Source organism: Kribbella kalugense (assembly GCF_004365875.1).
Lineage (GTDB): Bacteria > Actinomycetota > Actinomycetes > Propionibacteriales > Kribbellaceae > Kribbella > Kribbella kalugense.
Map to the genome: position 1 here is coordinate 3,303,648 of NZ_SODF01000001.1, position 230,686 is coordinate 3,534,333.

General features: G+C 66.2%; 191 protein-coding genes and 1 pseudogene (2 of these 192 only partly in view). 88 read left to right on the plus strand and 104 right to left on the minus strand.

Features of this window, described 5'->3' with window-relative positions; translation table 11 throughout:
* Both EV650_RS15530 and EV650_RS15535 read right to left on the minus strand, forming a co-directional pair.
* Window positions 1-560, minus strand: the beginning of a protein-coding gene (locus EV650_RS15530) for a sensor histidine kinase (protein ID WP_134119453.1). It extends 589 nt beyond the left edge of the window; the window shows 560 of its 1,149 coding nt (coding positions 1-560); it begins with the start codon at window positions 558-560; its stop codon lies off the left edge, out of view.
* Window positions 557-1,213, minus strand: a complete 657-nt coding sequence (locus EV650_RS15535) for a response regulator transcription factor (RefSeq protein ID WP_166678139.1) — start codon at window positions 1,211-1,213, stop codon at window positions 557-559. Before EV650_RS15535 ends, EV650_RS15530 begins: the two co-directional genes overlap by 4 nt.
* 91 nt (window positions 1,214-1,304) lie before the next feature.
* Here EV650_RS15535 and EV650_RS15540 point away from each other — a divergent pair, with 91 nt between their 5' ends.
* From EV650_RS15540 to EV650_RS15555, 4 genes are read left to right on the plus strand one after another with little or no spacing between them, the layout of a single operon-like run.
* Window positions 1,305-1,814 (plus strand): hypothetical protein, encoded by a 510-nt coding sequence (locus EV650_RS15540; protein WP_134119454.1) that lies wholly within the window; start codon window positions 1,305-1,307, stop codon window positions 1,812-1,814.
* A complete protein-coding gene (locus EV650_RS15545; protein WP_134119455.1) occupies window positions 1,811-2,902 on the plus strand; it encodes a peptidoglycan-binding protein in 1,092 nt (363 codons plus the stop codon). Before EV650_RS15540 ends, EV650_RS15545 begins: the two co-directional genes overlap by 4 nt.
* Window positions 2,899-3,609: an ABC transporter ATP-binding protein gene (locus EV650_RS15550; protein ID WP_134119456.1), complete on the plus strand. Its 711-nt coding sequence runs from the start codon at window positions 2,899-2,901 to the stop codon at window positions 3,607-3,609. The genes EV650_RS15545 and EV650_RS15550 overlap by 4 nt, the downstream gene beginning before the upstream one ends.
* A complete protein-coding gene (locus EV650_RS15555) occupies window positions 3,599-4,792 on the plus strand; it encodes an ABC transporter permease (RefSeq protein WP_134119457.1) in 1,194 nt (397 codons plus the stop codon). Before EV650_RS15550 ends, EV650_RS15555 begins: the two co-directional genes overlap by 11 nt.
* Window positions 4,793-4,801: 9 nt before the next feature.
* Here EV650_RS15555 and EV650_RS15560 read toward each other — a convergent pair whose 3' ends face one another.
* On the minus strand, window positions 4,802-6,286 hold the full coding sequence (locus EV650_RS15560) for an MFS transporter (RefSeq protein ID WP_134119458.1): 1,485 nt from the start codon (window positions 6,284-6,286) through the stop codon (window positions 4,802-4,804).
* Between the two features lie 61 nt (window positions 6,287-6,347).
* On the opposite strand from EV650_RS15560, the gene EV650_RS15565 reads away from it, so the two are divergent.
* The gene (locus tag EV650_RS15565) at window positions 6,348-6,800 is read left to right on the plus strand and encodes a MarR family winged helix-turn-helix transcriptional regulator (RefSeq protein WP_134119459.1); all 453 of its coding nucleotides are present in this window, start codon (window positions 6,348-6,350) and stop codon (window positions 6,798-6,800) included.
* 11 nt (window positions 6,801-6,811) lie between these two features.
* Here the strand turns inward: EV650_RS15565 and EV650_RS15570 are convergent, their stop codons facing one another.
* The 3 genes from EV650_RS15570 to EV650_RS15580 are packed head-to-tail and all read right to left on the minus strand — an operon-like array spanning window position 6,812 to window position 8,401.
* Window positions 6,812-7,111 carry a cupin domain-containing protein gene (locus EV650_RS15570; RefSeq protein ID WP_134119460.1) on the minus strand — a complete coding sequence of 100 codons (300 nt, stop codon included), beginning with the start codon at window positions 7,109-7,111 and terminating at the stop codon, window positions 6,812-6,814.
* Window positions 7,112-7,152: 41 nt separating this feature from the next.
* On the minus strand, window positions 7,153-7,755 hold the full coding sequence (locus EV650_RS15575; RefSeq protein ID WP_134119461.1) for a lactate utilization protein: 603 nt from the start codon (window positions 7,753-7,755) through the stop codon (window positions 7,153-7,155).
* A 34-nt stretch (window positions 7,756-7,789) separates the two neighbouring features.
* Window positions 7,790-8,401, minus strand: a complete 612-nt coding sequence (locus tag EV650_RS15580) for a flavodoxin family protein (protein ID WP_134119462.1) — start codon at window positions 8,399-8,401, stop codon at window positions 7,790-7,792.
* 199 nt (window positions 8,402-8,600) lie between these two features.
* On the opposite strand from EV650_RS15580, the gene EV650_RS15585 reads away from it, so the two are divergent.
* Window positions 8,601-11,525, plus strand: a complete 2,925-nt coding sequence (locus EV650_RS15585; RefSeq protein ID WP_166678141.1) for a helix-turn-helix transcriptional regulator — start codon at window positions 8,601-8,603, stop codon at window positions 11,523-11,525.
* A gap of 49 nt (window positions 11,526-11,574) precedes the next feature.
* On the opposite strand, the gene EV650_RS15590 is transcribed toward EV650_RS15585, so the two are convergent.
* From EV650_RS15590 to EV650_RS15600, 3 genes are all read right to left on the minus strand, one after another.
* Window positions 11,575-12,357: a neutral zinc metallopeptidase gene (locus EV650_RS15590; protein ID WP_166678142.1), complete on the minus strand. Its 783-nt coding sequence runs from the start codon at window positions 12,355-12,357 to the stop codon at window positions 11,575-11,577.
* 427 nt (window positions 12,358-12,784) lie between these two features.
* Window positions 12,785-13,252: a group II truncated hemoglobin gene (locus EV650_RS15595; protein WP_202874520.1), complete on the minus strand. Its 468-nt coding sequence runs from the start codon at window positions 13,250-13,252 to the stop codon at window positions 12,785-12,787.
* Window positions 13,253-13,345: 93 nt separating this feature from the next.
* On the minus strand, window positions 13,346-13,855 hold the full coding sequence (locus tag EV650_RS15600; protein ID WP_202874522.1) for a luciferase domain-containing protein: 510 nt from the start codon (window positions 13,853-13,855) through the stop codon (window positions 13,346-13,348).
* 322 nt (window positions 13,856-14,177) lie between these two features.
* On the opposite strand from EV650_RS15600, the gene EV650_RS15605 reads away from it, so the two are divergent.
* Window positions 14,178-15,062 carry a LysR family transcriptional regulator gene (locus tag EV650_RS15605; RefSeq protein ID WP_134119466.1) on the plus strand — a complete coding sequence of 295 codons (885 nt, stop codon included), beginning with the start codon at window positions 14,178-14,180 and terminating at the stop codon, window positions 15,060-15,062.
* Window positions 15,063-15,110: 48 nt separating this feature from the next.
* Here the strand turns inward: EV650_RS15605 and EV650_RS15610 are convergent, their stop codons facing one another.
* Window positions 15,111-15,920 (minus strand): MBL fold metallo-hydrolase, encoded by an 810-nt coding sequence (locus EV650_RS15610; protein WP_134119467.1) that lies wholly within the window; start codon window positions 15,918-15,920, stop codon window positions 15,111-15,113.
* 1,285 nt (window positions 15,921-17,205) lie between these two features.
* On the opposite strand from EV650_RS15610, the gene EV650_RS15615 reads away from it, so the two are divergent.
* Complete coding sequence (locus EV650_RS15615) at window positions 17,206-17,508, plus strand: hypothetical protein (RefSeq protein ID WP_134119468.1); 303 nt, start codon at window positions 17,206-17,208, stop codon at window positions 17,506-17,508.
* 428 nt (window positions 17,509-17,936) lie between these two features.
* Here EV650_RS15615 and EV650_RS15620 read toward each other — a convergent pair whose 3' ends face one another.
* From EV650_RS15620 to EV650_RS15630, 3 genes are all read right to left on the minus strand, one after another.
* On the minus strand, window positions 17,937-18,857 hold the full coding sequence (locus tag EV650_RS15620; protein ID WP_134119469.1) for a DMT family transporter: 921 nt from the start codon (window positions 18,855-18,857) through the stop codon (window positions 17,937-17,939).
* Window positions 18,847-19,350 (minus strand): carboxymuconolactone decarboxylase family protein, encoded by a 504-nt coding sequence (locus tag EV650_RS15625; protein WP_134119470.1) that lies wholly within the window; start codon window positions 19,348-19,350, stop codon window positions 18,847-18,849. The genes EV650_RS15620 and EV650_RS15625 overlap by 11 nt, the downstream gene beginning before the upstream one ends.
* Before the next feature lie 562 nt (window positions 19,351-19,912).
* Window positions 19,913-20,932, minus strand: a complete 1,020-nt coding sequence (locus EV650_RS15630; RefSeq protein ID WP_134119471.1) for a winged helix-turn-helix domain-containing protein — start codon at window positions 20,930-20,932, stop codon at window positions 19,913-19,915.
* A 794-nt stretch (window positions 20,933-21,726) separates the two neighbouring features.
* On the opposite strand from EV650_RS15630, the gene EV650_RS15635 reads away from it, so the two are divergent.
* The 4 genes from EV650_RS15635 to EV650_RS15650 all read left to right on the plus strand — a co-directional run bounded on the left by EV650_RS15635 (window position 21,727) and on the right by EV650_RS15650 (window position 25,613).
* The gene (locus EV650_RS15635) at window positions 21,727-22,335 is read left to right on the plus strand and encodes a TetR/AcrR family transcriptional regulator (RefSeq protein ID WP_166678143.1); all 609 of its coding nucleotides are present in this window, start codon (window positions 21,727-21,729) and stop codon (window positions 22,333-22,335) included.
* A 612-nt stretch (window positions 22,336-22,947) separates the two neighbouring features.
* Window positions 22,948-23,598, plus strand: coding sequence for a M28 family metallopeptidase (locus tag EV650_RS40365; protein ID WP_166678144.1), 651 nt, complete (start codon window positions 22,948-22,950; stop codon window positions 23,596-23,598).
* The gene (locus tag EV650_RS15645; RefSeq protein WP_134119474.1) at window positions 23,595-24,599 is read left to right on the plus strand and encodes an enoyl-CoA hydratase/isomerase family protein; all 1,005 of its coding nucleotides are present in this window, start codon (window positions 23,595-23,597) and stop codon (window positions 24,597-24,599) included. Before EV650_RS40365 ends, EV650_RS15645 begins: the two co-directional genes overlap by 4 nt.
* 36 nt (window positions 24,600-24,635) lie before the next feature.
* Window positions 24,636-25,613, plus strand: a complete 978-nt coding sequence (locus EV650_RS15650; RefSeq protein WP_134119475.1) for a zeta toxin family protein — start codon at window positions 24,636-24,638, stop codon at window positions 25,611-25,613.
* A 115-nt stretch (window positions 25,614-25,728) separates the two neighbouring features.
* Here the strand turns inward: EV650_RS15650 and EV650_RS15655 are convergent, their stop codons facing one another.
* On the minus strand, window positions 25,729-26,553 hold the full coding sequence (locus EV650_RS15655) for a helix-turn-helix domain-containing protein (protein WP_134119476.1): 825 nt from the start codon (window positions 26,551-26,553) through the stop codon (window positions 25,729-25,731).
* A 29-nt stretch (window positions 26,554-26,582) separates the two neighbouring features.
* Here EV650_RS15655 and EV650_RS15660 point away from each other — a divergent pair, with 29 nt between their 5' ends.
* The 5 genes from EV650_RS15660 to EV650_RS15680 all read left to right on the plus strand — a co-directional run bounded on the left by EV650_RS15660 (window position 26,583) and on the right by EV650_RS15680 (window position 33,495).
* The gene (locus tag EV650_RS15660; protein WP_166678145.1) at window positions 26,583-27,803 is read left to right on the plus strand and encodes an MFS transporter; all 1,221 of its coding nucleotides are present in this window, start codon (window positions 26,583-26,585) and stop codon (window positions 27,801-27,803) included.
* A 111-nt stretch (window positions 27,804-27,914) separates the two neighbouring features.
* Window positions 27,915-28,391, plus strand: coding sequence for a cysteine hydrolase family protein (locus EV650_RS41335; RefSeq protein ID WP_255512050.1), 477 nt, complete (start codon window positions 27,915-27,917; stop codon window positions 28,389-28,391).
* A gap of 243 nt (window positions 28,392-28,634) precedes the next feature.
* Entirely contained in the window at window positions 28,635-29,480 is an 846-nt protein-coding gene (locus EV650_RS15670) for a hypothetical protein (RefSeq protein WP_134119478.1), read from the plus strand.
* A gap of 579 nt (window positions 29,481-30,059) precedes the next feature.
* Window positions 30,060-30,995, plus strand: coding sequence for a DUF4097 family beta strand repeat-containing protein (locus EV650_RS15675; RefSeq protein WP_134119479.1), 936 nt, complete (start codon window positions 30,060-30,062; stop codon window positions 30,993-30,995).
* Between the two features lie 1,885 nt (window positions 30,996-32,880).
* Entirely contained in the window at window positions 32,881-33,495 is a 615-nt protein-coding gene (locus EV650_RS15680) for a TetR/AcrR family transcriptional regulator (RefSeq protein WP_202874523.1), read from the plus strand.
* A gap of 13 nt (window positions 33,496-33,508) precedes the next feature.
* Here the strand turns inward: EV650_RS15680 and EV650_RS15685 are convergent, their stop codons facing one another.
* On the minus strand, window positions 33,509-34,651 hold the full coding sequence (locus EV650_RS15685) for an FAD-dependent monooxygenase (RefSeq protein WP_134119480.1): 1,143 nt from the start codon (window positions 34,649-34,651) through the stop codon (window positions 33,509-33,511).
* 307 nt (window positions 34,652-34,958) lie between these two features.
* Entirely contained in the window at window positions 34,959-35,933 is a 975-nt protein-coding gene (locus tag EV650_RS15690; protein ID WP_166678146.1) for a zeta toxin family protein, read from the minus strand.
* Window positions 35,934-36,355: 422 nt separating this feature from the next.
* On the opposite strand from EV650_RS15690, the gene EV650_RS15695 reads away from it, so the two are divergent.
* Both EV650_RS15695 and EV650_RS15700 read left to right on the plus strand, forming a co-directional pair.
* Window positions 36,356-36,703 (plus strand): hypothetical protein, encoded by a 348-nt coding sequence (locus tag EV650_RS15695; protein WP_134119482.1) that lies wholly within the window; start codon window positions 36,356-36,358, stop codon window positions 36,701-36,703.
* A 219-nt stretch (window positions 36,704-36,922) separates the two neighbouring features.
* On the plus strand, window positions 36,923-37,684 hold the full coding sequence (locus EV650_RS15700; protein WP_134119483.1) for a hypothetical protein: 762 nt from the start codon (window positions 36,923-36,925) through the stop codon (window positions 37,682-37,684).
* Window positions 37,685-37,887: 203 nt separating this feature from the next.
* Here the strand turns inward: EV650_RS15700 and EV650_RS15705 are convergent, their stop codons facing one another.
* Window positions 37,888-39,096, minus strand: a complete 1,209-nt coding sequence (locus EV650_RS15705) for a low temperature requirement protein A (protein ID WP_134119484.1) — start codon at window positions 39,094-39,096, stop codon at window positions 37,888-37,890.
* A gap of 505 nt (window positions 39,097-39,601) precedes the next feature.
* On the opposite strand from EV650_RS15705, the gene EV650_RS15710 reads away from it, so the two are divergent.
* Entirely contained in the window at window positions 39,602-40,120 is a 519-nt protein-coding gene (locus EV650_RS15710; RefSeq protein WP_166678147.1) for a MarR family winged helix-turn-helix transcriptional regulator, read from the plus strand.
* Between the two features lie 368 nt (window positions 40,121-40,488).
* Here the strand turns inward: EV650_RS15710 and EV650_RS15715 are convergent, their stop codons facing one another.
* The gene (locus tag EV650_RS15715; protein WP_202874525.1) at window positions 40,489-40,911 is read right to left on the minus strand and encodes a MerR family transcriptional regulator; all 423 of its coding nucleotides are present in this window, start codon (window positions 40,909-40,911) and stop codon (window positions 40,489-40,491) included.
* Between EV650_RS15715 and EV650_RS15720 the strand changes: the two genes are divergently transcribed.
* Both EV650_RS15720 and EV650_RS15725 read left to right on the plus strand, forming a co-directional pair.
* On the plus strand, window positions 40,910-41,863 hold the full coding sequence (locus EV650_RS15720; RefSeq protein WP_202874527.1) for an SDR family oxidoreductase: 954 nt from the start codon (window positions 40,910-40,912) through the stop codon (window positions 41,861-41,863). The genes EV650_RS15715 and EV650_RS15720 overlap by 2 nt on opposite strands.
* Before the next feature lie 72 nt (window positions 41,864-41,935).
* Window positions 41,936-42,825, plus strand: a pseudogene (locus EV650_RS15725) (IS481 family transposase).
* Between the two features lie 311 nt (window positions 42,826-43,136).
* On the opposite strand, the gene EV650_RS15730 reads toward EV650_RS15725, so the two are convergent.
* Window positions 43,137-44,111, minus strand: coding sequence for a Gfo/Idh/MocA family protein (locus tag EV650_RS15730; protein WP_134119486.1), 975 nt, complete (start codon window positions 44,109-44,111; stop codon window positions 43,137-43,139).
* 527 nt (window positions 44,112-44,638) lie between these two features.
* Window positions 44,639-45,565: a ketopantoate reductase family protein gene (locus tag EV650_RS15735; RefSeq protein WP_134119487.1), complete on the minus strand. Its 927-nt coding sequence runs from the start codon at window positions 45,563-45,565 to the stop codon at window positions 44,639-44,641.
* Between the two features lie 259 nt (window positions 45,566-45,824).
* Here EV650_RS15735 and EV650_RS15740 point away from each other — a divergent pair, with 259 nt between their 5' ends.
* The 5 genes from EV650_RS15740 (at window position 45,825) to EV650_RS15760 (ending at window position 50,031) form a co-directional block, all read left to right on the plus strand.
* Window positions 45,825-46,550 carry a FadR/GntR family transcriptional regulator gene (locus EV650_RS15740; protein ID WP_134119488.1) on the plus strand — a complete coding sequence of 242 codons (726 nt, stop codon included), beginning with the start codon at window positions 45,825-45,827 and terminating at the stop codon, window positions 46,548-46,550.
* Between the two features lie 201 nt (window positions 46,551-46,751).
* Complete coding sequence (locus EV650_RS15745) at window positions 46,752-47,528, plus strand: fumarylacetoacetate hydrolase family protein (protein WP_166678148.1); 777 nt, start codon at window positions 46,752-46,754, stop codon at window positions 47,526-47,528.
* Between the two features lie 93 nt (window positions 47,529-47,621).
* Entirely contained in the window at window positions 47,622-48,620 is a 999-nt protein-coding gene (locus EV650_RS15750) for a dihydroxyacetone kinase subunit DhaK (RefSeq protein WP_134119490.1), read from the plus strand.
* Complete coding sequence (dhaL, locus tag EV650_RS15755) at window positions 48,617-49,255, plus strand: dihydroxyacetone kinase subunit DhaL (RefSeq protein ID WP_134119491.1); 639 nt, start codon at window positions 48,617-48,619, stop codon at window positions 49,253-49,255. The genes EV650_RS15750 and dhaL overlap by 4 nt, the downstream gene beginning before the upstream one ends.
* Window positions 49,252-50,031 carry an HpcH/HpaI aldolase family protein gene (locus EV650_RS15760; protein WP_134119492.1) on the plus strand — a complete coding sequence of 260 codons (780 nt, stop codon included), beginning with the start codon at window positions 49,252-49,254 and terminating at the stop codon, window positions 50,029-50,031. The genes dhaL and EV650_RS15760 overlap by 4 nt, the downstream gene beginning before the upstream one ends.
* A 575-nt stretch (window positions 50,032-50,606) precedes the next feature.
* Here EV650_RS15760 and EV650_RS15765 read toward each other — a convergent pair.
* Window positions 50,607-52,100, minus strand: a complete 1,494-nt coding sequence (locus tag EV650_RS15765) for an MFS transporter (protein WP_134119493.1) — start codon at window positions 52,098-52,100, stop codon at window positions 50,607-50,609.
* Between the two features lie 94 nt (window positions 52,101-52,194).
* Between EV650_RS15765 and EV650_RS15770 the strand changes: the two genes are divergently transcribed.
* The 10 genes from EV650_RS15770 (at window position 52,195) to EV650_RS15815 (ending at window position 70,660) form a co-directional block, all read left to right on the plus strand.
* Complete coding sequence (locus EV650_RS15770; RefSeq protein WP_134119494.1) at window positions 52,195-53,043, plus strand: MmyB family transcriptional regulator; 849 nt, start codon at window positions 52,195-52,197, stop codon at window positions 53,041-53,043.
* 1,117 nt (window positions 53,044-54,160) lie between these two features.
* Window positions 54,161-54,880: a hypothetical protein gene (locus EV650_RS15775; RefSeq protein WP_134119495.1), complete on the plus strand. Its 720-nt coding sequence runs from the start codon at window positions 54,161-54,163 to the stop codon at window positions 54,878-54,880.
* Window positions 54,881-58,681: 3,801 nt separating this feature from the next.
* The gene (locus EV650_RS15780) at window positions 58,682-59,932 is read left to right on the plus strand and encodes a PIN-like domain-containing protein (protein WP_134119496.1); all 1,251 of its coding nucleotides are present in this window, start codon (window positions 58,682-58,684) and stop codon (window positions 59,930-59,932) included.
* A gap of 28 nt (window positions 59,933-59,960) precedes the next feature.
* Window positions 59,961-61,520, plus strand: a complete 1,560-nt coding sequence (locus EV650_RS15785) for a DUF2397 domain-containing protein (protein ID WP_134119497.1) — start codon at window positions 59,961-59,963, stop codon at window positions 61,518-61,520.
* On the plus strand, window positions 61,517-62,644 hold the full coding sequence (locus tag EV650_RS15790) for a DUF2398 family protein (RefSeq protein WP_134119498.1): 1,128 nt from the start codon (window positions 61,517-61,519) through the stop codon (window positions 62,642-62,644). The genes EV650_RS15785 and EV650_RS15790 overlap by 4 nt, the downstream gene beginning before the upstream one ends.
* Window positions 62,637-66,779 carry a TIGR02680 family protein gene (locus tag EV650_RS15795; RefSeq protein WP_134119499.1) on the plus strand — a complete coding sequence of 1,381 codons (4,143 nt, stop codon included), beginning with the start codon at window positions 62,637-62,639 and terminating at the stop codon, window positions 66,777-66,779. The genes EV650_RS15790 and EV650_RS15795 overlap by 8 nt, the downstream gene beginning before the upstream one ends.
* Window positions 66,776-67,990: a DUF2399 domain-containing protein gene (locus EV650_RS15800; protein ID WP_134119500.1), complete on the plus strand. Its 1,215-nt coding sequence runs from the start codon at window positions 66,776-66,778 to the stop codon at window positions 67,988-67,990. The genes EV650_RS15795 and EV650_RS15800 overlap by 4 nt, the downstream gene beginning before the upstream one ends.
* A gap of 246 nt (window positions 67,991-68,236) precedes the next feature.
* Window positions 68,237-68,851, plus strand: coding sequence for a type IV toxin-antitoxin system AbiEi family antitoxin domain-containing protein (locus EV650_RS15805; RefSeq protein ID WP_134119501.1), 615 nt, complete (start codon window positions 68,237-68,239; stop codon window positions 68,849-68,851).
* Entirely contained in the window at window positions 68,851-69,750 is a 900-nt protein-coding gene (locus EV650_RS15810) for a nucleotidyl transferase AbiEii/AbiGii toxin family protein (RefSeq protein WP_134119502.1), read from the plus strand. Before EV650_RS15805 ends, EV650_RS15810 begins: the two co-directional genes overlap by 1 nt.
* A gap of 418 nt (window positions 69,751-70,168) precedes the next feature.
* Entirely contained in the window at window positions 70,169-70,660 is a 492-nt protein-coding gene (locus EV650_RS15815) for a hypothetical protein (protein WP_134119503.1), read from the plus strand.
* 465 nt (window positions 70,661-71,125) lie between these two features.
* On the opposite strand, the gene EV650_RS15820 is transcribed toward EV650_RS15815, so the two are convergent.
* Window positions 71,126-71,908 carry an SDR family NAD(P)-dependent oxidoreductase gene (locus tag EV650_RS15820; protein WP_134119504.1) on the minus strand — a complete coding sequence of 261 codons (783 nt, stop codon included), beginning with the start codon at window positions 71,906-71,908 and terminating at the stop codon, window positions 71,126-71,128.
* Window positions 71,909-72,008: 100 nt separating this feature from the next.
* On the opposite strand from EV650_RS15820, the gene EV650_RS15825 reads away from it, so the two are divergent.
* Complete coding sequence (locus EV650_RS15825; protein ID WP_134119505.1) at window positions 72,009-72,896, plus strand: helix-turn-helix transcriptional regulator; 888 nt, start codon at window positions 72,009-72,011, stop codon at window positions 72,894-72,896.
* Here the strand turns inward: EV650_RS15825 and EV650_RS15830 are convergent.
* The 4 genes from EV650_RS15830 to EV650_RS15845 form a co-directional block, all read right to left on the minus strand.
* Window positions 72,855-73,658, minus strand: a complete 804-nt coding sequence (locus EV650_RS15830; RefSeq protein ID WP_134119506.1) for an SDR family NAD(P)-dependent oxidoreductase — start codon at window positions 73,656-73,658, stop codon at window positions 72,855-72,857. The two genes, EV650_RS15825 and EV650_RS15830, sit on opposite strands and share 42 nt — an antisense overlap.
* Before the next feature lie 56 nt (window positions 73,659-73,714).
* The gene (locus EV650_RS15835; RefSeq protein WP_134119507.1) at window positions 73,715-74,548 is read right to left on the minus strand and encodes an SDR family NAD(P)-dependent oxidoreductase; all 834 of its coding nucleotides are present in this window, start codon (window positions 74,546-74,548) and stop codon (window positions 73,715-73,717) included.
* A gap of 28 nt (window positions 74,549-74,576) precedes the next feature.
* Window positions 74,577-75,461, minus strand: coding sequence for a patatin-like phospholipase family protein (locus tag EV650_RS15840; RefSeq protein WP_166678149.1), 885 nt, complete (start codon window positions 75,459-75,461; stop codon window positions 74,577-74,579).
* A 117-nt stretch (window positions 75,462-75,578) separates the two neighbouring features.
* The gene (locus EV650_RS15845) at window positions 75,579-76,478 is read right to left on the minus strand and encodes an oxidoreductase (protein WP_134119509.1); all 900 of its coding nucleotides are present in this window, start codon (window positions 76,476-76,478) and stop codon (window positions 75,579-75,581) included.
* A gap of 97 nt (window positions 76,479-76,575) precedes the next feature.
* Between EV650_RS15845 and EV650_RS15850 the strand changes: the two genes are divergently transcribed.
* The 4 genes from EV650_RS15850 to EV650_RS15870 all read left to right on the plus strand — a co-directional run bounded on the left by EV650_RS15850 (window position 76,576) and on the right by EV650_RS15870 (window position 80,074).
* The gene (locus EV650_RS15850; protein WP_134119510.1) at window positions 76,576-77,142 is read left to right on the plus strand and encodes a TetR/AcrR family transcriptional regulator; all 567 of its coding nucleotides are present in this window, start codon (window positions 76,576-76,578) and stop codon (window positions 77,140-77,142) included.
* A gap of 446 nt (window positions 77,143-77,588) precedes the next feature.
* Entirely contained in the window at window positions 77,589-78,422 is an 834-nt protein-coding gene (locus EV650_RS15860; protein ID WP_134119511.1) for a helix-turn-helix transcriptional regulator, read from the plus strand.
* A 114-nt stretch (window positions 78,423-78,536) separates the two neighbouring features.
* A complete protein-coding gene (locus tag EV650_RS15865) occupies window positions 78,537-79,016 on the plus strand; it encodes an MmyB family transcriptional regulator (protein WP_134119512.1) in 480 nt (159 codons plus the stop codon).
* 116 nt (window positions 79,017-79,132) lie between these two features.
* The gene (locus EV650_RS15870; RefSeq protein WP_134119513.1) at window positions 79,133-80,074 is read left to right on the plus strand and encodes an NADP-dependent oxidoreductase; all 942 of its coding nucleotides are present in this window, start codon (window positions 79,133-79,135) and stop codon (window positions 80,072-80,074) included.
* Window positions 80,075-80,577: 503 nt separating this feature from the next.
* On the opposite strand, the gene EV650_RS15875 is transcribed toward EV650_RS15870, so the two are convergent.
* Window positions 80,578-80,892, minus strand: a complete 315-nt coding sequence (locus EV650_RS15875; RefSeq protein ID WP_134119514.1) for a MerR family transcriptional regulator — start codon at window positions 80,890-80,892, stop codon at window positions 80,578-80,580.
* 679 nt (window positions 80,893-81,571) lie between these two features.
* Between EV650_RS15875 and EV650_RS15880 the strand changes: the two genes are divergently transcribed.
* Window positions 81,572-82,096, plus strand: a complete 525-nt coding sequence (locus tag EV650_RS15880; RefSeq protein WP_202874531.1) for a nitroreductase/quinone reductase family protein — start codon at window positions 81,572-81,574, stop codon at window positions 82,094-82,096.
* Window positions 82,097-82,402: 306 nt separating this feature from the next.
* The gene (locus EV650_RS15885) at window positions 82,403-83,251 is read left to right on the plus strand and encodes a slipin family protein (RefSeq protein ID WP_134119515.1); all 849 of its coding nucleotides are present in this window, start codon (window positions 82,403-82,405) and stop codon (window positions 83,249-83,251) included.
* A gap of 181 nt (window positions 83,252-83,432) precedes the next feature.
* Here EV650_RS15885 and EV650_RS15890 read toward each other — a convergent pair whose 3' ends face one another.
* Window positions 83,433-84,248 (minus strand): oxidoreductase, encoded by an 816-nt coding sequence (locus EV650_RS15890; RefSeq protein ID WP_134119516.1) that lies wholly within the window; start codon window positions 84,246-84,248, stop codon window positions 83,433-83,435.
* A gap of 195 nt (window positions 84,249-84,443) precedes the next feature.
* Between EV650_RS15890 and EV650_RS15895 the strand changes: the two genes are divergently transcribed.
* From EV650_RS15895 to EV650_RS15910, 4 genes are all read left to right on the plus strand, one after another.
* Window positions 84,444-85,439: an NADP-dependent oxidoreductase gene (locus tag EV650_RS15895; protein ID WP_134119517.1), complete on the plus strand. Its 996-nt coding sequence runs from the start codon at window positions 84,444-84,446 to the stop codon at window positions 85,437-85,439.
* A 44-nt stretch (window positions 85,440-85,483) separates the two neighbouring features.
* Window positions 85,484-86,350 carry an alpha/beta fold hydrolase gene (locus EV650_RS15900; RefSeq protein WP_134119518.1) on the plus strand — a complete coding sequence of 289 codons (867 nt, stop codon included), beginning with the start codon at window positions 85,484-85,486 and terminating at the stop codon, window positions 86,348-86,350.
* Between the two features lie 32 nt (window positions 86,351-86,382).
* Window positions 86,383-87,174 carry a strictosidine synthase gene (locus EV650_RS15905; RefSeq protein ID WP_134119519.1) on the plus strand — a complete coding sequence of 264 codons (792 nt, stop codon included), beginning with the start codon at window positions 86,383-86,385 and terminating at the stop codon, window positions 87,172-87,174.
* 165 nt (window positions 87,175-87,339) lie between these two features.
* Window positions 87,340-87,966 (plus strand): TetR/AcrR family transcriptional regulator, encoded by a 627-nt coding sequence (locus tag EV650_RS15910; protein ID WP_134119520.1) that lies wholly within the window; start codon window positions 87,340-87,342, stop codon window positions 87,964-87,966.
* A gap of 148 nt (window positions 87,967-88,114) precedes the next feature.
* Here EV650_RS15910 and EV650_RS40370 read toward each other — a convergent pair whose 3' ends face one another.
* Window positions 88,115-88,291, minus strand: coding sequence for a hypothetical protein (locus tag EV650_RS40370; protein WP_166678151.1), 177 nt, complete (start codon window positions 88,289-88,291; stop codon window positions 88,115-88,117).
* A gap of 35 nt (window positions 88,292-88,326) precedes the next feature.
* Here EV650_RS40370 and EV650_RS15915 point away from each other — a divergent pair, with 35 nt between their 5' ends.
* Both EV650_RS15915 and EV650_RS15920 read left to right on the plus strand, forming a co-directional pair.
* Entirely contained in the window at window positions 88,327-89,232 is a 906-nt protein-coding gene (locus EV650_RS15915) for a helix-turn-helix transcriptional regulator (protein ID WP_134119521.1), read from the plus strand.
* Window positions 89,233-89,234: 2 nt separating this feature from the next.
* Window positions 89,235-90,221 (plus strand): aldo/keto reductase, encoded by a 987-nt coding sequence (locus EV650_RS15920; RefSeq protein WP_134119522.1) that lies wholly within the window; start codon window positions 89,235-89,237, stop codon window positions 90,219-90,221.
* A gap of 35 nt (window positions 90,222-90,256) precedes the next feature.
* On the opposite strand, the gene EV650_RS15925 is transcribed toward EV650_RS15920, so the two are convergent.
* The 8 genes from EV650_RS15925 to chvE form a co-directional block, all read right to left on the minus strand.
* Window positions 90,257-90,910 (minus strand): class II aldolase/adducin family protein, encoded by a 654-nt coding sequence (locus EV650_RS15925; RefSeq protein WP_134119523.1) that lies wholly within the window; start codon window positions 90,908-90,910, stop codon window positions 90,257-90,259.
* Window positions 90,910-92,427, minus strand: a complete 1,518-nt coding sequence (araA, locus tag EV650_RS15930; protein ID WP_134119524.1) for an L-arabinose isomerase — start codon at window positions 92,425-92,427, stop codon at window positions 90,910-90,912. Before araA ends, EV650_RS15925 begins: the two co-directional genes overlap by 1 nt.
* Window positions 92,428-92,443: 16 nt before the next feature.
* Window positions 92,444-93,121 carry an L-ribulose-5-phosphate 4-epimerase gene (locus EV650_RS15935; RefSeq protein WP_134119525.1) on the minus strand — a complete coding sequence of 226 codons (678 nt, stop codon included), beginning with the start codon at window positions 93,119-93,121 and terminating at the stop codon, window positions 92,444-92,446.
* Window positions 93,118-94,782, minus strand: coding sequence for a ribulokinase (araB, locus tag EV650_RS15940; protein WP_134119526.1), 1,665 nt, complete (start codon window positions 94,780-94,782; stop codon window positions 93,118-93,120). Before araB ends, EV650_RS15935 begins: the two co-directional genes overlap by 4 nt.
* A 68-nt stretch (window positions 94,783-94,850) precedes the next feature.
* Window positions 94,851-95,849 carry a LacI family DNA-binding transcriptional regulator gene (locus tag EV650_RS15945; protein ID WP_134119527.1) on the minus strand — a complete coding sequence of 333 codons (999 nt, stop codon included), beginning with the start codon at window positions 95,847-95,849 and terminating at the stop codon, window positions 94,851-94,853.
* 71 nt (window positions 95,850-95,920) lie between these two features.
* Complete coding sequence (mmsB, locus tag EV650_RS15950) at window positions 95,921-97,171, minus strand: multiple monosaccharide ABC transporter permease (RefSeq protein WP_134119528.1); 1,251 nt, start codon at window positions 97,169-97,171, stop codon at window positions 95,921-95,923.
* Window positions 97,168-98,706 (minus strand): multiple monosaccharide ABC transporter ATP-binding protein, encoded by a 1,539-nt coding sequence (gene mmsA / locus EV650_RS15955; protein ID WP_134119529.1) that lies wholly within the window; start codon window positions 98,704-98,706, stop codon window positions 97,168-97,170. The genes mmsB and mmsA overlap by 4 nt, the downstream gene beginning before the upstream one ends.
* A 79-nt stretch (window positions 98,707-98,785) precedes the next feature.
* Complete coding sequence (gene chvE, locus EV650_RS15960) at window positions 98,786-99,910, minus strand: multiple monosaccharide ABC transporter substrate-binding protein (RefSeq protein WP_238174225.1); 1,125 nt, start codon at window positions 99,908-99,910, stop codon at window positions 98,786-98,788.
* A 547-nt stretch (window positions 99,911-100,457) separates the two neighbouring features.
* On the opposite strand from chvE, the gene EV650_RS15965 reads away from it, so the two are divergent.
* Entirely contained in the window at window positions 100,458-101,330 is an 873-nt protein-coding gene (locus EV650_RS15965) for an LLM class F420-dependent oxidoreductase (RefSeq protein WP_134119531.1), read from the plus strand.
* 41 nt (window positions 101,331-101,371) lie between these two features.
* Here EV650_RS15965 and EV650_RS15970 read toward each other — a convergent pair whose 3' ends face one another.
* The 8 genes from EV650_RS15970 to EV650_RS16005 form a co-directional block, all read right to left on the minus strand.
* The gene (locus EV650_RS15970) at window positions 101,372-102,184 is read right to left on the minus strand and encodes a sigma-70 family RNA polymerase sigma factor (protein ID WP_134119532.1); all 813 of its coding nucleotides are present in this window, start codon (window positions 102,182-102,184) and stop codon (window positions 101,372-101,374) included.
* A 590-nt stretch (window positions 102,185-102,774) separates the two neighbouring features.
* A complete protein-coding gene (locus tag EV650_RS15975; protein WP_134119533.1) occupies window positions 102,775-103,206 on the minus strand; it encodes a peptidase inhibitor family I36 protein in 432 nt (143 codons plus the stop codon).
* A 58-nt stretch (window positions 103,207-103,264) separates the two neighbouring features.
* A complete protein-coding gene (locus EV650_RS15980; RefSeq protein WP_134119534.1) occupies window positions 103,265-106,993 on the minus strand; it encodes an endonuclease/exonuclease/phosphatase family protein in 3,729 nt (1,242 codons plus the stop codon).
* 227 nt (window positions 106,994-107,220) lie between these two features.
* Complete coding sequence (locus EV650_RS15985) at window positions 107,221-109,971, minus strand: helix-turn-helix transcriptional regulator (protein WP_134119535.1); 2,751 nt, start codon at window positions 109,969-109,971, stop codon at window positions 107,221-107,223.
* A gap of 189 nt (window positions 109,972-110,160) precedes the next feature.
* Entirely contained in the window at window positions 110,161-110,715 is a 555-nt protein-coding gene (locus EV650_RS15990; RefSeq protein WP_134119536.1) for an HdeD family acid-resistance protein, read from the minus strand.
* 22 nt (window positions 110,716-110,737) lie between these two features.
* On the minus strand, window positions 110,738-111,784 hold the full coding sequence (locus tag EV650_RS15995) for a helix-turn-helix domain-containing protein (RefSeq protein ID WP_134119537.1): 1,047 nt from the start codon (window positions 111,782-111,784) through the stop codon (window positions 110,738-110,740).
* 158 nt (window positions 111,785-111,942) lie between these two features.
* Window positions 111,943-112,362 carry a DUF1003 domain-containing protein gene (locus tag EV650_RS16000; protein WP_134119538.1) on the minus strand — a complete coding sequence of 140 codons (420 nt, stop codon included), beginning with the start codon at window positions 112,360-112,362 and terminating at the stop codon, window positions 111,943-111,945.
* A gap of 19 nt (window positions 112,363-112,381) precedes the next feature.
* Window positions 112,382-112,810: a hypothetical protein gene (locus EV650_RS16005; protein WP_134119539.1), complete on the minus strand. Its 429-nt coding sequence runs from the start codon at window positions 112,808-112,810 to the stop codon at window positions 112,382-112,384.
* A 241-nt stretch (window positions 112,811-113,051) separates the two neighbouring features.
* On the opposite strand from EV650_RS16005, the gene EV650_RS16010 reads away from it, so the two are divergent.
* Window positions 113,052-113,705: a BON domain-containing protein gene (locus EV650_RS16010; RefSeq protein ID WP_134119540.1), complete on the plus strand. Its 654-nt coding sequence runs from the start codon at window positions 113,052-113,054 to the stop codon at window positions 113,703-113,705.
* A gap of 115 nt (window positions 113,706-113,820) precedes the next feature.
* Window positions 113,821-114,423, plus strand: coding sequence for a hypothetical protein (locus EV650_RS40375; RefSeq protein WP_166678152.1), 603 nt, complete (start codon window positions 113,821-113,823; stop codon window positions 114,421-114,423).
* A 42-nt stretch (window positions 114,424-114,465) separates the two neighbouring features.
* On the opposite strand, the gene EV650_RS16020 is transcribed toward EV650_RS40375, so the two are convergent.
* The 6 genes from EV650_RS16020 to EV650_RS16045 all read right to left on the minus strand — a co-directional run bounded on the left by EV650_RS16020 (window position 114,466) and on the right by EV650_RS16045 (window position 121,481).
* Entirely contained in the window at window positions 114,466-115,092 is a 627-nt protein-coding gene (locus EV650_RS16020; protein WP_134119542.1) for a response regulator, read from the minus strand.
* Window positions 115,089-115,778: a sensor histidine kinase gene (locus EV650_RS16025; RefSeq protein ID WP_134119543.1), complete on the minus strand. Its 690-nt coding sequence runs from the start codon at window positions 115,776-115,778 to the stop codon at window positions 115,089-115,091. Before EV650_RS16025 ends, EV650_RS16020 begins: the two co-directional genes overlap by 4 nt.
* Window positions 115,779-115,905: 127 nt before the next feature.
* The gene (locus EV650_RS16030) at window positions 115,906-116,085 is read right to left on the minus strand and encodes a hypothetical protein (RefSeq protein ID WP_134119544.1); all 180 of its coding nucleotides are present in this window, start codon (window positions 116,083-116,085) and stop codon (window positions 115,906-115,908) included.
* A 95-nt stretch (window positions 116,086-116,180) separates the two neighbouring features.
* Window positions 116,181-118,937, minus strand: a complete 2,757-nt coding sequence (locus tag EV650_RS16035) for a helix-turn-helix transcriptional regulator (RefSeq protein ID WP_134119545.1) — start codon at window positions 118,935-118,937, stop codon at window positions 116,181-116,183.
* 81 nt (window positions 118,938-119,018) lie between these two features.
* Window positions 119,019-120,530 carry a glycerol kinase GlpK gene (gene glpK / locus EV650_RS16040; protein WP_134119546.1) on the minus strand — a complete coding sequence of 504 codons (1,512 nt, stop codon included), beginning with the start codon at window positions 120,528-120,530 and terminating at the stop codon, window positions 119,019-119,021.
* A gap of 3 nt (window positions 120,531-120,533) precedes the next feature.
* Entirely contained in the window at window positions 120,534-121,481 is a 948-nt protein-coding gene (locus tag EV650_RS16045) for a polyphosphate kinase 2 family protein (RefSeq protein ID WP_134119547.1), read from the minus strand.
* Window positions 121,482-121,708: 227 nt separating this feature from the next.
* Between EV650_RS16045 and EV650_RS16050 the strand changes: the two genes are divergently transcribed.
* Window positions 121,709-122,518 (plus strand): helix-turn-helix domain-containing protein, encoded by an 810-nt coding sequence (locus EV650_RS16050; RefSeq protein ID WP_202874533.1) that lies wholly within the window; start codon window positions 121,709-121,711, stop codon window positions 122,516-122,518.
* Window positions 122,519-122,569: 51 nt separating this feature from the next.
* Here EV650_RS16050 and EV650_RS16055 read toward each other — a convergent pair whose 3' ends face one another.
* Window positions 122,570-123,178 (minus strand): TetR/AcrR family transcriptional regulator, encoded by a 609-nt coding sequence (locus EV650_RS16055; RefSeq protein ID WP_134119548.1) that lies wholly within the window; start codon window positions 123,176-123,178, stop codon window positions 122,570-122,572.
* Between the two features lie 111 nt (window positions 123,179-123,289).
* Between EV650_RS16055 and EV650_RS16060 the strand changes: the two genes are divergently transcribed.
* From EV650_RS16060 to EV650_RS40380, 3 genes are read left to right on the plus strand one after another with little or no spacing between them, the layout of a single operon-like run.
* Window positions 123,290-124,717, plus strand: coding sequence for an FAD-dependent monooxygenase (locus EV650_RS16060; RefSeq protein WP_166678153.1), 1,428 nt, complete (start codon window positions 123,290-123,292; stop codon window positions 124,715-124,717).
* A gap of 12 nt (window positions 124,718-124,729) precedes the next feature.
* Window positions 124,730-125,971: an amidohydrolase family protein gene (locus EV650_RS16065; protein ID WP_134119550.1), complete on the plus strand. Its 1,242-nt coding sequence runs from the start codon at window positions 124,730-124,732 to the stop codon at window positions 125,969-125,971.
* A 2-nt stretch (window positions 125,972-125,973) separates the two neighbouring features.
* On the plus strand, window positions 125,974-126,729 hold the full coding sequence (locus EV650_RS40380) for an antibiotic biosynthesis monooxygenase (RefSeq protein WP_166678154.1): 756 nt from the start codon (window positions 125,974-125,976) through the stop codon (window positions 126,727-126,729).
* A gap of 21 nt (window positions 126,730-126,750) precedes the next feature.
* On the opposite strand, the gene EV650_RS16075 is transcribed toward EV650_RS40380, so the two are convergent.
* Window positions 126,751-127,359 (minus strand): TetR/AcrR family transcriptional regulator, encoded by a 609-nt coding sequence (locus EV650_RS16075; RefSeq protein ID WP_134119551.1) that lies wholly within the window; start codon window positions 127,357-127,359, stop codon window positions 126,751-126,753.
* A gap of 132 nt (window positions 127,360-127,491) precedes the next feature.
* On the opposite strand from EV650_RS16075, the gene EV650_RS16080 reads away from it, so the two are divergent.
* From EV650_RS16080 to EV650_RS16090, 3 genes are read left to right on the plus strand one after another with little or no spacing between them, the layout of a single operon-like run.
* On the plus strand, window positions 127,492-128,700 hold the full coding sequence (locus tag EV650_RS16080) for an MFS transporter (protein ID WP_134119552.1): 1,209 nt from the start codon (window positions 127,492-127,494) through the stop codon (window positions 128,698-128,700).
* The gene (locus tag EV650_RS16085; protein ID WP_134119553.1) at window positions 128,697-129,485 is read left to right on the plus strand and encodes a cyclase family protein; all 789 of its coding nucleotides are present in this window, start codon (window positions 128,697-128,699) and stop codon (window positions 129,483-129,485) included. The genes EV650_RS16080 and EV650_RS16085 overlap by 4 nt, the downstream gene beginning before the upstream one ends.
* A complete protein-coding gene (locus tag EV650_RS16090; RefSeq protein WP_202874535.1) occupies window positions 129,482-130,414 on the plus strand; it encodes a fumarylacetoacetate hydrolase family protein in 933 nt (310 codons plus the stop codon). The genes EV650_RS16085 and EV650_RS16090 overlap by 4 nt, the downstream gene beginning before the upstream one ends.
* Here EV650_RS16090 and EV650_RS40685 read toward each other — a convergent pair.
* A complete protein-coding gene (locus EV650_RS40685; RefSeq protein ID WP_202874537.1) occupies window positions 130,407-130,775 on the minus strand; it encodes a nuclear transport factor 2 family protein in 369 nt (122 codons plus the stop codon). The genes EV650_RS16090 and EV650_RS40685 overlap by 8 nt on opposite strands.
* A 301-nt stretch (window positions 130,776-131,076) precedes the next feature.
* Between EV650_RS40685 and EV650_RS16100 the strand changes: the two genes are divergently transcribed.
* Entirely contained in the window at window positions 131,077-133,731 is a 2,655-nt protein-coding gene (locus EV650_RS16100) for an MGH1-like glycoside hydrolase domain-containing protein (RefSeq protein WP_202874539.1), read from the plus strand.
* A complete protein-coding gene (gene glgX / locus EV650_RS16105) occupies window positions 133,728-135,848 on the plus strand; it encodes a glycogen debranching protein GlgX (RefSeq protein WP_134119555.1) in 2,121 nt (706 codons plus the stop codon). The genes EV650_RS16100 and glgX overlap by 4 nt, the downstream gene beginning before the upstream one ends.
* Here glgX and EV650_RS16110 read toward each other — a convergent pair.
* Window positions 135,845-136,387, minus strand: a complete 543-nt coding sequence (locus EV650_RS16110) for a hypothetical protein (RefSeq protein WP_134119556.1) — start codon at window positions 136,385-136,387, stop codon at window positions 135,845-135,847. The two genes, glgX and EV650_RS16110, sit on opposite strands and share 4 nt — an antisense overlap.
* A 160-nt stretch (window positions 136,388-136,547) precedes the next feature.
* Window positions 136,548-136,775, minus strand: a complete 228-nt coding sequence (locus EV650_RS16115; RefSeq protein WP_134119557.1) for a CDGSH iron-sulfur domain-containing protein — start codon at window positions 136,773-136,775, stop codon at window positions 136,548-136,550.
* An 81-nt stretch (window positions 136,776-136,856) separates the two neighbouring features.
* On the opposite strand from EV650_RS16115, the gene EV650_RS16120 reads away from it, so the two are divergent.
* Window positions 136,857-137,825 (plus strand): iron-containing redox enzyme family protein, encoded by a 969-nt coding sequence (locus EV650_RS16120; RefSeq protein ID WP_134119558.1) that lies wholly within the window; start codon window positions 136,857-136,859, stop codon window positions 137,823-137,825.
* A gap of 23 nt (window positions 137,826-137,848) precedes the next feature.
* On the opposite strand, the gene larA is transcribed toward EV650_RS16120, so the two are convergent.
* Window positions 137,849-139,132 carry a nickel-dependent lactate racemase gene (gene larA / locus EV650_RS16125; RefSeq protein ID WP_134119559.1) on the minus strand — a complete coding sequence of 428 codons (1,284 nt, stop codon included), beginning with the start codon at window positions 139,130-139,132 and terminating at the stop codon, window positions 137,849-137,851.
* Window positions 139,133-139,195: 63 nt separating this feature from the next.
* Here larA and EV650_RS16130 point away from each other — a divergent pair, with 63 nt between their 5' ends.
* Entirely contained in the window at window positions 139,196-139,978 is a 783-nt protein-coding gene (locus EV650_RS16130) for a FadR/GntR family transcriptional regulator (protein ID WP_134119560.1), read from the plus strand.
* A gap of 14 nt (window positions 139,979-139,992) precedes the next feature.
* Here the strand turns inward: EV650_RS16130 and EV650_RS16135 are convergent, their stop codons facing one another.
* Window positions 139,993-141,174, minus strand: coding sequence for a mandelate racemase/muconate lactonizing enzyme family protein (locus EV650_RS16135; RefSeq protein WP_134119561.1), 1,182 nt, complete (start codon window positions 141,172-141,174; stop codon window positions 139,993-139,995).
* Between the two features lie 139 nt (window positions 141,175-141,313).
* On the opposite strand from EV650_RS16135, the gene EV650_RS16140 reads away from it, so the two are divergent.
* Entirely contained in the window at window positions 141,314-144,010 is a 2,697-nt protein-coding gene (locus EV650_RS16140) for a glycosyl hydrolase family 95 catalytic domain-containing protein (RefSeq protein WP_134119562.1), read from the plus strand.
* Here EV650_RS16140 and EV650_RS16145 read toward each other — a convergent pair.
* From EV650_RS16145 to EV650_RS16165, 5 genes are read right to left on the minus strand one after another with little or no spacing between them, the layout of a single operon-like run.
* Window positions 144,004-145,881, minus strand: a complete 1,878-nt coding sequence (locus EV650_RS16145) for a beta-L-arabinofuranosidase domain-containing protein (RefSeq protein WP_134119563.1) — start codon at window positions 145,879-145,881, stop codon at window positions 144,004-144,006. The two genes, EV650_RS16140 and EV650_RS16145, sit on opposite strands and share 7 nt — an antisense overlap.
* A 1-nt stretch (window position 145,882) precedes the next feature.
* Window positions 145,883-147,319 (minus strand): alpha-L-fucosidase, encoded by a 1,437-nt coding sequence (locus EV650_RS16150; RefSeq protein WP_202874543.1) that lies wholly within the window; start codon window positions 147,317-147,319, stop codon window positions 145,883-145,885.
* Window positions 147,320-147,355: 36 nt separating this feature from the next.
* Window positions 147,356-149,041, minus strand: a complete 1,686-nt coding sequence (locus EV650_RS16155; RefSeq protein ID WP_134119565.1) for a type 2 periplasmic-binding domain-containing protein — start codon at window positions 149,039-149,041, stop codon at window positions 147,356-147,358.
* A 36-nt stretch (window positions 149,042-149,077) separates the two neighbouring features.
* Window positions 149,078-150,028 (minus strand): carbohydrate ABC transporter permease, encoded by a 951-nt coding sequence (locus EV650_RS16160; protein ID WP_134119566.1) that lies wholly within the window; start codon window positions 150,026-150,028, stop codon window positions 149,078-149,080.
* Complete coding sequence (locus EV650_RS16165; protein WP_134119567.1) at window positions 150,025-151,011, minus strand: ABC transporter permease; 987 nt, start codon at window positions 151,009-151,011, stop codon at window positions 150,025-150,027. Before EV650_RS16165 ends, EV650_RS16160 begins: the two co-directional genes overlap by 4 nt.
* Window positions 151,012-151,150: 139 nt before the next feature.
* On the opposite strand from EV650_RS16165, the gene EV650_RS16170 reads away from it, so the two are divergent.
* The 6 genes from EV650_RS16170 (at window position 151,151) to EV650_RS16195 (ending at window position 167,785) form a co-directional block, all read left to right on the plus strand.
* Window positions 151,151-152,470 carry an L-fuconate dehydratase gene (locus tag EV650_RS16170; protein WP_134119568.1) on the plus strand — a complete coding sequence of 440 codons (1,320 nt, stop codon included), beginning with the start codon at window positions 151,151-151,153 and terminating at the stop codon, window positions 152,468-152,470.
* On the plus strand, window positions 152,467-153,198 hold the full coding sequence (locus EV650_RS16175; RefSeq protein ID WP_134119569.1) for a FadR/GntR family transcriptional regulator: 732 nt from the start codon (window positions 152,467-152,469) through the stop codon (window positions 153,196-153,198). Before EV650_RS16170 ends, EV650_RS16175 begins: the two co-directional genes overlap by 4 nt.
* A 716-nt stretch (window positions 153,199-153,914) precedes the next feature.
* A complete protein-coding gene (locus tag EV650_RS16180) occupies window positions 153,915-154,499 on the plus strand; it encodes a hypothetical protein (protein WP_202874545.1) in 585 nt (194 codons plus the stop codon).
* Between the two features lie 28 nt (window positions 154,500-154,527).
* The gene (locus EV650_RS16185) at window positions 154,528-155,517 is read left to right on the plus strand and encodes a fimbrial biogenesis chaperone (protein WP_134119570.1); all 990 of its coding nucleotides are present in this window, start codon (window positions 154,528-154,530) and stop codon (window positions 155,515-155,517) included.
* Window positions 155,510-167,131 carry a DUF7927 domain-containing protein gene (locus EV650_RS16190; RefSeq protein ID WP_134119571.1) on the plus strand — a complete coding sequence of 3,874 codons (11,622 nt, stop codon included), beginning with the start codon at window positions 155,510-155,512 and terminating at the stop codon, window positions 167,129-167,131. Before EV650_RS16185 ends, EV650_RS16190 begins: the two co-directional genes overlap by 8 nt.
* A gap of 39 nt (window positions 167,132-167,170) precedes the next feature.
* Entirely contained in the window at window positions 167,171-167,785 is a 615-nt protein-coding gene (locus EV650_RS16195; RefSeq protein ID WP_134119572.1) for a DUF11 domain-containing protein, read from the plus strand.
* Between the two features lie 92 nt (window positions 167,786-167,877).
* On the opposite strand, the gene EV650_RS16200 is transcribed toward EV650_RS16195, so the two are convergent.
* Window positions 167,878-170,253, minus strand: a complete 2,376-nt coding sequence (locus EV650_RS16200) for a phosphoketolase family protein (RefSeq protein ID WP_134119573.1) — start codon at window positions 170,251-170,253, stop codon at window positions 167,878-167,880.
* A gap of 116 nt (window positions 170,254-170,369) precedes the next feature.
* Entirely contained in the window at window positions 170,370-172,052 is a 1,683-nt protein-coding gene (locus tag EV650_RS16205) for a SulP family inorganic anion transporter (protein ID WP_134119574.1), read from the minus strand.
* Between the two features lie 143 nt (window positions 172,053-172,195).
* Between EV650_RS16205 and EV650_RS16210 the strand changes: the two genes are divergently transcribed.
* Window positions 172,196-172,552 (plus strand): hypothetical protein, encoded by a 357-nt coding sequence (locus EV650_RS16210; RefSeq protein WP_134119575.1) that lies wholly within the window; start codon window positions 172,196-172,198, stop codon window positions 172,550-172,552.
* Between the two features lie 21 nt (window positions 172,553-172,573).
* Here EV650_RS16210 and EV650_RS16215 read toward each other — a convergent pair whose 3' ends face one another.
* The 7 genes from EV650_RS16215 to gap form a co-directional block, all read right to left on the minus strand.
* The gene (locus tag EV650_RS16215; protein ID WP_134119576.1) at window positions 172,574-175,288 is read right to left on the minus strand and encodes a bifunctional acetate--CoA ligase family protein/GNAT family N-acetyltransferase; all 2,715 of its coding nucleotides are present in this window, start codon (window positions 175,286-175,288) and stop codon (window positions 172,574-172,576) included.
* Window positions 175,289-175,439: 151 nt separating this feature from the next.
* Window positions 175,440-175,997 (minus strand): flavodoxin family protein, encoded by a 558-nt coding sequence (locus EV650_RS16220; RefSeq protein WP_134119577.1) that lies wholly within the window; start codon window positions 175,995-175,997, stop codon window positions 175,440-175,442.
* 2 nt (window positions 175,998-175,999) lie between these two features.
* Window positions 176,000-176,929, minus strand: coding sequence for a universal stress protein (locus tag EV650_RS16225; protein WP_134119578.1), 930 nt, complete (start codon window positions 176,927-176,929; stop codon window positions 176,000-176,002).
* A 61-nt stretch (window positions 176,930-176,990) separates the two neighbouring features.
* Complete coding sequence (locus tag EV650_RS16230) at window positions 176,991-177,545, minus strand: hypothetical protein (RefSeq protein ID WP_134119579.1); 555 nt, start codon at window positions 177,543-177,545, stop codon at window positions 176,991-176,993.
* A gap of 196 nt (window positions 177,546-177,741) precedes the next feature.
* A complete protein-coding gene (locus tag EV650_RS16235; protein WP_134119580.1) occupies window positions 177,742-178,794 on the minus strand; it encodes a zinc-dependent alcohol dehydrogenase family protein in 1,053 nt (350 codons plus the stop codon).
* A gap of 42 nt (window positions 178,795-178,836) precedes the next feature.
* On the minus strand, window positions 178,837-179,685 hold the full coding sequence (locus tag EV650_RS16240; protein WP_134119581.1) for a universal stress protein: 849 nt from the start codon (window positions 179,683-179,685) through the stop codon (window positions 178,837-178,839).
* 36 nt (window positions 179,686-179,721) lie between these two features.
* Complete coding sequence (gene gap / locus EV650_RS16245; RefSeq protein WP_134119582.1) at window positions 179,722-180,729, minus strand: type I glyceraldehyde-3-phosphate dehydrogenase; 1,008 nt, start codon at window positions 180,727-180,729, stop codon at window positions 179,722-179,724.
* A gap of 133 nt (window positions 180,730-180,862) precedes the next feature.
* On the opposite strand from gap, the gene ppk2 reads away from it, so the two are divergent.
* Complete coding sequence (gene ppk2 / locus EV650_RS16250; RefSeq protein ID WP_134119583.1) at window positions 180,863-181,669, plus strand: polyphosphate kinase 2; 807 nt, start codon at window positions 180,863-180,865, stop codon at window positions 181,667-181,669.
* On the opposite strand, the gene EV650_RS16255 is transcribed toward ppk2, so the two are convergent.
* The 15 genes from EV650_RS16255 to EV650_RS16325 all read right to left on the minus strand — a co-directional run bounded on the left by EV650_RS16255 (window position 181,666) and on the right by EV650_RS16325 (window position 196,848).
* Window positions 181,666-182,271: an HD domain-containing protein gene (locus EV650_RS16255; RefSeq protein ID WP_134119584.1), complete on the minus strand. Its 606-nt coding sequence runs from the start codon at window positions 182,269-182,271 to the stop codon at window positions 181,666-181,668. The two genes, ppk2 and EV650_RS16255, sit on opposite strands and share 4 nt — an antisense overlap.
* Window positions 182,243-182,611: a hypothetical protein gene (locus tag EV650_RS16260; RefSeq protein ID WP_134119585.1), complete on the minus strand. Its 369-nt coding sequence runs from the start codon at window positions 182,609-182,611 to the stop codon at window positions 182,243-182,245. Before EV650_RS16260 ends, EV650_RS16255 begins: the two co-directional genes overlap by 29 nt.
* Window positions 182,612-182,623: 12 nt before the next feature.
* A complete protein-coding gene (gene proC, locus EV650_RS16265; RefSeq protein ID WP_134119586.1) occupies window positions 182,624-183,433 on the minus strand; it encodes a pyrroline-5-carboxylate reductase in 810 nt (269 codons plus the stop codon).
* Complete coding sequence (locus EV650_RS16270; protein WP_134120102.1) at window positions 183,430-184,446, minus strand: proline racemase family protein; 1,017 nt, start codon at window positions 184,444-184,446, stop codon at window positions 183,430-183,432. The genes proC and EV650_RS16270 overlap by 4 nt, the downstream gene beginning before the upstream one ends.
* Window positions 184,447-184,448: 2 nt before the next feature.
* A complete protein-coding gene (locus EV650_RS16275) occupies window positions 184,449-186,668 on the minus strand; it encodes an aminotransferase class III-fold pyridoxal phosphate-dependent enzyme (RefSeq protein ID WP_134119587.1) in 2,220 nt (739 codons plus the stop codon).
* Window positions 186,668-187,993, minus strand: a complete 1,326-nt coding sequence (locus EV650_RS16280; RefSeq protein ID WP_134119588.1) for a metallopeptidase TldD-related protein — start codon at window positions 187,991-187,993, stop codon at window positions 186,668-186,670. The genes EV650_RS16275 and EV650_RS16280 overlap by 1 nt, the downstream gene beginning before the upstream one ends.
* Window positions 187,990-189,447, minus strand: coding sequence for a TldD/PmbA family protein (locus EV650_RS16285; RefSeq protein ID WP_166678155.1), 1,458 nt, complete (start codon window positions 189,445-189,447; stop codon window positions 187,990-187,992). Before EV650_RS16285 ends, EV650_RS16280 begins: the two co-directional genes overlap by 4 nt.
* Before the next feature lie 173 nt (window positions 189,448-189,620).
* On the minus strand, window positions 189,621-189,839 hold the full coding sequence (locus tag EV650_RS16290) for a hypothetical protein (protein WP_134119590.1): 219 nt from the start codon (window positions 189,837-189,839) through the stop codon (window positions 189,621-189,623).
* Complete coding sequence (locus tag EV650_RS16295) at window positions 189,836-190,645, minus strand: COG4280 domain-containing protein (protein ID WP_134119591.1); 810 nt, start codon at window positions 190,643-190,645, stop codon at window positions 189,836-189,838. The genes EV650_RS16290 and EV650_RS16295 overlap by 4 nt, the downstream gene beginning before the upstream one ends.
* A gap of 63 nt (window positions 190,646-190,708) precedes the next feature.
* Window positions 190,709-191,683: a pyridoxal-phosphate dependent enzyme gene (locus tag EV650_RS16300; RefSeq protein ID WP_134119592.1), complete on the minus strand. Its 975-nt coding sequence runs from the start codon at window positions 191,681-191,683 to the stop codon at window positions 190,709-190,711.
* 10 nt (window positions 191,684-191,693) lie between these two features.
* A complete protein-coding gene (locus EV650_RS16305; RefSeq protein ID WP_134119593.1) occupies window positions 191,694-192,503 on the minus strand; it encodes an ABC transporter ATP-binding protein in 810 nt (269 codons plus the stop codon).
* A 9-nt stretch (window positions 192,504-192,512) separates the two neighbouring features.
* Window positions 192,513-193,541: a FecCD family ABC transporter permease gene (locus EV650_RS16310; RefSeq protein ID WP_202874547.1), complete on the minus strand. Its 1,029-nt coding sequence runs from the start codon at window positions 193,539-193,541 to the stop codon at window positions 192,513-192,515.
* Window positions 193,538-194,602 (minus strand): FecCD family ABC transporter permease, encoded by a 1,065-nt coding sequence (locus tag EV650_RS16315; RefSeq protein WP_134119594.1) that lies wholly within the window; start codon window positions 194,600-194,602, stop codon window positions 193,538-193,540. Before EV650_RS16315 ends, EV650_RS16310 begins: the two co-directional genes overlap by 4 nt.
* Before the next feature lies 1 nt (window position 194,603).
* Window positions 194,604-195,632: an ABC transporter substrate-binding protein gene (locus EV650_RS16320; protein WP_134119595.1), complete on the minus strand. Its 1,029-nt coding sequence runs from the start codon at window positions 195,630-195,632 to the stop codon at window positions 194,604-194,606.
* Between the two features lie 46 nt (window positions 195,633-195,678).
* Complete coding sequence (locus EV650_RS16325) at window positions 195,679-196,848, minus strand: C45 family autoproteolytic acyltransferase/hydrolase (RefSeq protein ID WP_134119596.1); 1,170 nt, start codon at window positions 196,846-196,848, stop codon at window positions 195,679-195,681.
* Between the two features lie 126 nt (window positions 196,849-196,974).
* Between EV650_RS16325 and EV650_RS16330 the strand changes: the two genes are divergently transcribed.
* Complete coding sequence (locus EV650_RS16330) at window positions 196,975-197,898, plus strand: MurR/RpiR family transcriptional regulator (protein WP_166678156.1); 924 nt, start codon at window positions 196,975-196,977, stop codon at window positions 197,896-197,898.
* Between the two features lie 25 nt (window positions 197,899-197,923).
* Here EV650_RS16330 and EV650_RS16335 read toward each other — a convergent pair whose 3' ends face one another.
* From EV650_RS16335 to EV650_RS16360, 6 genes are all read right to left on the minus strand, one after another.
* Window positions 197,924-198,493 carry a Chromate resistance protein ChrB gene (locus EV650_RS16335; protein WP_134119598.1) on the minus strand — a complete coding sequence of 190 codons (570 nt, stop codon included), beginning with the start codon at window positions 198,491-198,493 and terminating at the stop codon, window positions 197,924-197,926.
* A gap of 10 nt (window positions 198,494-198,503) precedes the next feature.
* On the minus strand, window positions 198,504-200,261 hold the full coding sequence (locus tag EV650_RS16340) for an FAD-binding protein (protein ID WP_134119599.1): 1,758 nt from the start codon (window positions 200,259-200,261) through the stop codon (window positions 198,504-198,506).
* The gene (locus EV650_RS16345) at window positions 200,258-200,974 is read right to left on the minus strand and encodes a VIT1/CCC1 transporter family protein (protein WP_134119600.1); all 717 of its coding nucleotides are present in this window, start codon (window positions 200,972-200,974) and stop codon (window positions 200,258-200,260) included. The genes EV650_RS16340 and EV650_RS16345 overlap by 4 nt, the downstream gene beginning before the upstream one ends.
* Window positions 200,975-201,067: 93 nt before the next feature.
* Window positions 201,068-202,840, minus strand: a complete 1,773-nt coding sequence (locus tag EV650_RS16350) for an aldehyde dehydrogenase family protein (RefSeq protein ID WP_134119601.1) — start codon at window positions 202,838-202,840, stop codon at window positions 201,068-201,070.
* Window positions 202,837-205,269, minus strand: coding sequence for an aconitate hydratase AcnA (gene acnA, locus EV650_RS16355; RefSeq protein WP_134119602.1), 2,433 nt, complete (start codon window positions 205,267-205,269; stop codon window positions 202,837-202,839). Before acnA ends, EV650_RS16350 begins: the two co-directional genes overlap by 4 nt.
* Complete coding sequence (locus tag EV650_RS16360) at window positions 205,266-206,312, minus strand: isocitrate/isopropylmalate dehydrogenase family protein (protein ID WP_134119603.1); 1,047 nt, start codon at window positions 206,310-206,312, stop codon at window positions 205,266-205,268. Before EV650_RS16360 ends, acnA begins: the two co-directional genes overlap by 4 nt.
* Before the next feature lie 121 nt (window positions 206,313-206,433).
* Here EV650_RS16360 and EV650_RS16365 point away from each other — a divergent pair, with 121 nt between their 5' ends.
* On the plus strand, window positions 206,434-207,129 hold the full coding sequence (locus EV650_RS16365) for a GntR family transcriptional regulator (protein ID WP_202874549.1): 696 nt from the start codon (window positions 206,434-206,436) through the stop codon (window positions 207,127-207,129).
* A gap of 17 nt (window positions 207,130-207,146) precedes the next feature.
* Here the strand turns inward: EV650_RS16365 and EV650_RS16370 are convergent, their stop codons facing one another.
* Window positions 207,147-207,818 carry a TetR/AcrR family transcriptional regulator gene (locus EV650_RS16370; protein ID WP_134119604.1) on the minus strand — a complete coding sequence of 224 codons (672 nt, stop codon included), beginning with the start codon at window positions 207,816-207,818 and terminating at the stop codon, window positions 207,147-207,149.
* 77 nt (window positions 207,819-207,895) lie between these two features.
* Here EV650_RS16370 and EV650_RS16375 point away from each other — a divergent pair, with 77 nt between their 5' ends.
* On the plus strand, window positions 207,896-210,043 hold the full coding sequence (locus tag EV650_RS16375) for an MMPL family transporter (protein WP_134119605.1): 2,148 nt from the start codon (window positions 207,896-207,898) through the stop codon (window positions 210,041-210,043).
* A 114-nt stretch (window positions 210,044-210,157) separates the two neighbouring features.
* Entirely contained in the window at window positions 210,158-210,499 is a 342-nt protein-coding gene (locus tag EV650_RS16380; protein ID WP_134119606.1) for a hypothetical protein, read from the plus strand.
* Between the two features lie 9 nt (window positions 210,500-210,508).
* Here the strand turns inward: EV650_RS16380 and EV650_RS16385 are convergent, their stop codons facing one another.
* A complete protein-coding gene (locus tag EV650_RS16385) occupies window positions 210,509-211,744 on the minus strand; it encodes an MFS transporter (RefSeq protein WP_202874551.1) in 1,236 nt (411 codons plus the stop codon).
* 96 nt (window positions 211,745-211,840) lie between these two features.
* On the minus strand, window positions 211,841-212,722 hold the full coding sequence (locus tag EV650_RS16390; protein WP_134119608.1) for a LysR family transcriptional regulator: 882 nt from the start codon (window positions 212,720-212,722) through the stop codon (window positions 211,841-211,843).
* A gap of 122 nt (window positions 212,723-212,844) precedes the next feature.
* On the opposite strand from EV650_RS16390, the gene EV650_RS16395 reads away from it, so the two are divergent.
* Both EV650_RS16395 and EV650_RS16400 read left to right on the plus strand, forming a co-directional pair.
* Window positions 212,845-213,594: an SDR family NAD(P)-dependent oxidoreductase gene (locus EV650_RS16395; RefSeq protein WP_134119609.1), complete on the plus strand. Its 750-nt coding sequence runs from the start codon at window positions 212,845-212,847 to the stop codon at window positions 213,592-213,594.
* 25 nt (window positions 213,595-213,619) lie between these two features.
* The gene (locus tag EV650_RS16400; protein WP_202874552.1) at window positions 213,620-214,360 is read left to right on the plus strand and encodes an alpha/beta hydrolase; all 741 of its coding nucleotides are present in this window, start codon (window positions 213,620-213,622) and stop codon (window positions 214,358-214,360) included.
* Window positions 214,361-214,500: 140 nt separating this feature from the next.
* On the opposite strand, the gene EV650_RS16405 is transcribed toward EV650_RS16400, so the two are convergent.
* From EV650_RS16405 to EV650_RS16415, 3 genes are all read right to left on the minus strand, one after another.
* Window positions 214,501-215,442, minus strand: coding sequence for a TIGR03560 family F420-dependent LLM class oxidoreductase (locus tag EV650_RS16405; protein ID WP_202874554.1), 942 nt, complete (start codon window positions 215,440-215,442; stop codon window positions 214,501-214,503).
* A gap of 75 nt (window positions 215,443-215,517) precedes the next feature.
* Window positions 215,518-216,009, minus strand: a complete 492-nt coding sequence (locus EV650_RS16410; RefSeq protein WP_166678157.1) for a dihydrofolate reductase family protein — start codon at window positions 216,007-216,009, stop codon at window positions 215,518-215,520.
* Window positions 216,010-216,117: 108 nt separating this feature from the next.
* Complete coding sequence (locus tag EV650_RS16415) at window positions 216,118-217,536, minus strand: META domain-containing protein (RefSeq protein ID WP_134119611.1); 1,419 nt, start codon at window positions 217,534-217,536, stop codon at window positions 216,118-216,120.
* Window positions 217,537-217,616: 80 nt separating this feature from the next.
* On the opposite strand from EV650_RS16415, the gene EV650_RS16420 reads away from it, so the two are divergent.
* Window positions 217,617-219,149, plus strand: coding sequence for an alpha/beta fold hydrolase (locus EV650_RS16420; protein WP_134119612.1), 1,533 nt, complete (start codon window positions 217,617-217,619; stop codon window positions 219,147-219,149).
* Between the two features lie 5 nt (window positions 219,150-219,154).
* Here EV650_RS16420 and EV650_RS16425 read toward each other — a convergent pair whose 3' ends face one another.
* On the minus strand, window positions 219,155-220,036 hold the full coding sequence (locus tag EV650_RS16425; protein ID WP_134119613.1) for a helix-turn-helix domain-containing protein: 882 nt from the start codon (window positions 220,034-220,036) through the stop codon (window positions 219,155-219,157).
* A 137-nt stretch (window positions 220,037-220,173) separates the two neighbouring features.
* Here EV650_RS16425 and EV650_RS16430 point away from each other — a divergent pair, with 137 nt between their 5' ends.
* A complete protein-coding gene (locus EV650_RS16430) occupies window positions 220,174-220,587 on the plus strand; it encodes a (R)-mandelonitrile lyase (protein ID WP_134119614.1) in 414 nt (137 codons plus the stop codon).
* A 22-nt stretch (window positions 220,588-220,609) separates the two neighbouring features.
* Window positions 220,610-221,647: a zinc-binding dehydrogenase gene (locus EV650_RS16435; RefSeq protein ID WP_134119615.1), complete on the plus strand. Its 1,038-nt coding sequence runs from the start codon at window positions 220,610-220,612 to the stop codon at window positions 221,645-221,647.
* Window positions 221,648-221,695: 48 nt separating this feature from the next.
* On the opposite strand, the gene EV650_RS16440 is transcribed toward EV650_RS16435, so the two are convergent.
* Entirely contained in the window at window positions 221,696-223,246 is a 1,551-nt protein-coding gene (locus tag EV650_RS16440; protein ID WP_134119616.1) for a Na+/H+ antiporter, read from the minus strand.
* 176 nt (window positions 223,247-223,422) lie between these two features.
* Between EV650_RS16440 and EV650_RS16445 the strand changes: the two genes are divergently transcribed.
* Window positions 223,423-223,617, plus strand: a complete 195-nt coding sequence (locus EV650_RS16445) for a hypothetical protein (RefSeq protein ID WP_134119617.1) — start codon at window positions 223,423-223,425, stop codon at window positions 223,615-223,617.
* 1 nt (window position 223,618) lies between these two features.
* Here the strand turns inward: EV650_RS16445 and EV650_RS16450 are convergent, their stop codons facing one another.
* Window positions 223,619-224,122, minus strand: coding sequence for a MarR family winged helix-turn-helix transcriptional regulator (locus EV650_RS16450; RefSeq protein WP_134119618.1), 504 nt, complete (start codon window positions 224,120-224,122; stop codon window positions 223,619-223,621).
* Between the two features lie 88 nt (window positions 224,123-224,210).
* Between EV650_RS16450 and EV650_RS16455 the strand changes: the two genes are divergently transcribed.
* Window positions 224,211-225,149 carry an NADP-dependent oxidoreductase gene (locus EV650_RS16455; RefSeq protein WP_134119619.1) on the plus strand — a complete coding sequence of 313 codons (939 nt, stop codon included), beginning with the start codon at window positions 224,211-224,213 and terminating at the stop codon, window positions 225,147-225,149.
* 45 nt (window positions 225,150-225,194) lie between these two features.
* Here the strand turns inward: EV650_RS16455 and EV650_RS16460 are convergent, their stop codons facing one another.
* Together EV650_RS16460 and EV650_RS16465 are read right to left on the minus strand one after the other, a co-directional pair.
* Window positions 225,195-226,208, minus strand: a complete 1,014-nt coding sequence (locus EV650_RS16460; RefSeq protein WP_134119620.1) for an aldo/keto reductase — start codon at window positions 226,206-226,208, stop codon at window positions 225,195-225,197.
* Between the two features lie 61 nt (window positions 226,209-226,269).
* Window positions 226,270-227,304: a LacI family DNA-binding transcriptional regulator gene (locus EV650_RS16465; RefSeq protein WP_134119621.1), complete on the minus strand. Its 1,035-nt coding sequence runs from the start codon at window positions 227,302-227,304 to the stop codon at window positions 226,270-226,272.
* A gap of 213 nt (window positions 227,305-227,517) precedes the next feature.
* On the opposite strand from EV650_RS16465, the gene EV650_RS16470 reads away from it, so the two are divergent.
* The 4 genes in view from EV650_RS16470 to EV650_RS16485 are tightly spaced (at most 3 nt apart) and all read left to right on the plus strand, a layout consistent with a single transcriptional unit that may run on beyond the window.
* Window positions 227,518-228,825 carry an extracellular solute-binding protein gene (locus tag EV650_RS16470; protein ID WP_134119622.1) on the plus strand — a complete coding sequence of 436 codons (1,308 nt, stop codon included), beginning with the start codon at window positions 227,518-227,520 and terminating at the stop codon, window positions 228,823-228,825.
* Window positions 228,825-229,763 (plus strand): carbohydrate ABC transporter permease, encoded by a 939-nt coding sequence (locus EV650_RS16475; protein ID WP_134119623.1) that lies wholly within the window; start codon window positions 228,825-228,827, stop codon window positions 229,761-229,763. The genes EV650_RS16470 and EV650_RS16475 overlap by 1 nt, the downstream gene beginning before the upstream one ends.
* Window positions 229,760-230,620: a carbohydrate ABC transporter permease gene (locus EV650_RS16480; RefSeq protein WP_134119624.1), complete on the plus strand. Its 861-nt coding sequence runs from the start codon at window positions 229,760-229,762 to the stop codon at window positions 230,618-230,620. The genes EV650_RS16475 and EV650_RS16480 overlap by 4 nt, the downstream gene beginning before the upstream one ends.
* A 3-nt stretch (window positions 230,621-230,623) precedes the next feature.
* Window positions 230,624-230,686: the 5' portion of a mandelate racemase/muconate lactonizing enzyme family protein gene (locus EV650_RS16485; RefSeq protein WP_134119625.1), read on the plus strand. The gene runs 1,077 nt beyond the window's last position; only the first 63 of its 1,140 coding nucleotides appear in the window; its start codon is at window positions 230,624-230,626; its stop codon lies beyond the right edge, outside the window.

Genomic DNA, 230,686 nt, shown 5'->3' on the forward strand with positions numbered 1-230,686 from the left:
ATCGCCAGCGGCGTGCGCAGCTCGTGGGACGCGTTGGCGACGAACCTGCGCTGCCCGTCGAACGATCGGTCCAGCCGCTCCAGCATCTCGTCGAAGCTGTCGGCCAGCCGCTTCACATCGTCCTCCGGACCGCGCAGCGCGATCCGCTCGTGCAGGCCGGACCCGATCCCATCTGCCGCGGCGATCCGTTGGGCGGTCTCGCGGATCCGTTGCACGGGTCGAAGCGCTCGCCCGGCGATCACCCACCCGGACGCCCCGGCGAGCAGGCCGACCCCGAGCAGCGCGAGTCCACCTTGGGTCAGCAGCGACCGCCCGGCCGTCGCGCGTACCTCGTCCTGCTGACGCCGGATCTCGTCAACCAGCTTGTCCATGTCGCGGCCGGGGGTGTTCGTGGCCTCGGCTCGGAGCGCGGTGACGCGCGCGTCGGTCTGCCGATTCAGCTGTGCGGCAAGGCTGTTCTGAACCAGGACATACGTCACACCAAGTAGCATCGCGCCGGCGACGAGGAAGAGACCGCCATACAGCACCGTCAGGCGCCCCCGCAGGGTCCAGCTCCTCATGGCAACCGGTAGCCCGCGCCGGGCACGGTCTCGACCAAGGGCGGGTCACCCAGCTTGCGACGCAGCTTCATCACCGTCACCCGGACCGCGTTCGTGAACGGATCGATGTTCTCGTCCCACGCCTTCTCCAGCAGCGTTTCCGCCGACACCACGGATCCCTCAGCGCGCAGCAGCTCCGCGAGAACGGCGAACTCGCGGTTGGCCAGCGTGATCGACCGCCCGTCCCGCTCGATCGACCGCCGGGCCGGATCCAGCCTGATGCCGGCGCGCTCGAGCAGCGGCGGCACGGCCGGTTGAGAACGCCGGGCCAGCGCGTGCACCCGGGCCGCCAGCTCGGCGAACGAGAACGGCTTGCCCAGATAGTCGTCCGCTCCGATCGCCAGACCTGCCACCCGCTGCCGAACCGCGGTCGATGCCGTCAGCATCAATATCCGCGCGGACGATCCACTGTCGACGATCCGCCGGCACACCTCGTCGCCATGCACGAGCGGCAGGTCCCGGTCCAGGACGACCACGTCGTACGCGTACAAGCCGATCCGCTCCAGCGCAGCGGCGCCGTCGTACACCACGTCGACGGCGAAGGACTCGCGGCGCAGGCCCCGCGCGACCGCATCCGCCAGCACGTCCTCGTCCTCGACCACCAGGATCCGCATACCTCCATCGTGCCGGGCAGCTTGTAACCAGGACATAACCGACATGCTGCTGGTTACGCTGCGGTTATTCCTCGACCGCTTCAGTGGTCGCATGACAACGAAACGAACCGCGGTACTCCTTCTGCTCGCCGTCTCCCTGACCGGATGCTTCGGCGGCACGAGCGACAAGGTAGCGACGGCCAATACGCCGGCGGCGACCGTAACAGCTTCGGCGCCGGCGGTACCCACAAGCACTACGAGCACAGCCAAGACCTTCAGCGAGTGCATGGCGGACCACGGCGTCGACGTCCCCGAGCCCGAGCCTGGCAAGGGCCTGGCCGGAATCGATCCGGCGCTGGCCGAGACGCCGGCCTTCAAGACGGCGCTCGAGGCCTGCAAGAACCTGATCCAGGGTGGCGTCCGCAGCAGCCAGCCACAGGACATGGACAAGTACCTGGCTTTCGCCAAGTGCATGCGAGGCAACGGGTTGCCGGACTTCCCGGACCCCAAGCCGGGCGACAAGAACGGACTGTTCGGCGGCAGCAACGTCGACCGTAACAGCCCGGCCTTCCAGAAGGCGTCCAAAGCTTGCACCCACGTCCTGAGCGGGGCGGCCGGATGAGAACACGGCTCTTGATCGGCGGCGGCCTGGTCGCGGTGGTCGTGCTCGTCGTGGTGATCGTCGGTGTCGGCGGAGGTGGCAACGAGTCGTCGGCAGGCAACGGGTTGCCGCCGGCAACAGCCACCGTGACGAAGGCCGACCTGGTTCAGTCCGTTCATGTGAGCGGGACCCTGTCGTACGGCGTACCGCAGGCGATGACCGCCGCGGCAAACACCGGCGTCGTCACCTGGATCGCACCGGAGGGTTCGATCGTGAAGGTCGGCCAGCCGGTGTACAGGATCGACAACGTGCCAGTGATCCTGCTGCAGGGCACAACACCCCTCTTCCGCGCGCTCGGCCCAGACTCCAAGGGATCGGACGTTCTGGAAATCGAGCAAAACCTCGCGCTGCTCGGTTTCTTCAAGCAGAAGGCGAACACGGTGTACGACGCCGCCACGGTGAGTGCGGTCAACGCGTGGCAGCAGGCGACCGGACAGCCGGTGACCGGCTCGGTGGATCCGCACCTCGTGGTGATGGCCCAGCTCGGGCCGCCGGCGAACCTGATCGGGAACGGCGACATCCGTGTCGCGCTGCACTCGCTGGAGATCGGCGACCGGGTCGGCTCGAACGCGAACAACGGGATCATCACCTATACCGGGACTAAGCCGCTGGTAGTGGTCGGGCTCGATGTGGCCAAGCAGTACCTGGTGAAGAAGGGGCTGAAGGCAACCGTCACGCTTCCGACCGGAAAGTCGTCGGCCGGGACTGTGGCCAGTGTCTCCAAGGTCGCGACGGTTCCCGATCCGGGTGACAAAGACGCCCAGCCGCCGACCATTCCGGTCGTCATCACGCTCGCCGATCCGGCCTCGGCCGGTGAGCTCGATGCCGCACCTGTCGACGTGGCGCTGGTGTCGGCACAGAAGACCGGCGTACTCGCAGTGCCGATCTCGGCGCTGGTCGCGCTGGCCGAAGGTGGGTACGGCGTCCAGGTCGTCGCCGACGGCAAAGCGTCATACGTCCCGGTAGGAACGGGGATGTTCGCGGACGGGAAGGTCGAGATCTCCGGCAGCGGGATCAGCGCCGGGACTGTGGTCGGGGTGCCGTCGTGACCGCGTTGATCGAGCTGGAGCGCGCGACGAAGCGGTACGCCGGGGACGTCGTCGCGCTCGACGACGTGTCTATCAGCATCGGGCGTGGTGAGCTGGCCGGCATCGTCGGCCCCTCCGGCTCGGGTAAGTCGACGCTTCTGAACCTGATAGGGACGCTCGACCGTCCGACGTCGGGGACGGTTCGCATCGACGGTCACGACGTCGGCGAACTGTCGGATCGCGAGGTCTCGGCTCTCCGGTCGCAACTGATCGGCTTCGTCTTCCAGCAGTTCCACCTGACCGCTGGAGTGGTTGCACTCGACAACGTCGCCGACGGGCTGCTGTACGCCGGAGTGCCGCGAGCGGAACGTCTCCGGCGAGCTGCGGCTGCTCTACAGCAGGTCGGTCTGAGCCACCGCATGGAGCATCGTCCGCATGAACTGTCCGGGGGTGAACGCCAGCGCGTCGCCATCGCCAGGGCGCTCATCGGGCATCCGCCTCTACTCCTGGCGGACGAACCGACCGGCAACCTCGACAGCGCGGCCGGTGCGGGCGTCATGGATCTACTTCGCGGGCTCAACTCCGACGGTACGACGATCCTGATCATCACTCATGATCAGCAGATCGCGACGAGTCTTCCGCGCCGGCTGCCGATCAGCGACGGCCGGATGCAGCCCATCGCGCCCCCCGGCATCGGGGCTACCAAGGAGATCTGCCATGAGTCGTGAGCTCATTCCTGGACGACTGTCGTTGCCGGACTTGGTCCGGGTAGGGCAGGCCGGTCTCCGGGCTCGGCCGCTGCGTGTCCTGTTGTCGGCGCTGGGCATCGCGATCGGAATCGCCGCGATGGTCGCGGTGGTGGGGATTTCCAGCTCCAGCCGCGAGGATCTGAACCGGCAACTACAGTCGCTCGGAACGAACCTGTTGACGGCAGGCCCAGGGAAGAATCTGTTCGGCGAGGACGTGCATCTCCCGGCGGAGTCGGTAGCGATGGTCGGCCGGATCGAACCGGTCACCTCGGTCTCAGCGACCGCGCTGGTGCAGGATGCTTCGGTGTATCGGACGGACAAGATCCCGGCCGGACAAACTGGTGGCATCCAGGTCCTGGCCGCACAGGTGGATCTGCTCCCGACGATCAGTGGGCAATTGGCCGAAGGGGTGTTCCTCAATGAAGCCATCGCTCAGTACCCGGCGGTCGTTCTGGGTGCTCAGGCCGCCGATCACCTCGGTGCCGCGCCCCATCAGCAGGTCTACCTCGGCAAGCAGTGGTTCACGGTTGTCGGCGTCCTGCAACCTGCGCCGCTGGCGCCGGAGCTCGACAACGCCGCGCTGGTTGGTTGGCCGGCAGCCGAGAAACTTCTCGGTTTCGACGGCTATCCGACGACGATCTATGCACGGGCGGTCGAGGACGACGTGACCGCTGTACAGAAGGTGCTTGCGACAACGGCCAATCCCGAAGCCCCGAACGAGGTGGACGTGTCTCGCCCGTCCGACGCGCTGGCCGCACAGCAGGCCGCGGACGCGACACTCAACGCACTCCTCCTCGGGCTGGGCGCGGTCGCGCTGCTGGTCGGCGGCGTCGGCGTGGCGAACACCATGGTGATCTCGGTGCTTGAACGCCGCGGCGAGATCGGTCTTCGCCGCTCACTCGGCGCGACCCGCGCTCAGATCCGCTCGCAGTTCCTCGCCGAGGCACTCCTGCTGTCGACCCTCGGTGGAGTCGGCGGCGCCTTGATCGGATCGCTCGTCACCATCGGTTACGCGTTCTCCCGCGGCTGGCCAGCTGTCGTGCCGCCGTGGGCCCTGGCCGGTGGACTCCTCGCGACCCTGGTGCTCGGTAGCATCGCCGGCCTTTATCCGGCCATCCGGGCCGCCCGTCTGTCTCCGACGGAGGCGCTGTCGACTCCATAGCGACACCAGCTAGCGCCGGACGGCGTCATCGCGCAAGGACGCTGCGGCGACAACCAGCGCAAGCAGGGCGAACACGCACGCGATGACGAACCCGAGCCGCACGGCATCCGAAAGAACGGACTCAGCGGTGAACGCGATCAGTGTGGAGATGGCAAACGCGAGCGCTCCCCCCGCTTCCTGGCTAGCGCCGAGGATGCCACCGATGACGCCGGCTTCCGAGTTCGGCACATCGCGCATGATCGCGATCTGCAGCGCGACGAACGAGGATCCGATCCCCAGTCCCGCGATGACGAATCCCGGCAGCAGCGACAACGGGTAGCTGGCAAGCGGAGCCGACGCGCCGATCGCGGCGGTTCCCGCCGCCGTGAGACCGAACGCGAGAACTTCGACCTTTGCAGGACCCCAGCGCTCAACGAGACGCGATCCCGCGATCGAGCCCACAATGACGCTCATCGCGATCGGGAGGTACGCGATCCCAGTCAGCGTAGGCGTGAGACCGAGCACCCGGTTGAGGTAAAGACTTGCGAAGAAGAACAGCGTGAGGAGGGTACCGAAGGCAAGGATCGTCAGCACCAGCACCACGCGAACGCCGCTGCGGGCCAGCACGCTCGGGGGCACGATGGGGTGAGCGACGCGGCGCTCGACGAGGACCGCCGCAACCAGCAGAACGATCCCCACCGCAAGAAGCACGAATCCCAGCACTGTGGTCTGCTCGCTGACCTCGCCAAGGCCAAGGCATCCCGCGAGGAGACCGGTTGCAATGAAAACACCGCCGGCAACGTCGACCGGCCGGCGTTCGATCGCGGCGCCACTTGGACGGACGGTGTAGTGGATGCCAGCGAGGACGAGCACACCGACTGGCACATTAATCAGAAATGTTGCACGCCATCCCAGCGACTGGGTGAGCACGCCTCCAAGGATGACGCCTGCGACAGCACCGAGGCCACCGAGCGCGCCCCAGATCCCAAATGCCCGGGAACGGTCACGGCCTCCGGGGAATGCCTCGTTGAGCGCTGCAAGTGCGGCTGGAGACAATAGAGCGGCCCCGATCCCTTGGACGACTCGGGCCCCGATCAGCATTGGCGGGTTCAGACTGAGGCTCGCGAGTGCCGAAGCAATGACGAAGATCGCCGTACCGGTCACCAGGATCCGTCGATGACCCATCAGATCAGCCAGGCGTCCCCCGAGGATCAGCAGTCCACCGAGCGTCGCGCCGTATCCGGTTACCAAGTACTGCAACTGCCCGGCGCCGATGCCGAGGTCGGCGCCGATGGTCGGCAACGCGACATTGATGATGGAGACGCCGATGAAGACCATCGCCTGGGCAGCACAGAGTACGGCCAGGATTCCCCATCGGTGCCCCTGCCGTGGTGGATCGGCGGGTGAGCCACTCAGGGGGTGGGGCTGCTCCTGACGGGGCTGCGCCTGCGATTGATCCACTACTCGTCGAGCCATCAGCAGTCCTTTGTCGAGATCATCACTAGTTGAGATCATCGACTTTAAAGTTGATGATCTCAACAGTCAACATGACCATCGATCGTCTACACTGTGGAGCATGCCCATCGACGACGGCCTACTCCTTTCGGAGGGTCTGATTGCTCTGGGCCTCGCCGTCGAGCGCTTGCGCGCGAGCGTGTGCCGCGAGCTGGACCTCACGCCACAGCAGGTCCAGCTCGTCTGCGCCCTCGATCATGGCCAGCGAACTTCCGGCGGCCTGGCCCGACTGCTCGCGTGCGACAAGACCAACATCACGGGCCTTGTCGACCGACTTGGATCCAAGGGGCTGGTGCACCGCGTCCGCGACGAGGCGGACCGACGCATCGTCCATATCGCACTCACCGACGAAGGGCGCCAAGTAGTTAACGAGTTCCGGCGACTGGCTGGCGCACAGTTCGCGGCCGCCGTCGCAAGCTGGCCGCACAGCGAGCAGCAGCAGCTAGCCCGAGCTGCCCGCAAAGCAGTGCAGGCGTTCGGGCCAGATCTCCTTCCTCCAGCAGTCAGCGGCTGAACTGGCGGTGGCTAGGGTGCCTTCAATTCGAAGATCAGCGACCTGATCACCGTCGTGCCCACGTTCTCGGTTGCGTGCTCTGCCGCGTCGTGCCACCAGGCGGTGCCGACTGGGAGTTCGACCTCTTCCGTCTCACCGGACGCTGTGTGGAAGCGCAGCCGGCCCGTCTCGAGGTTGTATACGACGATGTCGGGGTGACTGTGCATCGGAGTCGTGTCGCCCGGCGTCAGGCGCGACTGCAGCAGACGGATGCGTTCGTTCTCGAACACTTTCGTGTACACGTGCGAAGCTACTTCAAGGGGATCAGGCATGATCCGCTCCCTTCAGACTTGAGTTCTGTGAGTGCTCTGCATCAGTAGCCGAGGTTCTCGTCGACGAGGACGATCGTGGTGCGGCCCGGAACCGGCTCACCGGAATAGACGACAAGTTTGTTCACCGCACTGCCTCCCCAGCCGATGCTCCTGACTCGCGCGTCTTCCTGCGGAAGCGCCACCTGGTAGACCCGCGCGATCGCCGCCTCGAGATCCTTGACGAGCTTGTTCGCTCCGACCACCCAGACGACCTTCGCCGGACCAAAGGTGTAGAAGGCCTGGCGACTACCAGTCAGGTCAGCACCCACAACCTGCCCGTCTCGTGTAACGGCCTGCACGCTGCCCAGGTATACGTCCGCGTTGATCGAGATGCGTTTGCGAATCTCCGTCCGCCGCGCTGCATCGGATTCGGCGATCCAATCCGCATTGCCATAGCGGAGGTTCTGCGAGCTCTGCAGTTCCTCCACCAAGCCGATCTGCTGCAGGGTCGCCGAGCTCCCGTGCGCGACCAAGGAGCCGCCTGGCAGCAGCTCCAGTACGGCGTCGCGTGCCTCCGCGCCGGTGCTCACGTGGATGGTCGTGAACCCGCGCCCACTCAGTGCATCGAGCAACCGTCGATCAATCTTGAGTTCATCGAAGTTCATTCGGGCATCCCTGCCGTACCAAACACCGCGACATTCATCGGACCGAGGCTCGAGCCGAACGGATCAACTGCGCGAACCGAACGAGGCGCTCAACCAGGTGATCCATCGAGGCGAAGTGCTCGTCTCTCGGCGCGCCGTCATTGCTCACGTGGGACACGCCATACGGATTCACGACACTCGGGTTGGTATAGCCCGGAGGCACGAGCACGCCACCGAAATGATGGACCGAGTTGTAGAGCGCGAGGAGCGTTGTCTCCTGGCCACCATGCCGTGTCGAAGCCGAGACGAAACCGGCGTACGCCTTGTCGGCCAGGCGGCCCTCAGACCAGAGCCCACCGAGCTGATCGATGAACTGCTTGAGCTGCGCTGAAACATTGCCGAAACGGGTCGGCGTACCGAACAGTACGGCGTCGGCCCACTCCATGTCGTCCGGCACCGCGGCGGGAACGTCGCGAGTGTCGACAAGGTGGTCGAACCATGCGGGGTTGGACGCGATCGCCGATTCCGAGGCGATCTCCGCCGCCCGCCGAAGGCGGACCTCAGCGCCGATCTTCTCCCCGGTGTGCGCAGCCCGCTTGGCGAGTGCGTGAACGTTGCCGGTGGCGCTGTAGTAGATGATGGCCAGGCGTGTGGACGCGTCGGACATAGGTACCTCCATTTCACTGCCGGCCGATGCTCCGGCTCTTTAAGACTGCTGAGATCGTCGCCCGCCGCAACCATCCCGCGAATCCACCGTCTGCTACCCGATACGACCGGCTTTGCCTTACCTACCGTGCAGTAACGCCTTAGTTCGAGAGATGTGAACGTGCGCGCTACGCCTGCCCGAGATGGTCCACAATGAGACTGTGCAGGATCATCACGGGAGCACCGAGCTGGTTGGGCGCGAGACTCAAGGCAGGCTTCTCGACTCAGCTCTCCGGCTGACTCTGGCCGGCGAATCCCAGGTGCTCGTGCTGGGCGGCGAAGCCGGCATCGGTAAGACGCGTCTCGCCGATCAGATCGCCGCCACCGCCAGGGCGGCCGGTGTCAGAGTGCTCACGGGCAGCTGCGTTCCACTCGGAGCGGACAGGCTGCCACTGGCGCCCGTGCTCGAGGCCCTGCGAGGTCTCGCCGATGAAATCGGCCGGGAGCGAATCGCCGCTCTCGTTCGTGGCGGCCGCCTTACCCGCTTGATTCCCGGCCTTCAGTTGTCGCCCGACGCGGGCGAGCCCGATGCCGCGGACGGACTTTTCCCAGAGCTTGTCGGGCTGTTCGAACGCTTGCTGACAGATCGCCCGTTAGTGCTGATCGTCGAGGATCTTCACTGGTCCGATCGATCGACGCGGGAGATCCTCGATGTGCTCGCCCGTGGCATGCGCCAGACTTCGCTCCTGATCGTGGTCACCTGCCGCACCGAAGGCAACCGGCAACCCGAGGCAGTTCGCGGATTCCTCGGCGAATGGGATCGGCTCCGGCACGTGACCAGAATCGAGCTGGGGCCGCTCTCGCGCACCGAGACACTCGCGATGGTCTCCAACCTGCTCGAATCGCTCCCGGCCGCGGAGGCTGCGGAGCGCATCTTTCGGCGGTCCGCCGGCAATCCGTTCTTCATCGAGCAACTTGCTCGCATGGAGACGGCCAGCGAACCCCAGACGATCGACAACTCGCTGCGAGACGTCCTGACGACTCAGATCGAACGCCTTGATCGCATCTCGCGGCGCGTGGTTCAGATCGCCGCACTGGGCGCACATCGCATCCCGCACCGGCTGCTGGCCGCAGTCGCCACGATGCCGGAGGAGCAACTGCTGGGCGCGATCAGGCAGGCGGTCGACTTCGGCGTTTTGTCTGTCGAGGGCGACGACTACGGTTTCCGCCATTCCCTGCTTCGCGACGCCGTCGTGCAGTCGACGCTGCCGGGCGAACGCATCGAGATTCACCGGCGCTACGCGCACGCGCTCGAAGATGTGCCAAGTCTTGTGCCCGCGCTCGAGCAACCGTCCGAGCTCGCGCATCACTGGTGGCGTGTTGGCGACGCCGATCGTGCAGTACCCAGCTTGCTCACAGCAGCGGACGCCGCCGGAAGGATTTTCGCGCACTCCGAGAGGGTCACGATGCTCAAGTGCGCCCTCGACTTCTGGCCGAAACTCTCCGAGCCACGGTCCGACCTGGCAGATGTTCTGGACGAGGTCATCGACGCCGCCATGTACTCCGGACAGCATGCGCTCGCGGTGGACCTCATCGACAGGGCGCTCACCAGCGCACCGGTCGGCGATCACAGTGAACGGACCGCCTTGCTGACGGCGAAACGCGGCGGGTGCCTGATGTCTCTCGGTGATCAGCGAGCCGGCGAGGTTCTGTATGAGGCTGTACGGATGGCGCCGTCTGGAATATCCGACATACGAGCAAGCATTCTCTCCCTGAGCGCTTTCGCCCTCGCATCCGCAGGGGACTCTCAGTACGCCGCCGATCTAGCCCGCGAATCGATGCAGCTCGGGCAGGACTTGGGCGACGCTCGAATCGAAGTGCGGGCGCGCACCGCGCTGGGGCTCGCGCTCGGACATGCCGGCCTCGACGACGCGAGCATCGAGGAGGTCAAAGTCGCTCTGGCCCTCGCGGATCTGCACGACGATCGCCACGGTGCGGTGATCGCGTATGACGTCCTGTGCCACATGCTGATGTCGATCGGGCTTCTCGACGAGGTACTCGAGGTCGCACCGGCTGGCCTTGCCCTCGCCCGCGAGACCGGGCTTCTCCGGACGGAGTATTGCCGGATCGCCAACTCACTCGCGTCGGCCCTCATCGATCTCGGCCGGTGGGACGACGCGGAGCGACAGCTGATGGAGATCGTCGACGTCGATCATCCAGGCGCGTTCGCGGCGTCTCCACGCCTGTCTCTCGCCGATCTCGCGCTGGCCCGTGGGGATCTGGACACGACCAGGCAGTTCCTCGCCTGGGCAGACCAGCTGCTGAACCATAGCCAGCTCGACCAGGAATCCCTTGTCACACGGGCCTGTCTGAGTGCGGAAATTGCTCTCGCGGATCATCGTGTCGATGAGGCGGTCGGGGCTGTCATCGCCGGACTCGCGCTTCCTGGCGCCCCCGCACATGTTTCCGCGAGCTGGCGGCTGCTGAACACCGGTGCCCGAGTCGAGTCTGCGGCCGCCTTGAGCAGAACACTGCGCCCCGACGCAGTCGACCGTACTTTCCGTTCCACGATGCAGGATCTCGCCGGCAAGCTCCGGACCGACCGCCCGCAGTGGGTCGCATCCGCGCAACAGTTCGACGCGGAGCTCGACTCCGGCATCTCCCCCAGTCCGCTGTGGACGGGGGCGGCGGCATCCTGGGAGGTAGCTGGTCACCCTTACCCGCTGGCACTCAGCCTGCTGCGAGCAGCCGAAGTCGCGCTCAACGCAGGTGACAAGGCGTTCGCGAGCCGGAACCTCGGGCGCGCATTGAAGATCTGCGAGCTATTGGATGCAAGGCTGCTGGCGACTGAGATCCAGCACTTGGCGAAGCGAAGTCGAGTGCTGATAGCGGACGCGAACCCGGCGACCGCAGAGAGTGGGAAACCGTCGGCCGAGCAGGTTGGGTTGACCTCGCGCGAGGCAGAGGTCTTGCGGCTGCTCAGCGAAGGATTCTCGAACAACGACATCGCCACCACGCTGTACATGTCATCCAAGACGGCAAGCGTTCACGTGTCCCGGATCTTGCACAAGCTTTCGGTGAAGACCCGCGGTGAGGCCGCCGCCATGGCGTACCGCCTGCGACTCTTCGATCGGCAGCACGACTGATGTCCCGCGGCTCGGGCCCGAGCCGCGGGACGACCCATCTCCTACGGAGTCATGACACCCGAGCCGCCGGGGCGGCCCAGGTATTGCAGGCCCCGGGGCGTTTCAGGGCGATGCCACGGCTGATCCAATAGCGCTGGTTGGCGACGCTGCCGTGGTTGGCGATCGTGATGGTCCGCCAACTCCAGTCGTGCAGCATCTGTGACGTGTAGGGGTAGCTGTTCTTGTTGGCAGCCAGGAACATGTGACCGAGGCAGGACGCTTGCAGCTCCAACCGCCGCGTCAGCTGATCTTTCGACGCCGCGCTTGGGGCTTGGTTGTACAAACGCCCATAGGCTTGGAACATCCCCGAGAGCTCCTGAATGTGATGTCCGTACTCGTGCGGCAGAACATGCGTCGCCCACCTGCGGGCCTGAACGGTTCCCCAGTTGTGGTAGACGTAGACGATCTCCTCACCGCTGGGGTAGATCCTCTCGTCGCCGCCGCAGTAGAACGACACGTACTTGGTGCTGGCACCACAAGGCGTCTGGATAGCGCCGGACCAAATAGTCATCGGCGGTACGCGGAACTGGTATCCGGCGGCCATGACCGTGGCTGGCCAGGCCCGGTCGAGACAAGCTTTGAGGGAGGTGTAGTAGGACCGCACCGCAGCCAGCGCGATCGGCTTCACCTTCGGTTCGTGACATCCGATCGACCGCATGGCACCAACCGAGTAGAGCCGGTTCTTGGTGAGCAGATCGCTGTCGCTCGGCGGAGGTGGAATGGTCCGTATCGGCTTCGGCTGTCTCGACGTCCTGATAGCGGTGGGCTTGACTGGCGCCGGAGCGGTGGTCATGCCGGTCACAGGGTTCGTGGGCTGGTTGTTCCACGCATTCGGCTGGCCGGATGCTGCCGACGGCGAAACGCGTGGATCTGCGGATGCGCTGCGATCGCCGTGGGATCGCAGTACCAGAACTCCCCCGATCAGAACCAGCGCAGCGAGCCCGCCTGCGAGCACTGCCAGCAGCTTAGGCGTCTTCGACGGAGGGCGCGGCTGAGGACCCGACGAGCCGCCGGGTCCTCCCCATCCGGGGTTGGATGACCCCTGCTGCGGATCCGGCGGCGGAGGGTACGGTGGCCCCTGCGGTGGCCACGGTGGATTACTCATCTGTCTCCCTTTGGCACGACGCCGGCCGCTTCAACACGCTAGTAGATGCGCGTGCTGCGAAGCGTCTTCTTGGACGTCGTTCGGTCAGCGTCTAGGTCTCGCCGTTTCCCACGGATCATGAGGCCTCCTGCGGATCGGCCGGTTCCGTGCTGGTCGGGCCGGGCCACGTCCAGTGAGGCACCGCGTTGAGCGGATGGAGCTGGTCATCGGTGACGGCATGGGAGTTCTGCTGGGCCACTGTCGTGCCGAACTCGACATGCTCGCGAAGAGCCTGACGGAAGGCAGGATCGTCGGAGAGGCCGACCTTGTCGACGGCAGCCATGTAGAGCTCGATGAACCGCTCCCGCTGAGCATCCGTGATCTCGAGGCCGCGATGAACGTCTACCAGGTGCTGGAATCCGAGCTCGCGGGTGAACGTGTCAGGCCCCCCGAAGGCTTCGGCATCGAAGTCTGTTAGGTGGTCAACGTGGCTGGGCTTACCAGAACCGAACAGCGGCTGCAGGAGGGGGTCGGCAAGGACAGAAGAATAGAATGTATCGATGAGCTTTCGCAGTGGCTCACGGCCACCAGCGAACTCGTACAACGTAACCATGTGAATCCGGCTCTCACTAGCGACTGGGACGCCGACGTTGTCGGCTCCGACGGGCGTTGACTGCGGGGTTCTGTGCTGTGGGATTCAGTACTCGCCCTTGGCGAACGCGTACGAGGCCTGCAGCAGCAGCCACACCACGTTGAGCTCATCTTCGTCGCGAGGCCCGAAGATGAGCGGTGTGCCGCTGCGCGGGTGCGGCTCGCCCCAGCCCGCATCGAATGCCGCGCGCGCGAGATCGGTGGGGAGGGTCATGTGCAGACTCCCGTCAGCCACCGGATGCAGGTGCGCGAACTCGCGCTCTGCTTGAAATGCCTCCGGCGGCCCGGCAGCACTCAGCTCGTCCAGGATGAACGCCACCGCGCCCGGGACCGACACCAGACTGTCCCCTCCGTGCACACCGTCGAGCGCGAGAGCACGTGCGGCCAATGCATCCCAGAGGTCTGGCGGGGACTGGTCGGAAACCTGCGCGTGCGGGTTTGGACCGATCGTCTTGGGACGCGGCCCGCTCCTCGTGGGCAAAGCATCAGCTGTGTTCAAACCATCCTCCTTCTGGATCGATGACCGCCAACCGGTTGTCAGCGCATCGCTGGCCATCGCCAGACGCGAGAAGCCACAGTCGCCGGTCCAGGTCCTTCCCGACGACTGTGGCCTGTCCACCAAGAGGCGGTAGCGAGCGCGCAATACCCACACCGCATTCGGAACGCAAAAGCGAGATCCTCGTGGCTGGGAGAGCACTGAGGATCTCGCACAACCATCAACGCTCGGACGACCGCAGCACCCGCCGACGCGCGGCGACGCGTCGGTGATCAGCACACATCGTCCTTCTCCTTCTGGCTGCGGTATGAATGCTGCCCTGGATCGGTAAGCTCTGCAACAGAAAGCAGAGATAGCATTCATCTGGTCAGGAGATAAGTCCATGGAGTTGAGGCAGCTCGAACACTTCGTCGCAGTGGCAGAGGAAGGCCACTTCAGCCGGGCGGCGGAACGCGTCCACATCGTCCAGTCGGGGCTTTCCTCGTCGATTCGCTCGCTCGAACGCGAGCTCGGCGCCGAGCTCTTCATCCGGACCACCCGCCACGTCGCCATGACCGAAGCCGGGCGGCAGTTCCTGACCGACGCTCGCTCCGCGCTCGCAGCCGCACAGCGTGCGCGAGACGCTGTCGCGGGAGTGCGCCAGCTGCTGCGCGGCCACCTCACGATGGGGATCATGCAGGTACTCGAGCCAATCGATCTGCCAGCCGTGCTCGCCCGTTTCCATGGCGAGCATCCGGGCCTCGAGATCGACCTCCGGCAAGCCGGAGCATCGACGCTCATCGAGCAGTTGCGCGCAGGCGTCCTGGACCTCGCCTTCGTCGCGCTCCCACCTGACCAGCTACAGGGGCTCGATGTCACGGTGATCAGCGACGAGGCCATGCGTGTCGCCTGCCCGCCCGCACACAGGCTGGCGACCCGGAAGAAGATCAGCCTCGCCGACCTCGCCGATGAATGTTTCATCGGGTTCTCCCCGTCCTGGGCTGCTCGCATCGTCATCGACCGCGCCTTCGCCGCGGCCGGCGTCCGGCCGCGAATGGCCTTCGAACTCAACGATCTGAGGACAGTTCTCGGACTCGTCGCCAACCGCCTCGGTGTGGCGATCGTCCCGCGCTCCGTCGCGAAGTACCGAATGCCGGTCAAGCTGATCCCGCTCGGCGAAGGAGCCCCACGATGGCAGCTCAGCGTCGTGACGCGCGCAGGCGAACGACCAAGTGCCGCCACCCGGGCGTTCGTCGACATGCTCGAGCTCGACGGGAACGCGCCCTGAAGGAGCTTGTCTCGGGCTGTTGTTAACCGCGACGACACTGGCGGGTTCTCAGGTGAGGTGGTCGTAGTCGCCGCGGGTCCAGGCTGCGTGGCGGTCGGCTGAGCGGCGGACTACTGTCTTGGCGTCGACGGGGATGCTGGCGCCGAAGTTGTTGTAGAGGCGGTCGAAGTTATAGGGGTCGAGGGAGCGGGCGACTCGGTCTACTACTGCACCGGACAGCGGGATGCGGTTCGGGTAGCTGCGCATGAAGCTGACCGAGGTGCGGTCGGGGTTGGCGAAGATGGTGTCGCCGGACAGGATCACACCCTTGCCCTCGGCACCGTTCTGCCAGTGCACGACCGCGCTGCCCGGGAAATGACCGCCTGGTTGAAGAACGGTCACTCCGGGTAGCGGTGTCAGTGTGCCCGACCAGGTCTGGATGACCGGGTCCTGGCGGGCGACCCATTCCTTGTCCGGCTCCGAGACGTACACCGGTACGTCGCCGAGACGGTGGCTCCACTCGACCTGGACGCCGTACATGTGCGGATGACTGGCGATGATCGCGACCACGTCGCCGTGCTCGCGGACCCGGCGTACGGCGTCGTCGTCCACGTACCCGATCGGGTCCCAGAGCAGGTTGCCCGCGTCCGTTGTCAGCAGCATCGACTGCTGCCCGATCCCGACCGGCGGCTTCGAGCGGATGCCGTACAGGCCGGGCTCCACCTCGGCGATAGTCACCTCGGTGCCGGCCAGCTCTTCGAGCGTGGTCCAGTGCTGGCCGTCGGCGGGCACCCACTGCCGCTCGTCGGCGCAGATCGCACAGACCTCGACCTGCTCGGAATGTTCGACCGCACAGGTCGCACAGATCCAGAAACTCACTGTCATTCTCCCCTTCGGCGCCACCTCAACCCAGTTGAAGTCACCGTCATCTTCCGTGTCAACACAAACATGCCCACAGCAACAAATTGAACCAACAACCACCTCTGTCAGAGCAAATTGTCAGTTCCAGAATTCAGTCCGGTGACCTACATCTTGAACTTCCGTCCCGATATAATCACACCGGCTAGCTCATGTAGTACCAGACTCAGACGGAAGGGTGTCATGGCATTTCGAATATCTTCGAATAGCGATCCTGGGACATCGGATCCCCGGGAGGTTCCTGCAGTGCCGAAATCCACGCAAGAGACCTCTGGGTCACGCTTAGACGCGACGTTTTGGACGGAGCGTGGCCGTCATGGAACCGAGGAACGTGGCCGCAGAAGAAGTGCGTGAGATGAAGGCTACGGCGAGAGCCGCGGCGGGCAGAGACGCTCGGAGAGCGATCAAAACAGGCTGGAGTCGCTAAGAAACTGACCGAGATCACGCGAGCACGAGCGGCACCCATCCGGCGGACCGCGCAGCTAGCCCTGAGGCGAACAGTCTGCGGCGCCGGCAAACGTCGCAGTCCGTCCACGGCAGGAGCTCTGCTGACAACTCTGCGAGTATTTGTCCCTCGACTGCGGACTGCATTCCAACCGTCCGAGGTAAATACGGGCATCTACGACTCGTCGCCGCGCAGCGCTGGGCACATTCACTACCTGCCCACCAATCGGGTTCATAACAAGATCCACGGACAATCACGACGAAAGGGGTTTGAATGGCGTTCAGAAAGAGGCGTGATCCAGATTCGCCCGAAAATCAGACTGCGTCCCGCGCGCGAACAGAAAGGAGCCTGTCGGCCGCGCAGAAAAAATTGGGAGCCGCCAAGAACGCTCAAAATGAGCCGACGTCTTACCGTGGCTTCCGCGCCAGCGAGAAGACCAGAAAGGCAGCATGGGACGTCCGGAAGGTCGAGGATCAGCAGCGGAAGGCTGCCTCTGACGCCGTGGATCGCATGTACCAAGACCCTGAGACCGCCGGAAGAAGCCGTCGGACTGCGAAGACACAGAAAGATGGCAAGAAAAAACGCGGACGCTGACCTTGAACCGATCAACCCCAGCCGCGCCGAATGAACGGTTGCGATGGCGGCTTGAACGTCGCAAGCCGCGTACCCGAGATTCCTCTCAGGCAGGAGCGGAGGTAGTTCCCCGCCGTTCCGGTTCAACCCCACACAAACACGATCACGAGTTCATGACCCGGTGGCTTGCTCGGCCGTTTCTCGTGATGATGAACGAAGGAGGTCCGAATGGCATGGCGAAAGAGCAGGTTTGAGAAAGGCGTAGAGAAGATTGAGGCCGAGCGGAGAGGTAAGATCGAAGCCGCAAGGGGACGGGTGAGGACCGCGAGGGAAACTCAGTCGACAATGCAAGAGATCAACGGCGTGAACCCCGACCCGAACTACTTCAAACTGCTCCATGAGTCCGCGACCGAAGTCAACAGGGCGACAAGGAACCAGAAGAGGGTCGAGAGACGAGCCAACAGTGCAGCGGAAAAGGCGTTTGGAAGACTCGAGGCGAAGGAAACCAAGAAGCGTGGACGTGGGCGCTGACCTTTGGTGGGTCATGTGAGGTATCGGTCCTGATGCGCACGGTTTATGGCGGCGGCGAGCGTCGTAAGCCGTGTGAACCGGGGCCCCACCCAGGTCGATAGCTGAAGGTTGCCTTCTTGTTCACGCGTCCACCTGCCGGCAAGCATTCCGCACAAACGTGCTGAACGCTCAGCAATGCCGCCAAGGAATGCCCGACCGCGGCGCCGCCAGGAATGACAGCGGCGGCGAAGGGAAAAGTGTGCGGATTCTGACGAGGGGTCGGCTCAGCAAGAACCGGTAGTTCAAGCGGCTCCGTCGGCAGTTCGAACATTGTCAGCGGCACCACGGATCATGCGGGACGGAACGACCGGCGGGCGGGCGCGCGTCCCGGCCGGCCCGCGGGAGGTGGCCATCCTCGCCACACCTGCGAGCAAGGGCGCGTAATTGAGTCAAGAGCCGCTTGGTGGCTGGATGGCGGGTTCTGCCCTGCGCTCGTGCGCTCTTGTGGAGGCTCGGGGCCTCGATGCGTAGAGGGAACCGAGGATAACGAGGGTGAGGCCCGCCGCCATATTGGCACGGAAGGATTCGTGGAGCAGCAGTACTCCGAGGATCGACGCGACCGCCGGATTGACGTATGTGATGATCGTGGCACGGACGGGTCCCCAGGCGTGGACCAGAGTGAAGAACAGCAGGAGCGCGACGGCTGTGCAAACGATCGCGAGGGCAGCCAGGGCTGTCGTTTGACCGACGGTAGGAACCTTGCGTACGGCAACAACTCCTGGAACGGTGTAGATCAGCGCACACAAAGCCAGGGACGCAGTTGCGACGACTACGCTGTCGATGTCGCCGAGATAGCGAGTGATGACGATTGGGGCGAGTGCATAGCCGATCACGACCAGGCCCATCTCGACGAGCGCGACCGGGCTGAGGCCGGCGGTGTCGATGCCGCAGAGGATCACCACGCCGGTGGCGCCGATCAGCAGACCGAGCGGCTTGACCTCGCGGAGCGTCGATCGGCGGGTCGTGATCGCGATGAACCCGCTGACGAGGGGGACCGTAGCGATCAGGATCGCAGTCATCGTGCTGGAGATCCGTGTCTCCGCGGTCGGGATGCAGTACCAGGGAACGATGAACTCGGCCAGCGCGAACAGTCCGATCCCGTAGCGACAACGCCACACATCACGAAGGCTTCCGCGCTTGGTCGCGATCGGCAGGAGTAGCAAGGCCGCGAGAGCCGTGCGGACGAGGGTGATCGTCACCGGTTCGAATCCCCGCAGCGCGATCTTGATCAGCAGGTACGGCAATCCCCAGACGAACGACACCGCGACGAACGCGGAGGTGCCGCGGTCGAATTGCTGGCTACGGTTCATAAGACCCAGGTGTCCAAGCCCGCGTACTGACGGCGATCATGTTCCAGGCGTTGATGGCCGTGATGAGACTCACCAAGGCCGCGATCTCCTCAAGACCTAGATGGTTACGAATCGCCTCGAAGGCCGCGGCAGGAACGTGGTCATCGGCCAGTAACGTCAGCGCCTCGGTGAAAGCCAGCACCGCGCGCTCGCGCTCACTGAAGTACGGAGTTTCGCGCCAGGCGGGAAGCGCGTAGATGCGCTGCTCAGTCTCCCCGAGCGTGCGAGCGTCCTTGGTGTGCACGTCGATGCAGTAAGCACAGCCGTTCAACTGGGACGCGCGGATACGGACGAGCTCACGCAGCCGGCGATCGAAGTCGACGCGGTCGAGTTCGTGGGTCGCAGCTACGTCCAGGCTCCCCATGGCGGCCGAGAACCTCGGAGCGTTGTCGTCGAAATCGAGGCGTACCGGAATCTTGACCGGCGTATCTGCTGTCGTGTCGATGGTGGTCATGACAGTGACACTACGGCTGCTTCGACCGATAGCTAGGATCCAATTCCAGCGCAGGAATGTGGGCCACTTCTCCTTCGCACATAGGATCCTCAGTTCCCCTGCCACGCGTAGGCAGAACTTGACGGAGTACCGGACTGACAGCCAACGGTGGCTCAGGGCAACGATGTCGCGGTACCGGCAGGTCACATGGTCCCGGTGGCACAGTCGGGACACGGGAATGGGCCGCCTGCGAACGCAGGCGGCCCATGGGGGGAGGATGAAGAACTCAGCACATCACAAGCAACGAGGGTGGCACCCAGGTCCCGTGTAGTTCGAGGTCACCGAGGAGTGCCCATCGGCGACCGCAGCGAAGATTGCGACCGAAGTCGCTGCCCCACCGCACAGCGCGACCGCAACCGAGCCGATTTTGACCCACCATTTCGGCACGAGAGATCAGTCCTTTCTGTGGACATCGTCATGCCGCGGACCAACTCGGTCTCCCGAGTCTTGATCCAGTAGATCGCGCTACGTGCACGGGGACAACGACCTTCGAACTTCGCAGAAGTACCAGCGACTCCGGCAGCTAACTCCCCCGGCCGGACAGGAGTTCGACGATACGGTCGCCGCGCTCGGTGCGCGTCCCCCACATTTGTTGCGCGTGCCGCTCGCGACGGATCAGGTCGGCGATGTGCAGCTGGTCGCAGTGATAGGTGATCGTGCTCTGCGAACATTCCAGGACACGGGCGAGTTGCTGCATGGTCATCGGGGTGCGCAATGCGCGAAGGATGCTGGCTCGGCGCTGCCCCACGATGAGGCTCAGTACGTCGCCGTCGCTCTCGGTGCCGACTGTGCCACGCCCGTTCCAGAGGGTGTCGATTCCCGGCACAGGATATGCCACCCACTGTGCCTCCGGTCCGCTCGTGAAGCGGGTGATCATGGCGTTTCGACCGGCAATCATGGGCACCAGAACCAAGCGACGTCCAGCCAGGTCATACCGAGCCGGATCTGGATCGGCCATCGTCAGGCGTCCAGGCTCATAGGTGATTCGCGGGTGGATCGTGGTGAGGAGCCCATCCAAACCACCCCGCACGACGGCGGTGCCGACCCGGTTCACCTCACGCTCGAGCAGCCGCTGTGCGCCGCGCCATGCGGGGTCAAGCTCCGCCCACGCATCCGAGACCGCTCCTGCCAGATTGTTGCCCCAAGTCCGTGGAGCTCGCGCAACCGCTTGCCATTGCGGCGGAACCCGCCGCCCGTACTCCGAATCCAGATCAGTCAGCAACGACTCAAACGACGACTCTCGCAGTTGCTCAACCTGGTCCCGCACAGGCACGTCGCCGACTGGCTCCAGCGGCACGATGAAGTCCGGTGACACTGACTCTCCAGGCCGGACAATCGGAGCCATCGCCGCGTAGTTGGCCGGCGCGACGGCATGCCGTACGGCTCGCCGCCACGGCTCTGGAAGCCCTTGTCGCCGACCGCCGATCACATCTGCGAGCACCGCGAGCACCGATACGTACGGGCTCAACGACACCGATACCGACAACTCTCCGACGTTGCCGAGGTCAATAACAGTACGTTGCTGCATCGTCTGCCTGTCCATGGATCCTCTTTCACCCGGGACGGCCCCCCACTCACCACACCGACGTTCGCCACATTGCGATGCGCCTAATGACCACTTGGTCAGTAGCACGATAGCGCGGCCAGTCAAGCGTCACCAGTTGTATGCGCTTTCCCTACGCCGTGTGAGGAAGTCGGCCGCTGGCCCACATCGCGTACGCGACCTGCAGGTCTATCGAGCCGAGATCCTGGTCGCCGCGCGGATCCTGATGAGCTCGGAAGTATTCGGACGACATCGTTGCCGGAGACCTCGAAATCGCGCCCGAGCGCTTAACTGTCGGCGTTGTGGAGCGGATCGCGCGCCTCCGACACCAGCGACACGACCGTCGCGCTCACCCGCAGCGCCACGACCGAGAACGTTGCTGTAGCGCTCTGTCAGGCGATCAGGGGGCGCAGCAGTGTGGCTTCCAGAGTGGATCAGCAATCCTTGAGCCTGACGTCCACCGGATCGGGGCCGTTTTTTCAGCGCCGTCCCATTCGTCCGCTCGTCAGAGTTCAGAGCAGACAGGAGTTCCTTGCCATCGGCCCGGATGCGGGCGAACGCCGCGACATCGAGTGGCCTGAGTATCGCTCCCCGGGCCGCTCAACCCAGGTCACGGCGCAGAGTTCGGCGAGAACGTTGACGGGAGGATGGATCACGCCGGAACGTAGCCGACGATGTGGAGCAGTGGCCCTATGTCCACTCCCGACTCGAACATCGGTGGCGTTAGCCCGGGCTGCGGTTTCCGTCTTTCGGCACTACAGATCCGCGCTAATAGGCGGACTAGGATCCTGTTCATGCCGCCAATCAATCGCGCGCTGGACAAACGCGCAAGACGTTCCGAGCCCGCGTTCGACCGACTGACGTCCGCTGCCCGGGACTTGTTCGCCTCAGAGGGGTACGGTCACACCAGCCTCGATTCGGTCTGCGAACGGGCCGGGGTGACAAAGGGCTCGCTGTATCACCATTTCCACGGCAAAGCTGAATTGTTCGAGGCGGTGTTCGAGGCCGAAGCGAAGCGGGTGACTAGCCACGTGGCTGCCGCGATGGCGGCAGAAACCGATCCTTGGATGGCCGCAAACGTCGCGTTGACGGGTTTCCTGGACACAGTGTCCGAATCAGGCGTGCAGCGCATCTTGTTCGAGGACGGACCAAGCGTGCTTGGCTGGATGCGGGTGCGTGAGATCGATCGCCAGTACGGACTGGCACTGATCACCGACGCGTTGAATCGTCTGACAGCAGAGGGCGGAATCGAGATCTCAGATCCACCGACCCTCGCTCACCTGCTGCTGGCCGCCTTAATCGAGGCGGCATTGCTCCGAATGTCGCGGGCAGACGAACCAGAGGCTTCCGAACGAGTGGTCCAGGAGGTCCGAGCGCTGTTCGCTGCACTGATCATGCGCTGAAACCGACCGTGGGAACTGCGCACTACATCCCGAGGGTATGCAAACATACTGCCAGTATGTAGTGTGTCTGATGTGATTGAGTCTCAGAGCAGCGACCTACCGCCGGCGATGGGTACCGGCGGTGCCATGGTTGATCGTCTTCGGCGTGACGTAAAAGCGCTCGTAGGACTCGATCGACGGACGACATCCGAGGGAGAGCGAGCCTCCGCACGATGGATCATGGGGCGATTGCGGGAGATCGGTGCCGACAACATTACTGAGATGCGCTTTCGCAGTCAGTCGTCTTGGGTGCCCGCACATCTCACGCATCTTGCGCTGGGAACGGCCGCGTCACTGCTGCCGGCGCTACCGGGCCGTCTTGCGTCGGCGGCAGTTGCGGTTTCGTATGAGCTCGACGTCAGTGGACGCAGTCAATGGTTGCGGACGCTGCTGCCAGGACGGACCGGAGTGTCAGTGTCCGCGACGATTGAGCCCACCGGTAACGCCAAACAGACCTTGGTTCTGACCGCTCATCATGACGCAGCGCACTGTGGCTTGGTATGGCATTCGCGGGCGATCGCAGCAAGTCGCGCGTTGGCGCGTCGAACCGGGAGCCCGCCACCAACTCACGCAGTGATACTGGCAGCACTGGTTGCGGCGGCATCCCCATTAGCTGCAGCGCGGCATGTTGCCCGTGCGGTCATGGTCGCCGCGGGATTGCTGGCCTGGCAGTCCATGTCTAGCAAGACGACACCAGGAGCCAACGACAACGCGACGGGCGTGGCGGCAGTGCTGGAGCTCGCGCGGCTTCGGCAGCTGGACCCACTGTCAGACACCCGCGTCATCCTGGTCTTTCCAGGAGGTGAGGAGGTCGGCAGTGCGGGGATGCGGGCGTGGCTGCGCAGTGCTGGTCGTAATTTGGATCCTCGGACGACACTGGTCGTGAACCTCGACGCTGTCGGCAGTGCCGGCCACCTCGTGGTGGCTAACCGAGAGGGGCTGACAGGTCGGCTGGACCTGCTAGACCTAGATTTGGCGATGATCGCGGCCGAGCGCGCCGGACTCGAACTGCAGTCGACTGCCTTGCCCAATCCGACCGATGGCGCCGCAGCGAGAGCGGCTGGCCTGCCAGTCGTATCGCTGGCCTCTCTCGATGACGGCTGGATCGGGCATCTCCATCGTGAGACCGATACGGCCGAGAACGTCGAGTGGTCCACTGTTGAGGACGCCGTCAGATTGACTGAGGAAATCACTCGACTTTGGCAGCACCGGAGTGTTCGATGAGTGCTTCAGTAATTCCTCGTCTACTCCTCGAACAAAACGGTAGATTGCTGACCGTCCGGTTTAACAATCCACCGCGAAACTTCTTCGACGAGCAGATGAGCATTGAACTGGACGACCTCGCCCGAGCCCTGCGTCGCGACGACTCGATCGGCGCAGTTCTGTTCACAGGCGTCGAAGACTCGTACATGACCCATTTCGATGTAGGTGACCTCCTACGCGCCTCGCGATCGATGCCGGTGTCAATGAGCTACAAATCAGCTCGCGTCGCAGCCGCCCTAGCTCGCGGAGCCGCGCGCTGGCCAGGAGCCGACCAATTGCTCCGGCGGACACCAGCGCGTCAGGCGATGCTCCTCGCGCGGATCTATGGCTCTCTGGATCGGCTCAACCGGCTGGACAAGGTGATCGTGACCGCGATCAACGGACTCGCGTTCGGCATGGGGTGCGTGTTTGCTCTCGCCTGCGATATTCGGGTCATCAACGACAGCTCCGACATCGGGTTGACAGAGTCCGCCTTGAACATGCTTGCCGCCGGAGGTGGAACTCAACGGCTGACTCGAATGATCGGCACCGGTCGCGCGCTCGACCTTTTGCTCGAGGGTCGTTGGCTCACCGCCACCGAAGCCGCTGACCTCGGGCTCGTGCACAGCGTCATCCCATCCACCGATTTGTTGCCGTACACAACCAACCTCGCGGAGCGGCTCTCCCACCGATCGGCGGTGAACATTCGCGAGATCAAGCGAGCGGTCTATGAGGCCGCGGCACGGCCACTCGCCGGCGGCCTAGCCCGCGAGGCCGCCGGCGCGATCATCGCTCTCACTTCACCACAGGCCGAACGAGCGCTCAACACGTATCAGAAGTTGCTCGACAGCCACGAACCGCTGACCGACAACGATGTGAAGGTCAGCCTCCGCACGGTCGCTGATCAGGGACTTTGTTCCAGCGGAGAGCCCACAAGTCCCCCAGGTGTTCTTCGAGAGAAGTTGAAAGGCATAGGTCTCTGACCACATCGTTGATAACCATGGGTCGTGGATGAGCCTATGACCGACGACGGTACTATCGATAGCGGTAGAAAGATGGCGACGATCGAACACAACACGCCGGATCAGTACGCGCTGGACGAGGTGGAGAGCCAGCGGATCTTTAGCGAGCGCATCGTCCCCGACCAACTCAACGGCACCAAGCAAGATCGGCCCGTTGCAGTATTCATCGGTGGCCAACCTGGTGACGGCAAGGCGTCGATCACCGCACTGACGCGTGGCCTTCTGGATCGCCGGGGTCGAGCGGTAACTCTCGCGTCGTCCGCGTACGAGCCATACCATCCCGACTTCCATGCACTGATCGCTAGCAACTCCCTCGACGCCGCCGAGGGTGTCACCTTCGACGGCCGACGATGGTTGGTGCATGCCGAATCGCTGGTGATCGCCGAACGGTACGACGCCGTGATAGAGACCGATCTGTACGACCCCGCGGAACTCGCTGCATCAGCTCGCCGGTTCAAGTCCGCTGGCTATCGGGTCGAGGTCGCGCTCATCGCGGTGCACGCCTCGCTCAGCCGCATCGGTGGACTCAAGCGACATATGCTGGCGCTGCAAGCGTTTGGACTCGCGCAAATGGCCACAGCGAGCTCACATGACAGGTGCTACGAGGGTGTGTTGAAGGCTGCTGCCTTGGTCGACGAGACCGAATTCGCTGATGTGGTGGCCGTGCTCCGACCGAACGGCCACCGCGTCCACAGCAATCAACGAATGGATGATGGCCGCTGGCAACAATCCCCCGGTACGTCTGATGCCATCAGGCGAGAGCGTGAGCGTCCGTGGACTGCGCTGGAATCGAAACAGTTCCTCGCCGATGTTTGGGCCTACGAGCACTACGGAATTGCTGCGCCCGACCAGTCGATCCGAGACGCGGTGGTCCGTGAGACCAGGCAGGTCATCGACCTGGCGCGGCCGCGGCTTCACCCCACAGCGGCTACCGCGCATATCGCGACAACTGGCACCGCGGACCAAGGCAGCTAGTGGCCTTGACCTTCGCGCCACGCGCTGCGATGAGTGGAACCGCCGGTCTTTCACCATCTTTCGCCGGTGTCCCGTCGCCGATGGGCGATGCGGGCGACGGACGTGATTACCAAGTCTATCGTCGCCCGCGGGCCTTCCACTGGCTTGGTGCCATTCCGAGGTACCGGCGGAACCCTGCCCGGAAATGAGAGGACGAGTGGATCCCGACTTGAGCTGCAGCGGTCTGCAGATCGACGCCGGAATCGATCAGCTCTGCGGCGCGGCGCATCCGTGCGGACAACAAGTAGTCCCTCGGCGAGACTCCGAACTGCTGGCGGAAGAGCCGGGCGAAGTGCCCCGGACTGAGGTTTACCCGGGTCGCGAGCGCGACCACGTCGATCGCCTCGCCGAGGTGTTCTTCGAGGTAGTCTCGCGACTCCCGAAGCCGCGCCGCGTGCACGCCCTTCATCTCATGCTCGACGCGGAGTGCTTCGACTGCGAGGATCGAAACATAGTTGTCAATGGCAAGCTCTCGCGCGAGCCGGTCATGTGCGAGCTCGTCCAGCAGCATCCGGCGGGCCGCGTCGATGCGATTATTCATCCCACAATGGGACAGATCGAACAGTCCGCCGTCACCCCGGTGGGTCGTCGTCAGCGCGTCGACGAAGGCCGGCTTCAGGCTGATCATGACCTGAGCATCGCGGGGCTCGGACTCGTCGTGCCGGATCCGGAGCTCCTGCTTCGCGTCGAGTGCTACGAGACAGTCCGCCGTCACGCCACCGCTCGAGGCGGACGTCCGAAGGTGCCAGCCACCCCGAGTGGTCAGGACGAGTTCGGGGCCGTCGGTCAGTTCCTCATTCGGGTCGCGATGCCTGCGCCCCGGATGGTGCTGGAAAGCGCTGATGTCACACGCCGGCGTATGAGCCAGAGATGCGATCAGACCGATCTGCGTCGATTTCACCTTTCGAGTTTAGCTTTTGGAGACTACTGATGGCGGGTTATCTGACCACGCTGAAGCTGCGCGACTACCGCTTGCTGTGGATCGGGTCCACCGTGTCAACGTTCGGCGACGCGATGACGCTGGTCGCCCTCACCTGGCTCGTTCTTAGTCAGTCAGGGCCAACCGGTGTGGGCTGGCTGGTCTTTGCATTCGGGGCTCCGGTGGTGATCGGCGGCCTGCTGACCGGCCGGATCCTGGCGAGGTTCGGTGTCGTTCGAACGCTCTTCACCGACAGCCTGATCCGGGCTGTCATCGTGTCGTCGGTGCCTGTCGCCGAACTGATTGGTCATGCACCGCGTTGGCTCCCGTTTGTCGTTGCGGTGTCGTACGGGCTGGCCAAGATGATCCCGCTGGCCGGAGTCCCCACCTTGATCCCGGACTTGGTCGACAGCGAGAGCCTCAACGCGGCGAACGCCCTCGAGACAATCTCGTACGGCGCGGGCTCGGTCGCTGGCCCGGCACTAGCCGGCGCGATGCTGGCGTTTCTATCTCCAGGCAGCGTGCTTGCCGTCGACGCCGCAAGCTTCGTCGTCTTCGCTATCTGCCTCAAGCTGATGCAGCGGCAAGTAGAAGTAGTCAGCGGGACGTCGGACGGCATCGGTGTGATGACGGCACTGCGATTCATTGTTCGTTGCGCTCCGATACGATCCACGACGCTGATGTTTGCCGGATGCAACATTGGTCTGGGCACGCTGGCCGTCGTACTCCCTGTTTATGCCGTCAACACGCTCAAGGTCGGCGCCGCAGGCTTCGGAACGATGACCGCTGCGCTTGCCGCGGGCGAGCTCCTCGGCGCCGCCGCAGCAGGAGTTTGGCCGGTACGACGCAACCTGGGCCGAGCCATCGCCGGCACGCAGCTCGCCACCGGTCTCGCTGCCTGCGGACTGCTTCTACACCCGCAGTTGATCGCCACGTGCATAGTCCTGGCTCTGGTCGGGGCTTTCAGCGCACCGATGACGATCTGGGCCCAAACCATCCGGATGGCCTTGGTTCCCAGTGATCTGCGCGGTCACGTGTTCGCATTGCTAAGGACAACTATGCAAGCGGGCGCACCGGCCGGCGGTGTGGTCGGTGGCGCTGCCATCAGTGGTGGCATTGGGTTAGCGACGGCCCTATCCGCTGCTTGGCTGGGGCTCCCCGGGGCCGTGGGCCTCGTCGCGCCATCTCTGTCGGACACTGCAACAGCACCTCCAGCAGCCCGCGTCACCTGAGCGAGGAACCCCGGATCCTGGAGGTCGGCGTGCCAAAGTCCACGCACGTCGATCGGTCTGGGCGCCAGACCTCCGTTGGCTGGATCATGTGGAGAGGCCGAAACGGACACCATGCAGGGCGGGCGCGCTGAGACCACGCCCATACGGCTATCGAGTCGAGGAGGCGCAAATGCTGTGGCAGGGTTGGCGGTTGTCATCGGCGATCTTCAGGTAGGTGTCACGCACAAGTACCCGATCGCGGCTGAGCTTGTTCCGCGCGCGGCCGCTCTGGCGGCTGCGGCCCGAAAACGTGGGCATCTTGTCGTGTTCGTTCGCACACAGCTCCGTGCGAACGGCAGCGACGTGTCAGCGCAGAACGCTGGCGTTCATGCCATCTATGACATGAACGACGACTACCACCAGGGATCGACTGGTGTCGAGCTCGATCCTGGTCGGGGACGGGCGCCCGGCGACGTCGTCGTCACCAAACGCCGGGCCAGTGCGTTCGCTGGGACCGACCTCGACGTGGTGCTGCGCTGCAACGGTGTCGGCATGCTTGTCGTCGCGGGAAGTCGCGACGAGCGCGATGGTGGCCGCAACGGTCTATGATGCCGCAGACCGTGACTTCCGGGTCCGCGTCGCGAGCCAGGTGTGCGCCGACCCGATCAGCGCGCTACACGACTTCCTCATCGGCACGCTGTTCCCATCCCGTGGCGTCGAGATCGTGACCGATCTAACGCCGTGATGGCAGGCGCCTGCATTTCGCCGATTTCGTGAGCTCTGCCCCGAGGCGCTGGTAGAATCTTACGTTGACGGCTTAGTCACTTGCACTGCGAGAAGCAGGGAGTTGCTATGCCTGAAAGCGAATTCGATCGCCTCCCGAGGGTCGCGCTCGACGACAGCATTGGGCCTCGGACATCGCAGCGCGATCTGGATCCACGCCCGGAGATCGCGTCGGAGGAGCGGCAAGCAGCGGCAGCGTTGGAACTGGCTCGGGCGTGCTTGATAGCCCGGGAACGGCTCATGTCCGCGTTGGGTTTTGTGGCCACGGCGCGTCGCCATCTACCCGGTGCCGACGAACGCGACGGCCTCCTGGACCTCGTGGATGCCCACGGCCGCGACGCCACATCCTGGACCGAGCGGGAAATCGAAGATGTTGACGGCACTTGGAAGTTCGCGCTGGAGGATGCAAAGGACGGACTCCGTAACGCCTTCACATACCTTGCCGACGCCCAGTACACGCTCCAAAAGGCGTTGAGGGCGCAGGGCCTGGACAGCGATCTTGGCTGGCTGGAGATAACCACGGTGGATGACAGCATCAACGACATAAGGCTGTGGCTGGAAACAGTCCACGAAAACGTTGCCGCCAGCGAGTCTGACGCGACCGGACACATCCGGGTCAACGGTGGAGCCACCTCCGTCGCTGGCGTAAGCACGGCTTCGCTCCGACTCGTGAATGCGCGGCAGGTTCTGGATCCGGACCGCTCTACGGGGATTCGACGGCTGCAGAAGACTGCGTCTCACCTCGGCCGGCTGTCTGATCAACTGTCTCAACACGGCGAGCGAAACGCACGGCCGGCACACGACGAAGCCTCGGTCAGCTACCGCCAAACATCCAAGCACCCAGCAAAACCTGCGCGCCCGCGCACGACCGGGCAGTCCACCCGCGCGCGTCGGGGCCATTCGACAGGGTTGTAGGCCGGTGCCCTGCGTAGTGGTCCTTTGCCAGCTGCGCAGTTCGATTAGCTTGAACGCACCTGTTTGTGGATTCGAACGAACGCCTGGCAAGCACCACGAAGTCTTCGCGACCCTCCCCCTGCGAACCTCATCGATATGACCAAACCGCTGCGCATGTCGCGAATCTCGAGGCGAAGGAGCGGGGAGGTTGGGATCGACCGAGCCATCTTCTCCACTCGAGGCGAAGCCAGCTACGACTGAGCGATATCGCGACGACCGGGCACGCCGATCGGTTTCTGCGGCGCTGGAGGGCTTGCGCTATTGGAGTACCAGCCGGATCCCTCAGACCGGGATTTCCGCAATGTTCGAAGTTCGTTGGCGCCACTCCAGCGGTGGGATCTACTCAATGAGCAACGATGACGGGTCGGCAAGAGACGGAAAGATGCGGTCGTGTCGCCAGCACGCGTGCCCTGAGCGAGAGGGCCGCTGACTGGCTGCACCTCTGCAAGTCTGCACCACTTCTCGATTCCCCATTTGAGTCCAGCGGCCGGCGAGTCTGAACCGCTAGCAGACCGTGCATTCGATTCCGTTAGGAGACCTGTGACCAGCCGAACATTGACGGCCGAAACAGCCGGACCTGTTGTTGTCGACGCGTCGCTGTTGCGGCACGCAGGACGGGTGGTCATGCGTGCCGACTCCGACTGCGAACGGGCGACCGTGACGATCCAGACCGCAGACGAGAACGGTCCAGCCGCGGATGCCGTTCGGAGCGCCCAACTGCGGTCGACCCCGGAAGGTTTGGAAACCTCTGTTCGCGGAGACGGATCGACGTCGGGAGGTGCAATCTCCGGCGGCGGTTTCACCATCTCGGGCGGCACCTTTGGCAATATCAGGACCGGTCGCGGCATAACGGTGAACGGCATGCACATCAGCGGTGGTAACGACATCGTCGTGAATGGCGTCCACATCACTGGTGCAGGCGGCACCGTCAACGTATCGCAGGGGGTGTCACCGATCGAGATCGTCGCCGTCGTGCCGAAGGGCAGTTCGCTGCAGACCCGATCTGACAGCGCGGACATCGAAGCGACCGGACAGCTCGCCAGGGTCGATGCCAATTCCGTCAGTGGAGATGTGGATATCGACCGGGCAGACGACATCAAGGCTAGGACCACCAGCGGTGATATCCGGATGGGGCGCACCGACCAGGTCTCCGCCCACTCCGTATCCGGGGACATCAGCATCGACGACTTCGGCGGCTCGGCCAGAACCGAGACCGTGTCCGGCGATGTGCGGGTGCACGCGACCGAGGGCGGCAATCTGAGTGCAGGCTCGGTGTCCGGCAACATCACCGTCACCGCCAGCGACGCCAATGTCGCTCAGCAACTGAATGTGCAGACGTCGACCGTGTCGGGGCGCGTTCGCACCCCGCAGCCGGCGATGAGTGCCGAGTCCCGCCGCCGCGACGACTCCGGCGGCGCACGCAACTACAAGACTGGGCGGACCGGTCCAGGCCAGGCCGCTGACAGAACGCTCTAACGACAGTTGTCCGGGACTCCCCGTGTGGCCGCCATGGAACTGACTGGCGATGCGGCACGTCACTGTCTGCGTCTGAGAAAGGCGCCGCTCCACCGCGCACTCAAGCTATCCCTAGCATTGAAGACACTGTCCGCGACGCGACCCCCTAGGTCGCAAATCAGGATTCGTTCCCGAGCTTAGGAAGCCCACGTTCCTGGCCGGACTGTCCGATCAGCTCCATGGCTGCTGCCGCACAACTCAGCGTCTGGTCAACATTTCGCCGCATCACCCCACACTGGCCAGATCACGAAGCACACCTCGACCGCCCAGCACCATCGGCTGACAAGACGCAGCATGTCGTGGAGAGACGTAACCTTACGGTCGGCCTGCCAAGAGGTAAGTGTGGCCTGGTTCCAGAGTGCTCAGATGGCCGCGATCCGCCGAGGCACGCCCATCCGCCGGCTCTGACTCTTCCCGACCATCGCTCGAGCTCCTTGCATATGTTCGAACGCTCGCTCGCACGCGTCAGGTCGCCAAGTCCGACTGGTACCTGCGTCTTAACCACGCCGACCCGGCAGCACGTCGAGAGGGTGCCACGGCCGAACCAGACCATGTCGGCAGCCGACGCCAGCAGTAGGCGCCGTGTCTCGCGAACTGCTGCTCATATGCGCTGATGAAGGCGCCTGATCATCGCGCATTCCGCATAGATCTCCGACATTTGCCTCAAGATCGGTCTCTTTTGGCCGACGTGTTGGGGTGGCCACCGGTCGCCATATCGATCGCTGGCCAGACACCCTGAGTTGTCTCGACCGGACTGGCTCGGAAATATGGGCTGACTGACGCCAAGCACGCGCGCCGATCGGATCCTGCGGCTCTAGCAGACACCACGGCCGCCGTGACGGCTTAGGACCGACGGCCGCAGCGTCTGCATTCTCGAATCCGGCCGCGCTGATGGCTAGTTGCCGGGCCGCATTCGAGATACGTAGGGAGATGCCAATCGTGCCGCAAGCAACTACATCCTGCAACAGAAAGTCGAGATAGGGACCATCTTTGTATGAGATGAATTGACATAGACTAACGGCAAGTTCTAGCACTTGGTCCCCGAACCGAGGAGACCCATTGGAAGAAGCTCCACAGCATCACCTCAGCCCAAGTTCGCCTCGACGCCATCTGCCGGGAAATTGTGCATTCCACAATCGGCGATCAGGTCGCCCGCCGGTCAGTAGCAGGCGCCGTAGAGATGAGATGACATGAGAGGCATGGTGTGGACTTGCAACGGGTCACCACCTAAGCGGAAATAGCGCCTCGCACCAAGCTCACCGCCGCGGATGGAGATGCCGGGCTAACAAAGTACGCTCTGCCCGCCATGACAGATCTGCCCTTAGCCATCAGTTCCGCATCAGGGAACAGTCCTTTCTCGTACGATTTCGAGGGCCTTCTGTGCGGCTCAAGTGTCCCGAGCCACGCCCAGTGAATCCCACCTTTGGAGCAGGCCCAACGAACTTCGAACATTGCGGAAGTGTCAGGCGCGCGGATCAGGGACGCATCCAGTCAAGAGATCGACGAGGCCATCGCCGCGCGCGACCGTCCGTTCCTCGTGCGCGGTGCCCACGGGGGAACGAAACCGACAAGCTTGCAACTGGTTGCGGCGATCTGCGAGATGCTCGGCAGACGGGCAATCATCGGCACCAGGCAGCGGACCGGAAGCTCCTACCCCGCCCGCCTCCGACCCGCCATCCCATGTCGGCTCGACACCTATGGAGCTCCGGGACCACAGAATCCGACAGCTTGTCTGACGTCATCGATCTCGCCAACGACTGGCTTCTGAATCGTGTGTCTGGCGTCCGTCGTGCACTTGGGCCCGACGTCTAATGACCACTTGCTCAGTAGCAGCGGCGATAGGACCATGGACGACGGTTGTATGATCTCGCACATGGGCCGTACGACGAGACCGGCCGCCGGCCCGCGCCGCGTGCGCGACCCTACGGTCCATCAGGCTGAGATCCTCGCAGCTGCCAGAGACTGCTTCAGCGAGTTCGGGTACGCTCGAGCCACGATCCGCGAGATCGCACGCCGCGCCGGGGTGACCCATGGGTTGGTGATACGGCACTTCTCGACGAAGGAGGATCTCTTCGTCGCGTCGATGCCCGGCCTAAGAGATCTCGACGACATCGTCATAGGAGATCCCACGACGCTGCCCGAGCGGGTTGCGGCCGCCTTTGTGGAACGGATGGATGCGGCAGCGGCAGCCGATCCAATCGTCGCTCTCATCCGGAGCGCTGCAACGAACGAGAAAGTTGCCGTCGCGCTCTACCAGTCGATGCAGCATCGCAGCAGCGTGGCCTTCCGCCGAGTGGTGAAGGGGCGAGATGCAGACAACCGGATCGACATGCTGAACGCAATCCTGATCGGCGTCACCTTCAACCGGTACGTCGTACGAGTTGGGCCAGTCGCGTCGATGCCTCCGAAGCGACTGGTCGCGCAACTCGCTCGGGAACTGCGACACATTCTCTTCGACTGATCTTCGCGTGCAGTCAGTAGTCCTTGAGCTTCATCTTGATCGGATCGACTTCCAATTGCTGACCCGCCTCGGGTTTCAGAAACCACTCAGCGCCCCTTTTCCCGATCTCCTGGTTTTCGATCACGTACGGACGCAACTGCCGCTCGTACTCACTGAAGGCTGCGGCATGCTCCGCGTTTCTGGCAAGCTCGCCCGCCAGTACATAGGCAGCAACAACCGCCTGCGACGTGCCAAGTCCGGACGTCGGGGCGGCACATGCAGCGGCATCACCAACCAGCACGACCCGGTCCGTGGACCAGGATGGCATCCGGATCTGGCTCATGGGATCGAAGTACAACTCCCGGACCTTGCCCATGGCGTCCAGCAGCCGCGGCACCTCCCACTTCATATCCCCTAACTGCTCGACCAGAACCACCTTCTGCCGAACAGCGTCGCTCCGATCATCCAGAGGGGAGTCGGTAGCAAAGGAGAAGACCACCTGCATATCCTGCCGATCAGCTCGGCAACTGACACCGGCCGCACGGCCACCCAGCCGGTACAGGAAGCCTCGGTCGGCAGGGGGGAAAATGGTCGGGGCGGTGAACCCGGCGCCCATCATGCCAAGGTAGTGCGCGAACTCCCGCTCCGGTCCGAAAGCCAAGGAGCGAACCGTGGAATGCACACCGTCAGCTCCGACGACCAGATCGAAGACCTGGGATTCGCCTTGCCGGAACTCCACATACACTCCGTCGGTCTGCGCTGCCAGCGCGGTCACGGTATCGTCGAACCAATGCGGGATCTCCCGGGTCGCAGCCGCGAGGATGTCGATCAGGTCGCCCTTCCGGATCTCGATGTCTCCTCCGAACACCTCCGGCGGCACCGTCAGTTCGGGCTCTCCCTCCGGATCGAGGACAAGCGTTTCGCGTCGTGGCGTCTGACGGTGGCGGACTTCATCAATGAGGCCCATCCGGTCCAGGATCTCCAGTGCAGGCCCGCGGAAGTCGACGTCGTACCCACCGGTGCGATGCGTGGTCGCGCATTCGACAACGAGAACGGAGAAGCCGTGCTGCTTCAGCCAGAACGCGAGCACTTCGCCGGCCACACCAGCACCGGAGACGAGAACCTTCTTAGGAGCCACTGCCAACTCTTTTCGGTTGAACGGAACGAAGACACTCATATTTGGTCATAGGTCGGAGGTAGTGGCGGCGCCCTGCTGCGCCTCCGCCTAAAGCTCGACTGCCGGCGGAATGGGCGACTTAGTCGATAGGTGGGTACAGGGGTCGATGGATGGACGAGATCTCCTCCGTCCACCTCCCACACAAAACCTTGCCATTGACAACTATATGCCTGCGCTCGCGGTTCAAGCGACCTGGAGCGGGTGGCAGGTTTCTCCAGCGAAGACGTTAGATCCAAGGTGCCATGTTCTTCGCCTGAGGCAACGAGATCTGCCGGATGAGAGGCGAGAGAGCCAAATCGACAGACGCTCACCGTGGAACTCCCGGACGTGGAACTCCCCCCGGCGGGCGTAGTCGTGGAGCGGTCGTGCCGGCCGTCGCGATGCGGAAGGTGACCGCGATTGGATCCAGCTGCGGTCTGGCCAGATCGACGACCGCGATGGCCCCATTGATGGCCTCCTCTCGAATCCATCGGTCCGGCGCGCCGAGGCCGCGGAGTTCGTAGTCCCTGACGTCGCCCAGGAACTGCTTCGACTCCGCTAACGTCCAAATACGAGCACGCTCAGACCTGACGGCGTCGGCGGTCGCCGGAGAATGTTGCCATCGGCCATCATCAGTCCGCCGATTACGGTAGACCGTCTGGCCATTTGGGCGAACCACCGCGACTACGTCCGCCGGACCGTCCTGGTCGAGCATGTCGGCCGCTTCCAGGACACCTTCATAGCACGCTTCGTGAACGCACATCTCGGCCATTCTGGCGTATCCGTAGGCCTGCAACGCCCGCAAGTGGCGATCCAGTCGACCGAAACGGCTGATCGACGCATGGGCCGCAACGAGGGCGACCTCGACTCGGTAGCCGCGGGCCTTGAAGCGGCGAGCCGATACGTCGAGCTCAAGCGGGTCGGCGAGATTCGTTTCCACCACCGCGTCGTATCGCTCCTCGATCGTCAACAACTCCGCCTCAGCAAGCCAGCGCCGGCCGTCGAAGCCGACGCATTGTTCGGCCCTGAGATCGTTGCTTCCGACAAGCTCGTGGAACGCGGGATGGTACGGCTCATATTGGTCTGCGCACAGCGTGACCACACCACCACGCCGATCCAGCACTGAGCGGGCCAGCGCGCTAACAGACGCCTTGCCGTCACCTGGCTGACCCCCAACGAATACCACGACCGGGTTGTCCTGCCGACTAGCGGTCAGTTGGTCCGGAACAATGTGGTCGTGGAAGATCCGCTGACTCTCGGTCTCGTCGAGTACGTACTCGTCAGTGCTGTACTGCTCGTTCACTCGAACCACCGTCACTCCGCCTCGTGGCCAGTCCCACCTCAGACATAACCGAACAAGCTTGGTACCTGTCCCAGCATTTCCAGTTCCTTCGAACTACCGCGACCTATTCGTGCTCAACGGAACGCGCCACTCGGCGACCAACCCTGGTGTCGCGATGCTCGCCGCGACCAACGGGTGGATCGGCACGCTGGACGAGAACAACGGCAGCGTTTCAGTAACGCTGTGCCGGCGCCCCTCGAACACGAGGTCGAACGCGCGGCTGGTACGAATCGTCCCGACCCGTGCCTGCGTGCAGTCATCGGTAATGCGAACAATCAGGCTGGACTCGGTCAGACCCAGGTCAAACGATCCACGAATATCCTCACGTCGCCGGTCAGCGCGAACACATAGCGGCGCCTGGCGTTCCGACCAGAGATTTCACGGTGCGCATCGGACCGCTGACCCACATGCACAGGTATCGTCTGGCCGTGGTAGATGCTCCCTTCAACGTTCTCGCCGAACTCGGCGCTGCTGCCTGGTCGCCTCGAGAGGCGGCCGCGTACGAGGCCGCGTTGGAGGGGGTCAGCCAGGCGATCGGGCACTTCGAAACGCTCATCGCGGCAGAGCAGGCGGCGGAACATCCGAACGACCTCCAGATCGCTGACTGGCAACTGCAGCGACGCGCATGGGCAGCTCGAGGTCGCACGCTGACGCCATTAGACGAAGATGAGATCGCTCAAATTTGGGTGGACGGCGAGGAACTCCTTGCCGACCCGGACTGGACCGGCTGAGCACCTCTCAGTAAGTACGCCCCAACCAAGGCGCGTTCGTGGCCGGATGGGGTCCCCAAAGGAGCCCTCACCGCGATCTACCGGGCAGTTCCGAGCAGGTTCTCACGCGTCGCCGCATCGCTCGGAGCCAGCACATCGTCCGCGGCCATCCCGCATCCGATCATCAAGCACAAGCCGCCAACTCAGGTCCTGGATCGGACCCTGCTCAAGGTCGCAGTGGTGCGGCACATTCGGCATGATCTCGGGCAACTCAAGCAGCCGATGCCGACTAAACGCCGTCAGCCCAGACCAGACATCAGCAGTCGATTCCTCACGCCTTCGATGATCACCTTTGCCCTGTTCATGAGCTCGACCATTCGCCGCCGGGCGGCAACGCTGCGCGTCACTTTCAGTCCATCTGCTGCCTCCATTGTGACCGCTGATACGAGGTCCGATACCTCCAACGCGGAGCACAGCGGCTCAACTGATGCCGTCGGCAACTTTCTGTCACGCGAACTCAGGAGGTCGGGCTTCGGCTTCGAGATTGATCGGCTGCGCATGCTCTTCTCTACAAGCCAAGTGCGCCGCTTCAACGATCCTCGAAAGATCTCTTCTCCCACGACCTTCGCACCTACGCTAGCCGCGTTGACCATCCCCTTCCTTGAGGAGCTCACCTTGCGGATTCCCCGAACCGCACTTCGCGCAACACTGTCCCTGGTGGCGGCAGCCGCCCTCGCCACCACTGGCAGTACCCTCGCTCAGGCGCAGCCGGCCCGCCCCGCCTCGGTGACCTGCAGCATGGGCTCGGACTGGAACCACATCACAGGCGATGGAGTACAGATCCACACGCAGCCCAACGCCGGGTCGACTGTGCTCGGTCTTGCATACAGGAGTGGCCTCTTCTGCGACGCCGGCATAGCCGGCAACTGGGTCTACGGACGGTACTACCCGACCGGAGTCACCGGCTGGGTCTACAGGGCCTACGTCGAGCCCTGGGCCTGAATTCTCGTACCCTTAGCCCGTGGGGCTGGCCCTCTCGCCTCTCGATGGCCAGCCCCGCACGAATGCCTGTTCCGCTGTCCCACATCTGCATGTACCGAGCGCTTCTCGGCCCCAGGCCGATGCTGACCTGTTGAGTTGCTCGCGAAACAACGCGCGCAGCCGAACCATGGCGCATTTTCTGCTCGGGCCGATGCCGCGGACCTCTATGTCTGCCTCTCCGCCGCAGATGGATCCGGGGCAGGCCGTATGCCGTACCACACCACGACGCCGTAGAGCGCTGGTACGACGAGGAGCACGAGAAGGACGACCAGTAAGGCAGTCGTCGGCCAACCCGGTACCAGCGACGTCAGCGCCGCCACGGCCCCACACAACACCTTCAGACTCGGGCTGAGCCGCGCATGGGTCGGCTCGTCCGGACCACGGTCGAGCGTCAATTCGAGCAAAGCCAGCCCAACAAGAGCAACAGCAACCGCGCTGCCCAGAAGTACATGCCCCGCCATCGCCCGAACTCCGGCGCTCTCGCCGATGCTGAGCGAAATCGCCGCACCGGTTGCCGTGATCGCGACAAGCACCACCAGATGCAAATACACCCAGCCCAACGCAGCACCGAACCTCGGCCGTGGCGGCCGTCGCGCGATGAAATCGAAGTAGACCCACCACAAGCCAAATCCGACGGCCAACCCGAGCAAGCCATCGAGTGCCTGAATCACCCCCAAGCGATGCTCGTGATTCAGCTCACCCAGACCGGTCACAACCCCAACGATCGCCTCCCCCAGCACGATGATCGTCAACTGACCGAACCGCTCCGGGAACTTCGACGCCGAAATCCGCGGCAGCGCGGACTGACGCCGAAGCGTCAGGGTCGGTGTGAGGATCTCGACGAGCACGGCGGTTCCGAACAACAGTCGGCGCTCCCAGCCCTCGAGATCAATGGCCAACAGCAGCAGCACGGACGCCGATAAGAACCCTCCTACAAACCGGACCGCCACTGGACGAAAGACCGGCTCATGGCAGGCCGCCCGGACCCACTGCACCATGTTCACCGCCCGCGTCGCCAGGTAGGCACCGATGAACCCGCCGTACCCAGCGCCGAGCCCATCCTCGGTCCAGACCGCGAGCGCCGCCACAGCAGCCATCGCTACAAACGTGAACAGACGGTTCTCCAAACCATCAGACTCGAATCGCTCAACGTAGTAGGTAAAACCATTCCAAGCCCAGAACACCGCGCCGAACTGCAAACAGAACCCAACCACGGCACCAGGCGTCACATCTTGCGCCAGATCGTGCGACAGCCGTGCGATGACGACGACGAAGACAAGATCGAAGAACAGCTCGAGCCACGAGACGTGGCGCTCGATCTCATCATCCTCGTCGGTTCGCAGCCGAGCTCGCTGCCACCAGATTGTTCTCACCGGTCAACGTCCCCTTGATTGACTACAACGAGCATTGCATGTCTGGAAGTTCCACGTTCGTTGTACTTGGACGCCATACGAAGCGGCAAGGTCGCGTGGCTGACTGAAACAGATTCGATAGCTACCGATCGCGCTGACCTCAGCAGGCTGGCTGATCGATCCTTCGTCGGTCATCATGAGGGCATCGAGCCTCTGGCCAGGGTTGAGAGCGGAGCGATCGCGCCGTTCGGAGCCACGCACCATCTCGCCGACCATCACCTCATTGAGGTGAACAGTAACCACGCCTCACCGCGGTCGGACGTGGTCCAGATGCTCAACCTGCCCTGGAGTTCACTGGTTTGTCGCCGAACGGTCCCATTCATGCGTCGCCTGATCGATGCGGAAGTACACACATCAAGCTGACTCTTCCGATCGATCCGAGAACAAGTGGCTTCGAGGATTGTTGAAGATGGTGGACATGTGTGAACACGAAGATTCTCAACGATCTCACTGCTACCATCGCACCGTGTCGCCCGCGTTGGATTCTGTGGATCACCTTGTAGAGGTTCTGGCGGACTCGCATGAGCCGGGGCAGCTTCGCGCCAAAGCGCTGGCCTACCGTCTGCGCCGCCTCGCACACTGGTTGGAGACCGAGATCAAGCGCGAGCTGGCCGCTCTCGGCATCGAGTTGTGGGAGCTGGAGCTACTCGCCTGCCTGATCCGCTCCACCCCGGACCGTCAGCTCAGCGCTGGGCAGCTGGCCGCCGAGTTGCAGCTCACGTCTGGCGCCGTCACGAATCGCGTCGGACGTCTCGAGCGCTTGGGATGGGTCACCCGGGACTTCGCTCCCACCGACCGCCGCTCGGTGCTGGTGACCCTGACGGAGGCCGGAGCGCAGCGTGCGTACGACGTGTTCGCCGCGAAGACAGGCATCGAGTCCGCGCTCCTGTCGGGGATCACCGCGGCCAGGCAAGATCGGCTCAACAATGATCTCCGGGCCCTCCTGCTCACAATGGAAACGCTCAAGGGCGACGGCAGCCGATAGCCCGCAGCACGAGGCCGGCCCAGGCGCTCGCACGGCCCCGATCCAGGTGCTGAAGCCACCCGATCGTGACCGTCGCGCCGGTGGCGCAGTCAGCTTCCGGTCCATCCAGATAGGAGACCATCTCGGCAGGAACAGCGATCCAGCCGACCGCCGTGCGGCCGACGATGATCGAGGTGCCCAATCCGTTCACTGGCCTCGGGTTGTTCTCGGTAGACCTGGGCTGAACGTTGTTCACCGTGATGCCGCGGAGGCCCAAGTCTCTGGCCAGACGACGAACAAGATGCCGGCCGGCCGCTAGTGGTTGCGGGGTGGGACGTTGATAACGCCAGCGTGGCGCGACGTTGGACTTGAGCTTCCCACGGATGGTCTCAGGATTCGCGGACGAAGCTCGCACAGTCCGGACAGCTGTCGAGATATCGATGGCGACACTCGGCGGTGTGCTGCAGAAACGTGATCGCCTGCTGTTTGCGAACTATCTCATCTTCGAGCGCCGCGATCTTCGCCTTCACGATCGCCTGTGCCGCCGACTTCGTCGGCGCCATTGCGGCGGTCACCTCGGGCAGCGAGAGCCCAACGCGTCGGAGTTTCAGCACCGTGCGCGCCTGCTCGATGGCGCTGTCGTTGTAGGTGCGGTAGCCGTTGCCGTCGCGGCCCACGGTGAGCGCCCCCACCTGTTCCCAGTGCCGCAGCACGTGAGTTTCGATGCCGAGTTCTGCGGCTACTTCGCCGATCGTCTTCAGCAACCGCACCCTTGCCTTCATGTCAACATGAACCCTTAGCTTCTCGATCATGCCTGACACTGCTGACCCCACCGGGTCTCGTCACCGTCCGTCGATCCTTGTCACCGGCGCGACCGGCAATGTCGGTCGCGAAGTCGTCAACCGTCTCGTCGAGCGCGACGCTCGCGTGCGATGCCTCGTGCGGAATCGGCCCGAACCGCGATCTGACGTCGACTGGGTGGTAGGTGACCTCACAGACCCCACCGATGTACGTGAGGCGATGGTCGGGGTGGACACGGTCTTCCTCATCTGGCCCCTACTCGATTCCGGCCCAGCTTGCGAGGTCGTGACGGAACTCGCAGCGACGACGCCCCGCGTCGTCTACCTGTCTTCGACCGCGATCGACGACAGCGCTTCTCGGCAGAGCGATTCTATCGTCCAGGTTCACGCCGAGATGGAACGGTTGCTGCACCACGCCGGTCTGAGCACCATCGTGCTGCGCAGCGACACGCTCGCGTCCAATGCGCGTGGCTGGGTGGCGCAACTGAGCATGGGAGACGAGGTGTCCGGTCCTGACGTCGCGCGGACGCCCGTGGTCGACGAACGAGATGTCGCGGATGCCGCCGTCGCCGCGCTACTCACGCCGAACGACGAACTCGACCAGGGCCTGTACCTGCTCACGGGACCCGAAGCCCTCACCCGCGCCGACCAGGTAGCCCAACTCGGCGCCGCACTTCACCGTCCCTTACGCTTCCGCCCGCTCCCAGCAGACCTGGCGCGATCACGCATGCTCGCAGACGGTCGACCAGAGCCATTGGTGGAAGCACTGGTCAGCGCCTCGGTGCACGACCGGCGCGCAACCGCATCACTGATCACGTCGAGCGCCTCACCGGCCGACCAGCCGGCACCTTCGCCAAGTGGGCCACCGACCATGCGGTCGAGTTCCACTGACGAGGACTGCGGGATCCCACCCCACGCCGCTACGAACCTGCTCGACGACCTGCATGGGGTGAGCACGAACTAGTCGTTAGAGTCCGACTGGAAGGTACCCATGGCGCACGACAACGCTCCACTGTCCGTCTAGGGACGCCGGCGGCTGGTCGAGCGCTGCAAGGCCCGACCGATCGCACACGTCGCCGCCGAGATGGGGATCTCGCGCGTCTGCGCCTCGAAGTGAGTGAGCCGATGGCGGCAGCACGGCGAGGCAGGGCTCCTCGACCTTTCCTCGACTCCGCACCACAGCCCACGCAACACCCTCCCTGGGTGATCGAGCAGGTTGAGGCCTGGCGGCGAGAGTACAAGTGATCTGCCCAACGGATCACCGACGAGCTCGCGGACCTGGCTTCAGCATCAACCGCCGCACCGTCACCCGGCATCTGACAAGGCTCGGGCTCACTAGCCGCCGGTTCATTGACCCTGACGGCGACAACAACCGCATGCCCGGAAAGATCAAAGCCCGCTGGCCCGGACCTATGGTGCATCTGGACGTTAAGAAGGTCGGTCAGATCCCCGACGGCCGCGGCTGGCGCGAAACGCGGCGACATCTACCTGCATTCGGCCATCGACGGCTTCTCCTACACCGAGCCGCTCGAAGACGAGAAGGGAACGACCGTCGCTGCGTTCCTCATGCGAGCCAAGGCGTGGTTCGCGGCCCACGGCATCAACCACATCCACCGCACAGTTGCCGACAACGGTGCGTGTACCGGTCAGCGGACTTCGCCCGCATCGTGGGTAACCGGACCCGACATCAGAGGACCAGGCTTACACCCCACGACACAATGGAAAGGTGGAGCGCTACGAGCGGATCCTGGCAGAGAGGAGCTCCTTCACGCTCGCGAGTTCACCAGCGAAGACGCACGCTCGACTGCGGTCGCGGTCTGGAACATCCATTACAACTACCACCGTCAGCACAGTGGCGCAGGCGGTCAGCCACCAGCATCATGTTTGCGGGCGGGAGTCACCAATGTCCGGGCCTCCTACTGCTAGTCATCGACCGCGGCGCGGTTCGAGAGGTCGTTGACACAGAAGCCGATGCGGAGTACATAGCGAGGCCAAGGAGTTCCCGCCCGAGTGGTGCCGGCCAGCGAGTGGTGCAACCGCCATTCGCGAAGGTGGTCTGGCCCGCTCAACCAGTGGCCACCGCCAGCCAGCGCACCTGCTAGGCCACAGAACCCATCCGCAGGTCATCGCCGCCCTCGCTACCAATCCACCGGAGACGTCGACCTCGGCGAACCCTCGCCGACCCGACCCACACGACTTCCGCCATTAGCGCCACCCTTGGGCATCGGAACGAAGCGTCATTTCATCGCGTTGTAGGCCAGCTCGAGAGTTCGCAGCGACGCAGCCGGGCTGACCGTGGCAGCTGCGCCCTGCCGTCTACGTGCGAAGTCGTCCACAGCACCGTCGAAGGTGACGCCGAAGTCCACATCGAGGTCTTCATGGGTCCAGTGCGGGTCACCAACGTGGTACGTATCCAACCCCCCAGTCGGCGTGACTGTAAGTCGCACGGCACCTTCAGTGGCATTGAGTTCGATGCCTTGCCGCCACCCCGCGGGCCAAGGAAGGTCCGAGGCTGGGGCGGAGTATGCGTAAGAGACCCTCAGGCTGACGACCGCACCCGATTCGAATCTTCCGATCGCGACGCTGCTGTCTTCGCCACCGACTCGCGATGGACCCGTGGCGCCCCATGCGTCAAGTCTCTCGAACGGTCCGGCAAGCGCCGCGAGGGTGTAGATCAAATGAGGGGCCGCGTCGAACCATGCGCCACCGCCTGCCATTGCGCTGTCTCGGCGAAAGTCCCAGGGTGCGATATCCAGCCAGCCCAGCGACCATGCGTCGATCGAGACGACCGTCCCCAGGATGCCGGTATCGAGAATCTCTCGCGCGCGGATGACGGCGGGATGGAAGAGGAGGTTGTGATTGATCCCGACGACTCTCCCGAGTGATCTCGCTCGGTCGAGGATCGCCGCACCGTCGCGTGGCGTCAACGCGAGCGGCTTATCCACGAAGACGTCGACCCCCCGGTCCAACGCCATCATTGCCTGTGGCAAGTGCAGGTGGTGCGGTGTCGCTATCGAGACGACCTCAAGCTGTTCAGCATCCAGCATCTCGCCAAGGCCGCTGTAGGGTTTCGCGCCATAGACGGTCGCCAGTGCGGCCGCGGCCTCCAACCTCGGGTCTGCAACCGCGACGACCTCGAGGCCGGCGCGCTGGAATGCGCTCGCATGAAAACCCGAAATCCGGCCCGCACCGCAAATGCCTACTCGATCCATGACGACCCTTCCCCTCGACGTGCTACTACTTCGGTAGGTTCCACCAGGTACTTTTCGGCGCGGTCGATGAACGGAACTCGCGTCGATGTTCGCCGTCCCCGCACTCACGAACCCGAACACGCCGCCGAGGTGCAGAAGCCGGTGTCGACTCCAGCCGTGGACCCTGCGAGTCACGATGATCCGACGCGTTCGTCCTGGTGTCGTTGACCAGAACCGGCCGGAACCGTCGGCTGACGATCACAAAGACAAGATCCCCGTTGCGAGACCGTAGGTCGCTGCGTCCGGCCCGAGGCCTTGTCCATCCCCGATGCGGCGAAGCTGACAGTCGTCCTGTGCACGAAGTTGATCAAGAAGAACACGCTCATCAGGGGGCATCAGCCCGGGTGACACGTCGGATAGTCGCCTTCTCAGGGGCAAGGGCCGCACAGCTGCGGTGAGCTTGCGAAGCGGAACATTATCGCTCATGGTTGATGTCTTCTTCTCGCTGAGGTGGCGCGATCAGGAGAGACCTGCCGACGAGGCCACCCCTAACCGTCGAGTTCCCAGCTGTGCTCGAGCCCGGACACCAGTCTTGCTAGTGCTGCGTTGAGGGGTGCGGATATCCCGTAGGATGCGGCTGTCTTGACGATGGCGCCGTTGATAACGTCGATCTCGGTACTCCGGCGCCGTTCGACGTCCTGCAGCATCGAGGGCTTGCCACGGCCCGCCCGTGTGTTCGTCGCCCGGATCGCCGCGATGCGCTCGTCGTCGTCGATGTCGTAGCCGGCAGCTCGTGCAATGGCACACGACTCCCGAGCGATGTCCTCGGCCAGCTCTGCGATCGGAGGGTAGGTCACCACTTCGACGGCGGGAAACCGAGTGAGGGCTGACAACGGCAGCGATACGGAGTTGAGGATCAGCTTCTTCCACACCTCGGTTGCAGCATCGGCTGTCGCGGTGCAATCCCAACCAGCTTCGGTCAGGACGGCCGCGACCTCGGTCGACCGTGTAGTCCCGCCTGCGTAGTCGCCGATGTAGGTTGCGCCCACACCCGACTGGTCGACCTTGCCGAGTCCACGAACATGACAGCTGTTGTAGGTCACTCCCTGGATGAGTTGATCGCGCGGCATCGCAGTTGCCAAGACTTCGACATTGCCCCAACCATTCTGCAGCGACATGATGCTGGTCTGCTCGTCGATTAGCGGCTGAAGCGTCTTCGCGACTTCGCCAGTATGCGTTGACTTGACCAGCACGACCACAAGATCCGCGATCCCGATCTCGGCAGCCTCGGTGGTGGCACCGGGCGTTCCGATGACCGTGCCGGCCCGAGGAGTTGCGACTTCGATACCGTGCTTACGGATGTGCGAGATCAGTTCGGAGGATGCATCCAGCACATACACGTCGTTGCCACTGAGCTGCAAGGCGGTCGCCAGGGTCCCACCCATCGCACCGCTGCCGACAATCGCGATCTTCATCCGAATCCTCACCTTAAGGGCACGCCTGTCCGACAGGGTCTCGTCGCACCTATATTGGTTGACCAATATAGGCACAGTACAGCAGGATTGGCGATCCTGAAGCCAGTCAGGCTCGATCCGCTCCAAATTGGTATGCCAATTGCGTGGAGGGTTCAGCAGTGAGGGTCCTCGCCGTTGTCACCCGGCCGACGCTGAGTGATCGCGCGGACGCCAGGGCACTAACGTGGACCGCCGAACGTAGGTCCGAAGGGAAGTCAGCATGGATGTCGCGGAGACGGACGATGGCGCCCTGGGCACCGGCTCGCAAGCGGTGACCCAGCAACTGATGGACATGTTTGTGGGCGGCAACTTCCGACCCGGCGATCGTCTTCCCGCCGAGCGGCGCCTGGCCGAAAACTTCGGTGTCGGACGAGCCGCGATCCGAGAGGCACTTGCGGCTCTCGAGATGTTGGGTGTCGTCGAAACCCGCCACGGTGCCGGAACCTACCTGCAGGCCACCGCCGAGAACCTCCTCCCGCGTTCGATCGAGTGGGGCCTGTTGCTGAATCAGCGGGAGGCAATCGACCTCGCCGAAGCGCGCGAGCAACTGGAGATCTCGATCGTTCAACTGGCCGCGACCAGGGCGTCGGCCCAGGACATCGACCGGCTGTCCGCGGCCCAGGGCCGGATGGAATCCGCGACAAGCGACCCGGACGCGTTCGTCGCCGCCGATGTCGAGTTCCATCTGGAACTGGCGAAGATCGCCGGCAACAGCGTGTTGGCCGGGATGCTTGCGAGCACGAGGTCCCTACTCGAAGTGTGGATCCGCAGAGCGTCCAGTGGTGAGCGAAGCACGAACCTCACCCTGGAAGAACACCGCCGGATCGTGGATGCGGTGACAACGGGCAACGTCGACTCGGCCAAGGGAGCCATGCGCGTGCACATGAACGGCGCGCGAGCCAGGCTCGTCACATCCCTCGACGACTCCCCGCCTCAAAGTGGCTGACCAATATGTCATCACATGCATCCCCCTCTGAGCTCTTGCGCTTGACTGACCTCGACTCCAGAGTAGTCTGATCTTGAATTGGTCAACCATTCAAGAAGAGTGGAGCGCACATCAATGAAGCTGGCCACCATCTGGGACGGGTCACGGTCCGTCGTCGCAGTCGAGTCGGACAATGGCTGGATTGACACGGGCAATCCCTCGATGTTGGAGCTCATCCAGGCAGGTGAGGACGGTCTGCATTCCGCCCGCGCCGCTGTCGACGGCTCGACCGAGCCGATCGCCGTCGAGCGTTTTCTCGCTCCGATCACGCCGCGGCGCATCCTGGGTACGGCGATCAACTACAAGACCCACGCCCTCGAGAACCCGGATTGGGTCGATCCGGGAGACCCGATGGTGTCCTGGTGGAAAGGGCCGCACGCAGTCGTAGGGCCTGACGACCCGATCGTTCTTCCGTCCAACGCAGTGATCGACCGTGGGAACTGGTTCGACACCACCTACGAGGTCGAGCTGCTCATGGTCATCGCCAAGGACGCGAAGTTCGTGCGCTCCGAAGACGCCGACGACTACATCTTCGGGTACACCCTGATCAACGACGTCACTGCCGCGGGACTCATGCTGAAGCACGCTCAGATGATGCTCGGAAAGAACGTGGACACCTTCGCCCCGATCGGACCAGTCATCGTCACGAAGGACGAGTTCGACTTCGAGAACGCCCACATCTCGTGCGATGTCAACGGAGTCACCGTGCAGGACGAGCCGGTCGCCAACATGCTGCACCGACCCGAGCGTCTCATCGAGTGGGTCTCATCGATCATCACCATCGATGCCGGCGACTGCATCAGCACCGGAACCCCCCGCGGAACAGCACTGTGGCATCCGGACCACCCTTGGCTGAAGCCCGGCGATGTCGTCACGGTGCGCGAGCCCTCGATCGGACAGCTGACCAATCCGGTGAGCGCGCCGCAACAGACGCTCTGACGGGCAATCCAGCGCTTCAGTCCAGCTCGTGCGGGCGTCGCACAAGTGCCCTCTTCAGGAAGCGTCCGCGGAAAAATCGATCGGGAGCTGAGCATGAGCAAAATCATCAATGACGCCGAAACAGTCGTCATCGAATCCCTCCGAGGACTTCAGCACGCACACGCTTCGATCCTGCAGGTTAACGAGTCTCCGTTGTTCGTCCGCACGGCCGGCAAGCGTCCCGGTGGACACGTGGGTGTCATCTCCGGCGGGGGCAGCGGCCACGAGCCTCTGCACGCCGGCTTCGTCGGACTTGGGATGCTCGCTGCGGCGGTGCCCGGACCGGTCTTCACTTCGCCAGGCCCCAACCAGATCACGGCCGCGGCACGGTCAGTGGATTCCGGCGCCGGCGTGCTGTTCCTCGTCAAGAACTACACGGGCGACATCATGAACTTCGAGGCCGCTGCCGAAGACCTCGCGGCAGAGGGTATCCGGTCCGCGACCGTCGTCATCCGGGACGATGTGGCGATCGCCGATACGGAAGCGACCGCAGGACGCAGAGGTGTCGCAGGCGTCGTGTTCGTCGAGAAAATGGCCGGTGCCGCCGCGGCGCGAGGCAACTCACTGGACCTGGTAGCCGCCGTCGCCCAGGCTGCCGCTGACCGGGTGCGCACGATCGGAGTCGCGCTGGCGGCTGGATCCCTGTTCCATTCTCCCGAGCCCACCTTCGACCTCACTGAAGGCGAGCTAGAGGTCGGAATCGGGATTCACGGCGAACCGGGGAGATGGCGAGGGCCACTCGTTCCCTCTCGTGAGCTGGTCGAGACCATGCTCGACGCCGTCCTCGCCGAGATTGACGACAACAAGCAGGTTCTCGTCCTGGTGAACGGGATGGGAAGCACGAGCCTCGCGGAGCTGCACATCGTCTTCAACGACGCCTACGAGATCCTTGAGCATCGCGGGTTCGAGGTGCGTGATGCGCTGGTCGGCGACTTCGTCACCAGTGTCGATATGGCCGGGTTCAGCATCTCGATCCTCGGCGTGACGCCGGAACTCGAGGACTTCTGGCGCGATCCGGTCGACACGCCGGCGTTGTCGAGGCACAGGCGATGACCGCCACCTGCGACTTCGTCCGGATCTGGGAGCACGTCAGCTCGCAGATCGAGGCGCATCGCGACACCCTCAATGATCTGGATCGAAAGGCCGGCGACGGCGATCATGGCGAGAACCTCTCGCGCGGCTATCGCGCGGCTCTGGTATCCCTCCAAGACCGGCCCCCGGAACAGTTGGCGGACGGATTGGCCCGAGTCGGAAGCGTGGTCACCGATGAGGTCGCGGGAACCTCGGGCTTTCTCCTCGGCTCGGCCTTTCGGGAAACGGCCCGCGTTCTGACGACGGCCGAGACTCTGACCGCGGACGCGGTTGGCGCTGCGCTGAGTGCGGCGATCGACGCCATCGAGCGCCGAGGCAAGGCCCGGCTGGGAGACAAGACAATGCTCGATGCCCTCATTCCCGCGCGTGACGCGATCGCGTCACTGGATCCGGCCGCGAGCGCGCACGTTGCGCTCCAAGCAGGAGCCAAAGCGGCGCGGGAAGGCGCCATCGCGACTGCGAACCTCATCGCGACCAAAGGTCGCGCAAGCTACGTCGGCGAGCGCGGGCTGGGCAGTCAGGACGCGGGAGCGGTATCCACAGCGCTCACTCTCGAGGCACTCGCCGCAGCGACTCGAAACGAGCAGGCCAGATGAACGAGGAACTCCGAAAAAAACTAACGTCACGGGAAACCGCCTTCGGCCTCTGGGTCACCTCCGAGGCGCCCGCCATCACCGAAGTGGTTGGGACTCTGGGTCTGCACTGGGTATGCCTCGACATGGAGCACGGTTATCTCGATTACCGCGACATCGCCGGGCACTTGACCGCCGCCCGAGGTTCCGGCTTGTCGGTGTTCGTCCGGCCGCCGACCCAGGATCTCGAGCCGACGAAGCGGGCCCTGGACCTCGGCGCACACGGACTGATCATTCCTTTGGTGGACAACGCCGAGGAACTTCAGAAGGTCCACAAGCACGCTTTCTATCCACCGCACGGTCGACGCGGGATCGGCGGTGAGCGCAGCGTCACATGGGGCCTGAATCTCGAAGCGTACGTGCGCTCGGCCAACGACGAAATCATGATCGTGCCGATGATCGAGACGCAGACCGCCTACGAGAACCTCGACGCCATCCTGGATACCCCGCGCGTCGAGGCAGTCTTCCTCGGACCCGGTGATCTGTCCGCAAGCCGTGGCGCCATAGGAGAATGGGAAGGTCCCGGCGTCGCGGAAATCAATCTCGACATCCGCCGCCGTGCTGCCGCCAAGGAAATTGCGGCAGGCATCGTAGCCCGCGATACCAACGACGCCAAAAGTCGACGCGACCAGGGGTTCGGCATGGTCTCCCTAGGTTCCGACATCGGTCTAATGATCCGGCAGATCCGGCAGATGGCACGAGATCTAGGGGGTAGCCCCATCGACCATCGCTGGTTCTGATTCCAGCGTCACCGCGACATCGACGAGCACCACCCACACCCGCAGCGCGCGGATCAGCGACACGTTGCCGAGCCGCAGCCAGGTTGCGGCGTTCAGTAGCCGGGTGCTGCGGCGTGGTGGGTTTCGCCGTATGGCGTGGCAGCAGAGCGGATGCCGAACAGCCCGTCGGGGAAATCTCTGAGCCGTCGCCCCAGCCTGTGAGCCGGTAGTCGGCGTTCGACTTTAAGCGGAACACCACCCTCATAGGCACGGGAGTTCCAAATGCAGTCGAAACAAACGTGGCTCTGTAATTTGCTCGATCGGCGGAGCCGAGGGAGCGAATGGTGGCGGGCGGGCGCGTCCGCCACCCCTTCATCGTGAACAGGCTGCCGTCGCCGCGGCTCGGCAAATGCGTTGCCTGACCGTCGGGAAGGAGCAACCCGGTGTGCACGCCGTCGACCGGAAGTAGTAGGTCGGGTGGCAGAGAATCTCCCACATCAGCAGCAGCACGGGCGTGTCGGCGATGAATTGTCCACCGGGACAGGTCGGACACAGTTGGCACGCCGCTCGGTGCACACCAAACCTACTATTCGCGGTCATGGCCGGGCTTCCTCCTTCACCCTGATCATGCGTATGAAGACCAGACCGGCGAGCGCACCGACCACACAGGCAAGGGCTGCCCAATACAGCGTGTGCGCGAATGCCCCAGCTGATTCCTTGGCCGACGTGTTGTGCACCAAGGCGAAGTAGATCGACCCGTAGACAGCGATACCGAGCAACTGTCCGATCTGCAGAGTGGACACCAGGACGCCGCTGGCGCTACCCGCGAACTTCAGCGGCACGTGCGACAGAGCCATCGACAAGATCGGCCCGAAGCCATAGCCGAACGCCGCCGAGAGACCGAAGTTGACGGTCAGGTAGAGCGACGCGGGATCGGTCGCGGTGCGCAGGCTCCATGCCATGATCACGTATCCGGCCGCACCGATGAGCATTCCACCGATCATGAAATAGGTGTGGATCCAGGTCGGGAACCTGCGCCACGTCAGACTGCCCAGCGCGAATCCGACGCCGCCTGTGATGAACAGCAGGCCAGTATGCAACGCGCTGAGTCCCAGTCCGGCCTCGAAGTGCAATGCCTGCGCGAGCAGACTCCCGGCGTATGAGGACTGCATCAAGACCATGAACAACAACAACCACACGAAGCCGCGCGCTCCGACGACCTCAGCGGAGAGGATGGGATCCCGCCCCGACGCGCGGCGCTCGTGCCATGCGCTCAGGACCGCGAGCGGCACGACCAGGACAAGGAGCACGATCGACCAGACCGGCCAGCCGAGACCGGGACCGAAGACAAGCGGGATGACGAAGGAGGCAACCGTCGCCATCAGGCAGACCACGCCGATCAGATCGAAGCTCCGCGCGGAGTCGCCGCCGCGCCGAGGCACAAACCCGAGAACCAATGCGAAGAGAGCCACGCCGATAGGTACGTTGACCAGGAATATCGGTCGCCACACAAGGTGCAGGATGTTCGCGCCCACCAGCAAGCCACCAACGATCTGGCCGCAGATCGCGCCGATGGCGATAACCGCGCCGTAAAGGCCGATCGCCCGGGCTCGCCCATGACCCTCGAAAGTCCGCTGAATGAGGCTCATCACCTGCGGTACCATGAACGCCGCCGAGGCGCCCTGCAACAAGCGAGCCAAGACCAGGAAGAACGAGTTCGGCGCCATACCGCAGATGAACGACATCAGCGTGAAGCAGAGTACTCCAATCGCCAATACCCTCGCGTGGCCGAACCGATCGCCGGCGCGTGCGCCGGTGATCAGCAGGGTGGAGTAAGCGACCGTGTATCCGGCGACGATCAACTGCAACACGGAGCCCGATGTGTGCAGATCCGAGCGCACCGCTGGCGAGGCTACGTTCACGATAGTTACATCCAGCACCGCCATGAACTGGGCGACCAGCAGCAGCGCAAGAATGATTCCCTTGCGAATTCTCTTCGACTCATCTCGGCCACAATCCGCCGAGGCTCCGGAGGCCGCGAAACTTCCATTCGAACCAGAGCGAGCCCAATTGGGATTTTGAACATTCATGAGCCAATGATGACCGGTGCTTCGCGACTGCGTAAGGCGTACCCATTACTATAATTGGCAGTACCACTCTTAGCCCGACCAAGGGAGCAATCACGTGGATGTGTCGCGAAGGAATGAGTTGGGCGACTTCCTGCGCAAGTGTCGGGCCCGACGTACCCCGATGGACGCGGGACTGCCGACCGGACCACGTCGGAAAACTCCTGGCCTGCGGCGGGAAGAAGTGGCCGAACTGGCAGGGGTTGGTCCCACCTGGTACACGTGGCTGGAGCAGGGGCGACCCATCAACGTGAGCCTTCGTACCCTCAACGCGATCGCGGACGCCCTTGGGTTGACTCGCCCGGAGCGCGAGCACATGTTCCGTCTCGCCGGCGTTACGTCCAGCCATCTCCCCGGGAGCGACAACCGTACAGATGCCGAGATACCCGAGGTAGTGCGCGCGCTAATCACGAAGATCGAGCCCTATCCTGGTTGCGTATACGACCCCAGCTATAATGTTCTACTATGCAACGAAGCCTACGCGGCCTGCTTCCCGGAGCTGTCTTCGGCAAATAGTCCGGATCGCAATATCTTGCGCTACCTCTCCCAACTCAACAGCACACAGTCGGCCGCCCAGGAAAATCTGATCCGGGCGATGATCGGTCGCTTCAGATCAAACTACAGCGCCAATATCGACAATCCGAGTTGGCACAGGCTGATCGAGGACGTCATCGTTAAGAATACTCAGATGAAGCGGTACTGGGAGGAGCAGATCGTGAACGATGCGGCGGATTCCGTCGACAGCGTCAGCACCGCAGTCGGGGAGATCACTTTCACCTCTGCGTCATTCGCCACGGGCACGAGTCCAGCACTGAATGTGCTGGTGGGAGTCCCCAGAACGAACCGCGATCGTGCCCTGCTGGAAGAATTGCTGCGCGCCACACCAGGTCCGACGGCCCTGCCTTGAGCCAGGGAGAGGATGGTCCTCGGTTTCCGTCTCACGGCCGGTGCCACAGCCCGGTCGGCGTCGGAGAAGGACAGAACTCAGCGGCAGCAGAGATAACCATCAACGATTACGGATCAGGGCAACGCGGCGAGACACCTGGCACCTCGGCCAATTCGGTCTGATGATCCGGCAGATGGCACGAGATCTGGGGGGTAGCCCAATCGACCATCGCCGGTTCTGATTCCAGCATTGCCGCGACATCGAAGCGCACCTGCCCCAGTCAGCGCGGGACTAGAGACACGTTTTCGAGCCGGCCAAGCTGCGGCGTTCAGTAGCCGGTGCCGTGGTGTGGTGGGTTCGGCCTACGGCGTCGCACAAGAGCGGATGCCGAAGAAGCCATCGACCCAGCCTGTGAGCCGGTAGTCAGTGCTGGCCTTGACCGGAACCGCGCGCACGGGGCAGTTCCCAAATGGAGTCGAAACGAGCGTGGCCACGTAGGTTGCTCGATCGGCGAGCCGAGGTAGCGATTGGCGGCAAGTGCGGTACGCCCGCCGCCTTCATCGTGAACGTCGCGGCTCGCCTGGTGCGTCGCCTGACCGTCGGAAGGAAGCAACTCGCTGTGCACGCCCTTCGACCGGAAAGTAGCAAGTCGGGTGGTAGCGAACCTCCCACATCAGCAGCGATGCAGGGGTGACGTGACAGCGATTAGTTGCCCACTGAGATCGGTCCGGACACGATTGGCGCACGGCTCGGTGCACGCCAAACCTCGATTCGCACTTATGGCCGGACTTCCTCCTTCACCCTGATCGTTCGGATGAAGACCATACCGGCGAGGGCACCGACCACACAGGCAAGGGCTGCCCAATACGGCGTGTGCGCGAAACCCAACTGATTCCTCGGCCGACTTGCTCGCCGATACCCCATGCCCGGCCGGTACGACGTGGTGCCGGCGGTTCGCCGACGGCTGTCCTCGGGTGTGACGTCGGTCGACTCTGGATCGCGTCCACCCGCCCGACAGCTCGACAGCTCACCGGATCGACCATCTCAGCGGTCCCCAGCTCATCGGTCCGCTCGCCGGAGAACTCCCTATCTGGCCGCGGCGATCTCCATGACCCACATTTGATGACAGAATGTGAGCGTGGGACTACAGATGTGGGATGATTGTCGCACCGAGTACTCCGCCCGTTGGCCTCGGTTCCAGACCGACTTCGAAGGGTTGCTGGACGGTCTGCGCGAGCTGCAGTTTGACAACGCGAGCGCGACGATCTGGGTGGGTCTGGCAGATCAATCGGTCGGGCGACGCACCTGGTTAGGCCGCCTCCCGAGCGATGAGATGGCCGCGCTGGTCGGCGCCGCATTGCACTTCAGGCTAGAGGTGAGCTACCCCGACGGTTCCTATGCGACGATCGCGAACCTGCCGCGGAAGCGGCGCACAATCCAATTCACGGCAGGCGTCGCCCAGGACGCAGTCCACCGGTTTCGGATCGAACTGCGGAGAATCGGGCTTCGACGCCGCGTTCTGCTCGTGTTGCCCTCCGCAGGCGCCTGCGTGGCGGCCACGGCCTCGATGACATTCGCCATCAGTTATGTGTCCCACCCAAGCGCAATCGGCATCATCGCGACGTGCGTCAGCGGCGCAGCCGCTCTCATCTGCTTCGTCGGCCCCCTAAGCAGTGGCAGCGCGCTGCCGACCCGGGGCAGGCGGACTCGCGTGAATCAATTGGAATTCCGCCGAGATCCGCAGAGCAAACTCGAAGCGAGACATCGTCTGATCACCTTCTCGCCAATCAATGCCGTTGACGTGGCAATCAGCCTCTGCCTCACGTTCGTGGCAGCACTTCTCGAACGCTGGCTGTAGGCATGCGGCAGGACCATCTTTTGCTCATGTACAGCGCCTATCGAGAGGTTGATCGCCCCCAAGTCACGAAATCCTTCGTCGCGTCGCCATCGCACCCAGCAGCAGGCTGAACGTGATCGTGATCAGCAACGAAGCCATGCACGTCGGTGCCCCCTCACACTGACGGGCATGCGGGCGCGGACCTTCGCCTCACTGACCCCATCGACGTGTGCTTCGTCGGGTTCTCACCTCCCTGAGCTGCTTGGATTGTCACTGATGGCGCTTTTCGCCGCGGCCGGACTCCAGCTTCGAGTCGCCCTCGAACTGGACGGTCTGAGAACACTGCCGGAACTCTTCACCAATGGCCTAGAGTTCTTGATCCCACAGGCTTGTGGTCATCTCAGGTCCAGGCGAGGTGCGGCGTCATGGTCCGGGTACCCGATAGGATTCCAGGTCAGGTTGCCGACATCGGTCGTCACCAGCATCGACTGCTGACCGATTCTCACGGCGGCTTCGAGCGGACGCAGTACAGGCCAGGCCTCACCTCGGCCATGATGACCTCGGTGCGGCCAACTCGTCTAGCGTGGTCCGGTGCTGCCCGGCGGCGGGTACCCACTGCCGCTCGTCGGCCCGGCTGAAGTCACCACGAACCCGCGCGCGTCAACATAAAGATGCCTCCGGCAACAACAAATTGAGTCAGCAACAACCTTTGTCAATGCAAATCCCCGATCTCGGAATCCGGGTCGTCGACCTACATTCTTGAACTTCCGGGTCGATATGATCACCCAGAGACATCAGGTAATACCAGACCAACAGGGAAGAGTGTCATGGCATTTCGAAGATCATCGAAAAAAGATGGCGCGACATCGGAGCCCAAGAGAGGGATCGTTGGAATTCGCCTGGGCGCGACATCATGGACCGAGGCTCGCCATTCCGGAACCGAGGAGCTTCGGATGGCGGAACTAAGGCACGAGATAGAAGCAGCGGAGAAAACCAAGAGAGGCGAGGAAGCTCGGCAGCGAGCGAGCGGGACTGGGGACGTTGAGAGAGGGTTCGGGATCACCGGATCCTTGGCGTCACTTCTTATATAGGTCGCACAGATAGCCCTGAGGTGAATAGTCTGGAGCGCCGACGAACACTGCAAGCCGACCACGCCAGGAATCTTTACGGGTCAGATCGGAAGCGGACAGGGACGCTCCGGAGTCCCGCAAATACATCAAGGTTCGCTCACCGTATGGAGTACTCGTCGACCCGCAACGCGCATTGGCAGCGTCGCGTGTGGCGGGAAAGAAAGATCAGCGCGGAAACCCCAGCAGGTTCGAGCTCGGCGGAGACACTGAGCCGAGAGTAGTCCTCGTCGACCCGCCCGAAGCAGCCACTTTCTTGTGAAGATTGACCGGCAGCAGAGGCTCAACCGGCTATATAAGCAGGAACCGCCTGCCAGGCTGACAATCGCCACGGCGACCCATAGAGGGCCGCTGGGCGGGTCGGCGGGTACAGCGGCGAGGGGAAAGTAGCCGTCCACTCCGAGCGCTGACCAGCACCCACCAAGAAGGACCACGAATGGCATCGAGACGGAGCGCTGGAGAGACGCGCACCCAACAGGGAAGGGGACGACCAGCAGAAGACATCAGACCGAGACAGAACAGCTCCCGCAGAAGCCGCATGTCGAACGGGACGACCGGTATTTGGAACACGCCGAAGTCCGAGCCTCACAGCAAGGACTGAGGACCGCAAGCCACCTGTGTCCAATCACCGCGTATAAGGATCGGCGCCGTAGAGGGTGCCGCGGTCGACGGTTTGACGTTCGATGATGGAGAACCACACCTCGATAAGGTTCGTCCAGGATGCATGGCCCGTGTGAAGTTCGCGCTGACGCGGGGGTGTCCCAGCCAGGCCTTGATGTTCGGGTACTTGTGGGCAGCAGCGTAGTTGTCCATCTCCAGATGCAACTCACGGCCGGGTAGGCGCGTGCGACTGCTGAGGAACTCGTGGTGCCGGTTCCGCGCCTTGCATGCGCGGCGGTGACCTGGCCAGTGGCGATCTCCAGCGCGGCGAGCAGGGCCGTCGTGCTGTGCCGGGCACAGTCGTGAGAACGGCGCTCAGTCGGCGCCGGCTGCAGCGTCTGGATCCGTGCAGTCCGGTCCAGTGGCTGGATCTGCGACTTCTGGTCAACACACAGTGCGATCGCGTTTCTCCAGTGGCGTCAAGCACACCCGACCACATCGGTGAACCTTGGCCTGGGAGGGATGGGCGATCGCCGACCACACGCCCACCAGCCTCGTCGCGGACGCTCTGCGCGGCCAGCGTCGTCGGCGGCACCTGCGGGGCGTACTGTTCCACAGCGACCACGGAGTCCAGAACACCTCCAAGGGCTTCGCTGGCTCTGCAAGAACTTCGGCGTCGTCCAACCCATGGGCGCGGTCGGCACGAGCGCCGGCAACGCCCTGGCAGAGGCGTTCAGCGCCACCACCCTCAAACGCGAGATTCTCACCGGGTCGTAGCCGTCACCGCGCTGTGACGCTGCCGATGCGAGATCTTCCGCTGAACCCACTCGCTACAACGCCGGAAGACGCCACTCCCGCTGCGGATACCGGGCCCCGAACACCTTCGAGAACCACCTCGCGGCCACTCTCCCCCAGGCCGCTTTAATCAAACACGCACCGTGTACACGATCCGGGGCAGGACGCCGGTGTCTCTCGCCATGCGGGAAGCTCGTAGACACGTTGCTCGGTCGCCCCTCCGCAAGTGTCCTTCGTGTACGCCGAAGCAGCACGCACACCCACTCAACTACGAGGCACGATGCGAACCAGTTCACGCAGACCGCGATCCCACTAAGCGCGGTCGAGGTCGTGAGTCTCAGCGGTATCGAGACTGCTTATCTCAACCGAAACCGCGGCGCACGGTCGTCGGAGTCGGGCCGGATCGGAATTGTCACCGGCGTGGTGGTCGGGGCCATTTGCGTCGTACACAAGGGCCTCCGGTCGTGTGATATCCGAAACAGGGTGGGCCGCCTGCTGTTCAGCAGGCGGCCCGTGGAGGGGATGAGAAGAGCCCAGCAGGCCCCACAATTGCTAGCAACCCACGTACATCGGCGGACACCCTGTGTAGCTCGGCTCGAGTGCAGGATGCCCATCAGCGACTACGGCCGACGCCGTAACAACACCGGTAGACAGAATGAGCATCGCCGCGACGGCAACGAGCTGTAATAGCGCTTTCCGCACGAGAAATCCGTCCTTTCTCTCCAACTGCAAGGGTGCTATCGAGTGATCCGGGTCACCGAGTCATCGCCAGTACACGCCCCAGCGGAGAATCAGGCAACGAACTTCGAACTTTGCGGAACCAACAGCCGACACAGTTAAGGCTCTTGCCCGACTCGCGCCAAGTGGCGCCACCCATCAGTCACGCGCAATCCACCGTTGAATACGGTATCGATCGTCCGTCCGTCCGCCGACCAAATCTCCGCTCTCCCTAGAACCGACTCGACGACGCACGACGCACCGGATTGGCCAATCGAGGTCCGTCCAGGTTCACCGTCTGCTCTCCGAGGAGGGCGTCGACCAGCGGATCACCGAAAATTCTCGACCGCAAGCGGGGGCTGTTCGAGGAATTCGCCGCATCAGCGAAACCGCCGACAGCGCACCCGAGGCCCTGGAGCTGTCCGAGGCAGACCTCGCCCGCGACGTCATCGCAGCCGAACGCGAACGCGTTTTCGTACCCTCAACCCGTGCCCACCGACACACAGAGTGAGTGACCGGTGGTGAGCTGCGGCCGTGATCGGTAGTGTGCACGGCGGTAGTTCGTTGCAAGTGAGGGATGCGCGTGGGTAATGCCTTGAGGTTCGGATTCGGCGCGAACGTGCCGCAGACTGACAACGATGTCGACGAGGCGCTGACTATTGGCTTGCTGAGTCTCGATGCGAATGTGCTGCTGAACTTTTATCGGTACAGCCCGAAGGCGCGACAGGCGCTGGTGCAGGTGTTGAAGGCTGCCGGGGATCGGGCATGGGTCAGTCATCAGGCCGCTCGGGAGTTCTGGCGGAATCGATGCATCGCGATCGACAGCATGAACCAGGCGACAGACGAAGTCGGCAAGGCGATCGAGAAGACCCGCGCTGCGGCCGTCAATGCCATCGATGCCTGGGCCAAGCAAACCGCCGTTCCGGAGGACACCAAGCAGCAGGTCACCGCGACGCTGGAGGCGGGCTACTGGCAGGCCCGCGACTTGATCGACACCGAGGTGCAGGGCGCCGGCACCATCTCGTACGACGGAAGCCGCGACACCGTGCTCGACCTTCTCAGCGACCTCCTGCCGGCTCATGTCGGACCACCACTGACCGAGGACGAGCACAAATCCGCAATGGCCGAAGGGGAACGCCGAGCCCAGGCAAAGATCCCGCCCGGCTACAAAGATGCGGAGAAGATCTCCGGTGATGCGGCTGACGGCGCCAGCGGCGACTATCTGGTGTGGATCCAGTCGATCGCGGAGGCCAAACGGCGCGACCTCCCGCTGGTCATCGTGACAGGTGACGAGAAGGAAGACTGGTGGTGGAAGCACCGCAACCAGTTCATGGGCCCACGTCAGGAGTTGGTTCACGAGTTCGCGCGAGGCTCGGAGCGACGGCTGTTCATGCTGCGGCCGGTGCAGCTGATCGAGCATGCGGCGGCACTCGAGGTGGCTGTACCTCCGGAGGCCGCAGCCGACGTCGCGAGGGCGAGCACCACCGACGAGGAAGAAGGCTGGACCCGGTTAGCGACCTTCGAGCTGCTCAAGCGGCTTGATGCCGAAGGATCGCCACATGCCGAGATCATCCGGATGGCTGCCGCGCAGGGCGGCACAGTCAGTCGTGACCAGGTCTACGAGGTCGCGGGCTCGGGCGAGGATCGGAAGCTCCGCGGATTCACCCGGCCGACGACGAGGATCACCAGACTCCTCGAGGAGGAGGACCGACTGATGCCGGGGGCCGACGTGGCGCTGACCGCAAACTACGACGGCGGTGCTACGGCGGTGAGTTTCACGATTCCGCCAGAAATGGTGGAAATCCTGAAGGCCGATGCCGAACACAGGGCCTGAAAAGTGACACCAGGATTCACTTCTTCAGATGGACAGTTCGGGAGACAGCGCTGTGGATGAGGAACTCGTTGAAGGGTCGGATTCGTGGGCCTTGGCGGGACTGCCTGGACGCGTGCCGGTGACCTCGTACCTGGCGTCGCGGTACGCGGCCCAGTACCGCGTGATCGTCGACGTGCTCCTGGCCGAGCAGGACAACAGCCTCACCGGGTTGTCCTACGACGAAATCGCCGCCGCGGTGTCGATTCGGTTGGCCAAGGTTCTTTCGGTTCAGCTCGCCGAAGAACTGGCTGCCGACGACGCCTGGAAACTCGAGGACCGGCTGCGGCAGTTGGTGCAGTGGGAGGTTCTCACGTCATGGCAGGAGCCCGCGCGGAGCGGCGAAGACTTCCTGCGCCGGCGCGATCGATTTCAACTGACGCCCGCGGCAGCCCGCTTGCACAGCTTCCTGTCCGATCCACAGTTGCAGGACGAAGCAGCCGAAGGTGATCTGACCCTCGCGCCGCGGGCGATTCACGATCGTTTGGCAGCCTTCGCCGAGGCCGTGCGGAAGCAGCGCTTCGTCGATGCGGCCGGGGAGTTTCAGCAGGTCATCACCCTCCACCAGGCGATGGCAACCGCAGCCCGCGGCTGGCAACGTGGCCTTGCACATGCCCTGTCCGGCGGTCCCGATGAGGCGAAGCAGGACATGTTGTGGCGGACGCTTCAGGCCTACGTCTCGATGTGGGGTGAGCAGGTCGACGTCAACAGTCCCCGCATCGCGGAACTGGTGGAGGAGCTCACCCCGCTGTTGAGCGCTTCGACGTGGCGCGCATGTGTACGAGCGGCGCTCGCCGACGAGGTCCCCGAGTCGTTGGTCGAGAGTCAGGTCGAGCGCTGGACGCACACCTGGACAGCGCTGGTGGCGTGGTTTGCGTGGCCGGCCGGTCAGGCACGGCGTCTCCGTCGCCAACTGCGGGATCTCGTGGCGCCGTGGGCTCGCAACATGTACATCCTGATGGACAGTGCGGGTTCGGTGACCCGCCGTCCGGAGTTGCTGCACCTCGCCGCCGCACTCGAACAGGCGCCGTCGGACCAGGAAGCATGGCGGATCTGGCACACGGCCGCGGGCGTATTCTCCGCACGTCATCTGCAACTGCCTGCTGATTCGCCGGATGACTTGGCTCTGCCGTGGGCCGTGGCTCCGGCGGCGCCCGTGACCGCGCGGTACCGACGCCAGGGTGCGCGCGCCGCCGTCGGAAGACGGCCGATGACTCCCAACTACGCGGACGGCAAAGCCGCCGCAGCCCGGGCCCGGCGAGCCGCTCGCGCGGAGCGCAGCGAAGCGGCTGTCGCCCTGGGACAGCGGACCGGCACCCGAATCGCGTCGTGGGAGGCGTTGAGCCGAGCGGAGTTCGAGCTCCTCCTGGATCTAGTCGGCGCCGTCCGTCGCACCGGCCGCACCATCGACGGACGGCGTACGGCAGTCAGTCCTGACGGGCAGTGGGAGGTCAGCTTGACCGTCGAGCAGGATGCCGGATCGGCAGTGGTGAAAACCGGCGACGGCGGCTTCGTGACGCGGGACTGGACGTTCGAAATGCGGCATCTGTGACCAGCGACCTCCAGCAGGCGTTCATCGGACTGCTCGACCGCACGGTCGTCACACGCTACGCCTGCCCGCAGTTGTGGCCGCTGGTGTTCAAACACCGCTCCACGCTGGCCGACTGGTTCGTGAACCGGCTCGGCTACCGGCTGCTCCTGACTGAATCCGCAGCCCGGCTGTACCGGCTTCCCACCGATGCCAAGGTCTACGCGCCGCGGCCGACGGACATGCCAGCGCGGCGCGCGCTGATCCTGGCAGTACTCACCGCTGCCGCGGCCGAGGATGCGGAAGATGTGACGAGCACTCAGGAACTTTCCGACCGGGTCCGGGTTCTGACCGATCGCAAGCAGACGGTCGTCACGCCGTACAACCCCGATCGGTATACAGAACGGATGCTGTTCGTGCGGGGGGTCCAGGTGCTGGTGGAGCTGGGCGGGCTACGACCGCTCGGCGCACCAACGACCGATCAGAACGATGACTGGGCGCGGCAGCGCAACAAGGTCGGCGATGCATTCGACGTGCGGCGCGAGTTGCTGCTGCGGATGATCGACCCGGTCAGCTTGAACGCAGCGCTCGGTTCCGCGGGCGGCCAGGAGCTGGAGTCCCCCAGGTTCGGCGTTCTTCGCCGGCTGCTCGAACTCCCGGTCTGCTACTTCGCCGACCTATCGGACGACGAGCGCGCGTATCTGACGAGTCAGCGGCGGCGGCTCCTGTCCTGGTGCGAGGAGATGACCGGCTGGACCGCTGAGGAACGCACCGAGGGAATCGCGCTCGTGGTGACCGAGGACAAGCACACTGATCTGCCCTTTCCCAGACTGCGGGCCGCGGACTTCTGCACGTTGATGATCCTCGACGAGTTGCTGCGCGACATCGGCACCGGCAAACCGTTCGGCCGCGATCGGATCGAGCTGGCCGCTGACGACATTGCCGACCGGTATCCGACGGCGATGACCGCACAAACAACAGTGCAGGGCGCGATGGCCGCAGCTGCCCTGGAGACACTGGCGGCGCTCGATCTACTGCGACCGGCCGAGACGCCCGGCGAGTTTCATCTGACACCCGCGGCGGCACGCTATCGCGGTCCCGCTGTCCACGAGACAACTGATCGATCCGACGGAGGAACCGATGACTGATGCACGGGTCGATGGCGCAGCCTGGCTCGACGCCGCACGGACCGGTGGTCTACCGACCGCGCAGCTGACCCGCTGGCAGCCACTGCGCGTCGGAATCGTCAATCTCTGGGAGTACGACGAGGCCGAGTTCTGGTTCGCCGACGGACGCCTGGTGCTGCGCGGCGGGAACGGCGCGGGCAAGACCAAAGTTCTCGAGCTCACGACCTTGATGCTGATGCGCGGTGAGATCGGTGCATCGATCCTCGATCCGTTCGGTTCGCAACATCGCACCATGCGGTTCAACCTGCTGCCCACAGGTGAGGCCGACGATCCACGAGAGCTGGCGGATGCCGGACTTGGTTACGCCTGGGCGGAGTTCGGGCGCATCGGCGATCAGGGCGAAGCGGAGTACTTCACCTGCGGTCTCGGCGCCAGCGCTCGCCGTGGGACCGGAGCTGCGCCGGTGCAAACCTGGCAACTGATAACCCGACATCGGATCGGCAGCGCGCTGGAGCTGACCCACTCCAGACGTCCGCTCAACGAAACAGAGCTGAAGAAGCTTCCCGGGGTGCAGGTCTACAGGAGCGCGACACAGTATCGTGCGCACCTGGCGCATGAGTTGTTCGGCATGGAGATCGACGCGTACAACAACCTGACCGAATTGCTCAAGCAACTCCGGAAGCCGAAGTTGGGCGAACGCCTGAACCCGGCGAGCCTCGCCGACACCCTGCGGGACGCCCTGCCGCCGATCGCAGCCGAGGAGATCGATCATCTCGCCGACGGGTGGGATCGGCTCGAACAACTCCGCTCCAAGGTCGACACCACCAAGCAGGCTGCCCACGCGCTGGCTCACTACACAAGGCATTCATGGCGGCCATGGGCCTCGATCGTCGTCCGCTCGCGGGCCGACGAACTGTCACGAACCACCAGTCAGCTCGAGCGAACCACGGATCTCAAGAATCGTGCTGACGCCGAGCTCGCCGAAGCCACGCGACAAGTCGGTCAAGTGACGCGTGAGCTCGATAGGGTGCGCGTCGACAAGGACGACCGCGAGGTCGAATATCGCGAGCTGCTGAAATCGCAGGCGTACACCGATGCGGTAGCGGCGGCAGGTCGAGTCGAAACCCTTCGCAGTGCGTTGACCACCGTGGCCCAGCACCGCGGGAGTGTGAACGAGCGACACAGCAGAACGGTCCTGGCTGTGGAGCAGTCCCAGGCAGTCGTCACCGCGGCTGCGGCGGAGGCCGCAGCAGTGGCCGAGCGGGAATCGACGCAGGCTGAAACCGTGACGGACCTCGCCGCGCGGGTCGGCCTCGCCGCTGCGACCGAACGACACCTGCCGGACCAGGACATCGCCGGGCTGCGTGTCGCGATCGACAGGAGGTTCGAGCGATTCGAGCACCATGAGCAGTTGTATGCGGACCTCGAGAGAGCCGTTGCCGAAGCCGAGGCGTCGGAAGGACGCGTCGCTCGGTCCGCCGCACGTCGCGCCGAGGCGGTATCGGAGGTCGCGGAGCGGCTGGTGCACCTGGAGAGCGCCGTCGACGACCTGCGCGTGAACTTGCGGAACTGGGCCCACGACTTGACGGCTGCCCCGACGACGGACGAGCAGGTCGAACACTGGTGTGACCTGGTCGCCGAGTTGACCGCAATGGGTTCATCGACCTCATCGCCACGCGCTGCGGTCCGGCAGCATTTCGACGGACACCGAGAGAAGGCGCAGCGGCGGATCGCGGTGGTCGAAGCCCGCCGGGAGCCATTGCGGGCCGAGAAATCGCGACTCGAAGCAGACATCGATCGACTGCGATCAATCTCCGAGAACGCGCCGCCGGATCCGGTGACGTGGAGCCGTCGCAACCGTCCGGAACCGTCGGCCGGGCGTGGAGCGCCGTTCTGGAAGTGTGTGAACCCGCGGGCCTGGCTGACTCCGGCTGATCTCGACGTCCTGGAGGCTGCGCTGGCTGCCGCCGGGATCCTCGACGCCTGGATCACTCCGTCCGGCTCGCTGGTCGATGCTGATGGCAACGAACCCTTCGACGTCCAGCTCCGGGCGCGAGCAATGGCCGGCGCCGGCCTGAACGACGTACTGGAGCCAACTTCCACTGACGGTGTGCCGGTGGACGTGGTCGCGGCCGTACTGGCCGGGTTCGGCTGGTTCGCCGATCGAGCATCCGCTCCAGAAGACGGGACTTGGCTGAGCGGCGATGGCTGCTGGTCAGTCGGTTCCCTGACTGGGCGAGCCGCACCCGCGCAGAGCGCGTCGTACCTCGGAACCGCAGCGCGCGAGGCGGCCCGCCTGCGGGCCATCGACGCGGCCAACGCCCAACTGCACCGGGTCGACGAGGACTTGACACTCATCGCGGCCGAACTCATCCTCCTCGCGAGTCAGCTGGAGCTCCTCGAGACCGAATACACCGCATTGCCGTCCGAGCAGCCAGTCATCGAGGCTGCTCGCGCGTTCGCTGTCAGCACGGAGTTGTCGGGCCGTGCAGAGCGGGAGCACGCGACAGAGGTTGCCCGGCACGGCACGATACAGGCCGAGGCAGACGACAAGCGGGCAAGCCTCGCAGAACACGCCGCTCGTTTCGGGTTCCCCATGGAAGGGCTGCAAACTTACGCCCGGGCACTGAACCATTGCCGCCAAGCGGTGCTGGAGCTGTCTTCGCTTATCGAGTTGAGCAAGTCGCGGCAAGATGCGCTCCACGCCGCAGAGAGCACAGCGGAGGACCGCGGAATCGAGTTGGAGGAGGTCGTTCAGGAGCTGGAGAAACTGACGACGGAGCGGCGGCAGGTCCGTATCCAACTCGACATCGCCGAAGCGTCCCTGCAATCGGATCACCACGACATGTTGGACAGAGCAGACCGCCTGGCCGAGCGCCTCACTCAGCTCGGTACTTCGATGACGCGCTTGGGCGACGAGTTGACCGAGGCGCGAGTCACCGTCGCCTCCGCAAAGGCGGTACTGGCCCAGCATGAGGAGCGCCGCGACGCAGCCGAGACTGCCCGTAACGAAGCATTGACCGCCTGGTGGGCGGTGGCCGACGCGGACTTGCTCGAGCCATTAGGCCTTTCCGTGCCCGAGAGGCGGGTGGTCGAGACCGGCCGGGAGAGCGCACGGGCTGCACGGCGGGCATTGCGGGACGTAACCGAGTCCGCTGCGGAGGAACGAGCGTGGCGGAGGTGCCTGACTGGCCTTCAGGAACTCCGGCAGCAACTGTTGCCGACGCGTGACATGCGGATCGATGACGACGGACCTGTTCCGCTCGTGTTGGTGCTTACCGATGCAACGCTCGGGTGGCAGCCTCCCCAGCCGGCCAGTGACGCACTAGCCAACGCCGTGCAGGAGTTGGAGGAGCGCTACAACACCGAGCAACGCGATGTGCTGGCAACCCTGTTGGAGTCCAACTTCATCGAGTACCTGAAGGAGCGGCTCGATTACGCCGAGGGCACCTTCCTCGACATCAACAGGCAACTTGCGAAGCATCCGACGGGACAGGGGCACGTCGTTCGGCTGGAGCGAGTGCCCGACCCTGCCGATCCAGAGGCAGTGCTCGTGGTGAAGGCACTCAGCCACGGATACGCACAACTCGGCGCGGATCGTCAGGAACAGGTGCGCAACTTCCTGTCCCGAAAGATCGACGCGGCCCGCGCCGACGCAAGGGCCGAGGGCGCGAGCGACTGGAAAGAACAATTGGCGAGTGCGCTCGACTACCGTCGGTGGTTGCGCATCGAGTTGCAGTTCCGGGGCGGGGACGGAGGCACGTGGCGCCGTTTCGACAATGCGAGTCACGGCTCGAAATCCGGCGGCGAAAAGGTCGTCCTGCTGTCTCAGCCGCTGTTCGCAGCAGCAGTGGTCGCCTACAACGCGGCCGGCCGCGGAGCGCCACGATGGATCTGGCTCGACGAAGCGATGACCGGTGTCGATGCGTCCGTCAAGGAGTCGTTCATGGGCCTCACCGTTGAATTCGACCTCGACGTCATGTTGACCGCCCACGACGAATGGTGCACGTACCGTACGGTTCCAGCCGTCGCTATCTACGACCTAGCTCGCGACAAGCTTCTGCCGGGCGTGGATATCGATAGTTATCTCTGGCTGGGCAAGAACCTGACTCAAGTCGAGCGAGCCCTGCCGATCGCTGTTGCAGGCGTCGAATGAGCGTCGTGCCGGAAGGAATCCGGCAATGGTCCGGGCTCGACGGACCGGCAGCGGTTCTACGCGCAGTGCAGATCCGAGCGCGTCGTGGGCACGACACCGAGAACGGCCGCCTGAGCGCGGTGGTGCTCTCGTCGAGCCAGCGACAGGAGGTGGGAAGGCTCCTGGGCAACAGTTGGGCACTCTCCGGCCGACCGGTCCAGCTTCGTGACGTCGCCGCTCGACTGGCTGAACACGGGATGACGGTCCGCCGGCTCGTCGAGGCGTTGTACGGCGAAGTCGAGCTCGACGCCGACGTACGACGGATGGAAAGCGAGCGGGCTCGAGCTGAGGACAAGTCCGCCGAGGCCGAACTGATCTGGGCCGGAGTGCTGCCGCAGGTCGCTCGCGACTGGCTGGCCGACGAGCCAATCCTGCCGGCGGCCGGTGCCGGAGATCGCCTCGGGGTTGTCTGGGAGGTGAGCGCGATCTGGATTCAGTTGCCTGACGGAACGACACCGCCGGTTCGGCATGCGCAACTTGCCGGTGTCCTCCTTGGCGACGCCCATTCACTGGACGCAGACCAGCTGCTCGGGAAGCTCGTAGCGCGATTGGCGGCGATGACCCAGGGACTGGCGCGACCGACGCGGGCCGGCAGGATCTGGCGGCTGGCGTGGGCGTCGGTCGGCGTACTCTGCGACGAGGTCTCGTCTCGGGTGCTCGCGGTGAATCTCGCACTGGAAGGGAACGCACACGCCGTCCGCTTGTGCTCCGCCTCCGTTGGCGAACCGGTGTGGCTGTCCTTGCGCTCGCTACGCGGCGACTGGAACGCAGTAGGTGGACCAGCCTTTGTCTGCGAGAATCCGACTGTCGCCGAGGCGGCTGCGGACCGGCTCGGAGCTGGCTGTCCGCCGTTGATCTGCACCGACGGTGTGCCGACCACCGCGGCTCTCGACTTGGTCGCCGGGCTCGCTGCTGCCGACATACCCGTGAGCGTCCGGGCGGATTTCGACCATGCGGGCTTGGTGGTCGTCAAGCAACTCGTGTCCGTGGCGCCGGCCGCTGAAATGTGGCGCTTCGATGTCGCCACCTACCTCCGGCACACCACCCACGGCACCCAGCTCGGCCATTACCCAGACCTGCGGTCGGCGATCGACCACATAGGTCAGGCTGTCCATGAAGAGGCTCTACTGGACGACCTACTCGCCGACCTGTCATCAGCAGCTGTACCGTGAGACGGGGTCGCCCCTGAACCACAAGAAAGCTCGGGTCGACCATCCTCCCGGCTTCCATGGATGCCTCGACTAGCACTTCGCTCCGCCATGGACGTAGATCCGTCGTCACAAGCTGGAAAGCTGCATCGGCCGTCGCGGTGGCGCCAATCCTCGTGAGCCACATCAGCTGAGCGGTTCTTGACGAGGAGGTCCGGAGCGTACATCAAATCGCACCCCTTGATAGCTCTTGGGGGTATGATTTAGTACATGATGCCTTCGGAGCCGCCTCGCGCACGCCAACGGCTCGCGATACTGCCGCCGACTTTCACCACGGCGCAGGCGCGTCGGGTCGGTCTGCCGTCACGGGATCTGGCGATGCTGGTCAGCGGAGGGGCCGCGATTGAACTCTCGCGCGGCGTCTACCGGCGCTCCGACGCCCCCGAGACTGCACACCTCGATCTGCTGGCTGTACACGCACGAGCTTCCCACGCAGTCGTCTGCGGCGAGTCCGCGCTCGCGCTGCACGATCTGATCGACGACATACCGGCCGCCGTACACATCGCCGTACCGCGCGGCACCCGACGTCCGGCGATCTCCTACCCGCCAATCATCGTCGCGCAGTACGCGGCCAAGACCTTCGACCTCAACGTCGAGCAGTACGAGGCGGCGCCAGGGGAGTTCGTGCCGGTCTACGACGCCGCCCGAAGCGTGGTCGACGCCATGCGGCACCGTAGCCGCATCGGCCAGACACTGGCCCTGGCGGCGCTGGGTCGCTACCTACGAACCAGCGGGCCCGACGGGGTCAGAGATCTCCAACACGTCGCACGTGAACTGCACGCTCTGTCCGTCATCCGGCCAGCCGTCGAAGCGGTGCTCGCCTGATGGTCAATCCAGCCCGCGACACCACAGCCGGTCGCATCTACAACGACTTGCGGAACTCAGCACGCCGACAAACGCGCGCCACCGACGAGGTCATGGTCGAGTACGTCCTCGAAAGATTTCTCTACCGACTGGCAACATCTCCAGCCGGCCGCGAACACTTCGTCCTCAAAGGCGGCCTGCTCCTGGCCCAGTTCGGCGCCCGCCGCACGACCCGAGACATCGACATTCTCGGGCAAGCCTTCACCGGCGACGACACCGAGATCATCCGACGCATCCGGGCGATCGCCGCGACCGAAGTCGACGACGGCGTCACGTTCGACAGCACAAGCCTGAGAGCCGCGCCGATTCGAGATGACGGCCGCTACCACGGACTACGACTCGTCATGCCCGCCTCGATCGCCCGTGCACAACTCAAGCTTCAACTCGACGTCAGCATGGGCGATCCCATCACCCCCGAGCCTCAACTCATCGCATACGAACAACTGCTCGAGGCCGGGACCTTCACCATCCTCGGCTATCCACTCGCCACCGTCATCGCCGAGAAACTGTCCACCGCCATCGAACTCGGCGACCTCAACACCCGCGACCGTGACTACGGCGACCTCTACCGCCTGCTAACTGCCAACACCCTCCGCGCCGACGAAGTATCCGCCGCACTCGAAGCCACCGCAGCCCACCGACGGATCACCTTACGACCACTCAGCTCAAGCATCACCGACCTCCCCCAGCAACGACAGCCCTCCTACACCGCATGGCTACGACGCCAAGGCCCCGCCGCCATCGGCTATGCAACCAGCTTCGCGGACGCAGTCGCGGTGATCACAGCCTTCGCCGACCCACTCATCACCAGCGAGACTCGCGGCAGGCACTGGGATCCCGAGAACACCCGGTGGACCTGAACAACAGGTCACCCCACAGCCCGCCAGGACACCCTTCTTCGACAGGTCCGTCCGCGACGCACCTCTTTACGCACCTCAATCAGCGCGAGAGGATGGTGAGTAATGAGGACCGATGTGCACGAGATAACCCCAGAATCCCTTGTCAGTAAGAGCTTTCGGTAATCAGCGACAAATGGTGATCAACCTCGGCTGGAAATCAGCGGGTTCGGGGTTCGAGTCCCTGGCGGCGCACCAGCATCAAGGTCCAGGGCAGACATCGCAATCTGCACCTGGGCCTTTTTGCTTGCCCCCGCCACCACCGCGCCCGTCACCCGATAGTGACTGTGCGTCACATCACAACGCTTCGCCTCCCTGCCGCACTTCCCGATTCTCCAGCGTGGCCGGCGTTGAACAGCCAACCATTAACCCGGTTGGAGGCATGACGTTGTCGAGGCCACCACTGTCGATCAGATCCTGGGGACAGATCTCCACCTGGGTCGCCGAAACCGACACCAACGGCAAGCCCACCAAGCACAAGTCACAGGCAAGATTCCGTGACCATGACGGCCACCTCCGCCCGCTCTCTGCCTACGCCAAGACCAAGACCGCCGCCGAGCGCGCCCACTTGAAGAAGCTCCAGGACCGCGCCAAGACCACCCAGTCCGGCGAACTCACCGCGATGCACAAGATCAACCACCTCCTCGATCTGTGGGAGAAGAGGTTCGAAGACCTGATTGCCGACGGCAAACGGTCGCCGACATCCCTGGACACCTACCGACGGTCCCTCAAGAACCACGTCCGCCCCGCCCTCGGTGAGCTCCGCATCGGCGAAGCCACCACCCCACGCCTCGACACCGTTCTCACCAAAATCAAAGCCGCCGCGGGAGCGTCCACCGCCAAGACCTGCCGCCCCATCATCTCCGCGCCATGAAACTCGCAGTCCGCTACGGCGCGATCACCGTCAACCCCGTCCGCGAAGTCGACACCATCGAAGCCCCCACCAAGAACCCACCCCGCGCCCCTCACCCGCGAAGAAGTCTCCCTCCTCCGCAAGAGCCTCGCTGCAGACGAACGAGCGGTCGAGGCCGACATCCCCGACCTGACCACCTTCATGCTCGGCATCGGCGAACCCGTCTTCGCCGACCGGCCTCGGGAGTTCTGGCCTTGTAGACAGGCGAGTGGGGCGGCTGAGGTTTGGCCTCATCGGGTCGGTCGATCTGGCCGTGTTTGCTGCGTTCGTTGGCGTCTCCTGAGGGGCATCTGGCTAACGTCTGCGGTATGACCGGGACCGCGCTCCGAGTCAGGACTCGTCCGCCCGCCGAACTCACTGGATACGAGTGTGATGTGGCTGCCGAGCTCACAGACCCCCCCGGACGCCCACGAGTAACGACCTCGCTCAGACCTGGTCGGTGGGGCGGATGACGATCTCGGCTACGGCTCGCCGGCGGGGGCCCGTGACGATGTAAGCGACGGCTTCGGCGATGTCGTCGGCGTGCAACTGTTCGACATCGGCGAACCTGGCCGTCATGCGCTCGTGGACGGCGGCTTGCTGGTGGCTGAGGAGTTCGGTCTGTACGAGGCCTGGTTCGACGACAGAGAAGCGGACGTTGCGGCGGGCGTATTCCTGGCGCCAGGCTTCGGTGGCTGCGGTGACGCCGAACTTGGTGGCGTTGTACACGGCGGCGTTGGGGATGACCCAGCGACCGGCGATGGAGCTGATGTTGACCACGTCGGCGACCTGGCGCGGGCTGGTGGCGGCGGCTTCGACGAGGTGTGGCAGGGCGGCCTTGGTGAGGTAGAGCAGCCCGTTGAGGTTGATGTCGACCATTTGCTGCCACTCGGTCAGCGGTGACGCGGCGGAGTCGCCGGTGAGCATGACGCCGGCGGCGTTGACCAAGGTGTCCAGTCGGCCGAGCCGATCGACGGTGGTGGCGATGGCGTCAGCCGCTGCGTCGGCGTCGGTCAGGTCGGCGGCCAGCGCGACCGCCTGGCCGCCTGCCGCGGCGATTTCCTTAGCCAGTGTGTCGAGGCGGTCTTGGCGGCGGGCGACGAGCACGACGGCGGCGCCCTGGGCGGCAAGCCGGCGGGCGGTGGCTTCGCCGATGCCGCTGCTGGCGCCCGTAACCAGAGCGACCGTCGTGGTCAGAGTGGTGGTGGTTCTTTCCGGGATGAGGTCCATGACTCCACTCTGCGACGCGATTTATGGGGGTACCAGGGTCTGTTTATGGGGGTATAACTACCACCTGGTACCAGGCGGGGCATACTGACAGAGTGGAGGCATGACGATGTCCCTGGAGGCGCGGCGAGCGGAGCCGACCGATGAGCAGGCCAGGCGGCGGGAGCTGACGTCGTTCCTGCGCAGCAGGCGCGAACGGATCTCTCCGGAGCAGGCCGGGCTGCCTCGCACGGGTCGCCGGCGGACGCCGGGGTTGCGCCGGGAGGAGGTCGCGCACCTCGCAGGTATGGGGGTGACCTGGTACACGTGGCTGGAGCAAGGCCGCGACATCAAGGTCTCCGAGCCGGTGCTCGCGGCGATCGCGAGGACGTTGCGGCTCGATCAGTACGAGCGAGCCCACCTCTACACGCTGGCTGGGCATCCTGTGCCACGGGAGCACGACTCCGCAGACGTCCCGAGGGCCCTGCTGGTGATGATGCGGCAGCTCGAGCCAATTCCGGCCGCGCTGATCAACGCCCGCTTCGACCTGCTCGCCTACAACCGCACCTATGAGTGGCTGGTTGGGGGTATAGGCGATCTGTCGTTCGAGGATCGCAACTGGCTCGTGCTGATGTTCACCTCCCCGAGATGGCGGACCACCCTGCTCGATTGGGAGGACGCCGCCGTGCGTCTGGTCGGCCGGTTCCGATCCGGAATGGCCGAACACGCCGCCGAGTCCGGGTGGAAGTCGCTGGTCACGCGATTGCGGCAGGAGTCGGCGGATTTCGAGCGCCTGTGGGGACAGCACGCGGTGCGTGGCCCAGAGAACTTCACGAAGCGTTTCCTGCACCCCGAGGTCGGCTTACTGACGCTGGACTACACGCAACTGTCGTTCGGGGAGCGTTCGGCGATCAAGCTCGCCACCTACACCCCGGTGGACGACGAAACCTGGTCGAAGGTGACCGGGTGGTCAGTTCGTGGTGGGCAGGAGGAAATCGGCGTAGTCCGGTAGACCACGCAGGTGGGTGCCGCCGTCGACGAGCAGGGTGATGCCGGTGATCCACTCGGCGTAGTCGGAGGCGAGGAACACGACGGCTTTCGCGATGTCGGCAGGCCGGCCCATGCGTTCGACGCTGAAGGTGCGGTGCCACGCCGCCGTGAACTCGGGCGTGGTGGCGTCCTGGCCCATCGGGGTCTCGACGGCGCCGGGCGCGACCGCGTTGATCCGGATGCCGTGCCGGCCGGCTTCGAGGGCGGTCACCTCAGTGAACTTGTCGATACCGGCCTTGGCCGCGGAGTAGTGAGCGTTGCCCCGGGTCGTCCCGAACGTCTCGACGGAGCCGAGGTTGACGACGACTCCGGGTGTGCCGGTGGCCTTCATGTGGTTGATCGCGGCCTTGGTACCGAGGTAAGTGCCCTTGAGGTGCGTGCCGACGACTGCGTCGAAGTCGGTTTCGGGCAGGTTCTCGACCAGATCGAGGGTGCTGTTCCCGGCGTTGTTGACCAGGATGGCGATCGGGCCGAGTTCCTCGACGGCGCGCTCGAACAGCCTGGTGATGTCGGCGGCCAAGCTGACGTCGGCGGCCACGGGGATCGCCTTGGTCTTGTCCGCTGTGTGGGCCTCGGTGAGTTGCTTGGCCGCCGTGGCGAGTTCGGCTTCGTTGCGTGCGGTGATGACGACGTCCGCGCCGTGGGTCATCAGGTGGTCCGCGATCGCGTAGCCGATGCCCTTGGACGCGCCCGTCACGATCGCCGTCTTGCCTACGAGTTTCATGGCTCTTCCTTCGAGAGTTGTCACAAGCTGTGAGAGGAGCGGGGAGCGAAAGGCTCTCAGGCCCAGGCCGACTCGGAAACGTCGCGCCACTTCGCGTCGGACTCGGCCAGCGCCGCGGCGGCGTTGTCCCAGTACTGGACGGCGTCCTTGCCGAGGAGGATGCGCACCGGTGCGTCGTCGCGGCCGGCCAACTCGGCGATGATCGTCGCGATACGGGCGGGGTCGGCGGAGTTCGGCCGCGCGGCGTCCGGGTCGGAATTGCGCAGCATGTCGGCGAACACGCCGACGGTCTGCCGGTACGGCTCGCTGACCGGCGGGATGGTCATCGACGAGCCGGCCCAATCAGTTCGCATGCCGCCCGGTTCGAGGACGGTCACCTTGAGCCCGAACGGCGCGACCTCTTGGGCCAGCACAGTGGAGAAGCCACCGACGGCCCACTTGGCGCTCTGGTAGGCGGCCAGGCCTACGGAGCCGATCCGGCCGCCCAGCGAGGAGACCTGGAAGATGTGCCCGGCACCCTGCTCGCGCAGGATCGGGACGACGGCCTTGGTGACCCGGACGACGCCGAAGAAGTTCGTGTCGATCTGAGCCCGGAAGTCGTCGAGGGTGACGTCTTCGACGGAGGCGAGGTCGCCGTAGCCGGCGTTGTTGACCACGACGTCGTAGCGGCCGAAGGCATTCAGGCCCTGTTCGACGGCCTTCCGCACGTTGTTGTCATCGGTGACGTCCAGCGCCACCGGGAGTACGCGGTCGCCGTAGCTGGCGAGCTCTGCGAGCTGCTCCGGCTTGCGCGCGGTGGCCACCACCCGATCGCCGGCATCGAGGGCCTTCTCGACGATCGCCCGGCCCAGTCCACGAGAACTGCCGGTCACGAACCAAACCTTGGACATTTTGTGCTTCTTTCTCTGGAGTCATCTGTTATTCGGAGAGAAGGGCGCGCACTCGCTCCGCGGCATCCTGACCGTCCTGGTAGCCGAGCTCAGCTGCCTGCGGCCGGACCGAGAAGTCCACGAGCCGGTTGCCGTACTCCTCGTGGACGCCCTTTCCGCCCGTGATGGACTCGACCCGGATGCCCTGTTCGGTGAGTTTCGTGAGCGCGTCCATCTCGTTGTTGGCCAGAATCGGCAGCCACAATCCGACGAAGAGGATTGCGTCGAGGCTCTTCTCCTTCGCGAGCTGAGGGGAGAAGGCATCTCGGGCGCCGTCGATGTATGCTCCGTCGCCGTGGTGGATCGGCGGGAAGAGTCCGGGGACCGCGAGCGACGAGGCGACGGCGGCGGCGAACTCGATACCGTCGGACTTCTGCCAGAGCACGGTCTCGCCACTGATCCCGTCGACCGCCGTCGGCCGGAAGTCGACATCCGGCCACTCGTTCGTCCCCAGCACGTTCGCGAGGTGGGTCGAGAACCGGGCCTGGTCGATCAGGGTTTCGGTGCGCAGGGCAACGGCACCAAGTGCCCTGGCCTGCTCCTGGGGTGTGCCCTCCTTGTTCATGAGCAGACCGGCCACTTCGGGTGAGATCTTGGCCGGACCGTTGAACAGGATGTCGCCGCGGGTCCGCGGGTCGCCGTACTCCTCGGGTGAAGGGGACTCGACGTCTCCGCTCACCTCCCGCGCGTACAGCTCCTTGGCGGTTTTGCCTGTGGCGATCGAGGCTCCGACCACCGAGCCGGCTGAGGTTCCGACGATGACCGAGCTCGCGTGCACATTCAGGCCGGCGGTCTGCTCCAGGGCCGCGAGTACGCCTGTCTCCCAGGCGATTCCGACCTCGCCGCCGCCTCCGAGAATCACACCGAGGTTCATAAGTACCTCCAAATCCGCGGGCTTTCGAGCCCGACATCGAGCGTGCATTTTGACCATCACCGGCACCTTGACGGGACCGGACATTCAGGGCCATCGCGCCGAACCGGCACGAATCTTTCAGTGGAAGGCGTAGGTGACGTGCGTGAGCTTTTCGGACAGCTCCCACAGCTCACGTCCGACGGCGGGATCGGTGGCGGCCGGGGGCATCTCGGCGACATGCGGAACCCCGCGGAGCTCGGCGCGCCCGTCCGGCACGACGAAGTCGCCTGCCTTGACGCCGGAGTTGGTCGCGGCGTAGACGGAAGGCCGGGCCGCGTCAGCCGGGCTCTGGCCCACGAATCGCTCGAGCACCATCGACGCAATGACCTGCATGTACCTCGGAAGGTGCTGCTGAAGCCCTGTACTGCTCGTGCCTGGGTGCACGGCGACGGCGGTAATCCCGGTTCCCGCCGCCCGCCGCGCCAGCTCCAGCGTGAAGACCACGTTCGCCAGCTTCGACTTCGTGTACGAGGCCATCCCCGACTCGTAGGACTCCAGGCTCAGCGGATCCTTCAGCGTCGCGCCCTTGTTCCGCGACACCTTCGCGCTCACCGTCACAACCCGGGCCGCGGGCGCGGCGAGCAGGGCCGGCAGCAGGCGTCCGGTAAGCGCGAAGTGCCCGAGGTGATTGGTCCCGAAGGTCAGCTCGAACCCGTCGGCGGTCTCCCTGCGCTCTGGCACCGCCATGATCCCCGCGTTGTTGATCAGCAAGTCCAGTGGCCGCCCGCCTGCGACCACGGCGGAGGCGGCGCTCTCGATCGATGCCAGTGAGGCGAGGTCGAGCACCAGGCCCTCCACCTTGGCGGTGCCAACGGCCTCACGCACCGCGGCGACCGCCTGGTCAACCTTGGCCTTCGCCCGTCCAGCGATCACCACCTCGGCATCAGCCTTGGCCAGCGCCACCGCCGTTTCGAACCCGATCCCGCCAGTGCCGCCGGTGACCAGTGCATGCCTGCCCAACTGCGAGGGGATGTCCATCTCGACTCCTAAGTGAACGTTCATTTAGTTCGATGGATCCAGGCAACCATGGCCATCTCCAGTTGTCAAATGAACGTTCACTCAATAAGATGGGTGCATGGCATCCAGAGACCCCGAGGCCAAGCGCCGTGCCCTACTGGACGCCGCGCTGGCCGAGTTCGCCGAACACGGCATCGCCGGTGCGAGGATCGACCGGCTCGCCGGCCGGGCGGGGTGCAGCCCAGGCCTCGTCTACACCTACTTCGCCAGCAAGGAAATGCTCTTCGAAGCCGTATTCGACCAGGTTGTCGAGCAGACGACCAAGGAGGCACCGATCTCGGCGGACGAACTTCCGGAGTACGCGGGCACCCTCTTCGACGGCCAGACCGCCAATCCCGACGTGATGCGCCTCGCCGCCTGGCACACCTTGGAACAGCGGGAAGGCGGGACGTCGATCGAGGCCATCACCAAGGCGAACCGGGCGAAGATCGACACGATCCAACGGGCCCAGGACGAAGGCCGGATCTCCAACCGCTTCACCGCCCCGGAACTGCTGATGCTCATCATCAACACCGCCTCGATGTGGACGCTGCAAACCCCGGAGATCACCGACCTGGGCCCGCGCGAGCATGCCGCGAGACGGGCCACGATCGTGGAGGCTGTGCGTCGACTGGTCGAGCCTTAGCTCGCTCGGAGGACCGGCGCTGCCGACCGCAACCGGGAACAACGGCGCCGCGGACTTGGCGGGCGCGTCAGTGCTTCCCCAGAGGCAGAGCCATGCTGGACGGCCGGCCCACGTGCTAGCCGGGCGCGCGCTTGCCTGTGAATAACTTCGAATTCAAAGCATGTACTATCGCGGGATGAGGGAAGCGACGCCAGGCCTGAGCGTTGAGCAGCTTGGTGCGTACTTCGCTCTGGTGGAGGTCAGTCGACGCGCCCCGGGGGCAAGCCGAGGATGACCGATCTGGCCGATGGTGTCGTGTACAGCCGTAGCGGGCTGACCTATCAGGCGGGCTTGTTGGACAAGCGCGGCCTGATCACTCGGGTCCGCGACCACATGCGTGCCGCTCCGCCCCGCTCCGCCCCGCCTCGCGCGCGGCGCAACCAGATCGGCTGAGGCGGGCGAGAGCGATGGATCGCGCGTTGCTGGCGGACTTTCTCCGGGCTCGCCGGGAAGCTCTGCAGCCGGAGGAGGTGGGACTGCCGCGGGGCGCCCGGCGTCGTACCGGTGGGCTGCGGCGCGAAGAGGTCGCGGTACTGGCCGGCATGTCGGCCGACTACTACAGCCGGCTTGAGCAGAAGCGCGGCCCGATGCCGTCCGAGCAGATACTGGCCGCCGTGGCCCAGGCGTTGCGGCTCAGCCCGAGCGAGCGGGGGCACCTGTTCGCCCTCGGCGGGCACGCGGCTCCGCGGCGCATCCTTCAGGACGACCGGGTCAGTCTGGCCATCAGGACCATCGCGGAGGAACTCTCGGACACGCCTGCAATCGTGTTCTCCCGGTTCGGTGAGGCATTGCTGCAGACCCCGGCGGCGGTGGCGCTGTTCGGTGACTACACCCGTTTCGACGGCATGTCGCGCTACCTGGTCTATCGCTGGTTCACCGACCCGGCCCAGCGTGCCATCTATCCGCCCGAGGACCATGACGTACGCGCCCGGGTCTTCACCGTGGACCTGCGGGCGGCGTACACGACCGATCCGGCGGGCATCGCCGGGGAGATCGTCGACGCGCTGCTGGCGGTCAGCCCCGAGTTCGCCGAGGTCTGGCGGCGGCACGAGGTGGACGTCACCCATCACCACGAGCTCAAACGCTACCGTCATCCGGAACTCGGCGAGTTGGAGTTGTACAGCCGGCGGCTGGTGGATCCCGACGAGGAGCAGGATCTGCTGGTCTTCATGGCCGAACCCGGATCACCGAGCGAGGCCAAGCTCCGGCGGCTGGTCACCATGGCCGGGGACGAGGCGTGAGCCGAGCCTGAACCTCTTATCCATGGTCTGTCATACCGTGGATGACGAGAACATTCACCCGCCTCCCGTTCTGCGCCACGCTTGAGTGGTCGAACCGGGAAGGCGGTGAGCACCGTGGATCAGGAAATACTGGCGCACTTTCTCCAGCAGCGCCCTGACGAGGCGGCACCCGGCCGGCCCGATCACCGAGCCAGCCCGGTCCTGGAGCTCATCGTCGAGCACCTGCCGGAGTACCCCGCGACGGTGTTCTCCCGGTTCGGCGAGGTGTTGCTGCAGACCCGTCCGGCGATCGCCCTGTTCGGCGATTACACCCGGACCGGCGGATCGTCGCAGTTTCTGGTCGATCGATGGTTGAGCGACCCGTCAGCGCGTGAACGCTACCTCGTCGAGGTGGGTGTCCCCGTTCGGCACCACCCGAGGTGCTATCGGCATATCGCACTGGGCGGGTTGGCGCTGTATCGCCATCTGCTGGTCTGTCCGGCGCAGCGCCAGGCGCTGCTGGTCTTCATGCCTGTCCCCGGCTCCGCGAGCCACGCGAAGCTGCGTGCTCTGGCCGCCGCGAGTAACGAGGACAGTTCTGCCGACCGGCAGTAACCCCGGCTGAGCCGGCTGTCACGCACCACACCCTGCTTGCTTCGAATTCGGAGCTTGCTATTGGACAGAAGTGCTTCGAAATCGAAGCACAACGAATCAGAAAGACGAGGCCCGTCATGAAGGCAGTGCGTTTCCACGAGTACGGCACCCCAGAGGTCCTGCGCTACGAAGACGTAGACCAACCGGCCCCCGGCATCGGCGAGATCCGGATCCGGGTGGCCGCGACGTCGTTCAACCCGGTCGAGGGCAACATCCGCGCCGGTGTCATGCAGGGCCCCATCCCGATCCAGCTGCCGCACACCCCCGGCATCGACATCGCGGGCACGGTCGACGCGCTCGGCGAGGACGTGACCGGCTTCGACATCGGCGACCGGGTGATCGGCGCCCTGCCGCTGACCAGCACCGGCGCAGCCGCCGAGTACGTCATCGCGCCGGCCCGGCTTCTGGCGGCAGCCCCCACAAGCATCCCGCTGGTGGACGCCGCCGGACTACCGCTGGTCGGGCTCACCGCGTGGCAGGCGCTGTTCGACCACGCGAAGCTGACCACCGGCCAGCGGGTGCTGATCAACGGCGCGGGCGGCGTCGTCGGCGGCTACGCGGTGCAGCTGGCCAAGAACGCCGGCGGATACGTGATCGCCACCACCGGCCCGGGCAGCTCCGAGCAGGCCAAGACAGCCGGCGCCGACGAGATCCACGGCCCCGGGATCCCGGAGCTGTCCGAGCCGGTCGACGCCGTGCTCAACTTCGCCCCGATCACCCCGGAACAGATGGCCGCCCAGGCCGGCGTCATCCGGGACGGCGGCGTTCTGGTCAACACCACCGTGTGGATGCCAGCTGCGTCCGACGAGGCTCGCGGCGTACGGGGAATCAACCTCTTCTTCCGTCCCGACGCCGAACAGCTCGCCCAGCTGGTGACCCTGCTTGACGCCGGCAAGCTGCACCTCGGTGCGACCCGGCGGGTGCCGCTGGCCGGAGTGGCCCAGGTGCACGCCGAAGCCGCCACCGCCCCGATCAACGGCAAGATCGTCTTCGTCGCCCCCAGCGCCCCCCTCGACTAGAGGAGGCACTCGGATCCCCACCCTGGGTGGTTCGAGGAGGAGGTGGTCGCGCCCGAGTTGCTGGCCCATGTCATCATCGCTGGTCGGGCAGGTCCCCGAAGTGGAGCACGCCGCCCATCCAGCCGGCGTCACCGAGGCACCCCGGACGATTCACCCTTCAACAGGCAGCGGCTCCAGGAGCTCCGGCCCGTTGTTCTTCACGATGTTCACGGCCTTCGATACCGCGTACATGTCGAGACTGCTGTCGACCGGCGGCACCATCAGAGACCGCAGCTGGTCGACGTCGTGTTGCGGGGATCGTGTACGTCGGCACGACGCGATTCGGGTCGTCGTCGGGCAGCGACTTGTCGTACCAGACCTCGTACAAACCAGCCAGAGACAGCGTCGAGCGATCCGAGGGCCGGATTCTCTGCACTAGTCAAGTTGCTGATCCACCTGGCTTCGCGTCGCACCGGAGGCCTGGGTTCCGTCAGGCTCTCGACGGCGGATCCCTCTGGCTGGGGCTAGCCCTGTTCCCGTCGCTGCTCGTTGATACGCAGAGCCTCGGCGAGCTGGTCCTCCAAGATGATGATCCGGCACGCCGCCTCGAGCGCAGTGCCTTCGTCAACGAGCTCACGGGCCCGAGCGGCTAGACGCAACTGGTAGCGGGAGTAGCGGCGGTGGCCGCCGTCGGAGCGTTGCGGAGCGATCAGTTTCGCCTCGTCCAGGCTCCGCAAGAATCCCGGCGTCGTACCGAGCATCTCCGCAGCCCGCCCCATCGTGAAGGCCGGATAGTCGTCATCGTCGAAACTGGCCGGCCTATCCGGGGTTGAACTCATCGGGGTCTCCATGTGCAGGTCTGGGTTCATCGAACCTCCATGCCGAGGGCCCCGGTGCCGAAGCACCGGGGCCCAGGGGTTGTTGGATTGTCACCATCTACCGGCCGAAAGGCCGGCCTTGCATGTCCGCAGCGCGCCACGTGAAGGCCATCACTGCGGGGATCGCTGAATGCGTAACCGAAGACCACCTTCCCATCCGATGGAACTACGGCACCCGCCCGGCAAAGTACAGGCACTGGCGGGCGATCCGACGGCGTAATCCGATCCCTTCTCTCTCGAACAACAACTACCGCTACTTCAACTACGAACTGCTACTTCCATCCGTCGAGACCGGAACCCTTCTCAACCACTGGCCCCAGTGCCCCTGACGGATCCTGGCGTGAAACCCGAGCCCCTTCACTGATCGGCCCGGCGGAGTCCGCCGTCATACCACTTCACAACCTTTGGACAGATCGATAGCTGTCCACGTCAGCTTCGCTGTTCTCCTCTGTCAACACGAGGAACGCTACACCCTCCACCTTGCAATGTCTAACCCCGCCACCATAGATATCTGCGGTTTCGTGGCCGGTCGGCTCGGACAGTGACCGAGGACCGCCTCGTGCGTTGATCTCCTTCGGTCCACAGTCGAGGTGACCTTCGGCCCTGGTTGGCCGGCGGGGCCTGTGCCAGCGTGAGTTTCGTGAGCAGTCAGAGAAACGCTCGTGAGGCGAAGCGCCTCCACCGGTTCGACCGCTGGCTGTACCGTGGCGGGCACCCGAACGGCCTAGCGCGAACGATGAACCGAGTCTCGGCCATCCAATTCGCGACTGGCCTATTCGCGCGACGCAGCTGGGTCACCTTGGACGTACCCGGACGGCGCACCGGCCGCCTCATCTCCTTCCCACTCGTCGTCGCGGACTACCAGGGCGAGCGTTATCTGGTATCGATGCTCGGAAAGAACGCGAACTGGGTGCGCAACGTCCACGCGGCCTGCGGGCGGGTGATCCTGCGCCACGGCCTGCGCGAGGCTGTCTACCTGGAAAGCGTCGAGGTCGACGCCCGCGCGCCCATTCTGCGCCGCTACCTGGACTGCGCGCCCGGAGCACTGGCCCATGTGCCGGTCGACCGGCACGCCCCGCTTGCGGAGTTCGACCGGATCGCCGGGCAGTTCCCAGTCTTCCGTATCAGCGTCGCTCCGTCAGAACTGCCCGACCTCCACAGGTAGGCGACCTGCAGCAGCGCCCGCACTGATCGACTTGGCGACCCGCGGCCGGACCGTCGTCGCTCAACCCTGCCAACCTGGAGGGAATCCGAGTCCTCCGCGACGACCTCTTCCGGACCGTCCATCCGCCCAGCTCCCATCAGGAGATCGCGGAAACCCTGGCCGCACTGCGCGCCCTGACCCGCGTGGCCCTACGCCTCGAGCGCACACCTCAAGACGCGCGATGACGGTAGCGGCGCTGCCCGTATCGACCGCAGAGCAACACTGGAGACGTGGCCGCTCTGGCCGCTCAAACGAAGGAAGTGCACCATGACCCTGTTCCTGATCATTCTCGCCGTCGTGATCGTGATCGGACTGGCGTTGTCCGTCCGGATCGTCACGCAGTACGAGCTCGGGGTGCTCTTCCGGCTGGGCAAGGTCAAGGAGGTGAAGAACCCGGGGCTGACGCTGATCGTGCCGCTGGTGGACATCCTGCGGAAGGTGTCACTGCGGATCGTCACGATGCCGATCCAGTCACAGGGCATCATCACCAAGGACAACGTGAGCGTCGACGTTTCTGCTGTCGCTTACTACCGCGTCGTCGACGCGGTCAAGTCGGTCGTAGCGATCGAGAACGTCGAAGCCGCGATCAACCAGATCGCCCAGACCACGCTGCGCAAGGTTGTCGGTCAGCACACGCTGGACGAGACCCTGTCGGAGACCGACGTCATCAACGTCAACATCCGCGAGATCCTCGATGTGGCCACGGTCGAGTGGGGTGTCGTTGTGACTCTCGTCGAGTTGAAAGACATCCAGCTACCCGACAGCATGAAGCGCGCGATGGCTCGTCAGGCCGAGGCCGAGCGGGAGAAGCGCGCCAAGATCATCTCCGCAGAGGGCGAGGCCCTCGCGGCCGCCGCACTTGGAGACGCCTCCGACACCATGATGGCGCACCCGCTCGCATTGCAACTGCGCAACCTGCAAAGCCTGGTCGAGATCGGCGTCGACAAGAACACCACCGTCGTGTTCCCAGCGCCGCTGATGAGCACGATCGGCGAACTCGGCGCCTTCCTGAGCAGAGAAGCAGCGGCGGCCGTACCGGTCCCGAAGACGACGCCCGTCGCCGTACCGGTCCCGGAAGCCGCGACCAATGGCTCATCCGTCATCGCTGGAATGTAGGCAGGTCGCGGACCGACCGAAGCGATGGCGGCGACTGTGGTCGTCAGCTTGGCTCAGGTAGATCCTAGGGACAGATCTCCACCTGGGTCGCCGAAGCCGACACCAACGGTAAGCCCACCAAGCACAAGTCACAGGCAAGATTCCGTGACCATGACGGCCACCTCCGCCCGCTCTAAGAGCGTCAGCTCGGCATGCGGTTGAATCTGCGGATGATGCGGTCGAAGATCCGGGCCGGCGCGATGCGGTGGAGCGCGCTGACGGTTCCGGCCGTCGAGCCGGCGGTGCGTCGCAGTTTCGGGTTCGGGTCGGTGGCCGCCGAGACGATTGTCTTGGCCACGACGGTGGGGTCGTCGCCGTTGCTCGTGTTTTTCGCCAGCACCTCCTCGTAGTTGCGCCGTCCCGCCTCGTAGAGCGGCAGCGGGGTGTCTGCCTGCACGCTATGGGCTCCGAACGGGGTGTTGATCGGGCCGGGCTCGACGAGCAGGATCCGGACGCCGTAGCCGCGGACCTCGTGGTCCAGCGACCCGGAGTAGCCCTCGATCGCGTGCTTGGTCGAGACGTAGAGGGCCATGAACGGGCTGGGGACGAACCCGCTGAGGGAGGAGACGTTGATGATGCGCCCGTGCCGCTCCGCGCGCATGTGTGGCAGGACCGCCTTGGTCATCCGCATGACGCCGTAGACGTTGATGTCGAAGATGTCTTGTGTCTGGGCGATGGAGAACTCTTCGGCTGCGCCGGTGGCGCCGACGCCGGCGTTGTTGACCAGGACGTCGATGTGCCCGAACCGGTCGATCACCTCCTTGACCACAGCGGCCACCGATTCGTCGTTGGTCACGTCGAGGTCGAGGTAGGTCACCCCGGCGGCTGCGGTGGATCGCGCGGTGTTGCGGCCGGTGCCGATCACCTGGAAACCCGCGGTGGCGAGTGCGATCGCCGTCGCCTTGCCGATACCTGAGGACGCGCCTGTTACGAGCGCGACCTGCTGAGCTGCTGTCATCACGGGCTCCTGAGGTTTAGATGCCGTTTCGGCAAGGGAAGGACCTTCCGACTGCCAATTAGTGACTGTACTCATAATTGAGGCTAGTTGACAAGATTTATGAGTAGGCTCATTATTGACTGTGTTCGGGTTCGGCGCGCTGGTGAGACCTGAGCAAGCCAACAGAGCAGCGTCAGACCCAGGAGGAAGGTCGCCATGCGAGCGTTCGTCGTCAGCAAGTACAAGGGGCCGCTGCAGGAAGCGGATGTCCCCGAGCCCGTGGTGGGCGAGCGCGACGTGCTCGTCCAGGTGCAGGCCGCCGGCCTCAACGTGTTGGACGAGAAGATCCGGTCGGGGGCGTTCAAGTCGTTCCTGCGGTACGAGTTGCCGCAGGTCATGGGCAACGATGTCGCGGGGACCGTGGTCGGCGTCGGCGCCAATGTCGCTGGGTTCGCAGTCGGCGACCACGTGTACGCCCGGCCGGACAAGGACCGGATCGGCACGTTCGCGGAACGCATCGCGGTGATCGAGGACGATCTGGCGCTCAAGCCGGCGACGGTCACCTTCGAGGAGGCTGCCTCGCTGCCGCTGGTGGCCCTGACCGCATGGCAGGCGCTGGTCGAGAAGGGCAATGTTCGGCCCGGCCAGCGGGTGCTGATCCATGCCGGTGCCGGTGGCGTCGGTACTGTCGCGATCCAGCTCGCCAAGCACCTCGGCGCCACCGTCGCCACGACGGTCAGCGCGGGCAACGTCGACTTCGTCCGCGAGCTCGGCGCCGACACCGTCATCGACTATCGCAACCAGGACTTCGCACAGCTCCTGGACGGGTACGACCTCGTGCTGGACAGCCTCGGCGGGACAAACCTCGAGAAGTCCCTGCGGGTTCTACGGCCCGGCGGCAAGGCGATCGGCATTGCCGGACCGCCCGACCCAGCGTTCGCCGCAGAGGCAGGAATGAACCCGGTACTGCGCCTCGCGATCGCCGCACTCAGCCGAAAGATCCGCAGGCAGGCGAAGAAGCTCGGCGTGACGTACGAGTTCCTCTTCATGCGCGCCAGCGGCGACCAACTCCGCCAGATCACCGCCCTCGTCGACAGCGGCCTGCTGCGTCCCGTCGTCGGACACGTCTTCGACTTCGACCAGACCGTGGAGGCCGTGCAATCGCTTGGCAAGGGCGGCATCCGCGGCAAGGCCGTCATCACTCGGGCCTGAAAGCCCCTCTCACCATCCACAAGACCAGAAAACAGGAGACCATCATGAGCAACACCGAGACCTCGAACGAACCTGTCATTACTTCGTACGCGCATGCCCCGGCCCGCACCATCACCGCCGGCGGCGTCACCTATGCCTACCGGGAGCTCGGGCCGAAGGGCGGTATCCCCGTCGTCTTCTTCGTGCACCTGGCCGCAACTCTGGACAACTGGGACCCCCGGATCGTCGACCCCATCGCGCAGAATCGTCACGTCATCACCTTCGACAACCGCGGCGTCGGCGCCTCCAGCGGCAGCGTTCCTGGCGGCGTCGAGGAAATGGCCGGCGACGCCTACACCTTCATCAAAGCCCTCGGGTTCGACAAGATCGACATCTTCGCCTTCTCGCTGGGCGGCATGATCGCGCAGGATCTCGTGGTCAAACACCCCGAGCTTGTCCGCAAGCTCGTTCTGACCGGCACCGGACCCAGGGGCGGCAAGGACATCGACAAGGTCGTCGGCGTCACCTACTGGGACATCCTGCGCGCGACCTTGACGCGGCAGGACCCGAAGGAGTTCCTGTTCTTCAACCGCAACGCCACCGGCAAGCCCGCTGCTCGCGCCTTCGTGCAGCGCCTGCAGGAGCGCACCGTCGACCGCGACGCCGACATCAAGGTGCGCGCGTTCCGCACCCAGCTGAAGGCGATCCAGAAGTTCGGGCGTTCGGCCCCGGCCGATCTGTCGAAGCTCACGCAGCCCACCCTGATCGCGAACGGTGACAACGACCGGATGGTGCCCTCGGTCCTGTCCGAGGACCTGCACCGCCGCATCAACGACTCGGAGCTGATCATCTACCCCGACTCCGGGCACGGCGGCATCTTCCAGTACCACCAGAAGTTCGCTCCGATCGCGGTCGAGTTCCTCGCCGGCTGACCGCTCCCACCGACCGAACGCAGGCAATGAACATGGCTACGAGCCATCCCTACGCGAAGAAGCCGTTCGTTTCATCGATCCCGCTGTGGATGCGCACCGACCAACCGCGGGAGACGGGCATGGACTACTGGAAGGGTCCGCACTCCAAGATCATCTCCGCCACGCCAGGCTTCGAGGAATACCGCCAGATCCACCTGGCCGAGCACAACCCCGGGCTGTGGCCCGCGACCCGCGGCGTCGAGACCGCGATCCCGGACGACCGCCGGATCGACGGGGTCGCCGAGGTGACGTTCGGCTCCGTCCTGTCCCCGCTGCTGGGCCGCAAACAGACCAGGCTGGCGTTCCAGGACGAGGTGAACGTGTTCCGGCGCACTCTTCTGTACGCCGGACCGCCGAGCTCGGCGCGCTGGTACGCCGTCGCGCGGCCGGGCGAGAGCCCCGCTGCCCGAGCCCTGCTCTACCTGAGGCGAAGAGACGGAGTCCGCACCGGCGCGTTCCGCAAGCACGTCAACGAGCTCGCCCGCACGCTCGCCGGCGCTGGCGTGCTGAGGGAACTCAGGACCCAGGTCTTCATGCCCTGGAACGAGAAGCTCTGGGACACCCCGAACGTCGCGCACGACAACCCTGCCGACCAGCGGTTCCACGCCTCCCTTCTCCTGGGCTTCGCGGATCCTGCGGCGCGGGCGGCCTTCTTCCAAGGCCCCGAGGTCGCGAGCCTGTCAAACAGGTTGGCTCCGTTTGCCTCCGCCATTCACGCCTACGACGTCACCGACGCACTGACCTACGTGAAAGACGGCAAGGAGCTCCCGCACTACCAGCGATAACGCATCGCCCGCGCTGCGGTTCGCCCGCGGAGCAGATCAAGGCGGACCTCAGCGACCGTGTCGAGGCGCTCCACCCGGAGATCCGTGCCACCAGGACCGCCTTGCCGCCGTGAAAGAATGAGCGTCGGCAGATCCGAGTCCACTCAGCAACGAAGGGCGGCAGCCATGCCCCTCGCCTCCAAGTCGCCCTCCAAGTCGCCCTCCCAGTCGCCCGGTCGACGCGAGCGGAACAAGCAGGACAAGCTCGACCGCATCACCGCAGCCGCCAGCGAGCTCTTCGCCGAGCGCGGCGTCGACGAGGTCACCACCCAGGAGATCGCCGACAAGGCCGACATCGGGGCGGGCACCCTGTTCCTCTACGCCAAGTCCAAGGGCGAACTGCTCCTGCTCGTGCAGAACTCGACCTACGCCGACGCACTCCAACAGGGCACGTCAGCGGCCGAGAGCATCACAGACACCCTCGACGCCGTCATGGCGATCGTCCGCCCCGTGGTGAAATGCAACCGCAAACAGGTCGACAACGGGCGGACCTACCTGCGGGAGATCGTCTTCGGCGACCCCGCCGAACCCCACCACCGCGACGCCCTCGACCTGACCATGCAAACCGAGGAAGCGATCGCCACCGTCCTACGGCGAGACGGGCGCACCAGCCCGCAGGACGCCGCGGCACGCGCGCACATCGTCTCCGCGATCATGTTCATCAGCATGGCCGCCACCATCAACGCCGCCAAACCGGTCGACGACGTCGTGCAGGAGATCCGCGACCAGGTGCAGGTACTCCTGCCCGAATGACCCCACCTGGGTTGTCACCAACGGTTCAGTGCGAGTGCGCGGTTCGGGCCGTTTACCGCGCGTACGGCGTACCTCGTCTTGCACGGAACTCTGGAGGTCACGACCGCTGCCGCTCATGCACGGCCATTCGTAACGGGTCGGTCTGAGGTCAGCCGTAGCGGAGGGCGGCGGTGAGGTAGGAGCGGAGCAGGTCGTACTTCTGCTCGAGGAAGTCCTTCTCCGCCAGGTGCTGCACGCGATCCTCGGAGGCGCTCTGGGTCAGAGCACCGACCCCACGTCCTTGGGTTGGCGCGAGGCATTGCTGAAAGGTGCACTGGCAGGGCATCCCTTGCGGGCACTTGACGTCGTAGCGTCGTAGTCGTGGACATCCGGCAACAGGTACGTGAGTTCCTCACCACTCGACGCGCCCGCCTCACGCCCGACAATGCAGGGCTGTCGGCCGGCAGCAACCGGCGCGTGCCTGGACTGCGACGTACCGAGGTGGCGATGCTGGCCGACGTCAGCATCGAGTACTACTCCCGGCTCGAGCGCGGCAACATCGGCGGTGTCTCCGACAGCGTCCTGAACGCGATCGCCCGTGCCCTGCAACTCGACGAGGCCGAACGCGAACATTTGTTCGACCTCGCCCGCGCCGCCAACGGATCTACCACTGCAGTACCACGACGCAAGCCCAAGCAATGGACGCCTCGCCCCGGCCTCCAACTGGCCCTGGACGCCATCACCGCTGGGCCTGCATTCGTTCGCAACGGCCGGATGGAGGTCCTGGCCACCAACAGCCTGGGCCGAGCGTTCTACGACCACGTCCTCGACGGACCCGGCCGGGGCAACCTCGCCCGGTTCAATTTCCTGGACGAACGCTCCCGCACCTTCTACCCCGACTGGGAGGCCGCGGCCGACGTCAGCGTCGCGATCCTGCGGATCGAGGTGGGACGAGACCCGCGAGACAAGCAGCTACATGACCTCATCGGCGAGCTGTCCACCATGAGCGAGGACTTCCGTACCCGCTGGGGTGCTCACAACGTGCGCCGCCACGGGAGTGGCACGAAGAACTTCCACCACCACATCGTCGGTGACCTGACCTTGACTTACGAGGGACTGGAACTGACCGCTGAGCCCGGCCTGTCGCTCCTCATCTACACCGCCGAGCCAGGCTCGCCGAGCCAGGAACGCCTCGCCCTGCTGGCCAGCTGGGCCGCGACCGACCAACAACTGGAACCGGCCCAGTCGACGTACCAGAGACCAACGACCCAAGGCGACGGAGGCTGATCATGCACACCAGAACACTCGGGCAAGGACTCCAGGTCTCGGCCATCGGGCTGGGCTGCATGGGCATGTCCCAAAGCTACGGACCCAACCCCGGCACCCGCGACGACATGATCACCGTCCTGCGATCCGCCGTCGACCACGGCGTCACCTTCTTCGACACCGCCGAGTCCTACGGGCCCTACGTCAACGAAGAACTCGTCGGTGAGGCCCTGCAACCCATCAGGAACCAGGTCGTGATCGCCACCAAGTTCGGCTGGCAGATCGAGGACAACATCAGCGTAGGTCTCAACAGCCGTCCCGAACAGATTCGCCGGGTCGCGGACGAATCCCTCACCCGGCTCCGAACCGACGTGATCGACCTGTTCTACCAGCACCGCGTCGACCCCGACGTGCCCATCGAAGACGTCGCCGGCACGGTCAGCGAGCTCATCCAGGAAGGCAAGGTCCGGCACTTCGGACTCTCGGAAGCCTCCGCCCGGACGGTCCGCCGCGCCCACGCGGTCCAGCCGGTCACCGCCCTGCAATCCGAATACTCGCTGTGGACCCGCGACCCCGAGGCAGAAGTGCTGCCTGTCCTGGCTGAACTGGGCATCGGGCTGGTTCCGTTCAGCCCACTCGGCAAGGGATTCCTCACCGGCACCGTCGACACCACGACCACGTTCACCGACGGAGACATCCGCAATCGGATACCCCGCTTCGCAGAAGACAATCTCGCCGCGAACGTCGGCCTCGTCGAGCACGTCGCCGAGCTCGCAGGCCGTAAGAACGTCACCTCCGGGCAGATCGCGCTGGCCTGGCTGCTCGCCCAGCAGCCATGGATCGTCCCCATCCCCGGAACCCGGCGTACCTCCCGCATCCAGGAGAACGCCGAATCCACCCAAGTCGCACTGTCGGCCGACGAACTCGCCGATCTCAACACCCTCGCCCAACGCATCGGCGTCCACGGCAACCGCTACAACGAGACCCACATGGGCTACGTCAACCGCTAGCAACCCAGCCAGAGGGTACGAGCGCCACGGAGAGATCAAGAACCGGCATCTGTCCTTCTATCGCGGGTGGTTAGCCAGTCGGTGTCGTGTGGGTCAAGGGGTTCGGCGGTGCCGAGGTGGCGTGCGATGTGGAGTTTGCGGGTCAGCTGCTCGAGCAGCAAGGCAACTCTGATCGCCTCACTTGCGGTCTGACCGATGGTGAAGGGCCCGTGGCCGGGCATCTGGACAGCCCGTGCCCCGGTCGTTCGCACCGTGTCGACGATTCCGCGGCCAAGGACGTCGCCCCGGCTCGAGACCACAGGACCGACCGGGATCGGGCCGCCGAACTCGTCCGTGACCGTCGGCAGGTGCGGGATCGGCTCTCCCCGCGCTGCCCACGCCAGCGACAGCGTCGATCGGGTGTTCACGATGCTGCGTACCGCGGGCAGTTCTCGATACACGACGGCGTGGGCATCTCCCCCGGACGACGGCGCGAACACGCCGTCGAGCACCTTCCCGGACAGGTCCGTGACCACGACCGAATCCGCCAACGTGCGGTCGATCGGAGCTCCAGGCGGCTTGATCACGATCAGGTCGGCGCCTGGGACGCGGGAGGAAATGACGCCTCCGGTCAGCAGGTGGAGCCGTGCGGCCGGGAGGTGTTCGCCAGTTCGGCGCAGCTCCTCAACCGCTGCGCCAACGTCGAACATCAGCGGGCGCCGGCTCTGGTGAGGCGGTGGTAGACGTCGTTCCAGTGGAGTTCGCGCTGGAACTCGCGCACCGTGGTCGAGGCGTCGATGACCGCCAGCTCGACGGAAAGCATGTCGGCGAAGTCTTCGTACACCTCGCGGTCGAGGGCCGTCGTCAGGACGGTGTGGTGAGGTCCGCCGGCCGTCAGCCAGGACTCGGCGGACGTGGCCAAAGACGGCTCCGGCTCCCACACGGCACAGGCGACCGGCAACCGCGGGAGTGCCTCGTCCGGCTCGACGAGGTGTACGACGTTCGCCGTCAACCGGAAGCGGTCACCCAGGTCGGCGATCCCGACGACGACACCGGCGCCCGGATCGGCGGTGAAGCGCAATCGGACGGGATCCTCGCGGCCGCCGATCGAGAGCGGATGGATCTCCAGCGACGGGCGGGCCGACGTGAGCGACGGACACACCTCGAGCATGTGCGCGCCGAGGATCTTCTCCTCCCCAGGCACCAGGTGATACGTGTAGTCCTCCATGAAAGACGTGCCGCCCGGCAACCCTTCCGCCATCGCCTTGCTCGCCCGGAGCAGCACCGACGTCTTCCAGTCGCCTTCGCCGCCGAATCCGTACCCGTCAGCCATCAATCGCTGCACGGCCAGACCGGGCAGCTGACGGAGCCCGCCGAGATCCTCGAAGTTCGAGGTGAACGCGCCGAACCCACCGTCGGTCAGGAACGAGCGCAGGCCGAGCTCGATCCGGGCGCCGTACCGCAGGGATTCGTGCCGGTCGCCGCCGGGCAGCAGTTCGGGCGCGACGGTGTACGTGTCGGCGTACTCCTGCACGAGGGGGTCGATCTCGCCGTCGGGCACACCGTCGACCGCTGCGACGAGCTCGTTGACGCTGTAGGTGTTCACCGATACGCCGAACCGCAACTGCGCCTCGACCTTGTCCCCTTCGGTCACGGCGACGTCGCGCATGTTGTCACCGAACCGGGCGAGCTCGAGGGATCGAAGTTCCGCGACGCCGAGCGCGGCGCGGGCCCAGTGCCCGACCCGCTCCTGGACGTCGGGCGACTCGACATGTCCGGCCACCGTCTTGCGCGGCACCTGCAGCCGGGACTGGATGTAGCCGAACTCCCGGTCGCCGTGGGCGGCCTGGTTGAGGTTCATGAAGTCCATGTCGATCGTTGCCCACGGCAACGCCACGTTGGCCTGCGTGTGCAGGTGCAGCAGCGGCTTGCGGAGCGCGTCGAGGCCGGCGATCCACATCTTCGCCGGCGAGAAGGTGTGCATCCAGGCGATCACGCCGACGCACTCCGGCGTACTGTTCGCCTCGAGCATCTGCCGGTGGATCGCGCCGGCGTCGAGCAGCACCGGCTTCCAGACGATCTCCACCGGCAGGTTCGCGCCGGCGAGCCGCTTGGCGACCGCCTGGGACTGTTCGGCAACCTGGTCGAGCGTGCCCGGGCCGTAGAGGCCCTGGCTGCCGGTGAGGAACCAGACCTCTCGAGCAGCCTCGGTGGTGTTCACAGCCATGTGGTCCTTCCGGCGGTCATCGTTGTCCGTAGACGTTCTGGTAGCGGTCGAAGAGGCGGTCGACGGAGGTCTGCTCGATGGGGATCGGCTCGCCGAGCTGGCGGGCGAGGTGCACGGTGCGGGCGACGTCCTCGCACATGACCGCCGCCTTGACCGCGGCCTGGGCGGTCGGCCCGATCGTGAAGACGCCGTGGTTCTGCATCAGCACCGCGGGTGAGCGCGAGCCGCGGAGCGTCTCGACGATGCCGCGGCCGATCGAGTCGTCCCCGATGATCGCGAAGGGCCCGACCGGGATCGGGCCGCCGAACTCGTCGGCGCACATCGTCGTGACGCACGGGATCGGCTCGCCTCGTGCGGCCCACGCGACGGCGTACGGCGAATGAGTGTGAACCACACCGCCTACCTGAGGCATCTCCCGGTAGACGTAGGCCTGCGCCTCGGTGTCGGAGGACGGCGCGTGCTCACCGTCGACGACCCTGCCGTCGAGATCGCAGACGACCATGTTGGCGGGTGTCAGCTCGTCGTACTGGACTCCGCTCGGCTTGATCACCATCAAGTCGTGACCGGGCACCCGGGCGGACACGTTGCCCGCCGTCCAGACCACCAGCCCGTACGCCGGAAGATGCGCGTGCAACTTCGCCACCTCGGATCGCAACCGGGTCAGAGTGTCGGCAACTTCCGCGATCACGCTCACCGGACCTCCACCGCAGCACGCCGGATCGACTTGAGCTTGCGCATCAGCCTGCTGTTCCGCCCGAAGTGCTCGTGCAGCTCGAGGTACAGATCGAACAGCTGGTCGTAGGCCTTGGCCCGCTCCTCGTCGGGGAGGTGCACGCCGCGCCTCACCTTGCCCATGCTCTTGGCCGCGGTCGGAACATCGGGATAGGCACCGGCCGCGACCGCGGCGTGGATCGCCGACCCGAGCGCCGGTCCCTGTTCGGAGTCGATGATCGAGAGCGGCAGCCGGGTGACGTCGGCGTAGATCTGCATCAGCAGGGCGTTCTTCGCCAGCCCGCCGGCGATGATCAGCTCCTGCACCGGTACGCCGCTGTCGCCGAACGTCTCGGTGATCACCCGCGTCCCGAACGCCGTTGCCTCGAGCAACGCCCGGTAACAGTCCTCGGGCCGGGTCGCCAGCGTCTCCCCGACGATCAGGCCCGAGAGCTCGTGATCGACGAGCACCGACCGGTTGCCACTGTGCCAGTCCAGCGCGACGAGCCCGTGTTCGCCCACGGCCTGCCTGGCCGCGAGCCCGGTGAGGTGCTCGTGCAGCGACTCCCCGGCCGCGGCCGCGGCTTCGTGATAGGACGGAGGTACGGCGTTGTCGACGAACCAGCCGAAGATGTCGCCGACACCGCTCTGGCCCGCCTCGTAACCCCAGCGTCCCGCGATGATGCCGCCGTCGACGACACCGCACATGCCGGGCACCTCACGCAGCGCATCCGCGCTCATGACGTGACACGTCGACGTACCCATGATGGCGACCATCTGCCCCGCGTCGACAGCCTGCGCTGCGGGCGCTGTCACGTGTGCGTCGACGTTTCCGACGGCGACCGCGATGCCGGCCGGCAGACCCGTCCACTCCGACGCCTCGGCAGTCAACGTGCCCGCCGCAGAACCGAGCTGACCGATCGGATGCTCCAGCTTGTCCGCGACGAATGCCCCGAAGCCGGGCGCGAGGCCCTCGAGGAAATCCGCCGACGGGTACCGGCCGTCCTGCAGGATGCCCTTGTAGCCCGCAGTGCAGGCGTTGCGGACATAGCTTCCGCACAACTGCCACACGATCCAGTCGGCCGCCTCGACCCAGCACTCCATCCGGTCGTAGAGCGGTCGGTCCTCCTCGAACACCTGCAACGCCTTGGCGAACTCCCACTCCGACGAGATCAGCCCGCCGTACCGCGGCAGCCAGCTCTCGTCCCGCTCACGCGCGAGCTCGTTAATGCGATCGGCCTGCGGCTGTGCAGCGTGGTGCTTCCACAGCTTCACGTAGGCGTGCGGCCGGTCCGCCAGCCCGTCCACCTCGTTCAGCGGAGTGCCGTCGGCCAGGCACGGGACCATCGTGCAAGCAGTGAAGTCGGTGGCGATTCCGACCACTCGCGTCGGGTCGATCCCGGCTGCGGCGACGGCGGCGGGTACGGCGATCCGCAGTACGTCGCGGTAGTCGTCGGGGACTTGCAGCGCCCACTCCGGCGGAAGTCGCCGGCCGGTCGCCGGCAGCTGGTCGTCGATCACCGCATGCGCGTACTCGTGCACGCCGGCACCGAGCTCGGCCCCGTCGGAGACACGGACGACGACGGCGCGGCCGGACAGCGTGCCGAAGTCGACTCCGACAACGAACTGTTCGGCAGGGCTCATGAGACGAAATTGTGAACGCTAACATTCTTTGTTGTCAAGGACGGAAGTCCAGGAACGGATGTTGGATGTTAGCGCTCGCGAACGGCCGGACGGGGCGCGGCCGTGGAGTCCCGGACGACCAACTCGGGACGGATCAGCTGGGTCGACGGATCGGCCTCCCCCGCGAGCGCCTGCATGGTCAGTTCGACAGCCCGCCGGCCGAGCAGGGAGAACTCCTGATTGACTGTCGTCAGCGCCGGCCAGACGTACGGCGCCTCGGGCACGTTGTCGAAGCCGACGACGCTGATCTCGCCGGGCACGTCGCGGCCCTTTTCGTGCAAGGCGTACATCAGGCCCATGGCCATTCCGTCGTTGGCCGCGAAGACCGCTGTCACGTCGGGATCCTCGGCGATCCGCAGACCCGCCTCATAACCGCTCTGCGGCGACCAGTCGCCCGCGAGCTCGGGTCCCGGCAGAACGTGCCGATCCTCGTGCGCATGTTGCCAGCCCGCGCGCCGTTGGGCGGCTTCCACCCATTCCAGCGGTCCGGTGAGATGGGCGACGTGACGGTGGCCGAGGTCGAGCAGATGCTCCACCGCCACGCGGGCTCCTGCCTCTTGCTCGATGCCGACCGCCATGGGCTGTCCGTCGCTCACGCCCTGGACGATGATCACCGGGACGGGCACCTCGAGAGAGCTGACCTGCTCGAGCGCCTGACGGTGGGCGACGGCAACGACGATCGCCTCGACGGCCTCATCCAGCAGGCGATCGACGGCCTCGCGGAGTGACTGCGCCGAGAAGTCCTCGACCGCGACCAGTGAGACGTCGTACCCCGCCTTGTGGCCGGCGTCCTGCACCGATACAGCGATCATGCTGGGGCCGTGCAGAACCAGGTGGGCCGAGATCATCCCGATGCGGTGGGACCTGTTCGTCACGAGGAGCCTGGCCGCGTTGTTGCGCCGGTAGCCCAACTCCGCGATCGCCGCGAGCACGCGGACACGAGTCTCGTCCCGAACCAGCTCCGATCCGTTCAGCACGCGAGACACGGTCTGGTGCGAGACGCCGGCCGCGGCGGCCACATCCGTCATGCTAGGAGCTCGTCCCACACTTTCACTCGCTCTCGCCATGGGGAAATAGTAGGGATGCTCCGTCTGCACCGTCAGCGGGCGGCTCCGGCGCGGCGCTTGTTGTAGATGTCGAAGGCAACGGCGAGCAGCAGTACCAGGCCCTTCACGACCGACTGGGTCGACTGGTCGACACCCATCAACTGCATACCGTTACTCATCACCGCCATGATCAGACCGCCGACCATCGCCCCGACCACGGTGCCGACGCCACCCGCGACGGCCGCGCCGCCGATGAACGCCGCCGCGATCGCGTCGAGTTCGAACATGTTCCCGGCAGCAGGCTGGGCGCCGTTGGACCGCGACGAGTAGATGACGCCGGCGATCCCGGCCAGGAATCCCATGTTGACGAAGATCCAGAAGTTGACCTTGCGGACCTTCACACCGGACAGCATCGCGGCGGACAGGTTGCCGCCGATGGCGTAGACCTGGCGGCCGAAGACGGTGTTGTTCGTCATCAACCCGTAGGCGATCACCAGCACGGCCAGGATGATCAGGACGATCGGCAGACCGCGGGCGTGGGCGAGCTGCCAGGCGAAGTACATGACGACCGCGGCGACCACGAGCACGCGGGTGACGAACAGGGGGAACGACTCCACCGGCTGCTCGTAGCGGATCCGCGCCAACCGGGTGCGGAACACACTGACCGCGTACCCGGCGACGGCGATCGCCGCAATGAGTAGCGTGAACGCGTCGTACCCGTGCCCGCCGAGCAAGCCGTTCAGGAAGCCGCTGGCGACCTTCTGGTATCCGGCCGGGAACGGCGACAACGACACGTTGTCCAGCACCCGCAACGTCAGGCCGCGGAACAGCAACATGCCTGCCAGAGTCACGATGAACGCCGGCATACCGACGTACGCGACCCAGAAGCCGTGCCAGGCGCCGACCGCGATGCCTACCGCCACGGCCGCCACCACGCCGACCCACCACGGCTGCCCGTGCTGGACGACCAGTACGGCGGACACCGCGCCCGTCAACGCGACGATCGAACCGACCGACAGATCGATATGACCGGCGATGATCAGGATCACCATGCCGATCGCCAGCACCAGGATGTAGGAGTACTGCAGCACGATGTTGGTGATGTTGCCCGGGCTGAGCAGGACACCCTTGGTCAGGAAGGCGAACAGCGCCACGATCACGACGAACGCGATGTAGATGCCGCTCTGCCGCAGGTTGCGCATGATCAGGGTGAGCGGATCGCTGCTGCCGACGTGCAGCGCGGCGGCGGAGGCGCTCTCTGCTGATGGCTGTTCCGTCGGTACGGAAGGTTTGGTGCTGGTCATCCGGCGAGCTCCTTCTCCTTCGTCATGAGCGCCATCAGGTTCTCCTGGGTTGCCTGGCCCACCGGCAACTCGCCGGTGATCCGACCGGCCGACAAGGTGTAGATCCGGTCGCACATCCCGAGCAGTTCGGGGAGCTCGGACGAGATGACGATGACCGCCTTCCCCTGTGCCACAAGCCGGTTGATGATCGTGTAGATCTCGAACTTGGCTCCGACGTCGATACCGCGCGTCGGCTCGTCCAGGATGAGCACTTCCGGATCCGTGAAGAGCCACTTGGACAGCACGACCTTCTGCTGGTTGCCGCCGGACAGGGTGCCGACGGTGTCCAGCACGGTGCGCGTCTTGATGTTCATCTCGCGCCGGCCCTGCTCGGCGACCTTGATCTCCTCGTTGCCGTTGATCCAGCCGGCCCGGGCCAGCTTGCCGAGCGCGGCGGCGGACACATTGGCACGGACGTCGGCGATCAGGTTCAGGCCGTACCGCTTGCGATCCTCGGTGGCGTAGGCGATGCCGTTGGAGATCGCTTCGGCCACGGTCCGGGCCCGCACCTCCTTGCCGTGGACGTACAACCGGCCGCTGATGTTGCGCCCGTACGCGCGGCCGAAGACGCTCATCGCGAGTTCGGTGCGTCCCGCGCCCATCAGTCCGGCAATGCCGACGACCTCGCCGGCCCGCACGGTCAGCGAAGCGCCGTCGACGACCAAGCGCTGCTGGACCGGATGCCACACCGTCCAATCCTCGATTCGCAGCACTTCCGGCCCCGGCTCGGAGACCCGGTCGGGATAGAAGCTGTCGAGGTCGCGGCCGACCATTCCACGGATGATCCGCTCCTGGGTGACCTCCCCCGAGGTCATGTCGAGCGTCTCGACCGTGCGGCCGTCGCGGATCACCGTGGTGGAGTCGGCGATGGCGGTGATCTCGCTCAGCTTGTGGGAGATCATGATGCAGGTGATCCCGCGGTCCCGCAGCTGCCGGAGCAGGTTGAGCAGGTGGGCCGAGTCGACGTCGTTGAGCGCCGCCGTCGGCTCGTCGAGAATCAGCAACCGGACATCTTTCGACAAGGCCTTCGCGATCTCGACCAGCTGCTGCTTGCCGACGCCGAGCTGGATCACCGGCGAGACCGGGTTCTCGTCGAGTCCGACCGACGTCAGCAGCTCGCGCGCCTCGGCGTTGGTCCGGTTCCAGTCGATCAGCCCGCCACGCCCGCGACGCTCGTTGCCGAGAAAGATGTTCTCCGCGATCGACAGGTACGGCACCAGCGCCAGCTCCTGGTGGATGATGACGATTCCGACGGCTTCGCTGTCCCGGATGCCACCGAAGTGGACGGGCTTGCCGTCCAACCTGATCTCGCCGTCGTAATCCCCGGTCGGGTAGACGCCGGACAGCACCTTCATCAGCGTCGACTTGCCGGCGCCGTTCTCTCCACAGATCGCGTGGATCTCCCCGCGCCGGACGGCGAGCGAGACGTCCTCGAGAGCCTTGACACCGGGGAACCGCTTGGTGATGCCCCGCATCTCGAGCAGGACGTCGTTCATACAGCCTCCTTCGCGATCAGACCGTCCGCCGCGGATCGCGGCCGGGCTCGGCGGAACGTCGCGCCGAGCCCGGCCGTCGTCACTTCGCCTGACCGGCGGCGACCTCAGCGGTCGTGTAGTAGCCGGAGTCGACGAGTTCCTTCTGGATGTCTGCCTTGAAGACGGTCTGGATCGGCAGCAGGTACGCCGGGACGACCTTCACACCGTTGTCGTACGACTTGGTGTCGTTGGCCTCCGGTGTCTTCTTCTCCAGGAACGCGACCGACGCGTTGACGGCCTGCTCGGCCAGCAGCCTGGTGTCCTTGAAGATCGTGGAGCTCTGCACACCGGTGTTGATGAGCTTGACCGACGCGATCTCCGCGTCCTGGCCGGTGACCACCGGCATCGGGTTCGCCGCCGTGCCGTAGCCGACGTTCTGCAAGGCGGTGATGATGCCGCGCGAGATGCCGTCGTACGGCGAGAGGACGCCACTGACCTTGCCGCCGTCGTTGTAGCTCGAGGTCAGCAGGTTCTCCATCCGCTTCTGCGCGGTCTCCTGCTGCCACCGCAGGATCGCGACCTGATCGAGCTTGGTCTGCTTCGACTTGACGACCAGCGACCCGTTGTCGATGTACGGCTTCAGCGTGTCCATCGCGCCGCCGAAGAAGAAATGGGTGTTGTTGTCGTCCAGCGAGCCGGCGAAGACCTCGATGTTGAACGGCCCGGTCTTGCTGCCCTTCGACCCGTCCGGGCTCTCCAGGCCGAGGCCGCGAAGCAGCGCCTTGCCCTGGGCGACGCCGACCTTGTAGTTGTCGAAGCTGACGTAGAAGTCGACGTTCTTGCTGCCGCGGATCAGCCGGTCGTACGCGATCACCGGGATCTTCTTGTCGGCCGCCGCCTGCAGCTGGCTGCTGAGCGCGGTGCCGTCGATCGCGGCGATGATCAGCACGTCCGCGCCTTGGGTGATCATCTGATCGACCTGCTGCGACTGGGTCGGGATGTCGTCGTTCGCGTACTGCAGATCGACCTTGTACCCCTTCGCCTCGAGCTTCTCCTTCACCGCCTTGCCGTCCGCGATCCAGCGCTCGGACGTCTGCGTCGGCATCGACACGCCGATGGTCAGATCCTTGGGCTGCTGACTGGCGGTGTCAGTGGTCCCGCCCGCCCCTTGCCCGCCGCACGCCGCGAGGCCGAGCAGCAGCAGGGCGCCACTCAAAGTGGCCACAAACCTCTTCTTCACAGGCTCATCCCTTCCGGCATAGCTGTCCCTCCCACATCACAGGCCCCGCTCGATTGTTAGCGCTCACATGTTGGACCCATCACCCAGACTGGTCAAGACGTCGACAGCCAACCCAGACGTCACGGTCTCATAACGGCAACCGGGCGACCTCTCGTCCGCACGTCAAGGAAAAGCCTTACCTGGAAGGCGTTCATGCACGCGCGAGCTGATGGCCCGGCGACCGCCGACCGAATCGCCGATCGCCGAAGCGGGAGGGCGGCGGATCCTCAATCGCTTTGAGCACGCTAACAACACACCCATCACCTATTGGTCCCCGGCCGCCGCTCGCCGCTCCACCACCGACGCCGCCTCGCCGCGCCTTCCACCACTGGCCAACTCCGCAAACCCCTCGGCCAGGTCATCCAAGCGCTCCCTGAGTGGACTCCCCCGGAACCGGTGTCCGTCGATCGGGGGCCGTCGATTGAATGAGGTTCGGTGCGGGTGTTAGGTGGAGACAACGTCAACTCGTTGGCACTTCGGAAGGACATCCCGGATGGAACTCGGTCTGCAGATTCCTGACTTCACCTGGCCGAACGGCGCGGGCGCACTCGGACCGGAGCTCGCCGCCGTCGCGCGTACTGCCGATCAGGCCGGCTTCGGCTACCTGGCGGTGATGGATCACTTCTTCCAGATTCGCGGTGTGGGTCCGGCAGAGCACGACATGCTCGAGGCGTACACGACGCTCGGATTCCTGGCCGCTCACACCGAGCGCGCCAAACTGCTCACTGTCATCACCGGCGTGCACTACCGGCATCCGGGCCTGCTCGCGAAGGCGATGACCACCCTCGACGTACTGTCCGGCGGCCGCGGCATGATCGGACTCGGCGCCGGCTGGAACGAGGAAGAATCGCGTGGTCTCGGCTTCCCGTTCCCGCCGGTCGCCGAGCGATTCGAGCGGCTGGAGGAGACGCTGCAGTACCTGCTGCAGATGTGGTCCGACAACGACGGCCCGTTCAAGGGGCAGCACTACCAGGCCGAACGGTTGATGAACGTCCCGCAAGCGCTCAGCAAGCCGCATCCGCCGATCATGGTCGGCGGTGGTGGCGAGAAGAAGACGCTGCGCCTGGTGGCCAAGTACGCCCAGGCCTGCAACGTCTTCAATACCCCTGATCTCGAACACAAACTCGACGTCCTCAAACAGCACTGCGAGAACGAAGGCCGCGACTACGACGACATCACCAAGACCGTCTACCACCTGATCGACACCGGCGAGAACGGCGAAAAGACCAGCGAACTGATCGACGAACTCGGCCGCCTCCACGGCCTCGGCTTCAGCGCAGCCATCGGTATGGTCCCCCAGGTCCCACGCCTCGACGTACTCGAGCGCATCGGCTCCGACGTAATCCCAGTCGCAGCAGCCTTCTGACCGCCCACTCCGTGTCGTGGTTCAGCTGGCTTGTCGGGTGGTCAAGTGCCGAGCTGGTCACGCAGATCCCGGAGGATCCGGCTCAATACTCGGGAGACCTGCATCTGGCTGACTCCGATGTCTTTCCCGATCTCGGTCTGGGTCCAGCCCTCCACGAAGCGCAGCTCCAGCACTCGCCGCTCCCGCGGGCCCAGGTCCTTCAGCACCGGCCGCAGCATGTCGACGGCTTCCAGCTGATCGAGCGAGTTGTAGGCCTCGGCCGCGACCAGGTCACTCAGGGCGAGGCAGTCGTCGTCCTGATACGGCCGATCGAGCGACAGAACGTTGAAGCATCCGCGAGCCGCCAGCGCCTGCTCCACGTCGGCCAGGTCCCGGCCCAGCGCCTCGGCGATCTCGGCAGGCGTCGCATCCCGGCCCAACAGCTGCTCCAGCAACGGCAACCTCGCGCGGATCAGACCCTGAAGTTCCTGCAGCCGCCGCGGGATCCGGACAGTCCAGGCACAGTCGCGGAAGTACCGCTTCACCTCACCACGGATGGTCGGAATGGCAAAACCGATGAAAGGCGTGCCGACGTCCAGCCGATAATGCTGGGCAGCCTTGACCAGACCGAGGTAGGCGACCTGTTCCAGATCGTCGCTCTCGGCGCCGCGCCCGCGGAAGCGACTCGCGATCCCACGGGCGATCTCGATGTTCAGTTCGATGACCTGTCCGAGCAGCTCCCGCCGCTCGGTCTCATTCATACTGCCGGCCCGGCGCCCCAGCAGTTCCTGGGTGACTGCTTCGCGGGCAGCTCGACCTTCGGCGGTGTAGGACCGAGTCGGCCTGGACTGGACGGCGCTGAGAACAGGAACCATGCCTCGACCTCGCGATCCTTCGGCGCCCCGTCGTAGCGGATTGTTGTCTGAAGCCCCTAAATGGGGTCTGACCGGCTCAGTGAGCAAGCGTTGCGGGAGCAAACGAAGCAGAAGCGGAATCGAGAGAGGAGATGCGGTTCCCGAGGAGGATGGGCCGATGATCGCTCGCTGGCCAACGGATCATGCAGGAACCCCACCCCTTGCGATAAACTCCACGGAGTGCCGCCGGGGTCTGAGGCAACTGGCCCACGCAGCCGACCTCAGTCACCTGTGTGGTGACTTCAAGGTACTCCTGTTCTGCAGCGTTTGACCGCCCGGAACGATATGCATTTCGCGCAGCGGACTCAGAGGCGAGGTTCAGCGGCGAGTGGCGAGGAGGCCGGCCTAGGCGACGTGGTCGAAGTTCCGCTCAAACGTCATCCCAGCCGCGCCTCATCGCAACCACAAGTCCATCGTCTCGCAGGTCCAGACTCAGCTGACCGCGAGGACCAGCGACCGTGCCGACGCCACCCGCGGCCGGATGGATCAGAACGGTGCCATCGGCAACGATCCTGCCCGTCCCCGCGACGCACTCACACCGAACCCAGGTCTTACGGGCACCAGAAGCGGACGCCGGAGAGTTTGTCGTTGGCCCACGGTTCGGCGGAGACGTCGCGCGTGCGGCCCCAGTTGTTGGACGGCGCGAGGTCCAGCAGGAACGGGTCGGTCGAATCGGGGTCATCCCAGAATTCGATCTGGCAGTTCGAGTTGTTCAGCCAGGATGTCGCCTGGTTGTTGGCCAGCTCCCCGTTCAGGAAATGAGTGCTGTACAACGTCACTGTCGCCGCGTGGCCGCCGGCCGCGGGCGGGGTGATGATTGCCTTCGTACCCGATCCGTTGGAATCCTTGTAGAGGCACAGCGCCCAGCCCGGGCAGCCGGAGTACGGCGGATTCGTCGCGGACGCCGGCGCCGCCGAGAGGGCCAGTGCCGCACCGGCCACTACGGTCGCGGCAGCCGCAGCCTTGAATGATTTCTTTCTCATGCGATTCTACTTTCTCTTCTGACTGCAACTGGGATGCAGTCGGGACGGGTCTTGCGGACTAGCTGACCGGCACGAGGCCCCAGAGGTCCGTAGGGAGACCGGGTACACGCTCACCGATGGTCAGCTGGTTGTTCTCCCCGTGAGCAGTGAGATACAGGCGCTGGTCGAGGGCCGCTGTCAGGTGGTTGCTCAAGAACATCCCGTTCGAACCATTGGGCTTCACACACCACAGATAGCCGTCGTCGTTCGGGCTGAACGCGTTCAGCGTGACCTGGTTGCCGTCGTGCGGATTTCGCGGATCGGCCGAGGTCGAATTGATGTACTTCCCGCCGTAGGCCAGGTAGTAGCAGTCGTCCCCGCCGGTTTGATCCGCGTAGATCGCGGTGAACCGTTCGTTGGGATCGTCGTTGTCCTGATAGAGGATCACCGGGGTGTCCTCCGCGGTGGAGGCGCCCGCGACATTGACCGCCAGCGGCGTCGGCGACTGGTTGTTCAGAGTGATCTCGTCCACGGTCGCGGCCCGGGCCGGGTCTTGAAGGAACCAGCGCTGGGCGGCCGAGCCGTCGAAGTCGCGGCCTGCCACTATTCCGCCGCTGTCAAGGGCCGTGAGCAGCTGGTTGGTGACGAAGTTCTGCAGGGTCCAGGTGCCGTCACCCTGATAGCTCGGGCGCCAGAGCTGGTCTTCGGCCTCCGTCTGCCACAGCACCACCCGCGCGTTGCGGACGCTGTCCTCCTGGCCCAGATAGCGGGCGGTCGATTGCTGGATCAGGCGGTAGTAGCCGGGGAACTCGGCCTCGGGCGACAGACTGAATGTCTGTGTCGGCAGGTTCGCCTGGTTGAGCGGCATGTCGGCGATCACGTGGGTGTCGATGGCAGAGGGGCCGGCCACGTGGGTGGTGCCGGAGTTGCGCAGTACAGCCGTAACCGGCGGGTTCGGCACCGCCTGTGCTGGTGGTGACGGGGGGTCCGGCAAGTTGCCGAACTGGTACAGGACGGGAAAGTGGTCCGACAACGTCATGGTGTTGACCCGCGCCATCCCGGTGACGGTGATCTCCGTCAAGGCCGGTGCTGGCATGACCGCGTAGTCGAGGACCCTGGGAGTCCCCGAGTCCGGACGAGTCGGATGCGTGGCCTCATTCCGGTCGGCCTCCACACGGAACAGTCCGTCGTAGTCCTGGCTGAGTGCGGTGGACAAAGCGCCGGGCTCCGGGCTGTACGGGGCGCGGTTGTAGTCGCCCAGGGCGATCCAGGGCAGCGCGGTTCCGCCGGGGCCTGCTGTGAGCATCCGCTCCCGGATGTTGCGCAGCAGCCCGGGGTCGTCGTTGCCGCTCCCCGAGAGGCCGTGCACCGTGAAGTAGACGACACCGTCGACGTTGACGCCGAGCGCGGGCCGGCCGGTGAAGCCGCTGTCCAGTCCTGCCGGGACGACGTACACATTCTGTGGCTGGACAGGGGTACGGGTCGCGATGGCCAGGTTGACCCGGCCGGTTGCGCTGGTCTGGTCGGTGTCCGTGTGCAGCCAGTACAAGAATCCTTGCGGTCGGCTTGCCGTTCCGGCGTACCGGTACTCGCGAACGGGTGGAGCCGATCCGTCCCACTGGAAGAACGATTCCTGCGGGATGTCCTGCAGGAGCACGGCGCTCGGCGGCGGCGCGCCGGCCTCTTGCAGCAGGGCGATGTCGGCCTGGCTCTGCATCACCAGCTGGGGCAGTCCCAGGGAGTACTTGGACTCGTATTCCCTGACAGTGTCATCGCCCCATCCGTTGGTTGTACCCGCCCCCTGCATGTTCCAGGTGACCACCTTGCGGCGGCCGCCCTGGCGCGGGTCGAGCCCGCCGGTGTCGCGCAGGAACAGCGACGGCTGGCCGCCCATGTCTCGGGCCACCACTCCCTGCCCGGTGTAGTCCAGGGTCTCGCGGCCGGTCCAGTCCGGGATCGGCTGCCCGCCCTGGCTGAGCGGGTGAAACTGGGTGGGGTCGTCGTTGTCGGAGCCGAACTCGAACGCGGTGCCGGCCTGCGTGCCGTACGGCGTGTATGGCACGTACGGCCCACCTGGGGTGGTCTGTTTGACCATCGTGTTGTTGTAGAAGACGTTCTGCGGCCCAGAGGAACCGGACCACTTGGCCGCCTTGGGACCGGCCGCCCACCAGATCGGATACCAGGTGCCGGCGTCGATCTCGCCGCCTTCACCGCCGCAGTTGGCAGTACAGCTGGCCGAACGGTGGTCGTACGACACATTCAGCGTGTTCTGTTCGAGCAGGTTGTTGTGCTCCCAGCCGCCGTGCAGATTCAGGTCGGAGTCGAGGTCGTTGCGGAAGGCAACGTTGCCGCTGGCCGACCACTGGAAGGTGAAGTGACGCAGGTTGCGGCTGAGGTTGTAGGCGTACAGCGAGTCCCAGACCCGGCTGCCGCGCAGGTAGCCGTTGCCGCCCTTGCCCTTGTTCCAGGCGCCGTCGAAGCTGTTGCGCTCGATCTGCAGGTTCCGCGCCACCTCGGTGACGATCGGGTGCGAGCCGGTCATCGTGGCCTTGAGACCGCGCGCCCAGCTGTTGGCGGCCCACTTGAAGACGATGCCGTGCATCGCGTACTCGGGCGCCATGTTGCCGTAGTTGTTCACGGCCTGGTCCGGGGTCAGCGAGTACGTGCCGCCACCCAGCTTCGGTACGCCGTTCATGTCCTGGGTGAAGGCGAAGTCCTCGAACCCGACCCCCTCGACCACCTTCAGCGGGGTGACCTTGCTCGGGCTCACCTTGCCGAGGATCGGAGCAGAGCCGTCCGAGGTGGAGTCGACCGGCAGGTCCCACTCCAGCGGGCGGTCCAGCGTGATCGTCTTGGCCGTGCCGTCGACGCTGGTGACCCGGAACATCTGCTGGCGCATATGGAGGTTGTCCATCTCGCTCAGGTCCGTGACATCCTGCAGCGCGTAGAAGTTGCGGCTGTTGGCCGCACCCACCCAGACGTAGCCGCCCAGGGTGAACTTGCCCATGTTGGCTGTCGGGTCCAGGTGTACGACGTTCTGCCCCTTCCGGGCCGAGTAGCCCGGGTCGTCGGCCTGGGCGGACAGCTTCATGCCGGAGACCCAGTGCTGGTTGACGCTGCCCTCGAAGATGTCCTTGCGGTTGGCGGGAGCCGCCGCCCAGTCGTCCTGGTAGCGGTCGGCCACGTCCCTGGTCTGCACCCGGAACATCCCCCGCCCCGGCCACATCCAGCCACCCGAGCCTTCGTCGTTGCCGGTGCCGGCCACCATGCTGTCCTGGTCCCAGCGGCCGTTGAGCACCGTGTCGTAGCGGGTGTTGAGGTCGGGGCGGAACACCAGTTGCGTGCCGCCGTCGCCGGAGCCCTGCCCGCGGACGATCAGGAAGCTGGCATCGACGTACATCTGCCGGGACACGTCGATGCGCCCGGACGGCAACGTGATGAGCGACAGCCGGTGGAAGTTGGCACCAGGCGAACAATGGCTCTTGATGTCGTCGATCGCGTTCTGCAGCCCGGTCGTGTCATCGACCCCGTCGCCCGGAACCACGCCGTACTGCGAGGCGAGTTCTTCCGGGGTGATCAGGCAGGAAGAATCGGTGGTCAGGTCGCCGTCGCCGGGCAGCGGCTGGCCGCCCAGATAGCCGGCCCGCGACCAGTCCGGCATGCCGGCGGCCGGGGTCGTACGGTTGGCGGAACTGAGATCCGGTCCAACCGCTCCCGGTCCGGCCGTCGGCTCGTCCGCCACGGCCGATGCGGTCGCCGCCGAGACGGCCGGCGCTGGGACGAGCGCCGACGCCGCTGAGGCGGGCACTGTCATGGAGAGTACGAGTAGCAGGCCGGACAAGAGGGCGGCCGCTGGTTGAAAACGCTTCACCTAACCTCATTTCAGGTCATCAGGTCCATGCGCCATCGGCCAGAGCCTTCGGCATGGCTCGATCCTCGGCCGCCCTGTCCTTCGGTACATCGGCACAACTTCGCGGCGGTTGCGGAAAGGCCGCAGGATCGAGGTCGCCGGCGACCTGCGTCAGCGGACGTGGATCAGCGAAGGTCCCTGCGTGAGGTGATGCCGAGCTTGGCGAAGACGTTGCCCAGGTGCCATTCCACGGTGCGGGGGCTGATGAACAGCTGGCCGCCGATCTCCTGATTCGTGCGTCCCGCACGCGCCAGCTTCGCGATCTGCGCCTCCTGCGCCGTCAGATCAGTGAGCGTGTCCACGGCGCGCTTACGAACGATCTCCCCGGTGGCCAGCAGCCCCCGGCGCGCACGATCCGCGAAACCTTCCATGCCCATGTCGGTGAACCGCTTGTAGGCGACGCGAAGCTGCTCGCGCGCGTGGCTACGGTGATTCTCGCGCCGTAGCCATTCGCCGTAGACGAGATGCGCTCGGGCCAGATCCGCGCGCATGCGGGTGCGGCCGAGCCGCTCGATCGCCTCGCGGTACAGACGATCAGCGGTATCACCCTCGCTCAGCAGGGCCCGTGAACGCGCTTCGACGCCGAGTGCCCAATCGCTGCCGCTGGCACTGGTGGACTCCGACAGCCGCCGTACGGCGTCGGCGGCGCGCTCGGGCATCCCGCCGCGTGCGGCCGCCTCGACCAGCTCGGCCAGGCCCCAGTTTACTGAAGGGCTGGCGTTAGCGAGGTATGCGCTGGCCATTTCGGCTGCTTGCATCGCGTTCTGATAGTGACCAAGTCCGTTGTGGAGCACCGCGGTCGCCCAATCGCAGAGGCCGATCCCGATACCCTCGCCCCGCCGGACAACCTCGTCCTTGGTGGCGGTGGCCAGTTTGGAAAGCTCGGCTTCGCGGCCCCGCAGCGCGGCGAGGCCCAGGGCGCCGTAGGGCGCGAGGCGGCTTCCCGTTGCCTCCGTTACGACCTGCACCTCCTCGACCAGGGAGGCCGCGGCGGCCAACTCACCGGCGAAGAGGAGCGCGCCGACGCGTTGGCTCAGGGCGAGGGGAAGCTCGCTGAGAGCACCGGCGTCGCGGGCGAGATGTACGTACCGGCCGGACAGCGTGTCCCACCTGGCGTCGTCCCACAGGTGTATGGCCGCGGTACAGGCCAGCCACAGCCAGCGAAGTTCCCCCTCCTCGGACCTCTCCCGGTCGAAGGCCCCGAGCGCGCGCCGGAGCAGGGGCGATCCTGCCGCGTATCCCTCGCTGAAGTTCGCGGCCAGGCCGTCCAGGAGGAGATCGGACGCGCGGGGCGGGTGCGACGGCCTTGGCGCCGTGCGCGCTGCCGCGGCCGCCTCCTGCGGCCCTCCGCCCGGACTGGCCAGCCGCCCAGCGAACAGGGCGGCGTTCAGCGCGTCCAGGTAGGTCTCGCGGGCCAGATCGGCATCGATGGGCTCGAGTCGTTTGGCGGCCCTCAGCAGTAGTGGCGGGGCGTCGTTGCCCCGGTTTGCCGCGAATGCGAGCTGGGCGCGGAGCAGATCGACGCGGGCACGCTGGAGCTCGTCCAGCGGTGCGGCCTCGGCCATCCCCAGCAGCTGCCTCGCGTCATCGAACGCGCCCGCCTGCACCTTCGCCTGAGCCGCGGCCAGCGCGCGATCGGCCCGCTGCGCCGGGTCCGGGGTGAGCGCCGCTGCGCGCTCGAGGAAGGCGGCCGCCGCCGCCAGTCCACCGCGCGCCTGGGCCCGGCTGGCCGAGCGTTCCAGCTCGTCTGCCACCTCCGCGTCAGGGCCCACCGCGGCGTGGGCGCGATGCCAGGCCCGCCGGTCCGGATCAGCCTCGGGATCGGTCGCCTCGGCCAGCGCCCGATGCGCCTCCCGCCGGTCACCGGCCGAGGCCGCCTGGTAGACCGCGGAGCGGACCAGGGGGTGGCCGAAGTGGACTCGGGCGCCGAGCTCGACCAGTCCTGCAGCCTCGGCCGCCGCCGCGGCGGCGGCCGGGATCCCTTGCAGCTCGCCCGCGCGCCACAACAAGGTCATCGAGCCGGTCGGATCGGCCGCGGCGGTCAGCAGCAACCGCTGCGTCTCGCGCGGCAGCGACTCGAACTGCCGGTGGAAGCTGTTTTCGATCCGGCCGGCCAGTGGCCGCGAGTCGGGAAGCCAGAACCCGCCGGCCAGCTGGGCAGGTCCCAGGCCGCGGGGCAGCTGCAGCAAGGCGAGCGGGTTGCCGCTCGTCTCGGCGAGGATCCGGTCCCGCACCTCGGCGTCCAGCCGCCCGTTGATTGCCGACGCCAGCAGGGTGCGCGCGTCGGCGCTGCCGAGCCCGGTGACGGTCAGTCCGGGCAGGCCGGCCAGTTCTTGATCGTCGACGGGCTCGCGTACGGCGAAGATGAAGGCGATCGGCTCGGCCAGCAGCCGCCGCGCCGCGAACGCCAGACACTGGACCGAGGCCCGGTCGAGCCACTGTGCGTCGTCGACCACGCAGGCCAGCGGCTGGTCCTCCGCGGTCGCGGCCAGCAGGCTCAGCACGGCCAGGCCGGCCAGGAAACGATCCGGTGCCAGCCCCTCCCGCATCCCGAAGGCGACCGCCAACGCGTCCCGCTGAGGCTTCGGCAGCTGTTCCAGGCGGCCGAGCATCGGCATGCACAGCTGGTGCAGCCCGGCGAATGCGAGCTCCATCTCCGACTCGACGCCCCAAGCCCGGACCACGCGCAGGTCCGATGCCGACGCCCGGCTCACCGCGTAGTCCAACAACGCCGTCTTGCCGATCCCGGGCTCGCCGCGCACGACCAGGACAGCGCTCTCACCCGCGGCCGCCCGCTCGAGCACCTGATCGACTGCCCTGCGCTCGACGTGCCGGTCGAGAAGCCCCGCTCCGGAACCGCTGCTGGAGACGCCCATAGTCGATTTCCTGCCGTTCAAAATGGCAAGTCTGGCCGATACGAGCCGCCTAGGCCACCGATCAGCGTGGGTGCGGCATCGGCAAACAGGTCAGGAGATCGGACAACCTTCGCACGAGCGGCAATGGTCCGAGCAAGACGAAGCCGGCTCCAGGTGGGAAATCACCTGGAGCCGGCTTCAGTTTGTGTGTCAGCCGACGGATTCGGCCAGGTTCTGGGTGGCCGATCCGGCCTTCCGGAGCTGGGCCGAGAGCACCAGCGTGGAGACGCCGTACACGATGCTGAACAGGCCGAACACCGCGGCCAGGCTGACCGCACCGAGGTCGGGCCGGATCGCCAGTACGACGCCGAGGGCGATCGAGACGAGACCGGTCAGGGCCCACATCGCACGCTCCCCCGCCTCCTCGCCCTGCCGGAACGCCATCGCGACCTCGATGACGCCGGACACGAACGCCCACGCGGCAATCCAGATCGTCAGCACGAGCGCGGTGATCCCCGGCCAGGCAATCGCGGCGATCCCGGCGACCACATCCAGCAACGCGAGCAAGAGATAGCCGATCACCGGACCGGCGCTGCGACCGGCGAACGCGCGGGCTCCGTCCGCGGCTGCCGCGATGAAGGCGTAGACCGCGAAGAGAATCACCATCGCACCGACCGTGACATTGGGCCAGGCGACGGACACGACGCCGATCGCGACGGCTAGCAGGCCACGCCACAACAATGAGGACGACACAGACTTGAACATCAACAGCCTCCTTGGGGATTGGTCACGACGCGACACCGGCGACGGCGCCGTCGATCGAACTTCTGGTGAGTGCGTGCTTGTTCTGGTGCAGCGCCCGCCATTCGCGGGGCGATATGCCGAACGCTTCGCGGAAGGTGCGGCTGAAGTGGGTCGCGTCGCCGAAGCCCCAGGCATGGGCGATGGCAGAGATCGTCCGGCCCGACACCGCGCTCCTGGCCAGCTCACGCCGGCACCCCTCCAGGCGACGTACCCGGATCCACTCGCCCAGCACGACGCCGGACCGGGACAGCGTCGTGTAGAGATGCCGTACCGAGATGTTCTGGGCGGCTGCGATCTTCGCCGCGCTGAGGTCCGGGTCGGTGAGGTGCTGCCGGGTGAACTCCATGATTCGCAGGGCGAGCGTGTTCTCCAACGGTTCCTGGGCCAGTACGCCGGCGCCGAGTTGCGTGGCAACGACAGCCCGGATCAGCTCGATCGTCGGCGCCTCGAAGACATCCAGATCCGCCTCTGCGGCCAGTCGATCGTCACCGACCAGCCGGGCCAGGTACGCCGCCGCGAGGTTCGCGACCGGATTGCGAGGACCGAGGCGCAATCCGGCAACGCGGGCAAGGGCATGATCGGTCAGCGCCAGATCTGCCCTCGGGACCCGGACGGCATGCTGACGGCTCCCTCGCGGGCTCGTCGTCAGGTACGGCCGGCGAGCATCGAGAAGGACGAGATCGCCCGGCGACAACACGGTCCGCCGGTTGTACTGGGCGACGGATCGCGAGCCGGCCAGTTGCAGCTCGACGACGATGCTCGGCTCCGGATCGGCTCGGGCCAGCCGTACCGTACGCCGTACAGACATCGGCGTCGTCGTCAGTGACAGGATCGACAGCCGCCCGAGCCTGCCACCGGAGCCTTGCACGGACACCTCGTCCGGACCCACGTGATGTTGAATCTCGATCGGTACCGCGGCGCGTCCCATCGCGTCTTGCAGCCGCCGAAGTCTGTCGTCCGGCGGCATGGTCGCAGTGTCGAACAACTCGGCCAACGAGCCGTTCCGGTCGGGTGGCAGCAGGTGTGCCATGGCAGCCTCCTGGCGGTCATCGCGAGCCGATTGCGCTCGACACAGACGACGCTAAGAGGTCGGGTAGGGCCCGGGCATCGGCGATCCGACGCAATGATGTGCAGAAACACCTATCTCCGCCAGGCCCGGCAGCCCTCCTCTCAACCCCGGCGGAACGGCTACGGACGAGGCGACTCATTGGTCGACGCCCGAATCAGATGTTTGTGGAGCTCAGTGGTGAGAGTGTGAATCTCCCGGGTCAGCTTCGTGTTGTCCTTCAGTTCCAGCTCTTGCTCGGTGAAGTCGTGATCCGCCTTGGCTTCCTGGAAGGCAGACTGCCGGTTCTGCCCGATCATGACGAAGGTGGACAGGAAGATCGCCTCGAGGGAGACGATGAGAGTGAGAGTCGGCCACGGGCTGGACTCGATGAACAGCATCCAGATCGCGAACACGATTGCGTGGATGTAGACGAAGGTCATCGAGCCCGCGAACGCGGTGATCGCGTCGGCGATCCGCAGTTGAATGTCCTGCGCCCGCTTCGCTTGGACCGCGACGACGACAGGATGATGTGCCTGAACACTTGTAGCCGCGGGGCTCATGGGATCTCCAGTCGACCTGTCAGCTCTTCGGTGTCAGGTCGTCGGCGTCGGCGCGGGCTACGGTGGCGTCGATGATCGCGTACTCCGCGCAGTCAAGCGCATAGATCGCGAAATCAATCGCATCGGCAGCATCCAGCTCGGCGTCATCGGCGCGCCGCTCGGCACGCTCGAGGTCGCGTTCGGCCTTGTACTCCTCGCCCTTCGTACGCAGTTCGGCGAAGTGGCTGTCCATGGCAATGCGGATGTCCTGCCACTTCGACCGGACCTCGTCCTGCGTCTTGGTCGTCCGCTCGCCGATCCGGGTCTGCTCGGTACTGACGGCGGTCTGCAGCCGCGCCTTCTGCGCCTGCAACCGCTCGCGGTTCTTCGCATTCGCGGCGTCGACGACGTCCTCGGTCCTCTTCGTCCGGTCGGACAGGTCGCTCAGCTGCTCGGAGAGTTTCTTCACGGTAAGGCCTTCCTCAATCGTTGAGTGGTGTTTACGACCGTACGAGCGCGCAGCCAAGCGTGGTCTGCGGATAGTGCTCTGAGTCCCGCGTTTTCGTGCACGACTCCTTGCAGCCATCGCCGAGGGCCGGGCCGCAACTTCTTTCGTGCTTTCCGCAGCCAGTCAGCAGAGATTCCGGTGCCGGCGCGAGCTCGCCCACCCGAGGATCGAAACAAAGCCGGCACCGACGAAAGGAACTCTGATGAGCTGGGACACCGATCTGGTCGACAACGTCAGCGACGAACTGTTCTGGGACCCCAAGGTCGACAACGAGGCGATCGCAGTGTCTGCGAACGCCGGCACGGTCACGCTGCGCGGCACCGTGGGAAGCCTGCGCGAGAAGCGGGAGGCGAAGAACGCGGCCCAACGCGTCATCGGCGTACTGGAGGTCGACAACCAACTCAAGGTCCGGCTGATGGGCGATCTAGGTCGCATCGACGCCGACATCCGCGGCGACGTCCTGCAGGCCCTGATGCTCGACAGCCTGGTACCGGAAACGGTCGACGCCAAGGTGCAGGACGGCGAGGTGACCCTCACCGGCACGGTCGACTGGCAGTACCAGCGCGACGAGGCGGACTTCGTCGCCTCGAACATCGTCGGCATCCTCGACGTGTTCAACCAGATCGAGATCAGAAACCCGAACCCGAACACCAGGGACGTGGAATCCTCGATCCAGAAGGCGTTCAAGCGCAACGCCACCCTCGACGCCGAAGGCCTGACCGTCTCGACCGACAACGGCGTCGTCACCGTCAAGGGAACCGTCGGTTCGTGGGCCGAACGCAACGAGGCCATCGACGCCGCGTGGTCGGCACCGGGCGTCACCGCCGTCCGCGACGACCTGACCGTCACGTACTGACCCGGCAGGCGCGGGCGGCTCAGCCGCCCGCGCCACTGTCCCGACGACTGCGGAGCCTGAGGAAGAGGCCCTTCGGATGGATTCACCAGAGTCAGTCATTGCTCTTAGCAACCATATGCCGGTCAGGATCGCCGGCGATCTGGTGTCGATCGCCGGCCTCCGCGGACGTTGCGTCTTCGACCGCACCGGCCGGCACGTCGGCCGACTGGCAGACCTTGTCGTACGACTCGACATCCAGGATCCGCACCCGCCCATCCAAGGTGCCCTCGTCCGCGCCGGCAGCAAGCTGCACTACATCCCAGAAACCGCCATCGCCGGCATCCGCGACTGGAACCTGTTCCTCTGCACCGTCGGCCTCGCATCCCGAACCATCCCCGCCAACGATCTTTTCGTTCGGCTCGCTCACCACGTCGGGCTGTCGGCCCCCTCCAGGATCTCCGACATCATCCTTGCCTGCAGCATCGACGGCATCCGCCTGGTAGGCATCGACACCTCTGTTCGCACCCTCCTGCGCCGCCTCGTCCCCGGCCCCAGCCGCCGAACCGTCTCCCCCCACCGCCTCCAGCCCTGGCCGCTGCTCGACGCGCCTATGCAGTCAAAATCGCGCGAAACCCCACCCCGTCTTGCCTCACCACTGCTCCCCCGAGCCGGCCGACCAACCAGTACGCCGCCATACACGCCGTACACGAGACGCACCGCGACGCCGACGTCTGGCTGATCCGCGGCGACCGCCGTTTCGTGGCTCGGGCGGTCGCGAGCATCACGACGCGCCGATCAGGCCGCTCGCGAGTGCGAACAGGACCAGCTCGGCGCGGGTGTCGAGCCTGAGCTTCCGCATGACGTGTGCGCGGTGCGTATCGACCGTTCGCCGCGAGATGTAGAGCTTCTTGCTGATCTCCTCGTTCGTGTAACCCAGCGCGAGCAGAGACAGAACGTCGCGCTCACGATCGCTGATCGGCTCGAGCGCCGGGTGTCCGTCCGCGACGACGAGTTGCGCACCCAGGTCGGGATCGACGTAGCGTTCGCCGGCCGCGACCCGGCGGATCGCCTCGATCAATTCTGTGTCAGAGGCTCGCTTGGGCACATAACCGCGTGCCCCGGCGGCGATCGCCTGCCGTACCGAGGTCGGTTGGGCGTGCGACGAAACGATCAGGACCTTCGACGCCGCAGACACCTTCAGCAGGTCCGGAATGATATCGGCGCCGTTCCTCCGTGGCAGGACCAGATCGAGCAGGACCAGGTCGGGCTGCACGGCACGTGTCGTGATGACCGCCTGCTCCGCGGTCCCGGCCTCGCCGACAGGCACGATGCCGTCTTCGTGCTCGAGTCGCAGGCGCAGCGACGTACGGAAGAGGACGTGGTCGTCGACGAGAACGACGCGGATCATCGGTCGGCTCCGTCGAGGACGAGTACGGCGCGCGCTCCGCCGCCGGCGCGCGGCTTGAGCTCCAGCACGCCTCCGAACCGGGCGACCAGGCGACGACACAACGCGAACCCCAGTTGGCCACCAGTCGCGTAGCGATCGGTCGGTCCGAGTCCGACGCCGTCGTCATCGACGACGAGCACCCGCCGATCCCCGCGAGCAATCGCCGAGACGAAGATCCGCCCGGCGCCCGCGGCGACCGCGTTCGCCAGCAGGTTCCGGAGCACGATCCGAAGGGCGGCCGGCGGGATCGGGCACTCGCCGGTCACCGTGGTGATGACCTCAGCGCGAAGATCTCCAAGATCGGCGACGGCTTCGCGGACGCAGTCGGCTCCCTGTGCTGCGCCGCCCTCAGCTCGATCGGCGCGGGTTGCCGCGAGGATCGAGTCGATGATCTCCAGTGCCCGCAGCAAGGCCCTGCGCGGTTCGTCGCTCATCAGGGCGGAGAGGAGCGACGACTTCAGATCGTGCGCAACGAGTGCCGCGAAGTCCTCGAGTGCCTCGTTCTTGCGAGCAAGCCGCGCGGCGTGCTCCGCAAGCTGCTCCGCAGTCGAGCGGTCGTCCTGCCGCCCGGAAAACCTGACGTCACGATTCTCGCCGCAGTCGGCGTAGTAGCCCTCTGGGCTGTCGTTCGCAGTTGTCGTGCTCATGACATGGGTTCCTCATTCACGTCTGGAGCGACCGTGCGGCGCGCTGCTCATTACCCTCACGCCGATCGGCGTGCGTCGTCCCCGGGGCACCCCCGGGTTCACTCCCCGGGTCGAGCCCGGGTGCCGGCTAGGTCGCCTGAGGCGCAAAGGCGTGCTCGGCGGCCGGCAAGATGATCCAGCCTCGCACGGTCAGCGCCGGCCACAGCTGGTTGCCGCAGTGTCGGCAGAGGTAAAGAGCGCGCTCGGCTCGCTCGGCACGGACCGCCGCGAGCACCGATGGTCCACACCGGTCACAGGTCTCGTTCATGCATTCACTGTCGCGCCCAGCCGCGTCTGTCGACCCCGGTACGGCCCCGGGTAGAGTCCCCTGGTTGCTCCCGGGGCACGGGGTACGGCGATGACTCAGCGGAGGTCCTTGCGTGAGCTGATGCCCAACTTGGCGAAGACGTTGCCCAGATGCCACTCCACGGTACGAGGGCTGATGAACAACTGTCCGCCGATCTCCTGATTGGTGCGTCCGTCACGGGCCAGCTTCACGATCTGGGCTTCCTGGGCGGTGAGATCGGCGAGGGTGTCGACCGTGCGCTTGCGAACGGTTTCCCCGATTGCCTGCAACTCTCGGCGGGCGCGGCCGGCGAAACCTTCCATACCCATGTCGGTGAACCGCTCGTAGGCGACGCGAAGCTGGTCGCGCGCATCGGTACGGCGCTGCTCGCGCCGCAGCCATTCGCCGTAGACCAGATGTGCGCGGGCCAGGTCCACCCGCATGCGGGTCAGGCCGAGCCGCTCGATCGCCTCACGGTACAGACGATCAGCGGTCTCGCCGTCGCTCACCAGTGCCCGGGAACGCGCCTCGACCCCGAGCGCCCAATCGGTGCCGGTGGCGCCGGTGTACTCCGCCAACCGCCGTACCGCGTCGGTGGCGCGCTCTGGCAACCCGCAGCGGGTGGCCGCCTCGACCAGCTCGACCAGACTCCACGTCGCTGAGGCACTCACGTCCGCGAGGTACGCGCAGGCCGATTCGGCTGCTGCCATCGCGTTCTCGTAGTGGCCAAGACCGTTGTCGTGTAGTGCGGTCGACCAATCAGTGAGGCCGATCCCGATCCCCTCGCCACGTTGCATGGCTTCCTCTTTGGTGGCGGTGGCCAGGTCGGAGATCCCGCCTTCGCGGCCTCCGAACGCGGCGAGGCACACATCGCCGTACGGCGTCATGCGGGTTCCCGTTGCCTCCGTGACGACATGCATCTCCTCGACCAGGGAGGCCGCGGCGGTCAGCTCACCGGCGAACAGGAGCAGGTAGATGCGTTGGCTCAAGGCGAGCGGAAGCTCGCTGAGCGCGCCGGCGTCGCGGGTGAGATGAAGGTGCCGGCCGGACAGCGTGTCCCACCGGGCCTCGTCCCACAGATCGACAGCGGCGATACAGGCCATCCACAGCCAACGAAGATCCTCCTCCGCCGACGTCTCCCGGTCGAAGGCGCGCAGCGCGCGCCGGAGTAAGGGCAGTCCTGCCGCGTAGCCTTGGCCGAACCTCGCGGCCAGGCCGTCCAGAAGGAGATCCGGCGCTCGTGGCGGGTCCGGCGGCCGTGGCGCCGCGCGTGCTGCCGTTGCCACATCCTGCGGCGTTCCGCCGGGAGTTGCCAAGCGGCCGCTGAACAGCGCCGCATTCAGCGCGTCCAAGTAGGTCTCGCGCGCGAGACCGACAGCGATGGGTTCGAGCCGTTTGGCGGCGCTCATCAGCAGGTGCGGGGCATCGCTGCCCCGGTTTGCCACAAACGCGAGCTGAGCATGCAGGAGATCGACGCGAGCACGCTGGAAGTCGTCGAGCGGTGCCGCCTCGGCCATGCCCAGCAGCTGCACCGCCGCGTCGAACGCACCTGCCTGGATCTTCGCTTGAGCCGCGGCCAGCCTCCGTTCACCCCTTTGCGCCAGGTCCGGTGTCAGCGCCGCTGCACGCTCGAGGAATGCGGCCGCCGCCGCCAGTCCACCACGCGCCTGGGCCCGGCCGGCCGAGCGTTCCAACTCGTCTGCCACCTCCGCGTCCGGTCCTACGGCCGCGTGGGCGCGGTGCCAGGCCCGCCGGTCGGGATCAGCCTCAGGATCGGTGGCCTCTGCCAGCACTCGATGCGCCTCCCGCCGCTCACCGGCCGAGGCCGCCTGGTAGACCGCAGAGCGGACCAGGGGATGGGCGAAGTGGACCCGGGCGCCGAGCTCGACCAGTCCGGCGGCCTCAGCAGGCGCGACGGCATCGGCCGGGATGTCCTGCAGCTCGCCCGCGCGCCACAACAACCTCATGGAGCCGGTCGGCTCGGCCGCGGCGGCAAGCAGCAGCTGCTGTGTCTGGCGCGGCAGCGACTGGAACTGCCGGAGAAAGCTGTCCTCGATCCGGTTGGCCAGAGGCCGCGAGTCGGGAAGCCAGAAACCGCCGGCCAGCCGGGCCGGTCCCAGGCCGCGGGGCAGCTGCAGCAAGGCGAGCGGGTTGCCCCGTGTCTCCGCGACGATCCGGTCCCGCACCTCCGCATCCAGCCGCCCACCGACCGCCGACGCCAGCAGCGTGGCCGCGTCGGCACTACCGAGCCCGGTCAGGGTCAGTCCGGGCAGGGCGGCCAGCTCAGGGTCGCCACCAGGCCCGCGTACGGCGAAGATCAGCGCGATCGGCTCGGCCAGCAACCGCCGCGCCGCAAACACCAGACATTGCATCGAGGCCCGATCCAGCCACTGTGCGTCATCCACCACGCAGGCCAGCGGCTGGTCCTCCGCCGCCGCGGCCAACAGGCCCAACACGGCCAGCCCGACCAGAAAGCGATCCGGCACCGGCCCTTCCCGCAGCCCGAAGGCGACCGCCAAGGCGTCACGCTGCGGCCTCGGCAGCTCGTCCATCCGGCGGCTGATGAATAGCGGTGCGCACAGCTGGTGGAGCGCGGCGTACGCGAGCTCCAGTTCCGACTCGACACCCGCGGCCCGGACCACCCGCAGGTCCGACGCCGACGCCCGGCTGACCGCATAGTCCAGCACGACTGTCTTGCCGATCCCGGGCTCGCCGCGCACGACAAGCACAGCGCTGCTACCAGCCCGCGCCTGATCGAGGACCCGATCCACTGTCCCGCGCTCGACGCGCCGGTCCAGAAGCCCCGTCCCGGGACCACCGCTGGATACGCCCATATCGATGTCCTGCCGCTCGACTGGCAAGTTTCGCCGATATCGGCAGCTTAGGCCACCCCATCTGCAGCGTCTGTCGGTTCGTCAGCCTGTCTTTCCGGCCAGGCCCAGCGTCCGTTCCACGCCGACTCGCCATCCGGCGACTCCGCGTGCCCGTTCGTCTGCGCTCATGTGCGGTTCCCAGCCGTGCGTGATGGCGTAGTTCGCCCGCAGCTCGTCGAGCCCGGACCAGAACCCGGTCGCGAGCCCAGCGGCGTACGCGGCGCCGGTAGCGGTGATCTCGGCCGCGGCCGGGGCGACCACGCGCGAACCGAGCAGGTCGGCCTGGAACTGCATCAACAGCTCGTTCTTGGTCATGCCTCCGTCGACCCGGAGTTCGCCGAGCTGCGTCAAGCCGGTATCCGCGAGCATCGCTTCGACCAGGTCGTAGGTCTGGTACGCCGTGGCTTCGAGCGCCGCCCGGGCGATGTGCCCCTTGTTGGCGAACCGTGTCAGGCCGACCATCACCCCGCGTGCATCGTCGTGCCAGTACGGCGCGAACAGGCCGGAGAACGCCGGGACGAAGACCACGCCGCCCGAGTTCTCGACGGAACGCGCGAGGGCCTCGACCTCGGAAGCGTCGGTGATGATTCCGAGGTTCTCGCTGAGCCACTGGACGAGCGCACCGGCCATCGACACCGAGCCCTCGAGCGCGTAGACCGCGTCGGCGTCGCCCAGCTTCCAGGCGACCGTCGTGATCAAGCCATGCTTGGACATCACCGGCTCCGTCCCGAGGTTGGCGAGCAGGAAGGCCCCGGTGCCGTAGGTGCTCTTCATGTCACCGTGGTCGAAACACGTGTGCCCCAGCAACGAGGCCTGCTGGTCGCCGAGTACGCCGGCAACAGGGACGCCGGCCAGCTCTCCCTTCGCGGTGCCGTAGACCTCGCTCGAGGAGCGGATCTCCGGCAGCAGTGCGCGCGGGATGTGCATGACGTCCAGCAGTTCCTGATCCCAGTCGAGCGTGTGCAGGTTCATCAGCAGCGTTCGGCTGGCGTTGCTCGGCTCGGTCACGTGCACGCCGCCATCGGGACCGCCGGTGAGGTTCCACAGCAGCCAGGTGTCGGGTGTGCCGAACAAGAGGTCGCCCCGGGCAGCCGCCTCCTGCCTGGCCGGATCCTGGTCGAGCAGCCAGCGGAGCTTGAGAGCCGAGGAATAGGTCGAGATCGGCAGGCCGGTGCGCTGCTGGAACCGATTGATGCCTTTGTCGGCCGCGAGCGCGTCTGCGGCGGCCGCCGTACGAGTGTCCTGCCAGGTGATCGAGTTCGCTACCGGACGTCCCGTACGGCGATCCCAGAGCACGACAGACTCGCGCTCGTTCGTGATCCCGATCCCGGCGACGTCCGCCGGCTCGGCATCCGCCGCGGCGAGCGCCGCATGGATGCACTCCTGGGTTCGCTGCCAGACCTCGGCCATGTCGAGCTCGACCAGGCCGGGTCCTGGGTAGTGCATGGTCTGGGCACGCTGCGCGGTTGCGACGGCAGTGCCATCCTTGCCGAACAACAAGCACCGCGTGCTGGTGGTGCCGTGGTCGATGGCCGCGACGAATCTGCCTGCCATCGGTCACGCCTCCTGCTCTGCGAACGGATCTGGCGCCGCGCCCTGAGGTGCCTCCGATTCGAGCTCGACCTTCGTCGCCTGAAGGTCTCGCAGCGCGTCGTCGTCGAGCGTCGGGTACTGCGGGTCGAGCTCGATCAATGCGTTGGCGATGACCGCCGCAGACGCAATGCGGGCGAACCACTTGCGGTCCGCGGGGATCACATGCCAAGGAGCCCACTCGGTACTCGTGTGGCTCAGCATCTGCGAGAACGCCTCCTGGTAGTCGTCCCAGGACTTGCGCTCCTCCACGTCGTGTGTCGAGAACTTCCAGTTGTGCTCCGGCAGGTCGATGCGCCTCAGGAAGCGGACGCGTTGCTCCTCCTTCGAGAGGTTGAGGAAGAGCTTCACAACCCGAAAGCCGTTCTCGACGAGGTACCGCTCCCAGTTGTTGATCGCTTCGTACCTGTGCTTCCAGACGTGGTCCTCGCGCGTCTCGAGTGGCAGCTTCTGGCGCAGGAGATTCTCCTGGTGCACCCGGACGACAAGGACCTCCTCGTAGTGGGAGCGGTTGAAGATGCCGATCTCGCCCCTGGACGGCAGGCGCTCCTGGTACCGGCGCAGGAAGTCGTGGTTGAGGTCGGTCGCCGACGGAACCTTGAAACTCTCGACCCTCACGCCCTGCGGATTCACGCCGCTCATCACGTGCCGGATCGTCCCGTCCTTACCGGCCGCATCCAACGCCTGCAGGACGACGACGACGCCGACGGTGTCCTGCGCCGTGAGCCGGGCCTGATAGTCCGAAAGCAGGGCGATCCCCTCGTCCAGCAACTCGGCGCCGTCCTTCTTCTTCTTGATCCCCGCCTTGAACGTCGGATCGAAGTCGGCGGACAGTGTCACGTGTGAGCCCGGGGTCACACGGAACGGCTCGATGAACCGGGCGATTCGCTTCGCCGATGGGACGTCGGTAGGCATGGCTGAACCTCGTTCCGCTACGACTTCGTCGCCGCTCGGCGAAATCTGTTCACTCGATCCTCGCGCTGCCGACTCGCGGCGGAATCCGCCTCCCCGCTGATCCGCTGCGGAAAACACGAAGAGTTCCGATCGACGCTCGTCAGCACGAGGACCTGTCAGTTGATCGAATCCTGGCTGCGCCGGGTCCGATGCCCCGCAATCGCGGACACCCGGAGTAGCGTTGCAGCGTGACCGAGTTGGGTGAATTTCTGCGGCTGCGCCGCGCGCAGGTGAGTCCCGAGGAGGTCGGGCTGCCGGTGTCCGGAACCCGGCGAGTGACGGGCCTGCGCCGCGAGGAGGTCGCCGTGCTGGCCGGTGTCAGCGCCGATTACTACACCCGTCTGGAGCAGGGCAGGGAACGAAATCCCTCGGGACAGGTCATCGGCGCGATCGCCCGAGCACTGCGGCTCAACGCCGATGCTCGCTGGCATGCCTACCGATTGGCCGGGATCCTTCCGGAAGCGGACGAGTCCTCACCCGAGGAGGTCGACCCCGCCCTCTTGCAGTTGATCAAGGGTTTTCCGGCAGCCGTTGCCTATGTCATCAATCGACGGATGGAGGTGCTCGCGTCGAACGACCTGGCGAACGCCCTGCTGTCGCACCTCGCAGACCCGCGCAACATGCTGCACACCTTGTTCCACGACCCGGCCGCCCGTGAACTCTTCGCAGACTGGGAAACCGTCGCGCGCGACGCCGTCGAGGCTCTCCGACTCGCGGCGGACGAGGATCCGGCGGTCCGTCAGCTGGTCGACGGATTGATTGCCGGTAGCAAGGACTTCGCCGGGCTCTGGCGTGAGCACGGCGTCAGGAGCCTGGGAAGCAAGTCGAAGACCTTCAACCATCCTGAGGTCGGCGAGCTCACGCTCACGTACCAGAGCTTCGGCGTTCAGGGTACGACGGGCCAGTATCTGCTGGTCGGTTCGGCCGCGCCGGGCTCACCGGACGAGGACTCGCTGGCGCTTCTCGGCTCCCTCTACGCCGGCGCGACTTCTCGCTGAGGCCCGGTCAGATCGAGCGGCTGTACGGCCCGTCGATCGCGGCCCTGACCGTCAAGCGGTCGGAGTAGGTACCGCCAGTGCGGTCAGGCCGTCCAGGAGGTCCTCGGCGGAGACCGCGCCGGCCAGGTGCCGGTTGACGATGAGTCCCGGCATCACCGTCTGCAAGGCGGCTGCGACGTGATCCGGATTCGCCCCGGACGGGAGCACACCGGCGGCCTGCCAGCGCCGGGCAAGGACGCCGAGATTGGCGCGCACCTCGCGGTAGAACGCTCGGGTACTGGCCTCCACCTCGGGGCTGCGCAGCGCCTCGGCCCAACCGTGGACAGCGATCTTCGACAGGTCGTAGTCAGCTTGGTCGCCGCGACCGGACAACTCACGGACCAGCGCCTCGACGGTTTCGGCCGGGGTCGGCAGCGGATCGGTGTCGAGCAGTCGCGTGAACAGGTCCCGGAGCAGCTTCAAAGCCTCCTCCGTTGCCGCCTCGACCAACTCGTCCTTGCCGCTGACATAGCGATAGACCGCGCTGGACGACATCCCGGTGGCCGCGATGATGTCGTCCATCGACGTGGCATGGAAACCGTCGCGGGTGAAGCAACTCCAGGCACTGACGAGGACGTGCCGCCGGCGCTGGTCGCGTAGCTCCACGCTGAGACGAGGCATGTGATCCGTCCTTACCCAAACCGAAACGATCGTTGGCGTTACTGCTGCATGCATGCTACGTTGCCCATCGTAAACGAAAACGTACGTTTCTGTTTAGCGTTGGGGGGTGCGATGCGTTCGACGTCTGCTGTCCCGGAGCTGCCGGCCAGCACGGAGGTGCTGATCGTCGGCGCCGGGCCCGCGGGACTGACGTTGGCCGCGAGTCTGCGTCAGCTAGGAGTCGACTTCGTGCTGATCGACCGCAACACGTCCGTCCAGCCGGGCAGCAAGGCGGCCGCGGTACAACCCCGGACCCTGGAGTACCTGGAGCGGATCGGCGTCAGCGACACCCTGGTCGCGACCGGTGTGCGCAGTCCCGGCTTCTCCCTGCACGACCGGGAGAGAACGTTGCTCCGGGCAACATTCGCGGAGCTGGACACGCCGTTCCCGTACGTGTCGCTGGTGTCGCAGCAGACAACCGAGGAGCACCTGCTCCGCCGGCTGCTGGAGCTCGGCGGCACGGTCCATCGCGATCACAGGTTCATCGGCTTCAGCACCGACTTCCCCGGTGTGAGCGTGACGGTGGCCGGGCCCGACGGGGCGCTGCAAGCGATCTCCGCGCGTTATCTGGTCGGCTGCGACGGCGTACGCAGCGCTGTCAGGACGGCCGCGGGCATCGGTTTTCCCGGTCAGGCGCACGAGCAGTTGTTCACCATCGCGGACGTCAGACTCTCAGCGGCCGGACAGGAGCTGGTCGCACACGACACGACGTTCTTCCTTTCCGGCGCAGGGATGCTGCTGTTCTCACCGCTGGCCGGCGAGCAGTACCGCGTCGTCAGCCCGGCACCGCCCGGGCAGACCGAACCGACCCCGTCTGACGTGCAGCGGCTGCTCACCGAGCGCGGCCCACAGGCCACGGTGACCGAGGTCATCAGGGCCTCGACCTATCGCGTCCAGGAGAGGGTGGCCGAGCAGTTCCGCAACGGCCCCGTGCTGCTGGTCGGAGACGCCGCGCACACTCACAGCCCGGCCGGCGCACAAGGCATGAATACCGGGATCCAGGACGCGGGGAACCTCGCGTGGAAACTGCATGCCGTGCTGACCGGCGCTGCCGGCGACGAACTGCTGGACAGCTACCACGCAGAGCGACATCCGGTCGCCGCCGAGATGGTTGCCTTCACGGCCTTGTTCGCCAAGATGGCGTCCGTGCGGGACCCGGTCGCCGCCCGGCTGCGCAACGGCGTACTGGCTGCTGCGGCGAGCGCCCCGGGCGCCACCGACTGGATCGCCACCAAGCTCTCCGAGCTGGACGTCAGCTATGCGAACGGTCCGGCCTGCGGTCTGCGGGTCGGCGACCGCGTCCCTCCCACGGTTGTTCCCGGCCGCGATCTGCGCTGGACGCTCGCCGTACCTGAGACGGAAGACCTCCCCCAGCAACGGCGGAACCTCGGCGTCCGGCACGTCCCCGATCTCGACGAAGCGCTGCTCGTCCGGCCCGACGGCTACCTGTTCGCCTGCGGAAAGCCAACCGAACTTCTCGACCACTTACCTACCAGCTAAGGAGAAACGTCCATGTCCAGCTCCCTCGTTCGCGGAGTCGCCGTCTTCGACGGCACCCGGTTGCAGCAGCGCCAGGACGTCCTCGTCGACGACGGCGTCATCGCGGCGATCGGTCCCGATCTCGCCGTCCCGCCAGGAGCCACCCTGGTCGACGGCGCCGGCAAGACGTTGCTGCCGGGCCTGATCGACGCCCACACGCACACGATGAGCATCGCCCAGCTCCACCAGGCACTGGTCTTCGGCGTCACCACCGAACTCGACATGGGGGGCGTCCCCGAACACTCGCGCGCGCTACGCGGTGCCGCGCAGAAGCGGGCCGACCTGGCCGACATCAGGATCGCCACCACCGGCGCCACCGCCCCGGGCGGTCACCCCAGCCAGCTGGTCGAGCTGGGCATGATGCCTCCGTTCCCGACGGTGGCCGGTCCGGAGGACGCGGACAGGTTCGTAGCCGATCGCGTTGCCGACGGAGCCGACCATCTCAAAATCTTCATCGAGGACGGCACTGCCGCCGGCCACCCGATGCCACTGCTGGCACCGGAGACGATCAAGGCACTGGTCGCTGCCGCGCACGAGCGTGGCCTCAAGGCGGTCGCGCACACCATGACCCGCTCGGCAACCCGACTCGCTGTCGACGCAGGTGTCGACGGCCTGGCACATGCTCCGGCGGACGGGCCCTCCGACCAGGCCCTGGTCGAGGCGGTGGCCGATGCGGGCCTGTTCGTCGTACCGACCCTGGCGACGCTCGCAGGCATGAGCCCGACCCCGATCGAACTCAGGCTCGCGGTGGATCCGCGCCTACGCCCGTACGCCGATCCGCAATGGCTGGCGGACCTGGACAAGCTGCCCGCCGATCCCGCCCAGCGGATGGGGCCGATGGCAATGGACGTACGCCATGCGGCCGACGTCGCGATCCGGCTGTTCAGGGCCGGCGTACCGCTGGTCGCCGGCACCGACGGAACCGGCGGCGCAGGCCACCCGACCACCCACGGGATCAGCCTGCACGGCGAGCTGACACTGATGGTCGAAGCCGGCCTGACCCCGACCGAGGCACTGACCACCGCCACCGCGGCCGCAGCCGACGCGTTCGGTCTCACCGACCGCGGCCGGATCGCGCCGGGACTGCGCGCGGACCTGCTGCTCGTCAACGGTGACCCGACCGCCGACATCACCGCGCTCTACGACATCACGACGATCTGGCGGCACGGCGTGCCCCTCGACCGCACCGCCCCGTTCATCGAGAACAAGGACTGATCATGAGCATTCCCGCTTACGCAGGCATCCATCACATCCAGTTGCCGGTCAGCGACCTGGACCGCAGTATCGCGTGGTACGGCGAGGTTCTCGGCGCTCGCCGACGCGACAAGGTCGACCACAAACCCAGCGACGCGCCGTTGTTCGCCGTCGGCCTGGAGGCACCAGGCCTCGGCGTCGGCCTGGAACTACGGCTCAACCCGACCGCGGCAGCCGGGATGGCGGGCTGCGGCCCACTCGCCCTGGGCGTCGACGACCGCGCCGACCTCGAGACCTGGGCCGAGTACCTGGACACGATCGGCGTCGAACACTCACCCGTGCTCGTCGGCATCGTGGGCTGGGTCCTGGTGGTCCCCGATCCGGACGGTCTCAAGCTCCGCTTCTACACGAAGGTCGACCACGGGCTCGATCCCAGCCAGATCGAGTATCACTCGCCCTGGTTGGAGAACGGCCCCTTCGGCCGCAGCGGGACTGCCGCCGCTGTCGGCAGCATCACCGCAGTCCCAGGCGGCGCCGATGAGCTGGAGTCGTTGCTGGTCTCGCTGGCCGAGGTCGCCCGCAAGGAGCCAGGCAACCTCGGCTACCACGTCCATCGGGTCGCCGGCGAACCGGACAAGTTCGTCATCTACGAGGAATGGGCCGACCCTTCGGCGCTGGACAACCGCGAGGACGCTCCCGGATTCTCAGCCTTCATGGAAAAGGCAGGTCCGCTGATTGCCGGCGAGCCACACGTCGTACCGCTCGTCCGCGAGGACTGACCCATCTCCCTCCTTTGCAGGTCAGCCGTAGCGGAGGGCGGCGGTGATGTAGGAGCGGAGCAGGTCGTGTTTCTGCTCCAGGAAGTTCTTCTCGGTCAGGTTCTGCACGCGATCCTCGGAGGCGCTCTGGGTCAGGGCGCCGACCGAGAAAAGGTAGGCCCACTGGTAGAAACCGTCGGGCTTGCCGGGGAGCGCTTCACGGAAGGCCTCGATGAACTCGCGGGCCATCGGGTCGAACAGGACCTTGAGAACCGGCCGGTTCTGGTTCGACGGGTCGCCGGCCTCACGCAGTACCAGCTTGGCGAACCAGGCGTCCTCGGGGTCGTTGTGCAGGGCAAGCACCGGGTCGACGAACGCCCCGACGATCTGGTCGACGGCATCCTCCGCACCCAGATCGGGAATCGCCTGGAGTTGCGCCAGCCGCTGCTCGTTGACGTACTGCCGGTCCTCGAAGATCGCGACGAACAGGGCCAGCTTCGACGTGTAGTGGTACACGACCAGCGAGAGCTTCACGTCGGCCTCCGCCGCGATCCGGCGCATCGTCGTGCCGTGATAGCCGTCCTGCGCGAACACCCTCTCGGCGGCGCGCAGGATCACCATCTTCTTGCCGTGCTCGGCAGGCTCCGCCATCTGGCACCTCACTTTCCCCGAGAAGTCTACTGCACGTACGTACAGTTTGGGTCTTGCGCATGGCGACTGAACGTACGTACAGTCAAACGACTCGGGGCCGACACACGGGGTTCACCGAAGGGACTGGTCCGGATGAGAGATTCCGGGAAATGGGTGGTGCTGGGCGGCGCCTTCGTGGCGTACATGTTCGACGCGCTGGAGATCCTGCTGCTGTCGTTCGCTCTCCCCGACATCCGCACGGAGTTCGGGCTGAGCAAGGCCGAGGGTGGTCTGCTCGCCACCGCCACGCTGCTCGGCATCGGCGTGAGCAGCCTGACCGTCGGCTGGCTGGCCGACAACTACGGCCGCAAGCGGGCGTTGATGTATTCGCTCGCGGTCTTCGGATTCTTCACTGCCTTGATCGCGGCGGTGCCGAACTTCTCACTGTTCCTCGTACTGCGGTTCGCAGCCGGCCTTGGACTCGGCGGCGTCTGGGGCGTGGTGTCGACGTACGTGGTCGAGACGTGGCCGACCGCTCAGCGGGGTCGAGCGGCAGCCTTCGTGCTGAGCTCGTTCCCGGCCGGCGGCGCGATCGCGGCCGTCGTGGCCGGCGCCTTGCTGCCCGATTGGCGACTGTTGTTCTTCCTGGCCGGGGCGGGCGTGGTCGTGCCGCTGCTGATCATCGGCTTCTTCTTCAAGGAGTCGGCCGAGTGGGCCGAACAGAAGAGCACGCCGGTACGGGTGACCGAGATCTTCTCCCCCGACCTGCGCCGCAAGACCTTGCTCGGAACGGCCGTGGCGTCGCTCGCCCTGTTCGGCTGGTGGGGTGCGTCGACCTGGCTGCCGACGTACCTGCACTCCGATCGAGGCATCCCGACCGCGACCGTCGCTCTGTTCATGACGGTCCTGAACATCGGTATGTTTGTTGGCTACAACGTGTTCGGGCTGATCGCGGACCGGATCGGCCGCAAGTACGCGCTCGTCATGACACTGCTCGGAGTCGGCGTCACCCTGCCGCTGTACGTCGTAGCAGCAGACCGTACTGCGTTGCTGTGGCTAGGCCCGCTGTTCGCGTTCTTCGCCGCCTTCAGTGGGATCTTCGGCGCCTACCTCGGCGAGCTCTACCCGACCCGGGTCCGGGCGACCGGCGCCGGATTCTGCTTCAACGTCGGCCGCGGGGTGTCCGCCTTCGCACCGTTCGTGCTGGGCGCGTTGGCCACCGGAGCGGGACTCGGCACCGGCCTCCTGCTGTGCGCCGGGATCTTCCTCTGCGGGGCAGTCGTGATGACAGCACTGCCCAACCTGGGCGCCACCAGGCGGGTCTCCACACAGCCTGCACTCGAAACCGAAGGGGCCTCATGACCACGTTCGTCGACATCTCGGTGCCGCTGATGTCCGGCATCGCCTCGGACCCGCCTGGTGGGACTCCGGAGATCGAGTACATCACCCACAAGGACAGCGTGGCCGACATGCTGGCGCACTTCCCGGGCGCCGGACCCGAGGTGCTGCCCGAGGGCGAGGGCTGGGCGATCGAGCGGATCAAGCTCACCACCCACACCGGCACCCACATGGATGCGCCGTACCACTACGCGTCCACGATGGACAACGGACAGCGCGCGATCACGATCGACGAAGTACCGCTCAGGTGGTGCCTGCAACCCGGCGTGAAGCTGGACTTCCGGGAACTGCCCGACGGCTACGTGGTGACGCCGGACGACATCGACCTGGAGCTCAAGCGGATCGGGCACACCCTCAGCCCACTCGAGATCGTCGTGATCAACACCAGCGCAGGCGTGCGGTACGGCGAGGACGACTATCTGGCCCGCGGTTGCGGGATGGGCCGGGACGCCACCATCCACCTGCTCGAGCAAGGGGTCCGGGTCACCGGCACCGACGCCTGGAGCTGGGACGCGCCGTTCGTCCACACAGCGCGCAGGTACGCCGAGACCGGCGACGGCTCGCTGATCTGGGAAGGCCACAAGGCCGGCCGCGAGATCGGCTACTGCCACCTCGAGAAACTGCACAACCTCGAAGCCCTGCCCGCCACCGGCTTCAAGATCTCCTGCTTCCCGCACAAGATCCACGCTGCGTCGGCGGGCTGGACGCGCGCGGTGGCCATCATCGACGACCCCGAGGAGAACTCGTGAAATTCGCAGCACTGTTCCTGGATGGGCAGTATCGGCAGGCACTCGTCCACGACGACCTTCTGCACCCGCTGCCGGCCGGCACCGACCTGTTCGAAGTACTGGCGGCCAAGCCGAGCGAGCAGGAGGTCCTCAGCCGGTGCGCTGCGCCCGTCACCCTGGACGAGCAGACGCTGCTGCCGCCGATCAAGGCGTCGTCCATCCGCGACTTCATGATCTTCGAACAGCACGTCGAGGGTTCGTTCCAAGGGATCCGCGACCCAGCCGTCGTACCCGAGTGGTACGACATCCCGACCTTCTACTTCACCAACCCGTACAGCCTGATCGGCCCGCGCCAGCCGGTCCCGGTACCGCCCGGCTGCAACCTGTTCGACTTCGAACTGGAGGTCGCCGCCATCATCGGCACCGAGGGCCGCAACCTTCCAGTTGAGGAGGCAGAGAAGCACATCGCCGGCTACAGCATCTTCAACGACTGGTCCGCCCGAGACATCCAGATCCACGAGATGCGCATCGGCCTCGGGCCTGCCAAGGGCAAGGACACCTCCTCGACCCTGGGGCCTTACCTGGTCACGCCGGACGAACTCGAGCCGTACCGCCAAGGCGACCGCTTCGACCTCACCCTGACGGCATCGATCAACGGCACCGCGCTCGGCAAGGACTCCCTGGCAAACGCCGCCTGGTCGTTCCCGGAGATGATCGCCTACGCCAGCCGCGGAACCGTCGTACGACCGGGCGACATCCTCGGCTCCGGCACCTGTGGCAGCGGTTGCCTGGTCGAGCTCTGGGGCCGCAACGGCGGCGAGCGAGTCCCCCCACCCCTAGCCATCGGCGACATCGTCACGATCGAGGTCGACGGCCTCGGCACCCTCGAGAACACCGTCGTACCCGGCGAGCCCGTCCACCCGGTCCCGAAAGCCCGCCGCGTCAGCTGAGGTGGATCTGGTTGTTCCACATGCGGAACATGACGCACCTGCCGCGGCCGTCCAGGGTGACTATCCACAGGTTGGCGAAGGTGCCGAGCTCGGCATAGGTCCCGGTGCCGTCGATGGCCGCGGTGTCGCCGTTGATGGCCAGGATCGACCACTCGAACTCCCAGCCACCCTGCTGCCACTCCTCCCGCGACTGCCAGCCTTCGACGATCGCGGACCGACCGATCCAGTCGGTGGCATACGGCAACTCGTGGTACTCCGCATCCTGGGCGAACAACGCTTCGATGTCCTTCTTGGCACCGGTCCGCCACGCCTTGACGTAGTTGTCGACCCACGTCGTGACCTGCTGTTCCGAGATCTTCACACTCCGAGGATGCCGGAGTCTGCACCCGGGAGGCAGGACGGGTCTTCCAGGGTGCAGCGCTCCTAGGAACAACTGATCTCTCCGGGTGCGACGACCATGCTGTGGAGCGCCTACCAGCTCCGCGACGGCCTCGGCGAGCGCCTGTAAATGCGTCCACGGCGCCAGCCCCGCAGCCTGGCGCCGCCAATTCCGTGACCCTCCGGCTGTCAGGTCGGAGCCTTTCGTGGAACGATCGTAGGCGCGATCCACGCGGGGTTCCCCGACCGGGCGGAGACCCTCGGAGCAAAGGGGGAGCACAACCATGTCGCAGCCGTCGGTGTCCGACGAGTGGCGCTTGTGGGGTCCGTACCTGAGTGAGCGGCAGTGGGGCACGGTTCGCGAGGACTACAGCGCGGACGGCGAGGCGTGGAGCTATCTGCCATACGACCATGCCCGGTCCAGGGCGTACCGGTGGGGCGAGGACGGGCTGGCCGGGTTCAGCGACCGCGAGCAGCGCCTGTGCATCGGGCTCGCGTTGTGGAACGGGCGCGACTCGATGCTGAAAGAGCGTCCGTTCGGCCTGACCGGCGCGGAGGCTAACCACGGTGAAGACGTCAAGGACTACTGGTGGTACCTCGACGCCATCCCGAACCATGCCTGGAACCGATGGCGCTACCACTATCCCCAGGCTGCCTTCCCCTACGACGACCTGCGCGCCGAGAACGGTCGACGCGGAAAGCAGGACCCCGAGTACGAACTGCTGGACACCGGCGTGTTCGACGACGACCGGTACTGGATCGTCGAGGTGCAGTACGCGAAGGCGACTCCGACCGACCTGCTGATGACCGTGCAGATCACCAACGCCGGACCTGAAACGGCGACGATCCACGTCCTGCCGACGGCGTGGTTCCGCAACACCTGGTCCTGGGATCCCACCGAACTGCGACCCGAGCTGGCAGCCGGGGACTCGTCCATCCGGATCTCGCACCCGTCCCTCGGTGAGCTGGAGCTGCTGGCCGGGCCAGATCCGGACGGTGTCGCACCCACGCTGTTGTTCTGCGAGAACGAGACCAACACGCAACGCCTGTACGGCGTCCCCGGGACGACGCCGTACCCCAAGGACGGAATCAACGACCACGTGCTGACCGGCGCCGGAACCGTCAACCCCGCCCGCCAGGGTACGAAGGCCGCTGCGTGGTACCGAGCCGATGTTGCGCCGAAAGCCACGATCGAGCTGCGGCTACGACTGCGTCCCGCAGGCTCCGACCCGGCGACCGCACTGGGACAGGATTTCGACGACGTCATCGCCACCCGCCGGGCCGAGGCCGACAGCTTCTACGCCGGCCTCACTCCCCCGGCTGCCCCGCCGGACGAGGCGATGGTGATGCGGCCCGCCTTCGCCGGGATGCTGTGGAGCAAGCAGCTCTACTACTACGACGTAGCGCGATGGCTCGACGGCGACCCCGGCCAGCCGGAACCGCCGGCATCACGGCGGGCCGGCCGTAACTCACGATGGCGAACCTTCAACTCGTTCGACGTCATGTCCATGCCGGACAAGTGGGAGTATCCGTGGTTCGCCTCCTGGGATCTCGCGTTCCACTGCATCGCCCTGGCCCACGTCGACCCTGACTTCGCCAAGGACCAGTTGCTGCTGGTCTGCCGCGAGTGGTTCCAGCATCCGAACGGCGCACTTCCGGCGTACGAGTGGGACTTCGGCGACGTCAATCCGCCGGTCCAGGCGTTCGCGGCCCTCGAGGTCTTCGCCATCGACGGCGGTCGTGACCTCGACTTCCTCAGCCGGATCTTCGACAAGCTGCTGGTCAATTTCACCTGGTGGGTGAACCGGGAGGACGCCGACGGGTCGAACCTGTTCGAGGGTGGGTTCCTCGGACTGGACAACATCGGCCCGCTGGACCGTTCACACCTACCGGTCGGGGGCGTGCTCGAGCAGTCCGACGCCGCCGGATGGATGGCGATGTACGCGCTGGCGATGACCACGATCGCGGCGATCCTGGACCGGACCGGACATCGACCGGCCCGCGACCTGGTCGACAAGTTCCTCGAGCACTTCGCCGAGATCCGCACCGCGATGACCACACAAGGCATGTGGGACGAGACCGACGGTTTGTTCTACGACCAGATCGCCGTACCAGGCGGCGGTGTCGTGCCGGTGCGAGTGCACTCGATGGTCGGCATCATCCCGCTGCTGGCCGTCGCCGTGGTCGACGAGCTGTACCTCGAACAATCCATTGCCCCGGGCAAACAGTTCGCCGACTTCCTCGACCGCCAGGGGCTTGGCGATCTCGAGAATCTGGCGAAGGCCAGGGTGCTACGCGGCGACCCCGGACGTCGGCGGCTGCTCGTCGGCGCCGCGGGCGTCGAGCAGGTGTTGCGGCTGTTCGAGAGGCTGTTCGATCCTGGCGAGTTCCTGTCGCCGAACGGCCTGCGGTCGCTATCGGCGTTCCACCGCGATCACCCGTACACGATCGACGTCGAGGGCGTACGGGCGACTGTCGACTACGAGCCGGCCGAGTCGACCACGGACATGTTCGGCGGGAACTCGAACTGGCGTGGCCCGGTGTGGTTCCCGCTCAACTTCCTGGCGGCCGAGGCATTGGGCCGGTATCACCGCTTCTTCGGCGACGACCTGACGATCGAGTACCCGACCGGCTCCGGCGTCCACCAGACCCTCGGCACCATCGCCGACGACCTGCGGACGCGGCTGGTGTCGATCTTCCTGCCCGGTCTCGACGGCCGGCGACCTTGCTTCGGCGGAGTCGAGAAACTGCAGCGCGATCCGAACTGGAGGAACAATCTGATGTTCCACGAGTATTTCCACGGTGATAACGCCGCCGGTCTGGGCGCGACACACCAGACCGGCTGGACTGGGATCGTGGCTGACATCATCCGGCGCCGGCACGGCGTGGTTCCGTCGATCGACGACGTCCTCCGATCGCTGAGCGAGCGGCAGTCATGAGTACGGCGCTGCCCGGCCGGCCGGGTCCACTCGGCGCGACGCCCGGTCCTGATGGCACGAACTTCGCGGTGGCCTCCGCGGCGGACGGCGTACTGCTGTGCCTGTTCGATGCTGACGGCAACGAGACCCAGATCCCGTTGCAGGAACGCGAAGGTGAGGTGTGGCACGGGTTCGTGCCAGGCGTCGGACCTGGCCAGGCGTACGGGTACCGGGCCACCGGTCCGTACGATCCGCGGCGCGGTCTGCGCTGCAACCCGGCGAAACTACTGCTCGACCCTTATGCCAAGGCCATCCACGGCGAGGTGCGGCCCGGTCCGGAGTTCCTCGGGTACGCCCTCGACGACCCGGAAGCTCCCAGCGGGCTGGACTCGGCCGGGCACGTACCGCGCAGCCTGGTGACAGACACGTCGTTCAGCTGGAGTGACCGGCCCCGGCCACGCCACTCCTACGCCGACACGATCCTGTACGAGGTCCATGTGAAGGGCTTCACGGCCGCGCACCCCGCCGTACCGGATGATCTTCGCGGCACGTACGCCGGCCTGGCCCACGAGGCGGCGGTCAGCCATCTCGTCGACCTCGGCGTGACCACGGTCGAACTGCTCCCGGTGCATCACTATGTGCCCGAGGGCACGCTGGTCGACCACGGCCTGACGAACTACTGGGGCTACAACACCATCGGATTCCTGGCGCCGCACGCCGGCTACTCCGCCGCGGTGCGGGCCGGACGGCCGGGCGGGCAGGTCGCGGAGTTCCAGGCCATGGTCGACACCCTGCATGGCGCCGGTCTCGAGGTCATTCTCGATGTGGTGTTCAACCACACCGCCGAGGGCAACCAGCTCGGCCCGACCCTGTCCCATCGGGGACTGCACAACCCCGCGTACTACCGGCTTGTGCCTGATGACCAGCGCTACTACATGGACACGACCGGCACCGGCAACTCGCTCAACGCCGACAACCCGTTCAGCCTCCGGCTCATCATGGACTCGCTGCGGTATTGGCTGACCGAGATGCGCGTTGACGGCTTCCGCTTCGACCTGGCACCGACACTGGCCCGCGAGGACGGCGGCTTCGACCGGATGGCGGCGTTCTTCGACCTCGTGGCACAGGACCCGGTCGTCTCCGAGGCCAAGCTGATCGCCGAGCCGTGGGACGTCGGCCAGGGCGACAGCTACGACCTCGGCCAGTTCCCGCCGCAGTGGAGCGAGTGGAACGGCAAGTACCGCGACGTGATGCGCGACTTCTGGCGTGGTGCGGACGGGCTGCTCGGCGAGTTCGCGACCCGGTTGTGCGGATCGCCCGACCTCTATCGCTGGGACGGGCGGCGCCCCACCGCGTCCGTCAACCTCGTCACCGTCCACGACGGCTTCACCCTTGCCGACCTCGTCTCGTACGACGGCAAACACAACGAAGCCAATGGCGAGGAGAACCGCGACGGCGCCAACGACAACCGCTCCTGGAACTGCGGCGCGGAGGGACCGACGAGCGATCCCGACATCCTGGCGCTAAGGGCCCGGCAGAGCCGCGCGATGCTCACCACGTTACTGCTGTCCTTCGGCGTACCGATGCTGCTCGGCGGCGACGAACTGGGCCGCACGCAGCGCGGCAACAACAACGCCTACTGCCAGGACAACGAGATCAGCTGGTTCGACTGGTCCGCCGCCGATGCAGAGTTGACCGCCTTCACCAAGAAGCTGATCGCCGTACGGCGGGAGCACCCGGTCTTCCGGCGCCAGCGGTACCTGACCGGTGTCGCCGCCGCCGAGCTCCGCTGGTTCACCCCTGGCGGGACCGAGATGACCCAGGCGGACTGGAGCTTCCCCGGAGCACGCGCCCTAGCGCTGTACCTGGACGGCGCCGACAGCCCCGACCGAGGCCCGGACGGTACGCCGCTAGTCGACGACGACTTCCTTCTCCTGGTCAACGCCTGGTGGGAACCACTCGACTTCGCCGTACCACCCACAGAACCTGGCGAGACCTGGGACCCGGTGCTCGACACCTACGATGACGTCACCCCACCCGCAAAGCTCACCGCAGGCGATCACCTAACCGTCCGCCCCCGCTCAATCGTCCTACTACACGGCCACCGCTCAGCCGCTGAATTGCAGGCGTCCAGTTAAGGTGCGAGCTGGCCGGGGGTGCTGGCGACGTCGTCGAGATCCTCGAGGTCGTCGAACACGACCACGGCATCCGCGGCGGCGTCACGCAGCTCGGGCAGAACGGACTCGTCCTCAGCGATCACCTCAAGCACAGCGACCGCTCGCTCGATGATCGACTCGATCCTGGCCATGGCCTGTTCCATCACCGCAACACTGAGCGGCTCCGAACCGACTCCCAGCCCTTCAGGACTGAGCTGATCCGCGACACCGTCAATCCGCCACCGTGCAGCCAGCTGCGGACCGATCGCATCGTCGAGCAGATCGGTAGCCTCCCGGCAGGTCCGGCTCACAGCTGCCGGGACCGCCGGCCCGCCATCGACCGTGAGAGTCATCGCCGCCACCGCCAGACTGCCGAAGCCCGCGGCTACCAATGCCTGCCGCAACCTGGCCAATCGAACAACGGCCGGCCCCTGCGCCAACTCCGCCCAGTCCAGTGTCGCGTCGGCCTCGTCGAACGCTGCCACCAGCCGCGCCGTCACTACGTCCTCAGACTCGCTCATCCCCGGATCGTTCCACCTTTCAGCCCGGACCGCCTAGGCTTCCACTGCGATCGCGGTAGGCGCGGCTGGATCAGCCACGAGGCCCACGCGGATCGAGTCCATGCCGGTTCGGTACCCACACCAACGCACGCACGCCAAGACGACGACCACGGACTCGCCGCTAGCGGCGGAGCTTGCGACTGATGGAGTGCGTGCCGTCACAGAGCGGTTTGATCGCTGACCGGCCGCACCGGCACAGGGCGATGGTGGCGCGGCCCGGGTCGATCGGTTCGCCGTCCTCGTCACGGAGTTCGAAGGGGCCGCGGACCAGCAAAGGGCCGCCCGGGTAGGCGCGAATCGTCACAGGATCAGTGACCGGGTCAGGCTGATCCGCCTCGTTGATGCTCATGGCCGTTCGGTACCCCGGACCGAATCCCAGGCATGGAGCGGTTGGCCGCGGGTACCGATTGGTTCTCTGAAGGAGACACTTTTGCAACTTCCACCGCCGCGAGGCCCGTTGAGCAGTTGGCTGATCGCGCACCTCCGCAACCCCACGCCGTCCGCGCACCCACCGATTGCCGTCGACAACGACCGCCTGCCGTCCGACGACGACCTCCAGCTGACGTTGTGGTGTTGCTACGAGCTCCACTACCGCGGTTTCGACGGGATCGACCCGGAAGCCGAGTGGGATCCGGCTGTCCTGGCGCTGCGAGCCGGCCTCGAGGAGCCGTGGTCGGGTTGGCTGCAACGCAGCTACATGCCCTCACCGGCGAACTCCACCGTCAAGCCGTCACAGCTGTTGAGGCAACTGGTCGACTTCGATGACGGGCCGCCGTTGGCTGCCCACCTGCATCGGCGCGCGACCCTGGAACAGTTCCGCGAGTTCGTGCGGAACCGGTCGATCTACCAGCTGAAGGAAGCCGATCCGCACAGCTTCGGCATTCCGAGACTGGATGGTCCGGCGAAGGCTGCGCTGGTCGAGATCCAGGCCGACGAGTACGGCGGCGGCCGCCCCGAACGCATGCACGCCGAGCTGTTCCGGGCCACGATGCGGTGGCTCGACCTCGACGACACCTACGGGTACTACGTTCCCGACGTACCGGCCGTGACGCTGGCGCACTCCAACGTGATGTCTCTGTTCGGCCTGCACCGCAGGTGGACCGGCGCACTCATCGGCCATCTAGCCGCTCTGGAGATGACGTCTACGCTCCCGAACCGGCGGTACGCCTCCGGCGCGACCCGACTGGGCGCAGATCTCACGGCCGCGCAGTACTTCACCGAACACATCGAAGCCGACGCCGTCCACGAGCAGATCGCCGCTCACGACCTCTGCGACAACTACGCCGCGCAACACCCCGAGCAGGCAACCGACATCGTCTTCGGTGCCGCCTGCTCCCTCGGCCTCGACAAGCTCACCGCCCAACATCTACTGACCTGCTGGAACGTCGGACCCCCTTAGGCGCGAGATCCCGAGCGCGACCACTACTGCTCTCCTGCGAGGTACGGGATCGTTTGTGGGCCTTCGGGGAGGACGCACATCGTCGCGCCCGGTCCCGCGGCCGCGAGGGCCTCGGCGGCGGTTGCCGAGATGTCGTGGGTCTGCTCGAGCCGGACCGCGGCGAGGTCCGCGTCGGTCAGGAATCCGGTGTGCATGACCACTCGATTCGCCGACTGGATCTTGGCCTGGATCTGGATCTGCCATTGATCGGGAACCGTGACGGACCGAGACGCGATCTCTGCCAGCAGAGCCTGCGGTGACTCCGCCGCCTCGAGCGTCTTGCGGTACAGACCATGATCCGGGAAGCCGTCCCGGCACTCGGCCGCACAGATGATGGTTCCGCCCGGCCGGACGACTTGATATGCGGCCGACATGCCCTTGACGGCCTGATACAGGTTCTGGTCGAGCGGGAACCCGGAGTTCGTGGTCACGACGACGTCGAACTGCCTGTCGACGGGCCGCATCGCGATCTGCCGCGCAAATGACGCGGCGGCCGTGTGCATCGGGAGCAGGTCACCGCCGAACGCCGCGACGATGTCCTTGTCCCGGTTCAGTACGACGTCCAGGGCGAACGTGACCCCGGTCGCCTCGGCGATGGCTCGGACGTCGTCGTGAACCGGGTTGCCCTTCGTGACACCCCAGGTCGCCCTCGGGTCGCCGATCCTCGACGCGTCGTGCAGGACGAGGACCGTCTCCAGGCCGGCCAGCCCTGGCGCCACCAGCTTCGGGCCTCCGGAGAAGCCCGCGAAGAAGTGCGGCTCGACGAAACCGGTGGTGATCCTGACGTCCGCCTCGGTCCATTCCCGGTTCAGCCACACCGGTACGCCGTTGCCGTGCGTACCGCGCCAGGCCAACTGTGACGAGTCCCGGGCGTCATGGTTCACGACGCGCACGGAGTCGACGACCTCGTCGCCGAACATGCTCCGGAGTTCGGCCTCCGTGTTGCCGCGATGGGTGCCGGTAGCAACCAGTACGACGATGTCACCAGGATCCACGATTCCGTCCAGCTCCTCGATGACGGCGGGGATCATCAACTGCCGCGGCTGGGGCCGGGTGCCGTCGCAGGCCGAGATAGCCACCAACTGTCCGGGCCGAATCCGCTCACGCAACGGCGGGCCGGCCACCGGCTCGCGAAGCGCGGCGCGAAGGGCCTGCACCTGGTCGGCAGCCGCGACACTGTGCACAGGTTCGACGATCGTCGTCACTTCCGGGTCCACTGCCAGTGCCAACCCGCTGTCGCCGTACGCCAGTCGAACGTCGCTACTCAAGGCATCTCCCGATCAGTGCGTCTCACCGACGGTCGCGATGTGACCGAGGGTAAGATCATACGTATGGTGAACGGCCCGATTCCCGTAACCCGTCTGATCCCGCGACGTCTTCCGGCGGGTCGGCTCGGTGTCGCAGTCGTCGCCGAACTCGTCGACCTCATTGTCACTGGTCAGTTGCAGGAGGGCGATCTGCTGCCTCCGGAGGGACCACTGAGCGAGCATTTCGGCGTGAGTCGCACGGTCTTGCGTGAGTCGGTGAAGCGGCTCGAGGAGAAGGGTCTGGTGACCGTCTCGCAGGGCCGGGGGACGCAGGTACGGGCGCCGGGCTACTGGAACATGCTGGACCCCGTGGTGCTCTCGTCCCTCATCGACAACGACGAGAGCGTCGGCGTGCTCGACGAGCTGACGATCGTGCGGGCAAGCCTGGAGTCTGCGATGGCAGGCGCGGTGGCCGGATCGCACAGCACGGACGAGCTCAGACGGCTGGAGAACGCGTTGACGACCATGCGGGAGAGCGAGTCGGAGACGGACTCGTTCCGGCAGGCGGATGTGGTCTTCCACTACGCGCTGATGGAGATCTCCGGCAACCGGCTGGCGGAGAACATCGCGAAGCAACTGTACAAACGAGCCGTGGAGTCCAGCCGTTATCAAGGCATCGACCCGCCCGATGCGGTCGCGCTGACGCTGAAAGAACACCAGGCGATCGTCGACGCCATCGCCCGTAACGACACCGCCGCGGCCGAGCTGTCGATGCATGATCACATCCACGGATCGTGGCAGCGTCGCCGCCTGTCCGACCCCACTCCCCGCCCGCGCGGTCGAGCGCGCGGTCGCAAGAAGAAGTAGGTCGCGGCCGCGCCTCACGGGACCGGCCTCAGCGGTGCAGTGGGGTCATCGATCACGTCCGGCTCGGCCACCAGCCTCAGAGCAGCGCGCTCAGGCCGGATGTGCGGTCCGGTCGATGCCGGGACGGGCGCCACAGAGTCGGCCGGCAACACCTGGGACTCGTCCAGCAGGATGCCGATGCCTGGTCGGTCGCCCAGAATGATCCCGCCGTCGTCGAACTCCTGGTCGACATCCAGACCGACCGGGAAATGGAGATCCTGGACCTCGTAGGTCAGAAGGTTGGGCACCGCGGCGGCTGCGTGTGCGACCGGGTTCGCGTTATAAGCAACGGGGCTCACCGGCAAGTCGTGAGCATGCGCCAGGGTCGCCACCCGTAGGAAGTGGGTGATCCCCCAGACGTTGCCCACCTGGACGATATCGAGCGCGCCGGCCTCGAGCAGCGGACGGTACTGCTCGAGGCCGGTCAGGTTCTCGCCGCTCGCGATCGCTGCACGGACCTTGCCGCGCAACAGGGCCATTCCCGCGGCATCCCACCGGCGCAGCGGCTCCTCCACCCAGGTGAGGTCCATCCGCTCCTCGATGGCCGCCACGTACCGGGCGGCCTGGGCCCGGTTCCATGACTCGTTGGCGTCGAACATCAGCGCCGGTCGGCGGGAATTACGGCTGAGCACCTCGCGCACGATCTCCAGCCGGGGCAGGTCACGGTCCAGATCGCGGCCTCCCTTGACCTTGCCCGCCTTGAACCCGCGATCCGCGAACCGCCCGTACAGCTCGGCAACCTCCTCGTCGCTCAGGCCGTACTCGAGGCCGGACGCGTACCCGGGGACGAAGCGCTCACGCGCCCCGAGAGTCCGCCAGAGCGGCTCGTCGGCCGCCTTGGCCTTGAGATCCCACAGCGCCATGTCGATGGCCCCGATCGTGCCGAACGTCGCGCCGGAATGACCTGCTTTGAACACCCAGTCGAGCATCCGGTCGTACAGCGCCACGACCGATCGCGGGTCCTCGCCTTCGATGGCGGGGAAGACCCGGCCCACCTCGGCATGCGCGCCGAGACCGATTCCCTCGATGCCGCTGTCCGTCTCGACGACGAGGATCGGCACCGGTGTCGTATGGCCGCTCTGCACGCCGTTGACGTCACCGGTCACCCTCCCCCAGTCGTGGACGGTGCCGAGGCTGCGGTATCCAGTGATTCTCATTTGTCGTTCTCCTCCGGAGCTGGGGAAAACATCATACGTATGCGTCTGACACCTTGTCGCAAACATCATACGTATGCTAAATCTCGAGTCAGGTCGGGCGTCGGGGGCCGACGACCTTTCCGGCACAGAGGAGTAGGACATGGCAGCAGCGAACCCGTTTTCATCGGATGGCATCTCGAGGCGGCGCTTCGTCGGCGGCGCGGTCGGTGTGGGGTTGTCGGCAGCATCGGCCGGGCCGTTGCCGGCGATGACCGCACACGCGGACCCGGTGCCGGCGTCCGCGAAGAGCGGTAGCCGAGTAGCCCCTGTTTTCAACCCTGATTACAGCAAGCTGATCGGTCGGTCCGATCTCACCTACACGGGAAGAATCACGACCGGCACCCAAGGAATGTCCGTGGCGAACGGGCGGTTCGGTGGGCCAGTCTGGCAGAGCAACAGCAGTACGCTCGTCATGCAGCTGAACCACACGGACATGTTCATGTTCAACGATGCCTCGGCGGCCTCGAAGGACCACCAGAACTCCGGCGGCGGCGCCCTCGGGCGGATCCATGTCGGCTTCGGCACGGACACCGTCTTCGATAGTGCGACGAAGCAACATCTGTCGCTGTACGACGGCACACTGAGCATCGACGGCACCGGAGTTCACGTCGACGTCATCTCCGACACGGACTCAGATGTCATCGCGATCCGGATCACCGACCAACGCGCCACGCCCCAGGCGATCACCGTCGACTTGGCGATGCTGCGCGACGCGAACCAGATCTGGGGCGCCCACAGCGCGATTTCCGCCCTCACCACAGTCGCCGGCAAGGGACACCGGAACGACGCGATCGTGCTGGAGCAGGTTGTTCAGGAGAAGTGCGATACCGGGATCATCGCCAACGACCACTACGTCAACACAGCAGTTGCGGCCACCGTGCAGGGCCGGCAGGTCTCGGCAGTCACCAACAACACCATCGGCAACCGGGCCACCCTGCGGCTGAGTCTGCCTGCACAACAAGGCACCTTCACCGTTGTCGTCGGCGGCGACACCACCACGGACACGCGTCGTACGGCGAAGACCACGGCCGTCGCGAACGTGACCAAGTCTTCGGACTATGCCAAGATCCAGACCCGGAGTCAGGCCTGGTGGCGCGACTTCTGGAACAAGTCGTACGTCTACTTCCCCACGCAGTTCAACTATGAGCAGCGCCGCAACTACTACATGTACCTGGCGGCCATCTCGAACCGGGGCTCCTATCCCTCGAAGTACAACGGCGGTATCTGGATCGGCGAGGAAGACCGTCGGGACTGGGGCAGCTTCTACTGGAACTGGAACCAGGACTGCCTGTATCAGCCGCTGTGGGCGGCCAACCATCTGGATCTGATGGAACCGTTGTTCACCATGCGGCAGGCCGGCTACCAGCAGTACCGGACGGCCGCCCGGCAGATGTGGGGCAGCGAGGGCATCTTCATTGGCGAGACCAACGGCATCCTCGGCTGGGAGACGCTGCCGGACGGTATCGCGGAGGCCATGCAGCAGTACTACACGTTCAAGACCAGCACCCGCACACAGGACTTCACCGACTTCACCATGCGGCGGAACAGGTTCCTGCCTCCGTGGAACTGGAACGTGTTCGGGACGAGCAACAACCAGGCGAGCTACGTCACGCACACCATGATGGCGACCCAGGAGACCGCCGAGTACTACTGGCGGGTCTACTGCTACACCAAGGATCTGCAGTGGCTGCGAAAAGTTGCCTACCCCTTCATCAAGGGCGCGGCGGATCTTTACCGGTCGTACGACGGTCTGCGAAAAGATGCCGACGGCAAATATCACTTCTACAACACCAACCTGCACGAGCACATCTGGGCCGGCAAGGACGTGATCGACGACCTGTCCATGGCCAGAGGTGTCTTCGCAGCTGCGGTGAAGGCTTCGGAGTTGCTCGGTGTCGACAAAGCCAGCCGGCCGTTGTGGAAGGACATCCGCGACAACCTCGCCGCGTACCCGTTGCGCTCCGATCCGAACGCCCTGTGGGCGGCCAGCACGAATCCGCCACTGGCCACGCAACTAGCGACAGACCAGCCCGCGTGGGCTCAGGGCCTACGACCGGCGTACCTGATCAGGGACCTGCACGGAACCGAAAGCCCGATCTTCAAGATGCTCGAGAAGTTCGATGTGCTGAACCTGGAGACGAGAGATCAGGGTCTGGACAACGGCGATTGGGAGATCGCGCTCAACACGTACCTGCACTCTCCCGGCTACCTGAACCAGGTGCAGAATCAGGTCATCGACCGGAACGGCTCCAGCCGTTTCCACGTGGACGCCGCCAAGCTCGGGCGGGCCGACGACATGGTGCCGATCCTGAATACGCAGTACGGCGTCTTCAGCACCTACGGCGAGTTCCCCAACCTGCTGTTCAACCAGCTGGACTACTACTCGGCCGAAGGCTACGGCACGTTCGCCGAAGCGCTGCAGCAGGCGCTCCACCAGAGCCTGAGCCCGACCCCGGTCGCCGACCCGGTGATCCGCGTGTTCCCGGCCTGGCCGAAGGCCTGGGACGCCAAGTACAAGTTGCTGGCGAAGGACGGGTTCCTGGTGTCCTCGGCGATGCAGTCCGGCGACATCCAGTACGTAGAGATCGAATCGCAGCTCGGTGAGACGGCCCGGATCAGGAACCCGTGGGATTCCGACGTGGTCCTGTACCGCAACGGCCGCAAGGCGGAAACGCTGATCGCTACGGAGAACGGTCTGCTGAAGTTCAAGACCGACAAGGGCGAGAACATCGTCCTGGTCAGGGCAGGTACGACGCCCAACCAGTACCGCACCTCCGACGTGGTCCAGCCTCACTGAGAGGTCGACCGGTGAACGGGGAAGTACACGGTGTACGTTTCGTCCCGGATCTCGGCGAGCGGGACGAAACGTACACCCGTGGATCGGCCGACGGTCCGGTAGCGTCCGGGCTGCCACCAACTGTGGTGCCGCTCGCGGTCAGCGGTCAGGAACGACGCCGGTTCCGCGGGGTCGCCGTACAGCGTGGTCTCCTGTTCAGTCAGACCGGCCAGCACGACCGGGCCGTCGAGCACAGCGACCATCTCCGGCCGGTCCGGCAACGGCACAGCGGTCAAGCCTGATGTCACGGTCAGCCGGATGCTTTGGTTGCTCCAGACCCGGGACAAGACGATCCAGCCGTCCCGAACCTCGAACGGAGCCGGCGTCCCGTCGATCTCGAGCGTCGGCGGGCTCGTTGCCCAGGCCGGAACCCGAAGACGGACCTCGAAACTGGACGGTCGCTCGCACCGTAGTTCGACGAGGTGGACGTGGTCGTTCGGCCGGCCGCGTGGCAGCGGCCGTGACAGGAGCTCCTGGATTCCGGCGGCGCCGTAGGCGGTCTGCCGCTGTCCGAGCGCGACGCCCTGCTCGGTGTCCGCCGTGATCGTGAGCTCGACGCGGCCACCGAACAGATCGGTCCAGGACGTGACCGACTCCAAGTACTGGCAGATCGTGATGCCCCGGTCATCGACGTACAGCGCGGCCTCGCCGACCGAGCTCTGTGCCTGGAGCGAGGTGCCGTGACAGCACCAGAAATCTTCGGTCGGCCGGCCCCACGCCTTCTGGCTTCCGGTTGCCAAAGGCAAGAAGTACGCCGGCATACCGGTGTCCGGATGTTGCTGCGCCCAGATCCCGTTGACCAGGTTCCGCTCCCAGTAGTCTCCGTACCGGTGATCTCCGGTCCAGCGGAACAAGACGGCCGCGAGGCGCATCAGGTTGTAAACGAGGCAATGCTCCTGGACGGCGTGCAGACGTGCGGACTGTTCACCGGTCGGCTGCCACACCTCACCACAGCTGCTGCCACCCGTGCAGTACGTTCCACGGGAGCTCACCGCAGAATCCCAGAAGGCTTCGACGATGTCTCGCCAGCGTTGCTCCCCCGTCACCTCCCAGGCCCGCGCCGCCCCGAGAATCTCCGCGATCTGGGTGTTGGCGTGCTTGTTGGTCAGCACGCCCGCACCAGCGAGGAGAGGCTCGAAGAACCGGCGCCGGTCGTACCGGGCGATCAGATCGGCGTTGATGCCATCGCCGGTGAACGCAAGAAGGTCCGCCCAGACCTCCAGCATGCCGCCTGTCTCGCGGTCGAGGATGTCGTCGAGCTGCTGGCGGGACAGCCCATCGGTCCAGGCGTGGAACCACCCGGCGAAGGCGGAGGCGACCTCGAGCGCCTGTTCGTTGCCGGCGATCCGGTACTGGTCGAGCAGACCCATCAAGGTCTTGTGTACGACGTAGTGCGGAGCCCACACCGCGCGACCCGTGGCCAAGCGATCGAAGTACGTCGTCGGAACCGAACCCGCCCACTGCCCGCCGTTCGCCCGCTGGCAAGCTGCGAGCTCGTCGACGATCACGGCGGCCCGGGCCGCCACCTCGCGGTCGTACTCACCGACCCGTGCCGCCGCCGAGAGCCAGTGTCCGAGGATGTGGCCGCGCAGCTCGCAGGTCGGCGCTTCCCATCCCCAGTGCCAGGTCTCCGGACCATCGGGCGCGACACCACCGACTGTCGTCCCGAAAGAGCCCGAGTAGCTCCACAGCCCGGCCTCAGCCCGGTAGGGCCGCAGCAGGTTGTCGGCGCTGAGGCCGCGAAGGTAACGAGCATTCAGCAACCATCGGTCCCTGGCCGGACCCTCCGACAGTGTTGTCCGGCCGCCTGAGGCGCGGACTGTGCGGAGCACGTCAGGCGGGTCGGACGTCGAGGGCGAGGCAGTTGGCGGTGGTGAGGGGTGGGGTTTCGGGGAGGCGGGCTACCAGGATTCCCTCGGTCTGGTCGAAGGGGATCGGGCCGTGGCCGAGTAGGCGGACGCCGGTTACTGTCTCGTGGTCCGCGAGGCTGCGGATCACTGCGCGCCGGTCGTCGGGCCAGGCGAGTTGGAAGGCGTAGACGGTGTCGTCCCGGCGGGTGAAGCGGTAGTCGGAACCGGTCCAGCTGACCCGGTCTTCGGTGAAGCCCTTGATGACAACAGTGGAAGGGCCCTCGCCGAACACGCGGAACGGTCTCGTGCCGTAGATGCCTTCGCCGCAGACCTTCGTCCAGGCGCCGAGCTCGTCGAGCAGTTCCGAGCATTCGAGGTCGATCGTGCCGTCGGGCTGTTGCGGCACGTTGAGCAGGAGGTTCCCGTTCTTCGAGACGATGTCGACGAGCAACTCGATCACGTGGCCGGCCGTCTTGTAGACGTCGCGGACGTTGTAGAACCAGTCGCCGACCGACGTGTCGGTCTGCCAGGGCAGGGGCTGGATGTCCGGCGTCTGACTCCGTTCGATGTCCATCACGCCGACCACGCTCACCTCGGGCCGGCGGTCCTTCTGCTGGTAGACAGCACGATTCGTCCCATGGATCCGTGCACTGGTGTTGTAGAGGTGGGCAACGGCACCCAGACCGGGCTTGTAGTCGGCCTCGCCGAACGGCAACGGGCCGTCGGAGTACAGGAGATCCGGCTGGTACCGGTCGATCATCTCGGTGACTGCCTCGAGCCAGTGGGCGTGCCAGGCAGGATCCTGGGAGTACCACGGGTCCTGCAGCCAGTGGTCCTCCGCAGGCAGGAGACTGGCGTTGTCGAGGTACAGATCCCGGTAGGCCGGATCGGTCCCGTCGTACGGCACGCCGGCGAGCCGCCCGTGCTTGTCGCTGCCCTTGTTGACCGCGAACCACGTCAACGCGGCGCCGAGATGCTCGGTGATACCGAACGGCAGCCCGCGCTCGTCGGCGGCGGCCTTCCACAAACCTACGATGTCCTTGCCTGGCCCGACCTTGACCGAGTTCCAAGGGTTCACCGACGACTCGTAGTTGAAGAAGTTGTCGTGGTGGACGGCCTGCGCCACGAAGTACCGGGCGCCGGCCGCCGCGAAGCGATCCATCAGCTCCTGCGGATCGAATCGCTCCGCCTTCCACAGCTTGACGATGTCCTTGTAGCCGAACTCGGACGGATGCCCATACGTGCGGACGTGGTAGCGGTACTGGTCGCTGCCCTGCCGGTACATGTGACGCGCGTACCAGTCGCCGTACCGCGGCACCGACTGCGGTCCCCAGTGCGACCAGATACCGAGCTTCGCATCACGAAACCAGTCGGGGCATTCGAACGTGGTCAGGGACTCGAAGGTTGCGTCGAACGGCACTGGTCGCTCCTCGTCGATGGTGGGAAGGTGGACGACTTACTTGTTGGGCACCTTGTCGTAGGCGGCCTGCTGGATCTCCAGGTACCGCTTCAGGCCGAGGCCGTCGAGACCCTTGACGTAGGCGTCCCAGTCGGAGTCGAGGTTCTTCGACCCGGTGATGAACTGCAGGGCGTTCTGCTGCGTGTAGTTCTCGATGTTGGTCTGCAACGTCGAGACCTCCGTGGCCAGGGTCGGGTCGATCCACACCTTCCAGAACGGGTAGATCTGGGCCTTGTCCTCGTGGCCGGCGTACAGCTTCGTTGCCTCGAACAACCGGCGCTCGTAGCCTGCCTGGGAGTAGAGGTCGGTGCTGATCGCCTCGGAGCTCCGGAAAGTGGCGGTGTTGTTGTACTGCGCCAACGCACCCCAACCGGAGTTCGGCGGCTTCGCACCGACCTTCTGCGGGATCTGCTTGAAGATCGGCTTCAGCGACTTGTCGAGTGCGACGTCCGCGGTGCCCGGCTTGGTCCAGGTCTTGCCTTCGGTGCCGAACTGGCCGTTGATCTGGCCGGCGTCGGTGAAGATGTAGTCGAGCAGCTTGATCGCCGCGATCTGCTTCTCCGGCGTCGCCTTGTTCGTCAGCACGAAGGTGGCGCCGGGCACGCTCGGGAAGTTGTAGCCGGTGTAGTTCGCGCCTTCGGGCCCGGTCAGCGGCGGTACGGCGTCGTACTGCTTGTCACGCCCGTCCGGCGAGCCGGTGGTCACGAACTCGCCCGGGTGCAGCACAGTCGCGGAACCGAGGATGACCGAGCCGGCATGGTTGCCCTGCTGCGACAGGGCGTCGGGGTTCTGCGTGAACGCACCCTTGTCGATCAGACCCTCCTTGTAGAGGGAGTTCATGTACCGCAGGCCTTCGCGCCAGCCGTCCTTGTTCGCCTGGAGATCGACCTTGCCGTCCTTCAGCACCAACGTCGAGTTGTTGTTGCCGCTGGTGCCTTGCGGGTCGTAGATGAAGGCGTTCATGAAGTACGGGATCAGCACGTCCCGTACGTCGGCGCTCAGCGGGATCTCGTCCGCCTTGCCGTTGCCGTTCGGGTCCTGGGTCTTGAACGCCTGCAGGACCTTGCGCATGTCCTCGGTGGTCTTCGGCTGCTCCAGACCGAGCTTCTTCAGCCACGCCGAGTTCATCCACAGCTTGTCCTGGTACGAGCAGTGGAAGCAGTCCACCCACTGCGGCATACCGTAGATCTTGCCGTCCGGGGCCGTTGCCATCTCCTTGTAACCCGGAGACGTGTCGAGCCCCTTCTTGATGTTGGGCGCGTACTGGTCGATCAGCTGGTTCAGCGGTACGACGACGCCCTGGTTCGACAGCTTCAGCAGATCCGCCTGGCTGAACTGGTCGACCCACGGGATCAGCAGGTACAGGTCGGGATAGTCGCCGCTGGCAAGGGAGATCTGCCGCTTCTCCTTCGCCGGCCCACCGTCGAACGTCGTGGTCTGCCACTTGATGGTGATGTTGAACTTCTGCTTCACCGCCTGGGTGAAGTCGTTGGTGGCCAGGTTCCAGTCGGCCGACTGGGGTGCGAACACGTTCAGCGTGACCGGAGGATTCCCGGTGATCGTGGGCAGCGGCTTGCCTTGGGTGTCGTCCGATCCGCCTCCCGAGCAGGCCGCGAGCGCGAGTGACAGGAGGCTCAGCCCGACGATCGCGGCCTGCCCCCTCTTTCCGAGGTGTAGAGACATGTGTTCCCTCACAGGGGTTCGAGATGCTGCGGAGGATCAGCCCTTGACGGCGCCGATCAGGATTCCCTTGGTGAAATAGCGCGCGACGAACGGGTAGATGAGCAGCACCGGCACACTCGCGACCACGATCAGCGAGTACTTGAGCAGGTCGGCCAGCTGCTGACGCTGCAGCATCACCGAGGCATCGACCGCCCCACCGCCGGTCGTGTTCAGGATCAGGATGTTGCGCAGTACCAGCTGCAACGGGAACAGATCCGGGTTCTTCAGGTAGATCAGCGCGTCGAAGTACGAGTTCCACTGCATGATCGCGTACATCAGCGCGACCACCGCGATCATCGGTTTGGCCAGCGGGATCACCACCGACCACAGGAACCGCAGGTCGCCGCAACCGTCCAGCTGCGAGGCCTCCACCAGTTCCTCCGGGATCGCGGTCCGGAAGTACGTGCGGGCGATGATCACCTGCCAGACACCGATCGCCTGCGGGATGATCAGCGCCCACCGGGTGTCGAGCAGACCGACCGACTGGACCACCAGGTACGTCGGGATCAGGCCGCCGGTGAACAGCATCGTGAACAGGATCAACGTCATCACGACATTGCGGCCGACCAAGGTACGGCGCGACAGCGGATAGGCGATCGCGATCGTCATCGTGACACTGACGATCGTGCCGACCACGGTGTAGAACAACGAGTTCAGGTAGCCCTGGATGACCTGCGGGTTCTCGAACACCGCGTGATACCCACGCAGCGAGAAGTCCACCGGCCAGAACAGCACCCGGCCTCCCGACACCGCCTCGGGACTGCTGAACGAGCTCGCCACGATGTACACCAGCGGCAGCAGCACGACCGCGAGAAGCACCGCCAGCAGCAGGTACACGCAGAACATGAACCAGCGGTCGGTGCGCGGCTCACGGATCCTGCGCGCACGCGCAGCACGACGCTCGTCCCTCTTGCCCGGCAACGTTCTGACTTCAGTTTGAACGCTCATGACCACAATCCGTTCCCGGTGATCCGCTTGGCGATCGTGTTGACCATCAGCAGCAGCCCCAGGTTGATCACCGAGTTGAACAGGCCGATCGCGGTGGCGCCGCTGAAGTCCGCGTTCAGCAGACCCGTCTTGTACACGTAGGTCGCGATGATCTCGGACTGGCTGAGATTGAGCGGGTTCTGCAGCAGGAACGCCTTCTCGAACCCGATCGCCATGATGTTGCCGACAGCAAGCACAAGGATGATCACGGCCGTCGGCATGATGCCCGGCAGATCCACGTGCCGGATCCGCTGCAACCGGCTGGCCCCGTCGATCTTGGCCGACTCGTGCAGCGCCGGATCGATCCCGGAGAGTGCGGCCAGGTAGATCACCGCGGAGTACCCGGTCGTCTGCCACACGTCGGACCAGACGTAGATGTGGCGGAAGTAGTCCGGGTTGCCGAGGAAGTCGATCGCCGGTACGCCGAAGAAGCCCAGGCCCTCGTTGACGATGCCGAGCCGCGGCGACAGCACCAGGATCGTCATCGACACGACCACAACGGTCGAGATGAAGTACGGCGCGTACGTAACCAGCTGCACGGTCCGCTTGAAGATGCCGTTGCGGACCTCGTTGAGCGCCAGCGCCAGGATGATCGCGATCGGGAAGCTCGCCGCCACGGTGTAGACCGACAACACGAAGGTGTTCTTCACCAGGGTCCAGAACACCGGGTTGTGGAAGAACAACTCGAAGTTCTGCCAGCCCACCCAGGGACTCCCCCAGATGCCCTTGATCACGTTGTAGTTCTTGAAGGCCAGGACGGCGTTCGACATCGGGATGTACTTGAACACCCCGAACCAGATCAGCGGCACCACCATCAGCAGGTACAGCGTCCAGTGCCGCCGGAGGCTACGCCGGAAACCCGTGATCCCGGGTCGCTCCCGCCGTCGCTTCGGCCGGACCGGTCGCTCACCAGCAGGGGGCCGGAGAGTTGTCAGCGTTGCCATGAAACCTCCTCGTCCAGGCCGTCGTAGAATTGATCCCATGAATTTCCCGGATCGTAGCGCCAGAGTCGCGCGTGGTCCATACTGAACGGCACCAAAGATGGAGAAACGTCCCATCTATCTCGGATCAGTGAGGATCGCCATGGCACGCATCACCTCGGTGGAGGTCATTGATGTCCGCTTCCCGACCTCGCTGACCAGCGACGGATCCGACGCGATGAACAAGGACGGCGACCACTCGGCGGCGTACGTCGTCCTGCACACCGATGACCCGTCGTTGTCGGGATACGGGTTCACCTTCACCATCGGCCGCGGTAACGACCTGTGCGTCGCCGCGGCGAAGCAGCGCGCCGTCCCACTGGTGGGTCGAGACATCGACGAACTGTGCGGCAACCTCGGCGGTATCTACCGGGAACTACAGTCGGACAGCCAGTTGCGCTGGCTCGGCCCGGACAAGGGAGTCATCCATCTGGCCCTGGCAGCGGTGATGAACGCCGTGTGGGACCTGGCCGCTCGAAGGGCCGGCGTACCACTGTGGCGGCTGCTGTCCGACATGTCACCCGAACAGCTCGTCGAGGTCGCGGACCTGCGGTACCTCACCGACGTACTGACTCCGGAACAAGCTGTCACCCTGCTGGAGCGGCAAGAACCGGGCCGCAAGCAACGAATCGCCGAACTCGAGGCATCCGGCTACCCCTGCTACACCACGTCGGCCGGCTGGCTCGGCTACTCCGACGCCAAGCTCCGCAGACTCTGCGAGGAAGCCGTTGCCGCCGGCTACAACCATGTGAAGCTCAAGGTCGGCGCCGATCTGGCCGACGACATCCGGCGCTGTGGAATCGCCCGCGAGGTGCTCGGGCCGGACGGGAACCTGATGATCGACGCGAACCAGGTCTGGGACGTGCCGCAGGCGATCGAATGGGTCAAGGCACTGGCCGAGTTCGACCCGCTGTGGATCGAGGAACCCACCAGCCCCGACGACATCCTCGGACACGCCGCGATCCGCAAAGCGGTGGCCCCGATCGGGGTCGCCTCCGGAGAGCATGGGATGAATCGGGTCCTGTTCAAGCAGATGTTCCAGGCCGGTGCGCTCGACTACTGCCAGCTCGACGCGGCCCGTCTCGGCAGCGTGAACGAAGTACTCGCGGTCTACCTGCTCGCCGCCTGGTTCGACGTACCTGTCTGCCCGCACGCCGGCGGTGTGGGTCTGTGCGAACTCGTCCAGCACCTCGCGATCTTCGACTACGCGGCCGTCTCGGGAAGCCTCGACCGCCGCGTGGCGGAGTACGTCGACCACCTGCACGAACACTTCGTCGCCCCCTGCGTGATCCGCGACGGTGCGTACTTGCTTCCGGACGCGCCGGGCTACAGTGCCGAGATGTACATGGAGTCACTACGGACCTACCGATTCCCGGACGGGGCCTACTGGGCATCCCGCGCGGACAGAGACCCTCTTCCATGACCACCGGCAAGCTGGCCCAGCCGTCTCGCGCCCCCGGCGTTTCACAGACCGACGTCGTCGTCGAGAGCATCCGGCAGATGATCGTCGAGGGCCGGCTCCGGCCGGGCGACCGGCTGCCGGTCGAAAAGGACCTCGCCGCGGCCTTCGGCGTGTCGAGGAACCCGCTGCGCGAAGGGGTCCGCGCGCTGTCGATGATGGGAGTTCTGGAGACGAGGCAGGGTGACGGCACCTACGTCACCACGCTGGATCCGTCGATGCTGCTCGCACCGATCGGGTTCGTCGTCGACCTGCAGGACGGCAGTGGGACACATCATCTGCACGCGGTACGCCGGGTCCTCGAGACCGAGGCCGCTGCGCTGGCAGCACGACAGATCGCACCGGCAGACCTCGAGGCCGCCGCCGAACTGTTGCGCCACAACGAGTCCGAACTCACTCTCGCCGAGCCCAACCACGAGACCGTGATCGAGAACGACATCGCCTTCCACCGCATCATCGCGAACGCCGCCGCCAATCCGGTGCTGACGGCGCTGATCAACGCGCTGGGTGGACGAACGATGCGCGACCGGCTGCGCCGATCCATCTCCCAGCCCGGCGCCGACGAGACCGCCCACCGTGAACACCTGTCGATCCTTGCCGCACTCACCGCCCAGGATCCCGACCGGGCACGCACCCGGATGGCCGCCCACCTGTTCACCGTCGAGGACTACCTCCGCGACGAAGCGCCGTAAGACGGCTCGCGGCACGATATTCGTTGCTAGCAGCAACTACTGCCCCTGCGATCGGGGCCTGTTGACAGGGGCTGACCACCGGAGGATGGTGGGGCACCTCATGGAGTAAGCGGTGTTCACCTCAGCGTGTCGCCGAAGGCAACAAATCACGCCGACGCTCGTCAAGATCCTGGCAAGGCACTCGGCCAGATGACATCCGCCTCCCGACTACGGCGCTCCAGCAAGGCGTAGCACTGTCCGTCGTTCCGACGACACAGCCGACCGCGAAGCCCACATTCTTCCTGCGCCCTGCCATCGGAGGGTGCGGCGGGGCGCAGGAACGTGCGGCGATCGACCCCGGAAACGGCGCTGCGGCAAACGTGTCGTAACGATCTGCATGCCATTGTCACTGAGAGTGCGTCGCTACTTATACGGGTCGTGCCTACACTCTCAGTGAAGCTCTGCGCATACCGGCGATCTCGCCGGCCCAGCACAGGCGCCGCCGGGTAGCCCGGATACAGAGCGCACCGAAAACGCAGAAAGTTCCACCAGCAGTAAATTGCCACGGGGGCATTGATCTTGTTCAATTCATGCATTTCTCCGCGGTGGCTCCGCGCGCCTAAAACAACGCCTTGAAAACTAGGGACTAATTGCCCAGTGCAACCACCAGGATCCTGGTGTACGTTGCAAATGAGCGTGACTATCAGTCAAACGTTCATATTTCAAGGAGAAATGCCATGGCAAATCGAATCATTGTCCGCCGTGAGAACTCTCCACCAGGCGGCTTCCAGACGGGCCCGGCGCGCGCCTGCCGGCGCGGTCTGCTCGGGGTCGCCGCGGTAGCTGCCCTCGCCTGCGGAGGGGCGGGAGTCGCAGCCGCCGTACCGGGTGTCGGTTCACCTGGCTCGACCGAGGCCAACGTGGCCGTCAGTTCCGCGATCGCGCTGACGGGACTTACCCCGAGCTTCACCCTCACGGGCGTCCCCGGCGCAACCGTGACCGGGCTGGGCGCGGTGACGATGAACGTCGCCACCAACAACCTGGCCGGCTACGCGGTCACGGTCGAGAGCGCCACCGCGACCATGGCTGCGGGCGCTCCCACCAACCTCGATTCGGTGCCGATCGGCGCGCTGTCGGTCCGGGAAAGTGCGACGACCAACTACGCCGCCCTGAGTAGCACCGTGGTGCGGACCGTCCACACCCAGAGCACGCGGTCGATCGAGGCCGGCGACACCATTTCCAATGATTACCAGGTCGTCATCCCGTTCGTGAATGAGGACACCTACACGGCGACCTTGAATTACATCGCCACCACGCTGTAAATCCGCCTCCGCAACGAAAGGCCTCGACATGGCCGACCCCTTCCGGCGTACCGCCGCATTCACGGCAAGCGTCCTGCTGGTCGGTGTGCCGGCGTCACTCGGGCAAGGGTCCGGGGCGCAAGCCTCGGACTCCCCTCGCCCCGCTGCCCCCTCGACGTCCTACCGCCCGGCTCAGTCCGAGTTCTCGCTGACCGTCAGCCCGACCCGGCTTGCCATCGGGCCGGCAGACCTGGCCAAGGTGGCCGAGATCCTGGTGGTCAACAGGGGCGACAAGGCCGTCACCGTGAACGTGCTGAAGCGGAACTTCACCGGCGGATCCGACGGCGCCCTGATCTTCCAGCAGCAGGCGCCCTACTCTGCCTCCGCGTGGGTGACGGTGACTCCCTCGACCTTCACGGTGGCCCCAGGCGCCGCCCAGACCGTGAGTGCGACCGTCAAGATCCCGGCCGCTCCCGAGCCGGGGGACCATCAAGTCGCCCTGGTCTTCCTGGTACCCGCCGGCAAGACCACAGCGAACGTCAGGATCAACCGCGGCATCGGCGCACCGGTCTACATCACCGTGCCCGGCCCGACGGACAACACCGCCGAACTGAGCGATCTCCACGCGCCTGCCTTCATGATGTGGGGCCATACCGAAGTGACCGCGAAGGTGCACAATGCCGGTACGGTCCATCGGGACTTCCGGAATGCCTCTCCACTCACCGTCAAGTCCGCGGGCCACACCTCGGCCTTCCCCGACTTCACCGTGATGCGTGGCGCGACCCGGGACATCAGCGCGGTCTGGAATCCTCCGCTGCTCTGCATCTGCCATCCCACCGTGTCGCTCGTCAACGCCAACGGAGCCATCGACACGGTCACGGTCCGCGTCATCGTCTTTCCCCTGCACCTGCTCGGGATCGGCATCATTGCCGGCCTCGCGATCTGGCTGGGCGCGCGCTGGTGGCGCCGCCGCTACCGCGCCGCGGTGGCGACCGCCGCAACACAGCTGAAGCCGATCGTCGGTGGCGGTAGTGCCTAGGCGCTCGAGGCCGCTGATCCTGGCTCTGACGCTCGCACTGTTGTGTACGACGCTCGCCATCGTCACCACGAGTACCGCCGGCGCCGCAGGCACGGTCCTGTTCGAGAACCTCTTCAACAACAGGACGGTGGACGGTACGGGAACCGTCACCGTGCCCTCGTCAACGAATGGGACCAACGTCGCCTGCCTCAGTGCCGCGGGCAACAGTGCCACGTTGCCACTGCTCAGCTGCGCCGGCAGCGCGGATTTGCAAGGTTTCGGGAAGCTCCGGCTCACCAACTCCACCACCAATCAAGTCGGCGGCGTCTTCGGCCAGACCAGTTTCCCGACCTCGAACGGTCTCGACGTGACGTTCACCTCGTATCAGTGGGGCGGCAACAACGCCGACGGGATCGCGTTCCTGCTGGCCGCCGTCGATCCGGCGAACCCTGCTTCCGCCACCCGGATCGGGCCTTCCGGCGGCTCCCTCGGCTACTCGCCGGCCGGTTCCATCGGAGGACTGCCGAACGCCTACCTCGGCGTCGGACTCGATGTGTTCGGCAACTTCAGTGCCACCGCCTTCCAAGGCACCGGCTGCACCAACGCGCCCAACATCACCAGCACGACACCGGGTGCGGTCGTCGTGCGCGGACCTGGGAACGGCCTGGCCGGCTATTGCGGTCTCACCACCACCTCGGATGGTACGACGGCCTCCAAGGTCATCCTCCGGGCCGCGATCAGAGCAGTGTCAGCCGTACCCGTTCAGGTCCTGATCAACCCGACCGGGGCGGCCTTCACCTCCGACTCGGGCGTAACCGTTGCCGCAGGCACCTACAAGGTCGTGGTCACGCCCGTTGGTCAGCCGACCAAGACACTCACCGGTCCGCTGCCGTCGGTTGCGGCCGGCCTCTATCCGTCGAGCAGCTGGCTCGGCACCAACGGCGTACCGAAGCAGCTCTCGTTCGGGTTCGTCGGCTCCACCGGCTCGGTGACCGACGTGCACGAGATCTCGGCCGTCAAGGTCCTCACGTTCAACCCGGTCCCGCAACTGGCCGTCAGCACTACCAGCTACACCGCGACGTCGTCCCAGCCAGGCGATCCGGTCACCTACCGGGTCGCCTCGAGCGTGCTGGCCGGAGCCGACGAGAACAACCCGATCTCCGTCACTCAGACCGTCCCCGCGGGCGTCGTACCAGTAGGTGCCTACGGCAACGGATGGACGTGCGCGGCGGCCGTGGGACAGAGCATCAGCTGTACGACGACGGCCGGCTCCTTCGCGGCCGGCACCGTCCTGCCACCGATCACGGTGGTCGCCATCGTGATCGGCTCCAACGTCACCTCCGCGCTGGTGCAGAGCAACTCCACGGTCAGAGCCTCGTCGGCGGATGCAAGCCCGGGGACGGATACGACCGCGACCGGCGGCACCTTGCCGTCCGCGCCGAGCGGGCTCACAGTCGTGCCGGCCATCGGCTCGATCGCGGGAACCAACTCGCTGACCATCAGCGGCGCGAACATCACCGCGGCCACAGCCATCGAGATCGGCACCACAGCACAACAGCAGGCCGGGACCCCGACGGTCCTTCTTCCCTGTAGCGGTGCGCCCGCCGCCGGATGCTTCACTGTCAGCGGGGGCAACCTGGTCGTCTCGTCGATGCCGGCCCGGAGTGCAGCCGCGACGGTGTCCGTCACCGTCGTGACGTCCGGGGTGGCCTCGGCCGCCAGTTACGTGTACGCCGACAGGCCGGTGGCCCCGGCCAAACCCACCGCCACCGCGGGAATCACGAGTGCAACGGTCAGCTGGGTGGCGCCGACCGCCAACGGCAGCCCGATCACCGGGTACGTCGTCACCCCGTACGCCGCGGGAGTAGCGCAGACCCCGTTGTCGTTCGACGCGAGCACCACCAGCCGCGTCCTCACCGGCCTCACCCCTGCGACGTCGTACACCTTCATCGTTACGGCGATCAACGCCTACGGGACCTCCGACCCCAGTGCACAATCCGCAGCGGTTGTGCCTTACACGCTGCCCGGCGCGCCCGCGATCACCGCGGTCAGCGCGGGCAGCCTGTCCGCCGTACTGACCTGGAGCACGCCGAACAATGGCGGCAGCACGATCACCGGCTACGTCGTCACGCCGTACGTCGGTCTGGCGGCACAGACGACTCAGAGCTTCAGCGGCAGTGGAACCACTCGCAGCGTCACAGGCCTCTCCGCCGGCGTCTCCTATACGTTCACCGTGGCAGCCCAGAACCTCGCCGGGACGGGGCCGGCGTCTGCGAAGTCCGCCGCGGTGACACCGAATCAGTCCCCCAGCCTGACCTTCGCAGCCCCGCCGGCCGGTGAGGTCGGCGTCGCCTACAACCGGCTTCTCACCGTGACCAACGGAACTTCCCCGTTCGTCTGGTCGATCAGCACTGGGGCCTTGCCGGCCGGGCTGGCGCTCAACGCATCGTCAGGCCTGCTGAGCGGTACGCCGTCCGTAGCGGGCACCTTCCCCGTCACAGTGATGGTCACCGATGCCAGCGGACTGACCGCCACCAAGGCGGCCACGCTGGTCATCGCTGCCGCACCTGCCATCACGTTCGCGCCGGCCGCGGGCGAGGTCAGCGTTGCGTACACGCACCAGCCGACGCTCACCGGCGGCACCGGACCCTTCACCTGGTCGGTCACCTCAGGCAGTCTGCCCGCGGGGCTCACCCTGGACGCGTCCTCCGGCCTGGTGAGCGGTACCCCGACCACCGCCGGCAGTTTCGCAGTGACGCTGACAGTCGCCGACTCTTTCGGTCAAACGGCCGCCCGGACCGCGACCGTGCTCATCGTGGCGCTGCCGGCCTTCGCCACCACCCCAACGCCCACCGGTCAAGTCGGGGTCAGCTATCCCCACAGCTTCGACGTGACCGGTGGGGCATTCCCCCTTGTCTGGTCCCTGACCGCAGGGACATTGCCGCCAGGCCTTGTTTTCGACACTGCCACCGGCAGTCTGTCCGGCACCCCGACCACCACGGGCACTTTCACCTTCACCATCAGCGTCGTCGACGCCAACAGCCAAACTGCCAGCCGGACCGTCACCATCGTGATCGCCGCCGGTCCACTGCAGATCCTCAAGGATGCGAACGTCACCTCGGCGGCGGCCGGCAGCGTCGTGGTCTACACCATCTCGGTCACCAACACCGGCCCGGCCGCCTTCAGCTCGGTCACCCTCACCGACCCGCTGACCGGCGTCCTCGACGATGCGGCCTACAACGCGAACGCATCGGCGACCAGCGGCTCGGTCTCCTACGCCGCACCGACCATCAGTTGGAGCGGGGATCTCGCCGGATCGGCAACCGTCACGATCACCTATTCCGTGACGGTGAACAACCCAGTGGTTGGCAACAAGGTGCTCACGAACACGGTCACCTCCAGCACGTTGGGCACCAACTGCGTCAACGGGAGCACCGACGCTCGCTGCTCCGCCACCGTCAGCATCCCCGGCCTCACCATCGTCAAGTCGGCCGACAGGTCCACGACGACCCCCGGCGGCACCGTCCGTCTCAACATCGTCGTCACCAACACCGGACAGACCGCCTACCCTGGCGCGACGGTGACCGACGGCCTCGCCGGGATGCTGGACGACGCCGACTACAACGCCGATGCGACCGCCACCTCGGGCAATCTCTCCTACACCGCTCCATCCCTGACCTGGACCGGATCGCTGCCGGTCGGCGCCACCGCGACCATCACCTACTCCGTCACGGTCAACGATCCCGACCCCGGCGACAGGTCACTGACCGGGACAGTCGTGTCGCCTTCCGCGGGCAGTCCGTGTCCTGGCGGGAACCCCGCCGTCCAATGCTCGGTGGCCGTGACCGTCCTGGTGCCTGCCCTGTCGATCACGAACAGCGCCGACCCGTCGTCGACCACCCCTGGCGGCGTCGTCGCCTACACCGTGGCCCTGGCCAACACCGGCCAGACTCCTTACCCGGGTACGACGGTCTCCATCGCCCTGGCGGCGGCATTGGACGACGGCGTGTACGGCGGCAACGCCACCGCCTCGGCAGGCAGCATCGCGTTCAACGCCGGAACGTCCACCCTCACCTGGACCGGAAATCTGGCCGTGGGCTCGGCGATCACCATCACCTATTCGATCACGGTGCGCGATCCGGATCCCGGCGACAAGACCCTCACCACGGCCGTCACCGCACCAGTGTCCGGCAGCACCTGCCCGACTGCTGGTGCAAGCCCCCTGTGCACCAGCACAGTCCAGGTACGCGTACCCGGACTGTCCATCGCCGTGTCCGCAAACGTCGCCACAGCCACCCCCGGCACGATCGTCCGATACACCCTTTCGATCAGCAACACCGGCCAGACCTCCTACCCGGCAGCGAACGTCAGCCACGCGCTCAGCGGCGTACTGGATGACGCCGACTACAACAGTGATGCAGCAGCCACGGCCGGCACGGTGACATTCGCCGGTACGGCGCTCAACTGGTCCGGCGAGCTCGTCATCGGGGCCACCGCGACGGTCACCTACTCCGCGAGCGTACGGCAACCGACCACAGGCAACCGGATCCTCAGTACCTCGACCTCCTCGACGACTCCAGGCAACAACTGCCCTGTGGGCGGCACCGACCCACGGTGTGCCACGACAACCACCGTCCTGGTCCCTGCCCTGGTCATCACGGCCACAGCCGACTCCGCAACCACCACGCCCGGTAGCGTCGTACGGTTCACCATCACCGCGCACAACACCGGCCAGACCTCATACAACGATCTCGCTATTCCTGCCGACCTGTCCGGCACGCTGGACGACGCGGACTACAACAACGACGGCGCGGTCAGCGCGGGCAGCCTGATCAGCCACCCCGACGGAACCTCGTCGTGGCTCGTCGACCTCGCGCCAGGGGAGACTGAGAACGGCACCTTCTCGGTGACCGTCAACAATGGCGCGAGCGGTGACAGGTCGCTCGTGGTCGTGGCTACGGCCGAAGCTGCCGGAAGCACCTGTCCGGCTGCGTCTCCCGCACCAGGTTGCCGAGCGGTCGTGAGCGTCCTCATGCCCGGTCTCACCATCACCAAGACAGCAGACACCTCGACGACCGTCCCCGGTGGCGTGGTGAGGTACACGATCTCCGTGCTGAACAACGGTGAGACGGCCTACTCCGCGGCGAGTCTCGACGACGACCTGGCCATGGTCATGGCCGACGCGGTCTATTCCGGCGACGCGACCACGACCACTGGAGCGATCGGCTTCAGCGGAACCGTCCTCTCCTGGTCCGGCGCACTCGCACCCGGCGCGGCCGCGACCATCAGCTACTCGGTCACCGTCCGCAACCCCGATCCCGGCGACAAGCGGCTGCTGAACAGGGTCGACTCCGCCACAGCGGGCAGCAATTGCGCCAGTACCAGCGTCGATCCCAGGTGCGCCGCGAGTGTCGACGTACTGGTTCCGGGTCTGACCGTGGTGAAGTCCGCCGGTGCCGCCACCACCACTCCCGGCGCGACGGTCGGCTACACGGTCACGGTCACCAACTCGGGCGCCACTCCCACCGCGGGTGCGACCTTCTCGGACGCGCTGGTGGACCTCCTCGACGATGCCGACTACAACGCCGATGCCGCCGCCGGCACAGGTTCGGTCTCGTTCTCCGGTTCGGTCCTGACCTGGAGCGGTGACCTGGCTGTCGGCGCTACGGCGACCGTCACCTTCTCGGCCACAGTGCATCTCGTTGATGGCGGCAACAACCTGCTGACCGACACGATCACCTCCGGCAGCAGCGGCGCGAACTGCTCCCTCGGTTCCGCGGACACTCGCTGCGCGACGACTGTGGCGGTCGCCCGGCTGATCCTGTTCCAGAGCTACCCGCAACCGACCACCACGCCGGGCTCCCTGATCCAGCTCACGGCCACGTTCACCAACACCGGCCAGGTGCCTTACACCGGCATCACGATATCGAGCCCGAGCAGTGGCGTCGTGGACGACGCGATCCCGACCGGTGATCAGACGGCGACCTCGGGAACGCTGACGCTCAGCTCGACGGCCATCACCTGGACCGGCAGCATCCCGGTCGGCACGGTGGTCACCGTCACCGGGTCCCTGACCGTCGAAGATCCTCCGACCGGCGACCTGCTCGTCACCGGCAAGCTGTCGTCCTCGGCGCCCGGCAACAACTGCCCCGCCGGCGGTTCCGACAGCCGGTGCGTGGCCTCGGTCAGCGTGCTGGTGCCACAACTCACCATCAGCAAGGTCGCGAACACCACTGCGACCGCTCCCGGTGGCACTGTCTCCTACACGATCTTGGTGCACAACACCGGTCAGACCCCGTACGCCGGCGCCGCGGTGACCGACTCGCTCGTCGGCCTGGTGGACAAGGCGACCTACAACAACGACGCGAGCGCAACGAGCGGAACCTTGACCTTCAACTCACGGACCTTGTCGTGGGTCGGCGACGTGGCCCCGTCGGCAACCGTCACGATCACCTTCTCCGTAACCGTCCCCGGCACGGTGACCGGTGACAAACTGCTGGTCAACTCGGTCAGCTCCACCGCCGTCGGCAACACCTGCCCGCCGGCCGGCGGCAACGCCGCCTGCCACAGCCTGGTCGCGATCCTCACCCCCGGGCTCACCTTGGAGAAGACCGCCGACCTGACCAACGCAACGCTCGGCACCACGGTCCCCTACACCGTCACCGCCATGAACACCGGACAGATCCCGTTGCCAGCGGCCACATTCAGTGACAGCCTGGCCGGCGTCCTGGACGATGCTACATACGGCTCGGCGTCGGCCTCCAGCGGCACCGTCACCTTCTCGGCGGGGGTGTTGAGCTGGTCCGGCGCACTGGCCCCCGGTGCTTCGGCGACTGTGTCGTACACGGTGACGATCAACAAACCCGCTTCCGGCGACGGCACCATGTCCAACACCGTCAGCTCGTCGACCCCGGGGAACAACTGCCCGGCCGGCGCCGGCGACTCCCGATGTACGGCGACGGTCACCGTCACCAAGTCCGTCACGCTGACCATCACCAAGACCGCGGACGTCACCTCGACTGTTGCCGCCGGCACCGTCAGGTACACCGTCAAGGTGACCAACTCGAGCATCCTGCCGATCGTCGCGGCCCAGTTCACCGACCCGTTGGCCGACATCCTCGACGACGCCACCTTCAACAACGACGCGACCGCAAGCAGCGGATCCGTCACCTTCACCAGTCCGACTCTCAGCTGGCACGGGTCTGTCGGCCCGTCGAGCACCATCACCGTCGCCTATTCGGTCACCGTGAAAAGTCCGCACACCGGAGACGGCCGCCTCACCGGCACGGTCAACTCCACCTCGTTGCTCTCCAGCAACAACTGCGTGGCCGGCAGCACCGACCCTCGCTGCACGAACACCGTGACAGTCGCGGCCCTCCTGCTCGAGCAGCACTACCTGGAGAGCTCGACCACGCCGGGATCCGTCGTGCACTTGACGGCCAGCTTCATCAACACCGGACAGACTCCTTACGTCGGCATCTCTGTCAGCAGCCCAGGCGGGGACACACTCGACGACGCGGTCGCCAACGGCGATCAAGCGGCCAGTTCCGGCACCTTGGTGATCACCCCGATCGCCATCACCTGGACCGGCAACATCCCGGTCGGCGGCAGGGTGGACCTTTCCGGCACTCTCACCGTGGAGAATCCCGATCTCGGCAATCTCCTGATGACGGCCACCACAGTCTCAGCCGCGCCGGGTAACAACTGCCCGGTCGGGGGATCCGATCCGGTCTGTACTGCGCTGCTCCCGGTGCTCCTCCCCGGGCTGACCATCACCAAGACCGCCGGTACGACGTTCGTGGTCCCCGGCGGCACGGCGACGTACACCATCACCGTCCACAACTCCGGCCAGACACCGTACGCCGGTGCGACAGTCACCGACTCGCTCGCCGGAGTCGTGGATGACGCCACCTACAACGCCAACGCAACGGCGACGACGGGCGTGGTCACTTTCGCCGGCCAGACCCTGACCTGGGCCGGGGACCTGGCAGTCGGCCAGACCGTGACCATCTCCTACTCGGTAACGGCTCATACCCCTGGCACAGGCGACAAGACGATGGTCAACCCAGTCAGCTCGACTGCTACCGGCAGCACCTGCCCGCCCGCCAGCGGGAACCCGGCCTGTCGCGTCACCATTGCCGTCCTCACCCCCGCAGTGACGATCACCTCGGCCGCAAGCGCCGCGCAGACGATTCCTGGTGCGGTCGTCAGCTACACGATCACTGCGACCAACGCCGGCCAACTTCCCTACCCGGCAGCCACCTTCGATCTGCCGCTCGGCGGCGTACTCGATGACGCGACCCTCACCGGCACTGCGTCGGCAACCAGCGGAAGCGTTACGGTCACCGGCGGGATTCTCCACTGGACAGGAGTTCTGGGCACCGGAGCTGCCGCGACGATCACCTACGCCGTCACCGTGAACCAGCCGGACGCAGGGGACTACAGCCTCGACCAAACAGTGGTTTCATCCAGCGCGGGCAGCACGTGCCCAGCAGCAGGCGCCGATCCACGCTGCTCGGTATCTGTCCCGGTCGCGAGCCTGCTGATCAGCAACGTCGCGGATGCCGTGACGACCGAGCCGACCTCGGCAGTCCGGAACACGGTCACCATCACCAACGTCGGCCGAGTGCCCTACTTCGGGGTCAGCATCAATGACGACTTCGCCGGCTCGCTCGACGATGCCACGTACAACGGTGATGCCGCGGCGACCGCAGGCAGTCTGCTGCTGGTGACCGGGACCGGCCGGATCAGCTGGACCGGAGACCTCGCAGCCGGCACGACCGTGAGTGTCACCGGATCGCTGAAGGTCAACAATCCAGACCTCGGAAACAAGGTGATGAGCACCAGGGTCACCACCGACGCGCCGGCCTCCAACTGTCCCACGGCGAGTCCGCAGTCGGCATGCCTGACCAGCGTCACGGTCTTGATTCCTGCCTTGACGCTGAGCAAGACGGCCGACAGAACCACGGTGGGCCCGGGCGGATCCGTCGTCTACACGATCACCGCGCACAACACCGGACAGACGACGTACGTCGGTGCGCAGGTGCACGACTCGCTGGCCGGCATCCTGACCGACTCGGCGTACGCCGGTGACGGTACGGCGGACTCGGGGCTCGTCACCTTCGACGGAACGACACTGACGTGGACCGGGGACCTGGCGATCGGGGCATCGGTGATCATCACCTACAGCGTTCGGGTGGACGATCCCGATCTGGGCGGTAGGACGATGGCCAACCAGGTGAACTCGAGCGAGCTCGGCAGCACCTGCCCCCTCGATGACCCCACGTCCGCCTGCACCACGCTGGTGAACGTCCTCGTTCCACTGCTCGACATCGCGGTCGCCGCCGATCGCACCACCGCAGTCCCAGGCACGGCCGTCGCCTACACCGTCACGATCCGGAACAGCGGTCAGACCGACTACCTGGCAGCGAACGTCGCCACCCTGCTCGCCGGCGTACTGGATGACGCCACCTACACGAACGACGCGACGGCAACGTCCGGCGTACTGACGTACAGCAGCCCTCAACTCGTCTGGTCCGGCGATCTCGCCATCGGTGCCACCGCGACCGTCACCTACTCGGTGATCGTCACCGACCCGCCGGCCGGGGATCACTCGATGCTCACCTCGACAGCCTCCGCAGTCCCTGGCAGCACCTGCGGAACCGATGCGCAGTGCACGAACACCGTCACCATCCTGATCCCTGGGCAGATGGTCTCCACGACGGCCGACAAGGTCAGCACGACCCCGGGCGACCAGATCACCTTCACCACAACGGTGCAGAACACGGGCCAGACCCCGTACGCCTCCGTCAGCCTCAGCAGCTCGCTCACCGACCTGCTCGACGACGTCACCTTCGACGGACAGATCGCCGCCTCGGTCGGCGTCGCGACGTACTCTGCTCCAAACCTGTCCTGGAGTGGCGCACTGCCCATCGGAGCAGTCGCGACCCTCCGCTACACGGTGACCGTCGACAACCCGGATCTGGGCAACAAGTTGCTGACAGCAACCGTAGTAGCGCCGGCTCCGGGGAGCAGTTGCCCGGCAGGTGGGTCTGCCCCGGCGTGCACCGCGACAGTGACCGTGCTCGTCCCGGCCTTGACCATCGCGATCTCGGCCGACGCACCGACTACTACACCCGGTGGCACCGTTACCTACACGGTCGTCATCGCCAACACCGGCCAGACGCCGTACGACGGCGCAGTTGTCAGCGACGCACTCAGCGGCGTTCTCCCTGACTCCGAATACAACGAGGACGCGACGGCGTCGAGTGGCACGGTGACGTTCACCAGCCCGATTCTCAGCTGGACCGGCGACCTGCTCGTCGGGGCGAGTACGACGATCACCTACTCGATCACCGTCGACGATCCCGATCCTGGGGACAAGCTGCTCATCAACACGGTCTCGTCGGCGGCGCCCGGAAGCAGCTGCCCGGCTGGAAGCCCCCTGCCGCACTGTTCGGTTCTGGTTAGGGTGCTGGTGCCCGCGCTGTCCATCACCAAGGCAGCCGACACCGTAGCCGTGGCTGCCGGCAACGTCCTCCGCTACACGATCAGAGTTGTCAACACTGGTCAGACCGACTACTTCCCGGCCACGTTCAGCGACATACTGACCGGCGTACTCGACGACGCCGGCTATGCGGGCGATGCGGCAGCCAGCGTCGGAACCATTGCCTACAGCAACAGCACACTCGTCTGGACAGGAGCGCTTGCAGCTGGTGCGGCTGCGACCGTCACCTACTCGGTTACCGCACTCTTCCCAGCAGTCGGTGACCACCGCCTGGCCAATGCGGTCTTCTCCGGGTCAGCGGGCTCGAGTTGTGTCAGTGGAGCGGAACCAGGCTGCGGGTCGACGGTGACCGTTCTGGTTCCCGCGCTGACGATCAGCAAGACCGCCGATCGAACTCAGGTCGTCGCAGGAAGCAGCCTGCACTACACGATCGAGGCGACCAATACAGGCGAGGCAGACTACCCGGCTGCCACCCTGACGGATTCCTTGGTGGGCGTCCAGGACGACGCCAGTTACAGCAACGACGCAGCCGCCAGCAGCGGGGTCGTCACGTACTCGACTGGCACCTTGACCTGGAACGGCGCCATCCCCCGCGGCGCGACTGTGCTCATCACCTATTCGGTCGCCGTACCGGTCACCGGAGCCGGAGACGGCGTGCTGACCAACACAGTGACCTCGGAGGCGGTGGGCGAGAACTGCGCCCCCGGCGACTGCACCACCTCGACCCCCATCGCCCCACTGACCCTGACCCTGACCGGGCTCACCACATCGTTCCTGCTCACTGGACTGCCGAACAGCACGATCAGCTCGGACGGAACGGTCACCATGACCGTCACCACCAACAGCACCACCGGCTACTCGGTCAGCGTCCAAGCCGCCGGTACCGCGCTGCTTCCGGCCACACCTGGTAACCCGGCCACGATCCCGATCGATCAGCTGGGAGTCAGGGAAAGCGGCGACGCCGACTTCGTGCCCCTCTCGAGCACCGACCCCGTCGTCGTGCACCAGCAGAACGCAGCCTCGGCGCCGGGCGGTGATGCGGTCAGCAACGACTACCAGATCAGGATCCCGTTCGTCTCCTCGGACACCTACTCCACCACGCTGGACTACATAGCCAGCAGTCAGTGACGACGAACTCCGCACAGCCGACGTTCGGAGAGGAGAACCATGAACGCCAACAGACACCTACTGATGACCCCACTTCGGATGTCCTGCGGGCTCGGTCTCACAGCTGCCGCACTACTGGTCGCAAGCAGCACCGACGCCGGCGCGTCGACCACCCCCCAGTTGAGCATCGCCGTCGACAGCAGCCGGACCTCAGCGGCGGTAGGTGATCTCCTCCCGTACGCGATCACCGTCCGGAACCTGGGCGGCACGGCCATCACCGGACTGAAGATCAGCCAGAGCGTCCCGACCGGCCTGCGGTTCAAGTCCGCGGACCTCGCCGGCACGGCGCACCCGCTCAGCATCGAATGGAGTGTGAACCTCAAGGCCGGCGGCACAGCCACCGTTCACTCGACGATGACCGTGACCAAAACCCCGCCAGAGCTTCTCCGGCTGGCGACGGTGGCTTGCGCGAGATCCATCGCCAAGGCACCTCCGATCGTCTGCGCCGCGTCCTCCGCCCAACTACCGGCCGGCGCCGCCGCCGAACGCGCGGCGGCACAGCCACCCGATCGCAACGCCACCAAGACCGTGTACGTCGCGGGTGCCGGCGGCGCTCTCGCCATCGGCGCGGCCGTTGTCATCATCACCCGGCGACGAAGGCACAAGCCGGCCTGACCCCGGACACGTTGCCAACAGCAACATGTAGGCGAAACCGGGCAGACGCACCTCAATCAGCACGACAGCGTGGCCGGGGCTCATCCGCGCTTTCAGTTGTCCGGTGTCCAGCGCCAGTTGCGGACCTCCGGCAGGTCTTCGCCGTACTCGAGGATGTGGGTGTGGTGGCGGGTGCGTTGGTCGGTCAGCCATTGGCGGGTCTGTACGGCGCTCTGGCCGAGGTGCGGGACGCGGTCAATCACGTCGATGGCGAGGTGGTACCGGTCGAGGTCGTTGCGGACGACCATGTCGAACGGGGTCGTGGTGGTGCCTTCCTCCTTGTAGCCGCGGACATGCAGGTTGTCGTGGTTGTGCCGTCGGTAGGTGAGGCGATGGATCAGCCAGGGATAGCCGTGGTACGCGAACACGACCGGCTTGTCCGTGGTGAAGAGCGCATCGAACTCGGCGTCGGTGAGACCGTGCGGGTGCTCAGTGTCGGGCTGCAGGCGCATCAGGTCGACCACGTTGATCACCCGGATCCGCAGGGCTGGCAGGTGCTCGCGCAGCAGGCTCACCGCGGCCAGCGTCTCCTGGGTCGGAACGTCGCCGGCGCACGCCAGTACCACGTCCGGATCGCCTTCGTCGTTACTGGCGAAGTCCCACACGCCGATTCCTCGCGCACAATGCAGCGCGGCGGCCTCGGGGTCGAGCCAGTCGGCCTGCGGTTGCTTGCCCGCGACAACGACATTGATGTAGTGCCTGCTCCGCAGACAGTGGTCGGCGGTGGCGAGCAACGTGTTGGTGTCCGGCGGCAGGTAGACCCGGACGACCTCGGCCTTCTTGTTGACGACGTGGTCGATGAAGCCAGGGTCCTGGTGTGAGAACCCGTTGTGGTCCTGCCGCCATACGTGCGAGGTCAGCAGATAATTGAGCGAGGGAATCGGTTTGCGCCACCGCAGCCCGCGAGTGACCTTCAGCCACTTGGCATGCTGGTTCACCATCGAGTCGACGATGTGTACGAACGCTTCGTAGCAGGAGAACCAGCCGTGCCGGCCGGTCAGCAGGTACCCCTCGAGCCAGCCCTGGCAGGTGTGCTCGCTGAGGATCTCCATCACCCGGCCGTCCACCGCCAGGTGTTCGTCGGTCGGAAGCACCTCGGCGTTCCACGCCTTGCCGGTGACCTGGTACAACGCATCAAGCCGGTTCGACGCCGTCTCGTCCGGTCCGAAGACACGGAAGTTGCGTTCGGTCGCGTTCGCGCTCATCACGTCACGCAGGTAGTCACCCAGAACCCGCGTCGGCTCGTGGTCGGTTGCCCCCGGCACCGGAACCGCCACGGCGTACGACGCGACGTCCGGCAGCACCAAGTCGCGTGAAGCGGGCCCGCCGTTGCTGTGCGGGTTCGAGCCCATCCGCCGATCGCCCACCGGCACCTGGTCGAGGAGGCGATCGATCGGAGCGCCCGCCTGATCGAACAGCTCGCCGGGGCGGTAGCTCCGCAGCCACTGCTCCAGCAGCTCGAGGTGCTCCGGGTTGCCCCGTACGTCGCCCACAGGCACCTGATGGGCTCGCCAAGTGCCTTCGACCTGGACACCGTCGACCTCGTGCGGCCCGGTCCAGCCCTTCGGCGTACGCAGGACGATCATCGGCCACGGCCGGCGCGGAACACCCGTGCCGTCGCGCGCCTCGGACTGGATGGCGGCGATCTCGTCGAGGACCCTGTCGAGCGTCGCCGCGAGCTGCTGGTGCACGTACTCGGGCTGGTCACCGTCGACCAGATACGGCCGATAGCCGTACCCCTCCAGCAGACTGGTCAGCTCATCGTCGCCGATCCGGGCCAGCACCGTCGGGTTGGCGATCTTGTAACCGTTCAGATGCAGGATCGGCAGTACTGCGCCGTCGGTCCGCGGGTCGAGGAACTTGTTCGAGTGCCAGGACGCGGCCAGCGGTCCGGTCTCCGCCTCGCCGTCACCGATCACACAGGCGACGACGAGATCCGGGTTGTCGAGCACCGCGCCGTACGCGTGGCTGAGCGAATAGCCCAGCTCGCCACCCTCGTGGATCGAGCCGGGCAGTTCCGGGGCCACGTGGCTCGGGATCCCACCCGGGAAAGAGAACTGGCGGAAGAGTCGCTCCATCCCAGATGCGTTCCGCGGTACGTCGGGATAGGTCTCGCTGTAGCTGCCTTCCAACCACGTGTTCGCGGCGATCGCCGGTCCACCGTGGCCGGGACCGATCACGTACATCATGTTCAGATCGCGTTGCCGGATGACCCGATTCAGGTGCGCATACAGCATGTTGAGGCCCGGGGTGGTCCCCCAGTGGCCCAACAGGCGCGGCTTGACGTCCTCCGGTTGCAGCGGCTCCTGCAGCAGTGCGTTGCGCATCAGATAGATCTGTCCGACCGACAGATAGTTCGCGGCCCGCCAGTACGCGTCGAGCGCGTCCACCTCGTCGGCGCTGAGCGGCTTCTCCAGGATCTCGTGCATGCTTCGATACCCTCCGAGCGATCGCGATATGGGGTCACCCCACTGTTGCTCGCGAAGGTGAACAGTCACCAGGGACGGACGTCCCGCCTGCCGACGCCAGAGGTCCCGTCACCCGGTCAGTCCGGGAACTCCTGCCGAAACGCCTCAACAGCGGTCGGGAGGGTGTAGAACACCCGATCGGGGCCCAGCCGGTCAAGAAATCCGGCCGCCTGCAGATCGTCGCGGAGGTCTTGTTTCACTCTCGCCATCGTCAGCACGATGCCGCGTTCGGCCAGCTCTTCGCGCAGCGAATCGAGGGCATCGACGGCGGTGCTGTCGATCTGGATGTTGGCCTCGGCGTTGAGGAGCAGCCAGCGCACCGGAGGCTCGGCGGCGGCGACCGCGGCCAAGGCGCGGCGGCGGAAGTCCTCGGCGTTGGCGAAGAACAGCGGCGAGTCGTAGCGGTAGACCACCAGCCCCGGGACCGGCCGCGCGTCGGGGTAGTCGTCGATGTCGTGCATGCCGGCGATGCCCGGCACGTAGCCCAGGATCCCGTCGTGCGGGCGGGCGACCCGACGCAGTACGTCGAGAACCGACAGCGCGACCGCGACCAGTACGCCGTACAGGACATCGAGCGCGATCACGCCGACCGCCGTCGCGACGGCCAGCACGAACTCGGTCCGGCGGAACGCCGCGATCCGGCGGAACTCGGCGACGTCGATCAACCGGACCGCGGCGAAGACCACGAGGGCACCGAGTGCGGGGATCGGGAACGCCGACAGCAACGGACCGGCGAACAGCAGCGTGGCGACGATGACCGCCGCGGCCACCAGCGAGTACACCTGGCTCTTCGCACCGGCGGCCACCGCGACCGCGGTCCGGCTGCCGCTGCTACTGATCGGGAATCCGCGCACCAATGACGCGGAGAGGTTTCCGAGTCCGAGGACGAGCAGCTCACGATCGGGATCGGGACGCTCTCCACCACGGGTCGCGAAGGCGCGACCCGTCAGGACCGTGTCCGTGTAGCCGACCAGCGCGACACCCAACGCCGGCACGGCAAGCAGACCGATGTCTCCAGCAGTCAGGGACGGCAGGTGGGGGGCCGGCAGACCGCTCGGCACCTCGCCGACCAGAGCCACTCCCCTGTCCGCAAGACCAGCAGCCCACGTCACCAAAGCCGCCAGGGCAACGACGATCAGCGGCCCGGGTAGCCACGGCGTCCAACGTGCCAAGACAAGCAACAGGGCCAACGCAACCACCGACAACGCGACCGGAGCCAAGCGCCACTGACCGAACAGCCGGACTGCGGACCAGACCTCGGCCGGCGGCGAATCTCCGTGCACCGGTGCCCCGGTCAGCCGCCCGAGCTGACCGGTCATCATGATCACCGCGATCCCGGCCAGATAGCCGATCAGCACCGGCTTCGACAACAAGTCGGCGAGGAATCCCAGCCGGGCCAACCACCCGACGACGCAGATCACGCCGACCAACAGCGCCAGTACGGCGGCCAGCACCGCATAGCGAGCCGGATCACCGGCAGCCAATGGACCAACCGCCGTGGCCGTCAGCAGAGCCGTCGTCGACTCCGGTCCCAGCGACAGCAACCGCGACGACCCGAGCAAGAAGTACAGCACCAGCGGACCCAGCGCGGCCCAGAGACCGGTCACGGCCGGCAATCCGGCCAGCTGCGAGTAGGCCATCACCTGCGGCACGAAGTACGCCGCCACCGTGACACCGGCGACTATGTCAGGTCGCAGCCAGCGCAGGCGATAACCGCGCAGCACAGCGATGCCGGGAGCAGACAACGACCATCCGGCCATCGCACACCTCCGCTCGCTACTGACCGCGCCGACCGGCGACCGGCCGCCGAAGGACCTCCCGAGTCGGGACTCTTGCCCGCAGCGGCGCACTCCTTTCCACCGCGACTCTGAAGAGAGATCTATTCCAGCAAGGAGCAGCAGTCATGACCACCACATTGCAGCAGGAGATCGAGCGCTGGGAGGCCGAGCTCCGCAGCATCGCGGAGAACAGCACCTCGGACAACTGGTTCCTCGAGGAACGCCGCTTCGCCGAGGCTCAGCACACGATCACCGCCTACCGCGGCCACATCCTGCCCGCGCTCGCGAACGAGCAGCCGCACGACGCGATCCTCGCTCACGAGATCGAGCACCACATCGACCACCTCGAAGACCTCCGCAACGACCTCTACCGGACCGTCCACCCGCCCACGTCCCACCAGCAGGTCGCCGAGACCATCGCCGCCCTGCGCGCCCTGTCCAGCGTCGCCCTGCGCCTCGAGCGAGCAACTCAAACCGTGTGATGACCCAGGCAGACGCGCGTCTTACGCGCTGTCTGCGCGCAGGTGGCGCGCGTGCCAGTCGGGTTCGCGGGTCGTCGGCGTCAGGCGCATCCTGACGTCGACCGCGAAGGCGCCGGCGGGACCGGCGATCAAGGGGTTGATGTCCAGCTCGGCCAGTTCAGGGACCAGCTCGGCGAGCCAGGCGATGCGGTGGATGATGTCGAGGACCGCCTCCTGGTCGGCGGCTTGAGCGCCTCGGTACCCGGCCAGCAACGGAGCGCAGCGCAGTGAGTGCAGCATGTCGGTGGCGTCGAGGTCGGTGAGCGGCAGGCCGCGCCACTGGCGATCGGCGAGCAAGTCGGTCAGGATGCCACCGCTGCCGGCCATCAGCAGCGGGCCGAACAGCCGGTCCCGGACAACGCCGATCACCAACTCGGTCCCATTCGGAGCCATCGCCTGGACCACGACGTGCGGATCGCCGGTCGCCGCAGTGATCTCGGCGTACGCCGTACCCAATTGCACCGAGTTCGACAGTCCGACCCGAACGCCGCCGATATCGGTCTTGTGCAGTACGCCGGGAGCCGCCGTCTTCAACGCGACCGGATAGCCCGCGGTTTCGGCCGCCGCGATCGCCTCGGAGCGACTCGACGCGGCGAGGACCGGAATCGCCGGAACTCCCGCACACTGCAGCAACTGGCCGGTGTGCAGCGAGTCCAGCCAGCCACCGTCCGGACTGCGCTCGAGGAACCGCCGTACCACCGCCCGTGCTCCGATCGGATCGACGTGGGTCAGGTCCGGTACGTCGCCCTGCGGGCGGGCCCGCCACTCGGCGTACCGCACAGCCTGGGCCAAGGCACGTACGGCGCTCTCCGGGAACGGGAACACCGGCAGGCGACGCCCGTCCGCCAACGCGATCTCCGGCCCGGCGTCGATCGAGCCGACGCAGTTCACAACGATCGGCAGGTCGGCGAGGGCCGCGGCAGTCGCGATGGCGTCGAAGATCTCGTCGACCCGGCCGGCACGCGTCGCCGCGTAGCAGACGAGCACGGTGTCGACCTCGCCACTGGCCATGATCACCTTCAACGCCTGCGCCAAGCTCTTCGGGGAAGCGGCCGCGCCGAGATCGACGGGATTCCCACTGCCCACCGCGCCAGTCGCGGTCAGCTCCTGCTGAACCGCTTGACTCAACTCCGGCAGCTCGAGCCCGAGTCGCCCGGCTGCATCGGCCGCGAGTACGCCGGCTCCGCCTGCGTTGCCCACCACAGCCAGCCGACGACCGCGGGGCAACGGCCGGACCGCGAGCACTCGCGCTGTCTCCACCAGTTCCTCGACGGTGTCCATCCGCAGTACGCCGGACTGCGCGAACAACGCGTCGACAGCCGTCTCGGGCGTCGCGGCCGCGGCCGTGTGCGAGACACCGGCCCGCCGACCGCCGACCGAGCGGCCACCCTTCACGACCAGGATCGGCTTCGTCCGCCCGACCAGCCGGGCCAACCCGCCGAACTTCCGCGGATTGCCGAACGACTCCAGGTACAACCCGATCACCGCGGTTCGTGGGTCGCCCCACCAGTGCAGCAGCAGGTCGTTGCCACTGACATCCACTTTGTTGCCGAGGGAAACGAACTCGGAGATCCCGAGTCCGGTCCGGGCCGCCTGCTCGAGCACCGCGATGCCGACCGCACCCGACTGCGCCGCGATCGCCAGCGATCCGGGCATCGGCACCATCTCGGCGAAGGTCGCGTTGAGACTGACCTCGGGAGCCGTGTTGACCAGCCCGAGGCAGTTCGGGCCGATCAGCCGGATGCTGTGCCGGCGAGCGATCTCCAGGATCTCCCGCTGGACCGCCCGGCCGGTATCACCCAGCCCGGAGAGCTCAGCGAACCCCGAGGTCAGGACCACCGCGCCGGCGACACCTCGCTCGCCGCAGTCCGTCAGGACCTGCGGCACCTGCTCCGCCGGGACCGCGATGACGACGAGATCGATCTGGCGAGGCACTGCCGCGATCGACGGGTACGCCGGTACGTCCCCGATCAGGTCCGCGTGCGGATTGACGGCGTACACGGAGCCGGTGAACTTGCCCCTCACGATGTTGACGAGCACCTCGTGGCCGATGCCGCCGGGTTTCCGGCCGGCCCCGACGACCGCCACCGCTCGCGGCGAGAACACGCGGTGCAGCGACCGGTCTTCGGCTGCCCGCTCCCGGTCAGCCATGCGTTCCAGCGTGGACGGGCGGTACGCCGTGTCCAGCACCAGCTCGATCACTCCACTGTCGAGCTTGCGGACCTGTTCGAAGCCGGAGTCGGCGAACACCCGCAGCATGCCCACGTTCTCGAGCAGTGTGTCGGCGAGGAGCCGCTCGATCCCGTTCTCCCGGGCCACGGCCGCGAGCTGCTCGAGCAACAACGTGCCGATTCCCCGGCGTTGTACGGAGTCCTCGAGCAGGAAGGCCATCTCGGCCTCGCCGGTGCTCAGCGGTTCGTAGCTCGCCACGCCGACCAGCCGATCGTCGTACTCGGCCACCAACGCGACATGCCCGTCGTGGTCTGTGGTCAGATGGTGCGTCTGCTCATCGGCGGAGGACCGGCTGATTCCGAAGAACCGCAGGTAGATCGACCGGTCCGACACCCGCTGGTTCATCGCCTGCAGCCGCGGCTCGTCGTCCTCGCGGAGCGGACGGATCCGCACCACCGATCCGTCCGAGGCCAGCACGTCCCAGCCCGCGCCGGGCCGCTCGCCCACCTGCTCGACCGCCGTCATGATGTCTCCTTCCGACACTCCACCAGCCCACCCCTCCACACGCGCGCGTGCCAGTGCCGTTGGGTCCCAAGCCCGCGGGACCTTTGGCTCTGACCGCGGTCTAGGGACCTGCTGCCCGGGCCGGTCGGTAGCATCGCTCCTCCGCTGGCTTTCAGACGGCGGTCGAGGAGCCGGTGAGGATGCTGCCGAGCTCCTCGCCCCAGTGGCGGGCGCGTTCGACCTCGACCTCGGAGATCGGGCCCGTGGTCTCGTCCACGAAGAAACTCGCCGACGACGTCAGCCGGAAGCCCATCCGCCGCAGCACCTTCGCCGCAGCCCGCGCAGCCGACCCCGGCAGCCGGCGACCCTTCGCGATCCGGGTGTCGAAGGTCGCGACCTCCAGCCGACTCGCAGGGCGACCACTGGCGTCCTGCGTGTCGATCCCGAGTACGCTCAGCCACTCCCGGATCCCGACCTCGATCGGCATCACCACATCGGCCTGCTTCCAGGCCTCCTGCCGGGTCGTCACACGGCTCATCGAGAACGCGTGCGTCGGACCGCCGACGACCAGCAGCCGCACATCCGCCGGGATGGCGCTCGGCGCCTGGTACACCGGCACCATGTCGGCCGGGAGACTGCCACGCAACCCGTCGCGGATCGCCTGCGCGACCCGCTCGGTGTTCCCGAACATCGACTCGTACACGATCAGCGCACGAACGGTCTCGGACATGATCAGGCCTCCGATCGGATCAGTACATCGGCGACGGACGAGCTGTGCTGGACGTGCTCACCCTCGGCCGTGGCCGGGTGATGTGGCACGACCGCAACCGGACAGGTCATCGCTGCGACCGAACGCCGCGCCACCGGGTCGATCGGCAGCGGGCCGGCGTGCGATCCGACCACGACCAGCCCGACGTCGCCGCTCTCGTGCACCAGCGCGGCGGCCGGCTTCCGGCTGCTCAGGAACCGAGTCACCTTGACGTCCGGGAACCGGCTCGTCCACGGCGCCAGCGTCTCTGAGAGCAGGTGATCCGCCCGGCTGATCCAGGTGTGATCCGGATCCTCGTCGTCGGACGCTCGCTCCGCCGGCAGCCCGGCATGCACGATGACCAGATCTCCTTCGCGTCCGGCGGCGACGCCGAACGCGAACTCCAGCGCCTCCGTGGACAGCGCCGTACCATCGATGCCGACGGCAACCTTCCGGTCCACCAGCGACGGCTTCCAGGTCGCCGGTACGACGACCACCGGGCAGCCGGCCCGGCTGGCCAGTGTCAGGCTGGCGTGGGTGTTCACCAGCCTCTGCGCGCCCCGGCTGCGGGGCCGACCGACCACCAGCATCCGCGCGCTCCGCGCCGCGTGTGCGAGCACTCGCACACGCGAGCCCTCGACGGCCACCGCGGCCAGCTCCGTCGCATAACCATCGCGATGCCGCACCTGGGCGACAGCCGCCCGCAACGCCGCATCCGCGAGCTCAGCCGGCGGCTTCGGCGCAGATCCCGGCGCCATCGGCGAGAACGGACTGTGCGCCGAGTACGGCGCGACCAGCACCAGTTCCGCACCGACCCGAAGCGCCTCCGCGGACGCGTAGTCCACCACCCGCAGGTTCTCCGGACTGCCGTTGACTTCGACCACCACGGGTCCGGTCCGGTTCCAAGTGCTCATCTCACATGCCTTCCTTCAGTTCGCCACGGCTACCGAAACGGTCCTCAACGGTCATGTCGTTTCATCGCAGCCACGGGTACCGGCGGACGAAGTCGAGACCGGTCCACCACTTGCCCAGACCCCACACGTTGCCAGCAGCAACCAATGCGAGGACGACGACAGTGATGGCGCCGAGGATGTGGTCGTCCAGGACCGGGTTCGTCTCCGGCGGCAGGTTCGCCGACCACATCAGCAGGTACAGCAGGGTCCCGGCGACGGCCGCGATCCGCATCCCGATACCGAGCGTCAGCGCCAGGCCGATCCCGGCCAGACTGATCATGAACAGCGGCGTGACCCACCAGTCACCGACCAGCGAGTGATAGAAGTCGCTCATCGGGCCGCTGGTGCCCTTGCCGAGGAAGCCGGCGGTCGGATCGCCACCGTCGATCCAGCCCTTACCGGACGGGGTGGCGTAGCCCAGGCCGAACACCTTGTCGACGAAGGCCCACAGGAACTCGAGCCCGAAGGCGATCCGCAGTACGGCGATCGCACGCCCTGCTGTCGTGGTGATGATCGGGCGCCGATCGGTCTCCGTCGTGGAAGCCGGCAAGCGGCGCTGGTGCGAGGTGGTGGTCATGATGTCGTCCTTTCTTCGATTCCGATACCTCGATCGTGGGCTCTCGACGCTCACCGGGTCAGAGCCGTTCGCACCTCCCGACGAGCCGAAGGCCCTGCCGACCCCGGGACGTATGCCGCGAGGCGCCTGATCGGGCACAAGACAGACAACAGCCGCGGTCCGCGACTTCAGGTTGCGGACCGCGGCTGTTCTGTCGTTACTCGACTCCGGCTTGGCTGAACAGGGCGACCTTCAGGGCCCCGGTGACCGCGGGACGCGAGAACACGTCGTACGCGTCCTGCATCTCGTGGAGACCGAACCGATGGGTGATCAGCTCGGACAGCTCCAGCCGGCCGGCCGCGACCATCGCCAGCAGCCGCGGCGTCGTCCACGTGTCGACCAGACCCGTGGTGATGGTGACGTTCTTGATCCAGAGATCCTCGAGATGGAGCGTCACCGCCGCACCATGTACGCCGACGTTCGCGACCCGACCGCCCGGCCGTACGACGCGGGTGCACAGCTCGAACGTGGCCGGGATCCCGACCGCCTCGATCGCCACATCGGCGCCGAGACCACCCGTCAGCTCACGAACCGTGGCCTCTACGTCCTCGTCCGGATCGAGCGCCAGGTCCGCGCCCCGCAGGAGCGCGGCCTTCCGCCGCGAGTCGGCGGCGTCGACCACGACGATCCGCGTGGGGCTGAACAGCTTGCTGGTGGCGATCGCCGCCAGGCCGATCGGGCCTGCTCCCACGATCACGACCGTGTCGCCCGGCGCGACCTTGCCGTTCAGCACACCGACCTCGTACGACGTCGGCAGGATGTCCGCGAGCAGCACCGCCGCTTCGTCAGTGACGTTGTCAGGCAGCTTGTACACGGACCGATCCGCGAACGGAACCCGAACCTGCTCGGCCTGAGTGCCGTCGATCAGGTGACCGAGGATCCAGCCACCACCGCCGAGGCATTGGCCGTAGTGGCCCTGCCGGCAGTACTCACACCGACCGCACGACGAAATGCACGAGATCAGCACCCGATCGCCGATCGCCACGCCACGAACGCCGCTACCGACAGCCGTGATCGTGCCGACTGCCTCGTGACCGAGGATCCGGCCCGGCTGGACCGTCGGCACGTCGCCCTTCAGGATGTGCAGATCGGTACCACAGATCGTCACCGCGTCGACGCGGACGATCGCGTCCTCCGGATCCTGGATCACCGGGTCCGGCACTTCCTGCCAGCTCCGCTGCCCCGGACCGTTGTAAACCAATGCCTTCATCACAGACCTCCCTTGACGAAACTCTCCACCTTCAGGTGCCGCTCATGACTCCTGGTGCCGGCGGACGACGGCGACCGGTGCGTCCGCGTGGTGCAGCAGGCTTTGGCTGACGGATCCCAGCAGCAGGCCGGCGACACCACCGCGGCCGCGGGAACCGACGACCATGAGAGACGCGCCCTCCGACAACTCGATCAGTCGGGCGCTCGCCCGGCCCTCGGCCAAGGACGCCGTCACCTTGACTGTCGGGAACTTCTCGCGGTACGGCGCGACGGTCTCGGCGAGCCAGCTCGTGAGCAGCTCCTGCGTGATCGCGATCGGCGACACGTGGTTGTCCATCGGCCGCCAGCAATGCACGACCCGCAGTGGCTGCCCGCTCCGGGCCGCCTCCTCGAAGGCGAACTCCAAGGCATCGGCGGACTCGGTCGATCCGTCGCTGCCCACAACCACCGTTCCGGTACGACGTCCACCGCGCACCACGACCACCGGGCACGGCGCCTTCGCCGCGACCGACGTCGCCACCGACCCCATCACCGCGGCGGACATCTTGCTCCGGGACCGGGTTCCGAGAACAACCATCTCGGCCCGGCCGGCCTCGCTCAGGATCGCATTGGACGCATCAGAACTCGCCAGCCAACCGGAGCCGCCGTCGTACCCGAGCCGGTCCCGCGCGTACTGCACCGCGTGATCCAGCTCCTGCTGGAACTTGTCGAGCGGCGTCGGCGGCGGAACGTACCCTTCGATGCCCAGCGCCGGCCACCGACTGAGCTCGTCCAGATAGGCCCGGATCACCCGGACCGCCAAGCCACGCCCATCGGCCGCCTCGACGGCCCAGTGCAACGCAACCTGACTCTCGGCCGTGTCGTCGACACCCACGAGGATGTATTTCTTCATCGATCCGCTCCTTTCATCGACTCTTGTCGGCTCCCGTCACAGGGAACTCGCGACCAGCTCGGTCAGGTCGACCAGGCGGCTGGTGTAGCCCCACTCGTTGTCGTACCAACCGAAGACCTTGACCAGGTGGTCCTGGACCTGCGTGAGCTGCGCGTCGAAGATGCACGACGACGGATCGCCGATGATGTCGTGCGACACGATCGGATCCGTGGTGTAACGCAAGATGCCCTTCAGCTGTCCGGCCGCGGCATCGGCGAAGACCTGGTTCACCTGCTCCACCGTGGCCGCCTCGGACAGCTCGACGGTCAGATCGGTCAGCGACCCGTCCTCGATCGGAACCCGCACGGCGACACCGTCGATCTTCCCGGCCAACTCAGGGATCACCAGACCGACCGCGCGGGCCGCACCGGTGCTCGTCGGGATCAGGTTGGTGGCGCCCGAACGTCCACGGCGCAGATCCTTGTGCGGCGAGTCCAGCAGCACCTGGTCGTTGGTGTAACTGTGGATCGTCGTCATCAAACCACGCTCGATACCGAAGGCCCGGTGCAGCACCGACACCATCGGCGCCACGCAATTCGTCGTACACGAAGCGTTCGAGATCACGTGATGCGTGGCCGGGTCGTAGTCGTCCTCGTTGACGCCGAGCACGACAGTGGTGTCGACGTCCTTGCCAGGCACCGACAAGATCACCTTGCGAGCACCGGCGGTCAGGTGCGCTCCGGCCGTCTCGCGGGTACGGAACTTGCCGGTCGACTCGATCACGATGTCGACGCCCAGGCCGGCCCAGTCGAGCTTGGCCGGATCACGTTCGGCGGTCGCCCGAATGGTCCTGCCGCCGACCGTGATCGAGTCGTCGGTGTGACCGACCTCTTCCTTCAAGGGCCCGTACGTCGAGTCGTAGCGCAGCAGGTGCGCGAGAGTCGCCGGTGTCGCGACATCGTTGATCGCGACCACCTCGACCCCGCTCGACGGCCGTTCGAGCACACAGCGCAGATAGTCCCGCCCGATCCGCCCGAACCCGTTGATTCCTACCCGAACACTCATCGTCAGTCCCTCAGTCGGCTGTACCGTCACCTTCATTCGACCGGCTGGATCGAGGAACTTGCAGAGTCGAAGGTCCCGTCTTGCCCGCGAGGTGGACCGTGCAAGCCGGGCGCGGATGCGAGATGGTTCAGGGATGAGTGCTGCGAAGAAGCGGTTGCCGAAGAAGCTGTACGAGCAGGAGCTACTGCGGCTGCAGGCCGAACTGGTGAAGCTGCAGGAGTGGGTCCGGGTCGAGGGCGCCCGAGTCGTGGTGATCTTCGAGGGACGTGACGCCGCCGGGAAGGGCAGCACGATCAAACGCGTGACCGAATTCCTCAACCCCCGCGTCGCGCGGATCGCCGCGCTCCCCGCGCCGACCGAGCGGGAACGGTCGCAGTGGTACTTCCAGCGGTACGTCGACCACCTGCCGGCCGCGGGTGAGATCGTGCTGTTCGACCGCAGCTGGTACAACCGGGCCGGCGTCGAGCGGGTGATGGGCTTCTGCACCAACCAGGAGTACGCACGGTTTCTGCATCAGTGCCCGATCTTCGAGCGGCTCCTGGTCGAGGACGGCGTACTGCTGCGCAAGTACTGGTTCTCGGTCAGCGACAGCGAACAGGAGAGCCGCTTCCGCAGCCGCCTCGAGGACCCGATGCGGCGCTGGAAACTCTCCCCGATGGACCTCGAGTCGATCACCCGCTGGGAGGACTACTCGCGCGCCAAGGACGAGATGTTCGTCCACACCGACATCCCCGAAGCGCCTTGGTACGTCGTCGAGAGCGAGGACAAGCGCTCCGCGCGGATCAACATGATCGCGCACCTGCTGTCGACCGTGCCGTACCACGAGGTCCAGCGACTGCCGCTAGAACTGCCACCGCGGCCGCCCACCAAGGGGTACGAACGCACGCCGCGAGAGATGCAGACCCAAGTCCCCGACCACGCGACCGAACTCCGGCGCTAGCGGTCCAACGCGTCGAGGGGGTTCGCGGCGATCCTGGAGCTGAGGCCGGACTTGACTGCCCGGGCGGCGGAACTGTCCGGCTTCCGCTCGGCCTGAGCACGGAAGCACGCGAGGAACTCGTCCGCGAGCCCGAGCCGGGGATACCGTCGGAGTACTTCGTCCTGGAAGGCAGGGCTGAAGTCGTCGAGGTTCTTCCCGACGATGTCCACCGCCGCCGCTCGCGACAGCAGGTGGCCCTCGGGATCATCGGCCACGTCCACGTCGGGCCACATGTGCCTGACGATCACCTGACCGAGGCGTTCGCGGCGCTCGCTCGGCCAGCCGGCACCCGCGGCGAACACGCGGGCGACATGGCCGCCGGCCTCCTCGAAGGACACTGTGTGACTGTCGAACTCCGGCGCCAGGCTGATGTCGTGGAACATCGCAGCCACGAACAGCAACTCGCCGTCGCACCGGATGCCGTGCTTTCTGGCGTATCCGGCCGCCCACAGGTAGACGCGGTGCGAGTGGCTCAGCAAGGCAGCGGACTGGTAGGCGGAAGCCACCTCCGAAGCCGCCAACGACGCGGCGGTATCAGGAATCACGAGGTCCACGACGGTCATCCTTCGACGGTACGGCGCGGACGCCGCGCCGGGCGAGCCAGGAGTCTGTCAGGATCTCGGTCAGTTCGGTCTCGCCCAAGCGGTCGAGCCAGGCCCAGATCGTCGCCTTGACCTTGAAGACGTTGACGACGAAGAAGACGTCTGAGCGGTCCGCGAGGATGTCCGGAGCGTCGAGGTCCAGGGACCAGAATTGGAGGATCTCTCGGCCGGTGTCGTCCCATCGGAGTCTGGCGAATGGGTGGCGGCCGATATCGAAGGTCGAGGATCCCTCGTGTGCATGGCCGGGCTTGGCGCCGGCGAGTTCACCGGCGATCCGTTCGACATCCTGCCAGGTCGCCATTCACTCAATCTCTCACGATTGCTGACCGATCTGTGCGGTTCGGTCGCGGCCGGCCTCGGTTGCGACCATGACAGTGCCGCGGAGGCCGGCTTTTTCGAGTTCGCGGATCGCTGTGATGGTGGTTCCGCCCGGGCTACTGACGGCGGCGCGCAGGCTGACCGGGTCCTCGCCTGAATCACGAAGCATCGCGGCCGCGCCCACGGCCGTCTGAATCACCATCTCCTCGGACAGGGCACGAGGCAGTCCGAGCAGCACCCCGGCGTCGATCAACGCCTCCGCGAAGTAGAAGAAGAAGGCCGGTCCGCTCCCCGAGAACGCCGTGATCGCATTCATCTGACTCTCCGGCACCCGGGCCACCTTGCCGACCGCGCGGAGCAGCGACTCGGCCCGCTGCAGATGTACGTCCTCCGCGAAGGAGCCCGCGCTGATCGCCGTCATGGCTTCACCGACCGAGGCCGCCGTGTTCGGCATCGCACGTACGACGGGTGTCTTCGGCGGCAGGCCGCTCTCGATCTGAGTCGTGCTGATGCCGCCGACCACCGAGATGACCAACTGCTCGGCCGTCAACTGCAACCGAGGGAGCAGATCCTCGACGTGGTAGGGCTTCACCATGATCAGGACGGTGTCAGCCGCCCGAACAGCCTGAGCGAGATCCAGCGTCGAAACACCGAAACGATCGCGCAGGTACGCCGCTCTGTCGGGCAACTGCTCGACCACCGCGATCCGATCCCGATCCAGCAGCTCGCCGTCAAGCAGGCCGGACAACAACGCCGCGCAGATGTTGCCGCCACCAATGATCGCGAGCCGACCCGGCGCTGTCATCGCAGCACGAATCCGGTGCCGAGCGGATCGTGGGGATCCAGCGTGAAGGTAGCGCGGCCGGTCTCGTAGGCCATACCGGCGACCTCGGTGACGACCGCGTCATGGCCGTCGGCGCGGACGAGTTCGGTCACCCGGCCGAGGAACGTCGTACCGACGATCGACTCGTGCCGCAGGGTTCGCCCGATCGGCAGCCGGCCGTCGTGGGCCAACAGGGCGATCCGGGCGGAGGTGCCCGATCCGCACGGCGATCGGTCCAGCTCGCCGTCCGCGAAGATCGTCACGTTGCGCTGGTGCGGGCCGTCGGCATCGTCGCCGAGGTCGTCGTACAGAATGGTGCCGTAGATGCCGTCGAGGCGGCTGTCGCTCGGATGGCGCGCCCACTCGGTGTCGTTGAGGGCCCACTTGATCTCGCGCCCGACCGCGATCAGGTCCGCGGTGTGCTCAGGTGCCACGCTCAGACCGACGGATCGAGCCGCGACGAACGCGTACAGGGCGCCGCCGTAGCTGACGTCGGCCTGCACCTGCCCCCGGCCGGTCTTCACTTCGATGCCACGGGCAACGACGTACGACGGAATGTTCCGGAACGCGACCTGCTGCACCTCGCCACCCACACAGGTCACCCGCGCGACGACCCGGCCAGACGGAACGTCGATCAGGACCTCCGTGTCACCGTCCGCAGCAGCGGCTACCTGCCCGGTCCGGACCGCCCACGCGCCGAGCGCGATCGTGCCATGCCCACAAGCCGTCGAGTAGCCGTCCTTGTGCCAGAACAGCACACCCAGGTCGGCGCCGTCGTCGTCAGCCGGCACCAGGAATCCGCCGTACATGTCGGCGTGGCCACGAGGCTCGTTGACCAGCAGTTGCCGTACGGCGTCAACCTCCGCCGACCCCTGCGCATACGACCGCCGGTCGAGCACCGTCGCCCCAGGAATCTCCGGCAGACCTCCCGTCACGATCCGAAACGGCTCGCCGGCGGTGTGGTAGTCCGTCACGCTCACCTCGGCCATCACCATGTTCACCCGTCCCTCGCTTGCTGGAATGCCTCGATGAAATGCTCGGCCTCAGCAGTTGACCAGATCAACGGTGGCCGGATCTTCAGCACTCCCCCACCTGGTCCGGTCGTGCCGACCAGTACGCCGTACTCCCGCATCCGCTCGGCGAACTCCGCGGCATCAGGCAGCTCGACCCCGATCATCAAACCCCGCCCACGCACCGTCAGGTCCGAAGGCAACCGGGCTCGCAGTACGTCACCCAGTTCGCCGGCCCGCGCCACCAAACCCGTCTCCTCGATCACGTCCAGCACCGTCAGCGCGGCAACGCACGACACCGGGTTGCCCGCGAACGTGCTGAAGAACTCGTCGACCGCCGAGAACTGCTCCGCGATCTCCCGGCGCGTGATCAGCGCGGCCACCGGATGACCGTTGCCCATCGGTTTGCCCAGCGTGACGAAGTCCGGCGTGAGCCCGAAGTCGAGGAATCGCCAGAGATTCCGACCACCCCGCCCGAATCCGGCCTGCACCTCGTCCGCCAGGAACAGCCCGCCGGCCGCTCGCACTTCGTCCTGCAACCCCCGCATGAAGTCGTCGCCGGGCGTCAGGATCCCCGCGCTGCTGAACACGCTGTCGACCGCGAGCAACGCCACCTCATGACCACTCCGACCCAACTCGGCGCAACCGGCGCGGACCCCCTGACGAGCATCCGCGGACAGCCGTGGCGCCTCGAAGGTCGCGACGTGCGCGGGTCGCGCAGATGGCGGGTACGTGTTCGTCGACCAGGCGGCGGTAGCTTCGCTGACCCCGTGATACGCGAGGTCGGCGACCAGCACGCCGGATCGGCCGGTGGCGATCCGGGCCATCCGCCAGGCGAGGTCGTTGGCCTCGCTGCCGGAGTTGACGAACACGCACGTATCCAGCCCCTCCGGCATGGTGGCGACGAGCCGTTCGGCGAGCTCGACGGCATGCGGATGCAGGTAGCGAGAATTGAGGTTCAGTACGGCGGCCTGCCGCGCGATCGCCTGTACTACAGCCGGATGCGCGTGCCCCACGACCGGAACGTTGTTGTAGGCATCGAGATACCGCCGCCCGTCCGCCGTGTACACCCACGCCCCGGCTGCCCGCACGACCTGCAACGGCTCGCGGTAGAACAGCGGCGACAGGTCACCGCCGAGCGCGGCCCGCCGGCGAGGCAGCAAGCCCGGGTCGGCGGCCGACGAGACTCGCGACGTACCGCAGAGCCGATGGAAGCGGTCCGCGAGCTCATCGGGATCCATCCCGGCCAGCTGATCCAGGATGCGCCAACTGCCGGCCACGAGGCTGGTCAAGTACTCCTCGTTGTCGGGGAACAGCGGCGCCCGCCAGGCCGAGATGAGGATGCTCGCAGCGGAGCGGGCGAGCACCAGTTCACCGATCAGTGCGACCTCCGCAGGATCGAGCGGCAGGACGCGCTGGTAGGCGTCGAGGAACTGACGCGCGTCGGTCCACAGGTCGTCGGTCTCCCTCAGCAACGAGGTCAAGCTGATCGCCAGGTCGCAGACCCGGGCGGTGTGATGCATGTCCCCGAAGTCGATCACGCCGGTGATGCGCCCGTCGCCGATCAGGACGTTGCTCAAGGTCAGATCCCCGTGCAGGGCCGACGCGGGCAGCCCGCGGGTCGCGTCGGCGAGTCCGGCGAAACGGTCGAGCAGTCCACGCAGACGCGTACGACGGGCCTCGTCCTGCAGGTTCTCGACGTACCCGCCCAGCTCGACGACCCGACGAGGATCCCAGTCGAGCTCGCGGTACGCCGACGGGTGCCCGAAGCCCTGGAGCGCGCGAGCCAATCGAGCACACATCGTCCCGAAATCAGCCGCGAACCAGGACGGAAGCGCACCCAGGTCAGCATCCGAACCGGGTAGGACCGTGACAACGCGGACCTGATGCGTGCGCCCGTCCGCGGCGTCGAAAGTGGCGATCGGCGCACCGGTGGTCGTCGGCAACAGACGGGGTATCGGAAGGTCCGGATCGACTGCCTCGACGTGCTGCATCGCGGCGCACTCCATCGCGATCTGGCCGGCGTCGTCGCCCGAGTTGGAGATCTTCACCACCAACTCCGAACCGGCCAGGAAGTTCCGGTCCCGCTCACTCCGCAACTCGGTCAGGTGGGCGGCGACGCCGTATCTCTCAAGGAGCAACTGTCCAGCCGCCCGGGCGTCGACCGCCGGCGGATCCGCCACCATACTCGGGGTCCGTTGGGTCATCAGGGGAGGACGAGTGGGCCCGCGTCGATCAGCAGGGACGGTACGACGACGCTCTCCATGAACGTCTGGTCACAACGGTCCCGGATCGAACCGACGCCGATAATCGCGTTCATCACGTCCTCCATCCGGAACGTGAACCGCAGCTGCGGATGCCAGCCGACCAGCTTGCCGCCCTCGGCCCAGTACGTCGCATCTCGCGTCGTACCGGTGACGAGAGTCTCCTTCGGATGCAGCACCCGTAGATAGTCGAGCCGGTTCACCACTAGCCCGCTGCCGCACTCGGCCAGCAGTTCGTCCTCGGTCGACGTACCCGCCTCGAGCAACAGATGCGACGGAACCGGATCACCACCGAACCGCCACCCGTCCGGTACGGCGTGACCTGTCGGCACACCGCCGGTGAGTCCGGCCCGGCGCCGGTCCGACACCAGCCCGACCAGTACTCCGTCCTCGATCAACGGCGTCCGCCGTCGAACGTTGCCCTCAGCATCGAATCCGCTGGGCAGGCCGTCCGGGTCGCAGCCGTCGTCGACCAGTGTCACCAACTCGCTGGTGATCTTCTCACCTAGTCGGCCGGACGCCGCCGACCGTCCGGTCGCGTACGCGTTCGCACCCAGGACCGCGTAGCCATAGGTGGCGATCAACGCGTTCGCAGCCTGCGGCTTCAGCAGGACGCGGCAGGTGCCGTGGTGCGCTTCGACCGTGGGCAGTGGCCGCAGGGCCTCGCGCAGCCGGTCCGGGATCTCCTCGATCGGGAGCTGGTCGGCGTCGCGGTGCATGAGCCGCACGCTCGCGGACTTGCCGTCCTGCTTGGCGATCGCCTGGATCGATGCCTTGGTCAACGTCTCGGCGCGGAACAGTCCGCCGGACTCGGCGACGACCCGATCCAGGACGTCGTACCGGATGGCGCCGCCGAGTTTGACCGACGGGTCCAGGCCGTCGCGCACGGTGCTGAACCACCGGTGCCGGACGGCGGGATCCGATTCGAGCACGGACGGGGCTGGCGGGATCGCGGGGGTCGCCGCCGAGTGGTCGCCGTCCGGTGTGGCGGTGCGCTCCTGGCCGGCGGGCAGATCGGCGAGCGCCGCGGTCAGCCGGTCTGCAAGCGAACGGACCGCGTCGGGCGCCAGCGTCTCCAGCGATCCGGCGACCGATCGGCCGTTCCGGTTGACGCGGACGCGGACCCGCAACCGGCGTTCGCTGTGCTGCGCGGTGATCTCGGACTCGGCGTACCGCAACAGGTCGGCATGCTCACCGAGAATGTCGAGCCGAGCCCCGTCGCCGAGAATATCCAGTGCCTGGCGCACCTCTGTTTCGCTGATGCTCATCGTCCCACCTGTACGTTCTGGAAGCGGCCTGGCACGGTGCCGTGGCCGACGTGGGCTACCTGCAGCGGCTCACCTTTGTTGCAGGACGGGACGCCGTGCACCTTCCACTCGTCCGGTCCGCCCAGCGCGTCGAGACTTCCCCAGAAGGTCGGGGTATCGCTCTGGTACGTGCAGTTCTTCAGTATCCGGCCGATCTTGCCGTCGCGGATCTCCCAGCCGATCTCGGTCTGGAACCGGAAGTTCATCCGCTGGTCGTCGATCGAGAAGCCGCGGTTGATGTCGACGAGGATGCCGCGCTTGGTGCCCTGGATCATCTCGTCCAGCGAGGATTCGCCTGGCTCGAGACAGATGTTGGTCATCCGAACCAGCGGCAGCCGCTGCCATCCGTCCGCCCTGGCCTGTCCGGTCGACTGCAGTCCGAGCGCGCCGGCGTACTCGCGGCTGGACATGTAGCCGGTGAAGACGCCGTCCTTGACCAGCTGGGTGCGTTGCGCCGGCGTGCCCTCGTCGTCGTACTTGAACGAACCGAGTGCGCCGGGGATCGTCGCGTCCGCGTACGCCGAGACGATCGGCGTACCCCACTGGAAGTTGCCGCGCCGTTCGGGCGTCGCGTACGTACCGCCGGCCAAGCTGGCCTCGGTCCCGAGCGCGCGGTCCGCCTCCATCGGGTGACCGGCGCACTCGTGCAGCACCATCGCGAGTTGATTGCTACCAGCAACGAGCGTGGTGACCTCGTCGGGACACTGCGGCGCGGTCAGCAGCGCGACCGCCTCGGACGCGACCCGGGCCGCGTTCTCCGGCAGGCCGAGCGACAGCACGTGCTCGAAGCCGGCCGTGGCGAAGTCGCCGCGTTGCCCGCGGATCTGCCGTGGCACGCCTTGCGGGAAGGATCGGCGCTGTACGTCGTTCCCGTCGCCGGCGTTGACCATCAGGCCACCGCCGCTCTCGGTCAACGTCTGCTCGATCATCGCGCCCTCGGTGTTTGCGAACACCTTCTCGTCGCGGTAGAAGTCCACCGACGCCTCGATCTGCTGGACCAGCGGACCGGCCGTCGACGCCTCCTTCACCGTCGCCGACAACAGGTCGAGCTTGGTCGAGAGCGGCACCTTGAACGGGTCGATCTCCATCGGAGACGACCACGCATCCCGCGTCGTCACCGGCTCACCCAGTACGACGTGCCCGCCGCCGGCCGCCCGAGCCTGCCCGACTGCCTGCCCGACGACCGCGTCCAGACCCTGCGGGTCCAGGCGGTGGGTCGCGGCGAACCCCCACTGGCCCCCGATCAGGACCCGCAGGCCGAGCCCGAGGGAGTCGTCGTAGTTCACCTCGCCCGGACCGTCGAGCTCGACCAGGACCTGTTCGTGGGTACGCCGGACCACGCGGATGTCGCCGTACTGGACATCGGTGGGCAGTAGGCCGAGCACCACCTCGGCCAGATCACGGAAACCAGTCACAAGCGGACCTCCGATGCACAAGGTTGGGGGATTCGAACGCCTCTTCCGGCACTGTAGCAGACACTACGAGATTTTGAGAAGACGTTGTGTTCACTACAGGAGCCACTACATGAGAACGGCCCCACGCGGAGGGCGTGAGGCCGTTCGTCAAGCAGGGCAGGGGAAACCAGGGGTCACCGCCGTTTCGGGCGGACATCGATCGCCAGGCTGATACTGAACGCGACCAGCACCAAGGCACCGCCGATCAGGGTCAGCGCGGTGTCACTCAGCGCACCGCTCAGCATGGCTGCCACCATCACCGCCAGGGTGATGACGACGGCGACCGCGATCTTCCAGTCGTCGCCGATGATGAAGTCGTACCAGAACTGTCCGAAGGCCTTGAGGAACTTCACTTCTTCACCTCCACGGCGATGTCGCCGGCCGGATTGGATATGGCCGGGGCGGGTACGGCGGGCTTGCGCAGTACCGCAACGAAGATCCGGCTGAGCAGCAGCCAGGCGGCCAGCAGGACCAGGATCATCAGGTCGTGGCCCGGCCAGTTCAGGCTCTCGCGGCCGTCCCGGAAGATGCCGATGCCCTCGATCGCCCAGTACGTCCCGAACGACGCGAGCAGCAGGCCCACGCCGTACTTCAGCAGGTTCTCGTTGATCATCGACAGCGGCCGGCGCAGCGCGATCGCGATGCCGAGCACGATCACCACGGCCGCGGCCGCACCGAGGCTGGCGGCCGGGATGTTGTCCGCGTTCAGGCCGAAGGTCAGCACGATGAACACGACCTCCATGCCCTCCAGGAACACGCCCTTGAACGAGACCATGAAGGCGAACAGGTCCAGGCCCTGCTTGGACTCACCGGCCGCCTTGGCCGCCTCGACCTCCTCGCGGTAGATCGCGTCCTCGTCGTGGACCGCCTTCCGCCCGGACGATCTGAGGATCGCCTTCCGCAACCACTGCAGGCCGAAGATCAGCAGCAGCCCACCGATCGCGAGCTGCAGCGCCGACTCCGGCAACCAGTTCGCCAGGGCGTAGCCGGCCGCGAGCGTCACCACCGCGAGCGCACCGAGCGCCGCGAAGGTCCCGATCAGCGCCGATCGCCAGTTCCGGGTGTACCCCATCGCCATCACGATCGTGGTCGCTTCCACCATCTCCACGAAACACGCGACGAACGTCGCGATGATCAGTCCCCACGTTGCCGCGTCCATCCAGAGATCCTCTCGTTTGCAACATCTGTTGCATGTAACGATAGCTACGGCGAACGAGAAGTGTCAACGCAGGGCGTCCGCCAGCGTCCTCGACGAGATGTTGCCGCCGCAGGACACCACCGCGACGCGCTTGCCGGCCAATTCGGTACGGCGTTCCCGCGCGGCCGCGAACGCCAGCGCCGCCGAGCCCTCGATCAACTGATGCTCGGTGTCGATCACTGTCCGCAGCGCGTCCCGGATCGCGTCCTCCTCGATCACCACCCAGTCGTCGACCAGCTGCCGACACAGATCGAAGGTGATGCTGCCCGGCTCGACACTTCCCGCCGTACCGTCCGAGAGAGACTCCGCGGCATCGACATGGACGATCTCGCCCGCGCGGACGGACGCCTCCATACCGGCGTCGAGCGCGGGCTGAGCGCCGTACACGCGAACCTTCGGCAGGTGTTGTTTCAGGACCGACGCGACCCCGCTGACCAGTCCGCCGCCGCCAACCGCGACCACCACGGCATCGAGTGGTGCACCGTCGAGCTGCTCGAGGATCTCCACCGCGACCGTGCCCTGCCCGGCAATGATGTCGGGGTCGTTGTACGGCGGGATGTAGGTCAGGTCGTGCTCCTCGGCGTACGCCCGCGCCTTCGGCTCGAGCACCCCGGAATCGTTGCCTTCGGCCCGTAGTTCGAGACCGAGCCGGCGCAGCGCGGCGACCTTGCTCGGCGACGCGTTCTCCGGCAGGTAGACGATGCCGTGCCCGCCCAGGGTCGCCAGCGCGTTGCCGACACCGAGGCCGTGGTTGCCGGTCGACGCGGTCACCACGCCCGCCTGCCGTTGCGCGTCGGTGAGGGTGAGGATCTTCGCCAGCGAACCACGCGCCTTGAACGAGCCGGTGCGCTGGAGGTGCTCGCACTTCACCAGCACCTCCGCGCCGAGCTCGTCACTGAAGGCGCCGAACCGAACGAACGGTGTCGGCGGCAAGTGCTGGCGCAGCGACGGTGCGACCCGCTCGGATCGCTCGGCAACTTCCGTCGGGCTCAACGTCATGCGGTGCTCCTTATCCGGTTGCCACTGACAACTGGGCGCGTAGCCCGGCGCGCAGTGGGATACACATCGGTTTGCCGCTGACGGGGTGCGGCACGACTTTGGACTCCACCCCGAACACGTCGCGGATGATGTCGCAGGTGAACACGTCTTCGGGCGTTCCCTGCGTGACCAGCTCGCCGGACTTCATCACGAAGACGTGGTCGGCGTACTCGGCCGCCATGTTGAAGTCGTGCAGCACCATCGCGACGGTTTTGCCCTGCTCCTGGTTGAGTTGGTGGAGCAGGTCGAGGACCTCGAGCTGGTACGCGACATCCAGGTACGTCGTCGGCTCGTCGAGCAGGATCAGATCGGTGCCCTGCGCGAGACACAGCGCGATCCACACCCGCTGACGCTGACCGCCCGACAGCTGATCCACGTGCTGGTGCCGCAGTTCGGCGGTCGACGTGACCTGCATGGCCCACTCGACGGCTTCCTTGTCCGCGGTACTCGGGGTCTTGAGCGAGGTGCGATGCGGGTGCCGGCCGAACCAGACCAGGTCCTCGACCGAGATCGACTCCGGAGCCACCAGGACCTGCGGCAGGATCGCCAGCAGCCTCGCGACCTCCTTGGTCGGGGTGTCCTGGATCGACTTGCCGTCCAGGATCACGCTGCCCTTGGCCGGCGGGAGCAGCCGCGCCAGCGCCCGGAGCGCCGTACTCTTGCCCGAGCCGTTCGGGCCGATCAGCACCGAGACCTTCCCGTCGGGGATGGTCAGGGTCAGATCCTGAGCGACGACCCGCTGGTCGTAGGCGAGCTGGACGCCTTGTGCCTGCAGACGCATGAGGAGTTCCTACCTTCCGGTCTTCACGAGCAGGTACAGGAAGTACGGTCCGCCGACGACGGCGGTGATCAGTCCGGCGGGGATTTCCAGCGGCGGTGCGATGCCGCGACCGAGCATGTCGGCGAAGAGCATCAGCAGTACGCCGAACAATCCGGCCGCGGGAAGCAACGCGAGATGGCGGCCGCCGAACACGCGCCGGGCCATGTGCGGGGCGATCAGCCCGATGAACCCGATCGTGCCGGACACTGCGACTGCCGCGGCGGCGAGCGCTACCGCGAACAGCAGCAGGGTCCGCCGCGTCCGTTCGACCGGCTCCCCCAGGCCGGCGGCCAGGTCGTCGCCGAGGCCGAGCACATCGAGTTTGCGAGCCCAGACGATGATCAGTGGGACCAGTACCGCGACCCAGGGCAGGATCTCGAGCACGGAGCTCATCGAGCGACCGAACAGGCTGCCGGTCAACCAGATCAGCGCCGCGCTGACGTCGAGCGGGTTACGGACGAGCAGGAACCGGATGCCGGCCTCGAACGCCGCCGACACCGCGATGCCGACGAGCGCGATCCGAATCGGCGTCGCACCCCGCCGGTACGCCAGCAGATACACCAACGCCGCTGCCACGAGACCGCCGACGAACGCGGCCGGTACGACGGCCGCGACCGGGATGCCGGGGATCGCCAGCAGCAGAAGCATGCCCGCGAAGCCTGCGCCCTTGGTGACGCCGACGACGTCCGGGGCAGCGAGCGGGTTGCGGATGACGCCCTGCATCACGCCACCCGAGATCGCCAACGCGATACCGACCAGCCACGCCAGCAAGACCCGCGGCAGCTGGAACTGGACGACGATCTGGGCGGCCTGATCGGTGGTGTCACCAACGATCGCCTTGAGGACGTCTGCCATCGAGACGTCGGTGGCGCCGACACTCAGGCTGTAGAACGACAACAGCACGGCCAGGACCCCGAGGGAACCCATCAACAGGCGCGGATGCCGTTGCGCAAGGGTCGTACTACGAACCCGCTGCGCCACAATCGCCGTACTGGTCATGATGCGGTCACCTTCTGCCTGCGAGCGAGGTACACGAAGATCGGGGCGCCGATCAGAGCCGTGATGACCCCGGCCGGGACCTCGTACGGCGGTTTGACGTACCGCGAGACGATGTCCGCGTAGAGCACCAGGACAGCGCCGCCCAAGGCACACAACGGCAGCAGAACCGTGTAGCTGGAGCCGACCACGCGGCGCATGATGTGCGGCACTATCAACCCGATGAACGCCACCGGACCGGCTACCGACACCGCCGCGCCGCACAGCATGATCACCAGGGCGGAACCGAACAGCCGGGTCCGTTCGATGTTCTGGCCCAGGCCGCGGGCCATGTCGTCGCCCAACGCCAGCAAATTCAGCGGACGCGCCATCGCGAACGCTCCCGCCAGACCGACGATCATCCACGGGAGCAGATTGCGAACGTCGGGCCAGCCGGCGAAGTTCACCCCGCCGACCAGCCAGAACAACACACTGTCCGCGGAGTTCTCGTCGAAGATGATCAGCACCTGCGTCAACGAGATCAGCAGGCTGCTCGCCGTCACGCCGGCCAGCGCGAGCCGCACCGGGCTGACCCGGCCTCGCCCCGAACCCGCCAGCAGCATCACCGATACCCCTGCCGCCGCGGCGCCGCCGAACGACAGCAGGATCGTCGGCGCACCGGACAACGACGGCACCACGGTAATCGCCAGCACGACCACGAAGGCCGCGCCCGCGTTCACGCCCATGATCTCCGGCGCGGCCAACGGGTTCGCGGCCACGGCCTGCATCAGCGCGCCGGCGACCGCCAGGGCGGCGCCGACACACAACGCCAGCACCACCCGCGGCATCCGGATCGACTGGATGATCATCTGGTCCGGCTGATCGGCCCGGAAGATCGCCCCCGGGACCCGGGACAGCGGGATGTGCTGACTCCCGATCGACAAGCCCCACAGCACGCCGGCCACGATCACCACCAGCAGCACCAGCGTTGCCCAGGTGACCCGCTGCTTGTTCGTGACGATCTTCGGACGCTTGTGCGTGGCGTCCTCGGTGGGTTGGGGCACGGTGCCCACGGACAGCGTCATGTCACTTCCCGTAGAGGAGTTTGACGGCTTCCTGGGCGACGACCTCGGAGGCGATGAGGCCACGCGACCGGGACCACTCGTTCGGGTCGACGTCGTACGTCGCGTTGTTCTTCACCGCCGGCAACTGCTTCCACAGCTGGTTCTTCGCCCAGGTGTCGCGCAGTGTCGGCCCGTCGTTGGGCGCGATGAACATGATGTCCGGTTTGGTGGACACCAGTGTTTCCAGCGTGAGCGAGACCGACGCATCGGTGCCGCTGTCCGGCAAGGCCGAACCGATCCCGATCGCGGACAGCACACCAGGCGTGTAGGCCTTCGGCGGGAAACCGGTGAAACCCTTCTCGGACGCCCGCACGAACAGCGCCTTGCGGCTCTCGCCCGGAGTGGCCTCGGCCTTCAGGTCCGACATCGTCTTGGCGTGCTCGGTGAGCCGTTGCTTCATCTGGTCACACTTGTTCAGCGCGATCGCGGTCGACATCTCGCTGTCCAGCACCTGCTGGTAGTTGCCGTTCAGGCTGGCGTAGGCGATCGTCGGCGCGATCTTCGACAGCTGCGCGTAGATCGCCTTGTGCCGGCCGCTGTCGGCCACGATCAGGTCCGGCTTCAGTGCCGTGATCACCTGGATGTTCGGCGTCGCCCGCAGGCCGACCGACTTGTACGGGCCGACCTTCTCGTGCAGCGCGGGGATGATCCGCTTCGGTTCGTTGTCATCGGCAACACCGATCGGCGACATCCCGACCGCGACCAGGGCGTCGACGAAGGAGTACTCCAGCGCCACCACCCGGGTCGGGTTGCCGGTGATGGTCGTCGTACCGAGATCGTGCTTGACGGTGCGCGTCTGCTTGCCGCACTCGTCCAGGTTCACGCTCGGGCCGACGCCGGGCGCCGCGGCGGCACGGTCTGCGTTCGGCGCGGCTCCCGCGGCCGGTGATGTGGATGAGGCGGAGTTGCCGCAGGCGGCCAGGGCCCCGGCGGCGACGGTCAGGGCGAGTACGGCGGCAGCGCGCCGTACCAGGGTGGCGGAGTAAGACATGGCACGTGCTCCTCGAAACTAAGGATGCGTGGCGGGGTCATCGGGGTCATCGGAGGCCGGCGAGCGCGTGGGCCGGGCCGGGTACGTCGGGACGGTCCTCGGGACCGGGACCGTCGTACAGGTTCCAGGGCACCTGCTGGTAGCTGTTCGCACACGGCAGGCCCGGGGTGAGCCGATAGGTGCCCGCGGTCAGGTCGACCAGGCTGGACACGATGGTGGCGTAGCGGTCGAGGTCGTGCCGGCGCGGATCGACGTGCTGGCAGACGGCGTCGGGGTGGCCGAAGTGGTCGCTCATCGCGGCGCGAACGGTGGTGGCGACGGCTTCGTCGGTGCTGCCGTCGCGGCGGAGCCGGCGAAGGCCCGACTCGACCCGCGGCACCCGGTAGAGCGAGTCGACCGAGAACGGGCGGTAGGTGTTCTCGATCTGCGGCGGGATGAACGCCTGGAAGTGGTTGCCATGGACCAGCAACCCCTCGGTCGGGTACATCCAGCCGTTCCTGCCGGGGGTGGTCTCGACGTCGATGGCGAAACCGTCCCGGTGGGTGAGCAGAAGGTTGCTGGACAGGCTCTGGCGGGCGTCGAAGACCGCGTCGAGCGCGTCGTGGAAGTCCCAGCTCTCCAGGACCTTTCGGCGTACCAGCGCGCCCGGGACACCGGGCCCCGTGCCGAAGCCGGCGCCGAGGCCATTCGCATTGAGGGCGATGCCGGCGGAGTTGGCGCCGTGCCGGCCGACCTGGCCGGCCTCGACGTGGCAGATGATTGTGGGCTTGCCCGGCTGCGCGATCCGGAGCGCGACGACGGTGTCCGCGACGCCGGCCCACAGATCCCAGTTCTGTCCGGCCCAGGTGTGCCCGAGTGCGTTGGCCTCGGGCAGTACGGCGAACGAGGTGCAGCCCTCGTCGTCGTCCTGAGGCTCGAACGGGTTGCCGCGAGTCAGTTCGCCCCGGCTGTTCAGGGCGACGATCTCCTCGAACGTCCGGCCGGAGCCGTCGGCGATTCCGCGCAGCTCCGGCACGATGTCCGGCAGGTAGCCCTCGATGATCGGCACCCAGGCACCGGCCCGGTCCAGTACGTCGGACCAGGCCAGGCCGGTCTTGTGAGCGATCGACTCGGCGTAGAAAGCCACCGATGCGGCGATCTGCTCGCGGGCCGCCTCGCCGTACTGACGGCCGCGCGCTCGCGGGTCCGGCGCCGAGATGTCGATAGTGTCGATCACAGAGGGCTCCCTGAGCTGAACTGAGCTGAAGCGTTGTGTTCACTACGAATATTCATTTGACGGTAGTGATCGCTACAATCTCTGTCAACGGATACGCGGATGAAAGATCCGACGGGAGGGAATGTCATGACCACAGCGGAGATCAAGCCACCGACCCTGCAGGAACGCGTCGCGGCACGGCTCGGGGAGCTGACCGCGACCGAACGCAAGGTCGCCGAATACCTGTCCGCGCACCCGCAGGAGGCCGCGTTCTCGTCCGCCGAGGAGCTCGGCCGGGCAACGGGCACCAGCGACGCCAGCATCGTCCGCACCGCCAAAGCCCTGGGGTACGACGGTCTTCCGGGGCTGAAGCGAGCGCTACAGGGCCACCTGCAGACCCTGCTCTCGCCGGCCAACCGGCTCAGCGCCAGCCTCGAATCACTCGGCGACGGACCCGAGACCGTCCTCCGGGCGACCCTGCGCGACCACATCGAGCACCTGACGATGGCCGAGCAGACCATCGACGGGGACGAGTTCCGCCGAGCCGTCGAGCTCGTCGACGCCGCCCGCGAGACGGTGATCTGCGGGTTCGCGGGTCTGGACGGAGTGTCGGAGTACATCGCCACGCACCTGACCCGGATCGGGCACCGGGCCCGGACCGCGACCGAGACCGGCTACCGGCTCGCCGACCGGATCCTGCTGCTCGAGCCGACCGACGTCGTCATCGTGATGGCGCACAACCGGGTGAACCGCGAGACCCGCACGATCATCGACCATTGCTCAGCAGCCGGAGTACCGGTGATCCTGCTGACCGACACCCTCGGCGAGGCACTGCGCGACGAGGTCGCCGTGGTCCTGTCCGCCCGGATGAGCCGGCCCGGCGCGTTCACCAGCCAGGCCGTGGTGCTGGTCCTGCTCGAGGCGCTGACCATCGCCGTGGCCGCCCGCGACCGTGGCCGTGCACTGGAGAACACCGAGCGGATGAACCATCTCCGCGAGGAACTCAACGGCTACCCGCTGGCCGACGAAACCGTCCTCGGCCATCCCCAGCCGAGACCCCGCCGCAAGTGACTCAGACGGTGACTCAAACGGTGCCTCAAACGGTGCCTTCGGTGCGTTCGTAGACGTCGGCCTCGAACTCCTCCAGCAGGCGTTCGCAGTCCGCGACCTTGGACCGGGCGAGATCCTTGCCGTCGGCATCCATCCAGTCGCGGTCCTCGACCTTGGTCAGCCAGCGGCGGAGCTTCTCCAGGTCCTGGCGAATCTCCTCGGCCTCCTCGAACGTGTAGTTCTCCCGGAACCGCTCGAACTCGATCTCCTTGACGAACTTGGTGTCGCACTCCTCGACGATCTCGGCGTACTCCTTGGCCGACTGGGTCCGGAAGCCCTCGACGAACTGCTCACGGGCGTCGTCGTCGACCTCGGTCAAGGTCAGGAACACGCTCGAGCCACCCAGCTCGGTGACCCGCTCCCGCACCTTCTCCATGCCGGCCCGCAGTTCCTCCCGGTCCGGCAGCACGCAGACGGCCTGCTGCACGTAGAACCCGCCGAGTCGCTTGAGCTCCCGCCACACCGCCACCCGGGCCCGCGAGGACTCGCTCGGCACCTTGTAGATGAGCAGCAGCCAGCTCTGGGAGCTCTTGGCCTTGGTACGTCGGGTTGCCATGCCGGACAGGTTATCCGTTGACACGAGTCCGCAGCCCGTCGACGAGGAACGGCATCACCTCCTGCCAGTCCGCGACCAGGCCGACATCGCAGTGCGCGAAGATCTCGGCCGCCGGATCGGTGTTGATCGCCAGTACGGTCCCGGCACGGCTCGCACCGGCCAGGTGGTTCAGGTTCCCGGACAGTCCGACGGCGACGTACATCCGGGGCGCGACGCTGCGGCCGGTGATGCCGATCTGACGACCGTGCGGAAGCCAGCCCTCGTCGGTGACCTTCCGGGTGGCGCCGAGTTCGGCACCGAGCAGGACGCGCATCGCCTCGAGTTCGTCGTACTTCTCCGGTGGTACTCCGCGACCGACCCCGATCACCACTTCGGCCCGGTCCAGGGCGTCTCCGTCGTCTCCGGTACGACGATCCGCGCGGGCGAGAGCGGGATCCGCCGCGACCGCCAGGGCGCGCTCGGTGACCTGCCTACCGGCGCGCGGGGTCCGCAGCGGCAGGAGCCCTGTTCTTAGTGTGGCGATCTGCGGTGTTCCATGACTGACGATCTCGGCCAGCGTCCCGCCGCCGGACGGCTTCAGCCCGGCCAAGCGACCGTCCTTCGCCGTCAGACTCACCAAGTCGGACATCAGCCCGGCGCCGAACACCACCGCCAGCCGGGCCAGGACCTCGCGGTCCCACGGCAGGGCTGCGCCGAGCACGGCCCACGGCTCCCATTCACGGATCCATCGCGCGAGCGCGTGCGCCACGGGTCGTGGTTCGTCGCCGCTCAACGTGATCACCTCGTCCGCACCCCACTGCGCGAGGTCGCCACCACTCTCTCTTGTTCGCACCGCCACGACGGCGCCGCCGGCCTCCGCGGCAAGAGCTGCGGCCGTACCGAGCAACGCTCGCGTCCCGGCAGCGGATCCTGGGCCAACCAGGGCGACGACATCCGGACCGTGCCGTTGCGGCGTCGGAACGGGTTCGGCCGGCTGGGCGACGGGCGCGTCGAAGCAGCCCCGGTCGATCAGCTCGGCGATGGCCCGGCGTACCTGCGTTTCGGGACGGCCCCGGAAGATCACCGGATCCCTGGTCAGCGGGGCCGGGTGGACCTGGGCGACCTTGGTCGGGCTGCCGGGCAGACCCCAGGCGCCGGCGGCGAGGTCGGTGGTGCTGACCCGGCGTACCGCGTCGGACGACGGCCAGGACTCGGCCGGAACCTTGGCCGGCGAGCAGGAGCGTTCGGCCACGGCGACCACGGCCGGGAGATCAATAAGGACAGATTCGGTGCCGGAGTCGTATTGAACTGTGGTGCGGAGGCGCCTGCCCTCGGCCTCGAGGGTGAGGACGGGGCCGGTGAAGGGCAGGCCAAGGAGCTCCGCGAGCATCGCGCCGACAGCTCCAGTGCTGCCGTCGACAGAACTCGCGCCGACCAGGATCAGATCGGGAGGATCGTCCAGCACCGCGATCGTCGAGGCGAGCGCGCGTGCGGTGACCAAGCAGTCCGACCCGGCCAGCGCGGGATCCGACAGATGTACTGCATCGTCGACACCCCATCCGAGGGCTTCCCGCAGTACGTCGACGGCGCCGGGCGGACCCATGGTGATCGCCGTACTGCGGCCACCCGTCTCCCCCGCCAGCCGGACCGCCTGGGCCACCGCCCGACGGCACCACGGGTTCATCTCGGTGACCGCACCGGCCCGTTCGAGCCGTCCGTTGGCGTCGAGGCGACCGCTGTGGTCGCCCTTGGGCACCTGCTTCACCAGAGCCGTGACGAGGAGGTTCATGACAATCCTGTGCCTACCGCCAGGCCGATCGCGAAGGTGACCGCCGCCGACAGCCCACCGAGAAGCAGTTGGCGGCCGCCGCCGTACCAGAACGGGCGGGCGGTGATCTTGCCGACGATGCCGCCGGTGACGACCAGGCCGAGGGCGCTCAGCAAGAGCGCGGGGAGCAGACTGCCGATACCGAAGACGAACGGGATCAGCGGGATCACGGCGCCGATCGCGAAGGCCGCGAACGACGAACCGGCGGCCACCCAGGGCGAGGGCAGGTCGTTCGGGTCGACGCCGAGTTCTTCCCGCACGTGTACGTCGAGCGCGACCGCCGGGTTGACGGTCAGCTCGCGGGCGACCTCGGCGGCGAGCTCGGGGCGCAGACCCTTGGCCTCGTACATCAGCGCGAGCTCGCGTTCCTCCTCGGCCGGGTGGATCTCGAGCTCGCGTTTCTCGATCGCGATCTCGGCCCGCATCAGCTCGGTCTGGGACGAGACCGAGGTGAATTCGCCCGACGCCATCGAGCAGGCACCGGCGACCAGTCCGGCCAGGCCGGTCATGATCACGATCTTGCCGGTCGCGCCGCCGCCGACCACACCGGCGACGAGAGCGAAGTTCGAGACCAGGCCGTCCATCACGCCGAACGTCGCGGGCCGCAGCCAGCCGCCGGTGACATCGCGATGGGAGTGGTGGAGCTCAGGGGTTTCCGCAACTTCTGCGGTCATTTCAGGGATCCTTCCGCAGTGAGGTGAGCCTTTCCGTACTGAGGTTTGCGTAACCTCAGTTAATCTGCATCACCTGTTACATCAGTCTATTCGTTACTTTCCGGCTGCCGCAACAGCGCCGCGGTCGGACGCCGACAGGTGCGCGACGGTCACGCCGGTCGCGGTCATCGTGCGGGTCACCTCGCGGCCGCCGTACACCCAGTAGATGGTCAGTTCACCGGCGCCGCGGTTGATGAACTGATGCGGTACGCCGGCCGGCACCCAGGTCGCGTCACCGGCCTCCAGGTCGACCCGCTCGCCGTCGATCACCGCGGTCGCCTGGCCGGAGAACACCAGCACCGACTCCTCCACGTTGTGCGAGTGCATCGGGATTTCGGTGCCGACGGCAAAGACCGTCGTACCGGTGGTGAGCTTGTTGGCGGCGCAGTTCCACCCGCCGACGTAGGGAACCGTCCGTACGCCGCTGCCGCGGTCGAATACCTCCACCTCGCCGGGCCGGACGACCAGCCGTGGAGCGGGATCCGCCGACCACACGGTCTTGACGTTCATGAACTCGCGCATCCCGTCCGCACCGAGCTCCCGGCCGTACCCGGACTGCTTGATCCCACCGAACGGCAACCGGGGATCCGACGCGACGATCGCGTTGACGAACACCGCACCCGCGTCGATCCGCCGGACCAGCTCGGCGGCCCGCTCCTGCGCCGTCCACAACGACGATCCCAGACCGAACTGGGTCCGGTTCGCCAGCTGGATCGCCTCGTCGGCGTCGGCTGCCCGGACGATCGCCGCGACCGGACCGAACGTCTCCTCGTCGAACGCCGCCATCCCCGGCCGGACGTGATCGAGCACGGTCGGCCGGTAGTAGAAGCCGGGTTCGACCGCTTCCCCGCCTCGAACGAGACTCGCCCCGGCCTCGACGGTACGGCGTACCTGATCGTCGAGCGTGTCCCGCAGACCGTCCCGCGCCAGCGGGCCGAGTGTTGTCGCGCGGTCGAGCGGATCACCCATCACGAGTCGATCGAGTGCCGCGCAGAACAACGTCACGAAGCGGTCGGCGACCGAGTCCTCCACGATCATCCGCTTGGCGTTCACGCAGCTCTGCCCCGCGTTGAGGAACCGGCTCCTGACCGCGGCGGCGGCGGCCGCTTCGAGATCCGCGTCGGCGAGGACGATGAACGGGTCCGAGCCGCCCAGCTCGAGCACCTGCTTCTTCAACGCCTGACCGGCCTGGGCGGCGATGATCCGGCCGACCTCGGTCGAACCGGTGAAGGTCACCGCTGCGATCCGGTCGTCCGCGATCAGGCCGGCGACCTGTTCGGTCTCGGCCAGCACGACGCCGATCAGGCCCGTCGGCATCCCCGCGTCCGCGAGGACGGACTCGATGGCGAGGGCGCAGCGCGGCACGGTGTTCGCGTGTTTGAGGATCGCGCCGTTGCCGGCCGCCAGAGCCGGCGCGGCGAAGCGGAAGAACTGCCAGAACGGGAAGTTCCACGGCATCACAGCGAGGACGACGCCGAGCGGCTCGTACTCGATCCGGCCTTCCGCGGTGACCGGCTGCGCGGCGAGGAAGCCTTCGGCGTGGGTAGCGTAGTACTCGCAGGTGACCGCGCACTTCTCGAGCTCCGCGAGCGCTTCGGTCAGCGGCTTGCCCATCTCGGTCGTGATCAGGGCGGCGAGCTCGGCCTTGCGGGCGCGCAGCGTGCTCGCGATCGTCCGGAGCAGCTCGGCACGTTCACCGACCTCGGTGAGCTGCCAGTTGCCCTGGGCAACGGCTGCGGAGGCGAGCAGTCGGTCGAGCCGGCCGGAGTCGTAGGGTTCGTAGCCGGCGAGCTTCTCGCCGGTGGCTGGATTGATCGAGGCGATCACTGGGGTTGCCCTTCGCTGAGGCGATGCAGGACGTACGGCAGTACGCCGCCGTGGCGGTAGTAGTCGTGTTCGCGCGGGGTGTCGAGGCGGATCCGCAGGCGGTAGGTCCTACCCGCGGACCTGGCGGTGGCCAGGCCGTCGCCGTGGAGTTCGATGTCGATGGGTTCCGCGCCGGTGAGATCGTCGCCCTCCCCGGGAAGGAACTCGAGCGGGAGGATGCCGAGCCCGACGAGGTTGGACCGGTGGATCCGTTCGAAGGACTGTGCGAGCACCGCCCGTACTCCGAGCAGAGCCGGCCCTTTCGCGGCCCAGTCGCGCGACGAGCCGGTGCCGTATTCCTTGCCTGCGACAACGACCAGCGGTACGCCGACCGCGCGGTAGGTCATCGCCGCGTCGTAGATCGGGGCAGGCTCGCCATCCGGTCCTCGGGTCAGCGGTCCCTCGGTGTCGACCAACTGGTTGCGGAGCCGAAGGTTGCCGAAGGCACCACGGACCATCACCTGGTGGTTCCCGCGTCGGGACGCGTAGGTGTTCAACTCGGTCACACCGAGACCTGTCAGATACCGCCCGGCCACGCTGTCCCTCGGGATCGCGCCTGCCGGTGAGATGTGGTCGGTAGTGACAGAGTCGCCAAGCCTGACTAGTGCGCGTGCTCCGGTCAGATCCGTCGGCCGAACAGCGAAGTACTCAGGCTGTTGCAGGTACGTCGAGTCGCCCCACTCGAAGGTCTCGCCCGCCGGCGCGTCGAGGCTCTGCCAACGGTCATCGCCGGCGAACAGGTCGTCGTACGCGTGGTCGAAGAGGTCCGGTGTGAGCACCTGATCGAGGACCGCCTCGATCTCGGCCGGCTGGGGCCAGATGTCTTCGAGGAAGACGTCTCCGGCCAGGGGCTCGGTGAGCAGGTCGATGTCCATCCGTCCGGCGATCGCGTACGCGACCACGAGCGGCGGCGAGGCGAGGTAGTTCAGCCGCACCTCGGGCTGGATCCGGCCCTCGAAGTTCCGGTTCCCGGACAGCACCGCGGCCACGGTCAGATCCTTGGCGTCGACGGCCAGCTCACCGGATGCCCCGATGCACGTCATACAACCGAACCCGGTCAGGTGGAACCCCAGCTTCTCCAGGTGCGGCGTGAGCCCGGCCGCGCCCAGATAGTCCATCACCACGCGCGATCCCGGCGACAGCGTCGTCTTCACCCACGGCTTGCTCAGCAGTCCTCGTTCGACCGCGTTCTTCGCGACCAACCCGGCCGCGACCATGACCGCCGGATTGGACGTGTTCGTGCAGGAGGTGATCGCCGCGACGACGACCGCGCCATGTCCCGGTACGTCGGTCGTGCGCGGTCCCGGTGGGAGCTCGACTTCGACGGACTGCTTCGCGGCCGAGAGCGGGACGCGCTGGTTGGGCCGGCGGGGACCGGCGATCGTCGGTACGACGGCTGACAGGTCGATGTCGACGTACTCGTCGTACCAGAGGTCGGCCGACGGGTCGTGCCAGAGGCCTTGCTCGCGGGCGTACGACTCGACCAGGGCGACCTTCTCCGGCGGCCGGTTGGTGAACCGGAGGTAGTCCAGGGTGCGGTCGTCGATCGGGAAGTACGCCACAGTGGAGCCGAACTCCGGGCTCATGTTGGCGATCGTCGCGCGGTCCGGCACCGCCAGCCCGGCCAGCGCGGGACCGCCGAATTCGACCAACTTGCCGACGACACCGTGGCCGCGCAGCACCTCGGTGATGGTGAGAACCAGATCGGTCGCGGTCGTGCCGGCCGGAAGGGAACCGCCGAGCCGTACGCCGACGACCGGCGGCAGCATCATCGACACCGACTGGCCGAGCATCGCGGCCTCGGCCTCGATCCCGCCGATCCCCCAGCCGAGCACACCGAGACCGTTGACCATCGTGGTGTGCGAGTCCGTGCCCAGACAGAGATCCGGGAACACCCATCCGTCCCGCTCCTCGACCACCCGGGCCAGGCGTTCCAGGTTGATCTGGTGCATGATCCCGGTCCCCGGCGGTACGACGTCGAGTCGCTCGAACGTCCGCTGTCCCCAGCGCAGGAACCGGTACCGCTCGGCGTTCCGCTCGTACTCGCGGTCGACGTTCACCCGCAACGCGTCCGGCCGCCCGTACACGTCCGCGATCACCGAGTGGTCCACGACCAGCTCGGCCGGGATCACCGGATCGACGAGCCGCGGGTCCTTGCCGCGGGCAACCATGGCGTCCCGCATCGCGGCCAGATCCACCAGCACCGGTACGCCGTTCGTGTCGTGCAGGAAGACCCGCGACGGGTACACCTCCAGCTCACCGGTCGTCCCGGGACGCCAGTCCCGCAGGGCATCGGCAGCGGTCCCGTGCCGGAGCGCGTTCTCCAGCAGGATCCGCAACGTCCTGGGTAGGTGGTCGGGCGCGATGCCTTTCAAAGGCTGCAGCTTCATGTCAGGCCCTTGATCACGGCCGCGGTGAATTCCGACGTACTCGCGGAACCGCCGAGATCCGCCGTACTAGTGCCTTGGGCAACCGTCTCGCGCAGGCAGGAGTCGATGCGCCCGGCGACCTCCGGGAGGCCGAGCCAGTCGAGCAGCATCGCGCCGGAGGCGATCATCGCGATCGGGTTGGCGAGACCGCGACCCGCGATGTCCGGCGCGGAACCGTGTGCTGCCTGCGCCATCGCCCGCTCGTGCGACGCGTTGATGGACGGCGCGATCCCGAGTGAGCCGGCCAGCTCGCCGGTCAGGTCGGACAGGATGTCGCCGAACATGTTCTCGGTGACCAGCACATCGAAGTCCGCCCCGTGCCGGACCAGGTGCACGGTCATCGCGTCGATGTGGAAGTCGTCGACCTCGAGCAGCGGATAGTCGGCCGCGATCTCGCGGCAGATCTCCAGGAAGAACCCGGTGGTGGTCCGCAGCACGTTCGCCTTGTGCACGATCGTCAGCCGTCGGCGCCTCCGGAGGGCCAGCTCGCAAGCCTGACGTGCGATTCGCTCGATCGCCTGGCGGGTGAAGATCCCCATCGCAATCGCCACGTCCGCGGTCGGCATGAACTCACCGGTGCCGCGGTAGGTACTGCGATCTGTGTAGAAGCCTTCGGTGTTCTCCCGGACCACGACCAGATCCATCCCAGGCACCAGCGCCGGCGTCGCGTCGAACGTCTTCGCCGGCCTGATGTTCGCGAACAGCCCGAAATGCTTGCGCAGATACCCGCTCGGATTGAGCTTGCGCCGATGCTCCTCCGGGTACGACGCGCTGTCGTGCGGACCGAGCAGCCAGCCGTCGAGCCGGCTGAGCGTCTCGACCGTCTCGTCCGGGAGCGCGTCGCCGTGGGTCTCGATCGCGGCGGCGCCGACCGGCAGCGGCACCCACTCCACCGATCCGGCACCGGTGGCGGCCAGGGCCGCGTCGATCACCTCGACGGCGGCCGGCACGATCTCCGGCCCGATGCCGTCACCGGTCAGGACTCCGAGGCGGAAAGTTCTCATGCCGAGGAGTGTCAGTCGTTATAACGACTCGCGTCAAGAGTGCGGTGATGATCGTCTCAAGGCTTGATCTCAAGGTATTCTCGGCGAATCGGTTGCTATAACGTCCCGAAGGAGCGATCGCGTGACCAAGGCTGAGGTGGCCTACGAGCTGATGCGGGAGCGGTTGCTCCGGGGTGACCTCACGCCGGGTGCGGTCATCCCCCAGGCCTCGCTGGCCCACGAGCTCGGCATCAGCACGACGCCGTTGCGCGAGGCACTCCGGCGGCTGATGACCGAGGGACTGGTCGAGCTGGACGCCCACCGGGACGCCCGCGTCACCAGGCTGACCGTCGAGGAGGCACGGGACCTGATCGAGATCCGCCGATCCCTGGACCCGCTGGCGGCCGGGCTAGCGGCAGAACGCCGTACCCGCGACGATCTCGCGCTGATCCGGGAGACGGCCCACGAGCTGCTCCCGTTGCAGACCGATCCTGGTACGGCGGAGTTGCTGACGCACCGCCGGTTCCATGTCGCGATCTACTCGGCCTCCCACAACCAGGTGCTGGTCCAGACGCTGGATTCGCTGTGGGACAAGGCCGATCGCTACCGTCGGCTCGCCCTCGAAACCGGCCGGACCGACGCGGATCTGGACCGCACCCACACCGAGCACCTCGCGCTGGTCGACGCGATCGCAGCCGGCGACTCCGGCACCGCCACCTCGGTGATGCTCGCGCACGTCGAGGCCAGCCTCGGCGCACGCGCCGTCGCCCGCCTCTCGTCCGCCGCCGAACAACCCGCAGCCCGGTCGCTGCGCGGCATCCGCGGAGCGCGGGCCTAACCTGGACCGGCGTCGGCTTAGGTAGTTCGGCGGGTGATCAGGCCGCGGCCGACGAGGTCTAGGAAGGCGTCGATCAGCGCGTCCTGTGCCGTGGGCGTCTGTCCTGCCATGGGGCCGAGCAGTAGTTCCGACAACCCATGTACGGCGGCCCACGCGTTCAAGGTGGCGGTGTTGCGATCTGCCGCGTCGAGGACCCCGGCGGCCAGCATGCCGTCGAGGGCCTGCTCGAGCAGTTCGTCCGGCATCAGGCCGGAGTCGCCGACGCCGTGTCGCTCATCCGAAGAGTGATGAACCGACACATCTCCGGCGATCTTGCCGGGCGAGAACGCGACCGCGAACAGCCCGGGCTCGCTGAGGGCGAACCGCACATAGCCGCGTCCGACCGCGCACAGGCGGTCGGTGGCGTCTCGGCCCGCGTCGCCGGTCGGCCGGCATTTCGCCTGCTCGGCCTCCATCGAACGCGCCAACGCGGACAAGGCGTCGAACGCGACGGCCTCGATCAGCTCCGGCAGCGCACTGAAATGGCGGTACGCCGCATTGGGTGAGACGCCGACACGTCGCGCCGCCTCGCGCAACACGATGGCCGACGGACCGCCTTCCCGGGCGAGCTCCGTGCCCGCCTGCACCAGGGCATGGTGCAGATCGCCGTGGTGGTACGGCGGACGCTTCTTCGGGTCGGATCCGGTCACGACAAACCATGTTGACAGCGTGAACTTCGTGTGGCAAGTTCACAGTGTCCACATCGGTCGTCGTGAGGGAGTTCGCCGTGTTCTACCGACTGGGTCTGAAGATCGTCGCCCGCGCCCGGGTTGTGCTCGCACTGAGCGTCGTTGCGCTGGTGATCTCCGCTGTCCTCGGGATCGGTGCGTTCGCCCGATTACTCAGCGCCGGGTTCGACGATCCGGCCTCAGCCTCGAGTCGGGCGAATGTTCTGCTGGACCAGAAGTTCGGCGGTGACCCGGACCTGATCTTCCTCGTGCATGCACGGAGCGGGACGGTCGACGACCCCGCCGTGACCGCCGCCGGCCAGGCGCTGGCGCAACGGTTGAGCACCGACACCAGATTGCGCGGCGTCACGTCGTACTGGAACACACGCCCGGCCGGGCTGCGGTCGCGCGATGGCACGGACGCGTTGATCCTGGCCAAGGTGATCGGTGACGAACAGACCGCTGACAAGAACGCCAAGGCGCTACTTGCCGACTACGCCCACCTGGACGGCCCGGACGCGACGGTACGCATCGGCGGCGCCCGCGGCACCGATGTCGCCGGCCAGGTCGGCAAGGATCTCGCGCTGGCCGAGGCAATCGCCGTACCGATCACCGTGGTGCTGATGATCATCGTGTTCGGCAGCCTGGTCGCGTCGCTGCTGCCGCTGGCGGTCGGGGTGCTCGCGATCTTCGCCACCTTCGCGGAGCTGGATCTGCTCACCCACGTCACGAGTGTCAGCGTCTTCGCGATCAACCTCGCGACCGGGCTGGGGCTCGGCCTCGGCATGGACTACGCGCTGCTCATGGTCAGCCGGTTCCGCGAGGAGTTGGCAAAGGGCGTCGACGTCGGCGACGCGGTCGCCCGCACGATGGCCACCGCCGGGCGCACGATCGCGTTCTCGGCACTCGCGGTCGCGGCCGCCTTGTCGGCGATGCTGGTGTTCCCGGTCTACTTCCTGAAGTCGTTCGCGTACGCCGGGGTCGGCGTCACGATCTTCTCCGCGGCCAGCGCACTGTTCGTGTTGCCGGCTCTGCTCGCGGTCCTCGGCCGGCGAGTGAATTCCGGACGGATCCCGGGGATCCGCACGGTACGCAGTGTCGAGGCGCCGTTCTGGGGGCGACTGGCTGCCGGCGTGATGCGCCGCCCCCTGGTCGCCGCTCTCCCGGTTGTCGCGGTGCTGCTGTTCCTGGCGACACCGCTGCTCTCGGTCACGTTCGGCACCCCGGACGACCGAGTACTGCCCACCAGCGCGGCCAGTCACCAGGTCGGCGATGCCCTGCGCAACGATTTCGCGGTCACCCCCGACGCCATCGACGTACTGCTCTCCCCGGCTGTTTCGCCGTCCGCGCTGCAGGGTTATGCCCAACAGCTAAGCCACTTGAGCGGGGTTCAACGAGCCGACATCACCGTCGGCAGTGGCGGCGTACAGCGGGTGAGTCTGAGCACCGGACTCGACGCAGCCTCCGGCCCGGCGCAGGACCTGGTGAGGCGGGTGCGTGCGGTGTCCGCGCCGCCGGGTACGACGGTTCTCGTCGGCGGTGCGACCGCGACTCTCATCGATGCCAAGCACGCGATCAGCTCCCACCTGCTGCTGGCAGGCGCGCTGATCGTGCTCACCACCTTCATCCTGCTGTTCCTGTTCACCGGCAGCATCCTGCAACCGCTGCGTGCCCTGCTCGGCAACACCCTCACCCTTGGCGCAACGCTCGGTGTGATGGTGTGGATCTTCCAGGACGGTCACTTCGCCAGCGTCCTCGGGTTCACCCCAAGACCCACCGACACCGCGATGCCGGTCCTGCTGTTCTGCATCGCCTTCGGACTCTCGATGGACTACGAACTGTTCGTCATCAGCCGGATCAAAGAACTCCACGATGCCGGCGTCCCCAACGCCGAAGCGGTCACCGGCGGACTGGCTCGCACCGGACGCATCGTGTCCACCCTTGCCGCACTGCTCGCCGTCGGCTTCTTCGCCTTCGGTAGCAGCCACGTCAGCTTCATCCAGCTGTTCGGACTCGGCACCGGACTCGCGATCCTCATCGACGCCACGCTCGTCCGCGGCGTTCTCGTCCCCGCCTTCATGCGCGCGTTCGGCGAGCGAAGCTGGTACGCACCAAAGCCGTTGCGCCGCATCCACAACCGAATCGGCGTCACCGAGAACCCACCCGCAGAGACCGGAGGTGTGCGACCTGTCACCGTTTCTGGCTGACCTGCACGATAACCGTGCACATCGGAGAACGTCCTGTGCGCCGATGCCGCGGACAGCTAGCCTCCGAAGAGGAGGGCTTCCCTGAGCCCTCCTCGATCGCTGAAGGACCGTTCGATGGCCAGCTTGGCGAGTTACCGGACCTTGTACGTGACGGCTGTTGGGCTGGACGGAGAGCCCGACCTCGCGCACATTGCCGCCGTACGGTGGGATCCCGGCAGCCTGGATCCCGAGGAGTCGTCGCTCGCAGACTTTGTCCGCTGGCTCGACCAGGGCGCCGGCCGTGCGTTCGTACGACGGGCTGACGGAACACGTGGTCCGCAGGTCCGGGTGGGCGCCGACGGCTCGCGGCGCTACCTACGCAGCCGCGCCGACGAGGTCTCCGAGCAGGACGAACTACTTCTCCTACCGGCCTGGCAACTCCACAGGCCCACCAAGAGACATTCCATCTTCCGCTAGGGCGGTGGTCTAGCCCGCGGCGTGGCGGGAGCGGCTCATGATGGCTATGCCGATGGTGGCTACGACGCCGTAGAGGGCCGGGGCGAGGAAGACGTGCGGCAGGCCGAGTACGGCCACGCCGAGGCCGCCGGTCAGACCGCCGAGCGCGCTGGCGATCGCGGTGGAACTCATGAAGATTGCTGAGGCTGTCGCGACGGCTTCGGGGAGCAGTCGTTGGGCGACGATGATTCCCAGGCCGGCGAAGACACCCCACACTCCGCCCATGAGTACTTGTCCGGCGAACATGCCGATCGCGCTGCCGGTCAGGGCGAAGCAGAGATTGGCTCCTACGCCAAAGGCGGCGGCAAGGACCATCAAGCGCATCATGCCGATCCGGCGCGCGACAACCACGGCCACCGGCATCAGGATCAGTTCTATGAACGGTTGAATGCCGATCACCGCGCCGCTGATTGCCGTCGGCAGGTGGAGGTCGTTGTGCATGTAGATCGTGAGATAGCCGTACTTGATCGGCTCCCCGGCGTAGACGAGCACGTACAGGCCGGTGAAAGTCAGCAAGGGCAACATGGCTCGCGTTGCCGGGCGTTCGCTGCGGCGTTCGGACGGCACTTGCTCCTGCTGCGGCTCTGCCGAGCGGACGCTGGTGAAGCCCATTGGGATGATCTGGGCGAGGGTGCACAACGCAGTGGCGAAGAACATCGCGCGCGGCCCGGCGGCGGTGGCCAGCAGCGAGCCTGCGACCGGACCCACGATCCAACCGGCCGTCAACGCCATCCGCACGATCGAGACGATCCCGTCGCCGACCGGGGTGGCGGTCGCCTGCAAGTCGTCATGGACCGCCGCGAACAGTTGCGACCCGGCTGCGCCGGAGAAGGCCAGGATCACGGCGCTGATCACGAACGGCATCCACACCTGGTGCGACAGGGCCATCGCTGTCCAGCCGACGAATCCCGCCACGGCCGCCAGCCGGAAGAGCCCGAGCCGTTTCCCGGTACGGTCCGAGCGTGCGCCGACGAAGTACCCGGCGATCGGGGCGGTGATGCTGGTCAGGTAGTACAGACCGGCCACGGTCAGTGAGACGTGCAGCTCGTCGACCAGGAACAGAGTGATCTGCGGCGCGGCCGCTGAGATGCCCAGCCCGGACAGGAACAGCGCGATGGTCGCTCCGCGGTAGAGCGGTGAGTTCCAGACGGTACGCAGCGCGGACGGTGTGGCCGTGACGCCGTCGGCGGCGACTGCTCGTGACAAGGCGGGTCCCCCAGGGGTCGAGCTCAGACGCGGAAACCGTATCTTCGAACAATTCGAACGTCAACGATGTTCATATGTTGGTCTGGACGTGTTCGATTAGACCCGCTGGACAGCGATGAGGCGGGAGAGGAAGAGGTTCAGCGCTGGTGAGGTGTTGGACTTGCTGTAGCCGACGGCGATCTCGATGGTGGGCGCCTCGCCCTCCAGGGGGCGGCTGACGACGGAGGGCGGCAGGAGGTTCTCGGCGTACGCCGGCATCAGCGACAGCCCACCTGTGGACGCGACCAAGGACATGGCCATCGCCAAGTTGTCGACGCCGTGATCCCAACGGACTTCGACGCCCGCGCGACGGAAGTACTCCTCGGTGACGGCGCGCAGCACCGTGGCCTTGTTCGAACCACCGATGAAGGTCTGGCCGGCGAAATCCTGCGGGCGTACGGCGTGCCGCGCGGCGAGCCGATGATCGCTCGGCAGCAGCGCGACGAGCGGCTCCCGGTCGACCACGACGTACTCGAGGTCGTAGCCCGGCTCGCGGCGCAGGAAGGCGACATCGACCCGGCCGCGGGCGACCGCTTCGGCGAGGTCCGGCGAGTAGTCGCTGGAGATCGTCACGTCGAGGTTCGGCAGCTCGTCGTGCAGCACTTTCATTGCGCGCGGCAACCAATTCATCTCGTGCCCGGTCTGGAAACCGATGGCCAGCGTCTTGCGTGCGGGCTGCGCCGCCCGGCGAGCCGCTTCGACGGCGGCGTCGACCTGCATCAGCGCCAGCCGGGCGTGATCGAGGAACCCTCGGCCCGCGGCGGTCAGCTCGACACCGTGCACACTGCGCGCGAGCAGCTCGACCCCGACCTCCTTCTCCAGGTCCCGGATCTGTCGGCTGAGCGACGGCTGGGAGGTGTGCAGCCGCCGCTGGGCCGCCTCGGTCAGACTGCCGGCCTCGGCGACGGCGACGAGGTACCGAAGGTGTCGCAGCTCCATCGCGCTCCCATGCTCGCGGGGTATGCCCCCACCCTACAAAGTCTTTTTCATTTCAACTAGACGCGCCTAGCTTGAAGAGGTCTTCCATACCTCGTACGTCATACCTCACAGGAGTTCACGCTATGTCCGACAAGCAGGTAGTTCTGATCACCGGCGGCCTCACCGGTATCGGCAGAGCCAGTGCCATCGCCTTCGCCACCCTGGGCGCGAACGTGGTCGTCGCCGGTCGGCGCGACGCGGCCGGCAAGACGCTCGCCGAGGAACTACGCTCACTCGGCGCCGAGGCCGAGTTCGTCAACACCGACGTACGCCGGGAGGACGACGTCCGCGCCCTGGTCGACCGGACGGTCGAACTGTTCGGCCGCCTCGATGTCGCGGTGAACAACGCCGGCACCGAAGGCCGTCCCAGCCCGATCACGGATCAGACCGCGCAGACGTACGCCGACACGTTCGACACGAACGTCCTCGGCGTGATCCTGAGCATGAAGCACGAGGTCCGCGTCATGCAGGCGCAAGGCTCCGGGAGCATCGTCAACATCTCCTCGACCTACGGGCACGAGGGCGCGGCCGGCGCCGCCGTCTACGTCGCTAGCAAGCACGCTGTCGAAGGCATCACCAAGTCGGTAGCGCTGGAGGTCGCCGGATCCGGAATCCGCGTGAACGCGGTGGCACCGGGACCCACCGACACCGGCATGCTGACCCGCTTCACCGGTACGCCGGAGAACAAGGCTGCTCTCGTGACCGAGGTTCCGATGCGCCGACTCGGCCTGCCGAAGGAGCTCGCCGACGCGATCGTCTACATCGCGTCGGAACGGGCGTCGTACATCACCGGCCACATCCTCAACGTCGACGGCGGCCACTCCGCCAACTGATCCCTTCCAGCAAAGGAATCCCGCTATGCACACGCACGACACCGCGCCGACGCGGTTCGTCGACAGCAACGGCGTACGGTTCGCCTGCCGGCGCTTCGGTAGCCCTGCCGGTACGCCGATCGTGTTGCTCCAGCACTTCATGGGCAACCTCGACAACTACGACCCTGCGATCACCGACCCACTCGCCGCCGGCCGCGAAGTGATCCTCACCGACAACGCCGGGGTCGGACTGAGCAGCGGTACGGCGCCTGACACCGTGGCCGGAATGGCAAAGGACATGGCCTCGCTCGTCGACGCTCTCAACCTCGAGCGGGTCGATCTCTTCGGCTTCTCGATGGGAGGCTACGTCGCCCAGCAGCTCGCGGTCGATCGACCCGACCTCGTTCGCCGACTGATTCTGGTGGGCACCGGACCGCGCGGCGGAGAGGGCATGGGCAGCCTCGCGCCGGACGTCGCGCCGCTGTTCGGGAAGGTCTACGATCCGCAGGATCTGATGTGGCTTCCGATCTTCTTCTCGCCGTCGAAGTCGAGCCAGGCCGCGGGCCGCCGCTTCCTGGAGCGCATCCGCGCACGGACCGAGGATCGGGATGTTCCGGTCTCGGACACGACGGTCGCGGCCCATCTCGCGGCCGCACGCGCCTGGGGAGCGGCCGCCCGCGGCAGCTATCTCGAGCAGATCCCGCACCCGACGTTGGTTGTCAACGGCAACAACGACATCGTTTGTCGCCACCGTCAACTCGTACATCCTGCAGCAGAACCTGCCTAACGCAGAACTGATCCTCTACCCCGACTCCAACCACGGATCGCACTTCCAGCACACCGCCTCCTTCGTCAACTCCTTGAGCAACTTCCTCGACCGCTAGAGCCCTTGTGGCCGGCCACTTCGGTGGCCGGCCGCCGGGCTTGTTACTGGATGAACTCCTTGGCGAAGCGGCGGATGGTGTCGACCTTCAAGGCGTCTTGGAAGCCGACGATGAGTTCGTCGACGCCGGCGCGTTCGTAGCCCCCGAGCCGTTCGCGGATGGTGTCGATCGTGCCGACCAGCCCGTAGGACCCGAGGTCGCCGGGGAACACCATCGGCGCCCAGGGCGGCACCGCGGCGCGGGCCTCGTCGTCGGTGTCGGCGATGATGCAGTACGACGTCGCCGTCTTGGTGATCGACGCGAGATCACGCCCGACGGCCGTGCAGTGCTGGGCGAGTACGTCGTACTTGTGGGCGATCACCTCCGGCGATTCCTGGATGTTGCACAGGTCGCCGTACTTCGCGACCAGCTTGAGGGTCACCTTCTCGCCGCCACCGGCGAGCATCACCGGGACGTGTGGCGCCTGTACGCCGGCCGGCTGGTTGACGACACCGGATGTCTCGAAGTACTTGCCCTTGAACGTGGTCGACTCGTTCGCCCACATCGAGTGGATGATCTGCAGGGCCTCCTCGAGGCGCTTCAGGCGTTCGCCCGCAGACGGGAAGTCGTAGCCGAAGGCGTGGTACTCGTCCTCGTACCAACCGGCGCCGATGCCGAAGGTCAATCGGCCGCCGGCGATCACGTCCAGGGTCGACGCCATCTTCGCGAGCAGCGCCGGGTTTCGGTACCCGTTGCCGGTGACCAGCTGGCCAAGACGAATCCGCTGCGTCTCCCGGGCCAGCGCCGACAACGTGGTCCAGACCTCGAACACGTAAGCGCCGGGCGGGCCGAACGGGACGAAGTGGTCCGGAGCCCAGATCGTCGCGAACCCAGTCTCGTCGGCGGCCACCGCCAACTCCCGGATCCGCTCGAACGCAGCCACGGGATCCGTGTAGCCGTAGAACTCCTGGGTCGTGCCGGTAGGGATGTACAGGCTGAGCTTCACCTGAGGTCCTCTCGATGACGTCTGATCGCGCCCCGGCAAGACGGGGTCGCTCACTGAGAAAGACCACGCACCACCTCAAAAGGAATCGCGCGGGCGGTACGTGAGGCTGGCCAGGCCGGGGTCATCACCTTGCCCCGCCCGCACCAGGTCCCAGCGAAGTTGCTCCGAACCGTCACGGAACAGGGGCATGCCGCTCGGCACGAAGACGGGTACGACGGTGAGCGTCAGCTCGTCCACCAGGCCGGCGTCCACGAGCGTCTGCCCGAACCGACCGTGGCCGTAGACAACGAGATCTTTGCCACCGGCATCCTTCAGCGCTTGGACGCCCTCGGCAACATCACCTGGGATCACTGTCGTGTTGTTCCACTCGGCATCAACCAAGGTCGACGAGAAGACGTACTTCGGCATCCGGTTGAGCGCGTCGGCGTACGGCCCGGTCGCGGCCGGCCACTGCCGAGCGAAGATCTCATAGGTCCTCCGCCCCATCAGAAACGCGTCGCTTCCCTCGAGGACAGCCAACGAGTGCGCCGCACTGCCCGCCCCGAAATAGGGCCCGGCCCACGCCATCGGCTCACTGACAACCCCGTTAAGAGAAACAAGCACCGACTGCACAAGCCGGCGCCCACTGTTTTCAGTCATACCAAAGAGACCATGGCAAAGCCGAAAGGAATCGCTCTAGCCCGCTTTCAGGTCGAGGCCGATGCCGGATGGGGCGAGCAGGACCATTTGGTTGTGGTCGATGGTGTAGGTGACCGCGGACCCGAGAGTGCTCAGCATCACGGCCTCTATCTCGGCCGTTTCGCCGGTGCAGGTGTGGTCGGTGGTGGCGACGCTGCTGAAGATCAGTTCCGTGTTGGTGCGCCTGAAAGTGCCGGACATTTCATTGCAACCGGTCCAACCGGTTAGGCGGTCGCCGTCGAAGGAGATCCATGCCTGCTCGGCCCGATAGCGGTGCTGGCGCGCGTCGGCGTTGGTGATGGTGGTGACGACGTTCCACCTGATCCCGTCGAGCGGGAAGTCCGGTTCGGCGACCTTCTTGTCGAGCAGCGTGATCGTCGTACTGCCTGAGGTGAGGGTGAGCTCGTCGCCATTCAGCTGCCAGGTGGGTTTGCTCGTCAGGAACAGCCTCAACCATTCGTCCTGGGCCAGCATCGGCGGCCTGCCGCCCCTCTCGGTGCCGCCGAGTCCGTTGATCCACAGCCTCCCGTTCGCCAGTAGTTCGCCCGCAGCGACGGCGGTGCCCATCCGGTTGCAACCGGCGTACGCCCTCACGACGTCGTACACCCGCGGCTCGCCCTCGTTCTTGTTGGGCCCTCGGAAGAACTCCAGCCGGATCCGCGTGTCCGGCAGCAACGACCCGCCAGTCACTGCGGTCGACAGATAGGTCTCGCCCAGCGGCGTACTGGTCGACGGGTCCAGGGCGGAGATCGTGGATTTGAACTCGCGCAAACGGTCCAGGAGTACGTCGGGTCCGCCGGCCACCTGGTCCTGGATGCCGGATCGATGCAGGGTCAGCTGGCCGTCGGAGTCGACACGGATCATCGTGCTGGCTCCGTGTACGTCGGCCGGCTCACGGCGGTCGTCGGCGTCGATGATGCGTGTGTCGGCTGGGAACTGCGCGCGGGCTTCGGCGGCGGAGGCGGCCGGGGTCTCGCCGGTCCGGTTGGCGCTACTTCCGTACAGGAAGGGGAAGGTCGACCACAGCAGCGCCAGCCGACCCCAATATCCGTCGAAGAACACCACCCAGCCGTCCTGGACGGCTGGTGCCAGCCACTCGGGCATCGCCGGGTCCGACCGGATCGGCGCCAGTACGGTGATTCGCTCGGCGAGAGCGAAATCGATCACCGCGAGGGCGTCGGCCCGCAGGTCGAGGAACTGAAACAGCTGATCGCGAGCGGCCTGCGAGTGCACCGAGATCCCGACCGGCTGATCGGCGGGACGGCCCTTCAGGAGATTCACCGCACGGGCATCACGGCCCACCACGCCGTACGTCATCGGACTGGGGTTGGTCACCACAACAGCCCCACCGCCGCGCAACACCTCGATCGCCCGAAGCTGCGCGCGATCGAACTCAGGCAAATCCGCCTCACTCATTCCCCAAGTATCAACCGGCGTTGTCGGGGGCTCAGGTCACGAAACGCTGGGGAAACAGGCGTGCCGATATCGATAGTGGCATGAGGAAACGAACCTTGCTGGCGGCAATGACGCTGGCTCTGACGGCGTTCGGCGCACAGCTCTCGGCCGTGAGTGCCACCACTACTTCCGATCCGACCGTGACGTGGAAGTCGTGTCCGACCTATTCCGATGACGTGCTCCGCAGCTTGGGTGTGACCCAGGCGCAGCTCGCGAACGTCCGTACGACGATGAGCCGTCTGCAGTGCGGGACGGTCAGCGTCCCGTTGAACTACAGCGATCCCGGCGGGAGGACGATCGACATCGCCGTCACCCGTCTCACGGCCACCGACCACGCGCGCCGGCTGGGCAGCGTCGCAGTACTGCCCGGAGGACCAGGTGGCAGCGGATACCTCGACCCAGTCATGCGGGTCGCCCGCAACAACGACATGGCCAAGCTGAACGAGCGATACGACATCATCGGCCTCGATCCCCGCGGCGTCGGCTACAGCACCAAGGTCAGCTGCGACCTCGGCGCGCGAGGTCCGGCCGCGCCGGGGCCGCTGACTGAGGCTGCCGCGAAGAAGATCTACGAGGCTCAGGTCTCGGCCAACCAGAAGTGCGCGAACTCCGACCCGGCCTTCATCGGGCAGCTCACCACCGACAACGTCGCGAAGGACGTGGATCGGGTCCGGGCGGCACTGGGCGACCGCAAGCTCAATCTTCTCGGGTTCTCCTGGGGCACCTATCTCGGCGCGGCGTACCGGAGCCTGTTCCCGGCACACACCGGACGGGTCTTCCTGGACAGTCCGGCGCCGCCGTGGACCCGCGTGGATCGGCACTTCCAGGAGAGCGCTGCCGCAGTCGAACGCAACTTCGCGCGCATGGCCGAGTGGCTGGCCCGGCACAACACGACGTACGGGCTGGGCGCTACTGCTCGGCAGGTCCGGGCGGAAGTGCTGCGGCTCGTCCGCGGTTACGACCAGAACCCCAAGACGTACGCCGACCTGCCGCAGCCGATCGACGGCTCGACCATCGCAAACCTTGCCGGCCGCGATTCGACCCAATGGGTGCTCGCGGGCCAAGCCCTCTTGGAACTACGGACAGCATCGGGGACGACCGCTCCCCCAACGGTCAAGCAACTGCTCGGCGCCCCGATGGGCGCGCCACTACCCGGTGCGCCCGAGCTGACGAACCTGACCATGAACTGGGCAGTCACGTGCAACGAGGACAGCAGCCGTCCGACTTTCGACGTCAGCTGGCGTGACTACCAGCGGTTGCTGAAGCGCAATCCGGTCACCGGCCGGCAGAACGGCATGACCTCGCTGTGCTCCGGCTGGCCGCTACCGGTTCAGCAGGCCACCCTCAAGCGGGGTCCCGGATCGCTGGTGCTCGGCGCGCATCTGTACGAGTACATGTCGGTCTACGACTGGGCCCTTCAAACCCGGAACGCCATCGGAGGCACGATCTACACGGTCCGCGATGACGTGCACGTCTCCACCACGAGAGTGCCCGAGTGCGCCGCCGAGGTCGTCACCTACTTCGAAACCGGCCACATCGACCACGGCTGCCCTGGCGTGCAACCTCCCAGCTGAGCCACTCAATGGTCCGTGTTGGTTGCGAGTTCGTCGGTGCTTGCGGTGGTGGCTGCCCAGCTGGCGAGGAGTTTGAGGCTGTCGGCTGTAGGGGTGCCCGCGGGGGCGACGTAGACGAGGAGGGTGAGTCCTGGGTGGGCGGGGAACTCCATCGCCTCGAAGGTGAGCTCGAGGTCGCCGACGACCGGATGGTGAAGTTTCTTCAGGCCGGTGCGGTGGAAGCGCACGTCGTGCGCGGCCCAGCGGGTGCGGAAGTCTTCGCTGCGGGTCGACAGCTCGCCAATGAGTTCGATCAGCAACTTGTCGTGCGGGTTGCGGCCGGCTTCGGAGCGCAGCATGGCGGCGATGTCGTCGGCGGCGCGTTGCCAATCCGGGAAGAAGTCGTGGGACGCCTGGTCGAGGTAGATGAAGCGGGCGTTGTTGGCCGGCCGACGGGGGTCGGCCAATAGCGGGGCGTAGAGCGCGCGGGCCATCCGGTTGGCGGCGAGCATGTCGTGACGGGCGTTGCGCACCCAGGCCGGCGCGTCCGTGACGGCGTCGAGGACGAGTTGAACGCTGGCCGGCACGGTCGCGGGCGCGGGCTTGCGTTTCCGGGCCGGCGCCGGCTCGGACGCGCGGGCGAGGTCGAACAGGTGCGTGGTCTCGGCGTCATCCAGCTGCAGGGCGCGGGCCAGCCCCTCGAGCACGGCGTCCGAGGCTCCGGCCAGGTTTCCACGCTCCAGGCGGACGTAGTAGTCGATGCTGACCCCGGCGAGCATGGAGACCTCTTCGCGGCGGAGTCCCTTGACCCGGCGGTTGCCGCCGTACGCCGGAAGCCCCGCCTGCTCAGGCGTGATCCGCGCTCGCCTCGAGGCGAGGAACTCGCGGACCTCAGCTCGGTTGTCCATACCCCCACCGTAGACGCGTGCCCGGAACTGAAGGAGGTACTGGCGTTACCCGGAAGACCGGTGACTCCCGCAAATGCGCGCGCACCCGTTGACTGGCCGACGTGAGCACCACTGCTTCCTCTCGAGAAAGCGAATCCATGCAGAAATTGACGCGACCCGCCACCGGTAAAGGGCCGGCGGACAACTTCACCGGCGACGTCTGGTTCGACCAGATCTACCGGAGCGAGGAGCCGTCCCGCGCCCGGGTGAACGTCGTGCGCTTCAGCCCTGGCGCCCACACCGCCTGGCACGTGCACGCCATGGGCCAGACCCTGCACGTCACCGAGGGCGTCGGGCTCGTCGGTACCCGGGACGGACAGGTGATCGTGATGCGTCCCGGTGACACCGTGCGCACGCCTCCCGGCGAGTGGCACTGGCACGGCGCGACCGCGGAGTGCTTCATGACCCACCTGGCCATCTGGGACGGCACCGGCAACCCCGACGTACCCGAGACAACCTGGGGCGAACACGTGACCGACACCGCCTACCAACAAGCCCAGCCCGGGAACTGACCGGAAGAATCGAAGGAACTTCATGCGAGCGACCTACATGTACGGCGCGGGGGACGTCCGCGTCATCGATGTGCCCGACCCGATCATCAAAGAACCCACCGACGCCATCGTCCGCGTCGTCCGGGCCTGCGTCTGCGGATCCGACCTCCACCCGTACCACTCCATGGCCGCTACTGCCGATGGCAAGTCCATGGGCCACGAATTCGTCGGCGTCGTCGAAGAGACCGGCAATGACGTGACGACGGTCAACGTCGGCGACCTTGTCATCGCCCCGTTTGCCTGGTCCGACGGCACCTGCGACTTCTGCCGCGAAGGGCTGCAAACCTCCTGCCGTCACGGCGGCTTCTGGAACGCCGGCGACGTCGCCGGCGGACAGGCCGAGGCCGTTCGGGTCCCACTCGCCGACGGCACCCTCGTCGCCGTCCCCGTCGAGGAAACCTCACCGCTCATCCCGTCACTGCTCACCCTGTCCGACGTCTACGGCACCGGGTATCACGCCGCCATCCAAGCGAACGTCGGCCCGCGCACCAGCGTGACCGTGATCGGCGACGGAGCCGTCGGCCTGATGGCGGTCCTGTCCGCCAAGCGCCTCGGCGCCGAACAGATCATCCTGATGGGACGGCATACCGCACGCACCGACCTCGGCCGCGAGTACGGCGCGACCGACGTCGTGGCCGAACGCGGCGACGACGGAATCGCACGGGTCCGGGACCTCACCGGCGGCGACGGCACCCACGTCGTACTCGAAGCGGTCGGCCACCGCCCGGCGTACGACCAAGCGATCGGCGCCGTCCGGGCCGGCGGAGTCATCAGCCGTGTCGGCGTACCGCAGTACGACGACGCACCGATCGGGTTCCCCAGCCTCTTCGGTCCCAACATCACCCTCACCGGCGGCCCCGCACCGGCCCGCGCCTACATCGAAACCCTGCTCCCCGACGTCCTCGCCGGCCACGTCGACCCCGGCAAGGTCTTCGACAGCGAGGTCCACCTCGCAGACGTCGCCGATGCGTACCGCGCGATGGACGACCGCACAGCCCTCAAAGTCCTGGTCAAGCCGTAGGAACCCGCGTGGTCCGGTGTACCAGGGCTGAAGGTAGCGACTGGCACCTCAGCGGGTGTCGGGGAGGCCGGTTTCCTCTAGGTCTAGTTCGTGTTGGAGTTGGCGGCGGGTGGCGTCGCTGATTTGGTGTTCGTCGTACAGGCGGCGTAGTTCGGCGGTCTGGAGGGTGATGGCTTCGCGGCGCAACCGGTAGTACGCCGAAGGGGGGAACGCGCTTTCGTCAGGACCTCCGTCGTCTCGCTGCAGGCGGGCGAGGTAGTTGCGGCGTAGACGGTCGAGGGCAACGTCCGAGCTGGTCTCGAGGCCAGTGAGTTGATCGACGTGCGCGAGCACAGCGCGGGCGAGGGCGTCGCGGGCGCTCGCCTCTTCACGGGCGGTGTGCTCCGGCTCGAGGACGAGCCCGGAACGAGCAACCAGTGGCGCCAGCGTCAGGCCTTGGACCACCAGGGTGAAGATGACGACCGCGGTGGTGAGGACGAGTACCAGGGCACGGTCCGGCAAGCGACTGCCGTCCTTGGCGGCGAGCGGGATCGACAGGGCGGCTGCCAGCGGCAGCACGCCACGCGTGCCGGCCCACGAGACGACGGTTGCCACCCGCCACGAGACGCGGCGATTAGTGGGCTTGAGCGCGATCGACAGGGGCAGCATCCACAGCACGCGCAGGCCGATGAGCGTGACGGCGACCGCCAGCGCCTGGAGGGGCCACAGATCGGTGCCACTGGGCAGGTCGCGGACCAAGGCGGGGAGTTCGAGGCCGATGACGCTGAAGACCACGCTTTCCAGCAGGAAGATCACGACGGCGTACACGGCGTTCAGTTGGAGACGGATGCGGGCGTCGGTGAGGCGGTGCCGGGTTCCGCCGAGGATCACGCCGGCGACGACGACCGCGGTCACCCCGGAGGTGTGCGCACCGTCGGCGAGGACATACACCGCGTACGGCGTGACCAGGGCGATCACGGTCTCCAGCACGGGATCCGTCGTACGACGCTGGATCAGCGCCACGACGCCGGCGATCCCCGCGCCGATCACGATGCCGCCGCCGGCCAGCAGGAAAAACTGACCACCAGCCGCCTGCCAGCTGACTGTGCCACCGGCGATAGCGACGGCAACGGCGACCTTGAACAGCACCAGCGAGGTGGCGTCGTTGAACAGGCTCTCGGCGTGCACCAACGTCTGCACCCGGCCGGGTAACGCGAGCTTGCGGCCGAGCGCCGTGACCGCGACCGGGTCGGTACTGGCCAGCACGGCACCCAGGACGAACGCCATCGAAGCGGGCAGCGGGGTGACAGCCGCCGCTACGGCACCGACGGCCGCGGCGGACGCCAGGACCAGACCCACCGCCAGGACTGTGACAGGTCGCCAAACCGTCCGAAGGTCACGCAGCGAGAGCTCTTCCGCAGCGGCGTACAGCAGTGGTGGCAGGACCACCAGGCCGATGATCTCCGGTGTGATGTGCAGCTCCGGAGCGCCAGGCACCAGCGCCACCACCAGGCCCGCGAGCACCAGCAGCGACGGGGCCGGGATCCGCCATCGACGGGCGCCCGTGGCGACCGCCGTAGCCAGCACGACCAGGAAAAGGATGACTCCCACAGCTGACACCGCAGGCACCCCCTGACCTCTTCCTGGGGTCGCTACCGACAGCAGCGAATCTCAACCCCACGCCGACCAGGCTTCCCGGCACACCACCGCGACCCTATCAACCCCGAACCGGGGACTCCGGGTGTAACGGCGTACGACGAGGTTCCGATAGCTCCTTGGAGGGGAGGAGATCTGTGATGCGACGACGCTGCCGGTACCCGGCCGGGACGGACCCGTACGCCGCGGACCTGGTCCGTCGGCTGCGCGGCCTGCTGGCGATTGTGCTCGGGCCGCCGGTCCACGGCCCGGGAGCGGTACGACGCGACGACGAGCTGCTGGACCAGTTCGCACCGGATCCCTTACCGGGCGGGGATGGCCGACCCTCCCTTTGAGTCAGCCGCTTTTTCGGCGTGGTTTCGCCGATCGGGGCGGAACGGTGCGCATGTGGTCGCGGACGTCGGTGAGGATGCGGGCCAGGCTCTCGATGTCCTTGCGCGCGAGCGGGGCCAAGAACAGCTGCCGCAGTACGTCGATGTGCCCGGGGAACACCTTAGCGAGCACATCCCGGCCGGCCTCGGTGATCGACACGGTGACGCCCCGATCGTCGTCCGCGGACGGGCCGCGCGTGACGAGCCCGGCCTTCTCGAGTAGACCCACCTGGTAGGTGAGGCCGCTGCGGCTGTACACGACGCCGTCCGCCAGCTCGGTCATGCGACGACTTCCGTCCGGTGCGTCCCCGAGCGTGGCCAGCAGCTGGAACTGCACATAACTGAGGTCTCCGGCGTCGAGGAGCTGCTGCTCGACGGTATGGCGCAACAGACTGCTCACCTCGATCAGCGCGAAGTACGCACCGAGGCCGGCGGGGTCAAGCGGGGGCAGGGTCTCCTCTTCGGCCATCCCGACATCATAGTTGCTTCGATTTTGAAGCAGTGTTATCGTTCTCAGGTGCTTCGAATTCGAAGCACTACTTGAGAGGGAGTTCGCGATGAAGGCAGTACGGTTCCACGCAACGGGCGGCCCGGAGGTTCTGCGCTACGAGGACGCCGACCAGCCGGTCCCCGGAGCGGGCGAGGTGCGCATCCAGGTCGCCGGATCGGCGTTCAACCCGGCCGACGGCGGGATCCGTGGCGGATTCATTCCGATCCCGATGACGCTGCCGCACGTTCCGGGGTACGACGTCTCCGGCACGATCGACGCGCTCGGCGAGGGGGTGGACGGCCTGGCTGTAGGTGAGAACGTCATCGGGTTCATCCCGATGAACGCTGACGGCTCGGCAGCGCAGTACGTCGTCGCCCCGGCGAGCGCGCTGGTGAAGGCTCCCGTGCGCATCCCGCTTGCCGACGCTGCCGGGCTGCCGTCGGTCGGACTCACCGCCTCGCAAGCACTCTTCGAGGCCGGCGAACTCAAGGCCGGCCAGCGGGTGCTGATCAACGGTGCCGGCGGCCCGGTGGGCGGGTACGCCGTGCAGCTGGCCAAGCGGGCAGGTGCGCACGTCATCGCCACCGCGAGCCCTCGCAGCAGCGAGATCGTCAAGGCCGCCGGTGCGGACGAGATCATCGACCACACGGCCACGTCGGTGCTCGACGCGGTCACCGAGCCCGTCGATGTGCTGCTCAACCTGACCCCGATCAGCCCGGACGGGTTCACCACCCTGGTCACACGGGTCCGTGATGGCGGCGTCGTCGTCTCCACGACACCAACCGTGACCACGCCCGGCGACGATGAGCGAAAGGTGCGCGCGGCAACGATCTTCGTCCACCCCGACGCGGAGGTGCTCTCAAACCTCGTCGCGCTCATCGACAGCGGCGACCTCCACGTCGAGATCGCCCGCCGCGTGCCGCTGAGCGACCTGCCCGCGATCCACCAGCAGGCCGACGCCGGAGAGATCCACGGCAAGGTCGTCGCCATCCCACCCGCCGTCTGACGACCCCCCACGCTCCACAACCGGAGGTCGGTGCGGACCGACTAGTCAGACGCGCTGGCCGGTTCCGTGGATGCCGTGGTGGTCGATGTGGGTCAGTTCTTCGTCGGTGAGGGGTGGGAAGTTGAGGGCGGCGAGGTTGTGGTCGAGTTGGGCGGTGGAGCTTGCACCGATCAGTGCGGTTGTCACCTGCGGCTGACGCAGTACCCATTGCAAGGCGAGCTGGGCCAAGGACTGGCCGCGTTCCCGGGCGAGATCGTTGAGCGCGGTGGCGCGTTCGCGGTAGACGTCGTCGAGCTGATCCGGCGACAGGAACGCGCTGGCAGCGGCTCTGGCACCGGCCGGGATCCTGCCGTCGAGGTACTTGTCGGTCAGCAAGCCCTGCGCAAGGGGGCTGTAGGCAACCAGTCCGAACCCGTCCTCGGCGGCGAGCTTCAGCAGCCCGCTCGTCTCCGGAGTTCGGTCGAAGATCGAGTACCGCGGCTGGTGAACCAGCAGCGGTACGCCGGCCGCCCGCAGCAGGTCGGCGACCTCGTGCGCGCGCTCCGCCGGGTAGTTCGAGATACCGACGTACAACGCCTTGCCCTGCTGGACCGCGCTCGCCAACGCACCGACGGTCTCGTCCAGCGGCGTCGACGGATCCGGCCGGTGATGGTAGAAGATGTCGACGTACTCGGTGCCGAGATCCCGCAGGCTACGCTCGAGCGAGACGAGCAGCGACTTGCGCGAACCGCCTTTGAGATAAGGGCTCGGACCGATCGGGTTACCGGCCTTCGTGGTCAGGACGAGTTCGTCCCGGTACGGCGCCAGGTCGGTCCGGAGCACCTGTCCGAACACCTGCTCGGCGGCCCGATGCGGCGGCCCGTATCGGTTGGCGTTGTCGAAATGCGTGATGCCCAGGTCGAAGGCGTGCAGCAAGATCTCGCGCTGCGTCGCGAACGGGTAGTCGCGACCGAACTTCTGCCACAACCCGAGCGACAACGCCGGCAGGTCCAGCCCGGAATCACCCGCCCGCCGATACTCCAGCCGCTCGTACCGCCCGTCAGCCGCCCGATAGCTCATGCCCCAAGGTTCACACCCGTCAGCTGACAGCCGTCGGCAGTCTCACATCCCGGTCACGTTCTTATCGCCTGGGGGGTGCCGTCGACTCGCGGATGATCAGGTCGATGGGTTGTTCGAGGACCTCGCGGATCTCTTCGTTGCGCGGTCGGGTCAGCAACAGGTCGACCGCCCGGGCGCCGAGGCCGGACAGGGACATTCGGACGGTGGTGAGCGGCGGGTCGAGGAAGGCCGCGATGGAGAGATCGTGGATCGAGATCACCGACATGTCGTCCGGGACGTGTACGCCGGCTTGACGTGCGGCGTACAGCGCGCCGACCGCCGACGCGACGTTGGCGACCAGGACAGCGGTATGGCGTCGCTTCGCGGCGAGAATCTGTTGCATACCGGCCGCTCCGCCGTCGGCCGTGTAGTCGCCGTGGGCAACGAATCCGGGATCGAGATTCGCGGCCTCCATGGCCGCGATGTAGCCGAGCCGGCGTCGTTCGGCCGTATCGCTGTCAGCTGGACCGCTCAGGAAAGCCACTCTGGTGTGGCCGAGCTCGAGCAGATGTGACACCGCGAGTTCGGTGGCGCGCTCGTCGTCGAGCACCACGTAGCGACGCTTGCCCGGCCCGGTGCGGTTGACGCAGAGCCACGGCGGCCCCAGCCGGTCGAGGTGTTCTTCGCGGGTGCCGGTGATGCCACCGCCGGCCAGCAGCAGACCGTCGACCCGGCCGTTGCCGAGCTGCTTGGCGTAGTGCTCGAAACTCTCCTCGCCGAGCTCCATCGACGCGGTCAGCAGCGCCGAGTCGGCCTTCGTCGCCGCGGTCTCGGCGCCCTTGATGATCTGGCCGTACGCCGGGTTCTCGAAGTCGGGGACGAGGAGTGCGATGGTCCGGGTGCGGGCCGTGCGAAGGCTGCGGGCCGCGGCGTTGGGCTGGTATCCCAACTCGGCGACCACGGCGAGAACCCGTTCCCTGGTGCTCGGCTTGATCCGCAGTCGCGGGTCGTCGTTCAGGATCCGCGAGACAACCGCGCGGTCGACGCCGGCCCGGGACGCGACATCGGAGATGGTCGGCCCACGGCGCGGTACTCCGGTCCGGACCTCGTCAGCCATGAGTCCCTCCCCCTTCTCAGCGAGTGCGCAGTATCGCAGCTCAGGGACCGAGCACCTCGGAATCCAGCGTCCGGTACCTCTTGACGGCGGTGCGCTCACCCGTTTACGGTCTCCATTAAATCGATTGACCACACACTTAGCAACAGGATCGACCTCTGGTCAATCGATTGATCACGGTTCCCAAACCGAGAGTCCAGTTGAAGGAGACTCGCGATGTCCATCGCCATTGGGACGCGGACGCGTGTGCTGGCCGCTGCGGCCGCCGCAACGTTGATCGCGCTGGCCGGCTGTTCGAAGGCCGAGTCACAGTCCGCCGGGAACGCCTCCGGCCCACAGAAAGTCGTACTGATGAACTGGGAGGCGCTGCAGGGTTCGCCCCTCGAACCGGTGCTGAAGCAGTTCACCGCCGACACCGGCATCCAAGTGGAGTACCAGTTCGCCGCCTCCGGCAGCGACTACTGGCCCAAGACGCGCACCGTGCTGGGGTCGAACAACCCGCCCGACATCATGCGCATCGACGACGACTTCCTGCCGTACTACGCCTCCACCGGCAAACTGCAGGATCTGAAGGACGACATTTCGTCCGCGGGGATGAAGTCCGGCGACTACTACGACTCGGTCTACAACAGCACCGTCCAGGCGGACGGATCGATCCCCGCCTGGAGCCTCGGTATCCAGCCCCGCGTGATCTTCTACAACAAGAAGATGTTCAAGGAGGCCGGCGTACCGACTCCGCCGACCACCTGGTCCGGCAAGGGCTGGACCTGGGACGACTTCGTCAAAGCCGCGCAGAAGCTGACAATCAAGGACAAGCGCTGGGGCGCCGACGTCGTCGACGACTCCGCCTTCGAAACGCTGTACTCCGTCAACAACGGCGGCGAAGGCCGATGGACCAAGGACGGCAAGGGCTTCGCGCTCGCCGATCCTCCCGGCCAGGAAGCTGTCCAATGGGTCGCGGACCTGACCTGCAAGTACGGCGTACAGCCGGCCTGGTCGGAGCTGTCCCAGACCGGGAAGGGCGCGGAGATGTTCGCCGCCGGCCAGATCGGAATGATCGAGCGCGCGTCCAGCTTCGTCGACTACTTCCGCACCAACGCGAAGGGTTTCGACTGGGACGTCGCCCCGGTGCCGGCCGGTTCGGCCGACCAGATCACCCAGGGCAACCAGCTCGTGTTCGCGATCCCGAAGGCCGCCGCGAACAAGGACGCCGCCTGGAAGCTCCTGCAGTACTTGACCACTGCCAAGGGCGCTGACCAGTTCGCCAAGGCCGGAGCGTTCGTACCGGGCCTCAAGTCGTCCGCTCAGCTGGCCGGGAAGCCCGTTGCGGGCAAGCCGCCGGCGAGTGCTTCCCTCATTCTCGGCGCTGCTGACCACTCGTTCCGGTCCGGACGGGTCGAGAACATCGAAGATGCCATCGGCATCTACCGGCCGGCGCTCGACCCGGTGAAGAACTGCCAGGCCAAGGCGTCCGACGTACTGCCGAAGGTGAAGCCGGACGTCCTCTCGACGATCGATCAGTAATGACGACTGTCGAGACGGCACGACCACCTGTGGATCGGCGCCTGGGAGTCAGCGAGAGGAAGACGCGGCGGCCCCGCCGGTCCCTGGTCGGGTACCTGTTCGTCGCTCCGTTGATGATCGGCCTGGGCGTCTTCCACCTGTATCCGATGCTGCTGACGATCTACGCGTCCTTCACCAAGTGGGACGGGTTGACGCCAAAGCACTGGGTCGGCCTGGACAACTACACCAAGCTCATCACCAAGGACGCGCTGTTCCACCAGGTCGTGCGCAACACGTTCCTGTTCATGCTCGGTGCGATTCCGCTGACCGTGGTGCTGTCGCTCGTGCTGGCCGCGTTGATCAGTTCACCCAGACGGTCGATGGTGGTGTACCGGCTGGCGTTCTTCGTACCGTACGTCGCCAACTCGGCTGCCGTCGCCGTCGTGTGGTTCCGGCTGTACTCCGGCCGGGACGGCGTACTCAACACCGTCCTCGGCGCGGTCGGGATCCACGGCCCGGACTGGCTGGTCACGTCCCCGTGGGCGTTGGTCGCGGTTATCATCGCCAGCGTCTGGCAGAGCCTGGGCTATCCGATGATCGTGCTGATCGCCGGCATCCAGGCGATCTCGGAGTCGGTGAACGAGGCGGCGGCCATCGACGGCGCCGGCCGCTTCCGGCGGTTCCGGTACATCACGCTGCCGCTGCTGACGCCGTCGTTGTTCTTCGTCACCATCAGCCAGTTCGTCGTCAGTTTCCAGGTCTTCGGGATCGTCTACGTGATGACTCACGGCGGCCCCGGCCACGACACCGACATGTACCTGACCCGCTTGTTCAACGTCGCCTTCGGGTCGGGCCAGCTCGGCTACGCGTCGGCGATGTCCTGGTTGCTGTTCCTCATCATCGGAGCCCTCACGGTTGTCCAGTGGCGGCTGCAGAGAGCCTGGGTGTTCTACGAATGAATGCGACCATCGAGGGTGGGGCCGCAACCCGCCTGCTCGCGAATCCGCGCTTCACGCGGACCATGTACTACGCGATGCTGACCGTCCTCGCGCTGGGATTCCTGTTCCCGCTGCTCTGGATGATCGGTACGTCGTTCAAGTCCGGGCCCGACACGGTCACCCATCCGTCCGCGATCTTCCCGGCCCATCCGACGCTGACGAACTACGCGGCCGCGCTGCACATCCTGCCGCGGTACCTGTGGAACAGCGTCGAACTCGCCTTCCTGAACGTGGTGTTCCTCCTGGCGGTGGCATCACTGGCAGGATTCGCGTTCGCCCGTCTGGACTTCCCCGGCCGCGACCTGCTCTTCCTGGTCGTGCTCGGCTCCGCCCTGGTCCCCGGCATCGTCTACCTGATTCCGCAGTACGCCGTGTTCCGCGACTGGGGCTGGGTGGACACCCACTATCCGCTCTGGGTGCCGCGCGCCTTCACACCTGTCTTCGGCACGTTCCTGATGAGACAGTTCTTCCTCGGAATCCCCAAGGAACTGGAGGAAGCGGCGCGCATCGACGGCGCCGGCGTCTTCACGATCTTCTCCCGGATCATGCTCCCGCTCGGGACACCGGCCCTCGCCACGGTCGCGCTGTTCACGTTCGTCGACTCCTGGAACGACCTGCTCGGTCCGCTGATCTTCGTCAACTCGCAGCGGCTTCAGACGGTCCCGGTCGCCCTCGCGCTGTTCCGCGGTCTGGAGTTCACCAACACCGCCGCGTTGATGGCCGCCGCGACGATCACGATCGTTCCCGTGTTCGCCGTCTTCATCCTTGCCCAGCGGTACTTCGTCATGGGGATCACACTCTCCGGAATGAAGGGATAGTCGATGTCGATCATCACCAAGATCGAGACCTTCGTCAGTGGCACCTTGTGCGTGGTGCGCGTGACC

What these genes read in the sequence shown, in the direction of transcription:
- EV650_RS15535 (WP_166678139.1), bottom strand. Translation starts at nt 1,213, where the DNA reads ATGCGGATCCTGGTGGTCGAGGACGAGGACGTGCTGGCGGATGCGGTC.
- EV650_RS15540 (WP_134119454.1), top strand. Translation starts at nt 1,305, where the DNA reads ATGACAACGAAACGAACCGCGGTACTCCTTCTGCTCGCCGTCTCCCTG.
- EV650_RS15545 (WP_134119455.1), top strand. Translation starts at nt 1,811, where the DNA reads ATGAGAACACGGCTCTTGATCGGCGGCGGCCTGGTCGCGGTGGTCGTG.
- EV650_RS15555 (WP_134119457.1), top strand. Translation starts at nt 3,599, where the DNA reads ATGAGTCGTGAGCTCATTCCTGGACGACTGTCGTTGCCGGACTTGGTC.
- EV650_RS15560 (WP_134119458.1), bottom strand. Translation starts at nt 6,286, where the DNA reads ATGATCTCAACTAGTGATGATCTCGACAAAGGACTGCTGATGGCTCGA.
- EV650_RS15565 (WP_134119459.1), top strand. Translation starts at nt 6,348, where the DNA reads ATGCCCATCGACGACGGCCTACTCCTTTCGGAGGGTCTGATTGCTCTG.
- EV650_RS15570 (WP_134119460.1), bottom strand. Translation starts at nt 7,111, where the DNA reads ATGCCTGATCCCCTTGAAGTAGCTTCGCACGTGTACACGAAAGTGTTC.
- EV650_RS15575 (WP_134119461.1), bottom strand. Translation starts at nt 7,755, where the DNA reads ATGAACTTCGATGAACTCAAGATTGATCGACGGTTGCTCGATGCACTG.
- EV650_RS15580 (WP_134119462.1), bottom strand. Translation starts at nt 8,401, where the DNA reads ATGTCCGACGCGTCCACACGCCTGGCCATCATCTACTACAGCGCCACC.
- EV650_RS15590 (WP_166678142.1), bottom strand. Translation starts at nt 12,357, where the DNA reads ATGACCACCGCTCCGGCGCCAGTCAAGCCCACCGCTATCAGGACGTCG.
- EV650_RS15600 (WP_202874522.1), bottom strand. Translation starts at nt 13,855, where the DNA reads ATGGCCAGCGATGCGCTGACAACCGGTTGGCGGTCATCGATCCAGAAG.
- EV650_RS15605 (WP_134119466.1), top strand. Translation starts at nt 14,178, where the DNA reads ATGGAGTTGAGGCAGCTCGAACACTTCGTCGCAGTGGCAGAGGAAGGC.
- EV650_RS15615 (WP_134119468.1), top strand. Translation starts at nt 17,206, where the DNA reads ATGGCATGGCGAAAGAGCAGGTTTGAGAAAGGCGTAGAGAAGATTGAG.
- EV650_RS15620 (WP_134119469.1), bottom strand. Translation starts at nt 18,857, where the DNA reads ATGAACCGTAGCCAGCAATTCGACCGCGGCACCTCCGCGTTCGTCGCG.
- EV650_RS15625 (WP_134119470.1), bottom strand. Translation starts at nt 19,350, where the DNA reads ATGACCACCATCGACACGACAGCAGATACGCCGGTCAAGATTCCGGTA.
- EV650_RS15630 (WP_134119471.1), bottom strand. Translation starts at nt 20,932, where the DNA reads ATGGACAGGCAGACGATGCAGCAACGTACTGTTATTGACCTCGGCAAC.
- EV650_RS15635 (WP_166678143.1), top strand. Translation starts at nt 21,727, where the DNA reads ATGCCGCCAATCAATCGCGCGCTGGACAAACGCGCAAGACGTTCCGAG.
- EV650_RS15645 (WP_134119474.1), top strand. Translation starts at nt 23,595, where the DNA reads ATGAGTGCTTCAGTAATTCCTCGTCTACTCCTCGAACAAAACGGTAGA.
- EV650_RS15650 (WP_134119475.1), top strand. Translation starts at nt 24,636, where the DNA reads ATGACCGACGACGGTACTATCGATAGCGGTAGAAAGATGGCGACGATC.
- EV650_RS15660 (WP_166678145.1), top strand. Translation starts at nt 26,583, where the DNA reads ATGGCGGGTTATCTGACCACGCTGAAGCTGCGCGACTACCGCTTGCTG.
- EV650_RS41335 (WP_255512050.1), top strand. Translation starts at nt 27,915, where the DNA reads ATGCAGGGCGGGCGCGCTGAGACCACGCCCATACGGCTATCGAGTCGA.
- EV650_RS15670 (WP_134119478.1), top strand. Translation starts at nt 28,635, where the DNA reads ATGCCTGAAAGCGAATTCGATCGCCTCCCGAGGGTCGCGCTCGACGAC.
- EV650_RS15680 (WP_202874523.1), top strand. Translation starts at nt 32,881, where the DNA reads ATGGACGACGGTTGTATGATCTCGCACATGGGCCGTACGACGAGACCG.
- EV650_RS15685 (WP_134119480.1), bottom strand. Translation starts at nt 34,651, where the DNA reads ATGAGTGTCTTCGTTCCGTTCAACCGAAAAGAGTTGGCAGTGGCTCCT.
- EV650_RS15720 (WP_202874527.1), top strand. Translation starts at nt 40,910, where the DNA reads ATGCCTGACACTGCTGACCCCACCGGGTCTCGTCACCGTCCGTCGATC.
- EV650_RS15715 (WP_202874525.1), bottom strand. Translation starts at nt 40,911, where the DNA reads ATGATCGAGAAGCTAAGGGTTCATGTTGACATGAAGGCAAGGGTGCGG.
- EV650_RS15730 (WP_134119486.1), bottom strand. Translation starts at nt 44,111, where the DNA reads ATGGATCGAGTAGGCATTTGCGGTGCGGGCCGGATTTCGGGTTTTCAT.
- EV650_RS15735 (WP_134119487.1), bottom strand. Translation starts at nt 45,565, where the DNA reads ATGAAGATCGCGATTGTCGGCAGCGGTGCGATGGGTGGGACCCTGGCG.
- EV650_RS15740 (WP_134119488.1), top strand. Translation starts at nt 45,825, where the DNA reads ATGGATGTCGCGGAGACGGACGATGGCGCCCTGGGCACCGGCTCGCAA.
- EV650_RS15745 (WP_166678148.1), top strand. Translation starts at nt 46,752, where the DNA reads ATGTTGGAGCTCATCCAGGCAGGTGAGGACGGTCTGCATTCCGCCCGC.
- EV650_RS15750 (WP_134119490.1), top strand. Translation starts at nt 47,622, where the DNA reads ATGAGCAAAATCATCAATGACGCCGAAACAGTCGTCATCGAATCCCTC.
- dhaL (WP_134119491.1), top strand. Translation starts at nt 48,617, where the DNA reads ATGACCGCCACCTGCGACTTCGTCCGGATCTGGGAGCACGTCAGCTCG.
- EV650_RS15760 (WP_134119492.1), top strand. Translation starts at nt 49,252, where the DNA reads ATGAACGAGGAACTCCGAAAAAAACTAACGTCACGGGAAACCGCCTTC.
- EV650_RS15765 (WP_134119493.1), bottom strand. Translation starts at nt 52,100, where the DNA reads ATGAATGTTCAAAATCCCAATTGGGCTCGCTCTGGTTCGAATGGAAGT.
- EV650_RS15785 (WP_134119497.1), top strand. Translation starts at nt 59,961, where the DNA reads ATGGACAGTTCGGGAGACAGCGCTGTGGATGAGGAACTCGTTGAAGGG.
- EV650_RS15795 (WP_134119499.1), top strand. Translation starts at nt 62,637, where the DNA reads ATGACTGATGCACGGGTCGATGGCGCAGCCTGGCTCGACGCCGCACGG.
- EV650_RS15800 (WP_134119500.1), top strand. Translation starts at nt 66,776, where the DNA reads ATGAGCGTCGTGCCGGAAGGAATCCGGCAATGGTCCGGGCTCGACGGA.
- EV650_RS15805 (WP_134119501.1), top strand. Translation starts at nt 68,237, where the DNA reads ATGATGCCTTCGGAGCCGCCTCGCGCACGCCAACGGCTCGCGATACTG.
- EV650_RS15810 (WP_134119502.1), top strand. Translation starts at nt 68,851, where the DNA reads ATGGTCAATCCAGCCCGCGACACCACAGCCGGTCGCATCTACAACGAC.
- EV650_RS15815 (WP_134119503.1), top strand. Translation starts at nt 70,169, where the DNA reads ATGACGTTGTCGAGGCCACCACTGTCGATCAGATCCTGGGGACAGATC.
- EV650_RS15820 (WP_134119504.1), bottom strand. Translation starts at nt 71,908, where the DNA reads ATGGACCTCATCCCGGAAAGAACCACCACCACTCTGACCACGACGGTC.
- EV650_RS15825 (WP_134119505.1), top strand. Translation starts at nt 72,009, where the DNA reads ATGACGATGTCCCTGGAGGCGCGGCGAGCGGAGCCGACCGATGAGCAG.
- EV650_RS15830 (WP_134119506.1), bottom strand. Translation starts at nt 73,658, where the DNA reads ATGAAACTCGTAGGCAAGACGGCGATCGTGACGGGCGCGTCCAAGGGC.
- EV650_RS15835 (WP_134119507.1), bottom strand. Translation starts at nt 74,548, where the DNA reads ATGTCCAAGGTTTGGTTCGTGACCGGCAGTTCTCGTGGACTGGGCCGG.
- EV650_RS15840 (WP_166678149.1), bottom strand. Translation starts at nt 75,461, where the DNA reads ATGAACCTCGGTGTGATTCTCGGAGGCGGCGGCGAGGTCGGAATCGCC.
- EV650_RS15845 (WP_134119509.1), bottom strand. Translation starts at nt 76,478, where the DNA reads ATGGACATCCCCTCGCAGTTGGGCAGGCATGCACTGGTCACCGGCGGC.
- EV650_RS15850 (WP_134119510.1), top strand. Translation starts at nt 76,576, where the DNA reads ATGGCATCCAGAGACCCCGAGGCCAAGCGCCGTGCCCTACTGGACGCC.
- EV650_RS15860 (WP_134119511.1), top strand. Translation starts at nt 77,589, where the DNA reads ATGGATCGCGCGTTGCTGGCGGACTTTCTCCGGGCTCGCCGGGAAGCT.
- EV650_RS15870 (WP_134119513.1), top strand. Translation starts at nt 79,133, where the DNA reads ATGAAGGCAGTGCGTTTCCACGAGTACGGCACCCCAGAGGTCCTGCGC.
- EV650_RS15875 (WP_134119514.1), bottom strand. Translation starts at nt 80,892, where the DNA reads ATGAGTTCAACCCCGGATAGGCCGGCCAGTTTCGACGATGACGACTAT.
- EV650_RS15885 (WP_134119515.1), top strand. Translation starts at nt 82,403, where the DNA reads ATGACCCTGTTCCTGATCATTCTCGCCGTCGTGATCGTGATCGGACTG.
- EV650_RS15890 (WP_134119516.1), bottom strand. Translation starts at nt 84,248, where the DNA reads ATGACAGCAGCTCAGCAGGTCGCGCTCGTAACAGGCGCGTCCTCAGGT.
- EV650_RS15895 (WP_134119517.1), top strand. Translation starts at nt 84,444, where the DNA reads ATGCGAGCGTTCGTCGTCAGCAAGTACAAGGGGCCGCTGCAGGAAGCG.
- EV650_RS15900 (WP_134119518.1), top strand. Translation starts at nt 85,484, where the DNA reads ATGAGCAACACCGAGACCTCGAACGAACCTGTCATTACTTCGTACGCG.
- EV650_RS15905 (WP_134119519.1), top strand. Translation starts at nt 86,383, where the DNA reads ATGGCTACGAGCCATCCCTACGCGAAGAAGCCGTTCGTTTCATCGATC.
- EV650_RS15910 (WP_134119520.1), top strand. Translation starts at nt 87,340, where the DNA reads ATGCCCCTCGCCTCCAAGTCGCCCTCCAAGTCGCCCTCCCAGTCGCCC.
- EV650_RS40370 (WP_166678151.1), bottom strand. Translation starts at nt 88,291, where the DNA reads ATGCCCTGCCAGTGCACCTTTCAGCAATGCCTCGCGCCAACCCAAGGA.
- EV650_RS15920 (WP_134119522.1), top strand. Translation starts at nt 89,235, where the DNA reads ATGCACACCAGAACACTCGGGCAAGGACTCCAGGTCTCGGCCATCGGG.
- EV650_RS15925 (WP_134119523.1), bottom strand. Translation starts at nt 90,910, where the DNA reads ATGTTCGACGTTGGCGCAGCGGTTGAGGAGCTGCGCCGAACTGGCGAA.
- araA (WP_134119524.1), bottom strand. Translation starts at nt 92,427, where the DNA reads ATGGCTGTGAACACCACCGAGGCTGCTCGAGAGGTCTGGTTCCTCACC.
- araB (WP_134119526.1), bottom strand. Translation starts at nt 94,782, where the DNA reads ATGAGCCCTGCCGAACAGTTCGTTGTCGGAGTCGACTTCGGCACGCTG.
- EV650_RS15945 (WP_134119527.1), bottom strand. Translation starts at nt 95,849, where the DNA reads ATGACGGATGTGGCCGCCGCGGCCGGCGTCTCGCACCAGACCGTGTCT.
- mmsB (WP_134119528.1), bottom strand. Translation starts at nt 97,171, where the DNA reads ATGACCAGCACCAAACCTTCCGTACCGACGGAACAGCCATCAGCAGAG.
- mmsA (WP_134119529.1), bottom strand. Translation starts at nt 98,706, where the DNA reads ATGAACGACGTCCTGCTCGAGATGCGGGGCATCACCAAGCGGTTCCCC.
- EV650_RS15965 (WP_134119531.1), top strand. Translation starts at nt 100,458, where the DNA reads ATGGAACTCGGTCTGCAGATTCCTGACTTCACCTGGCCGAACGGCGCG.
- EV650_RS15970 (WP_134119532.1), bottom strand. Translation starts at nt 102,184, where the DNA reads ATGGTTCCTGTTCTCAGCGCCGTCCAGTCCAGGCCGACTCGGTCCTAC.
- EV650_RS15975 (WP_134119533.1), bottom strand. Translation starts at nt 103,206, where the DNA reads ATGAGAAAGAAATCATTCAAGGCTGCGGCTGCCGCGACCGTAGTGGCC.
- EV650_RS15985 (WP_134119535.1), bottom strand. Translation starts at nt 109,971, where the DNA reads ATGGGCGTCTCCAGCAGCGGTTCCGGAGCGGGGCTTCTCGACCGGCAC.
- EV650_RS15990 (WP_134119536.1), bottom strand. Translation starts at nt 110,715, where the DNA reads ATGTTCAAGTCTGTGTCGTCCTCATTGTTGTGGCGTGGCCTGCTAGCC.
- EV650_RS15995 (WP_134119537.1), bottom strand. Translation starts at nt 111,784, where the DNA reads ATGGCACACCTGCTGCCACCCGACCGGAACGGCTCGTTGGCCGAGTTG.
- EV650_RS16000 (WP_134119538.1), bottom strand. Translation starts at nt 112,362, where the DNA reads ATGAGCCCCGCGGCTACAAGTGTTCAGGCACATCATCCTGTCGTCGTC.
- EV650_RS16010 (WP_134119540.1), top strand. Translation starts at nt 113,052, where the DNA reads ATGAGCTGGGACACCGATCTGGTCGACAACGTCAGCGACGAACTGTTC.
- EV650_RS40375 (WP_166678152.1), top strand. Translation starts at nt 113,821, where the DNA reads ATGCCGGTCAGGATCGCCGGCGATCTGGTGTCGATCGCCGGCCTCCGC.
- EV650_RS16020 (WP_134119542.1), bottom strand. Translation starts at nt 115,092, where the DNA reads ATGATCCGCGTCGTTCTCGTCGACGACCACGTCCTCTTCCGTACGTCG.
- EV650_RS16025 (WP_134119543.1), bottom strand. Translation starts at nt 115,778, where the DNA reads ATGAGCACGACAACTGCGAACGACAGCCCAGAGGGCTACTACGCCGAC.
- EV650_RS16030 (WP_134119544.1), bottom strand. Translation starts at nt 116,085, where the DNA reads ATGAACGAGACCTGTGACCGGTGTGGACCATCGGTGCTCGCGGCGGTC.
- EV650_RS16035 (WP_134119545.1), bottom strand. Translation starts at nt 118,937, where the DNA reads ATGGGCGTATCCAGCGGTGGTCCCGGGACGGGGCTTCTGGACCGGCGC.
- glpK (WP_134119546.1), bottom strand. Translation starts at nt 120,530, where the DNA reads ATGGCAGGCAGATTCGTCGCGGCCATCGACCACGGCACCACCAGCACG.
- EV650_RS16045 (WP_134119547.1), bottom strand. Translation starts at nt 121,481, where the DNA reads ATGCCTACCGACGTCCCATCGGCGAAGCGAATCGCCCGGTTCATCGAG.
- EV650_RS16055 (WP_134119548.1), bottom strand. Translation starts at nt 123,178, where the DNA reads ATGCCTCGTCTCAGCGTGGAGCTACGCGACCAGCGCCGGCGGCACGTC.
- EV650_RS16060 (WP_166678153.1), top strand. Translation starts at nt 123,290, where the DNA reads ATGCGTTCGACGTCTGCTGTCCCGGAGCTGCCGGCCAGCACGGAGGTG.
- EV650_RS16065 (WP_134119550.1), top strand. Translation starts at nt 124,730, where the DNA reads ATGTCCAGCTCCCTCGTTCGCGGAGTCGCCGTCTTCGACGGCACCCGG.
- EV650_RS40380 (WP_166678154.1), top strand. Translation starts at nt 125,974, where the DNA reads ATGAGCATTCCCGCTTACGCAGGCATCCATCACATCCAGTTGCCGGTC.
- EV650_RS16075 (WP_134119551.1), bottom strand. Translation starts at nt 127,359, where the DNA reads ATGGCGGAGCCTGCCGAGCACGGCAAGAAGATGGTGATCCTGCGCGCC.
- EV650_RS16080 (WP_134119552.1), top strand. Translation starts at nt 127,492, where the DNA reads ATGAGAGATTCCGGGAAATGGGTGGTGCTGGGCGGCGCCTTCGTGGCG.
- EV650_RS16085 (WP_134119553.1), top strand. Translation starts at nt 128,697, where the DNA reads ATGACCACGTTCGTCGACATCTCGGTGCCGCTGATGTCCGGCATCGCC.
- EV650_RS16100 (WP_202874539.1), top strand. Translation starts at nt 131,077, where the DNA reads ATGTCGCAGCCGTCGGTGTCCGACGAGTGGCGCTTGTGGGGTCCGTAC.
- glgX (WP_134119555.1), top strand. Translation starts at nt 133,728, where the DNA reads ATGAGTACGGCGCTGCCCGGCCGGCCGGGTCCACTCGGCGCGACGCCC.
- EV650_RS16110 (WP_134119556.1), bottom strand. Translation starts at nt 136,387, where the DNA reads ATGAGCGAGTCTGAGGACGTAGTGACGGCGCGGCTGGTGGCAGCGTTC.
- EV650_RS16115 (WP_134119557.1), bottom strand. Translation starts at nt 136,775, where the DNA reads ATGAGCATCAACGAGGCGGATCAGCCTGACCCGGTCACTGATCCTGTG.
- EV650_RS16130 (WP_134119560.1), top strand. Translation starts at nt 139,196, where the DNA reads ATGGTGAACGGCCCGATTCCCGTAACCCGTCTGATCCCGCGACGTCTT.
- EV650_RS16135 (WP_134119561.1), bottom strand. Translation starts at nt 141,174, where the DNA reads ATGAGAATCACTGGATACCGCAGCCTCGGCACCGTCCACGACTGGGGG.
- EV650_RS16140 (WP_134119562.1), top strand. Translation starts at nt 141,314, where the DNA reads ATGGCAGCAGCGAACCCGTTTTCATCGGATGGCATCTCGAGGCGGCGC.
- EV650_RS16155 (WP_134119565.1), bottom strand. Translation starts at nt 149,041, where the DNA reads ATGTCTCTACACCTCGGAAAGAGGGGGCAGGCCGCGATCGTCGGGCTG.
- EV650_RS16160 (WP_134119566.1), bottom strand. Translation starts at nt 150,028, where the DNA reads ATGAGCGTTCAAACTGAAGTCAGAACGTTGCCGGGCAAGAGGGACGAG.
- EV650_RS16165 (WP_134119567.1), bottom strand. Translation starts at nt 151,011, where the DNA reads ATGGCAACGCTGACAACTCTCCGGCCCCCTGCTGGTGAGCGACCGGTC.
- EV650_RS16170 (WP_134119568.1), top strand. Translation starts at nt 151,151, where the DNA reads ATGGCACGCATCACCTCGGTGGAGGTCATTGATGTCCGCTTCCCGACC.
- EV650_RS16175 (WP_134119569.1), top strand. Translation starts at nt 152,467, where the DNA reads ATGACCACCGGCAAGCTGGCCCAGCCGTCTCGCGCCCCCGGCGTTTCA.
- EV650_RS16180 (WP_202874545.1), top strand. Translation starts at nt 153,915, where the DNA reads ATGGCAAATCGAATCATTGTCCGCCGTGAGAACTCTCCACCAGGCGGC.
- EV650_RS16185 (WP_134119570.1), top strand. Translation starts at nt 154,528, where the DNA reads ATGGCCGACCCCTTCCGGCGTACCGCCGCATTCACGGCAAGCGTCCTG.
- EV650_RS16195 (WP_134119572.1), top strand. Translation starts at nt 167,171, where the DNA reads ATGAACGCCAACAGACACCTACTGATGACCCCACTTCGGATGTCCTGC.
- EV650_RS16200 (WP_134119573.1), bottom strand. Translation starts at nt 170,253, where the DNA reads ATGCACGAGATCCTGGAGAAGCCGCTCAGCGCCGACGAGGTGGACGCG.
- EV650_RS16205 (WP_134119574.1), bottom strand. Translation starts at nt 172,052, where the DNA reads ATGGCCGGATGGTCGTTGTCTGCTCCCGGCATCGCTGTGCTGCGCGGT.
- EV650_RS16210 (WP_134119575.1), top strand. Translation starts at nt 172,196, where the DNA reads ATGACCACCACATTGCAGCAGGAGATCGAGCGCTGGGAGGCCGAGCTC.
- EV650_RS16215 (WP_134119576.1), bottom strand. Translation starts at nt 175,288, where the DNA reads ATGACGGCGGTCGAGCAGGTGGGCGAGCGGCCCGGCGCGGGCTGGGAC.
- EV650_RS16220 (WP_134119577.1), bottom strand. Translation starts at nt 175,997, where the DNA reads ATGTCCGAGACCGTTCGTGCGCTGATCGTGTACGAGTCGATGTTCGGG.
- EV650_RS16225 (WP_134119578.1), bottom strand. Translation starts at nt 176,929, where the DNA reads ATGAGCACTTGGAACCGGACCGGACCCGTGGTGGTCGAAGTCAACGGC.
- EV650_RS16230 (WP_134119579.1), bottom strand. Translation starts at nt 177,545, where the DNA reads ATGACCACCACCTCGCACCAGCGCCGCTTGCCGGCTTCCACGACGGAG.
- EV650_RS16235 (WP_134119580.1), bottom strand. Translation starts at nt 178,794, where the DNA reads ATGAAGGCATTGGTTTACAACGGTCCGGGGCAGCGGAGCTGGCAGGAA.
- EV650_RS16240 (WP_134119581.1), bottom strand. Translation starts at nt 179,685, where the DNA reads ATGAAGAAATACATCCTCGTGGGTGTCGACGACACGGCCGAGAGTCAG.
- gap (WP_134119582.1), bottom strand. Translation starts at nt 180,729, where the DNA reads ATGAGTGTTCGGGTAGGAATCAACGGGTTCGGGCGGATCGGGCGGGAC.
- ppk2 (WP_134119583.1), top strand. Translation starts at nt 180,863, where the DNA reads ATGAGTGCTGCGAAGAAGCGGTTGCCGAAGAAGCTGTACGAGCAGGAG.
- EV650_RS16255 (WP_134119584.1), bottom strand. Translation starts at nt 182,271, where the DNA reads ATGACCGTCGTGGACCTCGTGATTCCTGATACCGCCGCGTCGTTGGCG.
- EV650_RS16260 (WP_134119585.1), bottom strand. Translation starts at nt 182,611, where the DNA reads ATGGCGACCTGGCAGGATGTCGAACGGATCGCCGGTGAACTCGCCGGC.
- proC (WP_134119586.1), bottom strand. Translation starts at nt 183,433, where the DNA reads ATGACAGCGCCGGGTCGGCTCGCGATCATTGGTGGCGGCAACATCTGC.
- EV650_RS16270 (WP_134120102.1), bottom strand. Translation starts at nt 184,446, where the DNA reads ATGGTGATGGCCGAGGTGAGCGTGACGGACTACCACACCGCCGGCGAG.
- EV650_RS16275 (WP_134119587.1), bottom strand. Translation starts at nt 186,668, where the DNA reads ATGACCCAACGGACCCCGAGTATGGTGGCGGATCCGCCGGCGGTCGAC.
- EV650_RS16280 (WP_134119588.1), bottom strand. Translation starts at nt 187,993, where the DNA reads ATGAGCATCAGCGAAACAGAGGTGCGCCAGGCACTGGATATTCTCGGC.
- EV650_RS16295 (WP_134119591.1), bottom strand. Translation starts at nt 190,645, where the DNA reads ATGGACGCGGCAACGTGGGGACTGATCATCGCGACGTTCGTCGCGTGT.
- EV650_RS16300 (WP_134119592.1), bottom strand. Translation starts at nt 191,683, where the DNA reads ATGACGTTGAGCCCGACGGAAGTTGCCGAGCGATCCGAGCGGGTCGCA.
- EV650_RS16305 (WP_134119593.1), bottom strand. Translation starts at nt 192,503, where the DNA reads ATGCGTCTGCAGGCACAAGGCGTCCAGCTCGCCTACGACCAGCGGGTC.
- EV650_RS16310 (WP_202874547.1), bottom strand. Translation starts at nt 193,541, where the DNA reads ATGACCAGTACGGCGATTGTGGCGCAGCGGGTTCGTAGTACGACCCTT.
- EV650_RS16315 (WP_134119594.1), bottom strand. Translation starts at nt 194,602, where the DNA reads ATGACGCTGTCCGTGGGCACCGTGCCCCAACCCACCGAGGACGCCACG.
- EV650_RS16320 (WP_134119595.1), bottom strand. Translation starts at nt 195,632, where the DNA reads ATGTCTTACTCCGCCACCCTGGTACGGCGCGCTGCCGCCGTACTCGCC.
- EV650_RS16330 (WP_166678156.1), top strand. Translation starts at nt 196,975, where the DNA reads ATGACCACAGCGGAGATCAAGCCACCGACCCTGCAGGAACGCGTCGCG.
- EV650_RS16335 (WP_134119598.1), bottom strand. Translation starts at nt 198,493, where the DNA reads ATGGCAACCCGACGTACCAAGGCCAAGAGCTCCCAGAGCTGGCTGCTG.
- EV650_RS16340 (WP_134119599.1), bottom strand. Translation starts at nt 200,261, where the DNA reads ATGAACCTCCTCGTCACGGCTCTGGTGAAGCAGGTGCCCAAGGGCGAC.
- EV650_RS16345 (WP_134119600.1), bottom strand. Translation starts at nt 200,974, where the DNA reads ATGACCGCAGAAGTTGCGGAAACCCCTGAGCTCCACCACTCCCATCGC.
- acnA (WP_134119602.1), bottom strand. Translation starts at nt 205,269, where the DNA reads ATGAAGCTGCAGCCTTTGAAAGGCATCGCGCCCGACCACCTACCCAGG.
- EV650_RS16360 (WP_134119603.1), bottom strand. Translation starts at nt 206,312, where the DNA reads ATGAGAACTTTCCGCCTCGGAGTCCTGACCGGTGACGGCATCGGGCCG.
- EV650_RS16380 (WP_134119606.1), top strand. Translation starts at nt 210,158, where the DNA reads ATGGCCAGCTTGGCGAGTTACCGGACCTTGTACGTGACGGCTGTTGGG.
- EV650_RS16390 (WP_134119608.1), bottom strand. Translation starts at nt 212,722, where the DNA reads ATGGAGCTGCGACACCTTCGGTACCTCGTCGCCGTCGCCGAGGCCGGC.
- EV650_RS16395 (WP_134119609.1), top strand. Translation starts at nt 212,845, where the DNA reads ATGTCCGACAAGCAGGTAGTTCTGATCACCGGCGGCCTCACCGGTATC.
- EV650_RS16400 (WP_202874552.1), top strand. Translation starts at nt 213,620, where the DNA reads ATGCACACGCACGACACCGCGCCGACGCGGTTCGTCGACAGCAACGGC.
- EV650_RS16410 (WP_166678157.1), bottom strand. Translation starts at nt 216,009, where the DNA reads ATGGCGTGGGCCGGGCCCTATTTCGGGGCGGGCAGTGCGGCGCACTCG.
- EV650_RS16415 (WP_134119611.1), bottom strand. Translation starts at nt 217,536, where the DNA reads ATGAGTGAGGCGGATTTGCCTGAGTTCGATCGCGCGCAGCTTCGGGCG.
- EV650_RS16420 (WP_134119612.1), top strand. Translation starts at nt 217,617, where the DNA reads ATGAGGAAACGAACCTTGCTGGCGGCAATGACGCTGGCTCTGACGGCG.
- EV650_RS16425 (WP_134119613.1), bottom strand. Translation starts at nt 220,036, where the DNA reads ATGGACAACCGAGCTGAGGTCCGCGAGTTCCTCGCCTCGAGGCGAGCG.
- EV650_RS16430 (WP_134119614.1), top strand. Translation starts at nt 220,174, where the DNA reads ATGCAGAAATTGACGCGACCCGCCACCGGTAAAGGGCCGGCGGACAAC.
- EV650_RS16435 (WP_134119615.1), top strand. Translation starts at nt 220,610, where the DNA reads ATGCGAGCGACCTACATGTACGGCGCGGGGGACGTCCGCGTCATCGAT.
- EV650_RS16445 (WP_134119617.1), top strand. Translation starts at nt 223,423, where the DNA reads ATGCGACGACGCTGCCGGTACCCGGCCGGGACGGACCCGTACGCCGCG.
- EV650_RS16450 (WP_134119618.1), bottom strand. Translation starts at nt 224,122, where the DNA reads ATGGCCGAAGAGGAGACCCTGCCCCCGCTTGACCCCGCCGGCCTCGGT.
- EV650_RS16455 (WP_134119619.1), top strand. Translation starts at nt 224,211, where the DNA reads ATGAAGGCAGTACGGTTCCACGCAACGGGCGGCCCGGAGGTTCTGCGC.
- EV650_RS16460 (WP_134119620.1), bottom strand. Translation starts at nt 226,208, where the DNA reads ATGAGCTATCGGGCGGCTGACGGGCGGTACGAGCGGCTGGAGTATCGG.
- EV650_RS16465 (WP_134119621.1), bottom strand. Translation starts at nt 227,304, where the DNA reads ATGGCTGACGAGGTCCGGACCGGAGTACCGCGCCGTGGGCCGACCATC.
- EV650_RS16470 (WP_134119622.1), top strand. Translation starts at nt 227,518, where the DNA reads ATGTCCATCGCCATTGGGACGCGGACGCGTGTGCTGGCCGCTGCGGCC.
- EV650_RS16475 (WP_134119623.1), top strand. Translation starts at nt 228,825, where the DNA reads ATGACGACTGTCGAGACGGCACGACCACCTGTGGATCGGCGCCTGGGA.
- EV650_RS16480 (WP_134119624.1), top strand. Translation starts at nt 229,760, where the DNA reads ATGAATGCGACCATCGAGGGTGGGGCCGCAACCCGCCTGCTCGCGAAT.